The organism is Sinobacterium norvegicum (assembly GCF_923077115.1).
In the GTDB taxonomy this organism is placed as follows: domain Bacteria; phylum Pseudomonadota; class Gammaproteobacteria; order Pseudomonadales; family Sinobacteriaceae; genus Sinobacterium; species Sinobacterium norvegicum.
In genome coordinates, this window is sequence record NZ_CAKLPX010000001.1 from 1,210,481 (window position 1) to 1,441,166 (window position 230,686).

The 230,686-nt window shown below is 50.9% G+C and carries 214 protein-coding genes and 1 tRNA gene (2 of these 215 cut by a window edge); 121 read left to right on the plus strand and 94 right to left on the minus strand.

Features of this window, described 5'->3' with window-relative positions; translation table 11 throughout:
* Positions 1-280: the start of a valine--pyruvate transaminase gene (locus L9P87_RS05320; protein WP_237443634.1), read on the minus strand. Its footprint begins 983 nt before the window's first position; 280 of the gene's 1,263 nt are visible here — the first part of the coding sequence; it begins with the start codon at positions 278-280; its stop codon lies off the left edge, out of view.
* A 39-nt stretch (positions 281-319) separates the two neighbouring features.
* Positions 320-784 carry a DUF695 domain-containing protein gene (locus tag L9P87_RS05325; RefSeq protein WP_237443635.1) on the minus strand — a complete coding sequence of 155 codons (465 nt, stop codon included), beginning with the start codon at positions 782-784 and terminating at the stop codon, positions 320-322.
* Between the two features lie 231 nt (positions 785-1,015).
* Between L9P87_RS05325 and L9P87_RS05330 the strand changes: the two genes are divergently transcribed.
* Complete coding sequence (locus L9P87_RS05330; RefSeq protein ID WP_237443636.1) at positions 1,016-2,167, plus strand: helix-turn-helix transcriptional regulator; 1,152 nt, start codon at positions 1,016-1,018, stop codon at positions 2,165-2,167.
* A 75-nt stretch (positions 2,168-2,242) separates the two neighbouring features.
* Here the strand turns inward: L9P87_RS05330 and cobO are convergent, their stop codons facing one another.
* A complete protein-coding gene (gene cobO, locus L9P87_RS05335; RefSeq protein WP_237443637.1) occupies positions 2,243-2,851 on the minus strand; it encodes a cob(I)yrinic acid a,c-diamide adenosyltransferase in 609 nt (202 codons plus the stop codon).
* A 312-nt stretch (positions 2,852-3,163) separates the two neighbouring features.
* Here cobO and L9P87_RS05340 point away from each other — a divergent pair, with 312 nt between their 5' ends.
* The 3 genes from L9P87_RS05340 (at position 3,164) to L9P87_RS05350 (ending at position 6,548) form a co-directional block, all read left to right on the plus strand.
* Positions 3,164-3,595: an Hsp20 family protein gene (locus tag L9P87_RS05340; RefSeq protein ID WP_237443638.1), complete on the plus strand. Its 432-nt coding sequence runs from the start codon at positions 3,164-3,166 to the stop codon at positions 3,593-3,595.
* A gap of 159 nt (positions 3,596-3,754) precedes the next feature.
* Entirely contained in the window at positions 3,755-5,902 is a 2,148-nt protein-coding gene (locus L9P87_RS05345) for a sensor histidine kinase (protein WP_237443639.1), read from the plus strand.
* Position 5,903: 1 nt separating this feature from the next.
* Positions 5,904-6,548, plus strand: coding sequence for a response regulator transcription factor (locus L9P87_RS05350; RefSeq protein WP_237443640.1), 645 nt, complete (start codon positions 5,904-5,906; stop codon positions 6,546-6,548).
* Positions 6,549-6,607: 59 nt separating this feature from the next.
* Here the strand turns inward: L9P87_RS05350 and aqpZ are convergent, their stop codons facing one another.
* Together aqpZ and L9P87_RS05360 are read right to left on the minus strand one after the other, a co-directional pair.
* Entirely contained in the window at positions 6,608-7,309 is a 702-nt protein-coding gene (gene aqpZ, locus L9P87_RS05355; RefSeq protein ID WP_237443641.1) for an aquaporin Z, read from the minus strand.
* A gap of 83 nt (positions 7,310-7,392) precedes the next feature.
* A complete protein-coding gene (locus L9P87_RS05360; protein WP_237443642.1) occupies positions 7,393-8,304 on the minus strand; it encodes a TIGR03619 family F420-dependent LLM class oxidoreductase in 912 nt (303 codons plus the stop codon).
* A 309-nt stretch (positions 8,305-8,613) separates the two neighbouring features.
* Between L9P87_RS05360 and L9P87_RS05365 the strand changes: the two genes are divergently transcribed.
* From L9P87_RS05365 to L9P87_RS05395, 7 genes are all read left to right on the plus strand, one after another.
* A complete protein-coding gene (locus tag L9P87_RS05365) occupies positions 8,614-10,176 on the plus strand; it encodes a Na+/H+ antiporter NhaC family protein (RefSeq protein WP_237443643.1) in 1,563 nt (520 codons plus the stop codon).
* A gap of 313 nt (positions 10,177-10,489) precedes the next feature.
* Entirely contained in the window at positions 10,490-10,975 is a 486-nt protein-coding gene (purE, locus tag L9P87_RS05370; RefSeq protein WP_237443644.1) for a 5-(carboxyamino)imidazole ribonucleotide mutase, read from the plus strand.
* 4 nt (positions 10,976-10,979) lie between these two features.
* Complete coding sequence (locus tag L9P87_RS05375) at positions 10,980-12,110, plus strand: 5-(carboxyamino)imidazole ribonucleotide synthase (RefSeq protein WP_237443645.1); 1,131 nt, start codon at positions 10,980-10,982, stop codon at positions 12,108-12,110.
* Positions 12,111-12,555: 445 nt separating this feature from the next.
* A complete protein-coding gene (locus L9P87_RS05380) occupies positions 12,556-13,095 on the plus strand; it encodes a DUF2846 domain-containing protein (RefSeq protein ID WP_237443646.1) in 540 nt (179 codons plus the stop codon).
* A gap of 327 nt (positions 13,096-13,422) precedes the next feature.
* Positions 13,423-13,605, plus strand: a complete 183-nt coding sequence (locus L9P87_RS05385) for a hypothetical protein (protein ID WP_237443647.1) — start codon at positions 13,423-13,425, stop codon at positions 13,603-13,605.
* 265 nt (positions 13,606-13,870) lie between these two features.
* Positions 13,871-14,749: a hypothetical protein gene (locus L9P87_RS05390; RefSeq protein WP_237443648.1), complete on the plus strand. Its 879-nt coding sequence runs from the start codon at positions 13,871-13,873 to the stop codon at positions 14,747-14,749.
* Complete coding sequence (locus L9P87_RS05395; RefSeq protein WP_237443649.1) at positions 14,750-15,220, plus strand: DUF1240 domain-containing protein; 471 nt, start codon at positions 14,750-14,752, stop codon at positions 15,218-15,220. It abuts the gene before it with no gap.
* A 175-nt stretch (positions 15,221-15,395) separates the two neighbouring features.
* Here the strand turns inward: L9P87_RS05395 and L9P87_RS05400 are convergent, their stop codons facing one another.
* The gene (locus tag L9P87_RS05400; RefSeq protein WP_237443650.1) at positions 15,396-16,160 is read right to left on the minus strand and encodes a 2OG-Fe(II) oxygenase; all 765 of its coding nucleotides are present in this window, start codon (positions 16,158-16,160) and stop codon (positions 15,396-15,398) included.
* Positions 16,161-16,237: 77 nt separating this feature from the next.
* Between L9P87_RS05400 and L9P87_RS05405 the strand changes: the two genes are divergently transcribed.
* The 7 genes from L9P87_RS05405 (at position 16,238) to L9P87_RS05435 (ending at position 21,454) form a co-directional block, all read left to right on the plus strand.
* Positions 16,238-16,993, plus strand: coding sequence for an SGNH/GDSL hydrolase family protein (locus L9P87_RS05405; RefSeq protein WP_237443651.1), 756 nt, complete (start codon positions 16,238-16,240; stop codon positions 16,991-16,993).
* A gap of 147 nt (positions 16,994-17,140) precedes the next feature.
* Complete coding sequence (locus L9P87_RS05410; RefSeq protein ID WP_237443652.1) at positions 17,141-18,610, plus strand: cryptochrome/photolyase family protein; 1,470 nt, start codon at positions 17,141-17,143, stop codon at positions 18,608-18,610.
* A 213-nt stretch (positions 18,611-18,823) separates the two neighbouring features.
* Entirely contained in the window at positions 18,824-19,048 is a 225-nt protein-coding gene (locus L9P87_RS05415) for an amphi-Trp domain-containing protein (RefSeq protein WP_237443653.1), read from the plus strand.
* 102 nt (positions 19,049-19,150) lie between these two features.
* Positions 19,151-19,537, plus strand: coding sequence for a YkgJ family cysteine cluster protein (locus tag L9P87_RS05420; RefSeq protein WP_237443654.1), 387 nt, complete (start codon positions 19,151-19,153; stop codon positions 19,535-19,537).
* 93 nt (positions 19,538-19,630) lie between these two features.
* Positions 19,631-19,984, plus strand: a complete 354-nt coding sequence (locus tag L9P87_RS05425; RefSeq protein WP_237443655.1) for a thiol-disulfide oxidoreductase DCC family protein — start codon at positions 19,631-19,633, stop codon at positions 19,982-19,984.
* On the plus strand, positions 19,977-20,687 hold the full coding sequence (locus L9P87_RS05430; RefSeq protein ID WP_237443656.1) for an SDR family oxidoreductase: 711 nt from the start codon (positions 19,977-19,979) through the stop codon (positions 20,685-20,687). Before L9P87_RS05425 ends, L9P87_RS05430 begins: the two co-directional genes overlap by 8 nt.
* A 74-nt stretch (positions 20,688-20,761) precedes the next feature.
* Positions 20,762-21,454, plus strand: a complete 693-nt coding sequence (locus tag L9P87_RS05435; protein ID WP_237443657.1) for a glutathione S-transferase family protein — start codon at positions 20,762-20,764, stop codon at positions 21,452-21,454.
* On the opposite strand, the gene L9P87_RS05440 is transcribed toward L9P87_RS05435, so the two are convergent.
* Complete coding sequence (locus tag L9P87_RS05440) at positions 21,451-22,116, minus strand: DsbA family oxidoreductase (protein WP_237443658.1); 666 nt, start codon at positions 22,114-22,116, stop codon at positions 21,451-21,453. The genes L9P87_RS05435 and L9P87_RS05440 overlap by 4 nt on opposite strands.
* Before the next feature lie 183 nt (positions 22,117-22,299).
* Here L9P87_RS05440 and L9P87_RS05445 point away from each other — a divergent pair, with 183 nt between their 5' ends.
* The 3 genes from L9P87_RS05445 (at position 22,300) to L9P87_RS05455 (ending at position 26,118) form a co-directional block, all read left to right on the plus strand.
* Positions 22,300-23,577 (plus strand): O-acetylhomoserine aminocarboxypropyltransferase/cysteine synthase family protein, encoded by a 1,278-nt coding sequence (locus L9P87_RS05445; RefSeq protein ID WP_237443659.1) that lies wholly within the window; start codon positions 22,300-22,302, stop codon positions 23,575-23,577.
* A 190-nt stretch (positions 23,578-23,767) separates the two neighbouring features.
* Positions 23,768-25,576: an alkaline phosphatase family protein gene (locus L9P87_RS05450; RefSeq protein ID WP_237443660.1), complete on the plus strand. Its 1,809-nt coding sequence runs from the start codon at positions 23,768-23,770 to the stop codon at positions 25,574-25,576.
* Between the two features lie 80 nt (positions 25,577-25,656).
* Positions 25,657-26,118, plus strand: coding sequence for a hypothetical protein (locus L9P87_RS05455; RefSeq protein ID WP_237443661.1), 462 nt, complete (start codon positions 25,657-25,659; stop codon positions 26,116-26,118).
* 223 nt (positions 26,119-26,341) lie between these two features.
* On the opposite strand, the gene L9P87_RS05460 is transcribed toward L9P87_RS05455, so the two are convergent.
* The 6 genes from L9P87_RS05460 to L9P87_RS05485 form a co-directional block, all read right to left on the minus strand.
* On the minus strand, positions 26,342-26,548 hold the full coding sequence (locus tag L9P87_RS05460; protein ID WP_237443662.1) for a tyrosine-type recombinase/integrase: 207 nt from the start codon (positions 26,546-26,548) through the stop codon (positions 26,342-26,344).
* Positions 26,549-26,756: 208 nt separating this feature from the next.
* Entirely contained in the window at positions 26,757-27,680 is a 924-nt protein-coding gene (locus L9P87_RS05465; protein WP_290368480.1) for a LysR family transcriptional regulator, read from the minus strand.
* Between the two features lie 194 nt (positions 27,681-27,874).
* On the minus strand, positions 27,875-28,771 hold the full coding sequence (locus L9P87_RS05470; protein WP_237443664.1) for a 3-hydroxyacyl-CoA dehydrogenase: 897 nt from the start codon (positions 28,769-28,771) through the stop codon (positions 27,875-27,877).
* Positions 28,772-28,857: 86 nt separating this feature from the next.
* Complete coding sequence (locus L9P87_RS05475) at positions 28,858-30,282, minus strand: DUF1254 domain-containing protein (protein ID WP_237443665.1); 1,425 nt, start codon at positions 30,280-30,282, stop codon at positions 28,858-28,860.
* 605 nt (positions 30,283-30,887) lie between these two features.
* Complete coding sequence (locus tag L9P87_RS05480) at positions 30,888-32,309, minus strand: DUF1254 domain-containing protein (protein ID WP_237443666.1); 1,422 nt, start codon at positions 32,307-32,309, stop codon at positions 30,888-30,890.
* Between the two features lie 820 nt (positions 32,310-33,129).
* The gene (locus tag L9P87_RS05485) at positions 33,130-33,663 is read right to left on the minus strand and encodes a phage integrase N-terminal SAM-like domain-containing protein (RefSeq protein ID WP_290368494.1); all 534 of its coding nucleotides are present in this window, start codon (positions 33,661-33,663) and stop codon (positions 33,130-33,132) included.
* Positions 33,664-34,419: 756 nt separating this feature from the next.
* Here L9P87_RS05485 and L9P87_RS05490 point away from each other — a divergent pair.
* The 3 genes from L9P87_RS05490 (at position 34,420) to L9P87_RS05500 (ending at position 37,585) form a co-directional block, all read left to right on the plus strand.
* The gene (locus L9P87_RS05490) at positions 34,420-35,007 is read left to right on the plus strand and encodes a hypothetical protein (protein ID WP_237443668.1); all 588 of its coding nucleotides are present in this window, start codon (positions 34,420-34,422) and stop codon (positions 35,005-35,007) included.
* A 485-nt stretch (positions 35,008-35,492) separates the two neighbouring features.
* Positions 35,493-36,407 (plus strand): AbiTii domain-containing protein, encoded by a 915-nt coding sequence (locus tag L9P87_RS05495; RefSeq protein ID WP_237443669.1) that lies wholly within the window; start codon positions 35,493-35,495, stop codon positions 36,405-36,407.
* Between the two features lie 17 nt (positions 36,408-36,424).
* On the plus strand, positions 36,425-37,585 hold the full coding sequence (locus tag L9P87_RS05500; protein WP_237443670.1) for an HNH endonuclease: 1,161 nt from the start codon (positions 36,425-36,427) through the stop codon (positions 37,583-37,585).
* A gap of 252 nt (positions 37,586-37,837) precedes the next feature.
* Here the strand turns inward: L9P87_RS05500 and L9P87_RS05505 are convergent, their stop codons facing one another.
* Positions 37,838-38,152 (minus strand): Rieske (2Fe-2S) protein, encoded by a 315-nt coding sequence (locus L9P87_RS05505; protein ID WP_237443671.1) that lies wholly within the window; start codon positions 38,150-38,152, stop codon positions 37,838-37,840.
* A complete protein-coding gene (locus L9P87_RS05510) occupies positions 38,145-39,482 on the minus strand; it encodes an aromatic ring-hydroxylating oxygenase subunit alpha (RefSeq protein ID WP_237443672.1) in 1,338 nt (445 codons plus the stop codon). The genes L9P87_RS05505 and L9P87_RS05510 overlap by 8 nt, the downstream gene beginning before the upstream one ends.
* Positions 39,483-39,711: 229 nt before the next feature.
* On the opposite strand from L9P87_RS05510, the gene L9P87_RS05515 reads away from it, so the two are divergent.
* Both L9P87_RS05515 and L9P87_RS05520 read left to right on the plus strand, forming a co-directional pair.
* On the plus strand, positions 39,712-40,260 hold the full coding sequence (locus L9P87_RS05515) for a nuclear transport factor 2 family protein (RefSeq protein ID WP_237443673.1): 549 nt from the start codon (positions 39,712-39,714) through the stop codon (positions 40,258-40,260).
* Entirely contained in the window at positions 40,257-40,775 is a 519-nt protein-coding gene (locus tag L9P87_RS05520; RefSeq protein WP_237443674.1) for a nuclear transport factor 2 family protein, read from the plus strand. Before L9P87_RS05515 ends, L9P87_RS05520 begins: the two co-directional genes overlap by 4 nt.
* Before the next feature lie 42 nt (positions 40,776-40,817).
* Here L9P87_RS05520 and L9P87_RS05525 read toward each other — a convergent pair whose 3' ends face one another.
* Positions 40,818-41,642 (minus strand): SDR family oxidoreductase, encoded by an 825-nt coding sequence (locus L9P87_RS05525; protein WP_237443675.1) that lies wholly within the window; start codon positions 41,640-41,642, stop codon positions 40,818-40,820.
* Positions 41,643-41,847: 205 nt separating this feature from the next.
* On the opposite strand from L9P87_RS05525, the gene L9P87_RS05530 reads away from it, so the two are divergent.
* The 9 genes from L9P87_RS05530 (at position 41,848) to L9P87_RS05570 (ending at position 51,861) form a co-directional block, all read left to right on the plus strand.
* Positions 41,848-42,576 carry a spermidine synthase gene (locus L9P87_RS05530; RefSeq protein WP_237443676.1) on the plus strand — a complete coding sequence of 243 codons (729 nt, stop codon included), beginning with the start codon at positions 41,848-41,850 and terminating at the stop codon, positions 42,574-42,576.
* A gap of 54 nt (positions 42,577-42,630) precedes the next feature.
* On the plus strand, positions 42,631-43,446 hold the full coding sequence (locus L9P87_RS05535; RefSeq protein WP_237443677.1) for an SDR family NAD(P)-dependent oxidoreductase: 816 nt from the start codon (positions 42,631-42,633) through the stop codon (positions 43,444-43,446).
* 27 nt (positions 43,447-43,473) lie between these two features.
* Positions 43,474-44,277 carry an SDR family oxidoreductase gene (locus tag L9P87_RS05540; RefSeq protein ID WP_237443678.1) on the plus strand — a complete coding sequence of 268 codons (804 nt, stop codon included), beginning with the start codon at positions 43,474-43,476 and terminating at the stop codon, positions 44,275-44,277.
* Positions 44,278-44,367: 90 nt separating this feature from the next.
* A complete protein-coding gene (locus L9P87_RS05545) occupies positions 44,368-44,994 on the plus strand; it encodes a sulfotransferase (protein ID WP_237443679.1) in 627 nt (208 codons plus the stop codon).
* A gap of 204 nt (positions 44,995-45,198) precedes the next feature.
* Positions 45,199-46,179, plus strand: coding sequence for a DUF1254 domain-containing protein (locus L9P87_RS05550; protein WP_237443680.1), 981 nt, complete (start codon positions 45,199-45,201; stop codon positions 46,177-46,179).
* 277 nt (positions 46,180-46,456) lie between these two features.
* The gene (fdhD, locus tag L9P87_RS05555) at positions 46,457-47,215 is read left to right on the plus strand and encodes a formate dehydrogenase accessory sulfurtransferase FdhD (protein ID WP_237443681.1); all 759 of its coding nucleotides are present in this window, start codon (positions 46,457-46,459) and stop codon (positions 47,213-47,215) included.
* 47 nt (positions 47,216-47,262) lie between these two features.
* A complete protein-coding gene (locus L9P87_RS05560; protein ID WP_237443682.1) occupies positions 47,263-49,560 on the plus strand; it encodes an FdhF/YdeP family oxidoreductase in 2,298 nt (765 codons plus the stop codon).
* 77 nt (positions 49,561-49,637) lie between these two features.
* On the plus strand, positions 49,638-50,357 hold the full coding sequence (locus tag L9P87_RS05565) for a sulfite exporter TauE/SafE family protein (RefSeq protein WP_237443683.1): 720 nt from the start codon (positions 49,638-49,640) through the stop codon (positions 50,355-50,357).
* Between the two features lie 199 nt (positions 50,358-50,556).
* Entirely contained in the window at positions 50,557-51,861 is a 1,305-nt protein-coding gene (locus tag L9P87_RS05570) for an NAD(P)/FAD-dependent oxidoreductase (protein WP_237443684.1), read from the plus strand.
* 196 nt (positions 51,862-52,057) lie between these two features.
* On the opposite strand, the gene L9P87_RS05575 is transcribed toward L9P87_RS05570, so the two are convergent.
* A complete protein-coding gene (locus L9P87_RS05575) occupies positions 52,058-52,519 on the minus strand; it encodes an Lrp/AsnC family transcriptional regulator (protein WP_237443685.1) in 462 nt (153 codons plus the stop codon).
* A 119-nt stretch (positions 52,520-52,638) separates the two neighbouring features.
* Between L9P87_RS05575 and L9P87_RS05580 the strand changes: the two genes are divergently transcribed.
* The 11 genes from L9P87_RS05580 (at position 52,639) to L9P87_RS05630 (ending at position 66,275) form a co-directional block, all read left to right on the plus strand.
* A complete protein-coding gene (locus tag L9P87_RS05580; RefSeq protein ID WP_237443686.1) occupies positions 52,639-54,426 on the plus strand; it encodes a tyrosinase family protein in 1,788 nt (595 codons plus the stop codon).
* A gap of 23 nt (positions 54,427-54,449) precedes the next feature.
* On the plus strand, positions 54,450-56,183 hold the full coding sequence (locus L9P87_RS05585; RefSeq protein WP_237443687.1) for a DUF8225 domain-containing protein: 1,734 nt from the start codon (positions 54,450-54,452) through the stop codon (positions 56,181-56,183).
* Between the two features lie 46 nt (positions 56,184-56,229).
* Positions 56,230-57,738 (plus strand): hypothetical protein, encoded by a 1,509-nt coding sequence (locus L9P87_RS05590; RefSeq protein ID WP_237443688.1) that lies wholly within the window; start codon positions 56,230-56,232, stop codon positions 57,736-57,738.
* 48 nt (positions 57,739-57,786) lie between these two features.
* Positions 57,787-58,614, plus strand: coding sequence for a hypothetical protein (locus L9P87_RS05595; RefSeq protein ID WP_237443689.1), 828 nt, complete (start codon positions 57,787-57,789; stop codon positions 58,612-58,614).
* Positions 58,615-58,694: 80 nt separating this feature from the next.
* The gene (locus tag L9P87_RS05600) at positions 58,695-60,617 is read left to right on the plus strand and encodes a DUF8225 domain-containing protein (protein ID WP_237443690.1); all 1,923 of its coding nucleotides are present in this window, start codon (positions 58,695-58,697) and stop codon (positions 60,615-60,617) included.
* A gap of 12 nt (positions 60,618-60,629) precedes the next feature.
* Entirely contained in the window at positions 60,630-62,090 is a 1,461-nt protein-coding gene (locus L9P87_RS05605) for a hypothetical protein (protein WP_237443691.1), read from the plus strand.
* Positions 62,091-62,240: 150 nt separating this feature from the next.
* Entirely contained in the window at positions 62,241-62,807 is a 567-nt protein-coding gene (locus L9P87_RS05610) for an NUDIX hydrolase (protein WP_237443692.1), read from the plus strand.
* A gap of 82 nt (positions 62,808-62,889) precedes the next feature.
* Positions 62,890-63,057: a hypothetical protein gene (locus tag L9P87_RS05615; RefSeq protein WP_237443693.1), complete on the plus strand. Its 168-nt coding sequence runs from the start codon at positions 62,890-62,892 to the stop codon at positions 63,055-63,057.
* A 35-nt stretch (positions 63,058-63,092) separates the two neighbouring features.
* Positions 63,093-63,578 (plus strand): RDD family protein, encoded by a 486-nt coding sequence (locus tag L9P87_RS05620; RefSeq protein ID WP_237443694.1) that lies wholly within the window; start codon positions 63,093-63,095, stop codon positions 63,576-63,578.
* 280 nt (positions 63,579-63,858) lie between these two features.
* Positions 63,859-65,106 (plus strand): c-type cytochrome, encoded by a 1,248-nt coding sequence (locus L9P87_RS05625; RefSeq protein WP_237443695.1) that lies wholly within the window; start codon positions 63,859-63,861, stop codon positions 65,104-65,106.
* 107 nt (positions 65,107-65,213) lie between these two features.
* Positions 65,214-66,275: a DUF2804 domain-containing protein gene (locus tag L9P87_RS05630; protein ID WP_237443696.1), complete on the plus strand. Its 1,062-nt coding sequence runs from the start codon at positions 65,214-65,216 to the stop codon at positions 66,273-66,275.
* A gap of 3 nt (positions 66,276-66,278) precedes the next feature.
* Here the strand turns inward: L9P87_RS05630 and pstB are convergent, their stop codons facing one another.
* The 4 genes from pstB to pstS all read right to left on the minus strand — a co-directional run bounded on the left by pstB (position 66,279) and on the right by pstS (position 70,102).
* Positions 66,279-67,085: a phosphate ABC transporter ATP-binding protein PstB gene (pstB, locus tag L9P87_RS05635; protein WP_354001883.1), complete on the minus strand. Its 807-nt coding sequence runs from the start codon at positions 67,083-67,085 to the stop codon at positions 66,279-66,281.
* 11 nt (positions 67,086-67,096) lie between these two features.
* Positions 67,097-67,987, minus strand: coding sequence for a phosphate ABC transporter permease PstA (pstA, locus tag L9P87_RS05640; RefSeq protein WP_237443697.1), 891 nt, complete (start codon positions 67,985-67,987; stop codon positions 67,097-67,099).
* Position 67,988: 1 nt separating this feature from the next.
* The gene (gene pstC / locus L9P87_RS05645; RefSeq protein WP_237443698.1) at positions 67,989-68,963 is read right to left on the minus strand and encodes a phosphate ABC transporter permease subunit PstC; all 975 of its coding nucleotides are present in this window, start codon (positions 68,961-68,963) and stop codon (positions 67,989-67,991) included.
* A gap of 104 nt (positions 68,964-69,067) precedes the next feature.
* Entirely contained in the window at positions 69,068-70,102 is a 1,035-nt protein-coding gene (gene pstS / locus L9P87_RS05650; protein ID WP_237443699.1) for a phosphate ABC transporter substrate-binding protein PstS, read from the minus strand.
* Between the two features lie 463 nt (positions 70,103-70,565).
* Between pstS and L9P87_RS05655 the strand changes: the two genes are divergently transcribed.
* The 3 genes from L9P87_RS05655 to L9P87_RS05665 all read left to right on the plus strand — a co-directional run bounded on the left by L9P87_RS05655 (position 70,566) and on the right by L9P87_RS05665 (position 73,445).
* Positions 70,566-71,189: an NAD(P)H-dependent oxidoreductase gene (locus L9P87_RS05655; protein ID WP_237443700.1), complete on the plus strand. Its 624-nt coding sequence runs from the start codon at positions 70,566-70,568 to the stop codon at positions 71,187-71,189.
* Entirely contained in the window at positions 71,186-73,102 is a 1,917-nt protein-coding gene (locus L9P87_RS05660) for a monovalent cation:proton antiporter-2 (CPA2) family protein (RefSeq protein WP_237443701.1), read from the plus strand. Before L9P87_RS05655 ends, L9P87_RS05660 begins: the two co-directional genes overlap by 4 nt.
* Before the next feature lie 100 nt (positions 73,103-73,202).
* On the plus strand, positions 73,203-73,445 hold the full coding sequence (locus L9P87_RS05665; RefSeq protein WP_237443702.1) for an RNA recognition motif domain-containing protein: 243 nt from the start codon (positions 73,203-73,205) through the stop codon (positions 73,443-73,445).
* Between the two features lie 44 nt (positions 73,446-73,489).
* Here the strand turns inward: L9P87_RS05665 and L9P87_RS05670 are convergent, their stop codons facing one another.
* Both L9P87_RS05670 and L9P87_RS05675 read right to left on the minus strand, forming a co-directional pair.
* On the minus strand, positions 73,490-73,933 hold the full coding sequence (locus tag L9P87_RS05670; RefSeq protein WP_237443703.1) for a potassium channel family protein: 444 nt from the start codon (positions 73,931-73,933) through the stop codon (positions 73,490-73,492).
* Between the two features lie 39 nt (positions 73,934-73,972).
* A complete protein-coding gene (locus tag L9P87_RS05675) occupies positions 73,973-75,217 on the minus strand; it encodes a uracil-xanthine permease family protein (protein ID WP_237443704.1) in 1,245 nt (414 codons plus the stop codon).
* A 116-nt stretch (positions 75,218-75,333) separates the two neighbouring features.
* On the opposite strand from L9P87_RS05675, the gene lipP1 reads away from it, so the two are divergent.
* Positions 75,334-76,248, plus strand: coding sequence for a LipP1 family hormone-sensitive lipase (gene lipP1 / locus L9P87_RS05680; RefSeq protein WP_237443705.1), 915 nt, complete (start codon positions 75,334-75,336; stop codon positions 76,246-76,248).
* A 208-nt stretch (positions 76,249-76,456) separates the two neighbouring features.
* On the opposite strand, the gene L9P87_RS05685 is transcribed toward lipP1, so the two are convergent.
* Positions 76,457-76,936, minus strand: coding sequence for a peroxiredoxin (locus tag L9P87_RS05685; RefSeq protein WP_237443706.1), 480 nt, complete (start codon positions 76,934-76,936; stop codon positions 76,457-76,459).
* 162 nt (positions 76,937-77,098) lie between these two features.
* Between L9P87_RS05685 and L9P87_RS05690 the strand changes: the two genes are divergently transcribed.
* Positions 77,099-80,566 carry a TM0106 family RecB-like putative nuclease gene (locus L9P87_RS05690; protein WP_237443707.1) on the plus strand — a complete coding sequence of 1,156 codons (3,468 nt, stop codon included), beginning with the start codon at positions 77,099-77,101 and terminating at the stop codon, positions 80,564-80,566.
* A gap of 389 nt (positions 80,567-80,955) precedes the next feature.
* On the opposite strand, the gene L9P87_RS05695 is transcribed toward L9P87_RS05690, so the two are convergent.
* From L9P87_RS05695 to L9P87_RS05715, 5 genes are all read right to left on the minus strand, one after another.
* Positions 80,956-81,483 (minus strand): hypothetical protein, encoded by a 528-nt coding sequence (locus tag L9P87_RS05695; protein ID WP_237443708.1) that lies wholly within the window; start codon positions 81,481-81,483, stop codon positions 80,956-80,958.
* A gap of 313 nt (positions 81,484-81,796) precedes the next feature.
* Positions 81,797-82,393 (minus strand): hypothetical protein, encoded by a 597-nt coding sequence (locus L9P87_RS05700; RefSeq protein WP_237443709.1) that lies wholly within the window; start codon positions 82,391-82,393, stop codon positions 81,797-81,799.
* Positions 82,394-82,733: 340 nt separating this feature from the next.
* Complete coding sequence (locus tag L9P87_RS05705; protein WP_237443710.1) at positions 82,734-84,116, minus strand: cytochrome P450; 1,383 nt, start codon at positions 84,114-84,116, stop codon at positions 82,734-82,736.
* An 81-nt stretch (positions 84,117-84,197) separates the two neighbouring features.
* The gene (locus tag L9P87_RS05710) at positions 84,198-84,518 is read right to left on the minus strand and encodes a 2Fe-2S iron-sulfur cluster-binding protein (protein ID WP_237443711.1); all 321 of its coding nucleotides are present in this window, start codon (positions 84,516-84,518) and stop codon (positions 84,198-84,200) included.
* Between the two features lie 218 nt (positions 84,519-84,736).
* A complete protein-coding gene (locus tag L9P87_RS05715; RefSeq protein ID WP_237443712.1) occupies positions 84,737-84,985 on the minus strand; it encodes a hypothetical protein in 249 nt (82 codons plus the stop codon).
* A 188-nt stretch (positions 84,986-85,173) separates the two neighbouring features.
* Here L9P87_RS05715 and L9P87_RS05720 point away from each other — a divergent pair, with 188 nt between their 5' ends.
* Entirely contained in the window at positions 85,174-86,745 is a 1,572-nt protein-coding gene (locus L9P87_RS05720; RefSeq protein ID WP_237443713.1) for an arylsulfatase, read from the plus strand.
* Between the two features lie 108 nt (positions 86,746-86,853).
* Here the strand turns inward: L9P87_RS05720 and L9P87_RS05725 are convergent, their stop codons facing one another.
* Both L9P87_RS05725 and L9P87_RS05730 read right to left on the minus strand, forming a co-directional pair.
* The gene (locus L9P87_RS05725) at positions 86,854-87,195 is read right to left on the minus strand and encodes a hypothetical protein (protein WP_237443714.1); all 342 of its coding nucleotides are present in this window, start codon (positions 87,193-87,195) and stop codon (positions 86,854-86,856) included.
* Between the two features lie 7 nt (positions 87,196-87,202).
* Positions 87,203-87,379, minus strand: a complete 177-nt coding sequence (locus L9P87_RS05730; RefSeq protein ID WP_237443715.1) for a hypothetical protein — start codon at positions 87,377-87,379, stop codon at positions 87,203-87,205.
* A 200-nt stretch (positions 87,380-87,579) separates the two neighbouring features.
* Between L9P87_RS05730 and L9P87_RS05735 the strand changes: the two genes are divergently transcribed.
* Both L9P87_RS05735 and L9P87_RS05740 read left to right on the plus strand, forming a co-directional pair.
* Entirely contained in the window at positions 87,580-88,431 is an 852-nt protein-coding gene (locus L9P87_RS05735; protein WP_237443716.1) for a PA4780 family RIO1-like protein kinase, read from the plus strand.
* A gap of 141 nt (positions 88,432-88,572) precedes the next feature.
* The gene (locus tag L9P87_RS05740; protein ID WP_237443717.1) at positions 88,573-90,720 is read left to right on the plus strand and encodes a cation:dicarboxylate symporter family transporter; all 2,148 of its coding nucleotides are present in this window, start codon (positions 88,573-88,575) and stop codon (positions 90,718-90,720) included.
* Here L9P87_RS05740 and L9P87_RS05745 read toward each other — a convergent pair.
* The gene (locus L9P87_RS05745) at positions 90,717-92,444 is read right to left on the minus strand and encodes a bifunctional protein-serine/threonine kinase/phosphatase (RefSeq protein ID WP_237443718.1); all 1,728 of its coding nucleotides are present in this window, start codon (positions 92,442-92,444) and stop codon (positions 90,717-90,719) included. The two genes, L9P87_RS05740 and L9P87_RS05745, sit on opposite strands and share 4 nt — an antisense overlap.
* A 286-nt stretch (positions 92,445-92,730) precedes the next feature.
* On the opposite strand from L9P87_RS05745, the gene nirB reads away from it, so the two are divergent.
* Positions 92,731-95,268, plus strand: a complete 2,538-nt coding sequence (gene nirB, locus L9P87_RS05750; RefSeq protein WP_237443719.1) for a nitrite reductase large subunit NirB — start codon at positions 92,731-92,733, stop codon at positions 95,266-95,268.
* Positions 95,269-95,298: 30 nt separating this feature from the next.
* A complete protein-coding gene (gene nirD / locus L9P87_RS05755) occupies positions 95,299-95,652 on the plus strand; it encodes a nitrite reductase small subunit NirD (protein ID WP_237443720.1) in 354 nt (117 codons plus the stop codon).
* A gap of 219 nt (positions 95,653-95,871) precedes the next feature.
* On the opposite strand, the gene L9P87_RS05760 is transcribed toward nirD, so the two are convergent.
* Positions 95,872-96,831, minus strand: coding sequence for a manganese-dependent inorganic pyrophosphatase (locus tag L9P87_RS05760; RefSeq protein WP_237443721.1), 960 nt, complete (start codon positions 96,829-96,831; stop codon positions 95,872-95,874).
* A 363-nt stretch (positions 96,832-97,194) separates the two neighbouring features.
* On the opposite strand from L9P87_RS05760, the gene ppa reads away from it, so the two are divergent.
* Positions 97,195-97,728, plus strand: a complete 534-nt coding sequence (gene ppa / locus L9P87_RS05765) for an inorganic diphosphatase (protein WP_237443722.1) — start codon at positions 97,195-97,197, stop codon at positions 97,726-97,728.
* A 72-nt stretch (positions 97,729-97,800) separates the two neighbouring features.
* On the opposite strand, the gene L9P87_RS05770 is transcribed toward ppa, so the two are convergent.
* The 8 genes from L9P87_RS05770 to L9P87_RS05805 form a co-directional block, all read right to left on the minus strand.
* Positions 97,801-98,274: a hypothetical protein gene (locus L9P87_RS05770; RefSeq protein ID WP_237443723.1), complete on the minus strand. Its 474-nt coding sequence runs from the start codon at positions 98,272-98,274 to the stop codon at positions 97,801-97,803.
* A 262-nt stretch (positions 98,275-98,536) separates the two neighbouring features.
* Positions 98,537-99,364: a carbon-nitrogen hydrolase family protein gene (locus L9P87_RS05775; protein WP_237443724.1), complete on the minus strand. Its 828-nt coding sequence runs from the start codon at positions 99,362-99,364 to the stop codon at positions 98,537-98,539.
* On the minus strand, positions 99,315-103,577 hold the full coding sequence (locus tag L9P87_RS05780; RefSeq protein ID WP_237443725.1) for a YhdP family protein: 4,263 nt from the start codon (positions 103,575-103,577) through the stop codon (positions 99,315-99,317). Before L9P87_RS05780 ends, L9P87_RS05775 begins: the two co-directional genes overlap by 50 nt.
* 29 nt (positions 103,578-103,606) lie before the next feature.
* Complete coding sequence (gene rng, locus L9P87_RS05785; RefSeq protein ID WP_237443726.1) at positions 103,607-105,112, minus strand: ribonuclease G; 1,506 nt, start codon at positions 105,110-105,112, stop codon at positions 103,607-103,609.
* 72 nt (positions 105,113-105,184) lie between these two features.
* Positions 105,185-105,778: a Maf family protein gene (locus L9P87_RS05790; protein ID WP_237443727.1), complete on the minus strand. Its 594-nt coding sequence runs from the start codon at positions 105,776-105,778 to the stop codon at positions 105,185-105,187.
* Positions 105,778-106,260, minus strand: coding sequence for a rod shape-determining protein MreD (gene mreD, locus L9P87_RS05795; protein WP_237443728.1), 483 nt, complete (start codon positions 106,258-106,260; stop codon positions 105,778-105,780). The genes L9P87_RS05790 and mreD overlap by 1 nt, the downstream gene beginning before the upstream one ends.
* Positions 106,257-107,117 carry a rod shape-determining protein MreC gene (gene mreC, locus L9P87_RS05800; RefSeq protein WP_290368495.1) on the minus strand — a complete coding sequence of 287 codons (861 nt, stop codon included), beginning with the start codon at positions 107,115-107,117 and terminating at the stop codon, positions 106,257-106,259. The genes mreD and mreC overlap by 4 nt, the downstream gene beginning before the upstream one ends.
* A 91-nt stretch (positions 107,118-107,208) precedes the next feature.
* Positions 107,209-108,246, minus strand: coding sequence for a rod shape-determining protein (locus tag L9P87_RS05805; RefSeq protein ID WP_237443729.1), 1,038 nt, complete (start codon positions 108,244-108,246; stop codon positions 107,209-107,211).
* Between the two features lie 428 nt (positions 108,247-108,674).
* Between L9P87_RS05805 and gatC the strand changes: the two genes are divergently transcribed.
* From gatC to L9P87_RS05830, 5 genes are all read left to right on the plus strand, one after another.
* Positions 108,675-108,962 (plus strand): Asp-tRNA(Asn)/Glu-tRNA(Gln) amidotransferase subunit GatC, encoded by a 288-nt coding sequence (gatC, locus tag L9P87_RS05810; RefSeq protein ID WP_237443730.1) that lies wholly within the window; start codon positions 108,675-108,677, stop codon positions 108,960-108,962.
* Between the two features lie 96 nt (positions 108,963-109,058).
* The gene (gene gatA / locus L9P87_RS05815; RefSeq protein WP_237443731.1) at positions 109,059-110,516 is read left to right on the plus strand and encodes an Asp-tRNA(Asn)/Glu-tRNA(Gln) amidotransferase subunit GatA; all 1,458 of its coding nucleotides are present in this window, start codon (positions 109,059-109,061) and stop codon (positions 110,514-110,516) included.
* A gap of 9 nt (positions 110,517-110,525) precedes the next feature.
* Positions 110,526-111,974, plus strand: a complete 1,449-nt coding sequence (gatB, locus tag L9P87_RS05820; protein WP_237443732.1) for an Asp-tRNA(Asn)/Glu-tRNA(Gln) amidotransferase subunit GatB — start codon at positions 110,526-110,528, stop codon at positions 111,972-111,974.
* Positions 111,975-112,049: 75 nt separating this feature from the next.
* Complete coding sequence (locus L9P87_RS05825; protein ID WP_237443733.1) at positions 112,050-112,343, plus strand: PA4642 family protein; 294 nt, start codon at positions 112,050-112,052, stop codon at positions 112,341-112,343.
* A 366-nt stretch (positions 112,344-112,709) separates the two neighbouring features.
* The gene (locus tag L9P87_RS05830; RefSeq protein WP_237443734.1) at positions 112,710-114,545 is read left to right on the plus strand and encodes a DEAD/DEAH box helicase; all 1,836 of its coding nucleotides are present in this window, start codon (positions 112,710-112,712) and stop codon (positions 114,543-114,545) included.
* Positions 114,546-114,622: 77 nt separating this feature from the next.
* Here the strand turns inward: L9P87_RS05830 and L9P87_RS05835 are convergent, their stop codons facing one another.
* The gene (locus L9P87_RS05835; protein ID WP_237443735.1) at positions 114,623-114,928 is read right to left on the minus strand and encodes a hypothetical protein; all 306 of its coding nucleotides are present in this window, start codon (positions 114,926-114,928) and stop codon (positions 114,623-114,625) included.
* A 189-nt stretch (positions 114,929-115,117) separates the two neighbouring features.
* Complete coding sequence (locus L9P87_RS05840) at positions 115,118-115,798, minus strand: DNA-3-methyladenine glycosylase I (protein ID WP_237443736.1); 681 nt, start codon at positions 115,796-115,798, stop codon at positions 115,118-115,120.
* Positions 115,799-116,009: 211 nt separating this feature from the next.
* Between L9P87_RS05840 and L9P87_RS05845 the strand changes: the two genes are divergently transcribed.
* Positions 116,010-117,806 carry an acyl-CoA dehydrogenase C-terminal domain-containing protein gene (locus L9P87_RS05845; RefSeq protein WP_237443737.1) on the plus strand — a complete coding sequence of 599 codons (1,797 nt, stop codon included), beginning with the start codon at positions 116,010-116,012 and terminating at the stop codon, positions 117,804-117,806.
* An 82-nt stretch (positions 117,807-117,888) separates the two neighbouring features.
* Here the strand turns inward: L9P87_RS05845 and L9P87_RS05850 are convergent, their stop codons facing one another.
* Positions 117,889-118,446 (minus strand): NUDIX domain-containing protein, encoded by a 558-nt coding sequence (locus L9P87_RS05850; RefSeq protein WP_237443738.1) that lies wholly within the window; start codon positions 118,444-118,446, stop codon positions 117,889-117,891.
* Between the two features lie 200 nt (positions 118,447-118,646).
* On the opposite strand from L9P87_RS05850, the gene gcvP reads away from it, so the two are divergent.
* The gene (gcvP, locus tag L9P87_RS05855; RefSeq protein WP_237443739.1) at positions 118,647-121,550 is read left to right on the plus strand and encodes an aminomethyl-transferring glycine dehydrogenase; all 2,904 of its coding nucleotides are present in this window, start codon (positions 118,647-118,649) and stop codon (positions 121,548-121,550) included.
* Positions 121,551-121,808: 258 nt separating this feature from the next.
* On the opposite strand, the gene L9P87_RS05860 is transcribed toward gcvP, so the two are convergent.
* A complete protein-coding gene (locus tag L9P87_RS05860) occupies positions 121,809-122,507 on the minus strand; it encodes a hypothetical protein (protein WP_237443740.1) in 699 nt (232 codons plus the stop codon).
* Between the two features lie 496 nt (positions 122,508-123,003).
* On the opposite strand from L9P87_RS05860, the gene L9P87_RS17850 reads away from it, so the two are divergent.
* The 3 genes from L9P87_RS17850 (at position 123,004) to L9P87_RS17855 (ending at position 124,070) form a co-directional block, all read left to right on the plus strand.
* Complete coding sequence (locus L9P87_RS17850) at positions 123,004-123,138, plus strand: hypothetical protein (protein ID WP_290368481.1); 135 nt, start codon at positions 123,004-123,006, stop codon at positions 123,136-123,138.
* A gap of 204 nt (positions 123,139-123,342) precedes the next feature.
* Positions 123,343-123,783: a hypothetical protein gene (locus L9P87_RS05865; RefSeq protein ID WP_237443741.1), complete on the plus strand. Its 441-nt coding sequence runs from the start codon at positions 123,343-123,345 to the stop codon at positions 123,781-123,783.
* A gap of 164 nt (positions 123,784-123,947) precedes the next feature.
* Entirely contained in the window at positions 123,948-124,070 is a 123-nt protein-coding gene (locus L9P87_RS17855; protein ID WP_290368482.1) for a hypothetical protein, read from the plus strand.
* 235 nt (positions 124,071-124,305) lie between these two features.
* On the opposite strand, the gene L9P87_RS05870 is transcribed toward L9P87_RS17855, so the two are convergent.
* Complete coding sequence (locus L9P87_RS05870; protein ID WP_237443742.1) at positions 124,306-125,700, minus strand: outer membrane protein transport protein; 1,395 nt, start codon at positions 125,698-125,700, stop codon at positions 124,306-124,308.
* Between the two features lie 290 nt (positions 125,701-125,990).
* Here L9P87_RS05870 and L9P87_RS05875 point away from each other — a divergent pair, with 290 nt between their 5' ends.
* The 3 genes from L9P87_RS05875 to L9P87_RS05885 all read left to right on the plus strand — a co-directional run bounded on the left by L9P87_RS05875 (position 125,991) and on the right by L9P87_RS05885 (position 128,192).
* A complete protein-coding gene (locus L9P87_RS05875) occupies positions 125,991-126,161 on the plus strand; it encodes a hypothetical protein (RefSeq protein ID WP_237443743.1) in 171 nt (56 codons plus the stop codon).
* Positions 126,162-126,463: 302 nt separating this feature from the next.
* On the plus strand, positions 126,464-126,961 hold the full coding sequence (locus L9P87_RS05880) for a 2,4'-dihydroxyacetophenone dioxygenase family protein (RefSeq protein WP_237443744.1): 498 nt from the start codon (positions 126,464-126,466) through the stop codon (positions 126,959-126,961).
* A 10-nt stretch (positions 126,962-126,971) separates the two neighbouring features.
* Positions 126,972-128,192, plus strand: a complete 1,221-nt coding sequence (locus tag L9P87_RS05885) for a cytochrome P450 (protein WP_237443745.1) — start codon at positions 126,972-126,974, stop codon at positions 128,190-128,192.
* A gap of 63 nt (positions 128,193-128,255) precedes the next feature.
* On the opposite strand, the gene L9P87_RS05890 is transcribed toward L9P87_RS05885, so the two are convergent.
* Positions 128,256-129,728 carry a thiolase C-terminal domain-containing protein gene (locus tag L9P87_RS05890; protein ID WP_237443746.1) on the minus strand — a complete coding sequence of 491 codons (1,473 nt, stop codon included), beginning with the start codon at positions 129,726-129,728 and terminating at the stop codon, positions 128,256-128,258.
* 234 nt (positions 129,729-129,962) lie between these two features.
* On the opposite strand from L9P87_RS05890, the gene L9P87_RS05895 reads away from it, so the two are divergent.
* Entirely contained in the window at positions 129,963-130,490 is a 528-nt protein-coding gene (locus L9P87_RS05895) for a mechanosensitive ion channel domain-containing protein (protein ID WP_237443747.1), read from the plus strand.
* 40 nt (positions 130,491-130,530) lie between these two features.
* Here L9P87_RS05895 and L9P87_RS05900 read toward each other — a convergent pair whose 3' ends face one another.
* The 6 genes from L9P87_RS05900 to L9P87_RS05925 form a co-directional block, all read right to left on the minus strand.
* Entirely contained in the window at positions 130,531-132,015 is a 1,485-nt protein-coding gene (locus L9P87_RS05900; RefSeq protein ID WP_237443748.1) for a carotenoid oxygenase family protein, read from the minus strand.
* Positions 132,016-132,285: 270 nt separating this feature from the next.
* A complete protein-coding gene (locus L9P87_RS05905; RefSeq protein WP_237443749.1) occupies positions 132,286-132,774 on the minus strand; it encodes a DUF4442 domain-containing protein in 489 nt (162 codons plus the stop codon).
* A gap of 233 nt (positions 132,775-133,007) precedes the next feature.
* Positions 133,008-134,072: a DUF1214 domain-containing protein gene (locus L9P87_RS05910; protein ID WP_237443750.1), complete on the minus strand. Its 1,065-nt coding sequence runs from the start codon at positions 134,070-134,072 to the stop codon at positions 133,008-133,010.
* A gap of 206 nt (positions 134,073-134,278) precedes the next feature.
* The gene (gene rsgA, locus L9P87_RS05915) at positions 134,279-135,319 is read right to left on the minus strand and encodes a ribosome small subunit-dependent GTPase A (protein ID WP_237443751.1); all 1,041 of its coding nucleotides are present in this window, start codon (positions 135,317-135,319) and stop codon (positions 134,279-134,281) included.
* A gap of 267 nt (positions 135,320-135,586) precedes the next feature.
* Positions 135,587-135,877: a putative quinol monooxygenase gene (locus tag L9P87_RS05920; RefSeq protein ID WP_237443752.1), complete on the minus strand. Its 291-nt coding sequence runs from the start codon at positions 135,875-135,877 to the stop codon at positions 135,587-135,589.
* A gap of 49 nt (positions 135,878-135,926) precedes the next feature.
* Positions 135,927-136,958 carry a zinc-binding alcohol dehydrogenase family protein gene (locus L9P87_RS05925; RefSeq protein WP_237443753.1) on the minus strand — a complete coding sequence of 344 codons (1,032 nt, stop codon included), beginning with the start codon at positions 136,956-136,958 and terminating at the stop codon, positions 135,927-135,929.
* Positions 136,959-137,031: 73 nt separating this feature from the next.
* Between L9P87_RS05925 and L9P87_RS05940 the strand changes: the two genes are divergently transcribed.
* The 5 genes from L9P87_RS05940 to L9P87_RS05960 all read left to right on the plus strand — a co-directional run bounded on the left by L9P87_RS05940 (position 137,032) and on the right by L9P87_RS05960 (position 143,374).
* A complete protein-coding gene (locus tag L9P87_RS05940) occupies positions 137,032-137,997 on the plus strand; it encodes a LysR family transcriptional regulator (protein ID WP_290368483.1) in 966 nt (321 codons plus the stop codon).
* 131 nt (positions 137,998-138,128) lie between these two features.
* The gene (locus L9P87_RS05945; RefSeq protein ID WP_237443754.1) at positions 138,129-139,187 is read left to right on the plus strand and encodes a saccharopine dehydrogenase family protein; all 1,059 of its coding nucleotides are present in this window, start codon (positions 138,129-138,131) and stop codon (positions 139,185-139,187) included.
* A 122-nt stretch (positions 139,188-139,309) separates the two neighbouring features.
* A complete protein-coding gene (locus tag L9P87_RS05950) occupies positions 139,310-140,788 on the plus strand; it encodes a carotenoid oxygenase family protein (RefSeq protein ID WP_237443755.1) in 1,479 nt (492 codons plus the stop codon).
* Between the two features lie 4 nt (positions 140,789-140,792).
* Entirely contained in the window at positions 140,793-141,992 is a 1,200-nt protein-coding gene (locus tag L9P87_RS05955; RefSeq protein WP_237443756.1) for an acetyl-CoA C-acyltransferase, read from the plus strand.
* A 149-nt stretch (positions 141,993-142,141) separates the two neighbouring features.
* Entirely contained in the window at positions 142,142-143,374 is a 1,233-nt protein-coding gene (locus L9P87_RS05960) for an acetyl-CoA acetyltransferase (RefSeq protein WP_237443757.1), read from the plus strand.
* Positions 143,375-143,386: 12 nt separating this feature from the next.
* Here L9P87_RS05960 and L9P87_RS05965 read toward each other — a convergent pair whose 3' ends face one another.
* Positions 143,387-144,337 carry a winged helix-turn-helix transcriptional regulator gene (locus tag L9P87_RS05965; RefSeq protein ID WP_237443758.1) on the minus strand — a complete coding sequence of 317 codons (951 nt, stop codon included), beginning with the start codon at positions 144,335-144,337 and terminating at the stop codon, positions 143,387-143,389.
* A 203-nt stretch (positions 144,338-144,540) separates the two neighbouring features.
* On the opposite strand from L9P87_RS05965, the gene L9P87_RS05970 reads away from it, so the two are divergent.
* The 3 genes from L9P87_RS05970 (at position 144,541) to gltS (ending at position 146,972) form a co-directional block, all read left to right on the plus strand.
* Positions 144,541-145,050: an acyl-CoA thioesterase gene (locus tag L9P87_RS05970; RefSeq protein ID WP_237443759.1), complete on the plus strand. Its 510-nt coding sequence runs from the start codon at positions 144,541-144,543 to the stop codon at positions 145,048-145,050.
* A gap of 27 nt (positions 145,051-145,077) precedes the next feature.
* Positions 145,078-145,677, plus strand: a complete 600-nt coding sequence (locus tag L9P87_RS05975) for a DJ-1/PfpI family protein (protein WP_237443760.1) — start codon at positions 145,078-145,080, stop codon at positions 145,675-145,677.
* A 95-nt stretch (positions 145,678-145,772) separates the two neighbouring features.
* The gene (gene gltS, locus L9P87_RS05980) at positions 145,773-146,972 is read left to right on the plus strand and encodes a sodium/glutamate symporter (protein WP_237443761.1); all 1,200 of its coding nucleotides are present in this window, start codon (positions 145,773-145,775) and stop codon (positions 146,970-146,972) included.
* Between the two features lie 18 nt (positions 146,973-146,990).
* On the opposite strand, the gene L9P87_RS05985 is transcribed toward gltS, so the two are convergent.
* The 8 genes from L9P87_RS05985 to L9P87_RS06020 all read right to left on the minus strand — a co-directional run bounded on the left by L9P87_RS05985 (position 146,991) and on the right by L9P87_RS06020 (position 155,196).
* Positions 146,991-147,422: a hypothetical protein gene (locus tag L9P87_RS05985; protein WP_237443762.1), complete on the minus strand. Its 432-nt coding sequence runs from the start codon at positions 147,420-147,422 to the stop codon at positions 146,991-146,993.
* On the minus strand, positions 147,422-148,630 hold the full coding sequence (locus L9P87_RS05990; protein WP_237443763.1) for a hypothetical protein: 1,209 nt from the start codon (positions 148,628-148,630) through the stop codon (positions 147,422-147,424). Before L9P87_RS05990 ends, L9P87_RS05985 begins: the two co-directional genes overlap by 1 nt.
* Positions 148,623-150,194 carry a tetratricopeptide repeat protein gene (locus L9P87_RS05995; RefSeq protein WP_237443764.1) on the minus strand — a complete coding sequence of 524 codons (1,572 nt, stop codon included), beginning with the start codon at positions 150,192-150,194 and terminating at the stop codon, positions 148,623-148,625. Before L9P87_RS05995 ends, L9P87_RS05990 begins: the two co-directional genes overlap by 8 nt.
* Positions 150,187-151,194 (minus strand): VWA domain-containing protein, encoded by a 1,008-nt coding sequence (locus tag L9P87_RS06000; protein ID WP_237443765.1) that lies wholly within the window; start codon positions 151,192-151,194, stop codon positions 150,187-150,189. Before L9P87_RS06000 ends, L9P87_RS05995 begins: the two co-directional genes overlap by 8 nt.
* Positions 151,191-151,691: a DUF4381 domain-containing protein gene (locus L9P87_RS06005; protein WP_237443766.1), complete on the minus strand. Its 501-nt coding sequence runs from the start codon at positions 151,689-151,691 to the stop codon at positions 151,191-151,193. The genes L9P87_RS06000 and L9P87_RS06005 overlap by 4 nt, the downstream gene beginning before the upstream one ends.
* Positions 151,692-151,694: 3 nt before the next feature.
* The gene (locus L9P87_RS06010) at positions 151,695-152,624 is read right to left on the minus strand and encodes a DUF58 domain-containing protein (protein ID WP_237444381.1); all 930 of its coding nucleotides are present in this window, start codon (positions 152,622-152,624) and stop codon (positions 151,695-151,697) included.
* 5 nt (positions 152,625-152,629) lie between these two features.
* Positions 152,630-153,604, minus strand: coding sequence for an AAA family ATPase (locus L9P87_RS06015; RefSeq protein WP_237443767.1), 975 nt, complete (start codon positions 153,602-153,604; stop codon positions 152,630-152,632).
* 65 nt (positions 153,605-153,669) lie between these two features.
* Entirely contained in the window at positions 153,670-155,196 is a 1,527-nt protein-coding gene (locus tag L9P87_RS06020; protein ID WP_237443768.1) for an arylsulfatase, read from the minus strand.
* A gap of 130 nt (positions 155,197-155,326) precedes the next feature.
* Between L9P87_RS06020 and L9P87_RS06025 the strand changes: the two genes are divergently transcribed.
* The 5 genes from L9P87_RS06025 to L9P87_RS06045 all read left to right on the plus strand — a co-directional run bounded on the left by L9P87_RS06025 (position 155,327) and on the right by L9P87_RS06045 (position 159,410).
* Positions 155,327-156,226, plus strand: coding sequence for a LysR family transcriptional regulator (locus L9P87_RS06025; RefSeq protein WP_237443769.1), 900 nt, complete (start codon positions 155,327-155,329; stop codon positions 156,224-156,226).
* A 141-nt stretch (positions 156,227-156,367) separates the two neighbouring features.
* The gene (locus L9P87_RS06030; protein WP_237443770.1) at positions 156,368-157,591 is read left to right on the plus strand and encodes an anaerobic sulfatase maturase; all 1,224 of its coding nucleotides are present in this window, start codon (positions 156,368-156,370) and stop codon (positions 157,589-157,591) included.
* Between the two features lie 167 nt (positions 157,592-157,758).
* Complete coding sequence (locus L9P87_RS06035) at positions 157,759-158,073, plus strand: YbjQ family protein (protein WP_237443771.1); 315 nt, start codon at positions 157,759-157,761, stop codon at positions 158,071-158,073.
* A gap of 3 nt (positions 158,074-158,076) precedes the next feature.
* Positions 158,077-158,532, plus strand: coding sequence for a YbjQ family protein (locus L9P87_RS06040; protein ID WP_237443772.1), 456 nt, complete (start codon positions 158,077-158,079; stop codon positions 158,530-158,532).
* On the plus strand, positions 158,529-159,410 hold the full coding sequence (locus L9P87_RS06045) for a M48 family metallopeptidase (RefSeq protein WP_237443773.1): 882 nt from the start codon (positions 158,529-158,531) through the stop codon (positions 159,408-159,410). Before L9P87_RS06040 ends, L9P87_RS06045 begins: the two co-directional genes overlap by 4 nt.
* A 16-nt stretch (positions 159,411-159,426) precedes the next feature.
* On the opposite strand, the gene L9P87_RS06050 is transcribed toward L9P87_RS06045, so the two are convergent.
* Entirely contained in the window at positions 159,427-160,227 is an 801-nt protein-coding gene (locus L9P87_RS06050; RefSeq protein ID WP_237443774.1) for an SDR family NAD(P)-dependent oxidoreductase, read from the minus strand.
* Positions 160,228-160,484: 257 nt separating this feature from the next.
* On the opposite strand from L9P87_RS06050, the gene L9P87_RS06055 reads away from it, so the two are divergent.
* Together L9P87_RS06055 and L9P87_RS06060 are read left to right on the plus strand one after the other, a co-directional pair.
* Positions 160,485-160,727 (plus strand): YecH family metal-binding protein, encoded by a 243-nt coding sequence (locus L9P87_RS06055; protein ID WP_237443775.1) that lies wholly within the window; start codon positions 160,485-160,487, stop codon positions 160,725-160,727.
* An 11-nt stretch (positions 160,728-160,738) separates the two neighbouring features.
* Entirely contained in the window at positions 160,739-161,791 is a 1,053-nt protein-coding gene (locus L9P87_RS06060) for a helix-turn-helix domain-containing protein (protein WP_237443776.1), read from the plus strand.
* On the opposite strand, the gene L9P87_RS06065 is transcribed toward L9P87_RS06060, so the two are convergent.
* Both L9P87_RS06065 and L9P87_RS06070 read right to left on the minus strand, forming a co-directional pair.
* Positions 161,760-162,869, minus strand: a complete 1,110-nt coding sequence (locus L9P87_RS06065) for a cation diffusion facilitator family transporter (RefSeq protein ID WP_237443777.1) — start codon at positions 162,867-162,869, stop codon at positions 161,760-161,762. The genes L9P87_RS06060 and L9P87_RS06065 overlap by 32 nt on opposite strands.
* Positions 162,870-162,955: 86 nt before the next feature.
* Positions 162,956-163,792 (minus strand): hypothetical protein, encoded by an 837-nt coding sequence (locus L9P87_RS06070; protein ID WP_237443778.1) that lies wholly within the window; start codon positions 163,790-163,792, stop codon positions 162,956-162,958.
* Positions 163,793-164,026: 234 nt separating this feature from the next.
* On the opposite strand from L9P87_RS06070, the gene L9P87_RS06075 reads away from it, so the two are divergent.
* Positions 164,027-164,737 carry a pseudouridine synthase gene (locus L9P87_RS06075; protein WP_237443779.1) on the plus strand — a complete coding sequence of 237 codons (711 nt, stop codon included), beginning with the start codon at positions 164,027-164,029 and terminating at the stop codon, positions 164,735-164,737.
* 63 nt (positions 164,738-164,800) lie between these two features.
* Here the strand turns inward: L9P87_RS06075 and L9P87_RS06080 are convergent, their stop codons facing one another.
* Positions 164,801-166,315 carry an FAD-dependent oxidoreductase gene (locus L9P87_RS06080; protein WP_237443780.1) on the minus strand — a complete coding sequence of 505 codons (1,515 nt, stop codon included), beginning with the start codon at positions 166,313-166,315 and terminating at the stop codon, positions 164,801-164,803.
* A gap of 117 nt (positions 166,316-166,432) precedes the next feature.
* Here L9P87_RS06080 and L9P87_RS06085 point away from each other — a divergent pair, with 117 nt between their 5' ends.
* The 13 genes from L9P87_RS06085 (at position 166,433) to L9P87_RS06145 (ending at position 177,067) form a co-directional block, all read left to right on the plus strand.
* Positions 166,433-167,167, plus strand: a complete 735-nt coding sequence (locus L9P87_RS06085) for a TetR/AcrR family transcriptional regulator (RefSeq protein WP_237443781.1) — start codon at positions 166,433-166,435, stop codon at positions 167,165-167,167.
* Positions 167,168-167,191: 24 nt separating this feature from the next.
* Positions 167,192-168,424, plus strand: coding sequence for a DUF711 family protein (locus L9P87_RS06090; protein WP_237443782.1), 1,233 nt, complete (start codon positions 167,192-167,194; stop codon positions 168,422-168,424).
* Positions 168,425-168,492: 68 nt separating this feature from the next.
* Positions 168,493-168,579, plus strand: a tRNA-Leu gene (locus tag L9P87_RS06095).
* Positions 168,580-168,970: 391 nt separating this feature from the next.
* Entirely contained in the window at positions 168,971-169,948 is a 978-nt protein-coding gene (locus L9P87_RS06100) for an NADPH:quinone oxidoreductase family protein (protein ID WP_237443783.1), read from the plus strand.
* Positions 169,949-170,026: 78 nt separating this feature from the next.
* Positions 170,027-170,869 carry a glutathione-dependent disulfide-bond oxidoreductase gene (yghU, locus tag L9P87_RS06105; protein WP_237443784.1) on the plus strand — a complete coding sequence of 281 codons (843 nt, stop codon included), beginning with the start codon at positions 170,027-170,029 and terminating at the stop codon, positions 170,867-170,869.
* A gap of 555 nt (positions 170,870-171,424) precedes the next feature.
* The gene (locus L9P87_RS06110) at positions 171,425-172,180 is read left to right on the plus strand and encodes a hypothetical protein (RefSeq protein ID WP_237443785.1); all 756 of its coding nucleotides are present in this window, start codon (positions 171,425-171,427) and stop codon (positions 172,178-172,180) included.
* Positions 172,181-172,296: 116 nt separating this feature from the next.
* Positions 172,297-172,719 carry a hypothetical protein gene (locus L9P87_RS06115; RefSeq protein ID WP_237443786.1) on the plus strand — a complete coding sequence of 141 codons (423 nt, stop codon included), beginning with the start codon at positions 172,297-172,299 and terminating at the stop codon, positions 172,717-172,719.
* 74 nt (positions 172,720-172,793) lie between these two features.
* Entirely contained in the window at positions 172,794-173,264 is a 471-nt protein-coding gene (locus tag L9P87_RS06120; protein WP_237443787.1) for a GNAT family N-acetyltransferase, read from the plus strand.
* A gap of 38 nt (positions 173,265-173,302) precedes the next feature.
* The gene (locus L9P87_RS06125) at positions 173,303-173,938 is read left to right on the plus strand and encodes a pilin (RefSeq protein WP_237443788.1); all 636 of its coding nucleotides are present in this window, start codon (positions 173,303-173,305) and stop codon (positions 173,936-173,938) included.
* A gap of 150 nt (positions 173,939-174,088) precedes the next feature.
* On the plus strand, positions 174,089-174,427 hold the full coding sequence (locus L9P87_RS06130; protein ID WP_237443789.1) for a DUF3604 domain-containing protein: 339 nt from the start codon (positions 174,089-174,091) through the stop codon (positions 174,425-174,427).
* Positions 174,428-174,570: 143 nt separating this feature from the next.
* On the plus strand, positions 174,571-175,560 hold the full coding sequence (locus L9P87_RS06135; protein ID WP_237443790.1) for a metallophosphoesterase family protein: 990 nt from the start codon (positions 174,571-174,573) through the stop codon (positions 175,558-175,560).
* Between the two features lie 400 nt (positions 175,561-175,960).
* The gene (locus tag L9P87_RS06140) at positions 175,961-176,830 is read left to right on the plus strand and encodes an MYG1 family protein (protein WP_237443791.1); all 870 of its coding nucleotides are present in this window, start codon (positions 175,961-175,963) and stop codon (positions 176,828-176,830) included.
* Positions 176,831-176,854: 24 nt separating this feature from the next.
* Positions 176,855-177,067 (plus strand): hypothetical protein, encoded by a 213-nt coding sequence (locus tag L9P87_RS06145; RefSeq protein WP_237443792.1) that lies wholly within the window; start codon positions 176,855-176,857, stop codon positions 177,065-177,067.
* 103 nt (positions 177,068-177,170) lie between these two features.
* On the opposite strand, the gene L9P87_RS06150 is transcribed toward L9P87_RS06145, so the two are convergent.
* Together L9P87_RS06150 and L9P87_RS06155 are read right to left on the minus strand one after the other, a co-directional pair.
* On the minus strand, positions 177,171-178,625 hold the full coding sequence (locus tag L9P87_RS06150; RefSeq protein WP_237443793.1) for a protein adenylyltransferase SelO: 1,455 nt from the start codon (positions 178,623-178,625) through the stop codon (positions 177,171-177,173).
* Positions 178,626-178,765: 140 nt separating this feature from the next.
* Positions 178,766-179,680, minus strand: coding sequence for a permease (locus tag L9P87_RS06155; RefSeq protein ID WP_237443794.1), 915 nt, complete (start codon positions 179,678-179,680; stop codon positions 178,766-178,768).
* A gap of 342 nt (positions 179,681-180,022) precedes the next feature.
* Between L9P87_RS06155 and L9P87_RS06160 the strand changes: the two genes are divergently transcribed.
* Positions 180,023-180,463: a DUF2141 domain-containing protein gene (locus tag L9P87_RS06160; protein ID WP_237443795.1), complete on the plus strand. Its 441-nt coding sequence runs from the start codon at positions 180,023-180,025 to the stop codon at positions 180,461-180,463.
* Between the two features lie 85 nt (positions 180,464-180,548).
* Positions 180,549-181,118, plus strand: coding sequence for a pyridoxamine 5'-phosphate oxidase family protein (locus L9P87_RS06165; RefSeq protein WP_237443796.1), 570 nt, complete (start codon positions 180,549-180,551; stop codon positions 181,116-181,118).
* 84 nt (positions 181,119-181,202) lie between these two features.
* Here L9P87_RS06165 and L9P87_RS06170 read toward each other — a convergent pair whose 3' ends face one another.
* Together L9P87_RS06170 and L9P87_RS06175 are read right to left on the minus strand one after the other, a co-directional pair.
* A complete protein-coding gene (locus L9P87_RS06170; protein WP_237443797.1) occupies positions 181,203-182,354 on the minus strand; it encodes an aromatic ring-hydroxylating oxygenase subunit alpha in 1,152 nt (383 codons plus the stop codon).
* Positions 182,355-182,943: 589 nt separating this feature from the next.
* On the minus strand, positions 182,944-183,294 hold the full coding sequence (locus L9P87_RS06175; RefSeq protein WP_237443798.1) for a YajD family HNH nuclease: 351 nt from the start codon (positions 183,292-183,294) through the stop codon (positions 182,944-182,946).
* A 628-nt stretch (positions 183,295-183,922) separates the two neighbouring features.
* Here L9P87_RS06175 and L9P87_RS06180 point away from each other — a divergent pair.
* The 4 genes from L9P87_RS06180 (at position 183,923) to L9P87_RS06195 (ending at position 186,311) form a co-directional block, all read left to right on the plus strand.
* Positions 183,923-184,315, plus strand: coding sequence for a hypothetical protein (locus tag L9P87_RS06180; protein ID WP_237443799.1), 393 nt, complete (start codon positions 183,923-183,925; stop codon positions 184,313-184,315).
* A gap of 121 nt (positions 184,316-184,436) precedes the next feature.
* A complete protein-coding gene (locus tag L9P87_RS06185) occupies positions 184,437-185,063 on the plus strand; it encodes a hypothetical protein (protein ID WP_237443800.1) in 627 nt (208 codons plus the stop codon).
* A 113-nt stretch (positions 185,064-185,176) separates the two neighbouring features.
* Positions 185,177-185,479, plus strand: coding sequence for a hypothetical protein (locus L9P87_RS06190; protein WP_237443801.1), 303 nt, complete (start codon positions 185,177-185,179; stop codon positions 185,477-185,479).
* A 346-nt stretch (positions 185,480-185,825) separates the two neighbouring features.
* Entirely contained in the window at positions 185,826-186,311 is a 486-nt protein-coding gene (locus L9P87_RS06195; RefSeq protein WP_237443802.1) for a VOC family protein, read from the plus strand.
* A gap of 299 nt (positions 186,312-186,610) precedes the next feature.
* On the opposite strand, the gene L9P87_RS06200 is transcribed toward L9P87_RS06195, so the two are convergent.
* Positions 186,611-187,510, minus strand: coding sequence for a LysR family transcriptional regulator (locus L9P87_RS06200; protein WP_237443803.1), 900 nt, complete (start codon positions 187,508-187,510; stop codon positions 186,611-186,613).
* A 109-nt stretch (positions 187,511-187,619) separates the two neighbouring features.
* On the opposite strand from L9P87_RS06200, the gene L9P87_RS06205 reads away from it, so the two are divergent.
* The 3 genes from L9P87_RS06205 to L9P87_RS06215 all read left to right on the plus strand — a co-directional run bounded on the left by L9P87_RS06205 (position 187,620) and on the right by L9P87_RS06215 (position 190,043).
* A complete protein-coding gene (locus L9P87_RS06205; RefSeq protein WP_237443804.1) occupies positions 187,620-188,066 on the plus strand; it encodes a DoxX family protein in 447 nt (148 codons plus the stop codon).
* 68 nt (positions 188,067-188,134) lie between these two features.
* A complete protein-coding gene (locus L9P87_RS06210; protein WP_237443805.1) occupies positions 188,135-188,875 on the plus strand; it encodes a pirin family protein in 741 nt (246 codons plus the stop codon).
* Positions 188,876-189,068: 193 nt separating this feature from the next.
* On the plus strand, positions 189,069-190,043 hold the full coding sequence (locus L9P87_RS06215; protein ID WP_237443806.1) for a glutathione S-transferase family protein: 975 nt from the start codon (positions 189,069-189,071) through the stop codon (positions 190,041-190,043).
* Positions 190,044-190,097: 54 nt separating this feature from the next.
* On the opposite strand, the gene L9P87_RS06220 is transcribed toward L9P87_RS06215, so the two are convergent.
* The gene (locus tag L9P87_RS06220) at positions 190,098-190,334 is read right to left on the minus strand and encodes a hypothetical protein (RefSeq protein ID WP_237443807.1); all 237 of its coding nucleotides are present in this window, start codon (positions 190,332-190,334) and stop codon (positions 190,098-190,100) included.
* A gap of 608 nt (positions 190,335-190,942) precedes the next feature.
* Here L9P87_RS06220 and L9P87_RS06225 point away from each other — a divergent pair.
* The gene (locus L9P87_RS06225; RefSeq protein WP_237443808.1) at positions 190,943-191,656 is read left to right on the plus strand and encodes a glutathione S-transferase family protein; all 714 of its coding nucleotides are present in this window, start codon (positions 190,943-190,945) and stop codon (positions 191,654-191,656) included.
* A 63-nt stretch (positions 191,657-191,719) separates the two neighbouring features.
* Positions 191,720-192,115 (plus strand): hypothetical protein, encoded by a 396-nt coding sequence (locus tag L9P87_RS06230; RefSeq protein WP_237443809.1) that lies wholly within the window; start codon positions 191,720-191,722, stop codon positions 192,113-192,115.
* 365 nt (positions 192,116-192,480) lie between these two features.
* Here the strand turns inward: L9P87_RS06230 and L9P87_RS06235 are convergent, their stop codons facing one another.
* The 7 genes from L9P87_RS06235 to bhcA all read right to left on the minus strand — a co-directional run bounded on the left by L9P87_RS06235 (position 192,481) and on the right by bhcA (position 200,607).
* Positions 192,481-192,831: an FHA domain-containing protein gene (locus L9P87_RS06235; RefSeq protein ID WP_237443810.1), complete on the minus strand. Its 351-nt coding sequence runs from the start codon at positions 192,829-192,831 to the stop codon at positions 192,481-192,483.
* Between the two features lie 10 nt (positions 192,832-192,841).
* Positions 192,842-193,585 (minus strand): PP2C family protein-serine/threonine phosphatase, encoded by a 744-nt coding sequence (locus L9P87_RS06240; RefSeq protein WP_237443811.1) that lies wholly within the window; start codon positions 193,583-193,585, stop codon positions 192,842-192,844.
* Positions 193,585-195,900: a serine/threonine-protein kinase gene (locus L9P87_RS06245; RefSeq protein ID WP_237443812.1), complete on the minus strand. Its 2,316-nt coding sequence runs from the start codon at positions 195,898-195,900 to the stop codon at positions 193,585-193,587. Before L9P87_RS06245 ends, L9P87_RS06240 begins: the two co-directional genes overlap by 1 nt.
* 318 nt (positions 195,901-196,218) lie before the next feature.
* Positions 196,219-197,208: an iminosuccinate reductase BhcD gene (gene bhcD, locus L9P87_RS06250; protein ID WP_237443813.1), complete on the minus strand. Its 990-nt coding sequence runs from the start codon at positions 197,206-197,208 to the stop codon at positions 196,219-196,221.
* 10 nt (positions 197,209-197,218) lie between these two features.
* Entirely contained in the window at positions 197,219-198,373 is a 1,155-nt protein-coding gene (bhcC, locus tag L9P87_RS06255; protein WP_237443814.1) for a 3-hydroxy-D-aspartate aldolase BhcC, read from the minus strand.
* 59 nt (positions 198,374-198,432) lie between these two features.
* Complete coding sequence (gene bhcB / locus L9P87_RS06260; protein ID WP_237443815.1) at positions 198,433-199,407, minus strand: beta-hydroxyaspartate dehydratase BhcB; 975 nt, start codon at positions 199,405-199,407, stop codon at positions 198,433-198,435.
* Positions 199,408-199,428: 21 nt separating this feature from the next.
* Positions 199,429-200,607: an L-aspartate--glyoxylate aminotransferase BhcA gene (gene bhcA / locus L9P87_RS06265; RefSeq protein WP_237443816.1), complete on the minus strand. Its 1,179-nt coding sequence runs from the start codon at positions 200,605-200,607 to the stop codon at positions 199,429-199,431.
* 221 nt (positions 200,608-200,828) lie between these two features.
* Here bhcA and bhcR point away from each other — a divergent pair, with 221 nt between their 5' ends.
* The 3 genes from bhcR (at position 200,829) to L9P87_RS06280 (ending at position 202,727) form a co-directional block, all read left to right on the plus strand.
* Positions 200,829-201,680, plus strand: coding sequence for an HTH-type transcriptional regulator BhcR (gene bhcR, locus L9P87_RS06270; protein WP_237443817.1), 852 nt, complete (start codon positions 200,829-200,831; stop codon positions 201,678-201,680).
* A gap of 45 nt (positions 201,681-201,725) precedes the next feature.
* Positions 201,726-202,142, plus strand: coding sequence for a GlcG/HbpS family heme-binding protein (locus L9P87_RS06275; protein ID WP_237443818.1), 417 nt, complete (start codon positions 201,726-201,728; stop codon positions 202,140-202,142).
* Positions 202,143-202,289: 147 nt separating this feature from the next.
* The gene (locus L9P87_RS06280) at positions 202,290-202,727 is read left to right on the plus strand and encodes a YtoQ family protein (protein ID WP_237443819.1); all 438 of its coding nucleotides are present in this window, start codon (positions 202,290-202,292) and stop codon (positions 202,725-202,727) included.
* A 54-nt stretch (positions 202,728-202,781) separates the two neighbouring features.
* On the opposite strand, the gene L9P87_RS06285 is transcribed toward L9P87_RS06280, so the two are convergent.
* Both L9P87_RS06285 and L9P87_RS06290 read right to left on the minus strand, forming a co-directional pair.
* The gene (locus L9P87_RS06285; protein ID WP_237443820.1) at positions 202,782-203,495 is read right to left on the minus strand and encodes an LrgB family protein; all 714 of its coding nucleotides are present in this window, start codon (positions 203,493-203,495) and stop codon (positions 202,782-202,784) included.
* Positions 203,488-203,841: a CidA/LrgA family protein gene (locus L9P87_RS06290; RefSeq protein WP_237443821.1), complete on the minus strand. Its 354-nt coding sequence runs from the start codon at positions 203,839-203,841 to the stop codon at positions 203,488-203,490. The genes L9P87_RS06285 and L9P87_RS06290 overlap by 8 nt, the downstream gene beginning before the upstream one ends.
* A gap of 219 nt (positions 203,842-204,060) precedes the next feature.
* Here L9P87_RS06290 and L9P87_RS06295 point away from each other — a divergent pair, with 219 nt between their 5' ends.
* Positions 204,061-205,371: a malonyl-CoA decarboxylase gene (locus L9P87_RS06295; protein ID WP_237443822.1), complete on the plus strand. Its 1,311-nt coding sequence runs from the start codon at positions 204,061-204,063 to the stop codon at positions 205,369-205,371.
* Positions 205,372-205,462: 91 nt separating this feature from the next.
* Here L9P87_RS06295 and nhaD read toward each other — a convergent pair whose 3' ends face one another.
* From nhaD to L9P87_RS06310, 3 genes are all read right to left on the minus strand, one after another.
* Positions 205,463-206,710, minus strand: a complete 1,248-nt coding sequence (gene nhaD, locus L9P87_RS06300; protein ID WP_237443823.1) for a sodium:proton antiporter NhaD — start codon at positions 206,708-206,710, stop codon at positions 205,463-205,465.
* Positions 206,711-206,963: 253 nt separating this feature from the next.
* Positions 206,964-208,409 (minus strand): vanadium-dependent haloperoxidase, encoded by a 1,446-nt coding sequence (locus L9P87_RS06305; protein WP_237443824.1) that lies wholly within the window; start codon positions 208,407-208,409, stop codon positions 206,964-206,966.
* A gap of 293 nt (positions 208,410-208,702) precedes the next feature.
* Positions 208,703-209,371 carry a TetR/AcrR family transcriptional regulator gene (locus tag L9P87_RS06310; protein ID WP_237443825.1) on the minus strand — a complete coding sequence of 223 codons (669 nt, stop codon included), beginning with the start codon at positions 209,369-209,371 and terminating at the stop codon, positions 208,703-208,705.
* Positions 209,372-209,522: 151 nt separating this feature from the next.
* Between L9P87_RS06310 and L9P87_RS06315 the strand changes: the two genes are divergently transcribed.
* Positions 209,523-210,893, plus strand: coding sequence for an MBL fold metallo-hydrolase (locus L9P87_RS06315; protein WP_237443826.1), 1,371 nt, complete (start codon positions 209,523-209,525; stop codon positions 210,891-210,893).
* A gap of 50 nt (positions 210,894-210,943) precedes the next feature.
* On the opposite strand, the gene L9P87_RS06320 is transcribed toward L9P87_RS06315, so the two are convergent.
* Positions 210,944-213,280, minus strand: a complete 2,337-nt coding sequence (locus L9P87_RS06320) for a peroxidase family protein (protein ID WP_237443827.1) — start codon at positions 213,278-213,280, stop codon at positions 210,944-210,946.
* Positions 213,281-213,663: 383 nt separating this feature from the next.
* On the opposite strand from L9P87_RS06320, the gene L9P87_RS06325 reads away from it, so the two are divergent.
* The gene (locus tag L9P87_RS06325) at positions 213,664-214,224 is read left to right on the plus strand and encodes a PepSY domain-containing protein (protein WP_237443828.1); all 561 of its coding nucleotides are present in this window, start codon (positions 213,664-213,666) and stop codon (positions 214,222-214,224) included.
* 74 nt (positions 214,225-214,298) lie between these two features.
* On the opposite strand, the gene L9P87_RS06330 is transcribed toward L9P87_RS06325, so the two are convergent.
* The 5 genes from L9P87_RS06330 to L9P87_RS06350 form a co-directional block, all read right to left on the minus strand.
* Positions 214,299-215,495: an RDD family protein gene (locus tag L9P87_RS06330; RefSeq protein WP_237443829.1), complete on the minus strand. Its 1,197-nt coding sequence runs from the start codon at positions 215,493-215,495 to the stop codon at positions 214,299-214,301.
* Positions 215,486-217,174, minus strand: coding sequence for a molecular chaperone HscC (locus L9P87_RS06335; protein ID WP_237443830.1), 1,689 nt, complete (start codon positions 217,172-217,174; stop codon positions 215,486-215,488). The genes L9P87_RS06330 and L9P87_RS06335 overlap by 10 nt, the downstream gene beginning before the upstream one ends.
* A 316-nt stretch (positions 217,175-217,490) precedes the next feature.
* On the minus strand, positions 217,491-219,068 hold the full coding sequence (locus L9P87_RS06340) for an AMP-binding protein (protein WP_237443831.1): 1,578 nt from the start codon (positions 219,066-219,068) through the stop codon (positions 217,491-217,493).
* Between the two features lie 181 nt (positions 219,069-219,249).
* A complete protein-coding gene (locus L9P87_RS06345) occupies positions 219,250-219,615 on the minus strand; it encodes a VOC family protein (RefSeq protein ID WP_237443832.1) in 366 nt (121 codons plus the stop codon).
* A 207-nt stretch (positions 219,616-219,822) separates the two neighbouring features.
* A complete protein-coding gene (locus L9P87_RS06350; RefSeq protein ID WP_237443833.1) occupies positions 219,823-220,557 on the minus strand; it encodes an FkbM family methyltransferase in 735 nt (244 codons plus the stop codon).
* 203 nt (positions 220,558-220,760) lie between these two features.
* On the opposite strand from L9P87_RS06350, the gene L9P87_RS06355 reads away from it, so the two are divergent.
* Positions 220,761-220,943: a hypothetical protein gene (locus tag L9P87_RS06355; RefSeq protein WP_237443834.1), complete on the plus strand. Its 183-nt coding sequence runs from the start codon at positions 220,761-220,763 to the stop codon at positions 220,941-220,943.
* A gap of 40 nt (positions 220,944-220,983) precedes the next feature.
* Here the strand turns inward: L9P87_RS06355 and L9P87_RS06360 are convergent, their stop codons facing one another.
* Positions 220,984-221,664: a DUF1214 domain-containing protein gene (locus L9P87_RS06360; RefSeq protein WP_237443835.1), complete on the minus strand. Its 681-nt coding sequence runs from the start codon at positions 221,662-221,664 to the stop codon at positions 220,984-220,986.
* Between the two features lie 75 nt (positions 221,665-221,739).
* Here L9P87_RS06360 and L9P87_RS06365 point away from each other — a divergent pair, with 75 nt between their 5' ends.
* The gene (locus L9P87_RS06365; protein WP_237443836.1) at positions 221,740-222,729 is read left to right on the plus strand and encodes a transposase; all 990 of its coding nucleotides are present in this window, start codon (positions 221,740-221,742) and stop codon (positions 222,727-222,729) included.
* A 413-nt stretch (positions 222,730-223,142) separates the two neighbouring features.
* Here L9P87_RS06365 and L9P87_RS06370 read toward each other — a convergent pair whose 3' ends face one another.
* Positions 223,143-223,877 (minus strand): FkbM family methyltransferase, encoded by a 735-nt coding sequence (locus L9P87_RS06370; RefSeq protein WP_237443837.1) that lies wholly within the window; start codon positions 223,875-223,877, stop codon positions 223,143-223,145.
* A 315-nt stretch (positions 223,878-224,192) separates the two neighbouring features.
* Here L9P87_RS06370 and L9P87_RS06375 point away from each other — a divergent pair, with 315 nt between their 5' ends.
* On the plus strand, positions 224,193-225,182 hold the full coding sequence (locus L9P87_RS06375) for a transposase (RefSeq protein ID WP_237443838.1): 990 nt from the start codon (positions 224,193-224,195) through the stop codon (positions 225,180-225,182).
* 435 nt (positions 225,183-225,617) lie between these two features.
* On the opposite strand, the gene L9P87_RS06380 is transcribed toward L9P87_RS06375, so the two are convergent.
* Positions 225,618-227,117 carry an AAA family ATPase gene (locus L9P87_RS06380; RefSeq protein ID WP_237443839.1) on the minus strand — a complete coding sequence of 500 codons (1,500 nt, stop codon included), beginning with the start codon at positions 227,115-227,117 and terminating at the stop codon, positions 225,618-225,620.
* Positions 227,118-227,461: 344 nt separating this feature from the next.
* Here L9P87_RS06380 and L9P87_RS06385 point away from each other — a divergent pair, with 344 nt between their 5' ends.
* Entirely contained in the window at positions 227,462-227,620 is a 159-nt protein-coding gene (locus L9P87_RS06385; RefSeq protein WP_237443840.1) for a hypothetical protein, read from the plus strand.
* Between the two features lie 42 nt (positions 227,621-227,662).
* Here the strand turns inward: L9P87_RS06385 and L9P87_RS06390 are convergent, their stop codons facing one another.
* Positions 227,663-230,686, minus strand: partial view of an SbcC/MukB-like Walker B domain-containing protein gene (locus L9P87_RS06390; protein ID WP_237443841.1) — the 3' portion only. 684 nt of this gene lie beyond the right edge of the window; the window shows 3,024 of its 3,708 coding nt (coding positions 685-3,708); the start codon falls outside the window, past its right edge — the gene reads right to left on this strand; it ends in the stop codon at positions 227,663-227,665.

Sequence of the window (230,686 nt, forward strand, 5' to 3'; positions counted from 1 at the left end):
CAAGCTGGTCGGATAGCAGTGTCGATATTTGCTGACGAAACTCCAGCTCTCCCTGGGGGGATTGATAGATGCCGAGCAAGCTGTGACGTTTCTCGTCGTCTTCTACCAGGGTCTGTAACCGCTTGGCAAACACCGTATCGAGCTGTTCCAATCGGGCTGGGTTACCGCCGCCCATAAAAATCATCTCTGGGTTTTCATTCAGCGCACTGCCGAGGTCTGCCATTAAATCGACAATCCCGGAGTTAGTGGCAAATTTTTGTCCAAATACCGATAATTTCACACTGTCCTCTCTACGCTACAACGCACCCTGTGCTCGACATTACGACGGCTGAGTATTGAAACCCTTAGTATAGTCGGCGGCCATTTCCCACTGTTCATCCGGGTCGATGGTATAGGTAAACGGTCTTGGGTTCTCTTCCGCTTCGATCAAGGTCTGCAGCACCTTATCAGCCTCGACCGGATTATAGACGCGAAACAATAACTCATAGGTCTTTTTCCAGCTGATTCTAGCCAGCGGCACGGCATTGCCGTCGGCACTAATCAAACGGTCAAGCTCGGTGCAAAAAGGTTCAATTTCCTTGGCTTCCGCCGCATCGGGCAGACCTGTCTCTGTCTCGGTATTCAAATCCATAATCAACGACAGCTGCCAGCCAAAATACTGCTGCTGCTCTTCATTAAAATCGGCTAGAACAGTATTGATAGCGGCATAAACAGGGCTGTTTTCATCCTCACGCTGAACCACAGTAAAAATAGGCTCGGCAACCACAAATTTAGATACACTCACAAAAAATCCTCGAAACTACGCAAAAGGCCATTATACCCTCAGACTACTCCGGGGTAACAGCAGCGATGCACAATGCAGCGCCCCTCATCTTGATGTCAACATTAAAGTTGCTTATGGCAAACGAAATACTTGCAGCAAACCTCGTCTAACTAGCGTATAAATAGCCATTATTATCGAAGAATAACAAGGCTTTACCTGACTCTCGTCAGAAATAACCCAAGGATAGATCATATGCTCGCTGAACAGACCGCCGCTACCTCTGATATCTCCGACTATAGCTCGCTACTACAATCTCTCTATTCCTGCTTATCGGATTCAGCGGGCTTTGAACGCTTTCTCTTCGATTTACGCACCCACTTTCGCTGTAACGCCGCCAACCTCGGCGGTGTGAATCTCAAGCCTCGGCTAATGACTTTTGCCTGGTCTTCGGGGATTCCCGAGTATGTTGAGCTGTTCTATATCGAAAAAAACCTGATCGCCACCGACAGTATTATCGACCTGACGCTGGGCCTGCCAACCGGAGAATTTCACAGCGCCGCCAGTGTTGACCCGGAGGGCGGCTATATCACCAAACTCGACAGTGACCTGATGGACTGGGTTATTAAGGACAATATCATCGATGTTGCCGGCATGCTGGTCAACAATAACCATGACAGCGCCGTAGTCCTGACCCTCTATCGTGATGTCGAAGGTGGTGCCTACAGTGATGCCGAGCTCGAGCAACTCAACCTGTTAGCCCCCCATATCCGTCAGGCCATTACTCTACACCAGCAACTCTACTTTCAATCGGTCGATAATGTATCACTCAAGGCCGCACTCGACAGCGCGCCACAGGCCAGTGTTGTACTGAGCCCGCTGCTGGAAATAGTCCACGCCAACAGCAGCGCCAGCCGCTGGATAGACGATGTCGACTATCTGCGCATTACCAATGACAACCACATCATTTTTGCCCAGGAACGTATCAATACAGAGTTCCAAAAACAGTCCTATCAACTGCTGCACTCACTCGAACAAAAAGAGCTGTCCTCTGTTGCCGTCTTTAATATTCAAACCCCCTACGGCTTGCCCGTCAGTGTCACATTAACGCCCATTGGCTCTGACAATGGCGAGGGATTTAAGGCCCTGCTGATGCAGTTCTTCGACCCCAATGTCAGTCAACTGCCTCGCAGCGCTGAGATTCGCAAGGTGTTTAACCTAACCCCTACAGAGTCGCGGGTCTGCGAACAGCTTATCCGTGGTTTCAGTGCCAAAGAGATTGCCCAGAAGACCGATCGCAAAGAGTCGACCATCCGCGATAATATCAAGTCTATCTTCTTAAAAACCGGCTACAATCGCCAGGTTGAATTGGTCGCCGCTATTCTGCGCACCATTCCCAGCAGTTAATTGCCGCGGCACTGTTTGCCGATCAATCAACCATAAAAAAAGGCGCCCCTAGGCGCCTTTTTTATACCCTTCGAACTAGAAATCGACGCCTTTACGGGCCTTAACACCGGCACGATAGGCATGTTTCTGATCATTTATCTCGGCCACAGTGTCGGCAATATCACGAATCCCCTTGCCACCACCACGACCGGTGACAACCACGGTTTGCTCACGTGGCCGCTGCTGTAAGGCCGTCAATATCCGCTCTTCATCGAGGTATTTAAACGCCAGCATATAGGTCATTTCATCGAGGACGACCAGATGATAGCTGTCGTCCTTGAGCAGTTTCTCGGCATGGGCCCAGGTAGCCTCGGCAGCGGCAATATCGCCGTCACGATCCTGCGTATCCCAAGTAAAGCCAGTCCCCATCTGGTAGAAGTAGACCTCGGGGTGCTTGTCGCGGATAAAAATTTCCTCACCCGATAGTTGAGCCCCCTTAATAAACTGCACCACACCCACTTTATAGCCATAGCCTAGGCTACGCATGACCATACCAAAGGCAGAGCTACTCTTGCCCTTGCCGTCACCGGTCAGCAATATAATCAAGCCTCGCTCTTCATCGGCGGCGGCAATAGAAGCATCGACACTCTCTTTCTGTTTTTCCATACTGGCCTTGTGCTTAGCGGCCTTTTTCTCATCACTCATACGACAACCCCTGACTTTATACGGTTCCTACTGTAGCAGGCCATTGTACGGGTATTCGACGCCCAGGCAAGACGCCAGCTATCACGACCAGCGATACACGCAACAGCACCGCCAATAAAACGCTATCACCTTGCCTGAAAAGGTTTTTTTGACACGATAAAAAAATTTTATAAAAAAAATAATTAAAAACCTTGAAAAATGTTTTTTCAATCACATATTAGTTAATACGAATGATTCATAGAATATTCGTATCGATAGCGCTATCGAACAACCCTAAATAGATTACCTTGCTTATTATTAAGGAGGCCAACTATGGCTACAGCACTATCATACGCACCACTATTCCGTCAGAGCATCGGCTTTGATCGTTTCAACGATTTATTTGAAAACGCAGTTTCTGAAAAACAGACAAAGAGCACCTATCCTCCGTACAATATTGTAAAATCGGACGAACACAATTATCAGATTATTATGGCCATCGCCGGCTTTAGTGAAAAAGATATTAATATCACCCTGCACAACGACACCTTGAAGGTGTCCGGTAAGCCGGCAGCAGAAAAAGCCGATAAACTGGAGTTTCTCTATAAGGGCATTGCCGAGCGAAGCTTTGAACAAAGCTTTAGACTGGCTGACCATATGGAAGTCAAAGACGCCAAGATGGAGAACGGTATTCTTGCCATCTCACTACTGCGCAACATTCCCGAAGCTAAAAAGCCTCGAATGATTGCCATCAACAACGTCTAAACTTCACATTAAGCCGCTGATTCGTTGCTGAAATAGTGGCCAAAGACACCCTCGTAGCGACGCTGCGGGGGTGTTTTTTATTGGCCGCTTTTTATTCCATCTGTCGCCACTAAATGGTAAATTGATAACACTGTCACATAATGAAAACAACAACACTCGATGCTGAACGCCCTTAAACGGATATCACCGATTAACCTGATAGCGCTTGGCGCCATCCTGCTAACCATCCTGGTATGGCTGGCCCTGCTGATCTCTCTTAATGTTCCCTGGCTGGGCCTATCACTGGGTGCCGACGGTGATCGTGTTACCATAACTGACATTGCACCGCAGTCTCCGCTGCTAGGCACGATTACCGCCCCTGCTGCACTGCAACAGATTAACGGCATGACCCTGATAGCAGAAGACTTACTGCAGGAGCCCGACGAAATATCCACCGTCACTGATTACCTGGCCTTCTTCACCAGAAACGCCGATCTCTATCACAGTTTACAGCTCACCTCGACACTCAACATCGACAATCAAGCTTACATCGTCAAGCCGTTAGCCCAGCGTCCACTCAGTAGCCTGCCGCTGGTTTTTTGGTATCAGATTGTCTGCGGTGTCTTTATTGGCATCATCAGTGTTGCCGTGCTGGCCTTTAACCGCGGCAAAGACAATATCGCCCCAGTTATCTATAGCTGCGCCGGTTTTGCCATTACCATTGCCGTGTTGTGCAGCGCTGTTTACTCCAGTCGCGAGCTGGTGATTGCCGATGGCATATTTTATTTCCTCAATCGACTTAACCTACTGGCCGGCATATCTTTTTGCGGTTTTGGCACCGCCTTGTTTTGGTATTTCCCCAAACCGCTGTCCTCCTTCCCCATGATCAAGGCCACAGTGGCCGCTATTATCATTTTTTACAGCATGAATTTGCTGGCCATCATCGAAAGCTTAGACATCTCCATTCGTGCGCTATTTGTCAGCTGGTTTGCCATCTGCATGCTGGTCAGCCTGCTGCAGTGGCTGCACAGCAAAAACAACCCCATTGATAGGGCCGGTTTTAAGTGGGTTATGTTTTCCTGGCTGGCTGGCACTGGCGCGTTTATTGCCTTGGTCTACGTCCCCATGCTGTTTTTTAAAGAGGCCGTGGTACATCAAACCTGGGGGTTTGGCGCCCTGTCGCTGGCCTATGCCGGCGTCTCGATCGGCATTATCCGGTACCAATTATTCAACATCGACCGCTGGGTCAGCCTGGTGTGCTTCTGGGTCTTCTGTGGTTTTTCTTTAATTTTGATCGATCTATTGCTGATCTACCTACTGGATTTCGACGGGGTTAACAGCCTGCTGATATCGCTGTTGTTAGTCAGTTTCATCTATTTTCCACTGCGCCAAAAACTGCTCGAAAAAATCATGCCGTTGAGCGAGCAACGTCAGTTTCTGGCCACCTTTCAGCAGCTGTTCAATCACAAAATCAGCCCCGCCAGCTCCACTCGAGAACAGTGGCTGACGGCAATGAATGCACTGTTTCAACCGCAACAGGTCACCGCCACCAACACCACTGTTGAACAGGCTCGCTTTGAGCAACACGGTCTTAAGATGAGACTACCCGGTTTCAATGATATTCCCTCCTACACTCTCGCTTATGCCAATAATGGCCGCCGCCTATTCAATCACCACGATGCCCAACTGGCTAACACCTCGGCGCTGTTCTTCCAGCATCTCGCCTTGTCGAAACAAGCCTTCCAAGAAGGCATGGTGACCGAAAGGCAGCGTCTGGCCCGTGACCTTCATGACGATATCGGCGCTAAATTACTGTCGCTGATCTATAACAGCAGTGACGAGAAATCTGCCGATTCTGCCCGGGCGGTACTGCACGAGTTACGCAGCGTGATACAAGGCCTGCAGACCGACACCATCAGCAGCGAACAGTTTGCCGCACAATTATCGACAGAGACCAGCCAGCGGTGTAACGAAGCCGATATCAAACTCAGCTGGCAACAGCAACTCAGTGACTTCGATATATCCAGCCGCTATTGGCGCAACCTGCGTACAGCCTGTAGAGAAATCATCAGCAATATGCTCAAACATAGCCATTGCACAGTGATTACCGTGGATCTTAAAATCAGCCAACAACAGCTGGTTATTAACCTCAGCGATAATGGTATCGGCTTTGATACCGAGCAACCTGCCAAGGGCAACGGACTGTATAATATTGCTCAGCGTATCGATGAAATTAACGGCCAACTCACCGTCCAATCTACTACTGCCACCGTGGTTTCTGAGCACAGCGGCAGCCATTTCAGCATCACACTTAACCAGGGTGTTTAGAATGAAACACATTGTCATCTTAGAAGACCACAGCGATGCCCAACAGTGGCTTCGCGCTGTTGCCGAGCAAGCTTTACAGCCCGATAGTATTGCTATTTATGGCACGCTCAGCCAGGCCTTGGCTGCTCTGGAGCACAGCCAACCCGACCTTGCTCTGGTTGATCTCAACCTACCCGATGGCAGCGGCTTGGAATACATTAGCGCCTACCAACAGGCCAGCAACACAGCGTACAGCGTTGTTACCACGATTTACGATGACGACCTCCATCTGTTTCCCGCCCTCGCCGCTGGCGCCAAGGGCTACCTATTAAAAGAGCAGAGTAAGAGTAAGTTGGTTGCAGCACTGCAGGGCATACTCGAGGGAGAGCCGGCTATCTCGCCACAGATATCGCTGCGCATGATCAGCCACTTCCGCGAATTAGAACGTAAGAAGAACCTGGGGTCAGAGCTTATCAAACAATTGACACCCCGTGAGATCGAGGTGCTATCGCTGATTTCAAAAGGCCATACCGCCAATGAATGCGGTAAAATTCTAACCCTCAGCAAGTATACCGTCAGCGGCTACATCAAGAGTATTTATGAAAAGTTAGAGATCAATAGCCGCGCTGAGGCTACAACAATAGCCCTGTCTCATGGCTTAATTTAACGACATCTAAATATTAAAAAAGGCAGCCTAGACTGCCTTTTTTATTTGTTTCTTCTGGCTTATGCCGCCTCTTCGCTACCCAGCCATTTGTACACCACTGCCGCTGCTGCCGCGCCCGCTATCGGCGCCAACCAGAACAACCATACCTGCGATAAGGCCCAGCCGCCCACATAAAGTGCCGGTGCCAGACTTCTGGCCGGGTTGACCGAGGTGTTGGTCACCGGAATACTGATCAAGTGAATCAACGTCAGACACAGGCCGATGGCAATCGGTGCCAAGCCGGCAGGGGCGCGACTGTCGGTGGCTCCCAGAATCACAATCAAAAACATAAACGTCATGACAAATTCGCAGACTAACGCCGCCATCATGCTATAGCCGCCAGGTGAGTGTTCACCAAAACCGTTGGAGGCAAAACCCGCCGCCAAATCAAAGCCTGGGGCACCAGAGGCGATGACATAAAGAATACCGGCACCGGCAATACCACCGAGTACCTGGGCAATGATATAAGGCAATAGCTCATTGGCTGGGAAGCGGCCTCCGACCATCAAGCCTACCGAGACAGCAGGGTTGAGGTGGCAACCAGAGATATGACCAATGGCAAAGGCCATGGTTAGTACGGTCAAACCGAAGGCGAAAGAGACACCGAGTAAACCGATGCCGACATCAGGGAAGGCGGCGGCAATAACAGCACTACCACAACCACCCAACACCAACCAAAATGTGCCGAAGAACTCGGCACCCATTTTTTTAGATAAACTCATTTTTCGCATCCTATGCATTCAATTGTGCCTTATGAATAGCATGCCACTCAAAAATAACAAGTTTTCAGGGTGTTACAAGCCTCTTATTTGGCCAACAAATCAGGAATATGGGGCGCGAAACGCTCGATCATTGGCTGGATAATCTCCGGTTTATCCCAGTTTTCCAAACCGACGCCAATCAACGCCCTGTCAATGCCAGCATCACGATAACGCTTTAGCTTGTCCGGTGATGGATCATCCATCACCACGATGGTGATCTCAACATCATCGGGGTTGCGACCAAAGCTGGCCACCTGCTCTCTAAAATCTTTGACAGACTGCACCACATCGGGCAACGCCACATCGGCCGGCATCCAGCCATCTGCCCACTCGGCGGCATGTTTAACACCGACCGGCCCCATCACACCAAGCACCGTTTTCGGGCCGCCGGGTTGTTGTGGCTTGGGCTCGAACCACACCTTATCGAAGTCGATCAACGATCCGTGATATTCCGGCTCCGCCTCGCTGAACAGAATTCGCTGTGCGGCAACGGTTTCTTTCAACGCGGTAAAACGCTTCTTCCAGGGTAGCGAGGTACAGTTTTCAAAACCCTCTTCGTTCCAGCCTACGCCGGTACCGATAATTACTCGGCCATTCGATAAGCGATCGAGAGTGGCAATGGTTTTGGCCTGAGAAAACAGCTCGCGCTCTAACAGCAATGCAATGCCGGAGCCGAGCTTAAGATTTGTTGTGACCGAGGCTGCCGCCATCAACGACACATACGGGTCCATCATCCCCTTGTAAGGCTCAGGCAAGACGCCGCCGCCGGGGTAAGGCGTTTTTAACGACATCGGTATATGGCTGTGCTCACCATACCACAGCGACTCAAAGCCATGTTCTTCTAACGCCGTTGCCAATTCTGTCGGCGAAGGGTCATTAATGGTGTTCATTGAGTTGAAGCCGATATACATCGTTAGTTCTCCTAATAGGTTTTTTTGCGGCACTGATTTATCCATGCAGCAACCAGCCTAACATAGACAAACACCACCACGACTCCTCCTTTTGGACCATATTTGTCAGCACTAATCGACGTTTATATTTCCCTTTCTCGACAGTAAGTACTAACTTAAGGGCTACTTAATCGCTTGATACATATCAACAAGCGGCCGGTCTCATGTTGGGGTGGTGAGTAAAATCACCTAGAATCCTCGCCAACAATATCTGTGGCTTGGGCCGAAACGGCGACACAGCAAAACAAGCAATGACCGACGGCGACAGACCAGCCTTGTCACTGCACCAATAACCTGATCAAAAAAGTAGATGTTATGGAACTTACCTCTTATCACGACTCGATGCTGTCACTGGCAGCGCCGTTTGTCGCCCTCGGGCTTGTGCTGCTCACACGACGGGTTGTGTTATCTCTGTTATGCGGAGCACTGGTTGCCGCCCTGCTCCTGGCGGGCTTCAGCCCTGTCGATACTGCCACGCTATTATTTGACCGTTTTGTCGCTATCTTCTGGGATGACGGCGCCCTGAACACATGGAATGTCTATATTTTGGCCTTCCTGTTGTTGCTCGGTATTTTATCGGCTCTGCTCACGATCAGCGGCGGCACCCGCGCCTTCGCTGACTGGGCTAGAAACCACGTCAAAACCAAACGTGGCTCTCGGCTGTTTGCCGCCACCCTCGGCGTGGTCATTTTTATCGATGACTATTTTAACGCCTTGGCCGTCGGCCAAATTGCCCGCCCACTGACCGACCAACAAGGTGTATCACGGGCCAAACTGGCCTATCTCATCGATTCCACCTCTGCGCCTATCTGTGTCATCTCACCGCTGTCCAGCTGGGGCGCCTACATCATCGGCCTCATCGCCACCGTTTTAGCCAGCCACAATATGGCTGCCGAGGGCGCCTTTAACGCCTTCATCAGCATGATACCGATGAACTTCTATGCCATCTTTGGACTGGTCATGGTCTTTGCCGTCGCCTGGTACAATATTAATATTGGCCCGATGAAGGCCCATGAAGATAACGCTGCCAACGGCCAGCTATACAACCCTGCCAACGGTGAACCAGCCGGCGACATGTCGATCAGCGATGAGCTGAGTAACGGCAGCGCCAATAACCTATTGATCCCGATTTTCGCCCTGGTCGTCAGTGCCGTCTTCTTTCTAATCTATACCGGCTATGCCAATCTCGCCGCCGCCGACCAACCCTTTAGCATTATGGGCGCCTTTGCTGAAACCGATGTCGCCCTCACCCTATTATGGTGTGGCTCGATTGCCGTCTTCGTCGCCTTCGTGATGATGATGCCGCAAAAACCCAGCATCAGCCATTACACCGGAGCCCTAAAGCACGGCACGCAGGCGATGATGCCAGCCGTGATCATCTTGGTTTGCGCCTGGCTATTAGTCGGTTTGATCGGCAGCCTGGAAACCGGCAAATACCTCGCCAGCGTGGTCGGTGACAGCATTCCACACAACGCCTTACCGGCGGTAATCTTCATCGTTGCGGGCCTGATGGCACTGGCCACCGGCACCAGCTGGGGTACCTTCGGCATCATGCTCCCTATCGCTGGCGATATGGCAGCGGCCACCGACATCAGTCTGATCATGCCTATGATGGCAGCCGTTTTGGCGGGCGCGGTCTTTGGCGATCACTGCTCACCGATTTCCGACACCACTATTTTGTCGTCAACCGGTGCCGGTAGTCATCACATCGATCACGTTACCACCCAGCTACCCTATGCCTTATTTACTGCAGCGATTAGTTTTATTGGTTATCTGGTCTTTGGCCTGACCGAATCGATTGCTGCTGGCCTTGTCGTCGGTTTCATCTGCCTGGCTATTTTGATTGCCGTGCTACGCCAGCGTCACGGCAATGCCTAAGCCTCGGCTTTAGCACGCTAGCGAAAGAGGCCTTATTGGCCTCTTTTTTTTCACCCGAGATAACGGATTACTGGTTTATCAATCACTTGAAAGGCATTGCTGCTCTCAGGCTTATTTCAACGGTAAATTACTGTCTAATTGATCAGGTTTTTATGCTCAAAAACATTGATATTTAAGCAGTTTTTCATATGTATTTATGCCGCTCAATATCGTAGAATTGCCCGCTTCTTTTAATCAGCGGTGCCAATCATCGCCGATACGCTTAAACCTTTATGCCTGAGATGGCATCGCCTTAAACCGGCAGCGGAGTATTATGAAAGTAGCAATTATTATGGGTTCTAAATCCGATTGGCCGACCATGCAGCACGCTGCCGATATGCTCGACCACTTTGGCATTCCCTACGAGACCAAGGTTGTCTCTGCCCACCGCACCCCCCAGCTACTTGCCGACTTCTGCACCAATGCCCACGCCAATGGCTTTAATATTATCATTGGTGGCGCCGGTGGTGCCGCTCACCTGCCGGGTATGGCCGCTGCTTTTACCAGTCTGCCAGTACTCGGTGTACCGGTGCGTTCCAAGGCCCTCAGCGGCATGGATTCACTGCTGTCGATTGCCCAGATGCCCAAGGGCGTGGCCGTCGGCACCCTGGCCATCGGCGATGCCGGTGCCGCCAACGCCGGTTTATTAGCGGCGCAGATGCTGGCCACCAGCCGCCCTGAATTGATGACCAAGATCGATCAGTTCCGCGCCAACCAGACCCAGACTATTCTCGACAATCCAGATCCAGCAGGGGAGTAATCCGGTGAAGGTTTTGGTTCTCGGCTCGGGGCAACTTGCCCGCATGCTATGTCTCAGTGCGACACCGCTGAATATTCATATTGAGGCCTACGATGTTGGCAATGATTGGCTGGTACACCCGGTCAGCGGTCATTTTAATGGTCAATCGCTGCAGCAGGCGATCGACGAGTGTGATGTTATCACCGCCGAGTTTGAACACATTCCCGAGGCGGTGTTAATCCCCGCCGAGGCCAGCGGCAAGCTCAAACCTAGTGCCGATGCTATCCGCGCCGGCGGTGACCGCCGCATTGAGAAAGCATTACTCGATAACGCCAACGTGCGCAACGCCGACTATCGCATCATCAATACCGAGGCCGAGTACCAGCAGGCGATCGCCGAGCTGGGCCTACCGCTGATTATTAAGACTGCCAAAGAAGGTTACGACGGCAAGGGCCAGTGGCGCTTAAAGTCGGATGCCGATGTCGCCACCGCCTGGCCGCAGATTGCCGAGGTAATCGCCGCCAGCAATGGCCAACAGGCCGTCGTCGCCGAGGTGTTTGTCAATTTTGATCGTGAGATCTCGATGATTGGCGCCCGCAATGCCGCAGGCAAGATAAAGGCCTTCCCGCTGACCCAGAATCACCACAGCGATGGCGTGTTGGCACTGTCTGTCGCCCTGGCCGAGCAGGCCGAGCTTCAGCAACAGGCCGAGGTTATTTTTACCGCCATTGCCGAGCAGTTAGACTATGTCGGGGTATTGGCGATTGAGTTTTTCGATTGTCAGGGCCAGTTGTTGGTCAACGAGATCGCCCCCCGCGTGCATAACTCCGGTCACTGGACCCAGCAGGGTTGTTTCAGTAGCCAGTTCGATCTGCATATGCGCGCCATCTGCGGTATGCAGCTTGGCGACACCCGTCTGATTCAACCGACGGCGATGATTAACATCCTCGGCGAAGACACCATCGATGAGGCCATCTACGCCCTCGACGGCGTCACCGTGCACTGGTATGGCAAGAGCAAGCGTGCCGGCCGCAAGATGGGCCACATCAACATCTCTGCCAGCAGCTATGACCAGCTGTTAGCCACCATCGCTCAGGTCAACACGCTGTTCCCCGCGGCGGGCTTGGCTGATTTAAGCGAGATTGTTAAGCTTTAATTTTTGATTGGGCAGCCTGTTCTGGGCTGCTCTGCTCTGCTCTTATCAAGACCCTCCTTTGAAACACTTCGTTATATACCTCTCTGTGCCTCTTCATCATCACTCTGCACGCCACTCCGTCAGTCACACCCCGCTCCTGTCGCTGCGCTTTTTGAAGTCGCGGAGAATGACTGACTGCGCGGCATTGGGGTCTCTTGCATTTAGACACAAATAACCACCAAAAGAACGACTACTACCATCACTTGCCTGTATATCCCCACTTTCCTTATCTTTTTTTGAAACAATTGAAAAAACAATAGTTTTATAATAGAGTCAATTACTTACAGGATAAAATGACAATAATAAAAAACGACTATAATAAAAGGTTTTCCACAATTTTTTGAAAGCCTATTTTCGTAGAAAAATATCAAGAGTAACACCGGCCCCTACCAATCTAGGAGATACAGTGAATATAGTTAAAACCTGTAAAGGTATAGTGCTCGCTCTAGCAGCCTTTAGTGCGCTTTCTGGCTGCACAGCAAGCGGGCCAAAATTCTCAGGGCTAAGTGAATCGGAACTCACCCCTGATTCAAAAAAGAGTTACATCTATTTGTATAGAGACAATCAGTTTGTAGGCTCTGCAGGGGTGCAGCCGGCATCGATAGACAATAATATATGCGTGAAATTAAAAAATGGCGGTTACTGGAGTTTTGAGGTCGAATCAGGGCAACATACAGTAGCGCTATTACCCACAGCCTCTTTTGACAAATTTAAGAAACCAGAAATAACATTTCCTGTGGCAGAGGGTGAAGTTGTCTTCGTTAAGCATACATTAAACATGGATGACTTGGTTGTAACCAATGCTATTATCATGGCCTCTGGCACCATTGGTCTTGCTGTAATAGAGCCCTCATTTGCACTAAATGAGCTCCAAAAGACGAACTTACATTCCGAACGGGACTATTGCAGCCCTGCATATACGAATAAATACCTCAACCCAAAATAAAGTTTAGGGGCAGAGTAAAAACTATAGAGCTAGCCACCGGCACACACCAAACCGGTAAGTTTAGGGTCAGAGTAAAAACTATAGAGCTAGCCACCGGTACCCACCAAACCGGCGACTGCTGATGCCTCTACAGAGGCATCGCCAGCAGGGATGCTGGCGCTGAGCCTACAGGGAAGTACTTGCGGCGTCCTCGGTGGTGGTATCGGCAGCTGCGCCCCTTAGCCAAACGATCAGTACTTCCGCTAATATTTCATTTCTAGAGCCAGTGCAGATTTTTGTTTTTCATATCGATTTATAATCAGCCAATTAATATGAAAGAGTATCGATATGCGTTCAATAAAAATCGCGGCAATGGCTTTAAGCCTGCTACTTTTAAGTGGCTGCAACCTACATTCTATCAAGGGTGACGTCGGCGGTGTTGATGTGCAAGTCAGTGACAACAATAAAGCCAGCGGCAAACACAGCGGTAAGTTCTGCCCGCCAGGTCAGGCCAAGAAGGGGCTGTGCTAACGATAGTACTTTTGGGGTAACCACCCCCCACCCCTTAGCTAGCAATCGGCACCTAGCTTACCAGCGACTGCTGATGTCGCCACAGAGGCATCGCCAGCAGAGATGCAGGCGCCGAGCCTACAGGGGCGACCTCTGTGGTGGCATCTACATGCGCAAGCCTCTATACTCAAACACTTAGCTTGTGGTTTCCCGTTTTTCCCTTTTAGAGAGACAATAACGGAACAACCACCTCAGTTAATAACCTCAACCAAAGGAATGAGTTGAAATGCTATCAGATCAGGGAAAGAATGAGTTGAAACAAAAAATAAAGTCAAATCAACATGAGGTTTTTGTTGTTTCAATCGAGGAAATGGACGCAATTGTACGTGCCTCGCCAAAAGGGAATTCACCGCATATTAAAAGTGCATGGCAAAGTTTAAAGGGCAAAGCAGAAGCGGGAGCAGGTTATTACGCCTCGGCGGATGATTTGAGAACGCTAAGCAAGCTTGTTGGTGACCTTGGCGGGTTTACTACTAAGGCCTATGTTAAAACCTATGGCGGGAAACCACACATCGTTTTAAAGGGGCATCCCGGGTTACGACATATCCTGACCGGCACTAAGTACGGTATAAAGAACCCCAAGGTCATCACTATGGGGCTAGGGAAAGCTGGTGCTATACACGCAGCAAAGCAAGGGGGAATTATTTCCGTTGTTTTACTATCAATTTATAGAGTGGCCGATTATTTCTTAACCGATCAGGCTACCTTAAGCCAGCTTGTAGGTTCTTTGGCTACTGATGTTGTTAAAGTTGGTTTTGCCACTGGAGCCTCTATCGTTGCAGCGTCCGCGCTGGTTGGACTTGGTCTAACTTTGGCTATTGGCCCCATGATAGCCGTGGTTGCCGTAGGCGTGTTAGCCTCTATGGCGCTGGGTGAAATAGACAATCATTACGGTATAACTGACAGGATAATATTGGGGTTGGATGAATTAAATAAGGATGCCCTATCCCAAGTACAAAAAACTAAGAAGCACATACTTGATAAGGCAGGTGATACTATCGCCCTGGTCATTGACTATGCCGCCGACTCGGCAAAAGTTATTCTTATCAGTGCCGCCAAACATCAGTTATATAAATTTTTATCACTGAAGCCTAGAGCACTTTAAATGGAAAATACACATAACGCTTCAACAATGACCAAATTTACTAGTTTTTTATTTTTTATTTTTATTACCAGCGCATCATTATGGTGGTTTATCGCCAGCTCTTATGGGACGTTTAACTCGTTATTTTACGGCGATGACGTCGTGTATTTTAGCAAAGGGGCCATGTATTCATTGGGTGCTGCCGTTGTGCTTCTTCTATTAACCCTATTGGGCGCCTATCAAAATATTAAAAAAATCGAGCTTTCAAAGCATCAAACAACATGGGCAACAAGAGTTTTTATTCTGGCAACCGTTGCAATGTTTACCTTTCCTATTGCCGCACACATCTCAGTAGATAAAATCACCGCTAAAAATGGCTACTTTGAATGCAAAGAAATGAGCTACCAATGGCTACTATATGAAAAAATAGTTTACGTAAATAGCCAAGCTGCCTGCGCAAACCTAGCCAAAAGTCGTATCAATAAACACTAACGGACAACCTACCTAGCTTACCAGCGACTGCTGATGTCGCCACAGAGGCATCGCCAGCAGGGATGCTGGCGCTGAGCCTACAAGGAAGCACTTGCGGCGTCCTCAGCGGTGATCTTTGTCAGTACTGGCAGCCGCCAAACCTTCCCCTTCCCTTTGTTTACCCTTGTTGAAAAACCTACTCAGACCAATACCAGCTGGTCACGTTATAACGATATTGATCAGCGTATTCGGCATTCAGCCTTTCTACCCAGTGTTCCGAACCTGCCGATGAGGGATCAAACAGTACACAGCGGTTATAGTGCGGTTCGATGCTGACAGGCTGATCATCTTGGCCGATAAACACCAACTCGCCGCCGCTATCGCCCTGCCATGCCTTGTTAAGATAAAGCAGCATACAGACTTCTCTACCCGGGGAGTCGTCGGCGTGTTGGCCGACAAAATCGGCGGCACCAAGGCGGAAAAAATTAGTATTGATGTTTGGATCAGCAACGTTGATATCCGTTATCACCACCTTAAAAATACGTGATAGCAGCGCCATAAATTCCTCACCACGCAGAAAACTTAAAAACTGCTGCGCCACATTATTGCCGGTGTCGTCGGGTGATGGCCGCCAACTGTCTCGCTGGACAAAGCGTTGCTCGGTAGTGGCCCGCTGCCACTCGGCGCTATCCACATACAGGGCATCATAGGTGTGTTGCTGTGTTTGCCAGCCATCGGGCTGCTGTAAAACCTTGACCACCTTATCGAGCATGGCTGGCTCGAATAAGCCGTCAATAACCACGCGATGAGGGCAGCCAGCCAGTAGAGACGTCTGCCAAGCACTAACGACCTCACTGGTAACTCGTTCATTATTCAACCACATTAAAACTACCCGCTGCTCATCGCTGCAATGACTAAACAGTGAATAATACAGGGGAATAGCACCGGCGTTAATAGCCACTCAACTGTGGTACTCAGGTCAACTTGCTGCTAAATTTTACAGCTGTTCTGGCCGCTGTCGCTGATGGAGCGCAAAACGTGACGTATCATTTTTTAACCCTATTGTTGTTACCGTTTTTTTTGGTGCAGGGACTTTATGTGCGGCGGGTTACCCCCCAATTGCCCGAACCCATCGGTACTCGCGCCGGAGTGACCGGCACAGGCCCAAGCATCCGTCTGCTAATTATTGGTGATTCCGCCGCCGCTGGCGTCGGTGTCGATAGTCAGGATCAGGCACTACTGGGGCAATTAGTGGCGTCTCTGAGCGCCAGTCACCGGGTGACATGGAAGCTGCAGGCATTTACCGGCGATGCTTCCACCGAAGTGTTGGCTCGCCTTGAGGCTGAGGGCAGAGAGACTTTTGACGTTGTCGTCGTCTCTGTCGGGGTCAATGATGTGACTGGCAGAACGCGCAATATTGCATGGGCCTGTAATTTACAAAAGCTGATTGATACCCTAAGCAATGACTTTAATGCCCAGCAAATCTATTTATCTTGTCTGCCACCGATGCATGTTTTCCCCGCTCTGCCGCAACCACTGCGCTGGTGGCTGGGTCAACGAGCCCATCAACTCAACGCCATCATGGCCGACGTGGCCGATAGCAATAACCAATGCACCATGGTAAACGCCCCCTTCCCGATCGAAAAACACTATATTGCTGACGATGGGTTTCACCCGGGCGCGCCAGCCTATGCGCTGTGGGGTCGTCATATGGCAGAACTGATTAGCGCAGCAGCAACAGACTCACGGCGGCAGCCAGCAACAGCTGACACAACAATAAACGGCGATACTTAATCGAGCAGGATGCCATCGACCACCACCCGGGCAGCCTCAACCAGCGTTGTTTCAATCTGTTTTGCCGGCCGTCACGTATAGTTCTGAAAGCCGCATTCAGCAATGCTGGTTTGCCATTACCAGCGATAAAACAGAGCACTGCATACGATGACCGACCAAAAAACCATTGTCTGGTTCAGACAAGATCTGCGCCTCAGGGATAACCCCGCCTTAACCCATGCCGTGACACAAGGGCAGATTATTCCTGTCTTCATTCTCGACGAGGATGCCCCCGAGGCGGCGCAATTAGGTGGCGCCAGTCAGTGGTGGCTGCATCATTCGTTGCAATCACTCCGCACCTCACTGAACAACCAACTAATTATTCGCCGAGGCAGCCCCCTTGTTATCTTGACTGAGCTAATCGACCAGTTTTCCGCCGACGCCGTTTGCTGGAACCGTCTGTATGAGCCCTGGCAGCGCCAGCGTGATGAGAACATTAAGACGACACTCAAAAGTCGTGGCGTCGAGGCGAAGAGTTTTAATGGTTCGCTGCTGTGGGAGCCGATGACGGTGCTGAAAAAAGATGACACACCCTACAAGGTCTTCACCCCCTATTATCGCCGAGGTTGCCTGTCCCGAATGCCGCCTCGTTTCCCCGTCGCAAAACCAGAAACCATCACCTTCGCCGAGGCAATAAACGAGGATGAAACAGCACTCAACGCCTTAAATTTACTGCCCAGTATCCCCTGGTATCGAGACATCGAAGCACAGTGGCAGCCCGGCGAAGATGGGGCCTCACAAAGGCTGCAACGGTTTGTTCGCACTGCGGCCGAGCGCTATAAAGATGACCGAAATATACCCGCGGTAAAGGGCACATCGCTGCTATCACCGCATCTACACTTTGGCGAGATGTCGCCTAATCAGGTGTGGTACGCCATCCACGGCACCTTTGGCAACGCCTTTGACCACCCCCATACCGACGTCTATTTAAGCGAGCTGGGATGGCGAGAGTTCAGTTATTACCTGCTGTTTCATTGGCCCGACCTGCAGCACAAAAACTTCAATGCGAAATTTGATCGTTTTCCCTGGCGTACCGATCAAGCCGATCTTGAGGCTTGGCAGCAGGGGCGTACCGGCATTCCTATCGTCGATGCCGGCATGCGAGAGCTGTATCAAACCGGTTATATGCACAACCGTGTTCGTATGGTGGTCGGCTCCTTTCTGGTCAAAAATCTGTTGATAGACTGGCGCCACGGTGAACGCTGGTTTTGGGACACCTTGGTCGATGCAGACATGGCCAGCAATGCGGCAAGCTGGCAATGGGTGGCCGGTTCTGGCGCCGACGCCTCTCCCTATTTTAGGATTTTCAACCCTGTTTTACAGGGGGAACGATTCGACACCGACGGCGACTATGTAAAACAATACTGCCCTGAGCTACAGCAGCTGCCCAAAAAATATATTCACAAACCCTGGCAGGCGCCAGCTGAAGTGTTAGCGGCATGCGGTATTGAACTAGGCAGGAATTACCCGCAGCCGATGGTTGATCTTAAGGTCACTCGCCAACGTGCGCTCGAGGCCTTTGCGCAGGTAAAAAGCACAACAAATCTCAGCCCTGATCAACTGCAGCAGCAGGGCTAAATATACCCTGCGGCCTGAAACCGAGAGGCTCTCATGTTTGAACAGTCGACTGCGATGAATACGCGGGGTATTGTCGTTACAAGTCATCATTCGTCGAGTCGACATGAACAAAGCGAAAATAGCTGCCACTATTACCCATGCCGCCGACCGTTTTATATCGTCGGTCCAGTAGCTACACTTTACAGATCAAATAACAATGAAAGGTCCACCCCCATGAGCACGAAAAAAGAACGCGATATCGAGAAGCAATACTCTACCAGTGAGTTTGTCGCCAAGTTGCGACGCCTGGCCGATGCCTTAGAGAGCGGCGATAAGTTTGAAATTCAAATCGCCGGTGAGAGAATCTATGTGCCGGTGCGGGCGGTGTACAACATCGAGCATGAGCGCGAAGGTGATGAAGAAGAGATCGAGTTTCAACTCAAATGGCGTAATGAATAGCCGCTGCCGCCCGCCGTTAATGGAGGCTGGCAATCACCACCCAACCGTGTAATGCTCGCCCTTTAATGAGCCCGGCAGCCTGAGCCGATAGAGAGCAAACGCGTGAAAGAATGTAACCAATGTGGCAAATGCTGTACCAAGTACAGCGATGGTGGCCTCTCTGCCAGCGGCGACGAGATCGACCTGTGGGAGGCCTTCAACCCCGACATCCATCGCTATGTCCGCGATGGCCTAATCTGGATGGACCCCAAGAGCGGCGAACAACTGACGATCTGCCCGTGGCTGCGCAAGGCGCCCAATCAGCCCATCTACACCTGCGATATCTATTTCGACCGCCCCGATGATTGTCGCCACTACCCGGTCACCATCGAGCAAATGGTGACCGACGACTGCGAGATGATCGAGGTACAGGATTTACAAAACCCAAAGCAGGCACAGGTGACACTCGATAAACTCATGGCCGATAGCCGGCCGGCGACCGATTTTTAGCCTCATCGAGCGTACTAACGCCGTTTAACCCTACATTCGACTGGTCCAAAACCGATGGCACTGCGTAATTACTAGTGTCTAACGGAGGTCACCATGTCAGAACCTACTGCCAACTTATACTACGACGGCTCCTGCCCCATGTGCAGCGCCGAAATGAAGCATTTAGCCAAGCATAAAACTGATCAACTGTGTCTGCTGGATATTCATCAAGCCGAATTACCCCCCGGCAAAACCACCGAAGACTTACTCACCGTGCTGCACTACAAGGCCCCCGATGGCCGCTGGCTTACCGGCCTCGATGCCACGCTGGCGGTATGGTCGAACACCCTGCTCGGTAAAGCCTTAACCGTATTACGCTGGCCGGTGATCAAGCCTGTCGCCGATAGCGCCTACAATTTGTGGGCCCGCAAACGTTACGCCAGACTCTATGGTAAAGCCCATGATTAACGGCAACGTGTTAATTTTTGGCAGTGGCGGCATTGGCTCAGCGTTGGCAAAACGCTGCTGCCAGCAGCCATCTGTCGAGGCCGTGACCCTGGTATGGCAGCATACTCCCCCTGTCGTCGACGAGCCAAAGCTCACCGCGGTACAGGCTGACGTCTTTAACGAGCAGCAGTTGGGCGAACTGTTGTCGTTACACCATCCCGATGTGGTGATCAGCACACTGGGCACTCTGCATACCGAGGAACAGCAGCCTGAAAAACGTCTGGCTGATTTTGATGCCGATTGGTTTATTGATTCACATGTGGTCAACGCAGCGGCTGCCGTTACCATAGCCAAGGCTATCGATGCCCACACTCGACGAAGCGATCGCATAACCTTTGCAGCCCTCTCTGCGCGTGTCGGCTCTATCAGCGATAATCGCTCTGGCGGCTGGTTCAGCTACCGCAGTTCAAAGGCATCGCTCAATATGGCGATCAAAACCGTTGCCATCGAATGGCGTCGCACTCGGCCACAGCACTGTGTCTTATTACTACACCCCGGCACGGTAAAAACCTCGCTGTCGGCACCGTTCAGCCATTCCATTCCAGCGGAACAACTGTTCAGTACCGAACAATCCGCCGATTATTTGTTGGCTCAGTTAGCGGCGGCAACACCGACCAGCAGTGGTCAATTCCTCGCCTGGGACGGCAGAACGATTCCCTGGTAGCGCCGCATGCCCTAGCCGCCATCGCCGAAGTCTTTTAAGCTAGAGGCAATGCCATCAGCTTTTAAGGGTTGCCCATGTACACACTCCATATCGCCAATAGAAATTATTCCTCCTGGTCGCTGCGGCCCTGGCTGCTGATGAAGGCGTTGGCCATCCCCTTTGAAGAGGTTGTATCGCCCTTTGAGCAGGCGGTTAATTGGCAGGCATTTCGCGCCTTCAGTCCCACCGGCCAGGTGCCCTGTTTAGTCGATAATGGTAACGCCATATGGGATTCGCTGGCGATTATCGAATACCTCGCCGAACAACACGATGCGGTATGGCCCGCCGACCGCGATGCCCGCGCCTGGGCCCGTTGTGCCAGTGCCGAGATGCATGCAGGCTTTACCGCGCTGCGTAATATCTGCCCGATGAACTGCGCCATTACGGTTGAGATGCACTCGGTATCGGCAGCACTACAAAAAGATATCGACCGCCTCGACGAGCTGTGGACCGAGGGTCTAAAACGCTTTAACGGTCCCTACTTAGCCGGCCAACAATTCACTGCCGTCGATGCCTTTTATGCGCCGGTGGTGTTTCGCCTAAACAGCTACAGCTTGCCGCTGAGCCAACCCTGCCAAGATTATGTCGCCCGCCTGCTGGCCCACGCACCAATGCAACAGTGGTATCAGCAGGCGTTGACCGAGACCTGGCGCGAGGAGGCCCACGAGCAAGAAGCTGCCGAGGCCGGTACGGTTATCGAAGATCGTCGGCTACCAGCCAAGGATTAACTCAGCGACAACACCTGCTCGATCGCCTCGGCCAGGGTGTCTGCTTCCTGGGCGCCGCTGATTAAATACTGCTCGGCGAGAATGATGGCTGGCACGGCGGTGATGTTATTGACCATCCAACCATTCTGATTGGCTTTGACCGTCTGCTCATAGCGTTTGTCGGCTAATACTGCACGGGCTTCGTCGGCATCGAGGCCGACCTTGGCGGCGGTGGCAATCAACACCTCGATATCGCTGGGGTTGTTCTGCTCGGTAAAGTATCCGTCAAACAACGCCATTTTTAACGCATGCTGCTGCCCCTTGGCACCGGTTTCACCGGCCCAATGCAATAGCTGATGTGCCTGTGCAGTGTTATAAATGCGCGACTGGTCATCAAAATTAAAGGCGAAACCCAGCGACTGACCGAGGTCAGTTATTTGTTGACGGTTGGCCTCGCTCTGCTCTGGCGTCGAGCCGTATTTCTCCGCGATATGCTCGCCCAGGTGCTGGCCTTCGGCTGGCATATCGGGGTTGAGTTCGAACGGCTGCCAGTGCAGATCGAAATCGACGCTGTCGGTAAATCTTGCCATCGCCAGTTCCAAACGCTTGTAACCAATAATGCACCAGGGGCACATCACATCGGACACAATATCGATTCGCATAACGGGTTTTGTCGCAGACATGGTTGACCTCTCAAAGAATACGGTGCCCAAACGTGACTGGGCGGATAGCCTCTTAATGGGGGGGCTGGCCACGCTTTTCAAGTGAGTGGCTTCACCGGCGCCCGATGCTTGTTCGATATCGCTGTAGTGAGCTAAAGTAAGACGCCAGTTCTATTTTTCTGCACCAATCTATACGGAGATAGCATGAAACCTGAAACGATTGCCCTACACGCCGGTTACAACAGCGAGCCAACCACCAAGGCCGCCACCACGCCGATCTATCAAACCACCTCGTTCACCTTCGATAACACCCAGCACGGCGCCGACTTATTCAACCTCGCCGTACCGGGTAATATCTACAGCCGCATTATGAACCCCACCAATGCGGTATTAGAGCAACGTGTGGCCGAGCTCGAAGGCGGCATCGGCGCCCTGGCCGTGGCCTCGGGTATGGCGGCCATCCGCTATGCCATCGAAGCGATTGCCGAGGTCGGCGACAATATCGTCAGCACCTCGCAGCTGTATGGCGGCACCTACAATTTATTTGCTCACACCTTTCCCCGCCAGGGCATCGAGACTCGCTTTGCCAAGGGCGACGACTTCGACTTAGTGGCCTCGTTAATCGATGACAATACCAAGGCATTATTCTGCGAATCGATCGGCAATCCGGCGGGCAATATCGTCGATATTCAGCGCTGGGCCAATGTCGCCCACGCCGCCGGTGTGCCGTTAATCGTCGATAATACCGTGGCGACACCGCTGCTGTGCCGCGCCTTCGATTTTGGCGCCGATATCGTCGTTCACTCACTGACCAAGTACATCGGCGGCCACGGCACTACCATCGGCGGCATTATTGTCGATTCCGGAAAATTCGACTGGGCGGCACAACCTGAGCGCTTTGCCGTGATGAATACCCCCGACCCCTCCTACCACGGTGTGGTCTATACCGAGGCTCTTGGCGCCGCCGCCTATATCGGCCGCTGCCGTGTGGTACCACTGCGCAATACCGGCGCCGCGCTATCCCCTAACTCGGCCTTCCAGATTATGCAGGGCTTGGAAACACTGGCACTGCGGATGGAGCGTCACTGTGAAAACGCCGTCGCCGTGGCGCAGCATCTCGATCAACACCCGCTGGTGGAATGGGTCAACTACGCGGCGCTGGAGAACAGCCCCCACTATGATAATTGCCAAAAAATCTGCGGCGGCAAGGCGGCGGGCATTGTCAGCTTTGGTATCAAGGGTGGCACCGACGCCGGTGGCCGCTTTATCGATGCCCTGCAGTTGATCCTACGCCTCGTCAATATCGGCGATGCCAAGTCGCTGGCCTGCCACCCGGCCAGCACCACCCACCGCCAGTTGAACCCCGAGGAATTAGCCTCGGCCGGAGTATCGGAGGAGATGGTAAGAATCTCGGTCGGCATCGAGCATATCGATGACATCATCGCCGATATCGAACAGGCCTTGGCAGCCAGCCAGGTCTAAGCTGTTATGCAGGTTTAAATAGCAGCTCAACCAGCAGCCAATAAACAGCCGCAGCCGCGGCTTTTTTGTGTGCATTTACCGTGCGGGTTATCACCGTAATAACCAGCGAATTACTTACATTTTCAGCTAATTAACGTAAGCTTATCGCGTGTTAAGGATTTTACCGCCACTGTCACAGGGAACCCCGACTATGAATGTATTTGCTGCTGCCACTGTTATTCAACCGCGTCTACTCGTCGCCGTTTTCCTGCCCCTGCTGATCACTGCCTGCGCGCCGCCCAATAACGCTGACGACAAAAAAGCCGTTAACGTCGAGCAACAACGCCCAGCTATAGCCAGTGCCGAAGCCCAGCACTCAGCGTCGAATTCGACACCCACAAAAAAACCGAAACTGATTTTACAAATCACCGTCGACCAGTTGCGTGGCGACCTCGCCAGCCGCTATTTGGATAATATGGGCGACGGTGGCTTTCGCTATTTACTCGACCGCGGCGTGGTGTATAAAAACGCCCAACACGGCCACGCCTCCACCGAAACCATCGTCGGCCATACCACCCTCGCCACCGGCGCTCAGCCCGCCGTGCATGGCATGGTCGGTAACGGCTGGTTCGACCGCAGCACTGGCAAACTCAATTACAATATCGAAGACAACCGCTACGCCCTGCTAAGCGATGATGGCGATGTTAACGACGACACTGAGATCGACCCCGATCAACGCGCCGCCAGCACCGATGGCCGCTCACCGGCGGCCATCTTAGTCACCACCTTTGGCGACGAGCTGGCGCTCAATACCGCCGGCAAGGCCAAGGTGTTTGGTGTGTCGGTAAAAGACCGCGGTGCCGTTTCGATGGCCGGTCACGCCGGCAAGGCATTTTGGTTTTCCAAGGCCAGCGGCGAGTTTGTCACCAGCAACTATTACTACGATCAATATCCCGAGTGGGTCACCGTCTTTAACAGCGGCCAACCTGCCCAGCGCTATGCCGACACCGATTGGCAATTGCTGCTGGAGCCCTCGGCCTATTTATTCGCCGACCGCGACGATCAGGCCTGGGAAACCGACATCGCCGGCTTCGGCAAAACCTTTCCCCACCCCTATGGCGCCGGCGATGGCCCCTACTACACCACGCTGTTAACCCTCAGCCCGGCCGGCGATGAACTGACCCTGGACTTTGCCAAGCAGCTGATCAGCCACGAGCAACTCGGCCAGGGCGACGGCACCGACTACCTGTCGGTGAGTTTTTCCTCAACCGATTATGTCGGCCATATTTTTGGTATCTCCAGCCTGGAATCCGAGGACAACTTACTGCGCCTCGACCGCACGATCACCGAGCTATTAAGCCATGTGGATAACACCGTCGGACTCGACAATACCGTTATTGTATTATCCGCTGACCACGGTGGCCCCGATGCGCCGCCCCAGCAAAACGAGTACGGTATCGAGGCGCAGTATTTTCACCCCGACCAATGGCTGCAGCAATCGAGCTTTGCCGCCATCGAGCAACGGTTTGGCGTCGGCAAGGAACTCATTCTGCAGTTTCGCTACCCCTATCTCTACCTCAACCGCGAGCTGATTCGCCGCAAGGGGCTTAACCAAGCCGCGGTAGAGCAAGCCTTCGCCGAGCAGATGAAACAGGTTAAGGGTGTCCACCTGGCGATCTCGACCAGCGATTTAATCGAGGGCCGCAGCGCCGACAACCGTTTAAGCCAACAACTGCTTAACAACTATCAACCCAGCCGCTCCGGCGATGTGGTGGTGGTGTTTGAACCGCATTGGTTTATCAACGATTTCGATGGCCTTACCGTCACCTCAACCCACGGTTCACCCTGGCGCTACGACACCTTTGTGCCGATGATTTTTGTGGTGCCCGGCGTCCCGGCACAAACCGTTTATCGTGAGGTCGCCACCGTCGATTTAGCCTTGACCCTGTCGGCGCTAATGGATATTAACCAACCCTCCGGCGCCAGCGGCAGGGTATTAAAAGAGGTGCTGGCGCAATAGCAGCTCCGCCACTGGGCACCGCCGGTGGCGTTTTTTCATCTATGATTACTGGCACGACCACCGTTAGTAGGAGTCATGCCATGAACCTCATCCCCCGTTGCTTATTCGTCGGCGTCACCGCCCTCATACTGTCGTGCACCTCGCAACCGAGCTACCACGACGGCCAACCCTCCAGCGGCGCAAAAGACATGGCCGGGGCCGAGGGGGTGTTTGCCTTTACCCCAACCGATGTGATGCCCGATGAAACCAGCTGGTGGATCGATTCCGACGGTGTCGCCCCCGGTATCGCCGGCTGCCATATCGGCACCGACGAGCTGGGCCGCGAAAACGGCCGCAGCTTCGGCGAGGCCTGCTTACCCAACGGCTTATTGGTCGAATCCAACCCCGGCAAGGGGGTGTTACACAGCCACACAAATGATGTCGGCCACCCCGATACCTTCGATTGCAACGCCTGGTGTGTCGGTGAGGGCATGAGTGGCGGTAGCTGCCAGGCCGCCGTCGCCTCGCCCTGCCAGCAGTCGGCGGTGTGTGAGTGCCAGTAACCTCGGCACATTAAAACCGTCCACCGACACCGGCACTGAGGTCGCCGCCAGTACCTCCCTGTAGGCTCAGCGTCAGCATCCCTGCTGACGATGCCTCTGTGCCGATATCGGCGGGCGGCATGGGTATCACTCCGCACGCCACTCCGTCAATCACACCCCGCTCCTGTCGCTGCGCTTTTTGAAGTCGCGGGGAATGACTGACTGCGTGGCTTAGAGACTGGCTCTATCCGCGGGGCTGATGATAGGCTAAGCACTGTCGAATACAGGCCTGAACAGCACGAACAGAAACCTCTGGCAATACCGTCATACGATCCTTGCCACCCTTACCCTGCCGCACCATTAATGAACGCTTTTCCAACGCAACATCCTTGACACGCAACCGCATTATTTCCATTGTTCGCAGCCCCGACCCCCAGGCTAATTCAATCATTGTACGGTAGGTCTATGCCATCAACAGCAGAATAGTATTGACCTCACCTTGCGCTAACACGACTGGTAGGCGGCGTTGCTCTTTGGCGCGCTGCGCATCAATACTCTCTAGCGGAATTGATAAGACATTACGGAAAAGGAAAATAAAAGCGCTAAAAGCCTGGTTTTGTGCAAAAAAAGTATGGATATCCCTGCATTACCCTCCAGATCTATTTTACTTTTTCAGCCATAATTTCTGTGATAATTTTTCTTAGCCACATATTCAAACTATTATTACGATTTTTTTGTAATATAGAAATGGAAAAAGGAACCTCAATCGATTTTGAAAAAGAAATGTCTATTTTCTGGAGGGAATTTGGGTAGCAGGCAAGATACATTTTGGAGCCTATTAAGATAGTATCTGATGCCGATATAACGTCTACCGCTGTTTGTAAATCACCACAGCGCAAGTCGATACTATATTCAATATCGCTCATCATTTCAGCTTGTGCTTTCACTTTCATTCCATCCTCAACCTCCGTCCCTATACATACCGCCAGATCAAATCGTTTTAAAGCCTTTGGAGGATGAGCATCAGTGGCTAAAGGATGTTGCTTACGTGCATAGATACAGAGCTCGTCGGTGAACAAATTTTCTCTATAAATCTCTTTTGGTTGGCCTAAAATTTCGTGATTTAACGCCATATGAATGTTGCCATTCAATAGACTGACTGATGTTCCAGAATCACAGTTATCTAAACGTACTTTTACTTTTGGCGCTTCTGATTTAATTCTCATATAGAGTTCAGGGCCAATTAACTTGAGTGCGGAAGGGTGAAGTGCAATGCGCAACTCTTCACTGAGATCACGAGGACTGAAAAAACCTTGTGGCTGGAACGTTAACAATAAAGAATCAAGTGCATCTGGCAGTCGAGAATAGAGATTGTCTGCATATTCGGTTGGGACCAACCCTGCTTTATTTCTGATGAATAAAGGATCATCAAAGGTGTCCCGCAGTTTTTTCAATGTGCGGCTAATGGCAGATTGAGTAAGGCCTAAACTCTCCGCTGTTTTACTTGTATTTTGCACCTGATACAACGAAATGAAAACTTTAAGGTGGTGTATTTCTAGTTTCTCTAATCTATTTGAATTCATAAAGATATATGGGTAATGAATTTAAAGGTTAGTATAAAGGCCTAGGGGGTCGAGCAAACCTCCTCTGACCTTAATGTACTTTAGAGTTTAGCCTTTAACGAGTGCAATAGCACAACCTTTGTATTTTTATTTTTGGCTAGGTTGCTAATATTACAATGCGGCCATCCACCGGACTTAACGCGCATTCATCGTGACTATTTAATAAAGCTCGCATCTTTGTAAGCAGGGTTAGGGTAGGAGTAAAACCCTTCGTTAGCTTTAGCACCGAATTTGTTCTGACTTACATAGTTTTCTTCTAGGAAGTTAACGCGAGCGAGCGCTGCATCGTCTTCGAGTTGTTCACCCCACAATTTGTTGATGTCAGCAAAGAGGGAGATACCGACGATATCCATCACTGCAAAGGGGCCATGCTTAACGCCATGAGCCAACATCCATGTTTTGTCGACACTTTCAAAGCCTGCGACTTGATTTACTACTAAATCAAGTGAAGCATTGAGCCATGGAATCATGATGGCGTTGATGACATAACCACTTTGTTCTTTGTGAAGAGGAATAGTAACCATGCCCATCGCTTTGCTAAATTGACATACTACCTTGTAAATCTCTGGGCATGTCTCTGGATGGCCCATCACTTCACCGATACGGCTGTCCCAAACAGTATTACCAAAGTGTAAAGCAAGAAATTTGTCCGGACGATCCGTGCTGTCGACAATCTGACTTGGAACTAAAGTTGAGGAGTTGGTTGTAAAAATAGTTTTCTGAGGATCGACCTTTGATAGCTCGCTATAGAAAGACTTTTTGATATCAATGGACTCCGGAATCGATTCGCTAATTAGATCCGCATCTTTTACAGCTTCAGCTAAATCAGACGTATAGTTTAGGCCTGCCAGCGCTTTATCTACTTGAGCTTGTGTCGCACCGCGTGTTGACATAAATAGGGCAGCGTATTCTTTATGAAACGCTTTACTTGTCGCAAGTCCTTTATCAAAGTAGTCGTATACGGTAACGTTAAAACCGTTAAATGCGACTTGCCAAGCAACTTGTGAACCAAGCAGTCCAGCGCCTGCAATGGTGACATTTTTAATATTCAAGATAAGTTCTCCCATTATTCATATATCAAGGCTTTGATAGTGATGAATATAATTGCTTTAGACGTTAACTGTTCGTATTCCCGTTATTATTTTGCTTTGGTAATAGCAGGCGGAAGCCATTCATTGAGAAGTGCCGCTTGCTTGGGTTCATAAAGGCGCATCGTTACACCAATAACCCCATCCTTAGGAGCAGGTAACCAGTTAGAAACCTCACTGTCAGCTGGGCGGCTATGTTGTAGGTACAGTGTTAGTGAGCCGTCATCGTTGTAATCTAGTTCGTTACGGTCGCCGATAGCGAATCGGTCAAGTTCGTTTTCTACAGCGAAACCAGCCTCGTTGTACATTGTTACCGACCAGAATGCGCCTACTGGTGGGATTTCATCCGCTGAAAAGTGCAGTTCGTAATCTTGTTCAGCATTCAATGCATCGCCATCTGCATCGGCAAGAGCTAGCGGGTAAATAGCATCTTCAGCATGGTTAGCACCAAGACCAATCAGTGCAATTGCCGCTCGTTTGATGTAATGGTTGCCATAAACACCCATGGTGTCAGTTGGAATGATCCAGCCATTTTTTGGCGTCTCGATTTTCGGAATATAAGACTTGATATCTCTCTGCCCTTGTAAGGCACCTTGTTCAAGTACTTTTAACTCAGCTTTTGATAGTCTTTCAAGATCCCAACCAGTGTCAGCAGAAAAACCAATTCGTTCCATACGCATTAATTGAGACATATCTGTTTTGTGTGCGCCATACTTAGTGATAAGTTTACTCGCGCGCTCGAAGAATGTTTTAGCATCCATATTTGCCACTTGTTGAAGTGGTGACGTCATCATATCGATAGCAGGATTAATTGGTGATTTAGCCGCTACGTAATCGGTACCCCATTTAGACAATGGTGTGATCTTAAAACCATCTTGAATCTTGTTTACTTGTTCGTAGTCACGACCGTCACTTTCAGTACGAGCAATCATCCAGTTCATTGCTGTTGGTGAAACAATACGTGTTACACCCTCTGGTAATTCCCCTTCCCAATCGTCAGAAACGACTGCAAACGCTACAGCATCAGAACCTGATGTACGTGAGCCAGGTGCTGCATAGATGTCTGTCCACATATCGTACATTGGCATAAGGTAGTAATGGCCGTTCGTCTTTTCAGATGTGATAATTATCGGTTCTTCAGAAACATCGTACCAAGCGATTGAGTAAAGTGTGTCGAAGTTCGGACGAACAACTTCTGTGAATGAAGCATCTGGGTAAGCACGAAAATGCTGAATACCACCATTTATCGGAACACCTCGGTTACCCTGTTGCTCACGAGTCACGTCCATAAGTACCATTGGATATGCGTAAATGTAAGTTTCAGAAACAATCTGTTGCACCTGATCTTGCGCTAATTCTGAGGAAAAAATTGGTGCAGTAAAGTTACTCACTGCAAGTGCATGGGGCGCTATTGAAGCTGCACTTAAAGAAAGGCCTAATGTTAGGGCTAAAGCGAGTTTGTTTTTCTTTAACATAATAGTTAATCTCCGATAAATTATTTATGACTAATAATTGGCATGGGATTAATTTATATATTTTTAGTAAGCATTAGTAGAACAAAATTCAATTATTAATTAGTCGAAAATCGACTAACAACAGCTCGCTCTATAGGTCAATTTCCCAACAGTACGAGATTCTTATTACCTTATCTAGATCTCGATATTACGCGTTACGGAATCACAAATGTCTAATCGTATTTTACGACCAGAATGCAAGGCTTAACTCTTCAACATATTTTTCTGGGTTAATCCGGATTTGACTCTAATGAGCAAAGGATCATCTAGAGAGTTCCTAAGATTTTATAATATATAGCTAATGACCGAATAAATTAGCGCTAAACTATCCGCTATTTTGCTTTTATATTTTTTTTTGGCTAGGTTGTTCATATTAGAATGCGTCATGAACCGGGCTTAACGCGAATAATCCTTCGCGTCCTTTAACGCCTAGTGTGCTCTGATTAACATCGTTTACTTCTAGGAAGTTAGCATGAGCGAACGAAGCATCGTTATTTTCAATGTAATAAGTCGACAACTATAGGTCGACTTATTCATTTATACATTAACGATTAGTATACTCGCTATTATTTTGCCTTACGAATAGCAGGTGGAATCCATTCGCTGAGTAGTATCGATTGCTTTGGTTCATAAAGACGCATCGTTACACCAACAACCCCATCTTTAGGAGCGGGTAGCCAGTTAGATACTTTATCTTTGGCTGGGCGTTCGTGCTGCAAGTAAAGAGTTAGAGATCCATCATCATTGAATTTTAGCTCATTGCGATCACCGATAGCATATCGATCAAGTTCATTTTCTACTGCAAAACCAAGTTCGTCGTACATGGTCACCGACCAGAAAGCACCGACAGGGGGCATTTCATTTGCTTCAAAGTGAAGTTCGTAATCTTGCTCACCTACCATCACATCGCCATCAGCATCAGAAATCGCAATCGGATAGACCGCATCTTCAGGATGGTTAGCACCAAGACCAATTAGAGCAATGGTGGCACGCTGAATGTAGTGGTTTCCGTAAACACCCATGTTATCAGTTGGGATGAGCCAGCCATTTTTAGGTGTTTCAATTTTAGGAATGAACGACTTAATATCCTGCATTCCCTTTGCTGCACCCTGCTCAAGCGCTTGAAGTTCAGCTTTTGAAAGCTTGCTTAGATCCCAGCCCGTGTCAGCAGAGAAACCAATTCGTTCCATGCGCATCAATTGAGATACATCTGTAGCGTGAGCACCGTATTTAGCAATCAGCATGCTTGCGCGCTCGAAGAACGTTTTAGCATCCATATCAGCAACTTGCTTTAGCGGAGGCGTCTTCATGTCGATGTTTGGGTCAATTGGAGACTTTGCCGCCACATAATCCGTACCCCACTTTGAAAGTGGTGTCATCTTAAAGCCATCTTGAATTTCGCCAACTTTATCGTAGTCGCGACCACTACTTTCGGTACGTGCGATCATCCAGTTCATTGTGGTAGGAGAAACGATACGTTTTACGCCTTCAGGAAGTTCACCTTGCCAATCTTCAGAAACGATGGCAAATGCGCCAGCGCCAGTTCCAGATGTGCGAGAGCCAGGCGCTGCATAGATATCAGTCCACATGTCATACATTGGAAGCAGGTAATAATGACCATTGGTATCTTCTGAAGAGATAATAACTGGCTCTTCAGATACGTCATACCAACCGGATGAGTAAAGCGTGTCAAAGTTTGGGCGAACAACTTCCTTGAATGAAGCTCCTGGGAAGGCGCGGAAGTGTTTGAATCCACCGTTCACAGCAATACCCTTGTTGGTTTGTTGCTCACGAGTCACATCCATAAGGACGATAGGATAAGCATAAACGTAAGCTTCAGAAATAATCTGTTGCACCTGTTCTTGCGCTAATTCTGAGGTGAAAATAGGTGCTGTGTTATTTGCTGAAAATACAACAGGGCTTAATGAAGTCGCAGCTAATGAAAGGGTTAGGGTTAATGCAAAAGTGAGTTTATTTCTTTTCAACATAGTTAATCTCCATCGGGGTGTTTATGACTAAATAATCATGGGATTAATTTATATATTTTGATTGGGTATGAATAGAATTAGAATCGACTATGAGTTAGTCGAAAATTGAATAACTCTCACCGCCACAACAACAACAACAACAACAACCCGCACCGCGCAACAGCGTGGAAACACGTGAAGCCAGCAATAGTAGCCATTAAAGCCCTCTTCGGAGGGCCTTTTTTTTGCTAAAAATACCGCCTTATTAGAAAAAACATTGCAGCTCAAAGCAGTATTTTTTTAAAGGTTATCAACGGATATAACTGCATTAACCATGGCCTATTCGATGATTGGCATTTCTTCGCTGTGAATAGGTCGATTGGATTTATTACTCTTTGAATTAATTTACACTGACAGGATAATTTCATCATGGATAAAGCACTATGAGCAAGACCTATGACTTTTGCCTGCTGGAAAAAAAAGAGCATATCTGGCTTATCACCATCAACCGTCCCGAGGCATTAAATGCCCTCCACCCACGGCTAATTTCGAATTAGAGTCCTTCTTTAATGACTTCGCCGCGGATAACAATGCCTGGGTTGCTATTATAACCGGTGCCGATGAACGGGGTTTTTCAACGGGTAATGATCTTAAATTTCAGGCCGCCAGTACCTCCCTGTAGGCTCAGCGTCAGCATCCCTGCTGACGATGCCTCTGTGCCGATATCGGCGGGCGGCATGGGTATCACTCCGCACGCCACTCCGTCAATCACACCCCGCTCCTGTCGCTGCGCTTTTTGAAGTCGCGGGGAATGACTGACTGCGCGGCTTAGAGACTGGCTCTATCCGCGGGGCTGATGATAGGCTAAGCACTGTCGAATACAGGCCTGAACAGCACGAACAGAAACCTCTGGCAATACCGTCATACGATCCTTGCCACCCTTACCCTGCCGCACCATTAATGAACGCTTTTCCAACGCAACATCCTTGACACGCAACCGCATTATTTCCATTGTTCGCAGCCCCGACCCCCAGGCTAATTCAATCATTGTACGGTAGGTCTGTGCCATCAACGGCAGAATAGTATTGACCTCACCTTGTGCTAACACTACTGATAAGCGGCGCTGCTCTTTGGCGCGCTGCGCATCAATACTCTCTAGCGGAATTGATAAGACATTACGAAAAAGGAAAAGCAGAGCGCTAAAGGCCTGGTTTTGAGTATTTGGCCAGACATGCTTATCCACCGCCAGGTGACTCAGATAAATCTCGACGTGCTCGGCACGTATATCACCTCGTTGAGGCAATTGATGAAAACGTAAAAAAAAACGATGAAGCCTTGATAGCGCATGCTCGCCCCATGAATACTGTTTATTTATACAGTATTTGTAGTAATTTTAGCCCTCTTTTCCGCATAACTCCGAAAATAATGTAAGTTATTTCAGAATACCTTGTAATTACAGTAAGATAAGGGCATAAACTGATGTATACCAATGGCAGGTTATACCGACTGCAGCGGCCTGTATTAAAAACAGTACGATTCCGCTCATTTTTGGTCACTTTAATGACTGCCTTAATAAACAATAACTATTAAACACTTACTGGCTTTATTCGATAATATAGAAAAGGGTGATAGGCGGAACGTTCCGCTTTACGGGGGATTTGGGGTGTTATACCGACTCTTCCTAGGTTTTTCATTATTACCGACTAGTCAGTAGAATAAGCGTTATGAGGCTCACACTAAATAAGCATGTTTCATGGAATTCTGACAATAACATTTATTCTCATCCTTCTGTTACTGGGCTTGCCACTAGCTATGATTGTGGCAACCAAGCATGAACAGAAGTACAAGGAGTTATTCGGCCATTCTCTATTTGTACCTGCTTGTATCTTATGTGGGGGTCTATTATATGGCCTTGCAGAAACATTAAGCCCAGCCTTTTATATACTTATAGGGGTGCCTGGTTTTGGCCTATTTATCTGGGGCTCTCTAAAAAGAGCGAAGAAAATTTAACCATATGCTCATAACAAGTGCAGTCAACAACGCCCCTCCGGGGCTGGACCTTCATTTCGCAGCTTCGCTGCTACATTGCGGCCGTTGCTGCAGGCGTTAGCAATACAATAGAGGTTCATCATTGATAGAAAGTAATTTATCGGGTTTAGATACCGTAATCTTGGCTGTTGTTTCGGCATTTGGAGGCTATCTTGGGGCCTATTTTAAGAAAGGCGCTGAAATACAATCAATGTCGGATAACATCAAAGAATTGGCAAGTCAGCAAAAAATAATAGCGGAAGCGACTGAGTCGGTAAAACACGATATAGAGCATCAAGTTTGGCGTAAAAAAGAACAAGAATTGATCAAACGTCAAAAAATGGAAGAATTTGCTTCATTATGTATCGACCTGCCTCAGCACCTTTCTGAAGAATACGCTAAAAGGACTGTAGATGTTAATGCGGATTACGATCGGCACTACTATAAAAAGTTCATGCTAATACAACGTTTATACTTACCTAAATTTGAAAAAGATATGGCTGAGCTTATAGAGCTATATGGGCAGTATGAAAGTCTAGTTGGTGAAGCGCAACAGAATACAAATCCATCACTTACTGAACTCCGGTTAATGCTACCTAAATTTCATAAGGTCAGAGGGGAAATTGAATTTTTCTCAGCTAAAGTTGTTGGCAAGGTAGGTGATGAAATTGAAAAAATGGGTCATGCGTAAATATTGCTAACAAGCAGTTTCAAGCGACACATTTTATTACGCCGTTTTTGTGCATGTGTCGCAGGCTCCAATTATTGCACAAAAACGCTACATAAAATGAGCGCCTGAACTGGGCGTTATGTGAGTCAATGAATTTCAGCATTAACAAACGAGCCCTGCTATCAAGCATTGGCTGCTTCCTCTTCTCTTCGGCAGCTATTTATTTTACTTATGCTTGGTTTAGTGCCGGTATGCCCTTGTACAGCGAAGCACATGATTTGGGCAAAAAAGAAGAGTTCATCCCGCTACTAGGAACCGCCGTACTATTCGTAGTACTATCAATAGCTTCAGGGTTGGATGCCTACATATATCTAAGGAATGACACTAACGATGGCTAGCTATCACATAACAAGCAAAGGCAGCATCGCCCTGCGGGCTGGACGCGCTACCGCGCGCCGCTGCTTTGGGCGTTATGTGAATGAAGCGTCATCAAGTAAGGGAAGAAAATGAAGTTAGCAGACGAAATAGTAGAAATTCTTAGCTCAAACGACGGTGTATTGAGTGATGCCCTTATCAAAACCAAAGTGTTGCTTCATAAAATCGGTCAGAAGGACTTAGTTAGCTGGGTTAATAAGGAGCTCAACGGTTATAAAGACGATGATGATTTGCCCGACTATAGAATCGTGGGAGCACAGGTATTAGTTAGCGCAACAAATGGCGCATACGAAGTCAGATCACACCCTGTTCCGTTAGGGCATCTTGATGTGGATTACAGGAATAAGCTTGAGCGCGGGATCATGCCTCAATCGTTGTCTGTAATTGAGGAGTTAACTGCAAATAGAGAAGGCTCCCTTCAATCTAATATACCAATGGAAATGAATGGGCTTTTAAGTGAAGGCCTAGCAAATGGATATATCGTTCAGAGGGCATGGTGTGAAGTCCCAATGGCTAGTGCGTCCAATATTCTTATGCAAGTTCGTTCAAGACTGCTTGATTTTATTCTTGAATTAAGCGAGGAATTTTCGAGTGCAAATACGGAAGAAGAAATAAAAGAGCGCGCTAATAAATTTGACGCTGAAAATCTATTTAATCACACAATATTTGGAGATAACACAACCATCGTTGTTGGCTCCGAAAACTCTCAAAATATTTCCAACACCAATCTAAAAAATGACTTTTCTGCTTTGGCTGAGGAGTTAAAGTCAAATGGTGTTTCTAGTGAAGATATCGTGGTTCTAAAACAAGCTGTAGATTCAGACAGTAACTACCCAGTGACTAAAAAGAACGAATTTGGTCCAGAGGTTAAATCATGGATGCAAACTATGATGTCTAAAGCTATAGATGCTAGCTGGCAAATTGAGCTTGGTGTGGCAGGTAGTCTTCTAGCAACCGCCTTAAATAGCTTCTATGGCTTAGTTTGAAGAGATAACGTAAGAAAATGAAACTAACGTGTATATATTGTAAGACTGAGGAATTTGAACAAGGAAGAGGGTCTGAAGAGCATGCCGTGCTTTCAAGCCTTGGGGGGAGAAAGGCATCAAAGTCCATTTGCTGTCAGAAATGTAATACAGCGCTGGGAAATGAGATTGATGAGCCATTAACTGAAGGATTGAGAATCCTATCTACATTTTTAGGTGTTGTAACAGGAAGAGGAAAAGATGCCGCTACCTTAAAGAGTTATGGCACTCATAACGACAAGAAATTTGATCTCCTTCCCGGAGGTAGAGTTCAGCAATCAAAAGTGAAAATTGACAGGGAAATAGATAAAGAAAATGGTGTTGCAAACATCTCTGTTAGTGCACGCAATCTTGAAGAGGCAAAGAACTTATTAGAACAACAAATGAAGAGTTTTGGAAAAAGCGTAAAAGACTTTAAATTTGGTGAGATTACTGAGCGTATTGAATATCCTGAGTCAATATCGGGAACACTTGACTTGGGTTTGGTTTCACAGCATCGCTCGATTGCGAAAAGTGCGCTAACTTATATTGCCACAATGATTTCACCTGAAAGGCTTCGAAGTGGATGCTTTTATCAAATCATTGAATACATTGTAGGTGATATAGAAGATCTAGAGTTGGCCAAAATGACAACTGTTAAATTTCCAGCTTCACCTCATATTTCTGATGCACAACACAGGATAATAATATCTGCCTCATCAGAAAGAAAAATTGCAATAGGATTAGTTGAGTTATTTGGAGGCTTGAAGTTTAAGGTTATTTTAACTGATTGTTGGGAGGGGCCTGATTTACAAAAAGGTTATGCAGTAAACCCTTTAAATGGTGAGCAGGTTGAGCACGTCGACACAGTCAATTTAAACAATGATCATTGGAATGATGAAACATCAAACCTCAATGAAGAAGAATATAAGGACATGATGTGCAAGGTTTTCGGTGTTGCATACGGTCACCACGTGAGATTAGAACGAGAAAGGATCATTTCAGAGATAACTCAAGACTTTTGCAAAGAATATGGAGGGAAAGATTTCACTGATGAATTAAAGATGATGCTTTCATCAAGAATAGCTAAAGCAATAGCCAATTCTATTTACAAAGTTGACGAAAATAGGAAGATTTCACAAGATGAATTCGAAATCACATAACAAGTGCATGTTGTCGGACTGCTTTTCCGCTGCGCTCCAAACCAGCCGCAAATGCGGGCGTTAACAGAAAAATTAGAGTCAGGTCTTTCCTTTTTCCATGCTCGATAAACAGCACTTTCTAACCATTAGCTCGACGCCTCTGGCGAACGAAGATGATGACTCAATAGTGAATTAAAAAGCCTGCGACTGAACGGTTGAGTCATCGTCGTAGCGAGCGCGGGATAAGGCCTGCTTAAGATTGCACCGCTCCCGTTAGAGCACGATAAATATATCGTCCCCTGTTATTTTTAATGGGTAGGTTTTTAACGGGATCGATGCCGGTTTGCTCAGGGCGGCGCCATCGCGAATATCGAAGGCCGCTCCGTGTAAGGGGCAAAGCACCTTACACCCCTTGAGCTTGCCCTCGCTTAATCGTGCCTTGGCGTGGCTGCACATATTATCAATGGCGTACCAGCCCTCCTTGCTGTGACACAGTAAAATTTCCTGCCCATCAACGGTGACACACTGTGTTTTCCCGGCGGGGATTGAGCCTGTGCTGGCAATCAACTGCAGTTTATTATCATCCATTGTTATCCTCCTGTGATGGCTGTTCATGCTCTTTCATAAAGTTATCCAGCGTCTTATGCACTCGGCGGATTCTTGATTCCTGATAGTTACCCAGACTGACACCTTTGCTCGCGCCCTTTAACCCCAGGGTTTGCATCTGTAAATTACTGGTGTCTTCATCGTATACCGGCGCCAGCCAACCCAGCTCTTTCGCGTCGGTATAGGATTGATCAATGCCCAGCTCTATCGGCTCAGGTGGCTCTGGGTGTTCTGCATTTTCTGGCATTAACTCCATCACCATTATATCGAAAATACAGCTATCAACATCGTCGCCATTGGGTCGAAAGCGGTAGACCATGGGTATCATCACGCCGGGAAAAAAGAACATGTTGGGGAATAAATGATATTCAATAGAGTCCAGCATCACGCTATCACTGCAATGTTCAAGATCTACGCCCAGCTCTGCGCTGATGGTCTCGCGCAGGGTTTGTGCGGCTATCTGCCTGGCGGTTTCGCCATCCTTAAGAACACGTCCCTCTATCGCCAGCGCTTCCAGCTGCTGCTGTTCTGTTAAAGGCGGTGCACGCCATTTTTCACCGGGGTAATCCGCCAGTGCCTCGGGGCTGTAATGGCCAATATTATGGATGAAGCGGCTGACATAATCGCTGAATATATCGTATTGGGCGTTAGCACCATGGGGCGAATCATGGGTTTCAAAATTATGATAAGCCTCCATAAAGGCCTCCTGCGCCACCTTCCAATTGGCGGGAAGCAACTTCTTTACATGCGTTTTAATGCGCCGCTGTTGCAGCGGAAATTGTTTGAAGTGCTCATCCATCGGGCCCAGGTAATCGGCCAGTGGCTTTGCCTTGGGGTCGATATTAATAAACACAAAACCGCCCCAGCGCTCACAACTCACTTCGGCCAAGCCGTGGCTATCGCCATTCACATGGGGAAAATCCCAGCGTCCCGGAATATTTTTAATCGAGCCGTCGAGCTGCCACGACCAACCGTGAAAGGGGCAGGTAAACCCCTGGCTATAGCCACAACCTTCCGAGGCCAGCAGCCTCGTGCCACGGTGCGTACAGCTGTTAACAAAGGCTTTGATGGTATCGTCATCGACACGCACAATAATGACTGAATAGGGGCCAATATTGTAAACGTAGTTGTCCCCCTCATCGGGGATGTGCTCTTCTCGGCAGGCCCACTGCCAGCTGTATCGCCACAGCGAATCCACCTCGCGTTGGAAAAACGCCCTCGAGGTATAACGACTGACGGGAATATCTTCATCCCCCAAAAATTGCTGGGATTGCGCCAGCAATGCCGGCGGCGGTGGGATCGCATCAGCCATTAATGTTTGCTTAATCGTAGGGCCCTGCGCTCGGGCTTCTCCAGGGCTTAGATGCTTGCTGTTGGTCATAAGCGTACTTTTGTCATCGTTGATATGGCGTTAATTTGGTGTTGACGAATGAGGTCAACGAAACGTATGATGATGCAATACAGTCACAGCTGACTGTTTTTTAGTATGTGCTTTTTTAACTGAAAAAAGCAAGCCCTGGATGATATTTCCAGGGCTAAATTTGACGGATGGTAATGACAGGGAGGGTAACGTGGGGTCACTCACCAGCGCCGAGCAAATTGCTCATCGACAAGCTATTTTAGACACACTTTACACCCATAGCCGCGGGCTCGATCGCGTTGATGCCGAGCTGATCAAGAGCACTTACTGGCCTGAGGCGGTGGTCGACTACGGCGCCTATAAAGGCGCGGCCTACCCGTTCGCTGAACTAATTGGCCCGGCACTGTCATCGCAGTATGAACTTACCCAGCACGTTCTGGGGCAGACATTAATCGACCTGCAAGGGTCTATGGCACGCACCGAAACCTATGTGCAGGCACGGCATTTATTGATTGCTGCGCAGGAGGAATTGAGTTTTTCTGGTCGCTATCTCGATACGCTGGAGTTGCGCGGTGATGAGTGGCGCATTATTCAGCGACAAGTGGTGATGGATTGGTCGCGGTGTCATGCGGTAACAGATCAGCGAGACAGCGAGGCTTTTGGTCAGCTAAGCAAGGGGCACAATACCGCAGACGATCCATCTTATCCGTTTTTTAAGGAAAACCAATGAGTACAAACACCCTTGAAAGCCTGATTGCCAAGCAGGATATTACTGAACTTATCTACAATTATATGCGCGGCCTGGACCGCTGGGACAAGGCACTGCTGCAATCCGTGTTCTTTGACGACGCCTGGTGCGAATACGGTTTTATCAATACCAGTGCCACAAAGTTTGTTGATTTCGCTCTGGCCGCCCTTAAAACGCATCAGGCCAATCAACATATGGTGGGTAATATTTTGATTGATATCGAGGGTGACGAGGCCTTTGCCGAGGTGTATTTTCGAGCCTACCACAAGGTTGAAGTCGACGGCGTATTTCAGGACATTATTATTGCCGGCCGCTATCTCGATCGCTATGAAAAGCGCAGCGGCGTGTGGAAAATGGCTTATCGATCAGAGCTGGTTGATTGGAGCCGAACCGAGCCAACCAATGATCCGTATTTTGAACAGGCACCCGATTCATTATTCGGAGCGCGCAATGATGATGCGGTTTATGACCGTGATGCACGACGAAAAAAAACCTAAACCCAGCCCGCCGATAAACTCTATCGGCAAGCTGTCACCGCCTCAACCCTCTTGCTCTCGCTGCCCAGCGTGCAGCAATGTTTCTGACTGATCACCGTGAAAGGTGGTTTGCAACAGACTGGTGGTCACACCGGCATCAATCATCAGTGTATGACCGGTAATAAAACGCGCCTCGTTACTCAACAAATACAGAATGCCGTCGGCAATATCCTCGGGCATGCAGGCCTTACCCAGTGGCGTCGCAGCCGCAATATTTTGCGTAATTTGCGCCGTGTCACCACCGGTCAATGCCGAGGTTAGCGGGGTGACAGTGGCGCCGGGGGCAACGGCATTGATACGTATACCATAGCCGCTGAGTTCGCTGGCAGCCGATTTGGTTAAGCCGACAACACCGTGCTTTGCCATGGTGTAGGTGTGTGGGCCCAAACCGCCCATGACACCGGCGGTACTGGTCACCGATACAATGGCGCCGGCGCCATGGGGCTTCATCACTCGTGCAGCATGCTTAACCCCCAGAAAAACACCCCGGGTTAGGATGGCCATAGTGCGGTCAAAGGCTTCTACGCTGGTTTCGGTAATCGAACCGATAGCGCCAATAATACCGGCGTTATTGACCATGCCAGTCAGCGGTCCCAGTTCTCTTTCGGCGCATTCGATGGCGGCAATTATATCTTGTTCGCTGGTCACATCGGTTTTGAGAAAAAGCGCAGCATCGCCTAACGACTGTGATAACGCCTGCCCCTCTTTCTCTTGCAGGTCGGCAATCAACACTTTACCGCCCTCGGCAATAATGCCACGTACTGCCGCTGCGCCAATGCCACTGGCACCACCGGTAACCACCACAGTCTGCCCCTTAAACCTATCCATTATTATCTCCTTATTATTTTTATATGTTTGGCATCATACCCCTAATATCAGGCTGAAATCTCTGTCTTTCTACTAATTGTTTGCTATTTGATAAATAGCACCCAAGAAGTTGCCTTTGCAAGTGTCAGGTTCTTTTTTATTCGCGCTCCCGATGATAATGTTATTGCGTTCACCAACTCACCCCTCTCGTTAGGATTACACTGCCATGTCTCTATTGTTCGAAGAAATTGATAGCCAGGCCTCACCGTTAGGCGAAATCAGTCTGCGCCGCCGGCGCATACCAGCTCTGGGCGACAGAGACATCTACGAGGTGAAGCTTGGCGATGAGTTTTTAATGTCGAGCATGTTTGTCGCCGCAGAAGAGGCGCTGTCGACTCTCGGGTTGGCAGCAACACAGGGCGACGAACTGAGCGTGGTTGTCGGTGGACTGGGGCTGGGTTATACCGCCGTGGCAGCACTGCAAGACCAGCGTATCAACGAACTATTAATCGTCGACGCATTGAGCACCGTCATCGAATGGCATCAGGCCGAACAGGTACCGCTGGGCAAGATTCTTAATGCCGACAGTCGCAGCCGCTATATACACGGCAGCTTCTTCGACCTGGCCACAGCACCGCTCACCGGCTTTGATCCTCACTGCGACGGCAAGAAGTTTGATGCTATTTTACTCGATATTGACCACTCGCCAACGGAGTTTTTAAACCCAGCCAATGCCGGTTTTTATTGCACTGAAAAGCTGGCAATGATGGCCGAGCAACTCAAGGCCAATGGCGTCTTTGCCATGTGGTCACAAAACCTGCCAGAGCAGAGCTTTGAGGCGCTGTTAAAAACCGTGTTTGCCAGCGTCGAATCCCACGTGGTGTCGTTTTATAACCCGTTCCAAAATCGTGAAGCCACCAACTCGGTGTATGTTTGCATCAAAGGCGATGTTTAACACAGTACATACATACCCGCTTATTCTATTTATTGATCAACATTGGACGATTAGATGCTCTCTCAAACAGTAGTCATTACCGGTGGTTCCAGTGGCATTGGTTTAGACCTGGCAAAAAACTATGCCGCCAAAGGGGCTAACATCATCTTAATGGCGCGCAACCAACAACGTCTCGATGAGGCCGTTGCCGACTGTAAAAGCCTAAGCACTCATGGCGAGCAGGTGATTCTAGGCTACAGTGTCGATATCGCCGACAGCAGCCAATTGGCTACGGTGGTTGGGCAAATACAGGCGAAGGTCAGCGCCCCGGACATTTTAATTTTAAGCGCCGGCATTGTGCAAAGCGTCGAGTTTGTCGATCAATCCGACGATGACTTTGCCGAGATTATCAACATCAATGTTATTGGCAGCCGTGCGGTGGCCAAGGCTTTTCTACCCGCCATGGTCTCACAGGGCAAGGGCAAGATTTGTTTTGTCGGCTCGCTGGGCGGCCTTATTGCCACCTACGGCTACACCGCTTACAGCGCCTCAAAGTTTGCCGTCGTCGGCATGGCCGGCGCGCTGCGTCAGGAGCTCTACCAACACGGCATTGGTGTGTCGGTACTGTGCCCGCCAGAGGTCGATACTCCGATGGTGACAAAAGAGTCCGAGCACATATTGCCGCAAACCCGTTTCGTCAAAGACATGGGCGGCCTACTCAATGTTGAGGCCGTCACCCAGGCGACAATCAAAGGTATTGATCGCAACACCTTTATCATCATCCCCGGCGTCATGGGCAAAATTTCCTATCTGCAGACACGGTTAATGCCGAGGTTTTCCGATTGGATTATGCAGCGTTTGGTCGGGTTATCGACACGCTTTGTTAAGTAGTTTTTATGCTCTTTTAAAGGAGACCCCATGTCCCGTTTAAACCATAAGATTGTTTTGGTCACCGGCGCTGCCCGTGGCATCGGCCAGGCCATTGCCGAACTGTTTTGCCAAGAGGGCGCCGTGGTCATCCTCAGCGATATTAATGATGAACTCGGTAAAAATGTTACCGCCGCCATCACTGGGCAGGCGGAATATCAGCATTTAGATGTGTCGAAGGCAGAGCATTGGGCCCGCGTCAGCGACCATATAAAGCAGACCTATGGCCGTCTCGATGTGCTGGTTAACAATGCTGGTATTACAGGGTTTTTAGAGGCAACCGGTCCCCATGACCCCGAGAACCTCGACATGGAAAGCTGGCATCAGGTTCACCGGGTCAATACCGATGGCACAGCCCTGGGCTGCAAAACGGCCATCGCACTGATGAAAAAATCCACCGCCGCCAGCATCGTCAATCTATCGTCCCGCTCCGGCATCGTCGGTATTCCCGGCGCCGCGGCCTATGCCGCCAGCAAGGCCGCCATCAGAAACCACAGCAAGACGGTGGCGCTGTACTGTGCCGAACAGGGCTACCCTATACGCTGCAATTCGATCCATCCCGGCGCTATTTTGACCCCGATGTGGGATGCCATGCTGGGCGAGGGCGAGGCCAGAGAACAGGCTATTAAGGGCATCGCCCGCGACGTGCCACTCAACACCATGGGCGAACCTATTGATGTGGCTTATGCGGCGCTGTATCTGGCCTCTGACGAGTCTAAATATGTCACCGGCATCGAACTCAACATCGATGGCGGCATCTTAGCCGGCAGCGCAGCGCCACCATCGCAGTCGTAGCCCTCGCCGCGTTTGCTAGGGCTGGTAAAGCGCCCTGCTAAATAGTCTACAATACCTCCCTTCTTGATCAAGGCGACCTCATTATCTGCTATGAATAAACTGTTTGTCATTGGCCTGCCCCGCACAGGCACCACCAGCATCAGCGTCGCACTATTAGACTATGATTTTAGCGTGGCTCATACCGCTTTTACCAAGCGTGCTTTTGAGCTTGCCGATGTGGTCTCCGATGCCCCGTGTTTTAGCGACTATCGACAACTCGACGGGCTTTTTCCCGGCTCCAGGTTTGTCTATTTACGGCGTGATATTACCCTATGGCTTCCCTCAATAAGAAGGCTGCTAAAGAAAATGGCAGACAATATCCAGCCCAAAACCGGTTCGTTTAACCCGGTCTTAAAACGCAGTTTCTACCAGACTTTTGGCAGTCTAGATGACGCCGATGCATTTTCTGACGCCCACCTCAGTCAGTGTTATAGTGATCACCAAGCGCAGGTGTTAGCCTATTTCGACGGCCGCGACGACTTACTGCAGCTCGATATTAGTGACGCCAACAGCTTGCCAACACTGCTGGATTTTATCGGTATAGAGCATCAGACAGGCAAGTCTTTGCCGCATGTAAACCGAGGCAATGTGGTCGATCACTGGAAGGAGACCAAGCACCCCAACAAGGTCAACCCCCTTAGCGCCGGCGTCGATCACCGTCAATTTTTCGACTATTGATAGCATCCAGACAATCATGCTGAACCAGCAAAAATCTATACACGCCAAACTTACCGCTTGGCGTAAAATGGTAAGTATGACATTTCAAACCAGCGTACTATGGCTCCACGTTATCGCATTAACCAACGAGTAAAAACGACACGGCAGCCTTTCTACGGAACAGCTTACCGACGTCAAACCATTTTTTGAAACGAGGAATCAATGATGAAGACACTACTCTCAACAGCCGTTCTAGCCGCAATTTTTTCCGCCAACGCATTGGCCGCTCCGACTATTGTCACCGAGGATAACTATCCTCAGGCCTACACCAATATGCGCCTGGGCGCCGTTTTAGAAAAAACCGGTGGCGTTAATCAGTTCTTCGCCATGCCCAACCCCAGCAGCGTTCCCGCCGAACAGTTTGTGGTACGAATGAACAGGGACACCGCCTACTCTGTCTCGGTCATCGATATGTCCAGCGGCGATGTCACCGTCACGGTGCCGAAAACCGACGAGTACGTCACTATTCAAGTTGTCGATGAGAACCATGAGACCCAGCCGATGATTTATGGCTCGGGCGAGCACAAACTGACCGCCAAGACCGATCACGCCTTTGTCATCGTGCGCACCCTCGATAAGCAGGTGCGCGAAGGTCTGGTGATCGAGGCTGGCAGCGCCAAGCCATTTACCGTCAAAGAGTGGGACATGGCCTCTTTCCACGCGGTCGACAAGGCCGGCAACATCGATTTCAGCAATGGCTACGATCAATCCAAGGCCTTTGGCAATACTGAGAGCGGTCAAACTCCCTACATGAATTACGTCGGTGCAGCCGGTGGTTGGGGTGGCGCCATGGTTGAAGATAACATCTATCAAACCAGCCAGTATTTCCCCGCCGACAGCTGTTATGAAACCACCTTTGTCGACCCCGGTGCAGAATTTTTCTGGTCGGCGACGGTTTACAATGCCGATGGCCGCATGTTCAACGACACCGCTAATATCTCCAGCGCAATGGACCCTGTTGCCAACGCCGATGGCAGCTATACCATTCGCTTCGGTTGCGACGGCCAGGCCAACAACATCCCCGTCGCCGAGGGCAATACCACCGGTAAGTTCAACGTGCTGATGCGTCACTACGGCCCGGGCGAGCAGGTATCAAACGATGCCGACGGTTACAACGCCACAAAGCTTATCCACAAGGTGAAGTAAACGCGTCTAAGCCGAACCACGCTGCGCCCGCCTGGGCTCAGCGTTTTTTTTGCCTCAAAAACTCTAAAAAAGCCCCTTCCTTCAATACCTGCAACACTCTCCTTACACAAAGCCACGCAGTCAGCCATTGCCCGCAACCTCAAAAAGCGCAGCGCCAGGAGCGGGCTGTGGCTGACACAGTGGTGTGTGAAGTGTTCGCCACGCGGCATATTGGGTATACAACGCCATTATGGTACTTTGAACCTATACCGCATAAATCTTTGCCACAGGAGCGCTCGTGAGCACTGCCGCCGAAACACCACAGTCGATTGTTGCTACCGTCACCGAATTGCAGGAGACTGCCGTGGCGCTGTGTATTAACGGTGTCTGTCAGGCGGTAATGATGGCCACGCCGGGGCAACTCGACGCCTTTGCCATCGGCTTCTTTATCAGCGAGGGAGTGATTACCGATGCCGGTGATATTTTATCGGTCGACAGCCAGCAGCAGCCCCAGGGCTGGCAGGTCGACGTTACCGTATTAGCCGCCTGTGAACATCAGCTCAAGGCGAGAAAACGCGTGATGGCCGGCCCCAGTGGCTGCGGCCTCTGCGGTATCGATTCGCTGCAGGCGGCGATGGACACCCAGGGTTTGGTTAACGCGGCTAGCCCAGTCCTAGCACCCCGTTTGTCGACCATCGAGCACGCCAGCCAATCACTCAATAGCCTGCAGAAACAGCATCAACACGGCCGTGGCCACCACAGTGCGGCGATGTTTAATGCCGCCGGCGAGGCTGTCGCGATCAGTGAAGACGTAGGCCGTCACTCCGCCCTCGATAAATTAATCGGTCAATTAACCCTGGCCAAACAGCCCCTCGATAACGGCTTTGCCATCGTCACCAGCCGCTGTAGCCACGATTTAGTGATCAAAAGCCTTCGTGCTGGGCTTCGCTGCCTGGTTACCCTGGCACCGCCCACCGATTTAGCCGTGCAGTCGGCCACCCAACTCGGCCTACTGTTGTTTTGTTATCAACAGGCGGAGCTCAAACGCTTCGCCTAGCCATTTATTAAAGCTCCTAATTAACCGCCCTGGATAGAGACATCACGATGAGCCAAGACCACGACGACAACCTTCCTTATACCAATGCCGCCGGTGGTTGGGATGCGCTGAAGAGCTCGGCCAAACATCTGATTCAAAGCGAGGATGCCGCCAAGGGTGTCAAGACACTGCTCAAGGCCAACCAACCCGGTGGCTTCGACTGCCCCGGCTGCGCCTGGGGTGAAACACCGACAGCGGGCAAGATTGATTTTTGTGAAAACGGCGTCAAGGCCATTGCCTGGGAGGTGACCAGCAAGCGCGCCGATGCCGCCTTTTTTGCCCAGCACAGCCTGAGCGAGCTGCGCACATGGAGCGACTACGCGCTGGAGAAAAGCGGCCGATTGTGTGAACCGATGTGGTATGACGGCGTCGATGATTACTATCGCCCCATCAGCTGGCAGCAGGCCTTCGACAAAATCGCCACTGAACTCAACGCCCTCGACAGTGCCAACGAGGCGCTGTTTTACACCTCTGGCCGCGCCAGTAACGAGGTCGCCTATCTGTACCAGTTGTTTGGCCGCGCCTTCGGCACCAATAACTTTCCCGATTGCTCAAACATGTGTCACGAGGCCTCCGGTGTCGGCCTCGGCCAGAGTATCGGAACCGGCAAGGGCACTGTTACCATGGATGACTTTGATCGGGCCGAGGCAATTTTTGTCTTCGGCCAAAACCCCGGCACCAATCACCCCAGAATGCTGGCCACCCTGCGCAAGGCGTCGAAACGCGGTGCCCAAGTCGTCGCCATTAACAATTTAAAAGAACGCGGTTTGCAGCGTTTTTCCGACCCCCAGAGCGCCAAGGAATTACTCATTGGCAGCAGCACTGCCATCAGCCAACACTATATTACTCCCCGGCTTGGCGGCGATATGGCGCTGCTGCGCGGCATGGCCAAATACCTGCTGGCCAATGACAGCCCCGAGCAACCGCTGCTCGATCACGATTTTATCGCTCAGCACTGCAATGGTTTTGCCGCCTATCAAGCCGCGGTTAACGCGACGGGCTGGCAGAAAATCACCGAGCAGAGCGGTGTCGAACAGGCCGAGATTGAAAAGCTGGCGGCGATTTATGGTAACAGTCAACGCACGATATTCACCTGGGCCATGGGTATTACCCAGCACCGCCACTCTGTCGCCACCATCCGCGAACTGGTTAATCTGCTGCTGATGAAGGGTAATATTGGCAAGGCCGGTGCCGGCGCCTGCCCAGTGCGCGGCCACTCCAATGTGCAGGGCAACCGCACCGTTGGCATCAACGAGCGACCACCGGCGGCGCTGCTCGACGCCTTACAACAGCGCTATGACTTCAGCGTCCCGCGTGAGGATGGCCTCAATACCGTCGAGTCTATTCAGGCCATGCTCGATAAAACCGCCACCGTCTTCATCGGCCTCGGCGGTAACTTTGCCGCCGCCACCCCCGACACCGCCGTCACCCATCGGGCACTGGGCAGCTGCCGATTAAGCAGCCATATCAGTACCAAGCTCAATCGCAGCCATGTCGTCACTGGCCAGCAGGCATTGATTCTGCCCTGCCTCGGACGCACCGAGATTGACCGCCAGAGCAGTGGCGAACAGATGATTACCGTCGAGGATTCGATGAGTATGGTTCACAGCTCCCAGGGCAGCAATGAACCGGCAACGGCGCAGCTGCGCTCAGAAACCGCCATTATTGCCGGCATTGCACAGGCGACACTCGGTCAATCTGTGTCGGGTATTGATTGGCTGTCGATGGCCGATGACTACCAGCGTATTCGCGATGAGATCGCTGCCGTACTGCCCGGCTTCGAAGATTTCAATCAGCGCATTCACAGTGAACGTGGCTTTCACCTGACGAACAGTGCCGCTCAACGGCAGTGGCGCACGAAGACGAGCAGCGCCAATTTCAGCGACAGCAAACTACCCGATGAATTGATTCACGAGCGTAAACAACACTGCGGCAAGACCACTTTCACCCTGCAAACACTGCGTTCACATGATCAATATAACACCACAATTTACGGTATGAACGACCGTTATCGCGGCGTGCAAGGCGAGCGACGCGTGCTATTTATGAACGTCAAAGACATCAAAAAAGAAGGCCTCAAAGATGGCGACTGGATAGACATTACCACCGTCAATCAACCCGGCGACGACACCCTGCGACAGGTGCATCGTTTTAAGGTGGTCGAGTTTCAAATCCCCAAGGGTTGTCTGGCCGCCTATTATCCCGAGACCAATCCACTGGTGCCGCTTGGCAGCACCGCCGATGGCTGCGGCACCCCCACCTATAAATCTATTGCTGTGCAGCTGACCCCAACCGCGGCAGAATAAGCAGACCACGGCAAAATCTATAGCCCCACAACACGGACACGTCATGCGGTATACTGTCTATTTTTTGGGAGGGTCCGATGCCGATTGAATTCAGCCTTGGCATTATCGCTTTTATCACCTCTGTCATTGCCGGTGTTGTCGGCTTTGGCGGCGGTATGCTGTTGATTGCAATTCTACCGATCTTCCTAAGCCCCAGTATTATCATTCCCATCCACGGCGCAACCCAGCTGGCCAGCAACGCTTCCCGCATGGCGTTTTCCCTCAGCGATGTGAAATGGGCGCTACTGCCCAAGTTCTTGGCCGGTTCTCTTATCGGTACCCTGCTGTTTGGTCTACTGCTGGTCAATATGCCCGTCGATACTGTGCCGCTGGCCATCGGTATCTATATTCTGCTGAATTTATGGAGTCCGCGCTTTGGCCGCTTTATCAGCCACTATGAGAGCTACTACCTGATCGGCCTGCTGCAAACCGGCCTCAGCTTAGTCGTCGGCGCCACGGGGCCGCTGTCGCTTAGCGTGCTAACAAAACAACTAAACTGCAAGAATGAAATCATCGCCACCAGTTCGATGTTTATGTCAATCAGCCACCTGGTGAAGATTCCTGTGTTCGGCCTCATCGGTTTCTCACTGTTCGATCACAGCTATTTATTGGCCATGATGATTCTCGGTTCTGTCGCCGGCTCGTTTGTCGGCACCCAGCTGCGTCGCGCCGCCGATAACCAGCGTCTTATCACTATTATTAAGCTACTACTGACGGCCATGGCAATCAAAATGATTGTCGCCGTTGTACTCTTTTAAGCCGTGATGAGAGACTTGCCTTGCGTATCCCAGCGGCGTAGCATGGGGCTATGACTATCTACGCACCCTTCATCCTGTGGGAACATTTCACCTCCACCTCCGCCGCCTGGCAAGACATCGGCAGCGGTGACGACCCCGACACTCCCGTTTAGCATACCCTGACTTTTTTATTTTTCGTTAACCACGACTCGGGATTATTATGTTCGGATTAAAAGCGACGCCTGTCGAACAGGAACACACAGATAGCTACTACGCAGCCACAGCTAACAACACCACACAATACCCACCGCTAAACGGCGACGTTAGTGTCGACATCGCCGTCGTCGGCGGTGGCTTCAGCGGCGTTAACACCGCATTAGAACTGGCCGAGAAAGGCTATACCGTGGCATTGATCGAGGCCAAACGTATTGGCTGGGGGGCCACCGGTCGCAATGGCGGCCAGATTATTGGCGGCATCGGTCACAGCCACGACCGCTTCAAGAAAGCCATTGGTGACGAGGGGATTCGCGCACTCTATGACATGGGCAATGAGTGCTGCGAAATCATCCGCGAGCGGGTGGCCAAATACAATATCGACTGCGACCTGACCTGGGGCTATGCCGATGTGGCGCTCAAACCTCGCCACATGCGCGAATTTGAAGCCACTGCCGAATACCATCAAAAAATGGGCTACCCCTATGACTTAACCCTGCTCGATAAGGCCGAGCTGAATCAACAGGTGGTCGGCTCCGAGCGCTATATTGGCGGCCTGATCAACCGGCAGGGCTATGGTCATGTACACCCGCTCAATCTCTGCCTCGGTGAAGCACGGGCGCTGGCCTCACTCGGTGGTCTGATCTATGAACAGAGCCCGGTCACACGGGTTGTTGAGGGCGACCAACCCGAGGTTCACACCGAACACGGTCGGGTCAAAGCCAAGCATGTGGTGCTCTGCGGCAACGCCTATATGGGCGAGTTAAAACCTGCACTGTCGAAGAAAGTGTTGCCATCTAACAGCTGTGTCATTACCACCGAGCCCCTCGGTGATCTCGCCGACACACTGATGCCAGGCAATGTTGCCTGCTGTGACCCAAGAACCGCCCTGGACTATTTTCGCCTCACCGCCGACGGTAGATTGTTGTTTGGTGGCTTATCAAACTATACCGGACTGGAACCCAGCAATATCGAAGCCACCCTGCGTAAGAATATGCTGGCGGTCTTCCCCCAGTTAGCCGACAAGCGTATCGACTACAGCTGGTCTGGCCAAATGGGTATCGGCATTAACCGGTTGCCGCAATTGGGCAGGCTCGAGGGCAATGTCTATTACATTCAGGCGTTTTCCGGTCACGGTGTGGCGCCGACTCACCTCACTGCCCGGGTCACCGCCGAGCTGATCGACGGCCAGGCCTCACGTCACGATGTCTTTGCCAAGGTCAATCACATGACCTGGCCCGGCGGCAAGCTGCTGCGCCGCCCGGCAATGGCCGTCGGCATGCTGTGGTTTAAAATGCTGGATTTACTGTAGGGAGGCAACTCTGTATTCCGCAGAAACACACGCAGCGGCTAATGAACTTCCCCTCTGATATGACCGACACAGAGGGGGTTCTTACTTGAGCGACAGGCCATAAAGTGACAAAGATAAAAATGTTTTCGGTGAATATATTTAATCGCCCGCCAGCCACTTTATATGACCGACAGCATATTTTAAAAATATCATCGGCCTAGATGGGGATATCCGATATCTCTTTCACCTTTCTCACCACTAACTTAGACGAGTAGGTTTTAATAGGAATCTCTTTATACGTCTCCAAGAAGTGATAGATATAATCGGTATAGGCGTTTACATCCGAGAACTTGACTATTAGGACAAAATCACAGTCACCGGACAACAGGTAGCAGCCCATTACCTCGGGTTGCTGCTGCACAATTTTCTGCATTCGTACATCGACATCAAAGGTGTCTATATCAAGCTGTATGGTAATCATCGCTGTCACCTGCACACCGAGCTTTTTCTCATCCAGCAGTAAATTCTTGCCGAGTATCACCTTGTCGGCTTCCATTTTTTTTATCCGCCGATGACAGCTCGCCGTCGACATGCCCACTGCCTCACCCAATGCTTCCAAACCCTGAGAACAATTTTTCTGCAGCTCTCTTAGAATTTTTAAGTCAGCCTCATCTGTCATTTTTCAAATACCGTATCGATAAGAAAAATATTCATCATCTCCCCTAAGAATTAGATAAATAATATCAAAATAGGAAAGTACAATATCAACGATTAAAGGGACTTAAAAGCAGAATACTGATGATTAATGCCAAGCCAACCTGGAATGATGATATTTTACCGTTTTTCACCGAGCCATTCTGGCTACCGAAGAACGAAAGAGCCTCCATTGTAGAGCGGTGGCATGGCTGTATGGTCAACTATGGTCTAGACCTGTTGCACTACGCAGACGTGAAGCAGCAATCGGTCACTATCTACAACCATCTTGCCTCTAAAAGCATGCCGCTAACCTCCGACGAGCGTCAATTCTGGCCTATCGATGCACTGGAGACATTTCGCCACTGGGTGAACCAAGGCTGTCGCTACGACCAAGCGTCCGCCTTTGACCACAACGATAGAATTGCCACTCCCAGCAGTTATCAACCGCATCTATTAGTCCGCAAAGACATCAACAGCCTCAGCGACATCGAGCTTAATCGCTATCGTGCGGCTCTCGATGACATTATGCAGGTCGCCAACGCCTCCCCCGACAGCCCCTGGCAACGGTTTGGCTATATCCATACAAACTGGTGCCTGCATTACCAAGAGGCCTTTGCCTTTTGGCACCGCGGTTACCTGATGCAGCTTGAGCAGCAAATTGGCATGGCTATTCCATACTGGGACTGGATGGCCATCGACGCCAGTGTCGACGGCAGCGACCAAGCTGGCCTGCCATTAGCCTTCTTAGAAGAAACCTATCAGCACCCGACCAGTGGCGAGACTCGCCCCAACCCACTGCGCTTTGCCGCCGCCAAAGATGGCTGTTCAAAAGCCTGCAGCGGTGACAACCATGCCGACGACATCGACTGCGCCGTGGTCCAGCGAAATCCGCTGTTTTATACCCGGGGCAAGCAACAGCAGGCCGAGCGACAGGCACTGTTCTCGATGGTAAAAATCTTTCAACAACAGGTTGTCGATGCTCTCAAGTTCGAGAATTTCAGTACCCCACAGGGGGTTGGCCACCCCTGGGCCAATATCCCCAATTTTACCCCGCCACAACCCGACCAGGACTACCGTTACCGCGATATTAACTTCGATGGACTCTACGAACAGCCCCATGATAACTACCATGGTTGGGTTGGCGGCGATATGGCCGACAACGCCTATACCGCCTTTGACCCTATTTTTTACTCCTTCCACGCTAACATTGATCGCATGTTAGAAGTGTGGCTGCGCAATCATCCACAGGCCCAATTCAGTGCCGGCGTTGCTCTTCGCCCGTTCAGTGGTGCCACTGCAGACAGCCTTGAGTTCTCCACTCCTGATCTTTGGCGTTATACCAGTATTGGCCAATTGGCACAGGACTGCCGCCGCATTGGTTACGACTTTGGGCCACCTGTTGCCGCTCAGTTTGGCGATGTCTCCATGCCCCAGCAAGGTATTTTAAGACAGAGCCATGAACCCGCATTATCACCGAAAGAAACCGCGTGGATAGCCTTCGATCATGTCCGCTGTACCCATGACAGTTATGTCATCGATGTTTTTATCAATCAGCCCAGCCCCTGCGCAGAGGATTGCACCACCGATAACCCGCACTTTGTCGGCCGCTTTAGCAGAATAGGCATGGGCATGGTCGATCAAAACAACCGCTGTATTACTCAGGGTGTCAGCCGCTACCTTAATGCCAGTAATACCGTCGCAGCACTGGGCCTATCGGAAAATAGCACCACAGTGCTAAGCACCCGTGTCAGCCATCTCGAGAGTGGCCAGCCGGTCAGTGACGACGAACAACAATCGCTGCCCGGCTTTGCCCCTGTTCTGGTCTGGGGAAGCCCACAGGCAACCACTGTTTCCAGTCAACCAACACCGTCGTGCTGCGCCACCGCCTAAGACACTCAAACACGAGAAATATTATGGATAATACTTTCACTCAATTCACCACCCCCGCCGAGCAAGGCCCCAAGGATTTTCGCCAACTGGGTATGATGGATCAGCTACCACAATTTGAACAGCGCTGGAGTCATTATGTTGACGGCTGGACACAGTCTTCTATTATTGGCGACCCGTGGTCTGGCCTCAATGACGCCCCTCGGTCAAATTATTTTAATCCACTGACAGAAGGCTTTGGGGCCGCTGGCGGCGATGCCGTTATCACCTGGATACCGTTTCCCAATCGACTGATCACCTTTTTTACCTGGGACGGTGCCGAGAATAATCCACAGCTGAAACGCAAGTTGACCACCGATGAGGTGATGGCCATGGCCGACACCAATGTGATGGTAGCCAATGGCATTGATTACCATATGTACTGCCCCGATGAGCCAGAAAAAACCTTGGTCATACCGGGTACCCGCTGCCCCTCGATTGATTGGAGCCAAAATTGGGTGCCCTTTTCGCCTCAGGGGCCAAGGGGCTGGCTGGATGAATACTGTGAGTGGTCTATCACTCGCAACAGTGATCACAAAATGATGAGCATTATGTTCACCTGCGAAAACCCCGCCTACTACCTCGCGCTTTGGCGTGTTAACCCAAAGGCGGTACTGGGTCTGTATCAACAATATATTGACCCCGCCTGTCAGTTAGAAGACCTGTATCTGCGCTACTCCGTCGACCAACCCACCGGAAAAAAAGGCGAGTCTGTCATCGACCCCACCACCGGCAACCCCGCCTACGACCCCACCAACAAATGGAATAACAGCACTGTCAGAGTGGCTGGGCAATGCGGCGGCGCCATGCACCTCACCTCACCACCTAACACCCTCAGCGCCGAAATCTATCTGGCTGCCGCTGCCACTATCCAGCGGCCACTGGCCAGCAGCGCCAACCCTCAGTCACTCATATGCTGCGCTCAATACGGACAAAACTACCGTAACTCTGACCCCCATATCGGCTTCTCTGCCAATACCGCTGCGGCCAACGCGCGCATTTCTCTCACCAACCCGGTTGGCCTCTATTTACAACAACCGCAAAACTTTCAACATTGGCAGGCCCCCAACGGTGAAGATGTTAGCCAGTTTTGGACAGTCACCCGAGGCACCGCTGGCACAGGCCCCAAAGGCTCAGATCAAATCTTGCATGCCGTCTTCGAGGTGCCTGAGAGTGCAGGTTTCACCATCGAGGATATAACAATTAACGGTCAACCGATCCGTTTTGCCGGCGAGATTGCCAATCAAATGCATGTGGCATTATCGGTTAATACCAAGACACCTCAGGGCGCACAACCAGTCCTACCCTGTGTCAGCAGCCGCACAACAGGTCTACAGCCATGGCCGGTACAATTTTTGCCAGAGTCATTGTTTTACGGTCAATCGGTGAGCGATTTACCAGGCTTACTCAATAGCAAATGCGATAATCGTTTCGTACTGATTGTCCAGGGCGCTGATAAGACCACAACAAAAGACAATGCTCGGGTACAATTCAACAACCCTAACGTAAGCGCTAAAGTTGTCGACTTTTTACCCCATGCGTCTGCAGTACCGGGTCAAACCAACGGCGGCGGCACCCAGGCCTATATTCTCGATGTCAACGTCTCGGCTGCTGCCACTGCCAGTACTGTGGGTGTCAGAGCACTGAACCCCGGCGAGGACGATAACCCCAGTGATAGCGATCATCCCTGGGAATATGGCCTGGCCATTATCGAGCAATAACAAACACAGCAGGGCCAGGCCCTGCTTTTTTATAGCAAGGATGCGCATGAAAAATAATATTAATCGCAGCTTGGGCATACTGGTCATGATAATGTTCGGCTACTCAATGCCGGCTAATAGCACTGACTGTGCCTCAATGCTGATTACTGACCCAACCAGCAACCAATTCTTAACCAGTAATAATATTTTTACCCCGTCTGATCAGGACACGATGAATTGTTATGCCTGGCAGATGTTTATCAGTTTGAACTGGCCTGTCGACAGCCGGTGGCCAGTTAACAGTGAAGCTGCAGGCGAGCCTGACCGTACACATACCATCGCCAGCTGGGGCGTTCCCGATGCCAGCACCGGCTTGGCATCCACGCCGACCGTTTGGGAGAGCTTTAAAGTCACCAGTGACATTTTCTTAGCGAAGGCAAAAAAACCCACGCCCTGGGGTGTGATTGCCGGCGACAACAGTGGTTGCACGCCACTCAACGGGAGCGCTTCGATAACGAACAAGACGGTTAAACACCTTGTTTTATCCAGTAAGAATTCAGCCCCGCATCACCGCGCTCCGCGACACCACAACACTTCTAATGCATCCGTGTCTGACGAGATCATGCAGGCTACCGGCGGCTGGCTAACCGATCAATCATCCAACTTAGTGTATTATGAGCGCTCAGTCGGCAAGGCAGAGTTCGATTATATTATGCAGAATCAGCTGTATAATGCCGACAAACAATACGCCTTAGCCACTAATGCCTTAGGCAACAACCCCAGCGGGTTTATTCTTCCCGAGGGTGAACTCTATCGAGGTAATGACCCGGGGAAGATTCAACAGCAAGAAGATTTGGGCAGTTTTGAATTAAAGGCTGCATGGCGTATTCTCACCGGTCAAAAAACACTATACCCGCGCTACCTGACGACACTGGCTTACCTCACTGACCCAGAAACAAAAAAATGCAGCGAGCAAATAATCGGCTTGGTCGGGCTTCATATTATTCACAAAACCCCCTCCTTTCCTGACTTTGTGTGGACCACCTTCGAGCATATCGACAATGTACCCGACGCCAACCAACCAACACCGGCCAAGGGCTATGCCTTTAACAACCCGCATTGTGACAACAGGCAATGCCCACCGAATAAAGCTCGGATCAGCTGCCAAGGCAGCCAGTGTAACCCCCTGTTTCCGATGACGATACCGGTGCAGGTCACCCGCGAGCAGCCAGCCACCCCAGCCATCCAACAACTTAACAGCGACGTGCAGTCGATGATCCGTCAAAAAACCGGCGGCAAGTCGGTCTTTCAATATTACCAGTTCATCAATGTGCTTTGGGATGCCAGCCCCAATATTAATAGCAGTAATTCTGGCCCCGCAGCCACCATACCGATTCGTTTTGGCACCTTTACTTCCCAGTCGGCACTGACCGTAGCTAATACCACCTTGGAAACCTATGCCCAACAGGACAGCTGTAACGACTGCCATCAAAATGCCACCATTGCTGGCAGCAATACCATACCGGCGAACTTTTCATTTATCTTTGATGACGCCAGTTCTCCCCGCTCACCCTAGAATCAATAACTAAAAAAACAACCATAACGACAGCCTAGAGAAGACATTATGAATAAAATATTTCGACTAACACTACTGCTTTGCTGCTTTCTTGGCACACAAAACGCTATCTCTCACCATCATCACAGCGGCGACGATACCCCAGGGTCTCTGGCTGATGTGCCAGGCAACCATGGCATGTTCATGGTCGGAGATAAAAGTTTATTTCTGCTGCATATGCCGATGTTCACCAATGAAAAGCATATGTATCAGGTCATCCTAAAGGCGGAATTATCACCCGAGATGATGTCTTATTATCGGCAGTTACGGGCTGAAAATCCCAGCAAAGCCTACAACTTAATCAATGTCGATAATGACAAATTCACCCTGCCCGATTTAAAGTCGGGACAGGTGACGTCCTTTAAGGCCACACTTTTTGATGGCTACAGCAATGATGGTGGCGGTACCCCTGGCAAGATTTTAAAAAACAATATTGCGGTTAAAGTCAGCAAGGTGGTCGTTTTTAGACATTTTAACTTTTCCATCGACCGTCCAGCCGCACTCAACTTCATCATTTTTGGCGAGGGTGATGAAATGCACTTGAGCCACTACATCGCTCGCGATCCAGACTTTCAGCAGATTATCACCTTGAGTACCGACATTGACTGGTTATCAGAGGCGCAAATTGAATCCGGTGTCGAACTCAGCTTTGCAGAACTGCCCTCTATGCCAACGCCATGCCGTTCACCGTTGATGAACAAAACCTACACCGTGCAATTTCAAGGCAACCCCGATATTGGTCGCTCGCTGGATCTGACTGACAGCAAACAAATTTGGTTCTCTACTGGCAATTTGCTCAATGCTAAAGACCCCTGTGTCACGGATAGCAAAGGTTAATCATTCAGGATCACAATAAAGCAATACCGCAATATAAAAAAATAATAAATATAATCAACCATTCTACCTCGGAGATACACATGCTGTTAACACGGCCGACGATTTTTTCCTGTCTGATTGCACTGGTAAGCCTCAGCCCACTCAGTCATGCTGATCAGGTTCAATCGACACACAAATCAGACTCTACCTTCCAGTATCAACTACCGGCGAATATTAACGACTTCCCTAATGACCCGCAAAAGCAGGCGGCGATGTTGGCGGAGTGGGACCAAAATATTAATGCCTTTACCCAGCAAGGTATTGCCGGTAACCCATGGATCAATATCAATGATTACCCCCGGGATAACTATGTTGACCCGCGCTCTATTCAGAAAGACGAGAAAATGGTCATCCATCCTATTACTTGGACAGCCTTTCCTAACCGAGTTGAATGGTATTTTAACACCAGTCAAAACAACCCCTATCAGATTCCCAAAGAACTATTATTTCCGCTGGTTGATGAAGGTCGATTAAACCCGAAGAACCCGGCACTCAAACAGTGGATACAGTACAATGATGCTGACCAGCAAGGACAACCTCTGGCGAAAAAATTAAAACAATTATTGAAAAAACACCCCGCACTAAACAGTAAAGACCTCAGCAGCTTTGCACCGCTACCCGTCCCCACCGACATCTGCCCTGTTGTTAACTGGAACCAGCCCGCTGACCAGTGGCAAACAGGCGACCAACAGAACAACTTTGGTCCTGTTGGTCCACGTGGTTGGAAAGACGAATATAACGAGTGGGTTGTCAGCCGCAATGAGAAAGGGCAAATCACCAAGATTAGCTTTACCGCTGAAAACCCCGAATATTGGTTTACCCTCTGGCGGGTTTCTCCCAACAAGGTGCTTGATCTCTACCGAAAGCTGGTTCATAAAAATGTGCAATTAGAAGACTTATACCTGAAAAATAAAAAGGGTAAATTTGTCAAAGACTATCGCGGTGCCTATGCATACAACCCTCTTAACAAGTGGAATTACGGCAACAATGCCGATAATAAGGGCGGTGGCGCAGCCCACTTAACCAGCCCTCCTAATACTGTCGGAGCCGAAATATATCTTGGCGCTGCGGCGACCATAATCCGTCAGCTGCCCGACAGCGAATACAGCCCGCAGACGAATAATTGCGCCTCACTTTACGGCTCATCCTTCAGAAACAGCGACCCCAATATTGGTATGCAAGTCAACCAGGTGGTCAAAAACCTGGGGGTGCCATTAACCCTGACCAACCCCGTATCACTCTATATGCAGCGCCCTGACTTTAGTCACTACACAACGCCAGATGGCACGCCTGCAGCGGAATTCTTTACCATCGTCCGTGGTCAAACCTCGGACCAAACCGGCCGTAACTACGATGAAATTCTGCATGCCACCTTCGAAGTGCCCGCAGAGAAAGGCTATACCGTCAGCGACATTACCATTGCCGGCAGCCAGATTTGGTGGGGGGCACAGATCGCCGAAACCTTTAATCAGGCGCTGTCAGGCACTGCCTACCTTGATCGCAAACTCCCCAACAATGCTCGGTACAACCCTGTCATCGATAATACCGCCATTAACCCCTGGCCACAGCCGCTGGTAAAAATGGCCATATTTGAGGCGGTTAATGAACAACCCAAAATCAGCTCTGCCACCATCCCATTGCTTCCCCCAGCCGTGCCAGCTGGGACACTGCTAACCGATATGGCTCTTGAGTGCATCGATGGCAAGGAGAAGGCTACCATCGAATATATCCGCCCCGATGGCAGTGTCGAGACCGGGATAACCGTCAACATCAAAAAAACCACATCGATGGGCAGCGGCGAAGTCACCGGTAAACACGGCATTTTCAACAGCATGGTTTATGTCCTCGATATCAATATCGACAAAAACGTCAAAGCTGGCCAATACGGTATTCGTGTGACCAATGAGGGCGCACCGATACAGATAGCCACACCGGCAAACCTCACCATTACGAACAGCCAATAGGAGTCAGCGACAATGAAAACCAGCACGACATATCAATCAAAAACAACTGCCATTATACGCTCTACGGCTGCACTGATTCTCACCACAGCCACAGCACTACTCACCGCCAATGTCAGTGCGACAGAAGCCAGTTGGCCATGCCTTAACCCGCCGACGATGAGTAGTACCGTACCTGGCGATACCGCCGTCAGCGATCAGGCTGGGGTTAACTGTTTTGCCTGGCAGCAATTTATTGCCATGAACTGGAACACCCAGAAACCAAAAACCGCCGCGGCCTTCGGCGAGCCGGGCGATTATGCGCCGGTTGAGTTTGAAACCTATATCAGCGTCAGTGAATTTCTTAAAAAAGATGGCAGCAAGCCGCCCCCATGGAATGAGCGCGCCTTTGCCGAATATGATAAAGAGGAGGATATTCGTAAAATGTACGGCACCTCAAAGGTTAACGTTGATTTCGATCCCAACAGCGACCTCGCCGAAGCCTTTCCGGTGGATAAAACCAAGGCATGGCTGGCCGATAAGAATGGCAACCTGGTCTGGTATGAGGTGCTGGTCAACGAGGATGAGTACAATTACTTTTATGACAATAAATTCTACGACTCCACCGAACAATACAAAGCCGCTAAAGCAGGACGACATATTAATCTGCCCAAAGGTGACTTAGGCAACAAAACCGGCGCCATGGAATTTAAGGCTGCCTGGCTGACGGTAACCAACCCTGAGGATAAAAAGTGGCGACGTTATAAGATGACCAAGGCGAATATTTGCTCGGGCCAGACACAATGTAAAACCCAGCACTTTGCCCTTGTCGGTTTGCATATTATTCACAAAACCACCGCGCAGGCGAGTTGGATTTGGACCACCTTTGAGCATCAGGATAATTCGCCCGATATGACAGCGGTAGAGAAAGGGCCAGTCGGTGATGGCTACACCTTTTATACCGACAATTGCCAGCAGCAACTTATTTCTCCAGCCTGCGTCAATGGCAACATTGACCAACAGACCCGTTGTGATGTCAATCAACCGCCAGCCTATGGATTATCCTTTGTCGATGGTCAATTAGCCGGTCAGTGTCGACCCTATGGCATCCAAGTTGCCCGCCAATTCCCCCTGCCCAATACTAACGAAAACCCTGTGGTCGCCATCAATAAAATGGCTCATAAAATGATTACCCAGGCCAACAGTGATTCTGTTTATCAATACTATAACCTGGTCAATGTGCTATGGAATGACTCCCCTGTGGATGAAAACAAGGGGGATACGGTGCCGGTTGACAGCCTATCACAGACAGGGTTCAGACCGAATGCCGACGCCTTTCCTGTGGCTAACACTGTCTTAGAAACCTATATCCAATCGGCAACCTGTGTCTCCTGCCACTCCGCGGCCACCATTAACACCCCAGAGGGTGTCAATGGCCCCGATTTTGCCAGCGACTACAGTTTCATCTTTAGCATGGCTCACCCCGCCAGCCAGTAGAGCAGTGCTGCCTCAAACATGCGCCAGCCTCGGGGTTCTCCGCCCCATTGGCGTATTGTTTGTGTGGGCGTGGCGCCACTCCCTATTAAATTTTGAAGTTAAGTGAGCTGCAGCTAAACTTAGCGTCTCATCAACACAGCCAATCTTCCTATGACAAATCGTTCCCTATTTTTCTTTCTTATCCTATTCAGCACCTCTGCATCAGCCGGCAACATGCCCAAGGGTAACGCCGGTGTCATTCCCTATGCCTGTCAAAATGGCCAGGCTTTGGTGTTATTAGCCTATGACCCCTACTACAAACGAAAAGGCTGGGGTGCCTTTGGTGGCGGCAATAAATTTGGTGAGACCATCGACGAAACCGCCAGTCGAGAGTTCAACGAGGAGACCAACTGCGCCTTTGAAAAACTACATTTGAGCAGCCAGCCATACAGTGTATCCGCCAATTACTATACCTTTCTTGCTCCCGTGTCTTACCAGCCAGTGTTTGCCATCTCGGCTAATCAAGGCGACTGCAGCAATGTTGAACGCCACAGCTGGCTGTGGCTGCAGCACAGCGATTTAGTCCACGCACTGGATAACAACACCGATATCCACGTTGCCAACAACCTCGGTTACGATGCCTCGATCCACCTATGGTCTGGCGCCAGGCGCTCATTGACTCAGGCGCTTAAAGATGGGGTGCTGCAGCGACAGTTGGATTGCCAGGGTTCAAAATGAGGACAACAGCAGGCTTGTCGCCATCGCCCCCGTCTGATCCAATAAACAATCATTGACACCCAACACCCGACGAGAACACATCATGAGTAGAAAAACTGTTACCTTCGAATACGAGAAAGAAACCAAGAACAGTGTCCGCTACAAGGAGGTGCCCGAAGAAGGCAGTGCGCCTATTGTCGGTTCGCTGTATGTACAGAAGTGGTTTGCCGGCAGCAGCAAGACGCTTGCAGTGACGATAGAGAAGCAGTGAGCCTCTGTTCACTCATCCAACACAAAGGAATAATCATGAGTAATACCAACCCAGATAACGGCGAATCCCACTACGAATACGCAGGGTTTTGGATCAGAGCCGGCGCCTCGGTAATCGATTCGATCATCATCGTATTGTTCACCGTGCCGATTATTTATGCTGTCTATGGTGAGTCCTATTTTTATTCTCAAGATCATGTGCAAGGCGCATCCGACATTATCATCACGTATATACTGCCCTTTATTGCCACTATTTTATTTTGGAAATACAAATCGGCGACACCGGGAAAGATGGCGATTAAAGTGAAAATCGTCGATGCCAAAACAGGCAACCCACCGTCGACATCACAATCAATTATTCGCTATTTGGGCTACTACGTCTCGATGATTCCACTGTTTTTGGGTTTCTTCTGGGTGATTTGGGACAGCAAGAAACAGGGATGGCACGACAAGATGGCCGGCACCGTGGTTATTCGTCCAAAGAACAAAGGCGTAGAAACGGTGAATTTTTCTGAACAATAGGGTGAGCAGACTATTGTCAATTACACACGATCTTACACCTCCTGGTTAACAACTAGCCTACCGTTATCATTACCGGACAGCGCCGGCATGGAAATCGTTGGCTTGACCATATCGGGCAACAAAGCCGGCCTTGCCCGGCAACGATTTGAACGGGTCTACAACGGCGAAAAGCCTTAAGCAATAAATGCAGCGGTCTCTCGCCGATGCTTTTGCACTCTCGCGACAGTCAGCTATTCTCAAGCTTACTGGACAATAGAGTGAGCCAAGGATGCGTTTTTCAGTGCGGCTTTTATGCCGTATAGTTTGCCTTTTTTTCTGCCTACAATCACACGCCGATGATATCGAACAGTCACTGCTACGTGGCCAATACCTTGCTCAAGTCGCAGGCTGTATCAGTTGTCACACCGCCGATAACGGCGCCACAAATGCTGGCGGCAGACGCTTCGACACCGATCTCGGTGTGGTGTACTCCACTAACATCACCAGCGATAACAAAACAGGCATGGGCCGCTACAGCTATACCGAGTTTTACAACGCCCTGCATTACGGCCAAGGTAAACAACGCCAACTACTGCCAATCATGCCTTTTAACAGCTTTAAGTTGCTGACCGAGCGCGACACCTTGGCTCTCTACCGCTACTACATGTCTATCCCCGCAGTGGTGCGACAACTCCCCCGTAACCAACTGCACTTTCCACTCAACTACGATATCGCCCTCAACGGCTGGGGCTGGTTACAGCAGCGCCAAGCCTGGCTGTCGATCAGTCATCACAAAAAAAACGACAACAAGGCAGTCCAGACAACGAGCAGTCACGGTGAGCAGTGGCAGCGAGGACGCTATATAGTCGAGGCCGTCGCTGGCTGCGGTCGTTGCCACACGCCAAAATCCGTCCTATCACAACCCGACAACAGCCGCCGCTTGGCTGGGGCAATTAATCAGAATTTTTATGCCCCCAATATTACCGCCGCAGAATTAAGACGCCAAAATTGGACCCAGCAGGACTTGCGACAACTGTTTCGCCAGGGCTATTCCAGTCGCCACGGCACCGTGCTGACCGGCGCCTATGCCGTTCCCTATCACTATTTAAAACCGTTATCCAAGGGCGATATGGATGCCGCTATTAGTTACTTACTCGACACCGAACAGCCTGTGATTGCCAACCGGCCGGTTAATTATGGCCACAATCAAAAATTGCCCGGCTATCAAACCTACCAGGGTTACTGCGCCGGCTGTCACGGCCTCAATGGTGAGGGTATCGAACAGGTGGCCCCGGCAATGATTGGCAATAGCACACTCAATGCCCAGCAACCCTTCAACAGCGTCGCCATTATTTTAAAAGGGGTAAAGCCCCGTCATGTTGAGGCCTTGATGGGGTTTTATGAAATGCCTGACTACGGCGAAGAGTTTAATAATCAGACTCTGGCAGATCTGGTGAATTACCTGCGGACAACCTGGTCACGACAAACCACGTTGCTGACGGCAAACGATGTCGCCGATATCCGCCAGCGCTTCGAACCCAACCATTAAACCGTCAGCCCGCTGGTAGTATAAATAACGTGATCAGCCTCCTCCATGTTTACACTGCTTTCATTTACCACACAGCCAAGGTAGAGTGACTGATTAACGTCATAATAATGAGACCTTCGATGCCGGCCACCCCCTACCCTGACTGTTTAATCGATGAAGATGGCCAACCACGGCTTGGCTATTTCGATCAGCCTGTTGCCGATTTAGGCTTGGATAAATTTCGCTACTTCAACAGCATGGATAAGCCCGCAGGGGCACTGCGTCGCTATGTTGACTTCAAACAATTCCAGTTCATCAGTATCAATACCGGTCACCACATCATTGGCGTCGCCATTGCCGACATCCGTTATCTGGCCAGCGGCTTTTGCTATGTCTATGACTTGGCCAGCAATACTCTGGTCGAGCAAAATTGGCTGCGCCCCGCCCGCCTTGGTTATCAAACCATGCCATCGGCGACCGAGGGTCAAGCCTATATTGGCAGCGGTAATAACCGTCTCGAGTTCACCATCAGCGGTGGCCAATGGCGGCTGAAGATCGACACCGACAATATTCAGGCCGATGTACAGCTGCATGGGGAGGAGGGAGAGTTGCCACTGGCGCTGTGCTCGCCCACCGGTTATCAGGGCTGGACTTACACCCAGAAGCACAACTGTCTCAGCGTCGAAGGCCGGCTCAGCATAAACAATACTATTGAGGATTTGTCCGAGGCTTTGGCCGGCTATGATTTCTCCGCCGGTTATATGCGGCGGGAGACCAACTGGTGCTGGGCCAGTATTAACAACCGTCTCAGCTGTGGCCGTCGCTTCGGCCTCAACCTCGCCACCGGCGTCAACGAGAGCGGCGTCAGTGAAAACTGCTGCTGGCTCGACGGCCAACGTCACTACCTACCCAGCGTTCAATTCACTTTTAAACGCCAGCGCGGCCAAGCCCTTCATCTCAGCGACTGGCAGGTGCGCAGTAACGCAACCAACAGTGAGGGAAGGCCGATTATTGAGCTTAGCTTTACACCGCTGAACTGCCGCCAGGAGCGGCTCAACCTGTGGCTGCTGAAGAGTAACTTCAGGCAGTACATTGGCCACTATAACGGCGTTATCGAAACCGCCGATGGCGAGAAAATCATCATCAATAATATGCTGGGCCTCAGCGAAGACCACTTTGCTCGCTGGTAGCGATTAGCTAAATTCGCCGGCGATGTAGTGACGGGTCATCTCGTGCTTTGGATTTTCAAAAATCTGTTCAGTCTTGCCCATTTCGACCAGGTGACCGGTGTGGCTATCCCCTGACATATCGACGGAGAAGAACGCGGTATTATCGGCAATACGCTTAGCCTGCTGCATATTGTGGGTGACGATAACAATACTGAAACGCTCACGCAGTTCCAACATCAGCGCCTCAATCTTACGCGTTGCAATCGGGTCGAGAGCCGAGCAAGGCTCATCCATCAACAGCACCGATGGCTCGGTGGCGATGGCGCGGGCGATACACAGACGCTGCTGCTGACCACCGGATAACGACAAACCGGATTTTTGTAATTTATCCTTGACCGAATCCCACAGCGCGGCACGACGTAACGCCTTCTCTACGCGCTGATCAAGATCCGATTTATTGCCCTTGAAACCATTGAGCCGCAGGCCGAAGGCAACGTTATCGTAAATACTCATAGCAAAGGGGTTGGGCTGCTGAAACACCATACCGATGTAGCGACGCACCAGTACCGGATCGATTTTCTTTTCATAGAGATCGATGCCCATAAATTCGATCGAGCCTTCGAAATTAAACCCCTGTACCATATCATTCATGCGGTTTAAGCTACGCAGCACGGTTGACTTACCACAGCCAGAGGGGCCGATCAGGCCGGTTATTTTTCCCTTCTCAATCGGTAATTCACTGTCTCTTACCGCCAAAAAATCGCCGTAGTGAATACTCTTAATGTGACAGTTCATCGCCAATTCTGGCATTTTTACATTTGTACTATTCATAACAATCTACCTTAAAACTTACGTCGGCCGACTAGGCGGGCGAGTATGTTGAAAATTAATATAATGAGAACCAATACCAGCGATGCAGTCCAGGCCAATTCAATCTGATTGGGGAACGGCAGACCGGAGAAGTTATAGATCAAAATCGATAACGATGCGGTCGGGTCATTGAGGTCACTCATGTGGTAATTACTGAACAAGGCGGTAAACAGCAGCGGAGCCGATTCACCGGCGGCGCCGGCGACTGCGAGTAAAACACCGGTGATAATACTGGGGAATGCCGTCGGTAAGACGATCTTCCAAACCACCTGGCTCCGGGTACAGCCCAAACCGTAGGCGGCATCTTTCATTTTTTGCGGCACGCTTTTTAATGCCTCGGCGGTGGTTAGAATCACCGTCGGCACCATTAAGATAGCCAGCGCAATACCACCGGCAATCGCCGAGTAAGTGCCTAACACGATAACAACAGCGGCATAGGCAAAGACACCGGCTAGGATAGAGGGCAGGCCGGTCAAGACGCGGGCGAGAAACTTACCGCCCTTGGCCAGCGCCGAGTTCGGTGCAATCTCGTTAATATAAACCGCCGCCAAGATACCCATGGGAATACTGATGACCGAGGCAATGCCGACCATGACCAGGGTACCGACAATGGCGTTACCGATACCGCCACCCGTTTCGAAGCCCACCGGTGGCAGCGCCGTCAGCGTCTCCCAGTTCAGCCGTGGGGCGCCTTCTATGACCAACATATAGAGAATAGAAAACAGCGGTATACAGGCGATCAAACCACAGCCCAGCATAAACCAGGTAAACAACGTATTGCTGATCGAGCGCTTACTTTTAAAACTTTTGGTTAAGTCGATGTCGGCTGATTTCGACATCGCTGTGAGATTATTTTTTTCCATCTTACTGTCCCTCAAACTTGCGCTTAGTCACCTGTTGTATCCACAGGCCTAGCATGTTGACGACAAAGGTGATGACTAACAAAATGACGGCGGCGTACATTAACGAGTGAATTTCTAATTCGCCAGCTTCGGGGAAGCTCGATGCCATTAATGAGGCCAGGGTGTTGGCCGGTGAAAACAGCGACCAACTGATTTGGTTAGAGCTGCCGATCAACATCGCCAGCGCCATGGTTTCGCCGAGTGCGCGACCAAAGCCGAGTATCAATGCCGCCAAAATACCGGAGGAGGCCGTTGGTAGCATTACCTTGGTAATGGCCTCGTAACGGGTGGCGCCCATGCCGTAAACGGCTTCATGGGTACGCTCGGGAATACGACGCAGCGCATCCATCGAAATTGCCGCCACGGTAGGCAGTATCATGACCGCCAAGACCAGCGCCGCCGGTGCTAAGCCCGGGCCGTTTAACTCGGTGCCAAACAACGGGAACCAACCGAGGTGTTCGTGTAGCCATTGGGCCCCTGGGCGAATCGCTGGAATTAATACATAAATACCCCAAAGACCATAAACAACACTGGGGATGGCGGCTAACAACTCTACAAGATTGCGAAAAACATTAGCAAAAAAGCCGTGCAAATAATTTTGTGTGAGGAAAATTGCAATGCCGATGCCGAAGAAACCGCCAATCGCCAAGGCTAATAATGAACTGAATAAGGTACCCCAGATTTCGGGTAGGACGCCGAACTGCTGCTTGGCAGAGCTCCACTCTTGGCCGGTAAGAAACGACAGGCCGAATTTATCTATCGCCGGCCAGGCTTCCGAGCCAATTGTCCAGAAAATATACACCACTAATAAGAAAATGGCGGCAACACAGGTGTAAGCAGCAGCACGGAACACAGTATCACGGAGCGAGTCCATTCTGGTTGGTGGCTGGGTTAAGCCGTTCTTGTCGGCTAGTGCTTCAAAACGCTGTTGGGACATGGTTGTTCTCAATAAAATCTATCAATCAAGTCAATCAATCTGTTCAATCAACAAACCCTGCTAATGTGTTCAAACACTGGCAGGGCCTATTGGGTCTTACTTACTTACTGTGCTTGCTTAACCGATTCGCGCATTAGCTGCTTGAGGTTTTCTGGCACAGGGATGTAACCCATTTGCTCGGCAACCTGCTGGCCGTCGGTAAGAATGTATTCTACGAAGTCGCGCAGTACCGCCGCCCCCTCTGGGTTGTTACTCTGCTGAGGCAGCATCATCCAGGTAAAGGTAGTGATCGGGTAGGCATTGTCGCCCTGTGGGTCGGCGGCGAAGGCAACCAGATTCTCAGGCCACTGTACATTGGCCAGTGCCGCAGCACCGGTCTCAGGGCCGGGAGCCACAAACTTGCCAGCGGCGTTTTCGAGGGCGGCCATGGGCTGCTTGGTGACAACGGCATAACCGTATTCGATGTAACCAATGGCGCCAGGGGTTTGCATAATGGTGGCGGCAACACCGTCGTTACGCGGTGCGGCGACGAAGTTTGACTTGGCGGCCCACTGTACCGACTTACCCGTGCCGACAGCGTCATTCCACTCAGGGCTGACAGCGCTGAGGTGGTTGGTAAAGGCGAAGGTTGAACCTGAGCCATCTGAGCGTGTTACCACAGTAATACGCTGATCAGGCAGTGCCACGCCCTGGTTATCGGCGGCGATGGCCGCGTCATCCCAGCGGCTGATCTTGCCCATGAAGATATCGACCAGAGTAGAACGGCTAAGCTTGAGTTCACCGACACCGTTAAGGTTGTAAGATACGACAATCTCACCGGCAGTCACTGGCAGATAGACGGCACCGCCGGCTAGCTTGGCCTCTTCTTTTTCATTCATTGCCGCATCTGAAACCGCAAAATTAACCACGCCGCTGATCAAATCACGAACACCGGCACCCGAGCCCTTTGATTGATAATCAATCTGGATATCATGCTGGTCACTGTAGGTTTTTGCCCAGGTAGACATCAATGGGTAGATGAAGGATGAACCGGAGCCGACAAACTTATCGGCGGCGGTGGCGGTGGTTGCAGCAACCAAACTGACAGTACAGGCAAGACTGATAATCGCGGGTTTCAAAAACTTCTTAGTAATCGTCATTGTTTTCTCTCTTTAAGAAAATCAAATTTACAAAGTTTGACAACCTGCCCCGTGGCAGATCATCGTGAATACGTTAAATCGGCGACAAAGGTAGTCAATCTGTGTGACAACAAGATTTCAGGGATATGACAACTTTATGACAATCGCACTTTACCTTGCGCAAGATTGATTTGGCGTCTCTGTGCAACGCTAAAATAAAGCCCGAGCAACAAGAGTAAGCCACTGTTTAACATCGGAGTATTTGTTCTTAACAGCAAGAGAGTAAGCAGCGAGCCGCGGCAGCAATAGGTCATCGTTTTTTTATGTCGATGCTGTTATAAACAACAGCACTGGCCTCAGTGTGACAGTTCGATGTTTGTTTTTTGGCGGATGTATGCCCATTATGACAACTCAAAAATCCCTTTTATGACGGTTTTTAGCGCTATACTCTGACTCTAATAAGTCTTAATAATATGGACGCTGCATGGCTGACTCTGCACAGAAAATATTGATCCTATTCGCTCACCCCTCCCAGGATCGGTCGGAGGTGAACCGGGCGCTGTTCCAGCAATGCCAACACCAAGACAATATCACCGCCGTCGACCTCTACGGGGAATACCCCGACTACCACATCAATATTGAGCGTGAACAACAGCGCCTGGTCACCCATGATATTATTATTTTTTTGTACCCGCTGTATTGGTACTCGACCCCGGCCATACTCAAAGAGTGGCAGGATTTAGTCCTCGAATACGGCTTTGCCTATGGTGCCGATGGCACGGCGCTGGAGGGCAAGACCTTCTTCTGCGCCATTTCCGCCGGCGGCCCAGAGGAGGCTTACCAGCAGCAGGGGTTTAATCACTTCACCCTCAATGAATTATTACAGCCAATCGAGCAAACTGCACGTTTGACCGGCATGCGCTATCTGCCCCCCTTCGCCCTGTTTAGCTCGCGCACCGCCGTCGATGAAGGCCGGCTGCCGGCGCATATCGACGACTGGCAACGCTTACTCACAGCACTGCAACAGGGGCGGCTTAATCTGAAACTGGCTCGCCAGCAGAATCGTTTAAACAACCCACTCACCACATTAATCGAGGCTGAACTGTGACCGCGTATTTTATTCAGGCCTTTATCTATCTTGCTGCCGCCGTGATCGCCGTGCCGATTGCCAAACGCCTCGGCCTTGGTTCGGTACTCGGCTATCTGATTGCCGGCGTCGTCATTGGGCCGGTGATTGGCTTGGTCGGCAGCGAGACCAACACCCTGCAACACTTTGCCGAATTTGGCGTGGTCATGATGTTGTTTTTAGTCGGCCTCGAACTCGAGCCCAAGATGCTGTGGGATATGAAACACAAGTTAATCGGCCTCGGCGGCTTACAGCTGGGGTTGACCACCCTGGCAATCACCGCCATTACCATTGCCATGGGCCAGATTTTCTCTATCGCCCTTACCATCGGTTTGATCTTCGCCCTGTCATCGACGGCCATTGTGTTACAGACCTTCAGTGAAAAAAACCTGGCCAAGACCGAGGGCGGCCGCAATGCTTTCTCGGTATTACTGTTTCAAGATATTGCCGTCATCCCGATGCTGGCACTGATTCCGCTGCTAGCCCTGCCAGAACTGGTCGCCCAGGCGCAGGCGGCGGCCAGCAGTGTCGCCGAGCACCATGCGGAGTTGTCCCTGGTCGCCGGTTTACCAGGCTGGCTCTACGGCATTGTAGTCTTGGCCTCGATCGCCCTTGTTGTCGTCGGGGGGCATTATTTAAGCCGGCCGCTATTTCGCTTCGTCGCCGACTCTGGCCTGCGAGAAATCTTCACCGCCGCCGCATTGATGCTGGTTATCGGCATTGCTGCGCTGATGAGTTTGGTCGGTTTATCGCCGGCACTGGGTACCTTCTTAGCCGGTGTGGTGCTGGCCAACAGCGAGTTCAGACACGAGCTCGAATCCAATATCGAACCCTTTAAAGGGCTGCTGCTGGGGCTGTTCTTTATCACCGTCGGCGCCGGTATCAATTTTACGGTGCTGAGTGATAACCTGACCGCCATCCTATTAATGACAGCCGCGGTAATGCTGATCAAGGCGGCGGTGCTATATGTCTTGGCACTGATGTTTAAAATACAAAACAGCGACCGCTGGCTGTTCGCCCTCAGCCTGGCTCAGGCCGGCGAATTTGGCTTTGTGTTGCTGAGCTATACCGTACAAAATCACGTACTGCCCACCGATATCGCCCAAACCCTCTCGCTGGTGGTGGCGCTGTCGATGTTTTTCACCCCGGGCTTATTTATTCTGTTCGATAAGGTGATACTGCCGCGCTTTGAGGTCAGCGAGAACAAGCGTCATTTCGATGATATCGACGACACCGGCACCGTCATTATTGCCGGTATTGGTCGCTTCGGCCAAATCGTCAACCGCCTATTAGTGGCCAACGGCATACCCACTGTGGTGCTCGATCATCAGGCCGGGCAGATCGATATTATGCGCAAGATTAATATTAAGAGTTACTACGGTGATGCCACCCAGCCCGACCTGCTCCATACCGCCGGCATCGATCAGGCCTCGCTGTTAATTATTGCCATCGACGACCGCGAGCGCTCCGTCGAACTGGTGCAGTACCTCAAGCACAGCCATCCACGGGTAAAGGTACTGAGTCGCGCCTTTGACCGCGGCCACAGCCATCAGCTGCGCAGTGCCGGCGCTGATTTTGTCATCAGCGAAACCTACCACTCGGCGCTGGAACTGGGCACCGAGGCGTTAAAACAGCTGGGCACCCATCCCTTTAAGGCCGAAAACCTCAAGGCCACGTTCTATCAAACCGAGAACAGCCATCGCGACCAACTCTTCAACCTCTGGCAGCAGACCACCGAGGACGATAAATTTATCAGCAGCTACCGCGAGTTGTTTATTCAGCTGGAAGAAACCCTCGGCAGCGCAATGAAGAATGATCGCAGCGATAATCTCAGCAAGATGGAACGTGGCTGGACACCGCCACCCAAAAATTATACCGACGATTTTGAGCACTAGACAATCAGCGTCAAAGACAAACACCACGACAGGGTTTATAATCAAGCTAATTTCCTCGCTGCTCACCTGAGCAGCGTCACCTCAATAGAAAAGACGCCCTATGAAACTACTCATCCGCAACCTTGCCCGCGAAACCACCGAAGAAGAACTTAACGCCCTGTTTGCCGAACACGGCACAATTCAGTCCTGCACTCTGGTCATGGACAAGGTCAGCGGCGGTTCGAAAGGCTTCGGTTTTGTTGAGATGCCCAAGCCTGGTGAAGCCAAGGCGGCGATGAAACTGCTTAATGGCCAAGAAGTGGCCGGCAGCAAAATCCGCGTCAAGAAAGCCGACGAAAGCTAAGCGGTACCGTTCGGGGAGGCATCCGTCCTCCCCTACTCTTGTTATCAGTGTTCTTTGTGCACCTCATCCTCGATCCAGTACTTCTGCATCTCAATAAACAGATACGACGCCGTCCAAGTAATCAATACCAAGCCAGTTAACGCCTCGATACCGGTGAGATAGCGCACATCGCCATGGGGGGTAATGTCACCGAAGCCCAAGGTGGTATAGGTGGTGAACGAGAAATACACACAATCCAAAAGGTGGCCGGCAAAATTACCGGAGAAATACCCCCAGCCATCGGCATGGTGCATAAAATAGTAGGCGACAGCAAAAATCCACACCTCGATGGCATGGGCGCAGAGCGCGCCACCAACACCTAGCACGATGCGCGAGCGGTGCATAATATTCAGCTTCGGCAGCAGCATCGACAGCCGAAATAAAAACTCATAGTGAATCACCACGACAACAATAACTATCGCAGTATTGAGCAGAACCATCGCTAACATAACGCCCTCTTATCCGGGTATTGAGCGAGCCTCAAAACCTCAGGCCTCATCGGGATCTTTTGGTAGAATCAGATTCAAAACAATGGCCGACACCGCCGCCAGGCCAATGCCCTGCAGAGTAAAATCACCGCCACCAAACTGCATGCCACCGATACCAAAAACCAAGGGAATAGAAGTAATCGCGAGATTACGTGGATGGTGCAAGTCGAGCTGGGCCTTGCTGATGGTGCTGACGCCGATGGTGGCAATGGCACCGAATAACAGAATCATAATGCCGCCCATTACCGGTACTGGGATGGTCGACAGCAACGCCCCCAGTTTGCCGACAAACGACAACACAATGGCAAACGCCGCCGCCCAAGTCATTAGCACTGGGTTAAAAGCCTTGGTCAATGCCACCGCACCGGTCACCTCGCCGTAGGTGGTATTCGGCGGCCCGCCCAACATCGAGGCAAAGGAGGTGGCAACACCGTCACCAAGCAAGGTTTTATGCAGACCAGGTTTTTTCAAATAATCCTTACCGGCCACACTGCTGATGGCCATCATATCGCCAACGTGCTCCACTGCCGGCGCCAACGCCACCGGCAGCATAAACAGGATGGCCTGCCAGTGAAACTCTGGGGTAGTAAAGGCTGGCATTGCCAACCAAGCAGCCTGTTCAACAGCGGTGAAATCAACCAAACCATAGAACAGCGCCGCCGTGTAAGAGACAATAATACCCAGCAGAATAGGCACCAGGCGAACAAAGCCGCGGCCAAACACCGAGGCCGCTAACGTCACCGCTAAGGCGATAAGAGCCACCACAATAGCCGTCTGCTCCGGCACCAGTTGAATACTGCCATCGCCGCTTTTACCCAGCGCCATATTAACCGCCACCGGCGCCAGCGCCAGACCGATCACCATAATCACGGGGCCGACGACCACCGGCGGCAACACTCGCTCGACAATGCCGCGCCCGCGCCAGGCTATCAAACCGGCCAACAACATATAGACCACACCGGTGGCCATCAACCCCCCCATGGTTGCCGCCACCCCCCAGGCTTGCACGCCATACATAATAGGGGCAATAAAGGCAAAGCTAGAGGCCAAAAATATCGGGACAGAACGTTTGGTAATGACCTGAAACAACAGCGTACCGGCACCGGCAGTAAATAATGCCACATTGGCATCGAGCCCGGTTAACAGTGGCACCAACACCAGAGCACCAAAGGCGACAAACAACATTTGGGCGCCAACAATGGGTTGAAGTAACGGGGGGATCTGGTGTTCTTGTTGCTCTGCCATGGTTAACGTCCTTGAGTGACCTATAATTTATTTCCTCAGTGTACACCGCCTTGCTGTGTTTATTAAAAAAATTGCTTATAGTGAAGCTCTCAGCCGACAATATAAGAATAATCATTATGCTCGATCACGATAACCAAAAAATCATCGACATCCTCAGTCAGATGGAATTCCCCTCATTGGCAACCACCACTCCAGAGGAATATCGTCGCTCAATGGCGCCGCCTAACGGCAGCAAACAGCCGGTGGCGCAGGTTACCGACACCGTGATCAGTGCGGTTAACAATGCCGAACTCGCCCTGCGGATTTATCGCCCCAGTGAGGACAATAGACTATTGCCGGCAGTCGTCTATTTTCATGGCGGTGGCTTTGTCGTTGGCGATATCGACAGCCATGACAGCATCTGCCGCGCCCTGGCCAATCTGGCTCAGGCAGTGATTATCTCGGTGGATTATCGCCTGGCACCAGAGCATAAATTCCCAGCGGCAACAGAGGATGGCTATCAAGCCCTGCAATGGGTCTACGACAACCACCTGCCACTGGCCATCGACAGCGACAGAATCAGCCTCGCCGGTGACAGTGCCGGCGCCAACTTAGCCACAGTAACAGCTCTGCTTAGCCGTGATCGTCAAGGTCCTAAGGTACAGCAACAACTGCTGCTCTATCCCTGCCTGGATCCCAGCTGTCAGCGCCCCAGCTTTGATGAATTTGGCGAGGGGTATTTCCTCGGCACCGAGCAAATGCAGTGGTTCTGGCAACACTATTTAGACGATGTTGAACAGCAAAGTCAGCAGCCCTACGTCAACCCGTTGTTCGCCAACTTAAGTGGCCTGCCACCGGCGACACTGATTACCGCTGGCTGTGACCCGCTGCGCGACGAGGGCGCCGACTATGGCAAAGCCTTAAGCCAGGCTGGGGTTGCCGTCGATTATCAGTGTGTCGAGGGGCAAATCCACGGCTTCTGCAGCTTTATCGGCATACTGCGTCAGGCACAACCGGCGATAGAAAAACTGGCCGCCGCGATCAACCGCTAAATCGCAGGCAAAAAAAAGCCGAAGCTCTCGACCCTTTCGGGGAGTCACTTCGGCAACCAGTTAAACAACCGGTTTAAAAGACCTTGGATGTTGGAAATACACAATCTGTGTATGGGGTTAACTATAGAGGATTGAGAAAATCCCGCTATTCGCAGTTATACCTACACAGATCAAATAAATGCGACATCCCTGGCCCGCTATCAATCACTTACAGCTGGGCAATGATTTTTTCTGCCGCACTGACATCGACGCCACCGGCGGGCTCAACCGCCAAATAGCTGACCACACCATCATCGACAATCATCGCATAGCGCTGGCTGCGTTCGCCCATCTGAAAGCCTGAGGCGTCCATGGTGAGACCAATCTCACGGGTAAAGCTGCCGTTACCGTCGGCCAGCATGGTCAGCGCCTCGGCATTCTGATCCTTGCCCCAGGCGCCCATGACAAAGGCATCGTTGACCGACAGGCAGATAATACTATCGACGCCCTTGGCCTTGATCACATCGGCATTGACCACATAACCCGGCACGTGGGTATTGGAGCAGCCCGGGGTAAAGGCACCGGGGACGGCAAACAACACCACTTTCTTACCGGCGGTAAGCTGCTCGATGGTCATTGCCTCGGGGCCTTTTGCGCCCATGATTTTCAATTCGGTATTGGGTAGTTTATCGCCTGTTTGAATCGCCATTGTGCACTCCGTTGAACGCTAAATTTAAGGATTTAACATACTAGCCCAAGGCGGCTGGCAACACCATGGTCACCGCGTATAACGGCTTAAATATTCTACCATTGTGCCGTTTTTCGGTACCGCTATGCTAACCTAAGCACTGATTTTTAATGAGTGTTTTCAATGTTCAAACGCGGCCCACAGACAATCTTCTCCCCCAGCGACCTCAGCCAGTATATGGACTCTGGCTACGGCTCATGGATGCAGCGTTTAAGCATCGAGCTACCGGCACAGACGCCGCCACAGGATGACGCCGACGCCTTGATGACCAGCCTGCAGCAACAGGGCGAGGGCTTTGAACAGCAGGTATTGGCCAGCCTGCAGCAACAGGGGCTGACGGTTGCCGACCTCAGCATCAACCCGCCACACAGCGATGACAGCAGCAGATTGGCAGCCACCAAGGCCGCCATGCAACAGGGGGCCGAGGTGATTTATCAGGCCTATCTAGAGCACGATGGCTTTCGTGGCTTTGCCGATTTCTTAATTAAAACCCCCGGCAGCAGTGAACTGGGTGACTACCACTACGAGGTGTGGGACAGCAAGTTATCGAAGACTATCAAGCCGGCGTTTATTCTGCAGCTGTGCTGCTATGCCGAGATGTTAGAGGCCATGCAAGGGCTGAGGCCGCCGCACATTGCCATAGTTAACGGCGCCGATGCCCAGCCCACCCCTCTGATCACCGACGACTACTACTATTTTTACCGCGGCTTGAAGCAAAACTTTCTCACCAGCCAACAGCAGTTCGATGCCGAGCAACCGCCGCAGCCCGCCGATTTTGACAGCTGGGGTAATTGGAGCCAATACGCCGGCGAACAGCTGCTGGCCATCGACCACCTGTCACAGGTGGCGACGATTAACCGCGGCCAGATTAAAAAACTCAACGCCGCCGGCATCAACCAGCTACAACAACTGGCCAACGTCGATACCGACGCCGGTGTCCCCGGCCTCAATCAGCAACAGTTGGTCAGGCTGCAGCGCCAGGCCGCCATGCAATACCGTAGCCGCCAACAGGGCGGCGATGTGCCGGCCTTCGAGGTGATTCCGCCACCGGCTGGCGAGCGCATCGGTTTAGCCCTGCTACCACCACCATCGCCGCTGGATATCTTCTTCGACATTGAGGGTTACCCACTGGCCGAGGGGGGGCTGGAATACCTCTGGGGCAGCAGCTTTATCGATGCGGGCGGCGAGCGCCAGTTCAAGGATTTTTGGGCCCACGACAGCCGGCAAGAAAAACAGGCCTTCCACGACTTTATTCAATGGGCCTACCAACGCTGGCAGCAAGACCCGTCGATGCATATCTACCACTACGCCAATTATGAGATTGCCGCCTGTCGCCGTCTCATGGGCCGCTATGGCATCTGTGAGTTCGAGGTCGATGAACTGCTGCGCAACGAGGTCTTTGTCGACTTATACAAAATCGTCAAGGCCGGTATTCTACTCGGCGAGCCGCGTTACTCGATCAAAAACGTCGAGCACCTATACCGCGCCAAACGCGACACCGAGGTGGCCAACGGCGGTGATTCGGTGGTGGTCTACGAACAGTGGCGCGACAACCCCGACGGCGTCGACTGGCAGCAATCGAAAATCCTCAACGATATCCGCCTCTACAATATCGACGACTGCGATTCCACCTTAGAGCTGGTCGACTGGCTGCGCGTACAACAACTCAGCCACGGCATCGACTACCTCGCTATTGAGCAAAAACCGCCCGCCGAGATCAACGAGGAGCTCGATGCCCGCGAACAACTGCGCGACCGCCTCCTCACCCAGGCCGACGGTTTACTCGACAGCCAACCCGAGCAGGCGACGCTGCTACAAACCTTAGCGTGGTCGTTAGAGTTCCACCGACGCGAGGCTAAGCCGGTGTTCTGGCGCTTGTTTGACCGCCTCGGCATGGAACACGACGAGTTGATCGACGACTTAGACTGCCTCGCCTACTGCCGGCGCAGCGCCAGTGAGCCCTACAAACCGACTCCTAGGGCGCGTAACCTAGCCTACGATTACCACTTCGATGCCAATCAGGCGTTTAAGGGCGGCAAGTTCAGCAGCTTTTACCTGCTCGGTGGCGAGGGCCAGAAAGTCACCATGAACAAAGACTTCAGCGACCTCAACCACGGTAAGTTAGTCCTCACCAGCAAGGAGGAACCGGCGGCCACGATTAGTTTGATTCCCGACGAATACATCAACCCGCGGCCAATCCCCGAGGCCATTGCCAGTGTCGTCAGCGACTTCAGTGGTGCCAGCGAACAGGCCCCTAACGCTATTGTCGAGTTTTTACAGCGCTACAAGCCGCGCTTTGTCTCAGGACACAGCAACAACCCCGGCGGCGCCATTGTCGAGCCAGCCTCCACCCGCTCGTCCCTCGAACAGATCAGCGCTGCGGTGCTGGCCCTCGACCACAGTTACCTCACTATTCAGGGGCCACCGGGTGCAGGCAAAACCTATACCGGCAAGCATTTAATCGCCGATCTGTTGGCCGCCGACCAACGTGTGGGCATTTGCAGCAACAGCCACAAGGCGATTAATAATTTATTGATCAGCACCGCCAAACACTGCCAAGGCCTTGGCCAGCCCGGTTACTTTGCCTGCACCGGCGACACCGGCGAGGACTTCGAGCAACTGGGCATCGAGCTGATCAAAAATAACAAAATTGCTGACACTGTCGACGATAAGCACAGCGAATTCGGCGGCGTGGTCATCGGCACCACGGCCTGGGGTTTTAGCCGCGACGATGTCGCCGACCAATTCGATTATCTGTTTATCGATGAAGCCGGCCAAGTATCGGTGGCCAACCTCATCGCCATCAGCCAGAGTTGCCGCAATATTGTGCTAATGGGCGACCAGCAACAACTCGGCCAGCCGACCCAGGGCTCCCACCCTGGCGACAGCGGCCTGTCGGTACTCGATTATCTATTGCACGATACCCCCACCATCGCCGATGACTGCGGTGTTTTTCTCGCCACCAGTTATCGCATGCACCCCAACATCTGCCGCTTCATCTCCGCCGCCATCTATCAGCACAAGCTCGACTGGGCGCCACACTGTGACCAGCAAGTATTAGCGTTAGATACCGACGAGCCGCTATTAGGCAATATCGACGCCGGCATTGTCTACTGCCCCATCGAGCACAGCGGTAATAGTCAGGCCAGCGATGAAGAAGTCGCCGCCATCGCCCAGCTCAGCCAGGCCTTGGTTGGCCGCAGCTACCACGATGCCGAGGGTAACAGCCGCGCCATCAGCCTCGACGACATGCTGTTTATCGCCCCCTATAATCATCAGGTCAATAATTTAAAAGCGGCACTGGGTGAACAGATCAAGGCCGGTTCCGTCGACCGCTTCCAGGGCCAGGAGGCGCCGGTGGTCTTCCTCAGCCTCTGCGCCAGCGACGCCAACGACTCACCCCGCGGCCTCGATTTTTTATTCGACAAAAACCGCCTCAACGTCGCCATCTCCCGCGCCCAATGTTTGGTGGTAATCGTCGCCAGCAAACAGCTGGAAAACACCGAGGCAAGCAATATCGAGCAGCTGCAGAAGCTGAATACTTATCATCAGTTGTTGGCTTATAGTACGGAGGTTTTGTTGGAGGGGTAGAAAATTTAACCGCTCTGCCCCACTCGCTACGATGATGATTCAAACGTTCAGACGCAGGCTTTTTGATTCACTATTGAATCATCATCTTCGTTTGTCAGGGCCGGGGTAGATGCAAGATCTGACGCCATTAATCTTGGCTATTCCTGCGCGTGCGTCCGCCGATACCACCACTGAGAACGCCGCAAGTACATCCCTGTAGGCTCGGCGTCAGCGTCCATGCTGACGATGTCTCTGTGGCGATATCGGCAGCCGCGGGTAGTTTTTACTCTGACTCTAAATATCCCAATAATTTTTACTCTGACCCTAAATATCTCAAAAGGCCTTTAACTTACCGGTAAAACTTCCATCGCTCGCCAAAATCGGGGCAAGACCAGACCCCGCTCATTTCATTAGCTATAGCTGAGCAATTTCTCAACAACATCGTCAAAGCGGCGTTCCTCGATATGATAGCGACGATATTCCACCAGCTCATCATTCTCCCACACATAGTAACCGATCATCATCAGCGTCGGGTCCTCGCTCCAGCCAAATTGCACAGGCCGATCGAGGTAGTTCGGTCGATTGGGCACACTGCCGTAACGGCTGCCCAAGCCGGTCGACGTCCTTACTGGCGGCTCGATGTCGGCCACTTTGTTACCCTCGGCATCTAGAATTATGGAGAGCACCTCCCCACCGGGGAGCCAGTGTGAGATAAATAGATACTTCATATCTTGCGAGGGGTAAGCATAGAGTCTAGGGCCAGAATAGTTTTCACCAGGGGTATAGTGATACTGAAGTTGATCACCCCAGATCATCGACCGAAATGCCCGGCTTTTTTTACAATCTACCTGATATATTTCTCTGACCCAAGCACCAAGGTTAACGGCAAGCTTCTCTCCTTCAAGATTTACAAAGTGTAAATTTTCAATATTTTTCATATCAAAGCGTCTCCGTTCCCAAGTCAATTACATTACCGGTTTCTTCAAAAAAATCCTGCCACTTAGGAGGTGCTGTGGAACCAGGATCATCACGCAAATCTTCCACATACTCATACTGCTGCGTGCCGCCGCCGTAGTCTTTGCCATTCTCCTATAGCGGCCCGGCGATGCCAGAGCGTACACGGGCAAAAGGTTCAGGTCTTTGATTTATTATTTTCTCCACGGCGAACAGCTTCTCATCTTGCCAACCTGCTAGCTTTGTCAAACTATATAAAATAGTTTTTACTCTGACCCTAAATATCGAGACATAACATTATTTCCCTAGAAATAAAAAAATTAATGGGTAACCAACGATAAAAAATAAAACAAAAGAACAAAATATAAAAAATAAAAAATCACGCGAAGAAACAACCGTGTACTTATCGATGAATTTTTGCCTATCAAACTGATAGACAAAGCCACCATCACACGTAAAAACATCTGAAATAGTCTTTCCATGCATAGGAATATAAACCACAGCAATACGCAAACATTGACCATCAAAAGTAGACAATTCATCTATATCTTTGGATCTAAAACCCCTCAAAGAAATATCTTTCCAGCGCCTCCCTTCAAATTCAGGTGAAAAATGTAGCCTTACATCAACTGAGCCGTTAGGAATACTAAACCAATTAACCGAGCTGACACCCGCATACTCGCCCACAAAAGTTATAGGCTTCCCCTCGGCCAACAACTTACCTTGATAGCCCTGAACAATTGACAAACAAGGCACAAATAAAAGAAGCAATATTAGCCTTAAGTACCTATCCCATAGCTTAATACTACATTTTTTATATCCATCACCAATCACCACAGAATAAAACTGCCAAAGGTATTTAATAATTTCTAAGATCTTTTTAATCAGAGACATAATGAATAATTTTTTATATTTTTAACTAAAACAGGAAAACCTTCCAATATCTTAACCTCACGCATCCCCGTCTTCGGATCTGTCTGGTGGTATTTAAACGTCTTGCCTTCAAATGAAGACTTCATAAGCTCTGCCCACATCAAAGGGATCTGCTGATTTTGTTCATTGAAACAAACAAAAGGGTCAGGTCTTTGATTTATGATTTCTCTCCACAGATAAAAACCTATCGGGACATCCACCACACCATGCTAACCAACTAAATTATATCGTAAATATCATCTACCCCGCAATTCATTGCCACGCAGACAGTGACTCCCCGTGACGTCAAAAAGTGCAGCTGTTAATCCTTTTTAGTCAACTGCACCATCATGCTGGTATAGCCCTTTACAAAATTTGATTGCACATGCTCCGGTTCACCTAACACCTCTATATTGTCGAACCGGTTCAGCAGCTCTTCCCATAAAATTCGTAACTGCATTTCAGCCAGACGATTACCCATACAGCGGTGCACGCCAAAGCCAAACGACATATGGTTTCTGGCGTTTTTACGATCAACCATGAAGACATCGGGCTGATCGATCACTCGCTCATCGCGATTGCCCGACACATACCACATCACCACCTTGTCACCCTGTTTAATATGCTGGCCATTGAGCTCTACATCCTGCGTGGCAATGCGGCGCATGTAAGCAAGGGGTGTTTGCCAGCGAATAGTTTCAGACACCATGGTAGGAATCAAAGCCGGGTTGTTTTTAAGCTTGCGAAACTCATCTGGAAACTGATTAAGGGCCAATACACCGCCGGTCATCGAATTGCGCGTTGTATCGTTGCCGCCAACAATGAGCAAGATTAATGTGCCCAAAAATTCCATCGGTCGGTCAATCATATCTTTGGTGTTTTCGTCCGACAGAAGCAGACTAATTAAATCGAACCCCCTTTCCCCCCCCGCTGCTAACTTGGCTTCTTTGTCTCGCCACAGTAAAGAAAACGCCTTGGCCGCTTCTGCGGCAGCAATAAACGCTGCGTTTTCATCGTTTACGCCGCCAAATGTCTCGGGGCTGGATGCCGCCACATCAGACCAATAAGCTAATTTGTGGCGCTGTTCATAGGGGAAATCGAACAATGTCGCCAGCATACGAGAGGTCAGTTCAACCGATACTCGCTGCACCCAATCAAAAGGCTCGCCAACTGGCAGTTGGTCAAGAACATCCTGCGTTCGGCTTCTGATCAGCGCCTCCATTTGTTTCAAGTTTTGGGGGGCGACAACACCTTGTACCGCCTGCCTTTGTAGATCATGTTTTGGCGGGTCCATGGCAATAAAGGTTTCTATTTCTAAGCCCTCAGGTTGCGGGCCAATAGAAATGATCGGTTCAGAGGAAAACAACGCATGATGTTTATCAACATACATGATGTCGTCGTAGCGTGTTATCGACCAAAAAGGCCCAAAGGGGCTGTTTTTTTGGTAGTGCACCGGGCACTCGTCGCGCAATCGTTTAAAGTACGACTGCCAACGGTTTTGTCGATACAGAAACGGGTTGCTCACATCAATATCGTCTAACGCAAGTTCATAAACATCGGGCAGCGGCCGCTCAATAAATTGAGGGATAGGCCGGCTCTTACCGAGTGCTTTTTTTGCTTTTTGAAGAATCTGTGCCGCTTCAATTTGTCGATGTACAGGAATGAGTGTGGCAATCTTTTCAAGTACTGGGGTGATAGACTTCATGATTCACTTTCCGTTAGCGATGTGTCATAAAAGGGTTTTCTTATTGCGGTCGATACGCGTAATGGCGCCGCGTTTGGCCGGCTACATTTGGAATTCTGGCAAGCGGACAATCAGCCCATCCAGGGCATCGGTCACCGTTACCTGACACGACAATCGCGATGTTTGTTGCTGTTCTGGTGTCATCGACAGCATTTGTTGTTCCTCACTGGACACCACCGCTAATTGAGCCGCCCACGCCTCATCCACAATGACGTGGCATGTCCCGCAGGCACAGCCGCCACCGCAATCAGCATCAATACCGGGGACACCGTTATCCACCGCATGCTGCATCAATGATTTACCCTGCTCAATTGCCACAACGTGTTGATCATTATTGTGTTCAATAAAAATTATCTGAGCCATAGCACTCTCCTTTGTTTTTATTATGGGATACCTTACCGCATCATAATGCTGATACTCTCATGCATGCAGTAGTCGAAATCATTAAGTTACGAAACAACAGGGTCAGCGAAACAACAGGGTCAGGTCTTTGACTTATGATTTTCTCCACGGACAACAGAAAATCATCTTATCAACCTACTAGCTTTGTCAAACGATATAAAATAGTTTTTACTCTGACCCTAAATACTGGTTTCGCTCTCCTGCCACTCGACCCTGCCGGGGTCTAAGTAAACATAGGCCTCATCACCACAGATCTTGGCCGCCTCGCGGTCGAACTTGTGTTGTAACTCCTGCCGTTTGGCAAAGCTGTTGCCGTAGGCGGTCAGCCTGTATTCACCGGGCTGGTACTCATCCACATGGGCGGGGAACCACTGGGCGCAGCCGCCGAGGGTAAACACCAGTAAAATAATGCCGTGTTTGGGTTTCATCGGTAGGCTCTTATTTTCCCACCCCTTAGAGGTGGTAAGTTATTATCAGCCCTCACAATACCATATTACGCCAGCTGTACACCGCCTAGCCCCTTGATTGCCATACAAATATAACGTGCCTGCAGTGTTCGGCTATAGTAGGGTGTCAGAGTAACGAATAAAAAAACACCGTTTATGGAGAAACCGCTATGGATTTAACCTTGGGCAAAGTCGCCGCACGCCGGCTGCTAACGCTTACCTCGGCCGCTGTGTTTACCGCCGCCAGCCTGTGCGCCAGCGCCGCCGGCAAACCAAACATCCTGGTTATCTGGGGTGACGATATCGGCATGTGGAATGTCAGTGCATACTCCCGCGGTATGATGGGCTATCAAACACCCAACATCGACCGCGTCGCCAACGAGGGGATGATGTTTACCGACTATTACGGTGAACAGTCCTGTACCGCCGGCCGCTCTTCCTTTATTACCGGCCAATCGGTATTCCGTACCGGTCTGTCGAAGGTCGGTATGCCGGGCGCCGAACTCGGCCTCAGCGAAAAAGACATTACCATTGCCGCCGTACTAAAAAACCAGGGCTATATGACCGGCCAATTTGGTAAGAACCACCTCGGTGACAAGGATGAACACCTGCCCACCAATCATGGCTTCGATGAGTTCTTCGGCAACCTTTATCACCTCAATGCCGAGGAAGAACCCGAGCAGCGTGACTACCCGAAAAACCCCAGCTTTGCCAAGAAATTCGGCCCCCGTGGTGTCATCCACTCCTATGCCGATGGCAAGATTGAAGACACCGGGCCGCTGACCAAGAAGCGGATGGAAACCGTCGACGACGAGACGTCCGCCGCCGCCCTCGACTTTATTGCCAAGGCCGCCAAGGCCAACAAGCCGTTCTTTGTCTGGTGGAGCGGCACGCGTATGCACTTCCGCACCCACGTCAAAGACGAGTTGATGAACGACCCCGCCTTTGCCCATCTCGATGAATACTCCATCGGTATGATCGAACACGACCGTCATATCGGTTTGTTTCTCGATCAACTCGATGAGTTAAAGATTGCCGATAACACCGTGGTATTTTACTCCACCGATAACGGCCCCCATATGAATACCTGGCCCGATGCGGCGATGACACCGTTCCGCGGTGAGAAGAACACCAACTGGGAAGGCGGATGGCGAGTACCGGCCATGGTACGCTGGCCCAATAAGATCAAGCCGAATACCGTGTCTAACGAGATTATGCACCACATGGATTGGCTGCCTACCTTTGCCGCCATCTCCGGTGCCGGCGATGTTAAAAAGCAGTTGCTCAGCCGCTATAACGCCCTGGGGCGCAGCTATAAAAACCATCTCGACGGCTACAACACCCTGCCCTATCTGATGGGCCAGACCGACAAGACCCCGCGGGAAGAGATCTTCTATTTCTCTGACGACGGCGACTTAACAGCGCTGCGCTTTAACGACTGGAAGGCAATCTTCATGGAACAGCGTCAGGAGACCACACTGGCTGCCTGGTCTAACCCGTTCACACCGTTGCGAGTACCGCTGTTGTTTAACCTGCGTCGCGACCCCTTCGAGCGTGCCCAGCTGACCTCGAACACCTACTACGACTGGATGATTGATCGCGTCTTTTTACTGATACCAGCGCAGCCCTATGTTGGCAAATTCCTCGCTACCTTTAAGGAATATCCGCCCCGGCAGAAGGCCGCCAGCTTCAGCATCGACCAAGTCATGGAGATGATGCAGGAGAACCAGGGCAGCCAGTAAAAACACTATTGCCCCATAAAAAAAGCGAGCCTTGTGCTCGCTTTTTTTATGGGGGCTTATTATCGCGCTGTCGGCGTCGGTCACCCTCGGCTTTAACGGCTCGGCCAACTACGCCAGGCGCAGATGCCACTGCCCACCACTGTGGCGGTCGCAGTCTTCCTCGGTGTCGAAGCGTATTTGTTCGCTAACATTGGTCAGCGGGATGCCGACAGCCTTGAGCTTGTCGGCAATCAAACGCCCCAATTGCCGCTGCTGGCCGCTGCGGTCAGCAGTCTGCAAGCCCTGATTACTGGTAAACACGCAGGTGATGACCAGGCTCTTGGGAAAGGCATTGTAGTTGACGGTATGGGTTAACCAGCTGAAGTCTTCCACCGTATCCAGCGCCTGCTCACAGGCCTCGGTCAGCGTCTGCCGTATTTGATTGTCTGTTTTCTTATCGGTCTTTCTCACAGTCGCCTCAGCGTTGATGACAGCTTTTTAAGCACAAATTCCATATTCTTGCCTTGGTCGTGCCGTTGAGGCAACGCAGCTCTGAGGCGCAGAGTTGGCCGGTGACGAACAGCGCCTCCAGCTTATCGATATCGATCTCTAACTGAACTTTTTGGCCGCTACCAGCCGGTCTATCACTCTTCATCGAAGCCCCCATTATAACCGACGTTGCAGCCATCGGCAGTGTTTCATAGATTTTCCCGCTCAGACAAATACTAGATGAGAATCATTCTCATGTAAACATGGTTTTCCCGCGGCACTTTTTTCGTTAAACTGAAGGCTTGCGGCCAACTATTGTGACGCCACCTCATATCCTGACCTCAAGCAAAGGTAGACCACCGATTTATGAAGACACCTAAACGCATTTTACCGCTGATTGAAGACGGCTTGGTCGATGAGGTCATCGGCCAGCTGATGAGCGGTAAAGAGGCCACGGTTTACACGGTCCGCTGCGGCGACGACATTCGCTGTGCCAAGGTGTATAAAGAGGCGGCCAAGCGCAGCTTTAAGAAGGCTGTTCAGTACCAAGAGGGCCGCAAAGTCCGCAACAGCCGTCGCGCCCGCGCCATCGAGAAGGGCTCCAAATTTGGTCGTAACCAACAGGAGGAGACTTGGCAATCGGCGGAGGTCGATGCGCTGTTTAAGTTGGCCGATGCTGGCGTCCGCGTACCCAAGCCCTACGGTTGTTTCGACGGTGTTCTACTGATGGACCTGGTCACCGATGACGAGGGCAATGTTGCCCCGCGATTAAACGATGTGTCGATGTCGGCTGAGCAGGCCATTGAAGACCACGGTGATATTATCCGCGACATCGTCCGCATGCTGTGCGCGGGCTTAATTCATGGCGACCTGTCAGAGTTCAACGTGCTGGTCGATGACTATGGCCCCGTCATTATCGACCTGCCTCAGGTTGTCGATGCCGCCGCGAATAACAACGCCCAGTGGATGTTCGAACGCGACGTCAACAATATGCGTGACTACTATGGTCAGTTTGCCCCCGAACTCAACAGCACCCAGTTTGCCCAAGAGATCTGGGCGCTGTACGAGGACGGTGAGCTAACTCCGGATATCGAGTTGACCGGCGAGTTTGAGCAATCAAACGTCGCCGCCGATGTCGACGCCGTTATCGATGAAATCAAGGCCGCCTTTGTCGAGGAGCAAGAGCGTCTCGAACGTATTGAGGCCGCCAACGAGTAAACCTATTTACCCCAATAATAACATTTACACTCATTACAACGGCCGATAGGTACTATCACCTCGCCTGTGGCCCAATGGAATAACCAAAGCATCTGCCAAGGCATCGATTAGGGAATCATCGTGATAAAAAGAATATTAACTATGAGCAGCTCAACACAAATGTTAGTTGCAATGGGCATTGGCTTTGCGGTCGGTATTTTCTTTGGTGAATATGTTGGTTGGATGAGCGTCATCGGCACCTCAGTCATCCTGTTAATGCAGATGACAGTGCTGCCCTATATTATCGTCTCGCTGGTCGGTGGCATTGGTAAACTGAACAAAGAAAATGCCGGTATGATATTTAGCCGCGCCGGTTTTATCATGGTACTACTATGGCTGCTGGCGCTGATTGTCATCGCCCTGATGCCGCTGTCGTTCCCGGAGGTGGAATCGGCCTCATTTTTCAGTACCAGCTCGATTCTGCCCACCCCCGAGGTCGACTATTTCAAGCTGTACATTCCCTCCAATCCCTTCGAGTCAATGGCCGCTGGCTATGTACCGGCAATGGTTTTGTTCAGTATTGCCATGGGGCTGGCCTTGATCGGCATGGAAGGCGAAAACAAACAGCAGATACTGGTGTTTATGAGTACCGCCGGCGAGGTGTTTTCTCGTATTACTCAGGGCCTGGTCAAGGTGCTACCCATTGGCATTTTCACCATGTCTGCCGCCGCTGCAGGCACCATGAGTGTCGATGAGTTTGCCAGCCTGCAGGTCTACTTAATCAGCTATTTCGTCCTCTGCCTGTTGTTTACCTTTTGGATTTTACCGTGGATTATCGCCTCATTAACGCCGTTGAGCTTTACCGAGGTACTGCAAATCTCCAAGACTGCCGTGGTCACTGCCTTCGCCACCGGCAATATCTTTATTGTCATTCCGGTCATTACCGAAGAGTGTAAAAACATTATGCGCAAGCATGACAGCCTCGATGATAATGGCTCGACAATGATCGACATCCTGGTACCCATCGTCTTCACCTTCCCCAATATCGGCAAGCTGACGGTGATATTATTTGTCTTTTTTGCCAGCTGGTTTAACGGCAGCGGCGTCGAGATTATCGACATGGTATCGACCTCGGTCAGCGGCCTGCTGTCATTGTTCGGCAGTGTCTATGTCGCCATCCCGTTTATGCTCGATCTGCTACACCTGCCCGCCGATTTATTTCAACTGTTTGTCATGTCGGGTTTTCTGACCGGCAAGTTCAACTCAATGGCAGCGGTGCTCAACCTCTTTGCCGTTACCCTGTTGGCGGTATCGCTGTGGCAGAAAAAACTCAACCTCAGCGTTGCGGCGCTGTTGCGCGTCGCCATCGGCGTAGTGGTCAGTGTCATTGTGGTGATTGTACTGACCCGTATAGGCATGGGCACGTTTATCAAAAGTCCCGAGACCACCAGTGGCGTCATCGCCAATATGCACGTGGCAGAGAAGGTGCCGACCAAGGTACATCGCCAATACCTCAACATTGAAACAGCCCCTAAACAAGCGTTGGCATCAATCACCGACATTAAAAAGCGTGGCACTCTGCGGGTGGGCTACATCCCCAGCAATGTGCCATTCAGCTATTACAACAACAACGCCGAACTGGTCGGCTTCGACATCGAGTCCGCCACGGTGCTGGCCAACGACCTTGATGTCAGCGTCGAATTTATTCCCTTTAAACGCCACCAACTCGCCGCCTCACTCGATGCTGGCCACTTTGATATTGCCATGTCGGGGCTATCGATGGAGATTGGTCAAATGAACGAGATCACTTACAGCGACCCGGTAATCGAGCTCAATATCGCCATCGCCACCAAAGACCACCTGGTGAATAAATTTAAAAAACAAAAAACAGTACTCGAAATGACCGATATGACGATTGCTTATGTTGAACATGACGAGCTTATCCACAAGGTCAAACACAAGTTCCCCAACCTCACCTTTGTTGAAATCGACGATTACAAGAATTTTTTCCGTCAGAAAAACGATAAGTATGACGCGGCGATTATCAGTGCTCAGGCCGGTTCAGCCTGGACACTATTCTTCCCCGGCTACGGTATTGCGCTGTTGGAGAGCAGTGGCCGTTACCCGGTTGCCTACGCCATTGCCAACGGTAATCAGTCGGTGCTTAACTACGCCAACAACTGGCTAAATCTACGACGGGTAGACGGCCAGCAACAGCGCATTTATGACTATTGGATGCTTGGCCGTGGCGCCGAAAAGAAAGAGCCTCGTTGGTCGATTATGCGCGACGTGCTGGGCTGGGTCGATTAGCGTAATAAATAGTAAGCCATGATCAACTGGCTAACTAACAATACGGCTGAGCTAGCCTGCCAAAAGCGCACAGGGTTACGCTCAACCCAGGCCTGCGGCACCTCTTTAAGAAACTGCGAATTGGGGTTGAGTAAGTCGTATTCAAATTCTGAAATATCCTGATAGCGTAATTCTGGGCTGATACTTAACGCCTTTTTTATCGCACCATCAATCCATACCGGCACCAAGGGATTATAGTGATAGGCTGGAATATACTTCAGATTGCTGAACTGTTTTAACGATTGAGTGTGCTCCAGTTTACCCTGATAAGGCTGTTCACCAGTCAACATTTGATAGGCGATAACCGCCACCGAAAACTGATCTGAAAGGGCGCTGGGTGTTCTTTTTAACATGTATTCTGGTGCTGAATAATTAGCCGTACCCAAGGCTATATCACGAATAATCGGCGCCGATATTTCCGCGATACCACCGACAAAACACGAACCAAAATCAACAATTTTTATCGACTCATCCGCCGCCACCAAAATATTGTCCGGCTTGATATCCTGATGCAACATATCCTTGCGATGAAAAGCGCGAACACCTTTGATAATTTTTGGCAGCATCTGCTGTAACTGCTCGATGGTTGCCTGCTGTTGGCTTTCCATCCAACGGCCAAGAGTTACTCCGTCGACTAACTCGGTCAAGTAATAGAGAAAGTTTTTGCCGACACTGTTGTTGGCAACCTTGACCACCTGCGCATTGTCGATACGGTTACCGATCCAGCTCTCCATAATAAAACGCTCAATATAGGCCGGATCATCATCAAAATTGACTGACGGTGTCTTCATGCAGTAACGCTGGCCGGTGGCTACCTGCTCTACAATATAAAGCTGGCTGCGGTTGCTGGCATGGATTTCTCGCTCTATTTTAAAGCCGTCGATGACCATGCCTGGCTCTAAGAATGGCGGAAACGGTAAGTCTGTTAATTTAACCTGCAGATCATTGGCATCTTCCTTTGGCAGGTCATCGACTCGGATAACCTGACAGCTGAGATTATCTTTGCTGCCCCGCGACAGCGCCAAGGCGATTAATTGCTGGCACTGTTGCTCATACTGCTCTACCGGCTGCTGTGCCAACGCTAAGATATCGTCATCGGCGACCACATCATGAATACCGTCGGTGGTAAGCACAAACACATCGCCTCGGCGTAGTTCGGTACTCTTATAATCGACATCCAGACGGACATCCAAGCCCATTGCCCGAGTCAGATACGACTGTTCCTTTGAAATACGGGTGGCGTGATCGCGGGTTAATTGCTCCAGCTCACCGTCGCGAACGCGGTAGATACGGCTGTCGCCGACATGGAATATATGCCCCACCCGCGATTTTAAAATTAACACACTGAGGGTGCTGATATAGCCACGCTCTGCATTGTTATAACTCTGGCCCTGGCCATACAGCCAGCGATTCAACGCCACCAATACCTGGTGCGCCGATTTCTTTACCGTCCAAGACTCCGGTGTCGCAAAGTAGTCTCCGATGAAATTGCGCACACAGGTTTCGCTGGCTTCCTTGCCCGCCTCGGCAGCACTGACACCGTCGGCAATGGCGATAACCGCCCCCTTGGTCGTCAGCGCTATGGTATCGGGAATACTGATACCGATACTGTCTTCGTTCTGCGGTTTCACCCCCGCCTCGCTGCGTTGTGCCGCTGACAATATCAACTGTCCATCCAAATGCATGTAAAACCTATTGACCCTGTTAGATTGCCATTAGCCTAACAAACTCCGAGCAGCGTTCACAAATAGCGCCGACGATAAACGCACTCTTTTTAACAAGTCACCGCCTTTTAACCGCCATTTACTGCACCAAGATATCGCACCCGAATTGTGCGGACGGCATACAACACCGTTAACATCTTCCTTTAAAGCCACAGTATATAAGGGCTGCACAAATTTTAAAAATAGCTGGCACGGCAATTGCTTTAAGCTAATTAGAAAAATTATTTTATCAGCAGCAGGTTCCGCTATGAGTAACAAAACCAAATTAGTCTTGGTCGGCAACGGTCCAGTGGGTCATAAATTTCTTGAGACTCTGGTTGAAAACAACCAGAGTGAACAATTTGATATCACCGTCTTTGGTGAGGAATCACGCCCCGCCTATGATCGCGTGCAACTGACAAAATGGTTTGAAACTCGCACCGCCGAACCGCTCAACATGGTGGCCGACGGTTTTTATGGCGACAACAGCATTGTCCATTACAACAATGCCGAAGTGACGGCTATTAACCGTCAACAACAAAGCGTAGTGACCGCCGACGGTGATGAATACCACTATGATAAATTGATTCTGGCCACCGGCTCATTCCCCTTTGTGCCACCGGTGCCCGGCCACGATAGAAAAAACTGCTTTGTCTACCGCACCATCGATGATTTAGAGGCCATTACCAAGGCCGCTGAAAGCTCCAAAATCGGTGTCGTCATCGGCGGCGGACTGCTCGGTTTAGAAGCGGCAAAAGCGCTGAAAGATTTAGGATTAAAAACCCACGTTGTCGAATTTGCCCCCCGCTTAATGGCGGTTCAGGTGGATGACAACGGCGGTAAACTACTTCGCCAAAAGATAGAAGACCTGGGCGTGGGCGTACACACCGAGAAAAATACCCAAAATATCGGTGATGGTGAAGAGTGCATTCACAAGATGAGCTTTGCCGACGATTCCGAACTAGAGACTGACATCATCGTCTTCTCTGCCGGTATCCGCCCACAGGATGCCCTTGCACGCAGCAGCGAACTTGAGATTGGCCCCCGCGGTGGTATCGTCATCGACAACCACTGCAAAACCTCCGATGACAATATTTATGCCATCGGCGAATGCGCCCTGTGGGACGGACGCATCTTCGGCTTGATCGCCCCTGGTAATGATATGGCCCGCGTCGCGGCGCAACATGTTGGCGCCTTCGGCGAGGACCAGTTCACCGGTTTCGACATGAGTACCAAATTAAAGCTGATGGGCGTCGATGTCGCCTCCATTGGCGATGCCCACGCCAACACCCCCGGCAGCAAGTCTTACACCTATATCGACGAAAACACCGAGGTGTATAAGAAGATTGTGGTCAGCGAAGACGGCAAGCATTTACTCGGCGGCGTGTTAATTGGTGATGCGGACGATTACAGTAATCTACTGCAATTTGCCCTCAACAAGATTGAGCTGCCTGACAACCCCGACAGCATGATACTGCCCAGCTACGATGGCAGCAGCGGTGCTGCCCTCGGTGTCGACGCTCTGCCCGACAGCGCACAAATTTGCTCGTGTAACAACGTTTCCAAGGGCGATATCAACGCCGCCGTACAGGACGGCTGCTGTCAGATGAGCGAGATCAAAGACGCCACCAAGGCAGGGACTACCTGTGGTGGCTGTGTCGCCCTGGTCGGCCAGGTGATGAACGCCGAACTCACCAACCTCGGTGTCGAGGTCAATACCGACCTCTGTGAACACTTCGCTTACACCCGCCAAGAGATGTATCACCTGGTGCGTGTCGGTGGCATAAAGACATTTGAAGAGATGCTCAGCAAGCACGGCAAGGGCAAGGGCTGTACCATTTGTAAACCCACCACCGCCTCGATCCTCGCCACCTGCTGGAACGACCATATTCTGGAACAACAGCACGCTGGCCTGCAGGAAACCAATGACCGCTTCCTGGCCAATATGCAGAAAGACGGTACCTTCTCCGTGGTACCACGGATGCCCGGTGGTGAGGTCACCGCCGAAGGTCTGATTGCCATCGGTGAGGTGGCAAAAGAGTACAACCTCTATACCAAGATTACCGGTGGCCAACGGGTCGACCTCTTCGGCGCCACCGCCGAGCAGTTACCGCCAGTCTGGGAAAAACTGATCGCCGCCGGTTTCGAATCGGGCCACGCCTACGGCAAGTCGCTGCGCACGGTAAAATCCTGTGTTGGCTCGACCTGGTGTCGCTACGGTGTACAGGATTCAATGGGGCAGGCCATCGACATCGAAAACCGCTACAAAGGCCTGCGCTCACCGCACAAACTGAAGATGGCCGTCTCTGGCTGTACCCGTGAATGCGCCGAGGCACAGAGCAAGGATGTCGGTATTATCGCCACCGAGAAAGGCTGGAACATGTATGTCTGTGGTAACGGCGGCATGAAGCCTCGCCACGCCGACCTATTTGCCTCCGACCTCGACGACGAGACGCTGGTAAAGTACATCGACCGCTTCTTCATGTTCTACATTCGCACCGCCGATCGCCTTCAGCGAACCAGCACCTGGATGGACAATCTTGAGGGTGGCCTGAGCTATCTGCAGGATGTGATCATCAACGACAGCCTCGGCATCTGTGATGAGCTCGAATCTGAGATGCAGCTGGTTATCGACACCTACCAATGCGAGTGGAAGACGGCCATCGAGAATGAGCACAAGCTCAAGCAATTCCGCAGCTTTGTTAACAGCGATAAGCAAGACGAAAACATCGTCTTCGTCGAAGAGCGCGGCCAAATTCGCCCCGCCACTGTCGATGAGAAAACTGATCTGATTGCCAAGGCCTAAGGCATTATTTTCAGCGTCAGCGCTGCTGCGATGACGCTAATCAACCGTTTAATGGAGACTATGATGAACTGGACTACCGTTTGTGAACTCGACGACATCCTTCCCAACGCCGGTGCAGCTGTACGCGTTGGCGACAGGCAGATCGCCATCTTTCGCGTCGAGGATGAACTCTACGCCATCGACAACTTTGACCCCCTCTGTAATGCCAATATTATTGCCCGCGGCATTGTTGGCTGCCTCAATGGTGCCACCGTAGTGGCCAGCCCACTGTACAAGCAACACTTCTGCCTCAACAGCGGTCAATGCATCGAAGAGGATGACGTCAAGTTATCGGTCTTCAAGGTGCGGAGTAACGGCGACAGCGTCGAATTACAAGCCGCTTAATCTGTTCTGCCCCAACCGCTAACCCTGTTAGCTTTGCCAGTCACCTCTTCTTCAGCCCAGAGGGGTGGCTGGCCCTTTATACCCCGCCTGCCGGCATAAGCCTGGCCATTGAAATCACTTTCCACACCCGGTACCCGCAACGGCCTGCGCCGCGCGGACACGCAATCGACAGGCACAAAAAAGGCGCCTCAATAGACGCCTTTTTCTACCGCTTAACAATTAAGCAGACAGTACTTCCTGGATAACAGGCATTAGCTGCTTCTTACGAGAGATCAAGCCCGGTAGCACCATCCAGTTATTCTCAGCGCTGGCACCGTAGGCGGTACCGGCTAGCTCAGCCTCGGCACCAGAATAGATCACCAAGTGAGTCTCTTTATTCTTGGTATCAACGATGGCGAAGAAGATGAAGTCCAGGCCTTGCTTGGCTTTTTCACCTTCCATCTCGGCCAGAAACTCAGCCTGACGTTCGATCAACTGCTGCGGCTTTAATGTTTCAGCCACGCCGTAACCCACTTTCTTACCATTGATTTCGTAGTGCTTGAAGTCACCTTTTAAAACGTCGTAAGTCGATACGTCGGCAAGGTCAGACTTCGCTTCCATCATGGCATTACCGAAGGCGTATAAGTCTTCGATGCCGGCATAGGCGGCCAACTTTTCAGCGAAAGGCTTGTCCTGGGCACAGGTGGTGGGTGATTCGAAGATCAAGGTGTCTGATAGGATACCGGCCAGCATGACACAGGCCGTCGCCTTGCTTGGCTGCTTGCCCATCTTCTCGAAACGGTCGGCCAGAATAGTCGCGGCGCTGCCCCAAGGACGGATATCAACCGACATAGCGGTGTTAAAGGTAATCGGCTGATCCTGAATCGCGTGGTGGTCGATAATAGCAACGATATCATTGTTGTCGACAATCTTGTGCAACTGAGTCTTCTGGTTGAAATCAACCAGGCCAACCTTCTGGCCTTCCACTTTCTCGATCATCTTAGGCAGTGGTGCACCGCAGTAATCCATGACAAAGGCCGTTTCTTTGTTCAATTCACCGGCACGACGGGGCTCACCACCAAATAACTCGGCAGCGCCGATAGCAGATCCGATGGTGTCGCTGTCTGGGCTGAGGTGGCCCAACCATACGAGGTTGTCGGTTTCGTTGTTTTCTGGTGTTTCTAAATCAAAAAAAGACATGGATATCGCCTATTACTATCTGAATTTTATAGAGTTTACCAACAGCCCATCGAAATAGGCGTGTTTTGAATTGGCGCAATTATAGCCAAAAAAACCTTGCTCAGCATCAAAATAATCACTTTAAAGCCCGTCGGCGACTAAATAACCCCGTCACCGGGTGAAGATACACACAGTTTCACGCTCCGCCACGTGGCTCGTGACAAGCGCGCCGATTGAGATCAATAAAAGCTGTAATAAACGGCATAAATTGTCACTCGCATCGGCCTTAAGCCTTTGTTGTGATAAACTAAATCTATAATAAACGGTGCCAAAAAAACGACTATTGATAAGAAATACAACAACACCAGACAGCAAGGAGTTACTATGAGCTTTGATAAAATACCCGCCGGTAAAGACCTGCCCGATGATATCTATGTAGTGGTAGAAATCCCCGCCAACCACGATCCGATCAAATATGAAATTGATAAGGATGCCGACTGCATTATGGTTGACCGTTTTATGGCCACACCGATGTTCTACCCGGCAAACTATGGCTATATCAATAACACGCTATCAGATGATGGTGACGCACTCGATGTGTTAGTGGTTACCCCCTACCCGGTTATTCCCGGTTCGGTGGTGCGTGCTCGCCCTGTTGGCATCCTCAATATGAGCGATGAGGCAGGCCAGGATGCCAAGCTGCTTGCCGTGCCACACGATAAGCTCACCACGATTTATCAAGACGTCAAAGAGTATACTGATCTGCCGCCGCTGTTGATTAAGCAAATCGAGCACTTTTTTGAAAACTATAAAGATCTAGAAGTCGGAAAGTGGGTAAAGGTCGATGGTTGGGCCAGCGCCGCCGAGGCCAAGGCTGAGATCATCAAATCGGTTGCCGCTTACGAGGCTGACAAATAGCCACTGCGGCTATCGTCAGTTACAAAAAAACCGGCTGCTGCCGGTTTTTTTTAAAATGCGTTTTGTTGTGCCTTATACCGACGGCATCGCACCCATAATTTCTTTATACAGTTTGCTGTTTTTACCAATCTGCTTGTGCTTGGCAAAGGTTGTCACCGCACGACGCCAGGCTTCATCCTTACCGTGAGCGTTGATCGAAAAACTGGTACAGACAATTTTATGGTCCAACTCAGAGGCAATACCAATTTGGAATATCGGTGTTTGGGTACCGCTCTTTTCAGTTTTCACTAAATAGCTAATGCCCTTAACCGTGCCATCACCACGGAAACAGCGCTCTGCCCTGTGACGCTTTTTAGCCCGCTGCTGCTTTAGTTTCAACTCTTCATCTCTGGCCTGGGCGGTCTTTTCGACATTCTTTGTCAGTCGTGGGCCCAGTCGCTTGCTGTTTAGTTTAAGAGAAAAGTACTCTTGGAATAACTTGCCGTCGACGGTACGTCGTACACGATAGCCGTAAAAAGCCTCGTTATCGATTAGTTTGACACTCATTAGATTGTTTCCTGCTTCACTTGAGCCGGTCGGCTCCCCTGAATTACTCGCTAACTGCCGAGCCCTAGTACATCCTTATACGGTCTTCCGTTACTGAACGACTGCCTAAAAAGTGGCAATACTGGTCAACAGCGATTCCGTCGCTTACACCATATATATCGGGGTGATATCTAACATATTAGTAGAGTGTAACGAAAAGTCAAAAATAATTTAACAGCCCAGCCACAGCGCATCTCGGCCGTTAGATCTAATTATAAAACAACTACTTAGTTATTTTATCCGACACAAAAATCCGTTGATGCTGCCCTGTTGGCATTCTCTGACGACAGTTTTTTATCGCTGTTAAATCTAACGTTTGAACAATTAGGCCAGAATTTTCAACACCATCAGCGACGATTTCTCCCCAGGGGTTAATCACCATGCTATGCCCCCAGGTCTCACGCTTGTCGTCATGACAACCAGTTTGATTCGCCGCCACAATAAAACAGCTGTTTTCAATAGCACGGGCCTGCAACAGTGGTTGCCAATGGGCCTGGCCCGTCACGGCGGTAAACGCCGAGGGTATGGCAATAATGTCTACCTGCTGCTGAAACATCAGCCGCGTCAACTCTGGAAACCGCAGATCATAACAAATCATAACGCCCAGTCTGCCCCAGGGCGTTGGCACCACCACACAGCGATCACCAGCCCGGTAGCTGTCTGATTCGCGATATTGCTTCGACTGATCGGCAACGTCGGCATCGAACAGGTGAATCTTATCGTAATAATCGACATCAGATCCGTGGCTATCGACGATCCAACACCGGGAATATGGCCGGCTGTCTCCCTCTGCATAGTGCGGAATCGAACCGGCCACAATCCAAACATTATACGCTCTTGCCCAGCGAACAATGGCGGTTTTGACCTTGGCCAAGTCTGTGTCTGACAACGCGTCCAACTGACCGCCAAAAAAACTGAACATCTCAGGCAGTATCAGCAGCTCAAACGAAGCCTCACCTTCACCTAACATTTTTTCTATGGTGGCTAGATTAATATCAACGTCATTGACGCTGGTCATCTGCAGTGCTGCCACTGTTAACGTCGTCTTCATCATCCCCTCCAAAGTCAAAATCAAATAAGCCTTTTTTGTCACTGACATCAAAGAAGCGTTCAAACTTTAATTGTGGATCTGCCCAACTGCCTTTGATCGAATACACCGCGCTGGATATCTTATTAAACTGTGTTTCAAAGACTTTACTGGCGACAAAAACACCAGCCGCCGTTGGCAGGCCGCCCGCCAAGGCGATTACCCAAGGGAGATTGGTGGTAATGGGCAGGGTGACTACCAGTTCTCCATCGACCAGTTCCTCATTTAAATCAAACAGCCCTGTCAATTTGAAATCACTGGACGGTCCCTTGACCTGCAACGGCGTTGCAATCTGCATAACACCCTGCTCAAAGGCGACATCGCCGGTGACCTGGTCATAACTCAACCCCTTGCTATATAGGTCTGAGAAATCTAACTGCAATCGTCGCACCAGGTTGGCAAAATTCAATACACCAAAGATCTTCAATGCCTCAGCGGCGGAGCCGGCGGTCTGTTTAAACTGGCCCTTGTCCAGCTTTAACACCACATCACCCTGCAGGTTTTTAATATCAATATCGGCAGGCGTACCCCGCCAGGATAAGCGGGTGATAAAAGAGGCTGACTTGCTGTTTACCGCCTCGGGGAGATCAAAGGCCTGCAGTACCTTACCGATATCCCCCATAGTCAACAGCGCCTCCACCGAGGTCGAGTGCTGTTGACCATCGACTTGCCATAACAGATTGGCACTGTCGCGCCCCGCTATTGGACCAACATCGACACCCCGAATTTGACCCTCAATATTTTCAATAAATACACCCTGCCCCTGTGGCTTGGAATCAAATCTCCAGCCACCATAGGACTCACCATAGAGCGTAAGCTCCTCGATGCTAAAGTCCATTGGCGGATAGCTCCAAGGTTCAATGTGTTTGAGCGCATCGAGGGGCTCAACCTCGGCGACGACTGGCAACGCCTCCTGCTCTCCGGCAACGGATGAACCTGGCGCAGCCTGTACCGGCGCCGATACAGCCTCCGCTGCCTCAAAGGGGTAAATCATATGATCAACATCGATTTTTAACCGCTCTGAATCGCGAAGTAACAGCATAGAGCCTGTCAGCTTTGGGTTTTCGATGGCTATCCGCCAGCCCTGATCTGTATTGACGATACTCAGGGCACTGTTGTTTAGGTTTTGACCAAAAAACAGCACCTGGCCAACACTGAGGTTTTCGACGACGACGCCAATATCAGCATCCGCCACTGACGTCAGCGCCAATTCCTCGCCATTGCTTTCAATCGCCTCATCTGTTGTTGCTGCGTGAGTAGCTGAGGGTTTATCTGCCGCCGCTTGATCAACCCGTGCGGTCTTGGGCGCGACACTGGATTGCAGTGGCTCAACGGTTAATAATTGACTGATGGTTAAGCCCGGCATCATTGCTTCCAGCGCAGCTTGTTGGCGCTGATATGCAATCAATTCAGTATCAAATTGCTGATATTTATTTAACGTCGCCAGCCACGGATCAACTAACAACGTTGGTAAGTGGCCACTTATAAGCAGGCCTTTCTTGTGCTCCATTGGCTGCCAGTCGCTACCTAGATTGAGCTTTGCTCGCTGCATTTTCCGATTGTTAAAATCCATTTGCAGCTCGGCCATATTGTCGATTTTAAACACCGCCAACTGCTTTTTCGAGGCGATGGGCAACGTTATAGATAATGGCCAGGGCTCGTCCACCTGCTTATTGTAGGGTTGAGGCAAATCAACCGTCATACCCTGCAAGTCAGTGCGCACCAACAACTCGCTCTGTCGTTGACGGCCAGGGCCTGGGGCAATAACAATATCGGCTTCAAATTCGCTTTCCCCCTCAAGAAAGCGAATCACCGGCTGCTGTGTCCACTGATACAACCGCTCTGCATCTACCAGGCCACGGCCCTCAATATTATAATTTTGATAGCGGATATTATTTTCTATTTCTGTTTCTGTTTCTGTATTTATCGCAAAATGGATCGGCTTACCCCAAAACAAACCCGATAAACGGTCGCTGCTCAATCCCCTGACAGAGTTATAACTCAATCTACCAGTTAACTGCTGAAAGCCCAGGCCAAAGTCTGCAATGGCAAAGTTACTGTTGTTGAGATCGGCAACAACATCAATATAGGGCGCCACCTGCACTCCCCTTGTTTTCACCAGCGGCATGGCCAGATCAAGCGCAGCGGTCACCTGCCCTGACGCCTGCCAACCCTGAAACATATTCCCTGTCATCGCCGCCAACGGCGTCTGTTCGAACATCGAAATGACGCTCTGAGCATCATTGGCCTCGATACTGGATTTCACTGACAACCCTAACGATTTAGTACTGCCGTCAACCACTACCGTCGTTGACGGCAGGTAGGCTCCCAGCATATCTGCACCGGAGGCAAACACTGTCGTCACGCGGTTATTTACATAGAGTCGTCCCGATAGTGCCGTCAGCTCAGGCCATGCAGGGTCAAAATGAATATTACCCTGATCAATATCTAAGCCCAGTTGAATACTTTTGGCGGTGCCACCTTTTAGCCCCCCGTGAAAGATAAAACCAGCCTCGCTGACATTGCCACGATGAATACTGTCATCCAGCCACGCCAAGAGTGATTTGGGCAGGGTGTAAGGCAGAAAGTCATTGCGATACTTAGCTGCACTGCCTTTGAGCCCTACCATCAACGACATTGTCGAGGGCAATGGATCCGATGGCACTTTGGCAATATCCAAATCAAGCTGCGCCACTGCCGTGCCAAAATCCGCCTCAATAAACAACGGGCTACTATTGACCGTGACACGTTCGCCCACATGCCAGTCCACCCGCCCACGGGCTTGGTCAAACACCAGGTCATGCTTGTAAACCGAGGGAAAGGTTAGCGCAACATCGGTGCTATCAAGATCTACCCAGCCTGACAAAATACCGGCTTCGAGATAACCACTGACAAACTTGCCACCCGGTGCGCCCTTCCAAGGCAGTACATTGACAGCCTCAAGTTCAGCCTGTAACCGTAGCTTTTCAGCCAGCGGCTTGCTGTTATCAAAACGCCAGTGAAGGTTATTCAAGAAACCGCCGGGGAGCAATGTGGCCAACGCCTGCTGTCCCTTTGCTGGCAGCATACCCGAACGTAATAAATTGTTGGTTAAGGCCGCTAAATCCAGCCGCGAAACCGCCCCGTTAACAGCCTGCCCCGGTTGATAGACAACACTGGTTTTTTCAATATCCAGCACACTATACCAATCTAGGCGAAGGTCCTGACCATAAACCTCAAGCCCACTTTCCTCGCTGTAACCAACGGCAATTTTGCCAGACAACTGTTTGATTTCTTCCAGTTGATGGTCAATAAAGTTATTAATATCGAGCTGATAAAAATTCAAATCGCTGTCGATGACCAAGCCGGCGTTGGCATCATAGCCAATGTTAACCCGCCCATCGGCAATGATGGAATTGGGGATGTAGTTGGGGGCAATCGGCTGAAAATAGGCCAGCTGAGCCGAGTCTAGTTGCAGCGAGGAAATCAGCTTTAAGTTAGAGGAGAATAAATCGCCATCACCTTCAATCCGCCCCTGCAGCGGAATTTTCCCCGAGGGGGCATCCAGCCAAACGGAGCCCGCGAGGGAATCTTGTGACTGCAACAATTTAACATTCAGTGCACCGACCACGACACGCTGGCCATTATTAGCCGTTAACACCACATCGCTGTTTTCAATAATAATACGACGCGACTCATCGATCAGTTCGCGGAAGGCGCGGAATTTATCATTGGTCGATGAACCCGGCTTTGGTGGCTTGTCTGATTTCTGCTCTGCATACCCCGTTAACCCCCAGCTGCCATTATCGCGCTGCTGCAGATTAATCTCAGCACCGGATAACACCAAGGTCTTAAAAATCGGTTGCGCATGGGCCAGTGATGCCAGCGCATCAAACTGCACCGACAATAATTCAACGCTGACGGCAACCTCTTCACTGCTTTCGGCGCTGCCGCCAAAGAGCTTAAACCCTTCTACCCGTATCCCCGGCGACAGCAACTGCCACTCGCCTGAGAGGCCTTCAATACTGACCTGCAAGCCGGTTTGTTGCTCCACCTGCCCAACAATGTACTGTCGATAATCCGTTAACTTAGGCAGGTAGTATCGCCCTAAACTGACATAGGCGGCTACGAGGACAATCGACACCAGGAGCAGGTACTTTGCCGTGTGATAGGTTGGCTTTATAACGCGTTTAACCATCGATCTATTTTCTTACCGCAGAGTGAGCGTTACAGCAACACAACATCAAACTGTTCCTGGTTGTACATCGCTTCCACCTGGAAGCGAATAGAAGCATCAATAAACTCAGCCAAATCAGCGACGCTGTCAGCATCCTCATCGAGTAGGCGATCGATTACCGACTGCTCAGCCAGCACCAAAAAGTCACTCTTGTCGTAGGCCCTTGCCTCGCGCAGTATCTCTCGGAATATTTCATAGCAGACCGTTTCGGCTGATTTCAATGCGCCGCGGCCATGGCAGGCAGGACAGCTAACACATAGCACATGTTCCAAACTTTCTCGGGTACGCTTGCGGGTCATCTGCACCAGACCCAGCTCTGAAACCGTCGATATTGCCGTCTTCGCGTGATCCTTGTCCAGCACCTTATTCAGTGTGCGTAATAACTGCCGACGGTGCTCCTCATCCTTCATATCGATGAAATCGATAATAATCATACCACCGAGATTACGCACTCGCAGTTGGCGTGCCAAACAGGCAGCCGCCTCTAGGTTGGTTTTAAAAATCGTTTCTTCAAGATTACGATGACCGACAAAGGCTCCGGTATTGACGTCGATGGTGGTCAGCGCCTCGGTTTGATCGATAATCAAGTAACCGCCAGATTTTAGCGATACCTTGCGCTCCAAGCCTTTTTGAATCTCCGATTCGACACTGTAGAGATCGAAGATCGGTCGCTCACCGCGGTAGTGCTCAATTTTATTGAGAATATCGGGGACGAAATCGTGGCAAAATTCCGCCGCCTTCTGAAAAGTCTCAGTCGAGTCGATACGGATACGCTCAACCTCGGAGCGCACCATGTCACGCAACACACGAATCGCCAGCGGCAAATCCTCGTATACGGGTTTGGATGCCTTAGTCTCCGGCATCTTGCGTTCGAGGGTTTGCCACAGTCGCTTGAGGAATTGAATATCCGCTAATATCTCCGCCTCACCGATACCTTCAGCCACGGTGCGGACAATAAAGCCGCCACCGCTTTTGTTGTCACTCTCTACCTGACCTGACTCGCTGTCTACGACCGCGATACCGGCATTGACCAGCTCTTTTAGGCGGTTGCGCTCGTCGACATCGTCGATGCGCTGTGAGATACCTATATGATCACTCTGTGGCATATAGACCAAATAACGGGAGGAGACCGACAACTGTGTCGTCACCCGCGCCCCCTTGGTGCCCAACGGGTCTTTCACCACTTGGACATAGAGACGCTGACCATCGTGGACTAAATCGCGAATGTTGAGCTCCTCGCCCTTGTCAGCGGCACTGAGTTTCTCACTGCGACCGACGATATCACTGGCGTGAATAAAACTGGCTTTTTCCAAACCAATATCAACAAAGGCTGCCTGCATGCCGGGCAGCACTCTGACGACCTTGCCACAGTAAATATTACCGACAATGCCGCGGCTGCTGGTACGCTCGATATAGACCTCTTGCAACACACCATTTTCGATCACAGCCGCCCGCGTCTCGGACGGGGTTACATTGATTAGAATCTCTTCACTCATACGCTGTTACCACCTGTAATATTGTTGACGGGAGAAAAAACACCGTCTTTTTATGGCTTTATAATCACTATACTACCAGCAAGAGAGGCCAAACTGCTGCAGTAAAAATTCTGTTTCTGCCAGTGGTAGGCCGACGACACCGGTATAACTGCCACTGAGGTGCTCAACAAATAGACCACCCTTACCCTGAATACCATAACTGCCGGCCTTATCCGCCGGCTCGCCACTGTGCCAATAGGCGGAAATCTCCGACGCACTGATTGCCCGGAATGTAACGTCGGTAATACTGACCAATGCCTGCTGTTGCCGATGGTCGACGACGGCAACACTGGTCATCACCTGGTGTTGTGACGACGACAGCCTCGTCAGCATCGCCGTGGCATCGGCCTGATCAACGGGCTTGCCCAAAATCTGTCCATCGATGACAACACAGGTGTCAGAGCCCAATACCGGTCTCATCGGCCGGCCACTGCTGGCAATCAAAGATTGAACCGCCACCGCCTTGGCCAGAGCTAGTCGCTCGACATAATCTCTCGGACTCTCACTGTCCAGCGGCGTCTCATCGATATCGGCCACCACGCGCTCGAAGCTCACTCCGGCCTGTTGCAAAAGTTCGGCGCGACGTGGCGAGGCTGAGGCGAGGTAAATAGCAAAATCAGTAGCCATTAAGTGACCCTAAAACGACGGCGAGTAGCGCGCATAAAAACCATAAACCATGGCCAGATAATCGCACTGCAAAATGCCGATATTAAGAAGTGTAGCGAGGGTGGGTGACTGCTGCCAAAACTCTGCACCCATCGGCCAATCATCGCCGACAACCCCACCAAGATAAAGACCAACATAGCCTGCTGCCACAGCGAGAAATTTCGCATACGCTGGTATACATTGAGACAAATATAACTGACCACCACCAGGGCCAGCGCATTTTGCCCCATGATTTCACCGCGCAGGCCATCGAGCAACAAACCCAGTATAAAGGCCGTGCCAACACCGACACGATGCGGCAGCGCCATCACCCAGTAAATTAAAAACATCACCAGCCACTCGGGGCGAGCGAACACCAGCCAGTGCGGCATCGGCACCACCGCCAGCAAAAATGCGATGGCAAAACTACCGTAAATCACCCACCGCCCCTGTGCCTCTATCATTGCGCAGCCTGGGTTGCTGTGGTCAAGTCACCGCTGTTGTCGCGATGAAAGACCAGCAAGACATGGCGGGTACGATCGAGCTGAGCGGTTGGAATGGCGCGAACAATCAAAAACGGCAAGCCCGGATTGTGGATAACAGAGCTGACGCGAGCCACCGGATAGCCTTCGGGAAAACGACCACCGAGGCCAGAGCTGACCAATAAATCGCCATTTTGGATATCCGTTGTCGCCGCCACATGGTGCAATTGCAACTCGTCGGTAAGACCAACGCCGTCGGCAATCGAGCGAACACCGTTACGATTCACCTGAACCGGCACCGCGTGACTGGCATCGGTAATCAACAACAGTCGGCTGGTTTTGAGGCTGACACTGACGATTTGGCCAATCACTCCGTTAGCCTCCAACACCGGCTGCCCAATGTAGACACCGTCCTCAGAGCCCTTATTGATAATTACTTGCTGCGCCTGGGGATTCGGCAGTACGCCGATAATTTCAGCGACAACCACATCGCTACGCAATAAGGCCGAGGAGTTAAGCAGCTCACGCAGACGCACATTTTCCGCCGCCAGAGAGGCCAATTTTAAAACCCGCCCCTTTAACACCAAGGCCTCTGCCTTGAGCGCGTCGTTTTCCTCGATCAAGTCAGAGCGACTCATTGAGTGTTTATTGGTCCAGAGCGACAGCTGCACAGGTAAATCCGTCAACCAATAGGCCGGCGCGGTAATCACCGACGTCACATAGCGGGCTACACCGAGCTTCTCTGTACGATAATCGAAGGCCACGAGTACCATGGCCAATATTGCCAATATCACTACTTTCGCCCCGACAGACGGAGTCTTTCCAAATAGCGGTTTGATGACATTCCCCGATCATTAGTTATCTGGTAATAAAACAAAGGCCGATCATCTGATCAGCCCCGGCTACTATAACATCTTACCCAAACACCGATTACTCGGTAGAGAGTAGATCAAGATTGTGCACATCCATAATCTCTAGCGCACGTCCGCCGCCGCGAGCAACACAGGTCAACGGATCATCGGCGACGACGACAGGCAGGCCAGTCTCTTCGGTCAGTAGCATGTCGAGGTTACGCAGCAGCGCACCACCGCCAGTCAACACAATACCGGTCTCGGCGATATCGGCGGCCAATTCTGGTGGCGACTGCTCGAGTGCGCCTTTCACCGCCTGCACAATCCCCATTAGCGGGTCCTGTAGGGCTTCGCGAATTTCGCTGCTATTAAGGGAGAAGCTGCGAGGAATACCCTCGGCCAAGTTACGACCACGGACATCGATCTCGTGCACATCACCGCTGTCGAAGGCCGAGCCAATTTCGGTCTTAATACGCTCTGCCGTGGCATCACCGATCAGGCTGCCGTAGTGACGACGCACATGAGAGACAATGGCCTCGTCGAAACGGTCACCACCAATACGAACGGATTCAGCATAGACCACACCGTTCAAGGACAATATGGCGATTTCGGTGGTACCACCACCGATATCGACAACCATTGAACCGGTTGCCTCTTCAACACGCAGACCTGCACCAATCGCTGCGGCCATCGGTTCTTCTATTAAACGTACTTCGCGAGCACCTGCACTGAGAGCCGATTCACGAATAGCGCGTCGCTCAACCTGCGTCGATTCACAGGGCACACAAATCAATACTCGAGGGCTGGGACGCATAAAGCTGTTCTCGTGCACTTTGGAAATAAAGTGCTGCAGCATTTTTTCAGTCACCTGGAAATCGGCGATAACACCGTCTTTCAGAGGGCGAATGGCCGTGATATTACCCGGTGTACGACCGAGCATACGCTTGGCGTCAGCACCGACGGCTTCGATTGTTTTTTGGCCATTATGGTTACGGATGGCAACCACCGAAGGTTCATCGAGTACGATACCCTGATCGCGAACATAAATAAGAGTGTTCGCCGTCCCTAGGTCTATCGACAAATCATTGGAGAATAGACCACGAATTCGCTTAAGCATTGCTAGTAGTTACCTTAAATTTGAAGGTTCGCTATCGACGCGATAGGCCGGGTGTAACGGAGATATCATGCGGCAAGCATTGACTCACCGCGTGAGATTCGTGCAATCTGCCCAACTGCGAACAATAAGGCGAAACATCAACATGGTGTTGAAAACTGCAGAATCTCATCAACCGCCGGAAATTCACCTGTTAAGGCCGGTAAAAAACGCGTTTTGATAAAAAAAACGAACTAAAACTGTAATCTCTGCCACTTTAGCAACGGTGGGGATTTTGAGCAAGCGGCAAATATGTTAACTTTAGCGGTTTGTAGCACCGGTAGACAGTTTTACAGCGATTCGCATCCACCCCTAGCAAACGTTAGAATAGCGAATACTGAACTCAGTCACATTTTTACCGGTCAAAAATGACTTTTAGCGGAGATACAAACATGGCAATCGACTTACAAGAGATCGAACAAGTTGCCCGCTTATCCAGAATTAAACTCGATGGCGCAATGGCCGATGAGGTCACTCAAAAAGTGGGCAGTATTCTGCAGATGATCGACCAAATGCAAAGCGTCGACACCTCCGATGTTGAACCAATGGCCAATCCGTTAGACGCCGTGCAGCGCTTGCGCGCCGATGACGTTACCGAGATAAACCAGCGTGACAAGTTCCAGAGCGTGGCGCCAAATGTTGAAGAGGGCCTGTACCTGGTACCCAAGGTTATCGAATAACGGCGACATACGCCGGCTTCATTGAATCAACCACAGCATCTTAGCCGCGGTGTATTCACCCCTGTTTTACAGTCGTCTAATTAGAGACAAAACATTATGCATAAACTAACCGTCGCCGAGATCATGGCGGGTTTGCGAGATAAAACATTCTCCAGTGTCGAACTCACCGAGCATTACTTACAGCGTATCGACCGTCTCGATGAACGCTTTAACAGCTTTATTACTGTTACCGCCGAACAGGCCTTGGCACAGGCAAAGGCTGCCGACACCTTGCTAGCCAACGGCAATGCCCAGCCATTAACCGGTGTGCCGATCGCCAACAAAGACATCTTTTGCACCGAGGGTGTGCGCACCAGTTGCGGTTCGAAAATGCTCGACAACTTCAAGCCACCGTACAACGCCACGGTAATCGAGCAGTTCAATCAGCAGGGTTTGGTCAGCCTGGGCAAGACCAATATGGACGAGTTCGCCATGGGCTCGAGCAACGAAAACAGCTATTACGGCGCCTGTAAAAACCCCTGGGATACCCGTACCATCCCCGGCGGTTCCTCCGGTGGTTCGGCGGCGGCGGTTGCGGCACTGCTGACCCCGGCAGCCACCGGCACCGACACCGGCGGCTCGATTCGCCAGCCAGCGGCAATGTGTGGCATTACCGGCTTGAAGCCAACCTACGGTCGTGTCTCACGCTTTGGCATGATTGCCTACGCCTCCAGCCTCGATCAGGGCGGCCCAATGGCTCGCACCGCCGAGGATACGGCGATACTGCTCAACGCCATGGCCGGCGTCGACTATAAAGACTCGACCTCGCTCGACGTGCCGACCGAGGACTATACCGCCAACCTCAACCAGCCGTTAACCGGTTTGCGTATCGGCCTGCCGAAGGAATACTTCGACACCGCCGGCCTCAACCCCGAGGTCGCCGACACCGTGCAACAGGCGATCAAAGTGTATGAATCACTTGGCGCCACGGTGAAGGAAATCAGCCTGGGCTCTACCGAACTGGCCATCCCAGCGTACTATGTTATCGCACCCGCCGAGGCCAGCACCAACCTCAGCCGCTTCGACGGCGTCCGCTACGGGCACCGCTGCGACAACCCCGTCGACCTCGAAGATCTCTACACCCGCTCCCGCGCCGAGGGCTTTGGCGCCGAGGTACAGCGTCGTATTTTGATCGGCTCCTATGTGTTGTCGGCCGGTTTCTATGATGCTTACTACCGTAAGGCACAACAGATCCGCCGCCTCATTAAAGACGACTTCACCGCCGCCTTTAATGAGGTCGATGTCATCATGAGCCCCACTGCCCCCAACCCCGCCTTTAAGATTGGCGAGAAGAGCAGCGACCCCGTCACCATGTACGCCGAGGACATTTTTACCATTGGCGTTAACATGGCCGGCCTTCCTGGCATGTCGATCCCCTGTGGCACGGTCAATGATTTACCGGTTGGTTTACAGCTTATTGGCAACTACTTGGACGAGAGCAAACTGCTCAACTGCGCCCATATGTTCCAACAGGCCACCGACTGGCACACCCACACCGCAGCGGATCTAGACTAGGAAATTACTATGCAATGGCAAACAGTTATCGGTCTGGAAATCCACGTTCAGTTGGCGACCAAGACCAAAATATTCTCCGGCTCTTCGACCGCCTTTGGCGCCGAGCCTAACACCCAAGCCAGCTTGGTTGACCTGGCGATGCCGGGCACACTGCCGGTCTTAAACATCGAGGCGGTACGCAACGCCGCCATGTTCGGCCTCGCCATCGGCGCTGACATTAATCAGCGCTCGACTTTTGACCGCAAGAACTACTTCTACCCAGACTCACCCAAGGGCTATCAGACGACCCAGATGGACGCGCCCATTGTCGGTGCCGGCATTGTGACCATCGAGCTAGAAGATGGCAGCACCAAGGATATTCGCATCCACCACGCCCACCTCGAGGAAGATGCCGGTAAGTCACTGCACGATCAGTTCCCCGGTATGTCGGGCATCGATCTCAATCGTGCTGGTACGCCGCTGATTGAAATCGTCTCTGAACCCGATATGAATACCGCCGAGGAGGCTGTGGCCTTTGCCCGGAAGATTCACGCCATTGTCACCTCGATTGGCATCGGTGATGGCGATATGTCACAGGGCTCATTGCGCTTCGACGTCAACATCTCAGTTCGCCCGGTCGGCCAGGCCGAATTCGGCACCCGTACTGAGACCAAAAACCTCAACTCGTTCCGCTTTATGGAGCGTGCCATCCATCAGGAGGTGGCTCGCCAAATCGACGTACTCGAAGACGGTGGCACAATTGTGCAGGAAACCCGCCTGTACGACGGCGACAAACACATCGCCAAATCGATGCGAAGCAAGGAAGAAGCCAACGACTACCGTTACTTCCCCTGCCCTGACCTACTGCCCGTGGTACTCGACGACAGCTTCGTCGACGAGTTGCGCGCCCGTATGCCAGAACTACCGGATCAGCGTAAGGCCCGCTTCATCGAAGACTACAAGTTGTCAGACTACGACGCCGCCATCATCAGCGCCGACCGTGTTCAGGCCGAGTTCTTCGAGACCGTCTACAAACACTGTGGCGATGCCAAGCTGGCCGCTAACTGGCTGCTCGGTGAATTTGCCGCCCAGCTTAACAAAGACGACATGACCATTGGCAACAGCCCAATCAGTGCCGAGCAGTTAGGCGGCATGATTGCGCTGATTAAAGATGGCACTATCTCCGGCAAGATTGCCAAGCAGGTATTTGAGGCGCTGTGGGCTAAGGAAGCCGATGATGCCAAGAGCTACGTCGAGGCCAAGGGCTTGGTACAGAACAGTGATGAAGGCGCCATCGAGGCGATGATCGACGAGGTATTAGCCAACAACCCAGACCAAGTCGCCGCCTTTAAGGCCGCCGAAGGACCGAAGCAGAAAAAGATGACCGGCTTCTTTGTCGGCCAGATTATGAAGGCCTCAAAGGGTCAGGCCAACCCCGGCGTGGTCAATAAAATTCTAATGAAAAAGCTCAACAGCTAACGCTGATTGAGCAACACCTATCGTTCGGGCCGGCAATGTGCTGGCCCAGCAATAAATAGCTAGAGGATGTGCAGTATGTTAAAAAAAGATAAAGAGAAGGTTATCGACGAGGTCTGGACCGACGGTCGAATTCGTGAATTTCTAGATCAGTTGCCGCCGGCCGGTGTCAACACCGACTTCCACATGCTGTGGAAGGCCTATCAGGGTATGCGTGCCGACAACTTCGCCACCTTCCTCGGCTTTTTCGCCGAGCAGAAGCGCGATATCAACGCCGCCAGCCCCGAGGGCGAAACTGTGTTAGCGATTGCCCAGCAACACGCCAAGTCGGGTGAATTCGTCGCCCTACTGAAGCAGGCTGGCGCGCAATAAGCGCTCAGCCCCCGGCCTGTAACCTCCTGTGTTATAGGCCGATGTTGATATCCCAGTAAAATCACCCTATTTATGTTGTTTTTGGCACTTTTTTTGCTGTAGTCGTCAATTCCCATATCTTCTGAGCCAATAAAAGTTTACTATGCGCGCCGGTTTATTGAGTCTGTAGTGCATATCGAGAGCAAACGCCTGTAATAGCACGGTCGGACATCGCCACCTCATCACCAGTGGCCGTAAATCTAGTCACGACCGTGTTTTGATATCTGTGGGCTACACTTAGCCCGCACATCATGAATTAGGTTAATTGTTTTCACTTGGCCGCTGAACCGAGTTCAGCCACGCCATGCCTGCAAGGTATTGTAAGTTATGTCTGAAGAGACTCCTGTTCTTTTTAAAAACCTCGGCCTCGCCGAACCGCTAGTCCGCGCCGTTACCGAACTCGGTTACGAGTCGCCATCCCCTATTCAAGCCGATAGTATCCCCCACCTATTAGAAGGTCGCGATATTATTGGTCAGGCGCAAACCGGTACCGGTAAGACCGCCGCCTTCGCCCTGCCGCTGATGTCGCGCATGGACCCCACGTCCAAGGATCCACAACTGTTGGTTCTGGCCCCTACTCGCGAACTCGCCATCCAGGTTTCTGAAGCCTTCCAAAGCTATGCCAAGCACATGAAGGGCTTCCACGTACTGCCTATTTACGGCGGCCAAAGCTACGACACCCAGCTGCGTCATCTTCGTCGCGGTGTTCACGTCGTCGTTGGTACCCCGGGCCGCGTGATGGATCACATTCGTCGCGGTACACTGAAGCTGGGCAACCTGAAAAGCCTGGTATTAGATGAGGCCGATGAGATGTTGCGCATGGGCTTTATCGACGACGTCGATTGGATTCTTGAGCACACCCCAAGCACCCGTCAGATCGCGCTGTTCTCTGCCACCATGCCGAACGAGGTTCGCAAGGTTGCCAAGCGTCACCTGACCGATCCTGTCGAAATCAAGATTGCCGCCAAGACCCAGACCGCCACCACGATTCGCCAGCGTTACACTATGGCCAGCGGCATGCACCAGAAACTCGATGCGCTGACTCGCATCTTGGAAGCGGAAGAGTTCGACGGCGTCATCGTCTTCGTTCGCACCAAGACCGCCACCGTCGAATTGGCCGAAAAACTACAGGCCCGTGGCCACGCCGCCGAAGCCCTAAACGGTGACATCGCCCAAAACCAGCGTGAGCGTACCGTCGATAAACTGAAGAAAGGCGGCGTCGATATTCTGGTTGCCACCGATGTTGTTGCCCGCGGCCTCGATGTTGAACGCATCAGCCACGTCATCAACTATGACATTCCCTACGATACCGAAGCCTACGTTCACCGTATCGGTCGTACCGGTCGTGCCGGTCGCTCTGGCGACGCCATCTTGTTTGTCGCGCCACGCGAGCGTCGCATGCTGCGCACCATCGAAAACGCCACCAAGCAGACCATCGAACAGATGGCTATGCCAAGCACCATCGATATCAACGCCAGCCGTGTCAGCCGTTTCAAACAGCGTATTGTCGACACGCTGGCCGCCGGCAACAACAGCTTCTTCGAGAACTTGATCTCTGAGATGCAACAGGAAACCGAGGTCGATTCGATCCAGATTGCCGCCGCCCTGGCCAAGCTATTACAGGGTAACGAGCCGCTGCTATTAACCGACTCGCCAAAACGTGAGCGTCGCGAGCGTGATGATTCACGCAGTGACCGCGAGCGCGGTGGCGAGCGTCGTGAACGCAACGACCGCGGACGTGAGCGTCGCAGCAACGACCGTCCGGTCAGCGCCGAGGCAATACCACTGAAGGGTCACCCCGATGTCGACATGATGCGCTATCGCATCGAAGTCGGTCACGAGCACGGTGTGAAGCCAGGCAATATCGTCGGCGCCATTGCCAACGAAGCCGGTATCGAAAGCGATTTCATCGGTAACATCGAAATCTTCGACGAGTTCAGCACCATCGACCTGCCCGACGGCATGCCGAAGGAGACCCACGACAAGCTGAAGAAGACCTGGATTTGTCAGCAGCGCATCAATCTGCGTCCGATGCCAAAGAAGGGCAAGAACGAAGGCAGCAATCATTCTAAGTTCAGCGATGAGCCGAAGAAACGCAAACCAAAGAAGAAGTCACCACGTACTGGCGACAAAAAAACCTTCAAGCCGAAGAAGCGCGACTAAGTGCTTAGCACTTAACGCAGCGATAAAAAAAGAGGCCTTGGCCTCTTTTTTTTGCTTTAAAATTAATCATGGTCGCCTCAGCTTTCGGCCGCGACAGCCTCACTCTGATCATCGACAGACCAGGCGTCGTTTTTATCACTCCACCACAGCGCTGCCACATACCACGCTGTCATCGGCAACATCATCAAAAACCAACTCCAGTCGTCTTGCAATTGGTAATCGGCAGGAATGCCTACCGCCTGCGACAGCGGCACGTTCACCAGCGGAATACACAGCACGGCAAACAACGCACAGCAGGTAATTAAGATCAGCGCACCCTTGCGGGATTCGATGGCATTAAACGCCAAAAAAACCCACAGCGGGATCTTGGGTGTTTTTTCCATGGTATCAGCCTCAGCGAATAAGTCGGCGGGCAACCGACTCTTATTATTGTTATTAGTGGCTGGTTTGATACGGCACAGTCATCACTCAAAACAGCCACGCTGAATTCACCCTAACAGATGTTTCAGCGTACCCGGTGGTGACTCGAAAAATTTTACAGTCGATTATTTTATTGGCGGCGGCAGATACCCCTAACCAATACTCAGCGCCAGGATGCGGCTCATGGTGGCAAAGCCTAAACCCGACTCCTCGGCCCAGTGATTAAACGCCGCCTGCACCTTGGCCTGATCCCGCTTAGAGGTTGCATGCTTGTCGATCACCCCGGCGTTACGCAGCGCCTGTAACACATCCTCGGTCAGCACAAAGGTATCGCGGCCGACCATGCGCAGAAAGCGGGCGCCGGAGTTGCCCCCCATGCGGTTGCCGTGCTTTTTTAAGAATGCCCACAGGCCGATGATATCCTCCGCCGGCCACTCGGCGATAAAGCGAGCAAAGCTCTCATGCTCACGGGCCAGCCACACCACCATATTGGCGTTCTCGCGCACCGCGCGAATCTTGGCCAGGTGGCGAATAATACCGGCATCCTGCATTCTCGCCTCCAGCTCATCGTCACTCATCATGGCACAGCGCATCGGCGAGAAGTTAAAAAAGGCTTTCTCGAAGTTGGGCCACTTGGCATCGACCACGGCGTGGCGAATACCGGTGCGAAAAATCCGTCGGCACAACTCGGCAAACAGATAATTATCGTCGAGGGCGGCGATCTCATCGAGGCTGCGCACGGGATAGCCCATTGCCTCAGTGACGAGGGCGAGGTTTTGTTCGCCGCCGTGGTGATAACTGGCCTGCTGGATGATGGAGGAAAAATGCTGCATAAATAATCCGATAAAACCGTCAAAACACCATTGTCACCGCTCACCCCCCTGTTAGGCAAGTCATGCCACCACATCTCTGTGACAATCGACATTGAGTGTTTTTGACAGCACGATAGATCACTTTTGCCATCTATTTACCCGCGCGGCGGCAGTATACTGAGGGCAGATTCAATCAATTTAGTTTTCCTTAGATAATAAACAGGAGTGCCACATGCCAGCTTATCGCGCGCCAAAACGTGACATCGACTTCGTTCTTAAAGAGCTGCTTAACAGCGAAGAACACTTTGCCGGCCTTGAAAACGCCGGCGATATGAACGTCGAATTGATGGACGCCATACTCGACAGTGGCGCCAAGTTTGCCGAAGAAGTGGTTGCCCCGCTCAACCAAGTCGGCGATGAGGAAGGCTGTCAGTTTGACGACGGCAAGGTCACTACACCGACCGGCTATAAAGAAGCCTTTCACCAGTATGCCGCCAACGGTTGGCAGGGTTTAAGCGTGCCCGAGAGCGACGGCGGCCTTGGCCTACCCGGCTCTGTTGGCCTGACCCTGACCGAGATGATTGGCTCTGCCAGCTGGGCCTGGAGCATGTACTCTGGTCTTGCCGGCGCCCCTATCTCGTGCCTGGTTAACGGCGGCACCGAGGAGCAAAAACAGCGCTTTCTGCCCAAGCTACTGACCGGCGAATGGGCCGGAGCGATGTGTCTGACCGAGGCCCACTGTGGTTCCGATGTTGGCATGCTCCGCACCAAGGCTGTTAAGAACAGCGACGGCAGCTACACCTTGACCGGCACCAAGATCTTCATCTCCGGTGGCGAGCAGGACATTACCGACAACATCGTGCACGCTATTCTGGCCCGTGTCGAAGGCGCACCCGAGGGCAACAAGGGTATCTCGCTGTTTATTGCCCCCAAGTTTAACGTCAACGACGACGGCAGCCTCGGTGAGTTCAACCACATCACCGCCGGCAACATCGAGAAGAAGATGGGCCTCAAGGGTAACGCCACCTGCGTGATGAACTACGACGGTGCCCAGGCCTTCCTACTCGGTGAAGAAAACCGCGGCCTCGACGTGATGTTCAAGCTGATGAACACCGCCCGTATCGGCACCGCTGTACAGGGTTTGGCCGGTGCTGAGGCCGCCTTCCAGGGCGCCCTTACCTACGCCAACGAACGCCTACAGATGCGCTCGCTGACCGGCACCAAAAACCCCGACGGCCCAGCCGACCCGATTATTGTTCACCCCGATGTGCGTCGCATGCTGATGACTCAGAAAGCCTTTACCGAAGGCAGCCGCGCACTGTGCTACTGGTTGGCACAGCTGGTCGATGTCACCAAGTTTGGCAGCGATGAGGCCAAGGTGAAGGAAGCCGAAGATATCCTCGGCCTGCTGACCCCCGTCGCCAAGGGCTTCTGTACCGAGACCGGTGTCGAAGTCACCAACCTCGGTATGCAGGTATTCGGCGGCCACGGTTATATTCAAGAGCACGGCATGGAGCAGATTGTGCGCGACACCCGTATCTCAACCGTCTACGAAGGTACCACCGGTATTCAAGCCCTCGACCTGATCGGTCGCAAAGTGATGGGTTCTGGCGGCGAGCTACTGCGCGTCTTCACCAAGAAGATTCACAAGTTCTGTGCCGGCCACGTCGATAGCGAGAACATGGTGCCGTTTACCGAGGTGCTGTCTGGCCTCAACAAGCAATGGGGCGAGATCACCATGCATGTTGGCGGCAAGGCGATGGAAGATGCCGAAGAAGTGGGCTCTGCCTCGGTCGACTTTCTGATGTTCTCCGGCTATGTCACCTTTGCCTATCTTTGGGCACAGATGGCCGACGTGGCTCAGCAGAAAATTGCCGAGGGTAACGACGACGGTTTCTACAAGGCCAAGCTTGCCACCGCCGAGTTCTACTTCAAGCGCTTGCTACCCCGCGCCCAGGCCCACGCCATTGGCGCCCAGGCCGGTGCCGATACCGTGATGCAGCTGAACGCCGACGAATTTGCCTTCTAGGTCTTCTTATTCGCCACAAAAAAACCGCAATGCTGATTAGGCGCTGCGGTTTTTTTATCGCTGAAATTTGAGCCGCGATCGCTTAAACCAGCAACGCCGGCCGGAGAGCGCCGAGCTTCAACACCGCCGCAACGCTGATAGAATCCATGATTTTTCCGTCCAGCACCCACTGATAAATCGTCTTAAACGGCAGCTTATGTAACTGCAAATCCGCCTCGCTGTCCTCCAGCTGTTGCTGGCCAAAACTCAGCTGCTCGGCGACGAAAACTTGACCCAGCTCATCGGAAACTGAATTAGTGGTATTGAGCTGCAGCAGTGGCGTCCATTTTTCTGCCCTGATACCACACTCTTCGCGCAATTCTCGCTGACCGGCGAGCAAAAAGTCCTCACCCTCGGGGCTGCCACCCATGGGGATCTCGTATTCACGCCGCCCCAGCGCGTAACGGTACTGGCTGACCAACCAGCTATGGCCATTATCATCGAGGGGAATAATGCCGATGGCAATATTCTTAAAACTGACAATACCGTAAACCCCCTCACTGCCACCGGGGGTTACCACCTCGTCATGATAGATGGTAATCCACTGATTATCATAAACTTTATCGCGACTAATCCGCTGCCATGGGCCAAATTTTTCCATTCTGATGTCACCTGCTGTACTGTCGTTGTCACCGCGATTATCGACAAAATCCGTCGATGCGCTAGGTTATTGATAGATTGACTAAATGATCAGCTTTTTAGCTGATATCAAGCACTGTCAATTATTGATCAACTTGTCGTAAAATTGTGATTTAATAGCGTCCTTTTTTCCAACTCATACACTTCAGCGGTGGTCGTTCAATGAGCAAAACAGCATCCAACAACCTACAGCAACTTTCTCTGCACAGCTTAGAAAGCCGTGACGATTTCGTCGGCCGCCATATCGGCCCCGATCAACAGCAGATCGATGATATGCTGGCCGCCGTAGGCGCCACGTCACTCGAGGACTTAATGGAGCAGACCGTTCCTGCTAACATCCTCAAGACCGATGCCATGGACCTCGACACCGCCCGTCCCGAACACGAGGTGATCGAAGAACTGGCCGACCTCGCCGAATCGAATCTAGTATACAAGTCGTGGTTGGGCCTGGGTTATCACAACACCCTGACCCCCAACGTGATTCTGCGCAACATCTTCCAAAACCCCGGCTGGTACACCGCCTACACCCCCTACCAGCCAGAGATCGCCCAGGGCCGCTTAGAGGCACTGCTGAACTTCCAGCAGATGGTACTCGATCTGACCGGCATGGAATTGGCCAACGCCTCGCTATTGGATGAGGGCAGCGCCGCCGCCGAAGCCATGGCACTGTGTAAGCGGATGGTAAAGAAGAACAAGTCCAACGTCTTTTTTATTCAGAGCAACTGTCACCCGCAGACCATCGCCGTGGTCAAGACCCGCGCCGAGCACCTCGACATCGAGGTTGTGGTTGGCGACAGTGCCGCCGGCAACGAGGCCGACTACTTTGGCCAGCTATTGAGCTACCCCGGTTCCAACGGTGAGGTAAAAGATTTAACCAACGACATCGACGCCGCCCACGCCGCTAACAGCTTGGTCGTGGTCGCCGCCGACTTAATGAGCCTGATGTTACTGCAATCCCCCGCCGAGATGGGCGCCGATGTGGTCGTTGGCAACAGCCAGCGCTTCGGTGTGCCAATGGGCTTCGGTGGCCCCCACGCCGCCTTCTTCGCCACCCGCGATAAATTCAAGCGCTCCATCCCCGGCCGCATTATCGGCGTTTCCGTCGACAGCCACGGCAGGCAAGCCCTGCGTATGGCAATGCAGACCCGCGAGCAACACATCCGCCGCGAGAAGGCCAACTCCAACATCTGTACCGCCCAGGCACTGCTGGCGATTATGGCCGTCTCCTACGCCATCTACCACGGCCCCGAGCGTCTGAAGACCATCGCCAGCCGCATTCATCGTTTGGCCTGCCTGCTCGATACCGGCCTCACTAAGCTGGGTTTCCAGCAGACCAACGCCGCCTACTTCGACACCGTTGCCATCGACACCGGTGCCGATACCGACGACGTTATCGCCCGCGCCTTGGAAGCCGAGATCAACCTGCGTAAGCTTGACGACCACACCGTCACCATCGCCCTCGATGAGACCACCACGCTGGAAGATATCGACGACCTCTTAGCCGTTTTCGCCGATGACAAGGTCGACTTCAACGCCGCCAGCCTCGACAACCCGCAGCTCACCAGCCTCACCGATGAACTGTTGCGCAGCGACGCCGTACTGACCCACCCAGTATTCAACAGCTACCACTCTGAAACCGAAATGCTGCGTTACCTCAAGCGTTTGGAAGACAAAGACGTGGCGCTGAACCGCTCGATGATCGCCCTCGGTTCTTGCACCATGAAACTGAACGCCACCGCCGAGATGATCCCGGTGACGTTTGACGGTTTCTCAAATATGCACCCCATGGCACCGAAAGAGCAGAGCCAGGGTTATCTCGAGATGACCACCAACCTCGAGCAAATGTTAGTCGCCTGCACCGGTTACGATGCCATCTCGCTCCAGCCAAACGCCGGCTCTCAGGGTGAATACGCCGGCCTCGTCGCCATCAAGCGTTACCATCAGTCACGCGGTGATTTTAACCGCAACATCGTGTTGATCCCACGCTCGGCCCACGGCACCAACCCCGCCTCAGCCTCGATGGCCAGCATGAAGTCGGTGATTGTCGCCTGTGATGAGCTCGGCAACGTCGATATGGATGATCTGCGCGCCAAGGCGGCAGAGCACGCCGACAACCTCGCCTGCATCATGATCACCTACCCGTCGACCCATGGTGTGTTCGAGGAGAGTATTACCGATATCTGCGAGATCATTCACGATCACGGCGGCCAGGTCTATCTCGATGGCGCTAACATGAACGCCATGGTCGGCATCGCCGCACCGGGTAAGTTCGGTGCCGATGTATCGCATCTTAACCTGCACAAGACCTTTGCCATCCCCCACGGTGGCGGTGGCCCCGGTGTTGGCCCGATCGGTGTTGGTCAGCACTTACAGCCTTTCCTACCCACCAACCCGATCAACCCGGTCGATGGTTTGGATGCCGGCAACGATGTGATTTCATCGGCCGCCTACGGTAGCGCCTCGGTACTGCCGATCTCCTACGCCTACATCGCCATGATGGGTTCCGACGGCCTGCGCCGCGCCACGCAAGTTGCGATACTGAACGCCAACTACATGATGGGTCGCTTGCAGGAGCACTTCTCGGTGTTATACACCGGCCGTAACAACCGCGTCGCCCACGAGTGCATCATCGATCTTCGGCCGCTGAAAGAAGCCACCGGCATCAGTGAAGAAGACGTCGCCAAGCGCTTAATGGACTTCGGCTTCCACTCGCCCACCATGTCGTTCCCGGTACCGGGTACGCTGATGATCGAGCCGACAGAATCCGAATCCAAGCGTGAGATCGATCTGTTCTGCGACGCCATGATTCAGATCCGCGAAGAGATCCGCCTGGTCGAAAACGAGACCTATACGCTGGAAGATAACCCACTGGTTAACGCCCCCCACTCACTGGTCGACATCGTCGAGCTAGAGTGGAACCACTGTTATACCCGCGAGCAAGCTTCATTCCCGATCGAAGCCATCCGCCACAGCAAGTACTGGCCTCCGGTCAACCGTATCGACAACGTCTTCGGCGACCGCAACCTGGTGTGCAGCTGCCCACCGATTGAGAGTTATATGGACTAACCATTATTGTTAGTTGATGGGTAAGAGAAAGGCGAGTCTTTAGGGACTCGCCTTTTTTTGTGGGTGGTGGATATGGTCATACTATCGCCGCAGCGGCCAACACCGCCACCGAGCACGCCGTCAATACATCCCTGTAGGCTCAGCGTCAGCGTCCATGCTGACGATGGCTCTGTGGCGGCATTGGCAGCTGCTGTAAAGCCGTGCCGCGGGGGCAGAGTTAGTTTTTACTCTGACCCCAAATATCTGATTTACATTTAATTATTCTAGATAACCACTCTCATCAATCTTATCCCCTAGGGCAGACAAAAAACTTGGGAAAGATTTTTCTAGCCAAGATTTTATTTCTACCTCATCGTCTGGGCCAGCTGGATATGAATGTTTGACTGTATAATTTTCGTCATCTTCAGGCCTAATTGGATACACATGCCTGAATGAAAAATTCTCACCATCTATCACCAAATCCAAATGTTTAACAACAGCAGGACTTCCCGCTTCAACTTCCGACCTATTAAACTCGCCTGTTGAAGTACCTTCACAACCAATTATCATGCCTTTTTCAAACTTGATACTTGTATGAACCACACCAGAAGCAGCTGTATGAGTAGCAACATTTTTAGGCACTATAGTTTTCATGACCTCGCTATAGTTGTAATAAATGTCGAACCTAAGAACCTCAACGCTATGATCACCAATCCCCGGATAATTATCAGAAAGGTATTGATCGAGAACAGCAACAGAACTAGGTCTAAACTCCTCTGGTTTGATATAATGGACACCGTAATAGCAACTATAAATATTACCTTCACCGGAAAAATATCCTGGATAATCCACTGGCTTCAACTGCTCTACCTTAATAGAGGATAACTCCTCATTATATGGCAGAGGCAATTCAACAGCTCCTGTGCTACACCCAGAAACACCAAGAACTGCCATTATTATAAAACTTTGTTTTTTCATTATTCCCTTCATTTTTAAACAAAAAAATATTATTAAATTTTAATATAAGACAAAATAATAATTACCCAAAAATTATTTCTCTGCACCTTAATTTATAAAAACCATGGATTAGCAATAGAAATTTATAAATCCAACGGCAATATAAAAAAATAATACCGAATCGACAATAATAAAAAATCTAAATCCAAATCAATATAATTAACAGCCCCATATATGATTTCTTTCTAATCAACGAGACAAAGAACAGCATTACTCTAACAGATACTCTAAGCTATAACACTATCGGTACACAGATATATAGGGTCAGAGTAAAAACTATCAAGGCTTCTTGAGACTAAAGCTCTATACACCATGAAGAGAAGCTTTCAGTACCAGGCCTTGAGACCATATAGATATTTAGGGTCAGAGTAAAAACTATCAAGGCTTCTTCGGACTAAAGCTCTATACACCATGAAGAGAAGCTTTCAGTACCAGGCCTTGAGACAAAATCAACTCAATGGCCACCGATATCGGCTCAGAGACATCGTCAGCACGGAGGCTGACGCTGAGCCTACAGGGAGGTATTCACGGCGTCCTCAGCGGTGGTATTGGCAGCGAACAACGCACCTCCCCACACACCTTCAAACCATAGCGATTTAGGAGAGAACCCTTCATAATCGCTGGGAGCAATGGAAAAATAGTGATACCTTATCAATAACATAGCAGTTACCCACGATAATAATATTAACCTAGGTATTTCTCAGTCATCGTTAGAGGCGCAGAATAAGATCATGTTTGAATTCATCCTAATCACTAAAGGGATCTTCGCAAAAAATATTATTGAGGCATTTAATTAATGAAGTCATACTCGCTAGCACTTGTAGTATTTCTTATTTTTATTGCTTACCAACAAATAATGAATCAGCGCGTTACATCCATATACAATCAATTTTCTTATGAATATAGTGTTGAATCTAAGGCTGAAATAGTTGACGTCAATGTAGACAAATCACCACGCGGCTTAGATTTATATAAATATACCTACTGCTTTGAATATAACAACACACAATATTGCTCTAATGTTTTCAGCAATGCTCATACACGGGCGAGAGTTTATCCATCAGATGTAGCATATAAGAAAGATGAAACTGTATCCGTATTTTTTTCGAGAACAGATCCTAATGTAGCAGTGTTAAAAACATCTAAAGACTATGAAGTTTTATTGTATTCATTTTCAATATTGGCTTCTTGTGCTGTTGTTTCTTGGGCAGGGGCGACGCTGTTTGAAAAACAATAAGAAGAATCTGGGTCAGGTCTTTCCTTTTGCTAACAGAACATATCAGCTGGCGAGCTGCCAATATGAATATTTAGGGTCATAAAAAAGAATACATTTAAAGACATTTAGGGTCAGAGTAAAAACTATCTTCGCCTGCAGAGGGTTGTCTGGAGGAAACCTACCTGATGTCCCGCACGCTGCGTACTCCCGAGGCACAGGATAGTATGCGCCGGTTTCTCGAGCGCGACGGCCAGTCACGTGAGGCCGAACTTCGTATGGGTGAATTTTGTGGTGAGCTGTCCAAGTAGCGAGGTTTTGCCAGAAGTGCCATCGGGGTCAGGACTTTCCTTTTGCTAACAGATAAGACTTACTCGATGACCACCGATATCGGCTCAGAGACATCGTCATAGGGACGCTGAACCTACCGGGAGGTATTCATAGCGTTCTCTGAGACAGTGTCGGGGGGTATATATGTGGCAAGTAGACATAAAAAAAGGGCTGGATAACCAGCCCTTTTGCGTTCACTCATGATTCCGATTTACATTAGAATCGGTGAGTGTACTGGCCACCAAACAACACGGCGCTTGCCTCTGTGGTGGCGTTTAATGTTAGGCCACCGTTGGATACACCACCGTTGATTTCATCTTCAACGCTCACCTCTTTACCCACCAGGTAGGTAATACCAAAATCGAGGCTTTGGTCTTGGTTAAAGTGATAGCTGGCACCGGCAGAGAACCACTGACGGTCTGAGTCTGGCACCGATACCGAGGTCAGGTCATTTTGAACGCCCTCATCGTACATGTAGCCGACACGGGCTTCCCAGTGCTTATTGATGTAGTAAGTAGCACCGATAGAATAGTGGAAGGTGTCTTTCCACTGGTAATCTTTGACATTGGTGCCGTCGGTGGTGACCAATGCATCAAAGTCGCTCCAACTGATGTATTGGACGCTGTAGTGAACAGCAAACTTTGTATCCTCAATGCGGTGATAGCCCGAAAACTCAGCCCTTGAAGGCAGCGGCATGATCAGATCGCCAACACTTCCATTACCCATATACGATACCGTACCGCTGGCTTCAATTTCGGGGCTGTGATGATAGCTCAAACCCAGACGGTTGTTTTCGTCTATTTCATAAACAGCACCCAGGTTAAAACCAACACCCCAAGCCGATGCATCCACATCCAATAGGTTTACCGTTGTGGTTCCATCACCTATCCAATTATTCATTTCAGATTGGCGCTTTAATTCACCCTCGCCGTAAATAAAGTCGATGCCGGCACCCAGGGTCCACTGGTCATTAATACGGTATGAGCCTGCCACTAACATGTTCATCGAAGTGACGTTGGTGGTACCGCCGAAGGCATCTGCACCCGGTAGTGGCAGCTGCGAGGTTCCCGCACCCCACTTGTCATCAAATTCGTTGCTGGTGCCGTAGTTGGAGTAAGCGCCAAAACCAATGGAAAACTGATCATTAATTGGGTGCGCTATAAAAATATTCGGCACCACAGACGTCCCGGTATTTTGCGCGTCGGCAATAGGTACTGGACCACCTGAGAGAGGTGAATAATACTCAACATCTTTGACGTCGATTTCTGAGTTGATAATGTTGGTACCCAGGGTAATCTCGGTGCGATCAAACAGCGACAGCGAGGCGGCATTGCGCGACATCGACGAGGCGTTATCGGCGATAACCGCATCACCGGCGAAGGCACGGCCTAGGCCTGTTGCCGATTGCGCGTTTAACTGAAAACCCGCGGCGTTTGCCTGCACAGAAATAAGAGCTGCCGAGCTCACAGTGGCGGCGAGTAGTGATGTGTGAAAAAGACGGGAGTTATTCATAATATCCTTGAAGGGTTGATCATGCTGGGCGCTGCGGTTAAGCAATGGTTCGGTGATGCTGATATTCGCGGCAAGGGTATAAAACACTAATACGAGCATCTTTGATCTAAACGAAAACTCTGACACTGTGGACGGATGGTAATATGTCGCTGACAACAGCAAAGCCGCTCTCTTTTTAAGCCGCCATGGTCAATCAATCAGCGTTTAATTGACTCGGCCTATCTGCCTTTTACGCAATTCATCGCAAGCAATAGTCACGGGCTCATCACTGTACAACCATCTTAAAATGCATTTATTGTGATTATTGGCTATTCACTTGAATAGCCTGATAGTACCGTGTTTATATAGTTATTCTTGCAATAAAAAATATAAAATCAAGGATGTAAAAAGTGATTAAAACAACATGCAACACGTGTGGTGGCATTGCCAAGAAAAGTAATATGGCCGGCCTGGGCTGTGATATCAATCAGCATCAACGCTGCACAAACCTGAACTGTCCGACAGAAAACCCTCGCGCCCCCAAAGATGGCAAACCCTACAAGTACGCTCTGGCAGTATAAACGCAGCTGACATGCCTGCCTCTGGCGACAAACTGAGCTCGTGACTTTTATCACGGACATCGAGCCTTTACAGTCAGTCTTTTGGCTCAATAATTCTTATCGGCTCGCTGCGCGAACAACAAACAACCGCCGCAGCAGGGCTCTCTTCTCGTCCTTCAAAAATGACACTTTTGCTGGCAGTTTTGACCATTGCGCGTCGACTACTGCCGTGAAAGACTGATCGACAAGTATGGCCACAGGCGCTTATTTGCTCCGCATTTAGACCAACAATAACAAAGCCTGATCATCAGCAAGGAATTATTATGGATTTGCCAGAACCCGTCGACATTACCACCCTACCGGAAACCCCACTGGAATCGAGCCACCTCAATCACCACGACTTCCCCTGGGTCGATCAGGGCTGGGGCATCGAATTCAAGATTCTTCGGGTCTGTAACGAGACCGGCGGCTGGATTATTATGAACCGCTTCCCCCCTGGCACCCAGCTACCCAAGCACCGCCATAGCGGCGCCGTTACCGCCCTAACACTGCAGGGTAAGTGGGGCTATTTAGAGAGCAACTTTACCGCCGTTGCCGGTTCGGTGATTCGCGAACCAGCCAACAGTGCCCACACCCTAAAAGTGGCCGACGATGCTGGCGAGCCAACCATCGTGTTCTTCACCATCGATGGCAGCCTCACTCACTTTACCGACGACGGAACTATCTGGGGCATCTCCGATGGCCAGACTCAACTCGCCGAGTATCTGCGCCTGGCCGAGGAACAGGGCACACCGGTCGATGCAAGCAAACTGCTGGCTTAGGGAGTAAACGATGACAACGACCGAATTAGACGTCGAACAGATCGATATTTATAACCCTGATAACTATATTGATGGCGTACCACACGCGCAGTTTCAAACCCTGCGCCAGCAATCGCCAGTACACTGGCATGACCACCCCGATGGCGGCGGTTTTTGGGTGGTCAGTCGCCACGCCGATGTGATGGCGGTGTCGCGTGATCACCAGACTTTCTCGGCGCAGGAGGGCTTTGTCCTCATTGATGACTTGCCCGAGGAGGTTCTGCCCATGGTACAGGGGCAGTTGCTGGGGATGGACCCGCCAAATCATGGGCCGATTCGTCGCGCCGTGATATCCCGCTTCACCTCAAAAATGCTGGCCGAACTCGAGCCCAAGGTACGAGAGATTACCCGCGGTATTTTACAGGCAGCGCATAACAAGAAAGACTGTAACTTCGTCTACGACGTCGCTGGCGAACTGCCTACCGCCGTCATCGGCTCGATGCTGGATGTGCCAGAGAACATGTGGCATCAGATGCGCGAGTGGTCTGATATGCAAACCTCGGCCAGCGACCCCGATATCGGTGGCACACCGGAGCAGGTCACCCAGGCCTCGATCGAGATGGGCACCTACGGCTTTGAACTGGCCTGCCAGCGTAAGGATCAACCCGGTGAAGATTTGATCTCACTGTTGATCAACGTCGAAGTCGACGGCCGCAAAATCGACGAGGCCGAATTTGCCGGCCTCTTTGTACAACTGGCAGTAGCCGGCAACGAGACCACTCGGGCGCTGATCAGCACTGGCATGTACCAGCTGATCAAACACCCTGAGCTGTATCAACAACTGGAAGCCGACCCATCGAAGCTGAAGCCGGCCATCGAGGAGATGCTGCGCTGGAGTTGCCCGCTGCATCACTTTCGTCGCACTGCCACCACCAACTGCGAGATCGGCGGCCAGCAAATCGCCAAGGGCGACAAGGTGGTCATGTTGTATAGCTCGGCTAATTTTGATGAGCAGGTATTCGATCGGCCCGAGCAATTCGATATCGGCCGCGACAGCAACCCGCACATGGCTTTCGGCCACGGTATCCACCTCTGTCTCGGTGCCAACCTGGCGCGGATGGAAACGCGAATTTTCTTCGAGGAGTTCTTCACCCACTTCAAGGGTATCGAACTCACCGGCGAGGCCAAGCGTATTCGCTCCAACCTGGTCAACGGCTTCAAAGAGATGCCGGTAAGATTGATTCCTCGCTAACTCATTCAGCATGACCAAAACCAAAAAAGCCCGCGCTGAGCACGGGCTTTTTTTTCGCCGAAATTAAATATCTAAGATAAAAACACCGCTGTCTATCGACACCGTTAAGCCAACTAAGTCATGGTGTAAAGCGTATTCCATCAGTGTCGCATCCTGACTATGCGCCAGGCAACGCTGGTGCTTAGCGTTCTCGGCTATGACCAGCAAACGCTCCGCCCCCTGTTTGTTGTACAACACGGTAAAGGCCTGAACAACCGCCTCACCGCTGTAACCATTGGCCATCTCTTTCAACGGTGAATCGGCCACCACATCCGCGGTGACATCGGCCATCACAAAGGCCCGCGGTGTCTTACTGAAGACGCTAAAGGCCTGTTTGGTATTCAAGCCGGATACATTGCTGACCATGCCGAAATTTTTATTCTGCTGTTGCATTACCTCTAACATTCTCACCGTTGACTGCAGCACAAAGTTATTCAGCGGCCCACCGGCAAACGGCATCCCACCGGTGACAGTAAGATCGCGGCGATGCAGCATATTAAGCTCTTCGGCAAAACTTAATACCGCAATGGGGAAACAACTGTACAGTTCGACTAAATCGACCTCGTCGACACTGATATTAGCCAAGGCCAGTGCCTTGTTACCTGCATGAAAGGCGCCGTAGCAACGGGATAAATCTGCCCGCTGACTGACCGCCTGCATCAGATTACTCTCGGTGGAACAGGCCGGGTAAATCCAATGTTCTTCGGCAATGCCCAAGGCCCGCGCTTTTTTAATCGAGCAGAAAATCAACGCCGATGCCTGATCGACATTCCAGCTGCTGTTATGCAGTTTGGTATAGGGGAATGCCAGCATTGGGTTCTTCGCCGACGGATTACGAATAAACTCCGCCTCGACGATGTTTTGGCTCCACGCCTGTGCGTTACCCTGAGCTGTTTCACTCATCTGCTGGTAAAGCTGCGCCACATTATCGCGGTGCTGATCGACATCGACACCCTGACGATGACGCCAGGCAGAATCTAATAGCGCATAGTAGCCGACCGGCATGCCCAGACCAGCATTTGATTCAGCCTCCAGCCACAACTCCTGATCCGGCTCGATGACCGTGTCGGCGACCTCTAACGACTCACTATCGCCTATCTCAACACCCTGAATCGTCGCCTGCAGATTGCGGTACTTGGCCTCACCGCCGGCAACAATGGCGATGTCGATTTCACCATTTTGAATGCGCTGACTGGCGCGATTAAACAGGCCCTGCTGCAACACGCCAATCTTGGCAAAAACAGTACTGGCCCGGCTGCTGCCAATCGCCTCTTTAATCAGCCCGGCTGGGTTTTGATACGCCCACAGGCCCTGGGGCACAGAGATTTCATCACACTCCGTAAGCAACGCGGGGCAATCAAGCTTGGCCGCCGCCGCACGACAGCAATCCGCCATCAGCTGACTGGCATTCTTGGCCAGCCTGGGGTCGTCGATTTTTTGCTTAATCGCCGCGGCACTGACGATAATAGGGTTGTTGTCAGCAATAGAATTGGCCATAGTGTTCTCTTATTATGGGTTATATAGCGATTATAACGCGACTGACAACCCGAGTCTTATCGCCGGCTGTTGATATTGATGACTAAAATGTTAATCAAATATCTCATTTCTAACACACCGACTGGAGACATCTTGGGTTGTAGCGCTAACAACCTAATTCGATGCTGCTTTGCCATAGCCAATACAGTAGAGTTGCGGTAATTTGTTAACCACACAACAGGAGATAACCGGCTAATGAAAATACTATTGTTTATTGGTCTCATTGTGGCCTTTATTGCCACGGTAAAAATGAGTGATTCTGCCATCGAAAAATATGGCAAAAACAAGGGGGTCAGCCTCTACCGCATCAAATATATCACCAAGACAATCAATATTTGTCTGATCCTCTTTTTCCTCCTGATTGGCGGCAATATTTCTGGTTTGGAATATTCACAGGTGTCGATATTCCTGTCATCCGTATTTGCCGTCATCGGTGTGGCACTGTTTGCCCAGTGGTCTATTTTGAGCAATATAACGGCGAGTTTGATTATTTTCTTCGGCTTTCCCTATCGGGTCGGCGACAACATCAAGGTTATCGACAAGGACGATGACATCTCTGGCGTGATCGAGGAAATCACTCTGTTCCATGTGTTGATCAAACGCGGCAACGAACTAATCACCTACCCCAATACCGTGATTTTACAAAAAGGTGTGATCAAAAACCCGGCAATAGTCGCAGCAACAGACACCAAGACAGTGGCCGCAGACGATACTCCCCAGTGAGCGAATTGCTAAACTGGGGAGCGTTAAATCACATCGTGATTTAGAGGAAGATTTTCGGTGAGTACAGGCCATGAAAGCCCTGTGGTAGATGATGACTTAATTTTATCACCGCGATTTCGTCGCCAAAGTTTTCACTATCCAGCAATACAATTTCGGTTTTATTGGTGTTGCCGTTATAGACGTAAACCATAACGTAAAATTCGTCTTCTGATTTTGCATCCGGTTTGGCCACCATTAAGGGCTCACCGTTAAACCGGTAATCTCCAAAGTCGTGAATGTCTACCTTGCCGGTTAATCGGTCGATTTTTTGCACCGCTGAGAAATACGTACCCGAACTGGTATCGGGGTAGGCGGCGGATATCGCATAGCGATTTTCTGCCGTGCCTAAACGCCAGTCCCACTGCGGGAACTCCCCCTCGATGGCATCGTCAATTCTCTCCTTGGTGACCGATGCTTTACGCAGGTTAATGACGAAACGCGTATATAAACCGGCACCTTCCTGCGCCTTGACCTCGGGGTCAAAAATATTAAAAGGCGCCTTGGGCACGGTAGGCGTCGGATACGCGCCGGGCTTGGTTTCCATCATATCGAAGTGAATTTCACCATTTTTCTCATAGGCGTTACCAAAGTGCAATGCGGCAATCGGATCAATTTCTATTTTATCGACGAGTTGCAGGGTATGAATATTGATAATAATAATTTTGCTGGTTTTATTAGTATCAAACATCATGGCATCGGACATGGATCCATTCTTCAAGATAAGACCCAACATATTGTCAGGCATGGCGACAGAAGACTGGATAAAAATGGCGTAGTTTTCCGTCAGGGCAAAATCATGTAACAAGGGCATAAAGTCGAGGGCGAATTTCGCTCTCGCCACGAGTTGACCACCAGGGGATATCTTATAAAAATCAAAGCCGGGTTTAAGCCCTTTCAGGCTTGCTTCAAAAGACATACCGAAATTATAAAAACAGCCTGTTTTTGGGTTTATCTTACCGTGGGCGCTGAACATGTTTTGCTTGCCCAGCGCATTATCATAGGTGAACTCACCCTCTTCGGTATCGAGTGTTGAAGGGTCTAACGCATAGGGGCGAGCGCCCTCATTCATCGCCAGAAACTTGCCACCGTGTAATATCAGAGACGTATTGGCCGGGTTTGCCGGTGGCGAAAAACGTTTAAAGAAATTGCCTTCAGGTGCACCGCCAAAGCCACGGTAGATATACTTGTTGGCCGCCGTCTCATCGATAAATTTGGTGGTGCGAACAAACTTATTGGCAAAATGTGCCTTACCGTCGATAAACGTTGTTCTTGCCACCATGCCATCACAGTCGAACCAATTACGCACGCCGGCGCCATTGAGTGTTAGACGCCCTGGGCCATTACGAAAAAACGTACCGGTAAAATCAGCCGGTATTGTACCTTCGATATCCTCAACCCAATATTCATACTCAGTTTCTTGGTTCTCGAAGTTACCTTTCTTTGTCGGTAATTGAGTATTTTGATCGATAGATTCAGGAGCATTCATGGGGTAACCCTATAGCGATGATGGTTAAATAGGCTGCCAGCTTTTTATTATGCAGAATGTGCAGCGCTACCAAGTGCGGAATATATCAACTTTTATACCATGTATTGCACACATAAAAAACAGTAGGGAATGTTTTTTATGTGTGCAAATTGGTTTCACCGATATCTATCGGCCTCATACATTTCTAAGCTGCTGCTTTTCATCAACAAGATAGAGTCAGCCCGTACTATATCGCGGTTATATTACCGAATGTAGAGGTTATTATTCATATTACTGGACAGCGTTTTTCATCGGTTTCTTACGAATATAAAGCGTCTTGTACGCCTTGGCCACCAGGGTGCCATCCTCGGCCAATACCTCAACCTCAAACTCCGGCAGATACTTCTCGTTGCTCTGAGTATGCTCACGGATGTCCTGTAACTGCGCCTCAGTGACTTCAAAGTGCGCGGTTACGGTGCCGCGACCAGGGCTGATAAACTTAATCGTCGCCGCCTTATCCCAAACTATATACTCGCTGCCTAATTGGTTCATCACCAACAGCATGTGGAAGGGGTCGACCATCGAATAGAGGCTGCCACCAAAATGAACACCGACATAGTTCTTGTTATACCAGCGCAGCGGCATCTGCACGGTGGCACTGGAAAAATCATCGGCCAGGTGACGAATCTTCACCCCGGCGCCACGATAGGGTCCATACCAGTTCATCATATGGCGAAGAAAACGCGGCTGATTTAACCAGCCAATAATTTTATTTTTCATAACTCTACATCCAAAAATAGCTGGCAGACATCGCAGCCGTCACACCGGGTAAACGCCAGTATAAAGCATCGATGTAATACATGACAACATGGGCGTTTATCGACGACAGTGGATAACAATCGCATCGCCACAGCCGGTACTGTCGAGCATTGACACTAAAATTTGCCGATAAAAAAAGGCTCAATAGCATAGCCATTGAACCTTTTTTGTTTGCTGAGCCAAGCCACTGCAAGTTACTTCACGACTTGTACCGTTGGTAGAATACGGAAGCCGTCGACTCGGACCAGATCACTCGGCTGATAATGACGAATGCCTAAGTTAAAGACACCCGAATCATTCTCTGTGACAATATTATTCGGTGCTTTTTCACCGCAACCAAAGCTAACCGTATAACTGCCATCGGCATTTTTCACCGCGGTATTTGAGCTAACATTAGCGGCATCGTTAAACATGAAGCCGGATTTGTTGTAAACAGTAATCGACCAAAACGCCTTGTTTTTAGGGTCTTTAAATGACGCTTGATGACAGCTGTTCGCTGGATAGTTGCCGGAGACCTCGTATATATTATCGACCATCTGCGCCCCACCCCAACCAATCGCCGCTCCAACTTGATACTTCTCCTCACTGAAAAACTGTGCAGAGTCATCGTCCGGCGCGGTAAACATGCCATTGAGAGCATTCACACCGTCACGCTTAAAAATAGCCGGCATCTGCGCCTTCAAATCAGCCTCCACTGTTTTAAAAGACTGCTGATTAACCGGCTCTGCCTGAAACAGCTGGTCACTGTTAGCGCTGATCGACATCTGATCTTGCAACTTCGCCGCCTCAGCCTCGGTAAAAGTGGCATCGAGGCGAATAACTAAATAGACATGCTTACCGCTATGACTGGTTAGCTCAAACGTGCCGGCGCCATAGGACATTGGCTGGATGCGGTGATCTTCAGTCACCGGCTGCACAGAGATATATTTACCGGTTGGCACCTCTGGCATTGTCACCGTAGCGCCTTTAGATACATCAACCACAGCAAACGAGTAATAGGTATCGCGATTCATTCGTACGACCGGCTGCTGGTCTGTTGGTGTCAATTGCCGCTTGTGAAGAAAGTGATTAACACCGACGGCATCTTGGTTTTTCAACATTTGATGCGAGGTCTCAACGGTCGGGTAAGTCGCCGCGGTAACCGCTTGCCCATCCGCTATAAAAAAGTTTCCTAAGGTGCTCACCGGCTCCGCCAATAAACCACCGCTGGCGATTGCGGTAATAGTGCCTAATAAAACTTTTGCGCTGTTCGATAGCATTATGCTTCTCCTTGATTCAACTCGGTAATCACTTCATTGCAGCCAGTATACGGCTTAATCGTATGCGTACCAGTGATTTAAAACTATAAAGCTTATCCACTTGGCGCATAGGTAAACCCCCTTTTATTATCCGTTAGCCATATATTTGAGCCACAAAAAAAGCGAGGCTGAATAATCAACCTCGCCCTAATGCCACCGCCTGGACATTATCTGCCCTTATGGTGACGATTTTGACTCTGTACCGAACGATGGTATTTCGCCGTCGCCTTATCACCGGCGCGACGTTCGGCCAGGCTGGCTCCGTTAAGCGCCTGCTCGCGCATCAACTTTTGATAATGGTGTAACCGACGCGGTGCCAAATCACCGCTTGTTATCGCCTGCTGTACGGCGCAACCGGGCTCTTGCTCGTGGCTGCAATCGACAAAGCGACAGCGCTGCGCAAGCTCACTGACATCGCCGAAGGTGGCGTCGACACCGTCGCCGCAATCCGCCAGTTGTAGCTCGCGCATACCCGGTGTATCGATTAACAAACCGCCGCCGAGCAGGTATTGCAGGGCGCGGTGGGTGGTGGTGTGTCGACCCTTGCTATCATCCTCACGAATCGCGCCGGTCTCCATGTTGTGATGGCCAGACAGGGTGTTGATCAGCGTCGACTTACCGACGCCGGACGAGCCCAAAAAGGCCACGGTCTGCCCCTGTTTACACCAGTGTGATAACACCGCAACACTGTCGGCATCGAGGCTGTTGACCGTCTCTACCATCAGGCCGGGGTCCAGTTGTCGCAACTGCCGCTGGAACTGCTCGGGCTCATCGCAGGTATCGGCCTTGGTCAGCACCACCACCGGTGAGACCTCGGCGGCATTGACCAGCGACAGGTAACGCTCGATGCGACTGAGATTAAAGTCTTGGTTCAGCGAGCTGACGATAAAGACGGTATCGATATTCGCCGCAATCAACTGTCGCTCGACCTTGCTACCGGCCGCCTTGCGACTAAACAGACTGAGTCGGTCTAGGCAGCGAATAAGGCGCTGTTGCTGATCGAGTAACAACCAGTCACCGACAGCCATCGCCGGCAGCGACTCATGGGCGGTTAAATCGACCCGCCCCTGCTCGGTCCACAAGCGATAGCCGGAACGGTGGTGTTCAGTGACACGGGCAATATGAGTAGATTGCAACTCTGCGAAGCTGATTTGCTGTTGATAAAACGGGCGCCAGCCCATCTCAGATAAAGATTTTGATTGGTACATTGTAAAAAACCCCAGGCACACAAAAACGCCAAAAATTTAAATAGTCTATTTAAAAATATGCAGGGGGGCTGTTATCGGCCCCGGAAAAAACCGGGCGAGAAACTAAGTCGAACCTAGTTGGCTATCGTCGCCCGAAGAGTCTTTATTACAATCATCAACATTCTCCGTTAGAAAGTGTGGTGATAATTTTACACCGTCATCACCACAGTGCTATGGGGGAAAACCGAGGGGAGAGTATAATCAGGCGCTAATAGTCCCTCACCATCATCAGCCGATGTTGGTCATTTCGTTGAGCGTGAAAACATCGACCATACCCTCTGTGGCCTGCATATAATCGGCCAGATGCTGGTTGGCCATATGGGTCTGCCACAGCGGCCGTGACGCCCAGTTTTCATAAAACACAAAATGCCGAGGGTCGTCATTATCCTGGTGCAAATCATAATTAACACAGCCCGGCTCTGCGCGGGTGATCGCGATTAATTTAATCAGCTCTGCTTTGACCTGCTCAACATGTTCGGCCTTGGCGGTAATGTTGGCAACAATGGTTAAATGACTCATGGGTTTATCCTCTATTTTCAACGATGACGTCGCTTATTAAGTGCTGGGTTTATGACGGTTCGAAACCGGTTAATACGATCTTGCCGATCGACTGACCCGATTCGAGTAATCGATGCGCTTCACGCAGATTCTCAGCATTAATGGTGCCGAGATTCTTACCGATGGTGGTCTTGATAAAGCCGCTGTCGATCAAGTCGGCAATACTGTCCAGCAGCTTGCCCTGCTGGTCGATATCGACGGCATTAAACATCGAGCGGGCATACATGAACTCAAAGTGCAGCGACAGGCTCTTGCGTTTCAACTTCATCGCATCCAGCGAGGCCGGGTCATCGATCAGTGCGATCTTGCCAAACGGCGGTAACAAATCGATATAGCTGTCGAAATAGCTCTCGGTGCTATTGAGACTGGCGACATGGGTCACCTGTAAACCCAGCGCCTCAATTTGCGGCTGCAATGGCTGGCTGTGATCGATAACATGATGGGCACCAAGCTGCTCCACCCACTGCTGCGAGCTGGGTCGTGAGGCGGTGGCGATAATCGTCGCGCCGGTAATCACCCGGGCCAATTGCAACAGTATTGAACCGACACCGCCGGCGGCGCCGACCACTAAGATCACCTCATCACTGCGACGGCCATCCTCCGGCGACTGCTGCTCAATCGCCAGGTGGTCGAACAACAATTCCCAGGCGGTGATAGCGGTAAGCGGTAAGGCCGCAGCCTCGGCCTCAGACAAACTCTTGGGCTTGGCGCCGACGATGCGTTGATCGACCAGTTGATATTCTGCATTGCTGCCCTGACGATCTAATTCACCGGCATAAAACACCTTGTCGCCGGGCTTGAACTGCGTCGCCAATTCTCCACAGGCCACCACCTCACCGACAGCATCCCAGCCCAATACACGGGGCTGACCATGCTCTAACGGCGCGTTTAAACGGATCTTATAATCCACCGGATTCACCGCCACGGCACTGACCTTAACCAGTAAGTCATTGCCCTTGGCTATCGGCTGGTCGAGTTCAATATCACGAAGGGCGACGGGGTCGCTGATCGGTAGTGCTTTAGTAAATGCTATGGCCTTCATGGCGCTGTTCCTGTGTTGGCGTTGATGAGGTAAATATTAGTACTGGAATAGTCATTTATAAACAGGGTAATATTTGAAAGATTCTCTAATTATAATTGATAATATGCTACTAGCCGATCTCGACGTCATTGTTAAAATCGCTGAATGCCGCAGCATTACTGCAGCGGCCACCCTGCTCGACATGCGGGTCGCCACCGCCAGCGCCGCCTTGAAACGGGTTGAAAAGTCGCTGGGGGCTGAGTTATTTGTTCGTACGACTCGTCGATTGCGTCTGTCTGCCGCCGGTGAACGCTATTTACCCCAGTGCCAGCTGGCCTTGGAGACCTTGGCACAGGCGCGACAAAACATGCAGCAGGAGCTCGATATCATCGAGGGCGAACTACGCTTGGCGCTGCCGTCTGACCTGGGCCGAAATATTATCAGCCCCTGGCTCGATGAACTGCTGGCCACCCACCCCAAACTCAGCCTGAGAACCAACCTCAGCGACAGCCATATCGACTTCTACCGGGATGCGGTCGATGTCGCGCTGCGCTACGGCTCCCCCAAGGACAGCAGCCTTTATGGCTTTAAGATTTGCACCGTACCCGGTGTCCTGTGTGCCAGCCCCGACTACTTAAGCCGCTGCGGCACACCGACACAGCCACAGGATTTACTCAGCCATAACGGGCTGTTTTATCAACTCTATGACATGACCCACGATGTCTGGCAGTTCAGCCACGACGGCCGCAGCCAAAAAATCAAAATGAGCGGCAACAGGGCCTCCAACGATGGCGACCAGGTCAGGCGGTGGTGCATCGATGGCCAGGGTGTGGCGATTAAATCCTGCCTCGATATGTCGACCGATCTACTGAACAAAAAAGTGGTCAATGTGATGCCAGACTATCGCCCCAAAGCGAGCGAGCTGTGGCTGATCTGCCCCAGTCGACAATCGATTACGCCGGCGGTCAGACTGTTGCGCGACACCCTGCAACAGCACTGTGCCGCGCTGCTAAAAGCACTGGCCAGCGAGGGAATTTTGTCGCAGGAACAGATCCGTTAGCCTCTTTCTAACGTATTACCTGTAGTGACACGCTTTGATTACGCAGTGCCCCCCCTTACCTGAGGCACTGACAAGCGTCACCAAACCGTATAAACTATACGATCGTATAATAAAATAATTATGAAACATACATGACAGCAAAACAGTGGATGATATACGGCGCCAGCGGCTATACCGGCGGCCTCTTAGCGGATTATGCCGTTGCCCGCGGCGACCGCCCGGTGTTGGCCGGTCGCAACCGGCAGAAGGTTGCCGCCATTGCCGACAAACTGGGCTGTGATTACCGTATTTTCGATCTCGATAACAGCGCCGACAGCATCGCCGCCCTCAGCGATATACACAGCGTCGTCCACTGCGCTGGGCCGTTCTCCGCCACCAGCGAGGCCATGGTTGACGCCTGCCTTGCCAGCCACACTCACTATATTGATATCACCGGTGAAATCCCCGTCTTCGAACGCATCAACCAACGTCACAATGAAGCATTAGCCGCCGGTATTACACTGTTACCCGGCTGCGGCTTTGACGTCGTCCCCACCGACTGTCTGGCGGCTATGCTGAAAGAACAGCTGCCAGATGCCAGTCATTTAGTACTGGCCTTTAGCGGTACCGGTGGCACCAGTCCCGGCACCTTAAAAACCATGGTCGAGATGTTAGCCGACGGCGGTAAGATTCGTCGTGATGGAGAGATTGTTACTGTTGCCGCCGCCAGCCGCCAGCGCTTGATTACCTTTACCAACCGCCAACAGCGATGGTGTATGAGTATTCCCTGGGGCGACATTTCCACTGCCTACAGCTCGACAGGTATCGCCAATATTCTGGTTCTAACCCATACGCCTTGGCTTTCGGCTTTTACTCTGCGCTGTCTCAGCCCGCTGCTGTTTGTTTTGGCCAATGAAAAAATTCAGCGTTTTTTAAAAAATAAAATCACCGAGAATGTTCAAGGCCCGGATCAGCAAAGCCGTGAAAGCGGCAGCATCCAGCTGTGGGGGCAGGTCAAAAACGCCAGTGGCGACAGCCGTGAACTGTGGCTCGATGTGGCCGAGGGCTACCGCTTTACCGTGATGTCCTGCTATCAGGCCGTACACCGCCTACTCGACGGTGGTGTCGACTGCGGCAGCCGAACCCCCTCACAGGCCTTTGGCGCCGACTATGTGTTAACCATCGATCAATCGTTGCTCACACCCAGCTAGCGCACCCACCCCAACCTTATTCAACACCGGCGATGACAGCTTCGGTTTGACAGCGACCGCAATAAATTAGTATCGTAACGCAAGTTACTTACTATTGATTTGCCTAGACAGACGAGAACGCTATGCCGGTAAGCTATAAAAATAAGGTCGCCAATACCCTCGAGCCCAGCCATCACCCCTATCTCAACGGTGCCTGGACGCCCAACTTCACCGAGTACACCGCCACCGAAATGGAGGTCATCGGCGAGATTCCCACGGATATCGACGGCGTTTATGTGCGTAATACCGAGAACCCGGTACAGCAGCCAATAGGCAATTATCATCCCTTCGATGGCGATGGCATGATTCACTCGATGTCGTTTCGCGATGGCAAGGCTGAATACCGCAACCGCTTTGTTCGCACCAAGGGCTTTAATGCCGAACAGGAGGCTGGCGAAGCACTGTGGGCCGGCATTGCCAACAACCCCGAACTATCAAAGCGCCCCGGTTGCGGTGCACAGGGGTCGATCAAAGATGCCTCTTCAACCGATGTGGTGATTCATGCCGGCAAGATACTGTCAACGTTTTGGCAGTGCGGCGATGGCTATCAACTCGATCCCTATACACTGGAACAACAGGGAACCGTCGGTTGGGCACCCATCGACGGTATTTCGGCGCACCCAAAGGTGGATGAAAACACCGGCGAGATGTTATTTTTTAATTATTCGAAATATCCGCCCTACCAGCACTACGGCGTTATCGACCGCAATAATAAGCTGGTGCACTACACCCCGGTGCCGCTGCCTGGGCCGCGCTTACCCCACGATATGGCATTTTCTGAAAACTATTCAATTCTGGTTGATTTACCCTTGTTTTGGGACCCAGAGTTATTGAAGCAGGGGCGCCATCACGCCAAATACTACCCCGATACACCGACCCGCTTTGGCGTTATTCCGCGTTTTGGCGAGGCCAAGGATGTGCGTTGGTTTGAGGCCGATCCTACCTATGTACTGCACTGGATGAACGCCTACGAAGAGGGTGACGAATTAATCCTCGAGGGCTATTTCCAAGATCAACCTGACCCCGAGCCAATCGAGGGGCTGCCCCGCGCCGTCGGTAAGATGATGGCAAATATCTCCATCAGCTGCTTCCAATCCAAGCTGCATCGCTGGCGTTTCAACCTGGTCACCGGTGAGGTGATCGAACAGCGTCTCGACGACAGACCGCTGGAGTTTGGTACCTTTAATCAGAGCTATGCCGGTCGCAAATCTCGCTATGTGTATAGCGTTTGGGGCGAGCCCAACTGGTTTTTATTTTCCGGCATGGTCAAACACGATACCGACACCGGCGAATCCTGGAGCCTGCCCTTTGGCGAGCAGCGCTATGGCAGCGAGGCCCCCTTTGCGCCGAGAGTCGACGCCAAGGACGAGGATGATGGTTATCTGGTGAGTTTTATCACCGACATGAAGGAGAACCGCTCTGAATGTATTCTGGTCGATGCCAAAGACATCGAAGCCGGCCCGGTCTGCCGCATCATCCTGCCCCACCGCATCTGCAGTGGTACCCATGCTACCTGGGCCAGCGGTGACAGTATTCGACGCTATCAAGACGGAGAGGTTTAACACCATGCCTAAGGCGATGATTGTCGATGCCGTGCGGATTCCCCGTGCCGTCTCGTCATCCGATGGCGCTTATGCGCATCTCAGCCCTGTCGATCTGTTAGCTCCACTGTATCAAGCGCTGGAGCAACGTAACGGTTTCGACAGCGCCGAGGTAGAGGATGTGTTACTCGGCTGCGCCACCCAAACCGGTGCCCAGGGCGCCAACCTCGGTAAAATTTCCTCACTTTATGCTGGCTGGTCGAACAGCGTTTCTGGTACCACGGTTAACCGTTTTTGCTGCTCCGGCCTCGATGCCATCAATTTGGCGGCCAGTAAGATTATCGCTGGCATGGAATCGTTGGTGGTCGCCGGTGGTGTCGAACAACTGAGCCGCGTACCGATGTTTGCCGATAAAGGCGCCTGGTACAGTGAACCAAAGGTAATGCGAGCCACCCGTTTTATTCATATGGGTGTGGCCGCCGATGTGATTGCCAGTCAACAGAATTATAGCCGTGAGCAGCTCGATCAGCTGTCACTGCAGTCGCAGCAGCGGGCTGAACATGCTCGCCAGCAGGGTTACTTTTCGCCATCGGTCATCCCTGTGCTCGATAGTCATGGCCGAGCTATTATCACCGACGATAATGCCATACGACCAAAGACCACAGTCGAATCGTTAGGATCTCTGCCAGCCAGCTTCAGTGATTTTATCGAACCATCAAAGGCGCTGGTGAAAGATGTATACCCGTATGCGCCGCTGCAGGCACTGCACAGTGCCGGCAATTCACCGGCCTTGGTCGATGGTGCCTCACTGGTGTTATTGGCCAGCGAGCAACGCTGCCAGCAATTGGGTTTAACCCCCCGCGCCAGTGTTCGGCATTTCGCCAACGCCAGTGATGAGCCGGTAAAAATGCTGACCGGCCACCTGCGTGCCACCGAGAAATTACTGCGAGCCTGTGAACTCGGCGCCGACGACATTGACCTTTGGGAGGTCAATGAGTCCTTTGCCGCCAGCGTGCTCAACTATCAACAACACTTTGCCATCGACGGACAAAAACTCAATGTAAACGGCAGCGCTATTGCACTCGGTCATCCCCTCGGCGCCACTGGCGGCAACCTATTAGCCACACTGTTAGACGAGTTGGAGCGACGCGACCTCAAGCGCGGCGTGATTGCCATCTGTGGCGGTGCCGGTGTCGGCGTCGCCACCTTGATCGAGCGTCTATAGATTGCAACACCTACCGCAACCGCCATCATTCGCCATTCCTTATTGCCATTTACGTCGGTGTCGACAACTAGATTAATCGAGCGTATATAAACACTAACCTACCGTAGCAGGGGTCTGGCCCCTGACACTTATTCAGAGCAGGCAAGCCCATGGCTTCAGAACCAATCTATCTACTCGGCGGCCACCAGAGTGACTTCTGTCGTAATGTTTATCGTGATGGCGGCACCATCGCCGACCTTTTTATCGATACCGTCCGCGACGGCTTAACGTCGACACAGTTGAATGCCGGCGACATCGACGTCGGCCATGTCGGTAATTTTGTCTCGGCACTGTTTACCGGCCAGGGTCATCTCGGTGGTTTCTTTGGCCATGTCGACCCCGCCATGGCGAATATGCCGGCCTCCAGCCATGAAGCCGCCTGCGCCTCGGGCTCGATGGCAATGATGGCTGCCATGGCCAACTTGGAATCTGGCCGCTATGGCATCGCCTGTGTATTAGGTGTCGAGGTAATGCGTAACATCGATGGTGCCCAGGCCGCCGACAATTTAAGACCGGCAGCCTGGCGCGACAAAGAATGGCAGGATACACCCTATGTCTGGCCCTGCGCCTTCGATGGCATGATCGAGCTATACCAGCAGCGCCACGGTTTAAACAAGCAACATCTAAACGCCATCTCGCAGCAGAATTTTGCCAATGCCAAGCTAAACCCCAACGCCCAAAGTCGTCAATGGCAGTTCAACGACCACAGTTTTACCGACAACGACCAGCATAACCCGAGGATTATCGGTAATATTCGGCGTCAGGACTGCGGCCAAATTACCGACGGGGCAGCAGTGGTATTTTTAGCCACCGAAAGTCGCGCCCGCGATTATGCCAAGGCCCGCGGCATCAGCCTGGACAGCATTCCGAAAATCAAGGGTTGGGGGCATATCAATGCGCCGATGCTGTTCAGTGAAAAACTCAAGGCCAGTCAACCCGGCGGCTTGTTACTGCCTCATGTACAGCAGCTGTTTCAACAAACACTGGCCCGGGCCAAATTGGCCAACCTCGATAGCATCGACGGCCTGGAAGTACACGATTGCTTCAACATTACCCAGTATATGGTGATCGATCACACCGGCTTATATCCCCCCGGTGAGGCGTGGAAGGCGATTGAAAATGGCGACACCATTGCCGGCGGACAACTACCGATTAATATGAGCGGCGGATTGATTGGCGCCGGCCATCCGGTAGGCGCCACCGGTATCAGAATGGCCTTGGACTGCTATAAACAGGTCACCGACAGCGCTGGCGGTTATCAGATTGACGGCGCCCGCAACATGATGACGTTTAACCTTGGCGGTAGTACCACCACCTGCGCCAGCCTGATTATCGGCCGTTAAGTGTCGGCGGTGCTACTGCGGTGAGACAAAGCTAATACTTTTGATGTTGGGTTTTTCACCGCAGTGGCCACAGTGCACGGCGACTTTTAGCGGCTGTCCACAGGGCTGATGGATTAACTCCGCCCCCTGTTCCTCCTCGGGCAGCCAGTCGATTACCCACTGGCGTAAAGACATGACGATCGGATAAAGCGACCTTCCCTTTGTCGTTAACAGATACTCGCTGCGCGGCGGGTTTAGTTGATAATCACTGCGCTCAAACACCTCGACGTCAACCAGTAAATTCAGCCGAGCGGTGAGGATGTTAGAGGCGATATTCAGCGTCTTGGCAAAGCTGTCATAACGCTTGGCGCCGAAGAAGGCGGCGATTAATAACAGCAGCGTCCAACGATCACCAATCAAATCACTGATATGTACTAACGATAAGTCTTGCTCGCCACCGCCACTGCTGGCACGCACCCGACGCTGCTGCCCCACCGACTGCATATCACCTAACTGGTCAACCATGTTGTCGCCGGCCGGCAATCGTACATCCTCAATACTAAAGCCCTGCTGACAATACTGACAGACCACCAAGGGTGCCAGGTCATGGCCGCAATCTCGGTGCAGTAGTTGCTGCGGCAGTGGTGCTGGCGACGAACCATCGCTGGCTGTGCCCCATTCACTCTCCCACTGCCATGCCAGCAGCGACGAGGCAAACATGCCCTGCCCCTTGGCCGTCAGCTTATATTCGTAACGATTACCGGCCTTGTTATAGGCTCGCTTAACCATTACGTCCTCGCTGATCAGCGCCTCCAATCGACGCGACAGTGTTGCCTTGCTGATGCCAATATACCGCCGAAAGTCTTCAAACCGGCAGCGGCCGACAAAGGCATCGCGCAGAATAAGCAGCGTCCAGCGATCGCCGATCACATCCAAGCCGCGAGCCATTGGCGTATTAACAATGCGTTGTGTATATTGCTGCATAACCGTCACTAATAGAGTCCTGCGACCAGTATAAGCACTCTGAGAATAAGAAACAGCCCCGGTCGATAACATCCAGTTAAAAACCTGACGGCAACAGGGTTATAGCCCGGCGACAACCGTAATATAAGGGGTTATGTTCACCCCTCGGTCATGGTAAATTTTAGCCAATAACATTTCACAACACCTTTGACTCCGGCGGCCCTATGAGCAAACTGCAGAACAACCACCCTCAAGACATCGATTACGATGGTCTCAACTGGGATCACCCTGCGCCGTTTATTTATAAGCTCACTGCCACCGCCGCCGATATCGACAGTTACAATCATGTCAATAATTCAGTCTATATTCGCTGGCTGGATGAATGCGCCCGAGCCAATTCAAAGGCCACCGGCGTCGACGCCGATGCCGCCGACGACTTTGGCTTTGGCATGGCGGTTCGTGACAGCCATGTCAGTTACCTGCTGGCCAGCTATTGTGACGATGACTTATTAGTCGGCACGTGGATCAGTAAAAACGATGGACGCCTGCGCATCCGCCGGCAATTCCAAATTATCCGCCCCGCCGATGGTGCCACTATTTTACGCGCCTCCCTAGACTATGTTTGCTTTAATTTAAAAACAGGCAAGGCCTGCAAAATGCCGGCCTTATTCCGCGATTTTTACCCCGTCGCCAACGCCTTTCAACCACCCCAGTCTGATGAGCTATCGCCCTAAGCACATGCGAATATTACGGTTAACACAATGATGAACATTGCTATTATCACCTGTGAAGGTTTTAACGAACTCGATTCCTTTATCGCCCTGGGTATTCTCAATCGGATGAAGAGTGCCGGCTGGCAGGTACAAATTACCTGCCCGACAGCCACCGTCACCTCGATGAACGGCGTCACCATCGAGGCACAACAGCCACTCGAATTCGCTAACAGTGCCGATGTGGTGTTGTTCGGCAGCGGTATTTACACCCGCGATATCGTCGTCGATAGCAGCATCCTCGACCGTCTCAAGCTTGACCCATCCAAACAGCTTATCGGTGCCCAATGCTCCGGCACCCTATTAATGGCCAAACTCGGCCTGCTCAATAACACCCCGGCCTGTACCGACCTCACCACCAAGCCCTGGGTGATCGACGCCGGCGTCGAGGTGTTAAACCAAGCCTTTGTCGCCAACGGCAACATTGCCACCGCAGGCGGCTGCATGGCATCACAATACCTCGCCACCTGGGTCATCGCTAAACTGGCGGGCACCAGCGCCGCCGAACAAGCGATTCACTATGTGGCACCGGTGGGAGAAAAAGACACCACCGTCGGTCGCAGCCTGGCAGTTATTAAAAGCTATATTTAATCAACTCAGTTGGTGTTCTCTCCGCCAGCCAATTAATCATAACTAGGCTAGTCTGCTGGGTAAGCTATTTTCATCATTCAGCCTTCGAGGGTTCCATGGAAGAAATCACCATTAAAGGATTTGTCTCCTTTACCATTGCTATTATATTGCTGTTTGTCGGCAAACACGCCACCCAGCGTTTCGCCACATTGCGCAAATACAGTATTCCCGAGCCAGTCATCGGCGGTTTCTTATGCGCCTCCGTGGTGGCTGTGTTGTATTATATTTTCGATAAACAGGTGACCTTCAATTTAGAAGTACGCGATATTTTGCTGCTTTATTTCTTCGCCGGCATAGGCCTCAACGCCGATTTTAAAACCTTAATTTCCGGCGGCAAACCGCTGCTTATTCTCACCCTGATGGCCGTGGTGTATATCGTATTGCAAAACTTTGTCGGTATCGGTGTCGCCACCGCCTTCGGCATGGAGCCGCTGATGGGCATGATGTCGGGCTCTATTTCGTTAATCGGCGGCGTCGGTACCACCGTCGCCTGGGCACCTATCTTTGATGAGATGGGTATCAGTGGCGCCTCTGAAATCGGTATTGCCAGCAATACTATCGGCCTACTCGCCGCCTGTTTAATCGGTGGCCCAGTCGCCAACTATCTGATCAAACGCGACAACTTAGCCACCGGCAGTCACGAGGCACTCGACATCGGCATACAACATAATACCGAGGCGAAACTCGACTATTTTGGTGTGCTACACGCTTGGTTGATACTCAATGTCTGCATAATATTTGGTTACGGTCTGGATATGATTATCGCCGAAACCGGACTTAAATTACCGATGTTTGTCTCTTGTTTGATCGTCGGTATTATTATCGGCAATTTAAAAATATATGTGCTCAAACGCGAATTTAACGAAAACTCACAGCAGGGTTTAGGCATGATTTCAGACATCAGTCTGGGTATGTTTTTAACCATGGCGTTGATGGGTTTACAATTATGGCAACTGCAGAGCGCAATGGTCTTCCTCGCCTCGGTGATGACACTGCAGGCACTGTTATCAGTTATCTTTACCGTCTTCATCGTCTACCGCTTTATGGGCAGAGACTACGAGGCCGCCGTTATCAGCTCTGGCTTTGGCGGCATTACCCTGGGTTCAACCGCCACAGCCATCGTCAATATGACGGCGGTAACCCAACAGAATGGTGCCGCCCACCGCGCCTTCATCATCGTGCCACTGGTCTGCGGCTTCTTTATTGATTTAGCCAATGCCATGATTATTAATTATTTTGTCGGCGCTATCGGTTGAGTGGCTATAGCGGAACAGCTAGTCCCTGTGCTGGCTGTCCAATTGCTGCAACTGCTCTGGGCTAATGCCGTAATCCTGCATCATTTTTTTCTTACTCAAGGCCTGTTCACGCTGCTGTAATGTCTCTCTGTCTCCGGCTCGAGTACTGGTCACCCAGCAGTCAACCCGCTGCACCGGCCCCTCCTCTGGGTCGATCACAAAGTTGGCAATCCCGAATTCGTCATAGACAGCAATAGAATCGATGGCCACTGGCGCATTGTCTTTGCCATAGGCCACACAGCGGGCCTTGGCCGGCTCCGGCAGGGTAATCTTGGCCACGTAGTGGAAATCGTCCATACGCTGAATAGATTCTCCACTGTAGCTCAGCGGTTGCTGCAGGTTTTCGGCAGCAGCTGTTATCGCGGTAAAAAATGCACTTAGGGCAAGCACTACTGAGAATATTTTATTCATCACACACTCCTCCTGTTTTCAGGGTTTAACGGTTTTAAAGCATGAACATTGGCCACAGACTGAAACACTCCAGAGGCTAACTGCCGGGTAAGATTCCACCGACCACTATCACTCATTGACGGCGGCAGAGGACTAAAATAGAGTCGCTTATTTAACGCTGATGTCGGTAATAAAAGTACACAAAAAATCAATAATAACCACTGGTATTGATCAGTCTGAGAGAGGCTATAAAACCTTTTTTTCAGCCCAATATACTGTTCAAAAACCAACTGACGATAAGCAATCAGTAGTGCTGACATTACCAATAAAGTGAGTACGGTGTATTTCTGTTTGCCCCAGCCATCAACCAAGCTCTGCCATAACAGATCCAGCTTCGCCTCCAGCCGCTGCCGCAGTGGCAGCGGCGGCGGCGGCGGGGCAGTAACAACAATAGGTTGTGCCGCGATATGGCTGATTTTCACTTTTTTCCTTTCGCTGTCCCACCAGTTTATCGATATTGCCGGCAGGGTATACTCACCGGCCTGTGAAAATCTAAAATGCCTCTCAATACTGCGACTACCGGTTACCACACCGCCGTAAAAATGACTGTCAGCCTCGGTTCGACCCTGTTGCACTTCAACTCCCTGTGGCGGCTGCGGCAGTACCGGTTCGGCCATTAAATAGCCCGGCATAGCCAGCGCCTTGATAGTCATGGTCTGAGACACACTGCTGCCGGCCAACACTTCGGCAGCCGTCGTCTGCTGCTCTAAAGTTAGTCCCGGAGTGACTATCATAGAGCCTGCCTCAGCCGGCAGCGGCTCGACCAGCAGAGTATAGGGAGATGTTTTCAGCGGTGTGCTGACACCGGCCGAACGCATGCTAAACGTCAATTCTGGAATCACAAATTCACCAGAGCTGGCGGCATAAAAGTCATATCGAATCCGGGCAGTGTGGTACTGCTGGTTATTGCGTAGCTGTTTAACATAGACCGGCTGAGCACTGGGTAATTCAATATACACGTTAGGCAATGACAACACCGGTGGCTGAATGGCGCCGTAAATTTCTTCATCACTGTATATCGTCAACCACAGCGTCGCCTGTGATCTGGCACTAACCACCGGGCTCTGTGGCTGCCAATCGGCAAACAGCTGCCGCTCTTGGGCATAGGCGGCTGTCCCCGTCAACAGTGTCAGGGTGATTGTCACCAGCAATAAAAGTAACTTATTCATTGTCGGCCCCCTGTTGCGCCCCCGACTGGCGCTGTAGCTGCAGTGAAAACTTATTGCGTAAAAACACCTCTGGCCGAGACTTGACCTGCTCTAACCAAATCTTGGTCAGATGCTCATCGGCTATTAAATCCGCACTGTTAATCACCTCTTCTATGTCCTCGGACTGCTCCACCTCCATGTCCTCTTGCAGCGAAAGCACATGATCAGCCGTCATATCCTCTCCGGCGGTTCCCTGACCATCGGCACGCAGCGACATCAATTCGAACACCTCGGCTAAAACTGCCAAATTTTGCTGTGCCGCCTGGCTGTTCGGCTGCTGTTCCAGGCTGTGCTGAAACCACGTTTCGGCGCTGCGAAAACGCTGTAAATTTGCGTAGGCCAGGCCAATATTAAGACTGCGTTGAGCGGACTCAGGCATTTTGTTCATCAGCGTCAACGCCCACTGCCACTGCCCGCTTTTTAACAGTGCCTGAGCCTTCCACTGTCGGTCTTCAAACAGCAGTGCCGCACAGCGATAATTACCCCGCTGATAATACCACTGGCCCTGCTGATCTGGGCTTAGCAAGACATTCATTAACAGGTGTCCACACTGCTTTCTGTCGCCATTGGGCTGCGCCATTGCCGGTGCTGGTGCCGCGGCAGAGAGCAGCATTACCAGCGGCAGCAGCAGTGCCGAGCCCAGCCGCCAATCGACACTCCAGCCACGGCGAAACCACAGCAGGGCAAGCGCAATGGCTACAAACACCAACCAGTAACCCGCCTCCTGCCACTGTATCGTTTCATCCGCGGGGTCAAAATAACTGTAGCTATTCAACCAGCGAACAACCTGCTGCACATCGCTGTCATCGCCGGTCATCTGCAAGGTCTTGACAGCCGAGGTGGACAGCCTTGGTTCAAAGCCAAATTTCCAAAACAATACCTGACTATTAGGTTGACGGTTAAAGTCGGCTAAGGCGCGCATATTAGCCCCGTCGAGGCTGTCGGAGACAATCAGCAAACTACCGGCAACCACCTCAGGCTGCAGCTCCGGCCGAGCTAACAGCGCTGCCAAGTCCTTGCCCGCCCTGGGCACCAGGCCGGTGGATAAGCTGGACAGGTACAGCGATAACACCTCTCTGTCCACTGTCGGTGGCAACAGAAGATGGCTGCTGCCGGCATAGACCCAAACACCAACAGGGCCGTTTTGCTTTAAGGCCAACAGTTGCAACAATTTTAACTTGGCATTTTCCAAGCGATTTGGCGCGATATCATTGGCTGCCATAGTCGACGATAAGTCGACAACAATTGTTGTCGGCGTGCTGTCCACAGCCTGAGTATTGGGCTCGGGCTGCCAGCTGGGGCCGGCGGCAATAACAACCAACAACACTAGAAAAGCCAGCAACACAGCAGTGGGTGACAGCCGAGATCTCTGCCCTTGGCCGGTGCTAAAGTAGGCCAGCAAATGCGGCGCAATAATCTTGGCCAAGGCCTGTTTCGGCCGATTTTTGATCAACAGATAACAGGCAGTTAACAGCGGCATCAGCAATAACAACCACAGTGGGCGAATAAAATGTAATTCACTCATCGATCACCTCCAGGCTTGGCCTTACACGCCGCCGCAGCCACTGCACCAGCATGACCAGCAACAGACTCAACATCACCACCGTCAGGCAGACAATAATCGGATAGAAGTACAACGGCGTTTTCGGGGTGACCACATGACTGGAAAATAATTCTGGTTCGAGACGATCTATTTCATCGTAAACCCGGCGCATATCATCCGCGTTCATCGCGCTGAATACCTGGCCGCCAGTCAGCTCAGCTAACTCGGCCAGCATCTCCATATCCATTGCCTCCTCACCGACATTTTCAGGGTTACCGATGGCAATGGGATAAATAGTAATGTGCTTTTCACCGGCATGGCGGGCGGCATCCAACGGTGAAAATCGGCTACTGGTATCGCGGCCATCGGTCAGCAGCAATAATACTTTATGCTCAACCTTGCTGCCCTCAAAGTGGTTGACCGCCACCCCAATCGCATCGCCCAAGGCAGTGCCTGAGCCTGCCATACGCACATCCATCTCATTCAGCAGAGTCGACAACAGCGAATAGTCACTGGTGAACGGCGCCTGCAAATAGGCATCATCACCGAAGGCCACCAGGGCTATCCGATCGCTTTGACGGGTTTTTAAAAAGTCATCCAGTATCGTTTTTACCACATCGACTCGCCGTTGATTGCGGCCTAGGTCGTCCTCGAAGTCGCTGGCCTCCATCGAGCCGGATAGGTCGACGGCGGCAATCATTTGGCGACCGCTTTGCTCGACGGTAAATGGCTGACCATAATACACCGGGTAACAGGCGGCGATGACCAGCGACACATAGCTCAACACCGCCAGTGTTTTTTGCCAAACTCTACGCCGTAGAATAACCGCTGCGCTGCTGGGATGCTGGCCACTGAGCTCTAACAGTTTTTTAAAGCGGCTGTATTTTATCGCCTGCACCTGTGTTTTGTGGCTGGGTAAAAATACCATCAACACAGGCAACAACAGCAACAGCAGCATCCACGGGTGATCAAAGCGTATCATTGAAACTCCTTAAACCAAGCTTGCAACTCTCGGACCTGGCGCTGACTCAGACTGTGGTTTTGTTGATAGGCAATGGATTCCAGCTGTTCACAGGTATGCTGCGACAGCGCCTGCCCCCCCTGCAGTGCCAGCAGTCGGGGGGGTAACTCAGCCATCGATACATGAGCCAATTTTTCCTCAGGCCAACGCTGTTGGCACAGCTGCTTAATCAGCAGCGGTAAATGCTGGTAACTCTTAGTCGCCAGCAACGTCTGACAGCGCTTTTGCGCCTGGCGAATATAACTCTGACGGCGGTAGTGGTGAATTTTTTTTGCCATGTAAAGCAACACCAGAGCCGATATCCCGTAGGCCAGAACCGTCCAAAACGGCGTATTGGGCAGCCAACTAACAGGCTCTGGTTGATTGCCCCAGTGCAGTTTATTAAGCAGGTGCTGGGCGAAGTCTGTGACGCTGCCACTATTACTGTCAGCACTGGCAAAATAATACAGCCCCTTCATATTTTAAGCCCCCGCATTAATTTGCTGCTGCAATTGCTGCCAACAGTCTTGGTGAGTGGACAACATTAACAGCGCCAGGCCATTGTCAGAAAATGCCGACGCCAGTCGCTGTCCCTCGTCTGCTACAGCGCGGTGAAAACGCTTTCTCAACCCGTCTTGTAGCCGACTCAACGACAGCTGATAGCGGTTATCAGCCAGTAACAGCGACTGCGTCGGCAGCTGTTGCTCCAACGGGTCATAGACACAACAGCCCATCACACTGTTATGGCGGGATAATTGCGCCAGCAACAATGCCAATTTTTCGGCATCGACATCGATAAAGTCGCTGACAATAACAACCAATCTGTCCCTGACTTTTTCGCCACAGAGTTTGCTCAGCGCCTCGATCATACCGTGTGGATAACTCTCTCCCTCGGTATTTGGCAACCGTTGGTTGGCATCGATAAGCTGCTCGATTAACAGCAACAAACCCTGCTGACCACGGCCACCAATCAATGGCTGCAGGCCGGTATCGGTAATAACCTGGCCGGCAATGCGGTCACCATCAAAGCGGGCGCGACCGGCAACAACGGCGGCAATCTCCGCTGCCAGCACCGCCTTGATACTGCCATCAGAGGCAAAGAACAGACTCGAGCGCTGATCAATAATCAGGGTCAGCGTCTTATCTGTCTCGAGGGCAAACTCACGCAAATACATCTGCCCGGTACGTTGACTGACCCGCCAATCGATACAGCGAACATCATCGCCGGGGTGGTAGTGTCTGAGTTCGACAAAGTCCATACCACGACCGCGCTGACTGCTTTTATGCTTACCAGCCAGCATTGAACCCCTGCGGTAAGGAGGCCGTAGCTGTAAGCTGGCACCCTGTTTTGCCAGCATCAACATACGCTGGCGCTGGCAATAGAGGCGGCTGTCTTGGCTGAGCGGCAACATCACGACTAAACCCAGGCGACGTGATCGACAATCGTGTCGATAATGTGATCGCTGCTGATGTTATTTCCTATAGCGGTATAGCTGCGGCTGATTCTGTGACGCAGCACCGGATGGATGACGCGGCGCACATCATCAGTATTGACAAAGTCTCTGCCGGCCAACCAGGCAGTGGCCCTGGCAGCCTTGTCGAGGGCAATCGAGGCGCGGGGGCTGGCGCCCTGATCTATCCACTTGGATAGTTGTTGATGGTATTTTTGCGGCTTTCTGCTGGCATCGACCAGCGCGACAATATATTGATCGACGGCGGCACTGACATGAATCGCTTCGATCTGACGCCGGGCCTGTAAAATATCAGCCATCGATATCACCGGCTGGCCGGCCTCAGCACGAGACTCTGCCCGCAGCATTTGCAGCATTAATATCTCTGATTCGATGCTCGGGTAGTCAATCAGCAGCTGCATCAAAAAACGGTCCATCTGAGCCTCGGGCAGCGGATAAGTGCCCTCCTGCTCCACCGGGTTTTGGGTGGCTAAGACCATGAATAAATCCGGTAATGGGTAACTCTGGCCGGCGACTGAGACCTGAGCCTCGGCCATCGCCTCCAGCAGTGCCGACTGTACCTTGGCCGGCGCGCGGTTGATTTCATCGGCCAACACAAAGTTGCTGAACACCGGCCCCCTGGTAAAACTCAGCTGCTGGCTTTCGCTGTTAAACATCTCGCTGCCGGTAATATCCGAGGGCAGCATATCTGGAGTAAATTGAATCCGTCTCAGCTGGGCATCAACACTGCTGGCCATAGCGGATACCGCCCGGGTTTTTGCCAGCCCTGGCAGTCCCTGTATCAACACATGTCCCTCGGCCAACAGCGCAATAATCAACTGGTCGACCACGGCCTGTTGACCAATAATCGATTGATTGATGCTGTCTTTTAACGCCTTAATCAAGTCTTGCGGGGGGGGTGTCATCGTTGTTGTCTCCATCGAAACTCCTGTCAATACCGGGTGGCGCTAAGCCACCCGGTGTTGTTCATCCTCTAGTGCCGCAATTAGCTGGCGTCTGGACGGTAGGGCATTTGCTTCATTACCCTTTCAAGGTTGAACGAGGTTGGTGTTTGACGCAGCGGGAATTCCTGGAAGGTTTTTAGTAGTTCTGCCACCTCAACCTGTACTGGAATAAAGTAAAACATCCGCTCACCAAACCAACGTAGATACATCATCGAGTGCTCGGGGGCTTCCTCGTAAGGATCGGAGCGCAGGTCGACGATCTGAGGCCAGGTTGAGGCCAGGCGCGGAGCAAACCAAGAGTCCTCGGTGGGCTGGATAAACGTAGTCTTGATCTTACCAACACGGACCGCCTCTAAATTACCGGTCTCGGCAAAATAGAAGATCTCGTTACGCGGGGTATCCTCGTTGGTAAACCAGGACTCACTGTGATCATAGCCATCGATATAGACATCATGCTTGGTCTTGAAATTCTTCTGCACTTCTTTTTCACCGGCAATGGTTGCCAGCGTGGTAAAGATATCCTCGTGTGATTGAATGCCATTGTTGACTTTGCCCGCCGGTATCTTACCCGGCCAACTGACCATAAAGGGCACCCGCACACCACCCTCGGTGGTCAGGCCTTTCTCGCCCTTAAACGGGGTGTTGCCGCCATCGGGCCAGGACATTTTCTCGGCGCCATTATCGGTGGTAAAGATGACAATGGTATTCTCTCTCTGGCCAGTGCTTTCCAGGGTGTCCAGCAACTCACCCACATAGTGATCCAGCTCTGCCATACCATCGGCATAGAGACCATAGCCTGTTTTACCAGCCCACTCCTCGCTCAGGTGAGTCCACACATGCATTCTCGAGGGGTTATACCAGAGGAAGAAGGGCTCATCGGTTTTCGCCTGCTCTTCGATATAGTCGACAGCCATATCGGTCAGCTCTCGGTCGATGGTCTCCATCCGCTTCTTGGTCAGCGGTCCATCCGAGCCGGTCGGGCCATCGGCAGTACCTGTTACCATACCTCTGGGGCCAAAGCGCTCAGCAAAGGCCGGGTCTTTTGGGTAGTCCTCATTCTCTGGCTCTTCCTCGGCATTGAGGTGGTAGAGGTTGCCGTAGAAATTATCGAAGCCTCGGCGATGCGGCAGCATATGCTCCTGATCCCCCAGGTGGTTTTTACCCAGTTGATTAGTCATATAACCGTGGTCTTTGAGCACCTCGGCCAGAGTTGGGTCAGACGGAGAAAGCCCCACTGGCGAGCCCGGCAGACCGACATTGAGCAGACCGGTACGAATCGGCAACTGACCGGTTAAAAAGGCCGCCCGCCCTGCAGTTGAACTGGGCTGACCATAGTGATCAGTAAACAGCATACCGTCCTCGGCAATGCGATCAATATTCGGCGTTTTGTAGCCCATCATGCCCATGTTATAGGCCGAGGTGTTTGACCAGCCAATATCATCGGCCATAATCACCACAATATTGGGCTTCTCACTGGCGGTGCTGGCCATCGCTGGCGCAGCCAACGCCGTCGCGGCGGTGGCGCCGACGACAGCCTGGCAAATTAATTTTTCAGAAAACTTTGTCATAGACTTCTCCACTGGGGGAATGGGCAATAAGTATCAATTCACGGACGAATTGTAAGCTGACAAAATATTTTTTATATAAAGCTAAACCATGTTCTAATATTGATTTGATCAATACTAAAAAGGGGTAGGCATGGCTCAGGACAAACACGTCGATTTAAATCTTCTTCGGGTCTTTATGACAGTTTGCCGCACCGGCTCTATTACCCTGGCCGCCGAGGAACTCAACCTCAACCAATCCTCAGTCAGCAATGCGATTACTCGCTTCAAAAATGTCGTCGGCGAGCCGCTTTTTCTCCGCGCCGGCAGAGGCGTTGAGCCCACCTCGTTTGCTCAGAACTTATTTAAGGAGCTGGAGCAGTCGATGGACACCATTAATCAGCTGCTGACCACCGGGAGTTTTGACCCTATACAGACTCGGAGGGAGTTTAAGGTGGTGGCCAGCGACTTTGTTATTCAACAGTTGTTACAGCCGCTGCAAGAATTACTGCAGCCACTGTCTGTGACTGTTGTGTTCAAGGAGTTTCAAGGGGGGGAGCAGCAAACTGATGATATTTTATCGCTGGAGAAGGCCGACTTGGTTATCGATATGAAGCCCAAGCTGGACTCGGGTTGGCACAGCCAAAAACTGATCAGCGAAAGCATTGTCGTCATTGCCCGGCACAATCACCCTCGGCTGAAAAAAGGCTTAAGCCTACAGGCATACCTATCAGAGCAACATGTTTTCTATCGCCTGCGCGAGAGCAATACCACAGTAATGGAGCAGGTGCTCAATGCGCGATTCCCCAAGCGCAATATGCTCAGCGAACACTCCTCCTGCCTGAGTATGTTTGCCACAGTGAAGAAAACCGATGCGGTGGGCTTGACCCTGACCAGCTATGCCGAGGAGTTTGCGCCACTGTTTGATCTACAGGTGTTGGAGCCGCCTTTTACCACCAAGCCCTTTGAATTTTATATGATTTGGCATAAAAAGTTCACCAACAACCCGGCCCATCAATGGCTGAGAGAGTCGATAGTATCGGTGGTTGACTAGGCTGGTATTGATTTAATCAATATCGCAACGCCTGCCAGCCCTGTATTTTAACACTGCCCCCTCTCATATACTCGCTGCCTCTATTATTGCCGTCGACCAACTTCAACCGCCGGCGGGCGACTAATTCAAAGGAGTGTTGCGATGACCAGCCAATCAGCCCATCCCTTCCATCTACTGATTAAGCCAGTGGGTGCAAAGTGTAATCTCGATTGCCATTACTGTTATTACCTGCGCAAGCAAGAGCGCTACCAAGATGGCGCCACCATGCAGATGAGCGAGCAAATGCTGGAGTCATATATTGCCGGCTATATCGCCGCACAACCGGACGACTGCCAACAGCTGGACTTCAGCTGGCAGGGCGGTGAACCGGCACTCAGAGGCTTGCCGTTTTATCAGAAAGCTGTTGAGTTACAACAGCACTATGGCCGCGATAAGATGAAGATTACCAACACCTTTCAGACCAACGGCACCTTAATCAATGAAAAATGGGCGGCGTTTTTTCAGCGGCATCAATTCTTGGTCGGCATCAGTATCGATGGCGATGAACTCAATCACGGCCACGGCCGCCCCACTCTCAAGGGGGAAAATAGTTTTGACAAGGTCATCCGTGGCCTCGAGCTGCTAAAACAGTATCAGGTCAGCTTTAACACTCTGACAGTGGTGCACAGCGACAACGCCGATCAGGGCAGGCAGACCTATCAGACCCTGAAAGACTTAGGTTCCACCGTTATTCAATTTCAACCCTGTGTCGAACACCCTGATGATCAGCGGTCGGATAAAGACTGGTCACTCAGCGCCGATCAATGGGGGAGTTTTCTCTGCGACGTGTTCGACGAATGGAAGGAAAACGATGTTGGCAAAGTCCATATTCAGTTTTTTGAAAACACCCTATCAATACTCGCCGGCCAACCCAGTCAGATGTGCTTCCACAGCGAGTTTTGCGGCCAGCAGTTAATGTTGGAGCACGATGGCAGCATCTATTCCTGCGATCATTTCAGCTATGATGATTACCGTGTCGGCGATATTGACGGCGACGACTTAGGGCTTATTGCCAGCTCCGAGCGACAGCGTAAATTTGGCACCGACAAATGGGCATCGCTGCCGCAGCAGTGCAAACGCTGTCACTTCAGGCCTTTTTGTAATGGTGGCTGTCCCAAGGATAGAACAGCGGTCAGCGTTGACTTAGAGAACGGCCTGAACCGACTATGTGCCGGTTATAAGCAGTTTTTCATCCATGCCATGCCCACGCTAGGCGCCATTTTAGAAACGGTACAACAGGGTTACCCTGCCAACCTTTATAGTGTGATCAGTCGTTTGAAAAAAACCTCACAACCTGGCGGCAATAGCCCTCATCGTATTGCCTAAGCCGTTTATGCACAATGCTGGATCGGTCATGCTGCCGGTCTGTATTCTTCATCCGCAACAGATGACACGCCGGCGAAGAAATAACTAATGCGCTCAGCGGCAGATTCCGCTTTAATAGTAACTTGATGAAATACAACGATGTATTCACATTCAGCAAGGAGCTAATCGTGTTAATCAGTAATATTGAAATTATCCCCGGTAAGAAAATCACCCAACACCTCGGCATGGTTCAGGGCAATACCGTGCGCGCCAAACACGCTGGCCGCGATATTATGGCCGGGTTGAAAAACATCTTCGGTGGCGAACTCAAAGGTTATACCGAGCTACTCACCGAGGCCCGTGAAGAGGCCATGGACCGAATGAAGCAGCAGGCGGAGGCCGTTGGCGCTAACGCCGTTATCAATGTGCGCTTCTCTACCTCCTCGGTCACCGCCGGTGCCGCCGAGCTTTTCGCCTATGGTACTGCGGTTATTCTGGAGTAAGCCATGTTTGATCTTTATGTCTTTCTCGGTCTGTTGACCCTGGGCTATGTCTTTGGCCGCATTGCCGAGAAACGCCATTTTAAGTCGATTATCGAACGCGAAGAACAGTATCGCGAGTTACTGGTCTTCAGCGAACGTCTGCCGCCACCAGGTATTGGCCGCGTCGACAGCTGCTTTGTCGGCGGTAATGTGGTGGTTTCCATCGATTATTTTAAACGTATAGCCGCCAGTCTACGAGGCTTGATAGGAGGCCGTGTTGGCGCCTTTGAAACACTGGTCGAACGCGCTCGCCGCGAGGCCATCTTACGAATGAAAGAACAGGCGCTGCAGCAGGGAGCGACAAAAATTATTAACGTCAAACTCGAAACTGCCTCGATTACCAAAGGCCGTAAACAGAAAATTGGCTGCGTCGAAGTTTACGCCTATGGCACGGCGTTGATACCGGTAAAGACACGGTGAAATATAGCAACCCAAAAATCCCTGAGGGCATTAACGTCTCTGACGAACACCCGTTAAAGGATTTTTTTGCCATGCTGGCGGCGGTGGCCCTGTTTGCCGTCGCCGTTATTTTCACCCTGGCAGTATTGGCCGAACAGTTGGTGCGATTCATCCCCTTCGAGGTGGAGCAATCATTGGCCGAGCGGTTTATAAACAGTGAATTATCTGTCGACAACGGCGGCGATGAAGCACCACAACAACAGCAAATTGAAGACTACTTGCAACAGCTAGCTGATCAATTAAATAAGGCTGATAGCAGCCTATATTCCGACGACATCGATCGGCTGCCCATTACAGTTCACTATGTCGACAGCGATGAGATCAACGCCTTTGCCACCCTTGGCGGTCATATATTAATTTTTCGCGGTTTACTCGAGCACATGCCTAACGAAAATGCTTTGGCGATGGTGCTAGGCCATGAGATTGCCCATATTCAACACCGCGATCCGATTGTTGCCCTCGGCCGCGGCCTGACCATCGGTGTTGCCATGATGAGTATTGCCGGTATCGGCGATGGCGCGATGTCAGAACAACTGTTAAGCCATGTCGCCACCCTCAGTCATTTGAGTTTTAGTCGAGCCCACGAGCAAGAGGCGGATGACAGCGCCCTGCACACGCTGAGCCAATATTATGGTCACGTCGGCGCTGCAGACAGCCTATTTACCATTCTGCTCGAACAGCAAAATGGCAGTCAACCGCCGATATTTTTTAGCACTCATCCGCTGAACAAAGATCGCATTACTCGCATCCAGCAACACCCCGGTTACCGCTCCGACGCGACGCTGACACCGTTGCCTGATTGGTTGAATGCCGCGATCGAACCGCCTTCTGAGCGGTAACAAACCGGCTTGCGGGCTAGGCGATTTTGGTCATCAGTTTCTGAATGCCCACCGGGAACCAGCGTTTGAGCAAATCCAGCAAAATTGAATCCTTGCCGACACGAATACGTATCGATTTTTTCTCAATCGCGGTAATAATACGCTCGGCAACATGCTCCGGTGTGACACCAATTTTCTGCGCCAAACGATAATTTCGCTGGGCTGCAGCGACATCATCCGACTGTTTTAGCGTCGCCTGTATCATATCGGTTTTAACCGCTCCCGGGTGTACTGTGGTTACGCCAACATTCTCTTTCTTTAGCTCCACCCACAGGGCTTCCGACAACATTCTAACCGCCGATTTTGTCGCACAGTATGAGGTTTGACCGGGCAGCCCTAACATACCCGCCATGCTCGACATATTGACAATATGACCATCCCCCGACTGCTTGAGCAACGGTAAGAAGTAGTGGCAACCATACAGCACGCCCCACCAGTTAATACCGACAATACGCTCCCAGTCCTCGATGGTATGGGTGGCAAAACTCTTTTGATAGGTAATACCGGCATTGTTCACTAACAGATCCACGCGCTGATGTTCTGCCGTCACCGCCGCCGGCAAGGCCGCCATCTGAGCCTTATCACTGATATCGGTAACATGCTGACTCAGCCTCACACCGGTGCCGGCACAGGCCTCAGCGGTGGCTACCAGCGCATCGGCACTGATATCGACCAGCGCCAAGTGCATCCCGCGCTGTGCCAGGGCGATACATAGCGAGCGGCCAACACCGCCACCGGCGCCGGTGACGACTGCCACTTTGTTATTAAAATCTTTCATTATTTTCTCCAAGGAGTTGCAGCGCAGCCCTGGGCCAGCAGTCAGTGTCTACTCAGCGCTTAGGTGTGTTGTTGTGATATGGGCCACCAACTTATGTAACAATGCTACATAAGTCAAACTTTTTGGCTCAGAAAGACACCTCAACTCACCCCAGGCAACCAGGCAGTCTCTATTGAGCGTATGGATTAATACGCATATCGTAGGCGGGTAATACCCCCTACTATGGCCATCTAATTCCGATGATTGAGGCCAGCACTATGAGCGAGTCACACCACGTCCATAATGTATTAAATATGATGATCGACAGCGGTGAGGAGTATACTAACGACTCGCTTCTAGCGGATGTGGCACAACGCTTTGGTGGCGATGCCGTGTTTCACTCCTGTAAAAAACACAATATGTCAGCGGCTGAAATGATTAGCTTTCTAGCAGGCCGCGACAAGTTTATAAGTACTGACAATGGCTTCAAGGCAGATGCCAAGAAAGTCTGCCAGCACTGAGTTTAATCAAGATGGCGCGGAATAATCTATTGGCCGCCAATAGCGACCACCTTGTACCCCTGGCCACCACGGCTATCGCCAGTGAAATTATCCCGCTGCTACAGAAAAATGGCCACGATATTTACGCCATTGCTGAGTCGGCCAATTTCCCGCTGACCATTCTAGAATTTCAACACAGTCACTGCTCTGAGAAAACTTGGACCCAGTTACTCGCCGCCGTCAGCCTGCATAATGGCTCAGAAGGCGTTAAAACGATTTTGCAACAGCTCTGCCAAGAACTTTTGATACCGCGCTACTTGCCCGGTAGCGCCCAGCCTCTTCGCTCGGTCATCGACAAGGCCTTTGCCATCACTAATGCCTCCTCTGCTAACAGTAAAGTTGAGTGTCGCCATATAGCCGGCAGAGTTTTTCTGGTTCAGGAAAGGCGGTATAACAGCGACTGCCAGCCACCGCATGCTGAGCAGGCCATTATTCAGTACATGACTGAGATTATTTGTGTGCTGACACATCGCGATTGGCGACCGAGTCGTATTGCGCTGCAGTCGGCCTCAGTCACTGATGATTTCAGGCACTACTTTAGTCACTCGACGCTGTATCTAAAGCGCCGACTAACCGCCATCGACATCACCGATATCGACAACATTAGTAACGTCGAATTCCTCGGCGGAAGTACGGCTGACTGTCATCAATCGCACCGTAGAGAGAGCTTTTCTGAAAATTTTAAATTGGTACTTAAGCCCTATATAAGCTCTGGTCGCCTAGCTATTGATGATGCAGCAAGACTGCTGGGTATTGGTGCCAGAACTCTGCAGCGTCGACTGCGGTATGAGGGCACAAGTTATCGTAAAATCATCGATGACATTATGCTTGATCACATCATATTACTGATGAAAAACCCAAATAAAAGCCTGACTGAAATCGGTTTTATCATGGGCTATTCTGATCCGGCACATTTCTCCCGCGCCTTTAAAAAGATCACCGGGGTATCTCCTCGCTGCTATCGAAAAAATATCGCCAGTGGCAAGGAAAACACTAAATTACACGCTGCAACGACACCGCCTTAATCAGCGGGTGATCGCTTTTGAGCTGATCAGACTGCTGGCGCATCAGCTCATCGTTTCGCTGATCAGCATACAGTAACTCGAGATGCAGACCGTTTGAAAAATAGTGAATTGTCACTTTCATAGCGCCGCTCAGGGCTGAGTAGTCTTCAATATAAGCCTCTACCTCTGCTCTCAAAGGCAGCAGCAACTGTATATCCGACGCATCGTCATCCTCAGAATCAATATGCAGGGTAATATCACCAATATTATCGATTTGCTGACGAACAGCATCCATCACCCACTCGTTGATTTGATGCCCCTCGGAGGCGCTGATATTCCAGCCAACTTGGATGTGGGCATCGAGAAAGATCTGGTGGCCCATTAATCGCGAGCGCAGTAAATGCAGGCTTTTAACCCCCGGTACCTGCTCGATTACCGCCGTTATCTCGCTGATGGTTTCATCATCCACACCGTGGTCGAGCAACTCTTGAGTTGCCCCCCAGGTCAGACTAAAGCCCATCTTAACAATCAGCGCCGCAACAGCCAGCGCAGCGTATAATTCAAACTGTGGATAACCGGCTAACGAGGCAGCTAAGCCTAGCAATACCACCAGCGAGGACAGGGAATCTGAACGGGAGTGCCAGGCATTGGCCTCGAGTAATTTTGACGTCACTTGCTTGGCAAAGTGCATGGTGTAATGGTACAGCCCCTCCTTCGCCACCAACGATATTGCCACCACGGTCAGCACCAACGCATTGGGCGCAGGCGGCAAAGCCCCCTGATAAACCAGGGTGCCATACTCAACCATCATGCCCAAGCCGACGGCAAACAAAATCATGCCAAGGATGACCGTGCCCAAGGTTTCGAAACGCGCATGACCATAGGGGTGCTCTTTATCCGGGTCCTGATGCGCCACCTTGGCCATGACTAAGATCAAGCCGTCGCTGACCAGGTCGCTAAGCGAGTGAATACCATCGGCAATCAGCGCCGGTGAGCGAAAGGTAAAACCGACGCCGAGTTTCAGCAGCGATAATACCGCATCAATGACAGTGCCGACGACGGTAACCCGCCATATGATCTGTTCCCGCTGAGCGGTCATATATATTCCCTAACGACTGTGTTGCGGCCTGACAAGACCAGCTTGATTGAGCTAATATTGTATTGATAATATGTACTTTTTCCGGGTTAAAACTTATAGCCCAGGGTCATTAATGGGCCGCTCTGCACCACCTTCACGTCATCGGGGTACAGGATATCGCGACGTAGACCAAGTGCTGCATAGAATTTTTTGACATCATAACGATAATTAATTTCGCCGCGCGACGACTTCTCTGAACCAAAGCTATAGCTAAGCCGATAGCTGTGCCGGCCATGGCGATAACCCAGCTGTCCACCGAGGGTAAGCTCTGCCCACTGCTGAGTCTCAACAATACTGCCCGAGAAGCTCTCATTAAAATCAATAACACCGGAGATTGTCTCGTTTCCGCCAAGAATAGGCGGCCGCGTAATATCGATGGTGGCACCACCATTGGCCACCACATCCAGCTGGCCTCGTATTTTTATACGCTGGTGATAGTAGCGTAAACCGGTGGTGCCCTCGACAATAAAGCCGCGGTGCTGATAAAACGGATAGCCTAAGCGCAGCGCCTGTATCGACTGACTCATTTCAATGTCGAGGTCTGCCTGCACAGCCAGCCCAGCATTATAACTAATATCATACTGCACAATACCCAGGTCGATCTGTTGCCTGCCACTGGTACTATCTCTGGCACCCTTGCCTTCCTCTACGGCGTATTTACCGTACCAGCCTTGGTACTCGACCCACAGACCATTATCCGCCGTCCACTTCAAACCGGCGGTAAAATACATTGTTGCTGACTTCGCCATATCGACCACGTCGGCCTTGATGTCGTATTTGGGGATTTCTAAGCTGACCAGATGAAAGGGCAAGAAAAATTCCCACCGATGATTGTCATCATCGGTGCTTGACGCCCCTTGAGCGGCGGCCGGCATCACAGCCAATAGCGAGCTGACCATGACGGCCGATAGTACGTTAACATCACGTGGTAATTGAATCGTATTATCCCTATCGCTACTTTATTTTTGATACTCTTATTAGAGCTGTCATAATCGCCAGGGTCAAGCCGCATCAACCAATTCGCGCCCTATGACTCTGTGCTAATAAGCCGCGAGAAGAGCACGGCAAACTGTTATATTATTCACCCCGCCACCACTGTTACCGCCATCAGGTATTTTATGCGACTCGACCGATTCCTCTGCCGCAGTACGACACTGAACCGCCAACAAGCCAGCCAACGCATTGCCGCAGGCGAGGTCACTGTCAACGGTAAGCCAGCCGACGAGGCGAGGATGCAGGTGCACGAAGACAATCTGATCACCCTCAGTGGCAAGACGCTCAGCCTACGCCCCGCCCGCTATATCATGCTCCATAAGCCGGCCAATACCGTCTGTTCAAATGTCGACGATAACCACCCTTCGGTGATGAACGGTCTTGATATCCCCAATGCCGAAGATCTGCACATTGCCGGCCGCCTCGATGCTGACACCACCGGCTTGGTGTTAGTCACCGACGATGGTCGCTGGTCTTTTGCCATCTTCAACCCAAAATATCTCTGCCAAAAAGTCTATCGCGTCGACCTGCGTGACCCGATTAATGATCAGGCAATATCACAGCTGCAACAGGGCCTGTTACTGCAGGGGGAAAAGCAGCCGACGCTGCCGGCCACTGTCACCGTTGTCTCGCCGCAACGTGTTTCACTATCGATCAGCGAGGGAAAATACCATCAGGTTAAACGCATGTTTGCCGCCGTCGGCAACCGCGTAACCGCTCTGCATCGGCAACAAGTAGGGGCACTAAAGCTCGATCTAGAGTGTGGCCACTGGCGTGACCTCACTGCCGAGGAAGCAGCCTCTTTTTATCATCACAATGATATTGAGAAAAATTAAGCAGGCAATAAAAAAAGGCCTCTCGGCCTTTTTTTATTTTTTCGATTTATCGTCACCGATGCACTAGGCAGCAGTGTCACTCACCTGGCTTTCTTTCGCACGTGCCGCTGCCGCGATACCGGCCTGACGGCCGAAAAAGGTTGCGTCACCAATACTGATACCCGAGTTATAACCTGAGCCCCTACGGGGGATGCCACAGGAGGTGCGGCCAGCTGCGTACAAACCATCGATCACCGTACCGTCGACCTTCAATACTTCACCGGCAATCTTGGTGTCCAAGCCACCGAGGGTGAAGTACGGAAAGATGGCGCCGCGGCCCGGGGTGATATCCAATGCCACGAACGGCGCCTCTAACGGACGCAGCCAGGCGGGCTGTTTGTGGAACATCGGGTCTTCACCCTGCTCGGCAAACTCGTTATACAGTTTCATGGTATGGGTTAAACAGCTTTTCGGCAGTTTCAGCTCCTGCTCCAACTCTTCAATACTGTCACCGGTGGCGACCACATCGGCATTCATGAAATTGAGTTTTTCATAATCACCGTAGGCATCGACATCGACAATGAAATAAATACGCTCGCTGTTTTGCTCCAACAAGGCGGTACCGACACGGCCGTGGTAGGCATCCTCGTTGATAAAACGCTGGCCCTTGTCGGTGACAATCATACCGAAGGTCAACGTCGAGGGTGGGTAGAACGGAATCGAGGCAAAGCCCTCGTGCATATTAATCGCCGCCGCACCGACCGACATGCCCATTTGAATACCGCTGCCGGTATCACCGGGGTTGCCGGTGGGGATGTTACAACGGGTCAGCTTAGGGGCATACTGCTTGACCATCTCCTCGTTCATCACAAAGCCGCCGGCACAGAGAATAACGCCGCCCTGGGCTTTGACATTCAGCTCCTTGCCGTCGATACGCACGACGATGCCGACAATGCTGTCCGCCTCGTCGATAATCAAACACAGGGCGCGCGCGTCATAGTGAATATTGACGCCGCGATCCTCTACCGCTTTTTGTAAGTGCTGCATCAACACCTTGCCGGCACCCATGCCGGCCATCTGTACCACGTGGGCACGGGGGGCGGGTTTACAGTGCTCTATCTCAGGCCAGGTCTTCTCGTTGCCACTATAAATCAAGCAGTCATCGGTCATCGGTTCGACCACGCGCTCATCAAGAAACGACTGCTTAAACGGTATATTTTTATCGACCAGCCAATCGAAGTGGGCGACACCACCATCGACATAGGCGGCGACCTTGGCCTCATCCGATTGCGGGCCGTGCTGCATCAGCAGGTATTTTTCCATGTCCGCCGACTGATCATCAAAGCCGAACTGACGCTGCATGGCGGTGCCACCGTTGCCGCCCAGATAAACCTCACCACCGGATAACGCCGTCGAACCACCGGCAGCCGACGAGGCCTCAAAAATATGGACGGTGACGCCAGCATCGGCGGCCTCGATTGCGGCACTGCTGCCGGCGCCGCCAAAACCGACGATGGCGACATCGGTTTCGATGTCCCACTGCTGGATCTCGCTGACTTTCTTGGCCTTGGTGGGGACTGTTTTCTCTGCTGCAGACATGGATAAACCTATATTTTTTAAACTAATTATTAAGATCGACCGAACTTTAAAGAACCTACTTTAAATAATTTTAAAGAAAGCTCTTTATTTTTGCAACCGTCCTGTTCGAATGGTAATGTGAGCGCTAACACCCCAGCCAACAACAGACCACGACCCATGCCCGACGCTCCAGCACCCACCGCCGCCAGTACCGAGAGACTTAACCGCCGCGACTTGCTGATGCGCACGGCCGAGCGATTATTTGCCACCAAGGGCATCGATGCGGTGTCGCTTAACGAGATCAACAAGGCCGCGGGACAGCGCAACACCTCGGCGCTGCACTACCACTTCGGCAGCAAAGACGCATTGGTTGAAACGATTATCTACCACCATTACGACGCCATCGGTGAAGAGATCAACCGCCGGCTCGACCGGTTCGAGCAACTCAGTGACGAGCAGCAAACACCGCGACGATTACTGCAGGCGATGATTACCCCCTTTGCCGACCAGCTCGACAGCGAGCGCGGCAACTATTACCTCAGTATTGTCAGCCAGGTGTTTATGCGCAGCACCGATATGATTCTTAACGGTCACCCGGCGATTGAAGGCACCGCCCGCAGGCGCATTTACCAGTTATTCCAACAGACCATGCAGCCACTGCCAAAGGAAATCTTTGCCGCCCGGCAGGTGCTCTATGCCAGCCTCACCTTCCACTCGCTGGCCAACTTCAGCATGATTGGTCAGCACGATAACGACGCCCCCCTCGGCGGCAAGGCATTATTCGTCAACAACCTACTCGACAGCCTCGAGGCAGTGATCAATAATCAGCCCTCGAGTGAGACCCTGGCAGCCATTGCCAACGGCAAAATCTAACGCTTATTCACCCAGGAGATAACAGTGGATTACCAACAGCAACACCTGTGTAAGGTGCGCACTCTTACCACGTTTATTTCCCTGCCCAGGGATCAGCAAGGCTGGCAGCAGGCGATTCAACAGGCCAGTGACTTCTGTGCCGACTTAACCCAGCGCTGCCAACAAGCGGGCTATACCGTGCAGTCGGTGCGCATCGTCACCAACCCCTTTGGCGAGTATCTCAATACCGCCAGCCTCGACGGTGCCCGCGCCGATTTAACGCTGCTAGGCGAGCTGATCAACCAAGCCAGCCGCAGCGGCACTCGCGTGCGCTTCGCCATTGGCGAGGCTAAAACCGTCACCGAAATCGCCTTACTGCCGGCGTTGGTGCAGGAGTTTGGTGACCTGTGTAATGTCTGCGTCAACATCGAGGCCGATCAGTTTGGCCTGCTGGACAACGCTCAAATCAATCGCTGCGTCGAGGCGGTGCAGGCGATCAGCCGCTGCACCGACCGCGGCGAGGGCAACTTTAATTTTACCGTCAACTTCAACTGCCAGCCGCTCATCCCCTACTTCCCCGCCAGCTATCACGACAGCGCCCTGGGCAACCGCTTTGTCATCGGCTTGGAAACCCCCGACCTACTCGTCGAGGTGCTCAAAGACGTTAATAGCAGGACTGATGAGGCCGATCACCGGCTGCTGTTTCAGCGTTATTTCGATGTAATGAGCACGGCACTGCAATACCATATCTCGGCTATTCAACAACTGGTCGAGGGCGCAGACCTCGACCCCCATTTTGCCTTCTCTGGCTTCGACAGCTCCGCCGCGCCGTCGAAGGACTGCGCCAGCATGGTCGAGGTTTATCAACAACTCGGGGTGTCCTACTTCGGCGCCGCCGGCACCGTCGAGGCCTCGGCGCTGTTAACCCGGGTGTTTAAGTCGGTCGATGGTGTCGACCTCGTCGGTTTCTCAGGCCTGATGCTGGCGCTGACCGAAGACCGTGGCCTGGCCGCAGGCTCGATCAACAACGATTTCGATATCCGCTCACTGCTCACCTACAGCGCCGTCTGCGGCATCGGCCTCGACACCGTGCCGATCCCCGGTGATACACCGGCGGATAAGATAGCGGCGCTGATGCGAGACACCGGCACCATGGCCTTCCGCCTCAACAAGCCACTCACCGTCCGAGTCTTCCCCGTACCCGGTTTAAGCGCGGGCGATATGACGGCGTTTGAAAGCGACGACCTGTGCAACTGCGCCGTATTGGCCGTGCCTTAGGCCGGCTCACTATTGACAACGCCAGTGAATGCCAGTAAATTTCCACCTCGCTGCGGCAACGCAGTCGTGCCCAGGTGGTGAAATTGGTAGACACGCCAGCTTCAGGTGCTGGTGGCCTTCGGGCCGTGGAGGTTCAAGTCCTCTTCTGGGCACCATTTATTCAAAAGCCGATACTGATTCGTCAGTATCGGCTTTTTTGTGCCCGTAAACTCATCGCCCGACATAACACGTAGACCTTGCTGAGGTGTTGCAGCTCACCAAGGCAAACACCGCCCTTTAGCTGAATTTAAAGGCCAGCCAAAACGGTAAAATTAATTGCGTCACCAATCGCATATTGACATAATCAATGACACTAATTGTGGTTTTGCACCAGTAACGATTGTACGATTTAGATTGAAACCACCCACGCTCAATAGCAGAGCCTTAGCTGGTCGAGATGGGCCAGTCTCTGTGGGTCGGATAACGTCGGTCACACACCATCATCACCGTGTCGGCTCGAATTGATTCCCTCCCGCTAATTAGAAAATAAAAACGACGGAGAAATAAATGAAAGCGATTATCTGCGAACAATTTGCCCCCCTGGAAAACCTGAAATACACCGACGTGCCAGACCCCATCGCCGGCGCCGGCGACGTTATTATCGATATCAAAGCCGCTGGGGTGAACTTCCCTGACGGGCTATTGGTACAGGGGCTTTACCAGGTAAAGCCCCCCTTACCATTTATTCCTGGGATGGAATTTTCCGGCGTCGTCATTGAACAGGGAGCTGGTGCCAGCCACTTACCCAATGGCACCCGAGTACTTGGGCTCTCCACCGGCACCGGCGCTTTTGCCGAAAGGATTGCCTGCAATCCAAACACTTTAGTGCCCATACCCGATGCCATGCCTCACACCGATGCCGCCAATCTTCTCTGCGCTCACGGCACAGCCCACCATGCGCTGAAACAACGCGGTCAATTACAAGCCGGAGAGACGTTGCTGGTATTAGGTGCCGCCGGTGGCACCGGTATTGCCGCGGTACAAATTGGTAAAGCCATGGGCGCACGGGTGATTGCCGCCTGCTCTACCGAAGAAAAGCTGGCCATCGCCAAACAGAATGGCGCCGACGAATTAATTAACTACAGCGAAACCGAGCTAAAAACGGCCCTCAAAGAATTGACTAACGGCAAAGGTGTTGATGTTGTTTACGACCCTGTCGGCGGCGACGCCTTCGATGTTTGCTCCCGCGCCATGGCTCGCAACGGACGTCTACTGGTCATCGGTTTTGCCAGCGGCACCATTCCAAAGCTGCCCATCAATCTAACCTTGGTGAAAGAGTACAGCGTGGTTGGCGTTTATTGGGGTAGCTTTACCCAGCATGAGCCCGCGGTATTTGCCGACAACATGAAAGAACTGATGGGCTGGTACAGCCAAGGCAAGATACGACTAGTGACCGACAGCGAATTCCCCCTATCGGAAACCTCTGCCGCCTTGGCCAAGGTAATGAACCGCGACGTAAAAGGTAAGTTGGTTTTAATCCCTTGATCGCGTATTAGCGGTATTTAAACCGTAGCAAAGAATTTCTATCAGCAATAACATCTAAGACAATTAGGGAGAATCAACATGAGTATCGATAAAACCTATATACCCCCCAAGGTGTGGCGTGAAAACGCAGACAGCGAAAACCGTTTTTCTAACATTAACCGTCCGGTGTCTGGCGCCACCCATGAAAAAGCGCTGTCTGTTGGCAAGCACCCTATTCAACTTTATTCATTGGCCACACCCAATGGCGTGAAAGTAACGGTATTACTTGAAGAGCTGTTAGCACTGGATAAAAGCGAGGTGGAGTACGACGCTTGGCTGGTCAACATTATGGATGGCGGTCAGTTCAGCAGCGGCTTTGTTGAGCTCAACCCCAACTCAAAAATTCCCACCATGGCCGACCACAGCACCACGCCACCGACGCGTATTTTTGAGTCCGGTGCCATCATGGTGTATCTGGCGGAAAAATGCGGCGCGTTTTTACCCACTGAGCCTGCCGCACGCGCCGAGTGTCTGTCGTGGTTATTCTGGAATATTGGCAGCGCGCCATTTTTGGGTGGCGGCTTTGGTCACTTTTACGCCTACGCGCCAGAAAAGCTCGAATACCCCATCAACCGCTACACCCTAGAAGTCAAACGCCAGCTGGATGTATTGGACAAGACCTTGGCCGAACGTGAATACCTGTGCGGCGATGACTATACCATTGCCGACATCGCTAACTTTGCCTGGTACGGCGAGCTGGTGATTGGCAATCTTTATGGCGGCCAAGAATTTTTAGCCGTCGATACCTACACCCACGTACAACGCTGGGCCAAGCAAATAAAAGCCCGCCCTGCGGTACAGCGCGGCGAGCGCGTCAACAGAGTCTGGGGCGATGAAGCAACCCGTGTAATGGAGCGTCACAGCGCCAGTGATTTCGATTAATCGCCGGCGACACCGGTGGTAAGCGCTTGGCGCTGAAGACTGAGGCCAGGCAACCCGCAGACCAGCCTCTGGTGCTGCTGGCCTGCTAGCCGTGGAGGTTCAAGACCTCTTCTGGGCACCATACATTGAAAAGCCGATATCGCCAGCCCATAGCCCATGCTACGAACACCACTCCGTCACTCACACCCCGCGCCTGTCGCTGCGCTTTTTAAAGGCGCGGGCAATGACTGGCTACGCGGCTTTGGCTGGCTCAATACTGACTAAAGGCTGCGTATTCTTGCCAGCATGGCCGTGTTATGAAGCCACCGGGCGCTTGAACACGGTAGAATAGCCTGTAACTTGTTGATAGTATTAGGTAGCGTTTATTGTTACAGGGAAAATCCTAGAACAACGTTATTATTGACTTCGGGCTCGCTTTGCTTTTGAGCCGGGGCTGTATGCAATTGATAAATATAATAATTATTTTTTTAGGTGAATATATAATGGGCGAAAACAGCAAAAGACATATAACGCCTGTTGGCCTATTAATTCACTGTTAGCCCACTTGGGAATAATATGAAACATTCGAGAGTCAAGCTTTCAAAATGTAGGGTTATCTTATTTGACCTTGAATTTTATGTGCCTGAAGCTGGAAGAGATAAATCTGGCTTTTGTTATAACCCTTGGGACAAGCGCTGTAAGCTGATAGGAGGATCTTTTCTGCCAGCAAATCCTGAAAAGGATTTATCTAAAACATCAAATAATCCAAAGAGGAAAGTAAAATCTTTCTGGCTTTGGGACTACAAGTCTGAAAGAGAGCTACTTGAAGCTATATATAAGCTATTAAGGACAACTTGTGGACTTGTAATAAATGCTCACGAAGGCAGAGTCTCTCCGATAATGTGTGGTATTGGGATTTCTTCTTCAGATGTACCAATTTTGTTTGAGTTATTTAAAAGGTATAAGATTTTAAGCAATGCAGAAGCTTTTGAATTTCAAAATATGTTTCGAATCCTTGATATCTCGCAGTTATCTATAGCAACATTCAATAATTCTAATGATTTCCTTTATCCAAAAACAAAAAGCTTGATCTTGCAAAAGTACATGCCAGGAAAGAAATTTGAAAGTGGGAAAAGTGTTTGGGATTTATATGATGCTAATGAATATGACTCGATTGTCGATCGTGTAATTGATGAGGTGATGTGCACGCATCAATGTTATCTAGAAATTGTAGAAGATATTCGTAAGTTTAAAGCATTGGAAGTCAGTGAAAAAAAACGAGTAAAGTTAGCTGAAAAACTAGCTTTAGAGAATGCTGAGGCGATGGGCTAACAAGTTGCTGCAGTCGGACTCGTCAAACTGTCACTTTTTTTGCCATAAACCCGGCAAAAAAAACGCCAGTTTAACTCACCGCTGAGCAAGGCGTTAGCAATCAGGGGAAGTAAATCGTGGATCTAACTTTAATCATACATCTTATAGCACTTGGTATCTGGATCGGAGTTGTCGGCGCAGAGTTCGCTATAGAGTTTGACGGTATGAAAAGCGATGAAAATCTGATTAAAGCATCAAAAATGCACTATACAACTGATCTCTGGGTAGAGATCCCAGCATTCACCACAGTCTTAATTACTGGTCTTCTAATGCTAAACGAATCACATCTAGAGGGTGTATTTTTATATAAAGTTATCTTTGCATTACTAGCCATATTTTTTAATATTATTTGTGTCTACGCAGTTTTTAAACGTCGTAAGTTTGCTTTGAACTCAGACCTCGATGGTATCAAAACTACAGGTACTGCTATGGCTATTGGCGGCCTCATCGTACCAGCGTTTCTAATAGCATTTGGTTTAGCTATTTATATAGCATGGTAAGTAACTATGCATAACAAGCGGCAGCAAAACGGACTGTTAACATTCGCATTCAACTGTAGCCATCGAGAACTGCCATGACAACTAAGGTATTAATTCGAGCCGCGAACAAAAATGACCACTCGTTTATTGTTGACCTTTCCCCACGCCTAGCGGAGGTTGCTCAACTCGATTGGCATACTGATGATGTGATTAATAAAATGCAATATGATTACATTGCTGAGATGCTTGCCGAAACATCACAACGCAATGGTACATTTATCGCTGAGGCTAACAACATCCCTCTGGGGTTCATACATGTTCGCACTCACAAAGACAGTATTTCCGGTGAAACCAGTGGAACAATACCACTGCTTGCTGTAACAGCTGAATCACAAGGTTTAGGTGTTGGTAAAATGCTAATGGCGTGTGCCGAGAAATGGGCTAAAGATTTAGGCTGTCGGTTATTACACCTAGAAGTGTTTGCAAATAATAAAAAAGCGAGCGGCTTCTATCAAACCCTAGGGTTTAAACCAGAAACCGTGCACATGATTAAAACTATCCAGTAATTTTCATATAACCAGTCATTAAAAACGGACTTTTAAAAATGTCGAAATCTAAGCTATTGGGTTTAATGTTGTTGCTAATAACCCTGGGATTAATGGCTAACATCATCAGCAATAATCACGAGAAAAAGCGTCTTGCCCAGGCGGTACAGGAGCAGCAGCAACGGGATAAGGAACAACAACAGCGGGAAGAAGAACAAAGAATTCATCAGCAGCGGCTGCAGGAGTTGCAGGAGCAAAATCGTCAGCGCGAGGCCTTGGTGAGCCGCGAAGAGGAGCAGATGCGTCTGCGCCAAGAGATGCTGGCCGAATCCGACAAGATGCAGGATAAGGCGCTGCGCTCAGCCAAACTCTCTCAAGGCTTGCAGATGGGCACCATGTTAAAGATGACGGTCGCCGAATACTATCAAATCCACGGGCGGGCGCCGACATCTAACCGAGAGGCCGGCCTTGAACAGCCAGAGGCCTACGCTGCCGGTACCTTGGCCGCCGCCGAGGTGCGTCGTGACGGCGTCATTGCGTTGGTTTACACGGCGGATTCTGGCGTTAAAGGCGGTGAGGTTTATCTGCGCCCCAGCGAGCAAGCGTTTGGCCTGGCCTGGGCCTGCGAGTCGCCGGATTACCGCGATATCGATCAACTCATCTCCTCCTGTGTCTATGCCCAAGAACGGTATTAGCCAGCCACCCGTTCACAGTGGCCGAGGTTAATGCAGCCAGCGCCAGCCGATTTCGGTTGTCAGGCCTCACCGCCCCTTATCATCAGTGGTTATTTTCCGGCCGTGGCTGTAATATAAATATTCTCAGAAAAATAAAATAACTATAAAAATATGCCTAATTTCACCCCACTCCGCAGCCTCGCGCTGTGCACTCTGTCGATGGCCATTGTCAGCTGTTCTAAACTCGATGACCCGACTCTTGAAAGCTCACTCAGCACCGACAGCAGCAAGGCAACCTACCAAAACACCATTGGCGGCTCCATGGTAATGAGTTTTTGGCAGGACCCTGATTTTAACCCAGCGGCAGAGGCGTTTTACTATGTCAGGGTGTTAGTGATTCCAACCCCACGTTGGTCTACCTTCGATGCGGTGAAGCTGGGGATTAAACCGATGCAGCCAGAGTCGATTCAAGAGCGCGCGATTACTTCGGCGATTTGGTATACGCCGTGATAGCCAAGCTTGCTGATGCCAGTGCAACTACTGGCGGCGTCCTCGGTGTCGGCTGGCAGCACACGAGCCTATCCAATTAGCAGCCGTATCTTTGTTACAATCAATCGATGGATCACCCCCATAATTAAAACCGAGACCTTAGTATGCTCAAAGCCATCTTCAGCCTGTTAATCGTGGTCTTTCTTGCCTCGGCCTATAACACGGCCTATGCCGACGATACACCGATCACAGCAGTTGCCCCCCCCGTGGTCGACGACAGCCTGGTGCGCTTTGCCATCATTGGCGACCTCACCGGCGGTGAGCGTCAGGGGGTGTTTGAGGTGGCCGCTGAGAGTATTGCTGCGATGAAACCCGATTTTATTATCAGTGTGGGTGATTTGATCGACGGCGGCACCGAGAATGTTGATCAAATGAACCGCGAGTGGCAGAGCTTCAATCACAAGCTGAATAAGGGGGATTTGGATTTTTACCCGGTGGTAGGTAACCATGATATCTCCAACCCCGTTATGCGTGATTGGTATGAGCAAACCGTTGGCCCTCGTTATTATCATTTTATCTATAAAGATGCGCTTTTTTTGGTGCTAGACAGCGAGGATTTTAGCGATGACTTTTTCGCCGACTTAAAGTTAAAGCGCAACGAGGCTATTGCGATCTACAACAATAACCCGGTGGATTACCCCAACACCGCATACGCCAAGATGCCGCAGCGAGAGTACGGTGAAATCAGTGCTGCCCAGACCCAATATATGACGGACACGATAGCGGCTAATAAACAGGTTCGCTGGGTATTTCTGTTTATGCACAAGCCTGTTTGGCAGGATGACAACGAAAGTAATTTCAAAAAAATAGAAGCGGCACTCGGTGGCGAGAAGTACACGGTATTTAATGGCCATGTCCATGGCTATCAATATACCCAGCGTTTGGGTCGCGACTATATTCAGCTGGCCACGACCGGCGGCGCAATGATAAAAAGCGCAGCCAAGAATATGGATCACATCCTATGGGTGGGGCTAACGGATCAGCCAAGCTATTTGAATATTAAGCTGAACGGCATGCTGGATAAAACCGGCCAGGTACCCGCCAACGGCGATGCCCTGTGCCTGCGTGACGACAGCTGTGCAGGCGCGAGGTGATGATACTACATAGCGCCAGACGATATCGGCACAGAGGCATCGTCAGCAGGGACGCTGACGCTGAGCCTACAGGGAAGTACTCGCGGCGTCATCGGTGCCGGTGTCGGCTGGCAGCACGCTGGCCTAGTCGCTAGATGCCGAAAACCGCACTCCGAACGCCACTCCGTCAGTCACAGCCCGCGCCTGTCGCTGCGCTTTTTGAAGGCGCTGACCGAGACTGACTACGCGGCTTGGGCCGTTGTCATTATTCCAACGACATGAGGATGGGTGTCCTGTTTGCGCGCTTTGTTTGCGCGCTTTGTTTGCGCGTTTCGTGTAGTATTGCCCCTATTAATTTTCACCAAACATCGAAATTTACCTGTCGGCCCTTCTTATCCCTTTCTCAGACGTAGCAATGCACATGAACGATAAAACCATAGCAACTCACAACGGTAATTTTCATGCAGATGATGTTTTCAGTGTCGCTGCAATGAAGAAGTTATTCCCTTCTTTTAAACTAATACGCACCCGTGATTTAGAGCTTATCCACAAGGCCGATATTGTGATTGATGTGGGTGGCGAATATGACCCGGATGCTGGCCGTTTTGATCACCATCAACGTGGTGGTGCCGGTGAACGTGAAAATGGTATCCCCTATTCCTCATTTGGATTGATTTGGAAGAAATATGGTTTACAACTATGCCAAGGCAACCAAGACGTAGCAAATTCTGTTGATGCGGGCCTGGTATCTAACATAGATGCCATTGATTGCGGTCATGTCGAAGGTGTTTCTAGCGGTATTAGCCTTAGCCAAACTATTTCAATGTTTAATCCAACCTGGCAAGAAGATAGCCACTTTGATAGCTGTTTTGATCAGGCGGTCGACTTTGCATCGCGCGTTCTAACACGATTCATTGCATCCGCTAACGGTGGCATTAGTGCAAAATCCATTGTCGCCAAGGCTATTGAGGATGCAGAAGATCCAAGAGTGATCGTATTGCAACAATATACCCCGTGGAAAAGAACGGTTCACGCCTTGTCTGAAGCGGCTTTATATATGATTTACCCCTCTCAGTCTGGCCAGTGGAGAATTCAAACAGTCCCGGTTGAACCCGGCTCATTTGAAGACAGAAAATCGCTGCCCAAATCATGGGCCGGCTTATCCGATGATGCGCTTAAACAAGTAACCGGTATTGACGACGCCATGTTTTGCCATAATGGTTTGTTTATTGCGGGTGCAGAATCGTTTGCCAGCACGATGAAAATGGCAGCTATCGCACTGCAGGAATAAATTAATCAGTAATCGGGAGTATTCATGCACGCCATGAGAATGTTTATCGTCGCGTTATTCGGTGTTGTCATCATCGGCTGCGGCGCCGATGTTGAACCCGATAAAAACGACGACAGTGGTGAGGGTGTGATTTTACAGCACCATATAAAGGCGATCGACAGCGCCAAGGCGGCCAAACAGGCTCAACTGGATGCCGATAAGGCGAGGGACGAGGCGCTCAAACAGCAGGGCTATTAATCATTCCTCTATCCCTGCGTACCCGCCACACTCGCCGCCACTAACCGCGCTAATTGTTTTAGCGCCTGCTGCCTTGGCTGGCTCATGTCCTTTATTTTTAATATTACGTGCCGCAGAAAGTCTGGTAGCCGGCATCGTGATCGCTGGCGGCTTGTTGATAGTGCTCGGTGCCCTCGACAAGTTCATAGGGATGGCGTAGCACCGCCAGAAACGCCAGCGCTGAGCCGGGGTCTTCGGTCTCGACACAGGCTTTGATCACCGCTTCCATTTGATGGTTTCTGGGGATAACTCGCGGGTTTGCTGCCCGCATGACTTGCTCAACCTCGTCATTACTCAATCCCTGTACCGACAGCCGTTGCCGCCATTGACCGTATACCTCACCTAACTGCTGCTCGATGGTTGTTCTTGCCACATCACAGCTAAGTGATTGTGTTAATAGATCGAAGCTGATGGTGTAGTCTAGTTTTTGCTCGGCCAGTTGCTGCAACAGCGCATCGACAAAGGCTTGGTCGCCCTCGGCGACAGCGGCTATACCGCATTTGCCTGCCATCATAGCCAGATAGGCCTGCTGGTATCGGGCGGGGAAATTGTTGATTAAATCGGTTAACTCGCCGACCAGCTGCTCATCGTCATTATCGATTAATGACAACAGGCACTCGGCGAAGCGAGCCATATTCCACTGCACAATACCGGGCTGCTGGCCAAAGGCATAGCGACCGCGGGTATCGATAGAGCTGAAAACGGTGTCGGGGTTGTAGTCACCCATCATGGCACAGGGACCGTAGTCGATGGTCTCACCAGAGATCGCAGTATTATCGGTATTCATCACGCCGTGAATAAAGCCCACCCGCATCCACGCCACCACTAACTCAATCTGTTTGCCAATGACGCTGTCGAGCAGACGAATATAACGATTACCCTCAGCCGCTCTAATCTCGGGGTAATGGGTATCGATGCTGTACTCGCATAACGCCTCTAACGATTCGATATCGCCGTTGGCGGCAAAAAACTGAAAGCTACCCACCCGGATATGACTGCTGGCCACTCTGGTCACCACGGCGCCGGGTTCTGGCCGCTGCCTAAATACCTGATCGGCACTTTTCACCACCGCCAGGCATTGCGTTGTCGGCACACCTAAGGCCTTCATCGCCTCACTCATGACAAACTCGCGCACCGCCGGCCCCAGGCCACATCGACCATCACCACCGCGGGAGAAAGCACTGCGGCCAGAGCCTTTTAATTGGATATCCAACCACCGGCCGGCTTGATCGCTAACCTGGCCCAGCAAATGGGCACGGCCATCGCCCAGTTGCGGGTTAAATTGACCAAACTGATGACCGGCATAGGCGGTGGCAACAGGCTCTGCGCCGGGCAATGGTTGATTGCCAGAAAAATACTGCGCCATCGCCTGCTCATCCTGCTGCTGGGCATCCGATAACGTCAGCTGGGTCGCCAACGCCTTATTCCACAGGAACAGCGTGGGTGAAGAGACAGGGGTTGGCGTCGACGCTTGATAAAAACGCTCGCCCAATGCGATATAGCGGTTGCTGAATTCCATACGGTACGGCCCTGTAAACTCGGTTCAAATGATAAGACTAGGTTGTTTTAATCAGCCTACTTTACCTGTGATCAGCCTAGGGCTCAAAGCAAAAAAATCGCCATATTCTTTCGACTATGGCGATGGCTTGCTGGCCTGGCTTAGAAGATGAACTGGTAAAGGAAACCAGCGCTGACGGCCATACCGAGGATGACCACTAAGAAGGCGATAATCATTGGGTTTTTGAAGATCGATTTCAGTAAAATCACTTCGGTTAAACTCGCCCCGGCACTGCCGATGATCAAGGCCATGACGGCGCCCAACCCCATGCCTTTTGCCGCCAAGGCTGCACTGAGTGGAATCACCGCCTCTGCACGAATGTAGAGCGGAATACCAATCACCGCCGCCACCGGAATCGCAAAGGGGTTGCTGTTACTGGCGACACTGGCGACCCACTCGGTGGGCATAAAGCCATAAATCATCGAGCCCAGGGCAATACCGCCGGCCAAGTAGGGTAATACCTTTTTGAAATCGACCCAGGTGCTATGCCAAATTCTCAGCCACTTGCTGACCGGTGCGGCGTTACCACCACAGCCGGTACCACAGCCCTTGGCTACGGGGGCGACATAGGCCTCGGCTTTAACGTACTTCTCAAAGCCCAGTTTCTCTAACGTGAAGCCGGCAATAACCGAGACCCCCATGGCGATGGCAAAGTAGAACACGGTGACCTGCAGGCCAAAGGTGACGGCAAACAAACCGATAATAATCGGGTTAAGCAGCGGGCTGGCGAAGAGGAAGACCATCATGGTACCGAAACCGGCCTTGGCTCGTAGCAACCCTTTTAAGAACGGGATGGTGGAGCAGGAACAGAACGGCGTGATCGCCCCCAGCAGCGCGGCAACCACATAACCCTTGCCGTTCTTGCCGCTCAAGATGCTCTGTATCTTGGCAGGGGGAATATACTCCTGCAGCACACCGACGAGGTAGCTGATTAATAAGAAGAGGATAGTCAGCTCTACCGCGAGGAAGGCAAACATCCCGAGGGTGTCTAGCACCATGTCTTGAGTGATGGTCATTGTATCGCTCCAATCTATATTTCTGGAATAGTCGAAATATACGCCCACAGGCCATCGAGGTCAAGTTATTTCTAGAAATACCGAAGTATATCCTGACCGCCAACCGACGATTCGCCGGCGCGATTCACTTATCGGCGTCCACAAAAAAGAGGCTTTATGCGTATTTTAAACAACCATTAATAGCACTTTTAGAGCAAAAAACTCATTTTCATTGTACTTTTGCGTAATCAAAGCACTTGCTGTACTATTTGCCTGAAGACAATCATAACCCTACGGTTTCGTGCTATTTCAGCGGTCAGCCACCGCTGCCCGGTGACCGCCATACTATTAAGGATAAGCACAATGACAACATTGATGGTGAGAGTACTGATACTGTCAGCTGCAGTTATTTTTTCACCGGCATTTGCCGAGGAAAACACCGGAGTGCTGACCCTCGATATCACGGGCGCCAACCCAAACAAGGGACAGATTATTATCTCTGTCTACGACACCGAAGAAAGCTTCTTAAAAGCAGCGCTGAGAACCGTCACTCTGCCTGTTGACGACAAGGGCGGGGCGGAATTTAAAATTGCCGACTTAGCCTTTGCCACCTACTCCGTCAGCGCCATCTATGACGAGGACAGCAACAACGAGCTCAATACCAACTTTATCGGTATTCCGAAGGAGCTTATTGGGTTTTCCAATAACGCCCGTGGTCGTTTTGGGCCGCCGAGCTATCAGGAAACGTCTTTTCCCTTTGACCAGGCAAAAACAGTGCCCATCGCCCTCAGCAAGATTAAATAACTTTGACAACACGCCAGAGAGTAATTTCAGCCAGAACAGACAACGTATAACCAACAACCCTCCAATAATAAAAAACGAGATAGCTATGAGTGATCAAAATGTTAACTACGACAATGTGAAAAACTACCGCCTCGAGCCAGAGCGCGAGCAGGAACTGCTTAATACCGGCGGCGAATGTACCTTTATCTGGGCCAATAAGGCCGGCCACCCAATGGGTGTGACCAGTGCCTATGTTGCCGTCGGCGACAAGATTTGGATGACGGCCACCAGAGATCGTGTCCGCATTAAGGCCATTGCCCGCGACGGCCGCTCGGCCATTGTTATCACCAGCAAGGGCACACCAATGGGCGGCGGTAAAACCGTTAGCTACAAGGGGCATACGGTGATTCACGACGACAGCAAAACCAAGTTGTGGATGTACAATATACTGGCCCAGACCATGGTGCAGGAAGCCAAGCTGGACCCAGAGAACACCTTTACCAAAGACCTCGATCCAGAGCTGTTCATCCGCTTTTTAAATACCCCAGAGCGCATTGTGATGGAGTTTACCAAGGAGATGTCCATTCCCTTCGATGGCGACAAAATGGCCGCCGGCACAGCACAGGCTTATGCCGAGTTTGCTGCCGAGGATGCCAAGAACAAGCAAGAAAGCTAACAGGCAAGGCGTCAGCAGCGATGCTGACGCTGACCAAATGCACAGCGTGTACTGTCAAACTCTACAGCCAGCAAGGCGTTAGTGTTATTCGCCGATCATCTCTTTTAACTGTCGATGCATGTTTTGCACGCCGGGTTCATTTCGGCCAATAATCACACTGCGTTCGATACCCGCTTGTAAACCTCGATGCACCTTATCAACCAGCCCGTAATCTTCCGCCACAGCCACATCGTTAATCATTTGAAAATAATCTTCAAAGGTTTGCTGTTCCGCTTCGTCTTTGGGCTTATCGGGTATAAACATACTGTGATAAACCACCGAGCGGCCAGCGCTGATGGGGTATACCCGCCAAACCTGGAAGTGATCGTTGACCACAAAAATGACGGTATTGGGAAATATATAGTTCACAAAAGAGCTGTATTCACGGGGCTGCCACTGATCTTCTGGCAGGTTTTTTAATTCGTTAATGCTTAAGGTGGCCGACCCCATAGAGTGGTTGCGGCCATACTCGACATAACTGGCCAAATTACCGTAGGCCATGGCTCCAATGCTATCGGGGTGTAAAAAATCAAAGTGGTAAAACTCATGGAAGGTATCCATATTGAGTTTCCAGCTAAAATCCGTATAGACCTGCTTGCTGCCTAAATAGTGATGATCGTCAAAACCGAAGCCAGACATCCGCTGTTCAATGCCGCCTAACACCTCATCTATATCGAATGTTTTGTCTGGATCTGGCATCACGAAAATCATGCCGTACTTTTCTTCAACCTGTAATTTCGTCAGCCCGCGCTTGCCACGGTCGAGCTCAGGAAACCCCTCTTTACCAAAAGGCACGGCAATCAATTCGCCGTCAAGATTGTATGTCCAACCGTGATAAGGGCATGAGAACATCTTGCCGTTTTTAGCCTGGCCGCTGACGCAATCTGTTAGCGGCGCACCTCGGTGGGAACAGATATTGACAAAGGCGTTCAGCGTACCATCGCCAGCGCGAACAATTAAAATGGGCACGCCGGTATCATCAAAAGAGAAGTAATCACCCGGCTTAGGCACAATACAGCTGGGGCCGACAAACTGTGCGTAGTGACGAAAAAGCGCTGTTTTCTCACGCTCAAATTGCTCGGGGCTGGTATATTCCTTAACGTCGATTTCCATGACGCTGTCGGCCATGACGGTGGTCTTATTGTCCACCAAGTCCATTAATATTTTTATTTCTTGAACAAGGTCTTCCCGTTGCAAGGTTTTCTCCAGCTGAATTCACGTATTGACACGGTATTGATGATTCAAAGGCGGATACCACTCTGGTAGCGTTTTATAACCTAGCACTTTCTTTATCTAAAATTAACTAAACAGCTCAAAGTTATTGCTAGCAGCACTGGGGCATGTCACTGGGACAGTCACACCCCCGGCTTTATGATCGGGCTGCACCTGTTGCGCTGATATAAAAGACCACACCTCACTCTGAACGCCGCTGCGTCAGTCACACCCCGATCCTGTCGCTGCGCTTTTTAAAGGCTCGGGCAATGACTGACTGCGCGGCTGGGGCTTTGTGGTTTTATCGATAGAGAGGCTTAATCAATTGCTGGCTTGGCTGTTGCCAATACCGGCGCAGAGACATCGTCAGCAGGGATGCCGACGCTGAGCCTACAGGGAGGTATTCACGGCGTTCTTTGCGGTGGTGTTGGCTGCAGAGCCTTATCAGGGCAGCGTCACTCCGATCGCCGCTGGGCCAGTCACACCCCAATCCTGTCGCTGCGCTTTTTGAAGGCTTGGGCAATGACTGACTGCGCGGCTGGGCTGGAGCTGTACGCTTATCGACAGTATGCGATCACTTGCCCATTTTGGCCTTGAGGTCGGCGAAGGGGTTGTAGGTTGCCGCTTTGACTTCTTTGTCTTTGGTATCGCCGTAACGGACGAGGTTTTCGAACTTGGTGTGTTCTTCGTCGTGGCAGTAAACGCACAGCAACTCCCAGTTGCTACCGTCGTTAGGGTTGTTGTCGTGGTTGTGGTCGACATGGTGAACAGTAAGCTCCGACAGGCCCTTGAGTTCAAACTCACGGGTGCAGCGGCCGCAGACCCAGGGGAAGAGTTTCAGTGCTTTTTCGCGGTAGCCGCTGGCGCGCTTGCTGTTATATTCCAGTTGCGCGGCGCGTACTTGTTCAAAGCTGGGTGTGCTCATGGGTGTGTCCCGACGATAAATTAGAGCGCTAGAATACCATTAATGACGGCGAGACCACACCTCACTTCGCACGCCCCTCCGTCAGTCACACCCCGATGCCATGATCGGGCTGCGCTGATTGGCCTGACAACGAGACCACACCTCACTTCGCACGCCCCTCCGTCAGTCACACCCCGATCCTGTCGCTGCGCTTTTTGAAGGCTCGGGCAATGACTGACTACGCGGCTGGGGGGGGGGTGTATGTATATCGACAGAAAAGCTTAGAACTGTATGGGAAACCGGCACGACAACACAGGATTTGTCATGGATGTCCTTATTAGACGATCTCAATACTGACTAGAGGGGGTGTTTTCTTCCAAGGATTACCTTGTTCTGAAGCCACTGGGCTCTTGAACACGGTAGAATAGCTTGTAACTTGTTGATAGTATTAGGTAGCGTTTTTGTTACAGGGAAAACCCTATAACAAAGTTATTGTTGACTTCGGGCTCGCTTTGCTTTTGGTACACCCTGTATGCAATTGATAAATATAATAATTAATTTTCAGGTGAATATATAATGGGCGAAAGCAGTAAAAAACATATAACGCCTGTTGGCCTATTAATTCACTGTTATGCACAGGAAGTAATTCATGGATATTGAATATAAAAAGGCATCACAAAAATATTCAGTTAGTTACATGAATAATTCTAAGTGGTTTAAGCTATTTTCCGCTTGGGCTGATTCAGGTATAGAAGTTGATCATTCTATATGGAGATTTCTAGATTCAGACCATCAAGAAATACATCGATTACCAATCAAACGTGACTTACTCCATAATCGATTTAATGATGGAAGATTTCAGCCTTTTGAATATAAGTGGATATTTTCAGTGTTTATCCCAAGAAGATATAAGCCAGTGAGCAATGTCGGTTATGAGCGTGAGCAAGATATTGATTCGCTAAAATCTATAGCGGATACTTTAGGTAAATATCCGGTATTTGAAACTGAAGAAGGTCTCGAAGTTAGGGGCTATGAAGTCTAATGCATAACAAAGGCAGGCAATCGACCTCCGGCTACTGTCACCTTTTGTGCGGTGGAGCTGCACAAAAGACGCCATTTACCTCCGGCGAATGCTGCCGGCGTTATGCAATCGAGAGTAGTGAATGATTGAAGATGTATTCCCTCATCTTGGCGAGCTGGTAGTTGAGAAAATTCTTGGTGAAGATATTAGCTACTTCGCCAAGAGACTTAATCTACCAGAAAATGAAATTCAAAGTGTTCATAGACAGTTGCCTTTAGAGTTTCCTGGGGCGCCGATTATTTTTGATGGTTTTTCGACATTAGATTTAGGTATTTTACTAAAGAATGGGAAGGTGCTTCCTATAGAGTTAAAGTTAGGATACACAGGGCTAGCCAGAGCATCTGTAAATAAAATGCTAGCTCCATGCTCCGTTTCAGCTCATACATCCGAATATAGAGTATCTGGTAAAATCTTCTCTATTCTAAATCGAAATTTTGATAGGAAATTAGTTGAAGTGATAGGTGGAAGTCAGTTGTCTACTCGAATTGAAGGGCGTATTTTTCCTCTTGCTGATGAATGGAGTATTATCGCAAGAAATAGTGTTATTTCATCATGGAAAAAACTTCCGCCAGACTTTAATAGTTTACAAAAATATATAAGCATTGAAGATATATGTTCGAACTACGGTGAAGATAAGTTCAACAAGCTAATAAGCGACCTATTATCTAATATTAATTATTACGATACATGGTTGGCTAACAATGCATAACAAGGGCCAGCACCGACTCCATAATTTTGTCACTTTTGTTGCAAGGAGCCGCAACAAAAGCGCCAAAATCACTCCACTGTGTGGCCGGCGTTATATTTTTATCGAGGGTATATATGAAATCGCATGATATTGAAGAATTCGTTTCCCAGTTTGCAGAGCTAAGTGTTCAGGAAAACAAAGGTGGGCGGTTTAAGATTTCACATTGTAAGCTTAAAAATCAAGCAGGTAGTTTATGGTTTCGGGCTTATAGTGAAAAATACCGTTTGTATCCTACCGGAGAGGTTATTTCTTTGCTAAATCTACATAGCAAATTGGGATCACCTGATGGACAAGATATGGAACGTGATTACTGGTTCACTCAAAATCTAACAGTAGTAAAAGACATAATTACAAATTTTTCAGAAATCAAAATATAACAAGGCGCTCAAGAGGGGAAATTTACAGTTGGCTGTTTTCTCTCCGTTCAACATTTTAGCCAAACCACTAAAAGGACAGCCACCCGAAGCCGCGACCAACATCACCGCAGAGGCATCGTCAGCATGGACGCTGACGCTGAGCCTACAGGGATGTATTCACGGCGTTCTCAGCGGTGGTGTTGGCCGCAGCACTCGCAACCTCCCGCCCGACGCCCTCCTCCCAGAATTATTACAAAATATACTCATCTCCATAAAATATAATAATTTCACCTAATACCACTACCTGCCTATACTGAACACATCGAAACAAACATCGTTACTCACCACGCATCAGTAGGCAGATATTATGAAAATGAATCACGTAGGTATTCTTGTTGGCGACATGGATAAGGCTGTCGAGTTTTACACCCAGGCGTTAGGCCTTAAGCTGGTAATGGGTAATACCAAGGTTGAAGAAGAACGCGAGACCGCCATTGGCAGGATGTGTATCGCCGTCTTTGGTGACGGCTTTAAGGGCTTTAACATCGCCCACCTGGTGACCAGCGATGGTATTGGTGTTGAGCTGTTTGAAATGAAAGAGCGTCAGGAGCGCCATGTTGTCGACTTCTCTCGCATCGGCATTTTTCACTTCTGCCTGGAGACCGATGACTTCGACGGCGTGATTGCCAAAACCAAGGCGCTCGGCGGTAAGTCGCGGATGGATATCATGCGTTATCACCCCGAAGACGATAGCAAGCCTTACCAGATGACCTACCTAGAAGACCCGTTTGGCAATCTGTTTGAGCTTTACTCACACACCTATCAAGAGACCTACTCCTCTGAATACGAGTAAGCCTCCGCTGCAGTAATTCGTCAGCGGCCAATACCGTCACAGAGACATCACCAGCATGGATGCTGGTGCCGAGCCTACAGGGATGTATTCACGGCGTTCTCAGTGACGGTGTTGGCCGCAGCACTCACAGCCACTTCAACATTCCGCACGCCACTGGGTCAGTCACACCCCGCTCCTGTCGCTGCGCTTTTTGAAGTCGCGGGGAATGACTGACTGCGCGACTGGAGAACTGTATGGGAAACCAGCAAGACAGCACATGACTTATCATGGATCTCCCGATTAGACTTTAAAAAGACGAACTAAACCAACTGACTTGATATTTCCTGTATCTTGTCGACAAACCATGCCAAGGCTTTGCCTTGATTATCTTTTCGCCACGCCATGATTAATTTACTTCTTCTGCTTTCGTAACTTGCTAGCTGTAAGCTTTTTAGCTCCCCGGACTCTAGTCGCTCTCTAATTCGGTGAACAGGAAGAAAACCGACGCCTAGGCCAAGGGCATGGGCTTCAATCTTTTTTTCAATTGTTGGAACAGTAATCCTCGAGCGACCATCAAGCAAACCGATCGATCGATTTGGCATACTCCGAGAGCTATCCGAAACCACGATTGATGCATATTTTGCTATGGATTTATTTGATATCGGTTGCCCCTCTTCAACTAACGGATGATCTTTTGCGACAGCAAATACAAAGTCAATCTCACCTAAATCATGAATAGAAAAATCGCCCTTATATGACTCCCCTGTGGCGCCAACAATCAGATCAGAGCTGTCGGCAATCAATGAATCCCAGGTGCCCCCCAACACCTCCTCTGAAACCCTAATGTTTATCCAGGGGTGCAGCTTTTGAAATTGCGCTATCAAAGTATAAACAGGTTCAAACAGCAAAATACTGTCAATACAAATACGTAACTCAGATTCCCAGCCGCTCGCTGATTGCTGAGCCATGTGCGTGAGCTCATCGGTTGCCTTTAGAATCAGTCGCCCCTGCTCTACGAGCATCTTACCAATTGGCGTTAACTGAGCCTTCCGCTTAGAGCGATCGAACAATGTAACACCAAGGTCTTCTTCAAGCTTATTGACGGTATAGGATACGGCTGACGGAACGCGAAACAACGCTTCGGCGGCGGCAGCAAAACTTTGTTTACGCTCAATAGCATCAAGCACCCTTAATGCATCTAGCGTTATGGGAGAGCCCATAGATCAATCCTTTTGAATCAATAGTTCACATTTCATCGTTATTAATCACCAATCCCTTTAAATATAATAGCTCCATCAATCAAATACAACGAACCTAGGAAGATAAAGCATGAACAATTCAATGATCAAAAGATTAGTTACAACAGATTCTGGCCTTGCTGCATTAGCCCTTAGGCTACCGATTGCAATTATCTTTATTGCGCACGGCGCACAAAAATTATTCGGCGCATTTGGTGGCTACGGCCTGGAAGGTACCGGTCAGTGGATGGCGTCAATTGGCCTTGAGCCTGGCTATCAACTAGCGCTATTAGCTGGCAGTGCAGAGTTTTTTGGTGGTATCGCTCTATTAATCGGCCTGCTAGTTCGCCCTGCAGCTTTGATGCTTAGCATTACCATGCTAGTAGCCATCTTTAGCGTCCATTTTGCTAACGGTTTGTTTATGACAGAGAACGGCTATGAATTTGCCCTGGCATTATTCGCAGCATCTGTTTCATTGGCGTTCAGTGGCGCAGGTAAGGTGTCGCTAGATCAGCTGATAGCCCAACGTTTAGGCTAATTGGTCATAGTAATCGATCGATGTTTGCCATCGGTCGGTAGCCCCCTCATTTAAAGAAGGAAATTATTATGAATACTGCACATCAAAAAATTAGCGCATCTGAGCTGCATTATTTACCCAGCAGCCATATGCACCCTGCAAATACACGCTTTCATTTTTCATTCGCTAATTATTATGACCCGAATCGCATGGGGTTTGGCGCACTACGTGTATTCAATGATGATGATGTTAAGCCGCGCAATGGCTTTGATCGCCACCCACACAAAGATATGGAAATTATCAGTTATGTTGTCAAAGGTAAACTAACCCACTGGGACAGCGTTACAAAAAAGGAAGAGACTATTGGCCGAGGGCATGTACAAGCGATTTCTGCGGGATCAGGTATTTGGCACTCAGAGATGAATAAGCAGGCTGACTGGTGTCGATTTTTACAAATCTGGGTAATGCCAACTAAGCGAGGCGGGCCTGTTCGCTACAACCATAAAGGGTTTACGTTAGCCGATAGAGAAAACAAGTTACTTCATATTGTAGGCAACCCCGGTAACAAGGCTACTTCTCCATTGTATATTAATGCGAATGTAAACTTTTATGCCTCTGAGCTAACTGACTCGCGTGCTGAGGTAGAATTTGAGTTAAAGCCAGGAAGGCAGGCATATATTAACTGTGTCGAAGGCAGCATCCACGTTGATGCCTTACCGTCTCTTAGTGAGCGTGACTCATTAGAATTAACTGAAGCAGGTAAGTTTACCTTTTCGTTGAAAGGTAAACATGCACACTTCATAATTATTGAAATGAAAAAACCTCAATAATATTTGAAAGCAATGAAGCCTTCAACCGAGTAACAGCTGATCGACATAGTGCGGACATCGTGCGATGCAAGCCGCCTATTTAACAGTCGCCGCACGTATTGTGAGATTAGTTTAAAAACAAATCGATCTCTATCGCTTAGTTTGTAGCAAACAAAAAATCTACTTATACACACAAAATATTGAGTTAATTATTATGTCGACAGTAAAGAACAGCTGGAACAGCAGTATAAAAGATGGCGAATATCAGCGTAAAGAATCACAATTTAGGAATTGGATAACCTCGGATGGCAGCGCTGGTAAAACAGGCCGCGCTGGATTTAAAGCTGAACCCGGCCGCTACCATTTATATGTATCGCTTGCTTGTCCCTGGGCACATCGCACCTTAGTTTTTCGTCAGCTAAAAGGTCTGGAGGATTTAATTACTGTCAGTGTTGTTCACCCTGATATGCATGAAAATGGCTGGAGTTTCAAGCATGATGAAGAATCTGAAAGCCTTTATGGCACCACCGGGGATGATTTATACGGTGATACATATATTGGTGATAAATACTTAGCTCAAGACCCAGATTACAGCGCCGTGAATAGTGTACCCGTGTTGTGGGACAAAAAAGAAAAGGTGATTGTCAACAATGAATCGTCTGAAATTATTCGTATGTTTAATAGTGCTTTTAATGGAATAACAGGTAACACATTAGACTTCTACCCTGAACACTTGCGTGAAAAAATTGACCTTGAAAACGAATTGGTTTATCACAAAGTCAATAATGGTGTCTACAAAACTGGCTTTGCCACAACGCAAGAGGCTTATAATAAAAATGTGACCGAGCTGTTTATTGCACTTCAACAACTCGATGATAAATTATCGACACAGCGTTACTTAACGGGCAACGAGATCACCGAAGCCGATTGGCGTCTATGGGTGACATTAGTTCGGTTTGATTCGGTTTATCATACGCATTTTAAGTGCAACTTGAAATTAATTGGACAGTACAGCAACATCTACAACTTTATGCTTGAGCTATACCAAATTCCTAATATTGCCAAAACAGTCAATGAAGCACATATTAAACGCCATTATTATGCGAGTCATTTGGCAATAAACCCATACGGGATTGTTCCGGTGAGCCATAAGCAAGACTGGACAGTGCCTCATAATAGAGGAGAGTAACTTATAGCCAGGCTTCTCCCATCCGCAAGCATTAGGGTCAAGTCTTTCCTTTTGCTAACAGGCTGCACCACCCCAGCCGCGGCCAATACCGTCACAAAGCATTAGGGTCAAGTCTTTCCTTTTGCTAACAGGCTGCACCACCCCAGCCGCGGCCAATACCGTCACAGAGACATCACCAGCATGGATGCTGGTGCCGAGCCTACAGGGAAGTACTCGCGGCGTTCTCAGTGATGGTATTGGCCGCAGCACTCGCACCCTATTACCCTGCCCTGAACAAATCTGATTTTTCATTCCAGCCATCCCCAACGCAATCAGGACAGCCACCTCAAGCACTCCGCACTCTTCACGCCCCTGGGTCAGTCACACCCCGATCCTGTCGCTGCGCTTATTGAAGGTTCGGGGAATGACCGACTACGCGGCTGGGTTTTTGTCTGTTTAGCGACAAGTGCAATCAGGTTTGGCCGCAGCACTTTCTACATTTCTACATTTCTACATTTCTACATTTCTACATTTCTACATTTTCAAGCACTCCGCCCCCCTCCGTCAGTCACACCCCGCTCCTGTCGCTGCGCTTTTTTGAAGTCGCGGGCAATGACTGACTGCGCGTCTGGGGTTGGTTTGCTAACATAAAGCCGTGACATTTTATGAACAAACAGCATCAGGGTTTATGGCTGGATGTACGTGCCACTTATTGTCGTTTTCAACGATTATCATTGGAGCAGAAACAAAAAAATGTTTGCTTAGTCAATCACATAAGAATTAGAGTCGAGAGATATACAGTTCGGTGTATCTCGTTAAAGACGCGCGAAAAGGGCAAGACAACACATGATCTATCATGGATGTCCCGATTAGACTTATCAGGTGACCAAAACTCTCATGGCGATCAAGGACTGCTTATTATGATCGAAATCTTCGGGCCAAATGTCTCACCTTTTGTCATAAAGGTTCTAGCGGCGGCTAATTACAAGCAACTGCCATACACCCACACAGAAAATGTGAGCATACGTGAGCTTTCCAAACTCAACCCTCATACCGGTAAGGTTCCTGTAGTGCTTATCGAGGGCGAGGCTATTTTCGATTCAACGTTAATCCTACGTCAATTCGATAAAATAAAGGCAGAGCCAGCCTTGCAATCAGAAGATAAAAAGGTGGCTGCTAAGCAGCGGATGCTAGAAGACTGGAGTGACGAATCTCTCTATTGGTATAACCAAGCATTGCGCTGGGCTCCAGAGAATGAGGAGAGAACCATACTTCAAAATTCTCGCTTCGTGCCTTTATTCGCTCGCCCTTTTGCAAAACCTCTTCTTCGCCATTTGGTCGGTAAACAGCCCAAAGCACAGGGGTTGGGTCGACTGCCTTATAAGGTGCTCTTAGCAGAGCTCGGGGGCAAGCTTGAAGACCTGGAACTACTTTTAGGAGAAAGCACATTCTTTTTCTCTGAAAACCCCAGCGCCGCCGATTTCGCAATATATGGCGTATTCTGCACGGGCCTTCTAGACGGTGTTACGCCGGATTTTGAGGCATTGATGTCTAAACACCCTGCGTTACTAAAATGGCATAAACGAGTGGCGGCGGTGTCCGGCCACCTAACCAGTCAAGCAAGCGGGATATGATCTTGATCCGCTTTAACTTGAAGAGTGATGTATCAACTAGGCATCCTACAATGAGGATTGAAAATGAAATTTGTGTATTACATGACGTATGTAATGATCTTGGTATACACCCTTGGAGAAACTGTCCGCAGAGGCGTAGATTATTTCGCCATTAATGCCACAACAATGCTGGAAGACTATTCTGCTGCGGTATTTTTCACACTTGCAGTATGGACATGGCATAAGGCCAGCCCATATGCAGAAAAAATCATGTTGCTTGCCTGGGCTTATGCAACAGGCGCGATGTTTGTACCATTCTTTGCCCATCTAGAGGCGTATCTGCGTGGTGCAACTTTTAGAGAGGACCACATACACACTGATGTTGAATCTATTATCTTAAAAGGCAGCATCTGGCTTGTTAGTGTTATGTGTCTTTACATCACTTTTCGCAGTGACCAGTCGCAATACCCTCGTCAATGAGAAGCCATGTTGTGGCTTCAATATGCTCGAAGTTGAATTGCCCTAGTCAGCGACCAAGCGTAATCAGGACAGCCACTCGAAGAGCCCTGCCCAAATAGCTCAGCGATAGCGCAGTCCCAGCCAACGAACGCCGCTGCGTCTGGGCCATGCCAAAAAGGAAGGCACACAGTGTTGTGGATATCCGACTAATACGTCGAAAGACCCTCGGAATTGTATGAAAAGTCGGCAAGGCAACACGCGATCTGTTATGGATGTCCTCACTAGTCGGTTTAGACGGTTGGCCTTGACGCTGATGCCGAAACGCCATCGATGCTCGTTTCAATCGAGTCTGACCCCATTGATTCGACCCCATTGATTCCAATTGATTACTGGGCAATAAACGTTGTTTGCTCCATTTCGCCATCGGTATTATCAATATATTTAAAGACGTTCCAAGCCAATTTAATTTCATCATTATTAGATAGCTTCTGTCGTCCCCGCAGCTGAACATCATTCACATAAGTGCCGTTTGTGCTGTTCAGATCTTCAATATAAACGTCTAAAATATTATCAAAATAGATGTTTTTTTCGACGGTTATTTTCGCATGAAAGCTACTGACCGACTCTTCACCGATGCAGATATCATTGCTTAGCTTTCGGCCGATAGTCACTTCGCCCTCGCCAATCTCAAACTGATTTGATACCACGTCATCAATCATTTGAACTAAAAATGTCATTATTTTTTTCCTATTTATCTACTTTAAAGGTAATTATTGACACGTTATCTTTAGCGATAGCGCTTAAACATGATTCCAGTAATTCGTCGCATATATGATCAAATCTGCTGGATTTTTTCATTATTTCTAAAATCTCATCATCCGCCAACTCGCCCGTCAAACCGTCACTGGCCAACAGCAAAACCTGCCCTGGTGCCACATCTAATTCATAGCTTTGCAGCTCAACCTTAGCCTTAACACCTATCGCATTGGTGAGAATGTTGTTAAGCGGCGAGTCACTTAATTTTTCTTGCTGAGCCATATCCAACTGAGAATACAGGGTGTCATCGGTGGTTAACTGCTGCAGTTTATCATCCCGCATAATGTAAGCACGCGAATCACCCACCGAAACAATATAGGCTTTTTCACCAACGACTAACGCCGCAACACAGGTTGTGCCCATTTTAGCGAGGTTAGCGTCTAGCGAACGCATGGTTAGAATCGATGCATTAGCGGCTGCTAAGGCCGCCGCTAAAAACTGATGACATTGCTCTGCATGCCAGTTCTGCTGCTGCTCGATTAAACGCTCAAATGGCTGCTGAAAACTATCGACACATACTTGGCTGGCCACCTCACCACCTTTATAACCACCCATACCATCGGCAACAACCAGCAACGAGACCCGCTTGCCGAGTGAATGATAATAAATACTATCTTGGTTGTTACTCCGCTTACAGCCACGATGTGTCAGCCCGGTTATTGCGTGTAAAACCATTAAAAATCCCTCCGCAAACTCGCTCTTAATGCCTTGGCCATTTCGGCGGCATCTTTATACCGTTTATCTGGATTTTTATGCATCGCCTTATTGGTAATACGTGTTGCACTAGGCGGCAGCTCTGGTTTAATTATTTTTATGGCGTCAAACTTACCGCTGACGACTTGGTAGGCAATATTGGCAATGCCTTCGCCGTTAAACGGCGTTTGGCCTGTGAGCAATTGATACAGCGTCACCCCCAAACTAAAGACATCACAACGAGCATCTAATGGCAGCCCTTTTAATTGCTCTGGCGACATATACAGCGGGCTACCCATAATTTCACCGGTACGTGTTCTCGAATCATCGGTTAACCGCGCAATACCAAAATCCGTTAGTTTGCAGGTGTTAGTCTCTGGGTTAAACATAATATTATGTGGCTTCACATCGCGGTGAATAATCTGCTTACTGTGTGCATAATCCAAGGCATCGGCCACCTGAATACACAAATTATAAACCAGCTCTGGCGGCAGCAAACGATTGCTCTGACAGAAATGTTTCAGTGGCTCACCTTCAATAAAATCCATGGCAATAAAGGCTAAATGACGCTCTTCACCCATATCAAATATTTTAACAATGTTAGGGTGATCCAAACGCCCTACGGCTTTTGCTTCTTGAAAGAATCGCTGCTTAAAGGCCTCGACACTGTCCTCAGGTAACTGCTGATAATCCAGTGTTTTAATCGCTACTTTGCGCGATATTTTCGGGTCTTTGCCCAAATACACCACTCCCATAGCACCGCGACCCAATTCTTTAATCACATTGTAGCGGCCCAATTGACTCACTATTTTTCGCGAAGACGCCGGAATTAATACCGTTGCATCATCATCCGTAGTCAATACTCTCGTCTCAGATAATGGCTGTAGCTGGCTCAGTTGCTCTTTAACATCTTTGTAGCCGCGTTTATTTTTATGCAGAAAAGTCAACGCGGCCAGCGCCCCTTGCCGATCCATCTCCGCCTGACTTCTCTGCGCCAACTGATAAATAAACTGCACAATATCCGGCGTTAATAATCCGTTTTTCACTACAGCCAAAGACTCATCAAATCGTGATAATTGCTGTAACTCATTAGCATAACTCAAGGACTGTGCCGCCAACTGGTGCTCTAACTGACGATATGGCGTTGTTAAAATACGCTCTGAAAAATAGAGTAATATTGTTGCCGGAATCAGTATATAAAGACTGCTTAGGGGCAGCCATACCTGCTCAAACATGGCAAAACCTATTTGCACCGCAAGACTCACAAGCAAAAACAGACCGCCAACTAAGACAACATAACCGGACCGGCAGAAATAACACACCGACAAAAACACCAACACGGTCAGCATAATCGTAAGCAGTGTGTATGTTAGCTCCGCGGTCGATGTGGTGAGATAATGTTCTCGTTCAAGACTGATATATTCTTCGATAAAAGCAGCAATAGATTCGCCGTCACCGATCAATAATATTTTATTGGCCGCATTTTCGGGAAGATTGACATCGCTGACAAGCCTCGTGTAATCAACCGCAAGCAAAGGCGTCATGCTGCCGTTAAAACTCGCCGCGTACTGCTTGCCCTCAACACTAAGCCGTCCCTTATTATCGCGAACAAACAACGATTTTTTATCCACCGCCTGCGTTAACAAATTAAACGCTGCCGATAGCTGCTGCTGTTCAACATCGGCCAAAATAATATCCCGAGACAGCGGCGATAAATGAACATCTTGTAGCGCCGATGTCAGCCCGACTAATAAGCGATCATAAAAGGCAGCGGAAGAAGCCTGTTTCAATTGATCGTCAATTTCACCGGGATAAAAATCATGCTGATATTCGTATGCCCAACCGGATAACCAGCGATAACGATCAAAAAAATCAGTAATCGTCGGCTGATTTAAGGGGAATACAGCGTTATACCAACCCAGTTGTTCGCGATAGGTACTCATTAACGGGCTGTAAACTTTATTCGGGGTCAGTGTCGAGGCGATATACACACCTTTTAGTCGTGCCCCTTCAAATACTTGTAACTCATCAATTAACGCGGCCGCATTTAAGCCGCCGGTGTTGATTTGCTCAATCTGCTCACTGTTTAAGATGCGAATAATAAAGCGATTTTCTATTTCGCCTTGGCTTATTGGCTGTTGTAATTGATCAATAATCAGCCGATCAAACCAGCCAACGGCAGTGCCGTCAGGCTGAAACAAAGTAGTCAGACAGTAAAGAGTCAGCCCGATGATTAACGTATACACATTAACCAGGCTACGAAGCAATACATAAGGGGATAAACGGCTTTTAATCATCTATGAAAACTACATCAAGGCGATGTTAATTGACTGCACAGCCATCACAGTTTTAGAGATAATATCTTTATATTTAGGGTCAGAGTAAAAACTCAATCACTCCAAATCAGCCGCCAACACCATCGCAGAGGCATCGTCAGCATGGACGCTGACGCTGAGCCTACAGGGAGGTATTCACGGCGTGCTAGGCGATGGTGTTGGCCGCGGCGTGATTCTCCCGAAGCACTCCCCTTTTACCACCACCTTTTCCCCAATCGCCAAAACAAAAAAAGCCGAACCCCTTTCGGGCGTTCGGCTCAGGATAAATAAAGCAGTACGCTAGAGCGCGATCGAGGTAGCTAACCCCTGCTCTACAGCTAATTCTACCGCCGTTGAGGCGACTGCCAAATCCTGCAAACCTACGCCTGTACCATCGAACAAGGTGATTTCCTCGGCGAAATTTCTACCGCCATGGTCACCGTTGATCACATCGCCCAGGGGCGTGATGTCTTTGTGGGCGACCAAGCCCTCGACCACCGCATGCTGCGCCTCGCCGATACTGACGGATTGCGCCACCTCGTCGGTATACACCGTGGCGGTGGAGAACAAGGCGCTGTCGACCTCTTGCTTGCCGCGGGTATCGGTGCCCATGCAGGCGATGTGGGTGCCGGGGCGAATCCAGTCGTTGAGCAACAAGGCCTCCTTGGCCGAGGTGATGGTAATGATCACATCGGACTGCGCCGCCACTTCTTCGCGCTCTAACGACTCGAAGGGCAGGCCGAGATCGGCGGCCACGGCCGCCAAGCTCGCTAGCCGCTCGGGTGACTTATTCCACGCCACTATTTTCTCAAACTGGCGTTGTTCAACCGCGGCGCGCAGCTGAAAACTGGCCTGGTGGCCGGCGCCGATAATACCTAACACCTTGGCATCCTGACGGGCCAGATGGGCAATCGATACCGCACTCGAGGCGGCGGTGCGCACGGCGGTCAAATAGTTGCCGCCTACCAACGCCGTTAGTTTTCCGGTGTCGGGGTCGAACAAAAAGATGGTCGACTGATGATTGGTCAAACCCTGGTCCGCATTGCCCGGCCAGTAGCCGCCGGACTTTACCCCCAGCGCCATACCGGCGCGGTCGAAGCCGGATTTGAAACCGTAGAGGGCATCGGCATAGCCGATGGCCTCGCGGATCACGGGGAAGTTGTAGGCGTCGCCCCGGGCCATGGCGGCGAAGACGCTTTCGACGGCGGTAAAGGCCGAGGGCCTGTCGATGACTTGCTGACAGACGGCCTCTGGCACGATGACCAGGCCTGCTTGATTGTTAGTAGACATGATTATCCCCTTAAAAAGCCTTACCGCGGGCCGATACCGGCCAGATTTGCTCGACCTTGCCGCCGCGAACGCCGATGTACCAATCGTGTACATTACAGGTGGGGTCACAGTGACCGGGCACTAATTTGAGTTTGTCATTAACCTGTAAAACGCCATCGGGGTCGCTGATCACGCCGTGCTCGTCGGAGCATTTGACGTACTCGACATCATCGCGACCATAGATGTATGGCAGGCCACTGTCGAGGGACTGTACTTTTAAGCCGGCATCACAGATCGCCTTGTCGGCCTTGGTATGACTCATGACCGAGGTGAGGATGAACAGTGAGTTTTCAAATTCTGAAATGCGCTGACCGTCCTCATCGTGAATGGTCTGATAGTCGGCATCCATAAAGGCGTAGGAGCCACACTGCAACTCGTTGAACACGCCAGACTGGCCTTCAAAATAATAGCTACCGGTGCCGCCGCCGCCGACGATGTCACACTCAAGACCCTGCGCCGCTAACATCTCAATGGTGGTGCGCACCATGTCGATGGCGATGCCGGTCTTCTCTTTGCGCTCGCTGTAGCTTTCCAGATGTTGCATCGCCCCCTGGTAGGCTTGAATACCGGCAAACTTCAACCCCGGCGCCGCCGCAATCGCCAGTGCGATATCAACAACGGGCTGACCGGCCACCACACCACAGCGGCCGGCACCGCAGTCGATCTCAACCAAACACTCGATCTCGGTGCCGTGCTTTACCGCCGCTGCGGATAAGTCGGCCACGTTGGCCAGATCGTCGACACAACAGATGGTGCGGGCACCCAAGTTTGGCATGCGCGCCAAGCGGTCGATTTTTAGTGGGTCACGCACCTGGTTTGAAACCAATACATCTTTGATGCCGCCGCGGGCAAACACCTCCGCCTCGCTCACCTTCTGACAGCAGACACCGCAGCTGTCGCCGAGCTCTTCCTGCAGCTTGGCAATATCGACAGACTTATGCATCTTGCCGTGTACCCGGTGACGAACACCGGCGTCACGGGCGTAGTCGCCCATGGTCTTAATGTTTTTTTCTAACGCATCTAAATCCAGAATCAGACAAGGGGTCTGAATATCCGCCTCATCCATGCCGATGGCGGCGGGAATATCATAGCCCACTTCATATTTACTCAGGTCAATCGTGCTCATGGTGTTATCTCCATCTATATTTTTTTTAAATTTTTTAAATTTTTTAAATTCGGAATTTTTTATGCGTCGTTTAGCCACGGTAGGCTGTCCAAATCGACGTTACCACCCGTAATAATGATGCCGACACGCTTTCCCTTAAAAATTTCGGGGTTCTTTATAACGGTCGCTAACGGGACGGCGCTGCTGGGCTCCATCACAATCTTCATGCGCTTCCAGATCAGCTTCATGGCATCGACGATCTCGTCTTCCGTCGCCGTCAAGATGTCGGTGACATGGTGGCTGACGAAGTGCCAGGTCAAATCCTTCAGTGGCACTTTTAAGCCATCGGCAATAGTGTCGGGTGCATCGTCGGCAATGATGTGGCCGGCCTTGAACGAGCGGGCAGCATCGTCGGCATTGAGCGGCTCTGCGGCGTAGATCTTAATATCGGGGGCGATATTCGACAGCGCCAAACAGGTGCCAGAAATCATGCCGCCGCCACCGATGGGGGCGATTACCGCATCGAGGTTATCGACCTGCTCGTTGAGCTCCATCGAGCAGGTCGCCTGCCCTGCAATCACCCGCGGGTCGTTGTAGGGGTGGACAAACTCGGCGCCAGACTCGGCCACGACCTGGGCAAAGGTCTCCTCGCGGGAACTGGTCGAGGGCTCACACTCGACGATGACACCGCCGTAGCCCTTAACCGCATCTTTCTTTGCCTGTGGCGCCGTGCGTGGCATGACCACGGTAACCGGAATACCCCGGCGACCGGCGGCGTAGGACAACGACAGGGCATGATTGCCCGAGGAGTGTGTTGCCACCCCTTTTTCGGCCATCTCTTCGCTGAGACCAAAGACCGCATTCGAGGCGCCGCGTACCTTGAAGGCACCGGCTTTTTGAAAGTTTTCACACTTAAAGAACAATTCAGCACCGGTAAGCTCATTGAAAAAGCTCGAGGTTAATACCGGCGTGCGATGGACATGGGGGGCAATGCGTTCTTTTGCCGCCAGCACATCATCAAATGTCGGGATGTACAAAGAAGGGGTATCGCTCATAACAGTCTCCTGGTATCTGACTTATGCCGAGGCGGTGGTGGTCGAACGGTAATATTCCTGCGCCGCCGCCACGCCGACACCCAACTCGATCGGGTAATCAAGGTCTTTCATCGCCATCTCAATGGTGGCGATGCCGGATAGCGCCAATACCTCAGACAACATACCGAGGTGACCGATACGGAAGGCCTTGCCGGCCATCTCGCCGAGGCCAACACCGAACGACACGCCGTATTTATTGAAGGCATGGTTGGTGAGCTCATCGCTGTTGAAACCCTCGGGCACATAGATGGCGCTGACCGAGTCTGAATACAAATCCGCGGACTCGGCACACAGGCGTAAACCCCATGCGGCGACAGCTACACGCACACCTTCGGCGATTCTAAAGTGGCGGGCAAAGACGTTCTCCAGCCCCTCTTCAAACAACATGTCGAGGCTGGCACGCAGGCCGCTGATCAGTTGAATCGGTGGCGTATAGGGGTAACCGCCATTGTTATTGGCCGTGCCCATATCGCGGAAATCGAAGTAACAGCGGTTGCAGCGGGCGGTTTCCATCGAGGCCAACGCCTTCTGGCTGGCGGCGACGATGGCCATGCCGGTGGCCAACATAAAGCCTTTCTGTGAGCCGGATACCGCCAGATCAACGCCCCAGGCATCCATCTGGAAATCCATGCTGGCCAGGGAACTGACGCAATCGACATACAGCATTGCCGGGTGTGAGCTGCCGTCGATGGCGGTGCGCACGGCGGCGATATCACTCAATACGCCGGTGGCGGTTTCATTGTGGGTGGCGAAGACGGCCTTGATGGTATGGCCAGCATCCACCGCCAGGCGCGCGGCAAAACGGTCCGCCGGTGCGCCGGTGCCCCAGTCACACTCAATCACCTCAACATCGAGGCCGTGGCGCTGACAGAGGTCGATCCAGCGGTGGGAAAACATGCCGTAGCGGGCGATCAGTACCTTGTCGCCGGTTGACAGGGTATTGGTAATCGAGGCTTCCCAGCCACCGGTACCACTGCCGGGGAAGATAAATACCTGGCCGTCATCGGTCTTGAACACCTGCTTCAAATCTTGCAGCAGCGGCTGCAGCGAGTCGGCAAAGTCCGGGGCACGGTGATCCGAGGTCTGCACATTCATCGCCGCTCGTAGGCGGTCAGGGATGTTGGTCGGTCCTGGAATAAACACGGGGTTTTGTTGACGCATGATCGGCTCCTAATTTTTATGATGGAACCGAGTATATCCATCAGAATTCTTTTTACAACTATTTTGGAAAACTATTCCATTTTAATTAATTAATAAGCAAATGCTGCCTTAATACCTTTTAAACACTGATATTGACATTGAGCGAAGTTAATGGAATTCTATTTCAAATTAATTCAAAACCAGCCTCAAACATTGAGGCCCAGGATGATAGGACTGCTACCATGTCAGACGATACCCCCAAGAAAAGACCGCGCGGCCGACCCAAGTCATCAGCCAGCGAGCTGCCTGGCGCACCTATCCAAGCGCTGGATCGGGGCATCAACCTGCTGATCACACTGGCAAAAGAAGACCAGGTCAGCCTCTCTGATCTGGCCTTAAGTGTCGGCATGCCACCCTCTACCGCCCACCGCATGCTGGGCACCTTGGAGAAGCACGGCTTTGTCGAACTCGATGCCGCCAGCCAACACTGGTCGATCGGTGTGGAGGCCTTTCGGGTCGGCAACAGCTATCTGCGCCGCACCAATCTGGTCGACTCGGCCCGCCCCTTTATGCGCTATTTAACCGAGCAAACCGGTGAGACTGCCAACCTGGCCATTGCCGATCAGGGCGACGTGGTCTTCGTCAGCCAGGTCGAATCACACAACCCCATTCGCGCCTTCTTTCGCTCCGGCACCCGCGGTTTTATGCATACATCAGGCATTGGCAAGGCATTGCTGGCCACCTTCCGTCGCGCCGAAGTCGAAAAGATTTTGCAGAAAAAAGGCTGCCCCGAATTCACCGAAAAAAGCATTACCTCGCCGACGGCACTGTTTGCCGATCTGGCACAGATCAAGCAGCGAGGCTGGGCGCTCGACGATGAGGAGCGCTACTCCGGTATGCGCTGTGTCGCCGCTCCGATTTACAACGCATTCTCTGAAGCCATCGCCGGCGTCTCTGTCTCGGGCCCCACGGTCCGCTTCCCCGATGACGCCATCGCCGAAATTGCCCCGATGGTGAAAAAAGCGGCACAGGAAATCACCGAAAGCATCGGTGGTGTGGCGCCAGCATCAGACCCAGGAGGGGCCGCTGATTAACGGCATGCAGAGCCGACCAAACACTTAATAAAAAGAGCTAAAACTATGAAATCACGTAAGATTTTAACATTAGATGAAGCAAAGATTATCGCCCAAGCCGCCGAGGCCGAGGCGGTCAAACATGGCTGGGTAGTCACCATCTGCGTCTGTGACGTCGGTGGCCATCCGATCCTGCTGTACCGCATGAAGGGGGCCACCCCGATGAGCGCCATGGTGGCACCGGAAAAAGCCCGCACCAGCGTGCTGGCCAGACGCCCGAGCAAGGTGTTTGAAGACATGATAAATCAGGGTCGCATGGCAGCCCTCGCCATGCCGGTAGTCACCCTCGAAGGCGGTGAAATGGTCATCTATGAAGACGAGTGCATCGGCGCCGTCGGTGTCTCCGGCGTACAGGCCGGGCAAGACGCACAGATCTCCCGCGCCGGCGTCGTCGCCATCGGCGCCAGTTACGATTTCGCCTAGTCAGACGGACAAACAACCCACAGCGCGACTTTGATCGCGGCTGGCGATATCGCTACAATGACCGGGCGCGATGCGCCGACAACCACGTATTAACGCTGGCCGTAAATAGCGGCCAGCCTACCCCAACAGCTTATTAGGAGCATCATCATGCACTGGACGGTTTACTTATCCGGCGAGATTCACAGCGATTGGCGACAACAGATTATCGACGGTGCAGCGGCACTCAACCTGCCGGTTAGTTTTCACTCGGCCAATACCGACCACGAGGCCAGCGATGCCGCCGGCGATTTCTTGGCGCCGCAGAGCGAGGGTTTTTGGCGCGACCACAAGTCGGCCAAGGTCAACGGTATTCGCACCCGCAAACTGATCAAGGACTGCGATATTGCGGTGATTCGCTTCGGCGAAAAATACAAACAGTGGAATGCCGCCTTCGATGCCGGTATCTGTGCCGCCCTCGACAAGCCTTACATTACCCTACACGATGAGAAAATTATTCACCCGCTGAAGGAGGTCAACGCCGAGGCTATGGCCTGGGCCACCACGCCGCAGCAGGTTATCGACATTTTAAAATACACGACCAGCTAGTGTCGGTGCGGCTAACAGAGTGATTAAACCTGTTGGCCGCAGCTGCGGTTTCGTCTAACTGAACAACAGCACCAGCGGCACCAGAATCGATGTCGCCAAGGCATTGGCACCCATGCCAATACCCGAAAACACCCCCGCTGTCTCACTCACCTGAAACGCCCGCGCGGTACCGATACCGTGGCTCGACACGCCGACGGCAAAACCCCGTGCCCGGTAGTCTTTAATCCGCAGCGCATTGAGTAATGGCGTACAAATAATGGCACCGGTAATACCGGTAATAATCACCATTACCGCGGTCAACGTCGGCGAACCGCCAATACTTTCAGAAATACCCATGGCCACCGGCGCCGTCACTGATTTAGGTGCCAGCGACAGCAACACCTCACCACGAATACCAAAGGCGTAAGCCGTGCCCAGCGCCGTCACTATCGCCGTCAGCGAACCCAATACCAACGCCACCAGCATTGGCAACAATGATTTGCCCACCACCTTAATATTCAAAAATAGCGGCACCGCCAAACAGACGGTCGCAGGCCCCAGCATAAAGTGGACAAACTTAGCCCCTTCAAAATAAGCCTCATAGCTGGTGCCCGTGGCCATCAAGGCCACCGCCAGCAACGCCACCGCGATTAATACCGGATTGACATAGGGGCGCTTACCACTGGCCAAAAATAACACGTCGCCAATCACATAAGCCATCAATGTCGCCGTTAACCACAGTAACGGTTCGCTTGAAAGATAAGTCCAAATATCCTGAAACTCAGTCATTATTTCGTCCCATCAGCTGGCTTGTTAGAGTAAAGGCATAGACGCTGACGACGATGCTGGCGACGGTGCTGACCACAATAGCCAGCATGATAATACCGACACTACTGCCCAAGGTTTGAATATGCCCCACCACACCGACACCGGCAGGCACAAACAGCAACGACAGGTGCGACAATAAACCCTGTGCCGTGCTGTTGATTTGCTCGGCATAGGCCGGCCGCCAGATCAGCAGCAACAAAAAAACAATCATGCCCAATACCGGCCCTGGTAACGGCAGCGCCAGAGCCCGCGCAATAATTTCGCCCAGTAATTGGCAGGCCAAAATAATACTTAAATGCCTAATCATTGTGTGTCCTTAAAGTGATATCAAACCAGCAGCCGACGCCAAAGCAATCACAGCCTGAGTTGAATAATAGCCAATATTACCACTATCACGACCGGCTTATTAATACTCACAACGGGGTAATCGCCGCCGCAATGACTGAAAACACATCGGCGTCATGGTAATCTAACCTGATAAATACAGCGTATTTTTCTGACTGAAACAAAATGGGATGGCTTACTTATGTCGTTTAATTCTTGGATGAATTCCATCGTCGATGCCGGTCGCGACCTGCTGTTACGCAGCGCCAAAGATAATAAAAACGGCAAGGATATTGCCGAGCTGTGTCGCGACCTCTGCTCCAACAAGGGTGAGGCCATGGGCACCGCCCTCGCCTGCGCCGTGGTCAATGCGTATAACGACATGAGTGATGAAGAGAAATTCAGCTTCTTCACGCTGTTAATCGACGATTACAGTGCCGACTCCCGCGACATTCTACGCTGCGCCGAAAGCTATCGTGGCGACAGCTCTGAGCAAAATCTCAACGCCTTAAAACAGGCCATTGCCTCACCCCGCCTGCAGCTGTTTCGCCGCATCAATATGTCGGCCACTGGCACGCCAACACTGGTGCAGATGCGCAGCTATTTACAACGCCTGTTAAAAGACAACCCCAGCCTTCGCCCCATCGACGACGATTTAAAGTATCTGCTCAAATCATGGTTCAACCGCGGCTTCTTGAAAATCCGCAGCATCGACTGGAAGACACCGGCCCACATCCTCGAAAAACTGATCGCCTACGAGGCGGTGCATGAGATGAACGGCTGGGACGATCTGCGTCGACGCTTAGCCGACGACCGTCGCTGCTTTGCCTTTTTCCACCCGGCGCTGGAAGATGAACCATTGATCTTTGTCGAGGTGGCACTGGTCAAAGGTCTGGCGACAGCGGTGCAGCCACTACTGGCACCCAAGGTTGACGACCAGCATAACGTGGAGGCCGACACCGCCATCTTTTACTCGATCAGTAACTGCCAGCCCGGCTTGAAAGGCATCTCGTTTGGTAACTTCTTAATCAAACAGGTGGTGATGGAGCTACAACAGGAGCTGCCGACGCTGAAGCAGTTTTCCACCCTATCACCGATTCCCGGCTTTCGTCGCTGGTTGGATAAAGCGCTGGCAGAGGATCAACCAACACTTATTTCGGCCGACGATAAGCAGTCACTCAAGGTCTTATCACAGGATGGCTGGCAACAGGATAACGAGACCAATGAGACCCTTAAACCGCTGCTGCTTCGGCTCTGCGCTCACTACCTCAACAATGAGAAGCGCGGCGCTGCCCCCCTCGATCCCGTCGCCCGTTTCCACCTCGGCAACGGCGCGCAGATCGGCCAGCTCAACTGGCTGGGTGACACCTCGGCCAATGGCCTGAAACAGTCGGCTGCCATGCTGGTTAACTACCGCTATGAACTCAGCAAGGTAGAAGAAAACCACGAGGCCTATGTTAACGACAACAAGATCGCCTGCGCCAAGAAGGTGCTTGAGTTAATAGAGGGGTAAATACACCGCACCCCGATCCTGTCGCTGCGCTTTTTGAAGGCTCGGGGAATGACTGACAGCGCGGTTTTATGATGGGCTGGCTGACCAATAACTAGCCATAGAAATACTGCGCTAACAGTAAGGCGATGCCGTAACCGATGCTGTAGGTCAGCAGCAACGCGGGAAAGTAGCGCAGGTAGCTGACAAAGGTCATGCCCTCGACCTTGCTCATGGCGATAATGCCGGCCGCCGAGCCGATCGATAACAGCGAGCCACCGACACCAACGGCGTAGGTTAACGCCAACCACTCCGGTGTACTCAGTGTTGGATCGGCCTTCAATAGAGCCGCCGTCAGTGGCACGTTATCGAGCAGCGCCGAGATGATACCGGCGACATAGTTTGATAATCGTGGATCGAACTGAGCGTAGAGGTCGGCGGCCATGGTCAACACGCCGATCTCCTTCAACATGCCGACCAGCAATAAGATACCGAGGAAGAACAATAAGGTGTCGTATTCCACCTTGCGGATATATTCGAGAATCTTGGTTTCCTGAGCATCGGTACGGGAGCTTCGCCCGACCAAAAACATCACCGACAAGCCCAACAAAAAGGTCAAAACCGGTGGCACACCAAACAACACATTGAATAACATGGTGCAGATAATGGTGCTGAAGAAAATCACGGCAATGGCAATATCGACCGGGTGAAAGGTTTGCTCAACATGCTCTGAGGTCAATTCACCGGTCACGCCCCAGGAGAAAAACCACGCCAGCAACAACACACTGATGACCGAGGGCACTAACAGTAATAGTAATTCCTGCATATGAACATGACCTTCGAGGAAGATCATCAACGTGGTCACATCACCGGTAATCAATGCCACACCGCCGGAGTTAACGGCAAACACCACCAGCGTCGCCATTTTTAACCGTGTCGCCTTGTCGAGATTAAAGGCTGCCACCAGGCCCAGGCTGACCAGGGTCGCGGTAACATTATCGCAGATCGCCGACAGCAGTAACGAGAATATGGCCACCATACCCATTAACAGTTTCTTGCTAAGCTGCTGGGGAAATACCTTCTGCACCGCCGCCTGTACCATGCCCTTGGCATTGAGGTAGGCAACAAAGGTCATGGTCGCCATTAAGAACAACCACAGGGTGGCGATTTCGAGTAGGTTTTCATCGAGCTGATGCTGCACCAGCCGCTGGCCGGATTCACCATCGGCGGTGATAAACAGTATCAGCCATGACAGGCAGCCGAGAAACAGCGTCGTCTTGGCCTTGTTAATATGGGTGACTTCTTCGAACACGATACTGAGCAGCGCCAACACCGCCAGCGACAAGAGAAAAGCTTCAAGCATAATTCCATCTACCTTATTCTATAAGCGAGGCCGCCAGAGCGCAGGTCGCCAGCCTTTTAAAAGGCACCATCAAAACAGATCTCAGCCGATTAAGCCATACCACTTTTTTGCCACCAGACTGACCAAACGACAATGTCGTTAGTCAGCGTAGTGCATGCTGCGGTGTTTGCCTGGGCAATAAACCGGCAATAAAAAAGGGGCGGTGTGGATTAACACCGCCCCTCTCTGGTCTGTCAGCTATCGCTGGCGGCGATTAATGACCGCTCAGCTTACGCTGCACAAAGCGATAAGCACGCTTGGCAATCTTGCTGCCGATACGCTGGCCGGCGGGAACCGAGGCGGGAAAGTGAACGCCAGACCAAACGCGGCTGTCACCGCACTTTTGCTCCAAGTCACTCCAGCTATCAAACTCTAAAACGATATCGTAAGCCGGGGTTAAACCGGGTTCGACCCGAGAGCTGCCAGCCGCCGTTGGCACCACATAACCCAAGTCATCGCTGCCTAAAAACAGGCGACTGGTTTCGGCGTGGGCGGCACAAAAACTGGCCGAGGCCGAGGGGTATTCAGGGTGATCGGCAACACCGAGATAACTGGTCCACTGCTTAGCCGGCAAGTCTGTTACCGTGCCCTGATAAGCACCGCCCCAGGCTGTGACCGGTTGATCGCCATAGATATGCGCAATCGCCGAGAAGGGGCGTACGGCATTGTGACGGCGTTTTTCCTGCCAGATTATAATCGAGGTGTCATAGGCGGCCATATTGGTCAAAAAATCATACTGAATAAACTCCATTAAACTCAGGCCCTGGGATTGAGCGGCAAAGACGGCGGAGAAACCAAGGCTGAAAATCTTATTATCAAACAGCTCGGCGTACATTTTTTGCTCGTCCGTCATATTGGCCGATGCCTCTAAAACAGCATTAGCCTGGGCCACATACTGGCCCCAGTTTTCGACATTACTGGCGCGGGGCACCGGTGAACGGAAGCGTTTAGGGCTTCGATAGCTGTACGGCTCGGTCAGCATTAACTGCGGGGTGACAAACTGCTGCACCTTGAACAAACCGTGGCCACTGGCGACGATGGCCGGCTGCCATTTCGACGGGTCGGTCAACGTATAGGCGGTGTTGACCGGCTCGAAGTTGGTGTAATCGGCATAGGCCTGCTGATGATAAAGTTGGTCGCCCTCATTGCCGAGCTGGTTCATGCCATCGTTCTGGCGCGCCAACACCACCGCCTGACCGGCCTGATTACCGATGCCTACCGCGGTGGTCAAATCCTGCGATTGATCATCGGGGTTTAAGCCGGCATTTTGCAGCATTACCCGCCACTCGCCGTTGCGCGCAGGGTAGAGGCTGCTCAGTACGTGGTAGGAGGCGTGCAACAAGGCGGTGTTAATCGCCGTATTATCATCGCTCTCATCCGCAGGTCGGCGGCCTAAGTCCGAGTAAACCCCCGTGGCTGTTGGGTGGTAGGGCGCGGCGGCATCAAACCAGCCATTGGTAATCAGCGTCGTGGTACGCAATACCAATGTGGCATCACCGCCACTGGGTGAGGCCTCAAAAATAGCCGGCACAGCCGCGGGGATGACAATCTCCACCGCCGCATTACCGGTGTCGAGATCATAGGCCAGCGCATGGCCGCCAGTGGTCAAAGCCAGCAGCGCACTGCTGGAGAGGGTTAACAGTATTTTTTTAATCGTCATTATCGCGTCCAATTTTATCCATAAAAGTGGTGAGTATTAACCGCCGAAAATGCTGCCATCTTTGGCGGCGGAAAAATACTAGCACAGCCTTTTAACCACCGATAAAATTTTAATCAGACTCTATTAAAAAAATCTCCTTTTCGTTAATTACGTCACTAATCAGAAAAAACAAACCCTTAATTTGTCGCATAATTTCTATATTTATCATCGACAATTCAATTTCTTAAAAAACTTATTCAATACATTATTTATGTCAATCGGAATAAAAAGTGCCGCACTGACATCACCACCGATCAACCCTTGACGATGGCTTGAGCCTTGGCCAGTGTTTGCGCCGAGGGCGACTGTTCCAGCAAGGCCTGAACGCTGTCGACCAAGCTCAACACAAACAACTCGTTATCGAGTCCCTGGGGCAAGGCCTGCGGTGACTGCACCGCCTGCGCATAGCTGGCCAGGCTGTGAAACAGGGCCGACAGCGTCACAATCACCCGGCTAAAAATCAGCGCCTCTGGAATCGCCTGCTGCACCTGAGAGATATAACCCCAAATTCGCTCAGACGAGAAATGCGACTCGATATCCGATAAAAACAAGTGGGGAAAATGCTGCTTGCCGATCAACTGCGCCGCAATCTGAATATAACTGAGGCCGCCGGGTATCGATAAACAGTTGGCCAGCGGGATGACGATGGCCTCTGCCACTAATCGACTGGTCACCTCGCCATCACGGTCGATGGCGTCGAGCAGCTGGTTTCTGTCGGCGGTAATCTTCAGCAGATACTTCTCCATAATGGCATCGACCAACTGCTGCTTGCCGCCAAAATGGTATTGCAGTGCCGAGCGGTTTTTCTGACCCGACTTATCGTTGATCTCACCGAGGGTGACATGTTCCACCCCCTTGGCGGCGAACAATTTCTCGGCCACTGTCAGTATTTTGGCCCGCGTGGCTGCCGTATCTTGACGCATAAATCACTACCGTATTAATTAAGAAATTAAGCTTAAGTACATAATACCAGTAAAAACTCAAACAATAAATCCAGCTATTTCCTGTTGAAATATACCTATCATTGCCATAACCTAATTAAGATATGACTCTTAAGTTATATACGGAGATACCATGTACAAGCATTACTCAATCGGCTTTTTAGTGGCCGCCTGCCTACTCTTAAACGGCTGTGACACGGCAAAAAAAGAGAACAACACAGCCCCAGAGCCCGCGTCACAGCAGGTTTTTCAACAGCAGGAGTGGTCGCCAATGACCCGCGATTTAGTCGGCTTTGGCGACAATGACCCCGGCGCCATCAAGATTACCGAATCGGTCTACCAGGCGCGGGGCACCGCTAATATGACGATGATTATCACCGATGCCGGTAATATCATCGTCGACACCGGCCTGCGCAATCAGGCCAAAGAGCTCAAGCGGCGACTGGATCAGATCAGCAGCAACACCGTCAGCCACGCGATTCTTACCCACGCCCACGCCGACCACTACAGCGGCATGAATGTGCTCGACAACGACAAACCCGAGGTCATCGCCCACCGAGAGTTTCTCTACAACCAGCAATACATCACCGACTTAATGCCGTATCTGATGCCGAGAAACCACATCTTTTACCCCGAGGATGTGCCCAACTTACCGGCCATCGGTTATCGTGCCTTGAAAGAAGTCATGCCCATTGTTGAGCCCACGGTCGTCATAGACAGCGCCCCCTATGCGTTTGAACTGGGTGGCAAGCAATTCGTCGTTTACCACACCCCCGGCGCCGAGGGGTACGATAATATTTCCCTGTGGATGCCAGAGCAGAAAATTCTCTTCAGCGGCGATCTGTTCGGCCATATGTTTGGCATGTGGCCCAACTTCACCACCATGCGCGGTGAGCGGGCACGCTTCCCACGCCCCTATATCGAATCGTTAAACCTGGTGCTTGAACTCGAGCCAGAGATTATTGTGCCCAGCCATTTCTACCCGGTGAAGGGGGCAGACTATATTCGCAGCGTGGTCACCAAGACCCGCGATGCGGTGAGCTATGTCGACGATGCCGTCATCGACGGGATGAACGATGGCAAGGATGTGTTTACGCTGATGGAAGAAATCCAGCTGCCAGAAGAGCTCTATCTGTTCGAGGCCCACGGCAAGGTGTCCTGGGGCGTGCGCAGTTTTTGGGAGGCTTATACCGGCTGGTTTGCCCTCAACTCGGCGACGGAGATGTACAGCGTGCCAGTGACCGATACCTACCCCGAGTTGTATCAACTGGCCGGTGGCAGCGACGCTATTTTGCAGCTGGCTGATGCCAAACTGAACAGCGGCGAACTGGAAAAATCTCTACACCTGATCGAAATGGTACAACAGCTAGACGCATCTAACGCTGAGGCCAAGCGCTTAAAGCTGACCACCTTAAATGCGTTACTGCAGCGCTCGGGTAGTACCAACCATCATGAGGTGATGTTTTTACAGCGGCTTATTGCTGAGGCCGAGGAAGAAATTTAAGCTGATGTACTGTCGCCCCAACAAAAAGGGCGACAGCGCTAGGCCAATGGTTAGTTGAGCGTCGTCTTACCCAGTAGCACATTATCAAAGCCGGCAAGCTTTGCCCTCGTTGAGGGAAAATGAAGGGCGATAAGATCTTTTAGCGTCGTGCTGCGTATGTCGGCCAATTCGCCATGACTCCAGCCATTGCTGCTGTTCTCGAACCAGAAGCGGTCACCGCCCCTGCTACGGCTAAATTGATCCGCAATAATGGCGGCAGAAGTAACCCCTACGATACCCTGTTTGGCATTTTTGTTACGCTTGTCACGGCCTTTTTTAAGGCCGTCATCGCAATGTTTACAAACCTGTTCGCTTTCGATGGTCAACCCAACAAAGGGGTCAATCAGGTCGAGGCGCTTGAAGGTATTACGCATGCGAGCGGTATAGGCCGGGTCATCCGTACCGACAATATACTCAAAGCAAGCCAGCGGATCATACTCCTGGCCAGCCGCCGGTGCCGGACAATTTTTACGGCCATAAATGCTGCTATCGGTCCACGCTTCCAACAGTCCATGATAGGAGGGGATGCCGTGGCTTCGGCCACGAAAAACTGAGAAGGCAGGCACGCTTATCGATACATCACCGCTAAAGCAGTTTGAAATATCAATATCGTTGATAGCAATCTCGGCATAGCGGTCAACCCGCTGGGCCCGGCTATTCACCAAGCCGGCAATGATCGCCGCATCCGGCGGTGAGCCACTGGGAATCTGAGCACCGATAAAGGCCATCATCTCATCGACCGGCGCAAAAGCGGTAGACTGTGCCGCTGCCCCTAGGTGAATCCATGGCGCGGCATCCTTAGAGGGACTATTACTACCAAAATAATTAGCCGGCAGCTGCTTTTGATCTGTTGGAATACGGCTAAAGGTCTCCGGATCTAATGGGTAAACGTCGTTGCTTACCATCGAATGACCAAAGCGCATCGCCGCCGCGGCAAAACTGTTACCGGTACGCGGGTCGATGGTCGGATCATAATTTGAATCCCGATAGGGCTTATCTAAACCCGCTTTCTTATAGGCCTTGTTACCGACGATCATCGGCAGCAATTCGTTCATCACCACATTTTGGTAGACACCAATCGTCCAAGCGCGTGCCTTCTGAAAAATCTCTTCATCGGTCAGGCCGAGTTGCTGAGCGGCAATACGTCTGGCATTACGATTGTGCTCGCGCAGCCAGAGGTTCTGAATGGCGGTGATGCCTAAGTTCTCGGTCGCTCTTAGGTCGCCGGCGGCAAAAGCCTTGCTAGGGTCGTTCGTTGAAGCTGATAGCTCATCGAAGGGAACCGGTGGTGAGGTTTCCGAGACAAAGGGCATCCAATCAATACCGTCGGGGACCGTCCATGAAAACGACGATCTGCTAGGGTCGTTAATTGCCGCATAATTGATTGCACAAAAGACATTTTCTAATAGCATCGGCGGCAAACCAAGTACCGCATTAGGACAACTGTAAACGCCGGGGGTCGCGGGCACCAAACCTACACCTGGGACAAAGGCTTGACCAAAGGAGGCTGCAGGCGAGACGCATTTACCAAGATGCGGAAAGGGTTCGGGGATAAACCCCGGTGCACTCTGGACAAACACCTGATCAGCATTCGATAGATCTTCATTAAACATATTCCAAGGTTCACCCGTATTAACATCGACACAATCACAGATATCGCGCGAGGGGGTGTTTCTGTGGTTAAAAGTAAATGTCGAGCGCTCTACCGTTTTTAATAAACCGCCCTCGAAGCTGCGCAGAGCGTTACTTATAACGTCGGTGGGCCCATAGGTTGACGATAAATCAAGAAAAGCCGAGGCGCCGTTGTACTGCTGCGGAATACCGTTGTCGTCGAGGTAATCGACACTGCGCCCACCGAGCAAGAAGTCTCGACCGCTGGCATCCTGCTCGACACCCAGGCCTGCATTTAACGCTAGCGGATCAGCCGGTGGGGAAACGGTAAGCGCGATATCGTGAGTGACAAACTGCATCATATAAACGAGCAACAAGTTTGTATGCGACCACTGACGCTCGGCGTCCTGCTCTATTCTCAATAAATCGGTACTGGCGATAACGGGGTTGGCGATGGCATCACGGGGAGATACGCGGTTAGCGGCATCGACATATTCTGCTGTTTCAAAGCGGCCAAATATACCGTCGGCGATGGCTTCACCACCAGCCTCTGCATCGATATCCCAAGCCACTCCCCAGTTGGGATTTAGCAAATTATTACATCGACCAGTAATGCTGCGTACACTCTGCTCTTCATCACTACAGTCTTCTGCGTAAACAGCGGCGGTGGGTAATGCAGCCAGCAATAACAGTAGCGAACTGCTGGTGAGGGTTGATAACGATTTTTTTATTGTCATTTATTCGTCCAATTTTATCCTTAAAATACCTCGATTTAGGTCGCTATAGATTGACCTTTTGGGTGAAAAAAAAGACTAGCACAGTAATTAAAGAGCAAATGATAATTGCTCAATGCGGCAGGGTTATTTACCACTTTCGTTAAATATGTCACGTCAAATATTCAAGCCCAGCACAGTGATGGCGCTTATTTTCTATTTCCGTTACTGCAGCGTTATACGCTACGATGGCCATCAACCTTCAAATAGGTCTTCAATAACTCATGAACATTTGATTAGACTCAATATTATAGCGGCGCAGACCCTAGCCGACGGCGACAAAATGCTCTATTTTCAAGGGAGTGAAAAACTCAAGCTTGATAGCGCATTCAATAAGGCTAACGACAATGATCAATCGACTACTGCTGATGAAAATCCATACCGTGCTGGCCGCCTTTGCCCTGCCTATCGCCTGCATGTTTCTTGTGACCGGCGCCCTCTATACCTGGGGCATCAAAGGCGATGTGAGCAGCGAGCAATATACGATTGAGTTACAACAACCGCTGCAGCCAGAACTCGATCAGCTGATCGATTTGGCTGAGGTTGCGCTGCGCAGTCACCAGCTGTCAACACCCTCCGGCGGTGCCAAGATCAAAACCGTCGGCGACAGTTTCATGCTGCAATGGGGCGGCGCCCAACGGGAGGTGCTGATCGAGCCGACGGCCGACCCCGGTCTGGCGACACTGACCATTAACGAGGCCAGCGGTTATAAGGTGTTAGTGCAACTGCACAAGGCCAAGGGCAGCGTGCTGTTCAAAATCTACGCCACGCTATTTGCCGGCGCACTGCTGCTATTAATCCTCTCTGGCTTTATCATGGCCTGGCAAACGCCCAAACTGAAAAAGATGGCCTTTACCGCACTGGCTGTCAGCGTCGCTTCGTTTATTGGCTTGGTGTTAATAAGCTAACACTGGCAGCCCTATCTTGCCCGTCGACGGCAAAAGCCTATGATGGCAGCGAGGCATGCCATGAAAACAGACATTTAACCGTCCACAATCACATAGCTGCGACTTAATCGGTCGTGAACATAATTTCCACCCAGACAGAAATTAATCACAAAGATAAACTTAAAGCCCAGTCCACTTAACGCGAAGGCAACCGTACGCCAAAGACCCTGCAGATAGGGCAATCGCTGCAAAGATCTATCGACCACTCTTAAGCCTAACAACTTCTGGCCCGGTGTCGCCTGCTGCGAAGAGCACTGGAAAAGCCAGCCCGACAGCAAGTAGAAACCGAGGCCAGTGAACACACCTGTGGCTGAAAACGCGGCCTCTTCACCGGCAAAAAACAACAAATAGAGCAGCCACTGGGCAAGTTTACAAACAACAATAACCGCGAAAATATCGATCGCCAAAGCCACCAATCGCTTCCCGTCACTGGCAAACTGTATATTTTCGCTGGCCTTATCTTTGCGGTCTTTCCTATGCACAGCCTTACCACCGCGCAACCCTGCCACCGCCTGATCGACAGTGCTTTGCGTTTCACCGGTGCGCGGGGTTAGCGTCAACACATCGTCGACTAATTGATCCGGGAAACGCTGACGCAACGACTCCTCAGCTAGTCGCCAGTCGAACAAACTGTCCAAGTATTTCAGCACTGCACCCTCAACCAAGTGATAGCGCTTTTGACGGTCACTGAGCTGATGATTATGTTCGGCGATTAAATAAAATATTCTGCAACCTAATTGCCAGTGAAAATTTTGATCAAACAAATAGGGTGAGCGGCCAATAAAAGACCAGCTATCAGGCAGGTGTCTGCCATTACCTGTCGATAGCAGCTGCTCAACCTCTGCCACTATCTGATCATAAGCCTGCTCCATCAGCTCGGCTTCATCGACCTGTCTGTCCGCCGCTGTTTGGCTATCATCCACTGATTCAATAGGGTCACTGGGCGAGTCAGCCATGATGTTTTCATCGACAGCTTGATCGACGTCATAGACAGCGTCCTCGACCTCCAGTGGCGAGCCTGTCGCCACCGCCTCCTCAGCTGTCGTCTGCTCTCGGCTGGCAATATACCCCGCCTGTTTCAGCGCCTGTTTATAAGCCGTATGCAACTGCTGAAAGGCGGCCGCATCATCTTCAGGCCGCGTGTGCTTAAGCTTTTTGGCATAGGTACGCTTAATAAGTTTCTTGTCAGAGGTGGGCTGCAACCCCAAAACATCCCAAACCATTAAATCCATTCCTCACTATCTATTTGATCGAGTAATTCCTGTAACCCAGCCTGATGCTTTCTGATCTGCACCGCATTCTGACTATCCAGTACCTTGTCAAACTCGGCAAGCACCTGAGAGAGGTAATCCCGTTTTTCACCTAGGCAGGCCTCGTAGATACGCTCCCCTCTGGCCATCAGCATTCGGTTCATCTCATCCTCGCGCGGGTGAAATTTCATCTTTGCCAGTTTTTTGCGCGTCTTCTCCACCTCTTTCTCCGACAGGCTACCTGGCGTATTATCGATTAACTTAGAAAATACCTTGCCTGTCGAGCATATCGTCACGTCTACCTCTAACAGGCCATTCATGTCGTAGCTATAACGAATATCCAATGACTCCTTACCCGCCGGCCCCTTTGGGATTTTGACATCAAAAGAACCGAGGAAGACGTTTTTAGACACCAGTCGATTTTCACCCTGGTAAATCTTTATCTGGACTACCGTCTGATTACTCTCTGCGGTCTGCACCCGGCGAACCGTACTGACCGGTACAATACTGTTGCGCTCGATAATTGGCAGAAAATAACCGTCGTCACTGCCCTCTGGGCCTCTGACTGCCGTGCCCAGCGTGTAGGGGCAGACATCGGTTAACACCACGTCATCGAGGGCGGCATCGCGACTGATTAGGCCAGCCTGAATAGCGGCGCCACTGGCAACAACCAGGTCTGGGTCAATCGTGCTATCGGGGAAGCGACCAAACAACTTTGCCACCATAGTGCGAAATAATTTCATCCGTGTTGAGCCGCCAACCAGTATGACATTATCTATCTCGCTGGCCGTCATGTCCGCATCGCGAAAAGCGGCTTCTATTGGCTTTCTTGCCCGCAATAACAGCGGCGTCGCCACCTGTGCAAACCAGTCATCTGGCACGGTCCAGTCGACGCTTTTACTGCCCAACTGCAAGGTAAGTGTTTTATTGGTTAAATTGTCGACATTACGCTTAACCGTCTCCAACTGCATGCACAGGGTGCTGGTCTGTTGTGCGCTTAACGCTGAGGGCTGCACCTGATGAATCCGCAATACATCTTTGACCATTTCATCGACAAAGTCCTCACCACCGAGAAAATTATCACCGGCACTGGCATGTACCTCCATCACCCCCTCAAAGAACTCCAGCAGCGATACATCGAAGGTGCCGCCACCCATATCGAGCACCAAAAATGTTCCCTCTTGCTTATCGTGCAGACCATAGGCCATCGCCGCCGCCGTCGGCTCGTTTATCAACCGATTAACGGTTAAACCGGTCAACTCGCCTGCCAACTTTGTTGCCTGGCGTTGATTATCATTAAAATAAGCCGGCACACTGATCACCGCCTCAGTTACCGTCTCGCCCAAGAACTCCTCGGCATCCTCTTTTAACGATTGCAAAATAACGGCAGACAACTCGGTTGCAGTAAACGGTTTCTTGGCTAGATTAACGACATGATCGGTGCCCATTAAGCGTTTAAAAACCGCCACCGTCTGATCGCTGTGGGTGATTAAACGCTCCTTCGCAACGCGACCAACAATTGTCTTATTGTTGTCATCAACACCAACAACTGACGGCGTTAGAAATTCACCAAGACGGTTTGGTATTAACTCAACACTGCCGTTGCGCCAAATACCGCAGGTACTGTTAGTGGTGCCTAAATCGATGCCGATAATGGCCATTGCGTCGTCCCCATCACTATACTTATTATTTATTACTGTTAGTCATCAAGCAGGCGGCATTATATAACGCTTAAACGGCGATGATCTAGCCAATACGGTGGCGGCGCAGAATAAAGCGATGACCAAACTATAAAGACTGAATAAATGTGTTAGTAATGAATATTGAAACGCAACAGCAGTGCTGCGCCAGCATCAGTGCACCCACTATCAGCCATACCCTGAACAGTATAGTGTCGGTAGTACGACGTCAGCCTCCCTGCTGACAAGATCTTGGCGGCGACATTAGCCGACGTAAAGGCAACCTGGTCGACGAGCCTTAAACGTTGCGGTCCTGGCCCTGCCAATACTGCGCTTTGAGCGTTTTTTTATCCGGTTTTCCGATGGCCGTCAGCGGAATGCTGTCGACGAAATCGACGTACTTCGGTGTTTGCACCGAGCCCTTGGCTTCTTTGACGGATTGCATAATTGCGCCCCCTAAGGCATCGCTGGCAGCGGCCGGGTCTTTTAATACAATCACCGCCTTGACTGCCTCGCCCCAGCGATCATCCGGCACACCGATAACCGCCACCTGGGCGACGGCGGGGTTGCTGGAGATGCTATCCTCCACCTCTTTGGGGAAGACATTAAAACCACCGGTAACAATCATGTCTTTTTTGCGATCAACAATAAACAGGAAGCCATCGTCATCCAAGCGGCCGATATCGCCGGTGTGTAACCAACCGCCTTCAAAGGCTTCTGCCGTCTGCTCCGGCAGATTATAATATTGCTGCATGACCAGCGGGCCGCGCACGCAGATCTCACCGGCCTCACCCTTGGCCACAGGCTGTTGCTTGTCATCGAGCAGGGTTAAATGCATCCATGGCGAGGGACGACCACAGGAGGCCAGGCGCTCTGGCTTGCTGAGGTCATGATCTTCCTTGCGCATATTAGTCAGCACCATCGGCGCCTCGGACTGGCCGAAGTACTGGTAAAAAATCTGCCCCCAGCGCTCAATACCCTCCTGCAACCGCGCCGGACTCATCGGCGAGGCGCCATAGAAAATGGTTTCCATACTCAACATATCCGCCGTCTTCGAGCGCTCAGCATCCAGCAGATAATAAATCATCACCGGTACTAACATGGTGGCCGTGATGTGGTATTTTTCGACCATATCGAAAAAGCTGTTGGGGTCGAAGTTTTGTGGCACATACATCGCGCCACCACGCTGTAGAGTGGGCACAAAAAAGGCGGCGGCGGAGTGTGATAATGGCGTGGCAATCAGCAGGCGTAAGGTATCTGGAATCTGCCATTCGGCAGCCTGAATCATGGTCATATAGGCAAAGGCGCGATGGGTTTGCATCACCCCCTTAGGCCGTCCTGTGGTGCCGCCGGTATAGACAATAGTGCAGATATCATCGCCGCTGATGTCTTCGGACACCAGGGGTTTTGGCGCAAAGGTCTTGGACAATTCGAGATAATCTTCACCGACTTCGGTTTCGCCAAAGCTTAACAGATGCTTGAGCGAGGGGACTTTCTCGGCCAAGTCTTGGGCACGCTGCTCATACAGCGTCGGGTCATAAATCAGCGCCTCGACCTTGGCATCATTCAATATATAGGCGTGATCCTCTAAAGAACCCATGGGGTGAAGTGCCGAGCCACAGCAGCCCGATATCTGCATCGCCGCCACGTTGAACAACACCTCCGGCCGATTACCAGAGATCACCGCGATGCGGCTGTCCTTGCCCAGCCCCTTGGAGGCTAACGCCTGAGCAAACTGACTGGTGCCCTCCCTGACATCGGTATAGGTGTGCACCTGATCGCCCAGTACCAGGCACGGTATATCATCGTATCGATTCAACCCTTCGATAATCAGGTCGGGCATGAGGGGCGGTTGATGTATCAGCGAGGTAGTCATGGCGAATCCTTGTGCGGTTTAAGCTAATCGAAAATAGCCTTTGTTATTATTTTTGCGCGGTGAAGGAATACTGTAACCGGCTATCAAATGGAACTCTAGTGGATATATGTTCCTTTTTGTTCATCTTGCCATCTGATGGGGTGGGGTGAGAGTCTGCTGCTGGGCAGGCTATTGCAACCCGTTAGTTATTACGGGTATAAAAACATATTTTATTACTGTCTAAATCTCGTATGTAGGCAGAATGCATATTGGAGCGAACGCCAGGTTCTCCCTCACAGCTGCCACCGAGTTCGAGGGCTTTTTTATGCAAGCGATTTACCTCGTCAATTGAATCAACATGAAAGCCGAGCATCGTACCGTTGCCATTCGATGCCGGGTTTTTATCAAACGGCTCCGCCAAGGCAAACATAAAACGCTCGTTACCCCACAATGTCATACGTCCTTGCCCATGAATTTTATTCAATCCAGTGCCATCAAACAGTTGATCATAATAGGCTACGGCCTGTGCCATATTATTTGTACCAAATACAAAATAATTCATTTCCATGGTAAATACTCAAACAAGGTAAGTGTATAGATTGACGCCTGGAGCCGGCGCTTACTGAAGGTTTTTCAGCGGATAGGATACCAAAAAAACATTGAAGCGAGTATATTTTTTACATACACCCACTCTCTTTGAGGATGCGGGTTATAGATACATAATGCCTCATGCTCAGGCGCTGTTTACTCGCGGCCGGCGCCTTTACTTATTAGACTAAAAATTACTATAGTATCGATCAACACCGATATTAGAAATTATTTTATATCCCTTGTCAGTTAAGTAACTATCAATTTCTGGGAAGTTAATATCATACGACTCAATTTGAAGAATACAGCGATTATCAGCCAATAAATTCTCCATACCACGCAGGGCATTAAGTTCATGTCCCTCTACATCGATTTTAATCACAATTAACTCACCCTTTACCTCTTCAAGGTTGTCCAACCTATCAACCTGAATCACACGCTCTTCAAACTTGCTTTCATCAAGAACATTTATGTTTGTCTCTTTGACTCTAGACCTTCCAGTACTATTTCCAGTATTTCCTAAAAAGGCAATATCACCAGAATAATCACTGAGACCAATAGCCTTAAGACCAACAATATCATGGAGTTTATTGAGTAATAAGTTGGCTTTGAACTGACAAATATTTGCTGGCAATGGTTCGAATGCAACAATTTTTTTTAAGAGCGGTAGTCTTGACAAACTGAGCGTGTACAAGCCTATATTTGCACCAATATCATAAAATATTGTACATTTATGTTTATTCGCTAACTGCATAAGGCAGGCAATCTGTTCCTTCTCATAGCCGCCATCAACAATTAACTTTCGATCAATACTGTTTTTGTAATTTACTAGATAGTCAATACCTTCTCGATTAATCACTCTAAAACGATCTCTCTTAAAACCCCTATATAATGTCCGCTTTAACTTATATATAAACTTCAATGACTTCCCCTCATATTAATATGTAGATGAACTAGCATCCGACACCTCAAACACCGGCGTTTTTTATCGCGTAAAACCGGGAATATAATCGGCATCCAAGCACTATTGAGAATATAATCGAGATATCCTTACATATTTTACGTTAACTGATTCAACCCTATAGAGAAAGTGTTTTCTTGCACTACGATTCAAGGACGACTGTGATGACGAAAACACGTAAGATTCTAGCGTCGCTTGACGCTACCGGCTACGATCAACGTCACCAGTGGATAGAAGATAAAACCATCACATTTTCCGAAAATATTGCCATCGATGTCTGCGCCTATGCCGTCATGCCTAACCATTGCCATGTGGTACTGCATATCAACTATTTATCACTTCTCTAAAGTAAAAAAGCCCTGGCGGTTTATGCCAGAGCTTTAATCATTATTGCACTAACTGAATATTATCCAATGACCAGTCGCGAGAGAAATAGCGTTCATTCGGTGTATATAGTCGGAAATAGGTAAACCATGTTTGTCCTGCCTTAGTTTGCACCCAGTTAGATGGCACGCACCCCTTACTCTGCTCGCAGCTAGGGCCAATAAATACATCGACACTGCCATCGTCGTTGTAAGCCAGTTTATTGGCCGAGTTGATCTCTGCCTGACCCGTGCTGTTAGCGATGAGATTGCGATACTTAGAGTCATAAATTGTCACCGCCCAGAACAGATCTGCCGGCACATCACTGGGCACATTGAGGTGATAGTTGTTGCCGCCATCAAAGCCGATACCACTGGCATCCTCATAGGCGCCAAGATACATCTGACCCGGGCCCGGCTTATCCATCTTCATCGCTTTGGTTGAACCTATCGCCTCATGGAACCAAGCCGCGCGCTCACGCAGTTCACCATGAGTCTCTTGCTGCTGGGTAGAGTCGTTCACCAGCGCCACATACCAGTTCTTATCACCAAAGTAGTTAGCGCCTTCAAAGTTCTTCTTGTAGGTATTATTAATTGCCTGCAGATAACCCAGCTCTTCACCGGCAATAAGCACAGCCTGCTGCTCTTTACTGGGGTTGAATGGCTTTCCCTTTTCAATGCCGAACTGTTTAACCGGGACATCCATAGTTATATTTGACGTTAACTGATTCAATCCTATAGTTACAGTGCTTTCTTACACCACGAATCAAGGATGATTGTGATGACGAAACCACGCAAGGCTTTAGTGTCGCTTGATGCTACCCCCTACTACCACTGTGTATCCCGCTGTGTCCGTCGCGCCTTTTTATGCGGCAACGGTAATAATGGAGTCTGCTTTGAGCATCGGAGGCAGTGGATAGAAGATAAGATCAGCGCGCTTGCCGCTATTTTCTCCATCGATGTCTGCGCCTATGCTGTCATGTCTAACCATTACCATGTGGTGCTGCATATCGATAAAGCAACGGCTGAAAGCTGGTCGGCAGATGAGGTGATTAGGCGCTGGCATCAGCTCTATAAGGGCACAGCTCTTACCCAGCGTTATGTGAGGAATAAGGCTGCTATGTTGCAGGCAGAAATAGATGCCGTCGATGACAGGGTGGAAGAGTGGCGACTAAGGCTGACCAATATCGGCTGGTTTATGCGCAATATCAACGAACCGACAGCGCGGCAGGCCAATCAGGAGGATGGCTGCACAGGCCGCTTTTGGGAGGGCCGTTATAAATCCCAGGCGTTGCTAGATGAGCAGGCTTTAATCAGCTGTATGGCCTATGTCGACCTTAACCCGATTCGTGCTGGCATGAATAAAACACCTGAAGGCTCCCTTCACACCAGTATTCGGCGCCGTTGCCAGCAAGCCAAGGCGGCGTTTTCACCCAATCATCGCCAACAACAAGCCAAAGAGTTGATGCCCATGATCGGCAATCCCAGAAGCAGTATGCCTAAGGGGATAGCGATAAGGCTAACGGATTACTTGGAGCTGGTTGATTGGACGGGGCGAATCATTAGGGAGGACAAGCGAGGGGCTATAGAGCGGCAGCTGCCGCCCATATTGGATAGACTGCAGCTCGACCCTAAGCATTGGCTGTATTTATCACAGCATTTTGAAAGCCGATTTAAGCGCTTGGTTGGCACTGCTTACGCACTAAAACATGGTGCCGAAGCGCTGGGGTATCGACGAACACCGCAGAGCTGCATTCAGCTGCTCGAATAACCGTTACTTTATCAAAAAAAAAAATGACAGGGTTTGTACTCTGGGGCTTCTTCTGCCTGACCCTCAATGAACGGACGTTAAAAGCACCTTACAACGTGATTATTCACTCTAGTCGGTCATAAAAATCTCATATTTTATTTAATAGGCTTAGCCGATTAAACGAATCGGCCAAACTGCTAGGGGTGGATGTCCTTTTATATTTTTTTGGTAAATACTCAAACAAGGTAAGTGTATAGATTGACGCCTGGAGCCGGCGCTTACTGAAGGTTTTTCAGCGGATAGGATACCAAAAAAACATTGAAGCGAGTATATTTTTTACATACACCCACTCTCTTTGAGGATGCGGGTTATAGATACATAATGCCTCATGCTCAGGCGCTGTTTACTCGCGGCCGGCGCCTTTACTTATTAGACTAAAAATTACTATAGTATCGATCAACACCGATATTAGAAATTATTTTATATCCCTTGTCAGTTAAGTAACTATCAATTTCTGGGAAGTTAATATCATACGACTCAATTTGAAGAATACAGCGATTATCAGCCAATAAATTCTCCATACCACGCAGGGCATTAAGTTCATGTCCCTCTACATCGATTTTAATCACAATTAACTCACCCTTTACCTCTTCAAGGTTGTCCAACCTATCAACCTGAATCACACGCTCTTCAAACTTGCTTTCATCAAGAACATTTATGTTTGTCTCTTTGACTCTAGACCTTCCAGTACTATTTCCAGTATTTCCTAAAAAGGCAATATCACCAGAATAATCACTGAGACCAATAGCCTTAAGACCAACAACATCATGGAGTTTATTGAGTAATAAGTTGGCTTTGAACTGACAAATATTTGCTGGCAATGGTTCGAATGCAACAATTTTTTTTAAAAGCGGTAGTCTTGACAAACTGAGCGTGTACAAGCCTATATTTGCACCAATATCATAGAATATTGTACATTTATGTTTATTCGCTAACTGCATAAGGCAGGCAATCTGTTCCTTCTCATAGCCGCCATCAACAATTAACTTTCGATCAATACTGTTTTTGTAATTTACTAGATAGTCAATACCTTCTCGATTAATCACTCTAAAACGATCTCTCTTAAAACCCCTATATAATGTCCGCTTTAACTTATATAAAAACTTCAATGACTTCCCCTCATATTAATATGTAGATGAACTAGCATCCGACACCTCAAACACCGGCGTTTTTTATCGCGTAAAACCGGGAATATAATCGGCATCCAAGCACTATTGAGAATATAATCGAGATATCCTTACATATTTTACGTTAACTGATTCAACCCTATAGAGAAAGTGTTTTCTTGCACTACGATTCAAGGACGACTGTGATGACGAAAACACGTGTTTTCTAATCGGGACATCCATGATTATATTTGACGTTAACTGATTCAATCCTATAGTTACAGTGCTTTCTTACACCACGAATCAAGGATGATTGTGATGACGAAACCACGCAAGGCTATAGTGTCGCTTGATGCTACCCCCTACTACCACTGTGTATCCCGCTGTGTCCGCCGCGCCTTTTTATGCGGCAACGGTAATAATGGTGCCTGCTACGAGCATCGGAGGCAGTGGATAGAAGATAAGATCAACGCGCTTGCCGCTATTTTCTCCATCGATGTCTGCGCCTATGCTGTCATGTCTAACCATTACCATGTGGTGCTGCATATCGATAAAGCAACGGCTGAAAGCTGGTCGGCAGATGAGGTGATTAGGCGCTGGCATCAGCTCTATAAGGGCACAGCTCTTACCCAGCGTTATGTGAGGAATAAGGCTGCTATGTTGCAGGCAGAAATAGATGCCGTCGATGACAGGGTGAAAGAGTGGCGACTAAGGCTGACCAATATCGGCTGGTTTATGCGCAATATCAACGAACCGACAGCGCGGCAGGCCAATCAGGAGGATGGCTGCACAGGCCGCTTTTGGGAGGGCCGTTATAAATCCCAGGCGTTGCTAGATGAGCAGGCTTTAATCAGCTGTATGGCCTATGTCGACCTTAACCCGATTCGTGCTGGCATGAATAAAACACCTGAAGGCTCCCTTCACACCAGTATTCGGCGCCGTTGCCAGCAAGCCAAGGCGGCGTTTTCACCCAATCATCGCCAACAACAAGTCAAAGAGTTGATGCCCATGATCGGCAATCCCAGAAGCAGTATGCCTAAGGGGATAGCGATAAGGCTAACGGATTACTTGGAGCTGGTTGATTGGACGGGGCGAATCATTAGGGAGGACAAGCGAGGGGCTATAGAGCGGCAGCTGCCGCCCATATTGGATAGACTGCAGCTCGACCCTAAGCATTGGCTTTATTTATCACAGCATTTTGAAAGCCGATTTAAACGCTTGGTTGGCACTGCTTACGCACTAAAACGTGGTGCCGAAGCACTGGGGTATCGACGAACACCGCAGAGCTGCATTCAGCTGCTCGAATAACCGTTACTTTATCAATAAAAAAATGACAGGGTTTGTACTCTGGGACTTCTTCTGCCTGACCCTCAATGAACGGACGTTAAAAGCACCTTACAACGTGATTATTCACTCTCGTCGGTCATAAAGATCTCATTTTATATTTAATAGGCTTAGTCGATTAAACGAATCAGCCAAACTGCTAGGGGTGGATGTCCTTTTTAATAGCAGCCAAACTGCCTGGGGTGGATGTCCTTTTTAATTTAGTATTATAAAAAAATGACAGGGTTTGTACTCTGGGACTTCTTCTGCCTGACCCTCAATGAACGGACGTTAAAAGCACCTTACAACGTGATTATTCACTCTAGTCGGTCATAAAAATCTCATATTTTATTTAATAGGCTTAGCCGATTAAACGAATCGGCCAAACTGCTAGGGGTGGATGTCCTTTTATATTGCTTGTTATACGGCCTCCAACTCTTCTCTCATACTTTCCTTTTTAGCGCTCAGCCATTCATGGACTTCACTAACATAACCACTCCAGCAACCGGATGTAGAAGCAAGATCGATTATCTTTGAAAGCCCAGTTGCTCTTTCCCAGCCAAGCCTTTCGATTATGTCACTAATAAATTCATGCTCATTATCGACAGCTATAATCTCAGCTGCTACCTCTATGATCTCATTAAACTCTTCATTTTCAGTTTCTCCAATATCGATCAACAAGGAGTGGAGATACTTTTCAGGTTGTGAACCGTCCGGCAACGTGAATTGTTTGATGATGGAAATTGCTTTTTCTTTAGCCTGCAGAACATTGTCGTCGTGGCCAGTTAACACTCTATCTACAGCAGTGTTCTTCTCCGCAGGAGAACGATAAACGTCTCCATCTAATACGAATAGGGAGTTTTCGCAAGGCTCACCGCCAAGTAATAAGCCCCCAACCGTTGTGAAACAGTTAGTGGCCGCACCATATCTACTTACAGATGTGTATTTTATGAGCTTCAGATTAGCTGCTACCTTTCTCACAATTGCAGCTGCCACATCATCTTCTACGAAAACCTCTATAGGTTTAGGCTGGATTCCTGTAAGCCTATTAATTGCATCAGGTTTTGTTTCGTTGAAACATAGGGTCTTATGTGGGCGGCAAACGATATGCCTTATGTTTATCCTATCTTCGAGCTCTAAAATACTTTCACGGTGAGTTGTAAAAATAACCTGAAGATTCTTGTCATTTGAGCGCTCCAAAACAACATCCACGAGCTTCTTCATAGCTTGGTCATGAAGTAGTAAATCAAGCTCATCGATCAATATGAGGGAGTATTTTTTAGCTCTGAATATCTTCTCAAGAATATAAAATACTTTTTGTTCGCCTGCACTCATACTAAGAGCAGAGTATCTTAGTCCATCTACCTCGACACCAATAAAGTCTTTCCCACGTGCAGTATGTACATTGTAGCTAGAATAGTTTCGATTGAGTATTCCTGATGCTTTTTCAAGGATGGTATTGATAATATCTTCAGTTATTTCCTGCGTAGAATAATTAATTTTGGCCTGTTTTTTTTCTGACTCGATCATTGGGACGCACTTATCAATACCAATATAATATACGTCTCTCTTTGGCCTGTTAGCGTACCTTGGTGTCCATCGAACCTGTGTCTTCTTATATTCTCGATATATATTTGCGGACACCAATTCAGCATCTCTGAAACTATGAATAATACTCAACTCACTCTCATTCCACAGAGCATCAGTACTAGGGAGAAAAAACCAACTGAACTTGTAGTTTTCTCCATTTTCATTTGGTGAAAAAGCGCAAGCCAAAGCGTGTAGGATTGTCGATTTTCCATTTCCATTTGGGCCTAATATTGCAGTAACGGAAGCCCCTTCAAAAGAAATTTCAAGATCAGTCAGGTTCTTCAAGGACTTGACCTTCAGCGAGTGTAGAACTTGTTGCGATAATGCCATATATTCCTTCTTACTTAGCGCAGGGTAAAACTATTGATTCGTGTAACAGTGAATTAATAGGCCAACAGGCGTTATATGTCTTTTGCTGTTTTCGCCCACTATATATCCACCAAAAGTATAATTATTATATTTATCAATTGCATACAGAGATGACCCAAAAGCAAATCGAGCCCGAAGTCAACAATAACTTTGTTACAGGGTTTTCCCTGTAACAAAAACGCCACCTAATACTATCAACAAGTTACAAGCTATTCTACCGTGTTCAAGAGCCCGGTGGCTTCATAACACGGTAGCTTCCACCCCAAAGCCACCACCACCTCATCAGCTGGGCATCTTCAGCAGGGATGCTGAAGCTGAGCCTACAGGGAAGTATTCACGGCGTCCCAGAGGATGAGGTGGCGGCGGCTCGAAGCACCGTCAGCCATAAGCGCTACCCAATGAGCCGGACACTTCGCACCGCCGCTCCGTCAGTCACACCCCGCTCCTGTCGCTGCGCTTTTTAAAGTCGCAGGCAATGACTAACTCCACGGCTTAAGCTCGCAACCTCACCCCACCCGATACCCCCGATCCAGCTGACTCACCCCCAGCCCACTCATCTTCTTAATCTCAATCTGCACCGGAATCCGCTCTTTTAAGGCCTCAACATGGCTGATCACCCCGATCATCTTGCCGCTGGCATTGAGGTTGTCGAGGGCGTCTAAAGCGATGTCGAGGGTTTCGCGGTCGAGGGTGCCGAAGCCCTCATCCAAGAACAGGCTGTCGATCTTGGTCTTGTGGCTGACCAAGTCCGATAGCGCTAACGCCAGCGCTAAGCTGACAAGAAAGCTCTCGCCACCGGAGAGCGTCTTGGTATCGCGCATGGCATCGGCCTGCCAGGTATCGATGACCGAGATCTCCAGCGCTTCGCCGACTTTGCGGTCGAGCTGGTAGCGGCTGTGTAACTGCGCCAACTGCTGATTGGCCAGATGAATCAGGTAATCCAGGGTTAAGCCCTGGGCGAAGACGCGGAATTTTTTACCGTCGCCGGAGCCGATCAGCCCCTTTAAGGCCTGCCAGTCATCATAACTCTGCTGCTGCGCCTCGATCTCTGACAACAGTGCTTGCTGCTGCTGGCGCTTGTCGCTGTCGGCCTTGAGGCGCTGTTCGATCTCACCCAGCTGCTTGTTGGCCTCGGTAATAGCCTGCGTCACCTGTTCGATCGACGCGGTCAGCGCCGGCAGGCTTAACTCACCCAAGGGCTGCTCTTTGGCCTGATCGAATACAGTCTGTGCCTGCTGTTGCAACGCCTTGGCCTGTATCTGCTGGGCCTGTAAATGCTGCTTTAAGTCTGTCAGCCGCCGGTGTTCGTCATCGGCCAACAATGCCGCGGCATACTCCTGCTCGCTGGCAAACATGCTATCCGCCAAGCCCTGTTGCCAGCGCTGCTCGGCGGCCTCGGCCTGGGCAGACTGTTTGGTATGGCGGTGTTGATTATCACGCAACTGCGCCTGCACCGTGTGGGCAGCCTTATTCAACTCGGCCAGTGTATCCTGCAAGCCTGCCAACCGCTGTTGACACTGACTCAGCTGCGTTGCTAACCGCTGTTCCTCCGCCGCGCAGTTCTTGTCGCCAAACAGCGCCACACGCTGATCGTTAGATTGTTCAATGGCATTGGTTAGCTCAACCGTCTGCCCCTGTAACTTATCCACAACGTCCTGCTTATCCTTCAGCTGCTGGGCCAGACCCCGCTGACGATGTTGTTGCTCCAATATATCCTTGGCCAACTGCTGCTGTTGCTGGCTCTGCTGCTGATAGTTTTCGCCCTCGTGCTGCCGCTGTGCCAACCACGATGATTGCTCGGTCAGCGTCGGCAAGGCGGTAAAACCGGCGGCGGATAACTGGGCCAGTAATTCGGCCTCGATGGCTGCTAAGCTTTGCTCGGCCAGCTGTTGTTGCTGCTGGCACTGCTGTTGTTGGTTGTGCAGATTGACAGACTGCTGCTGTAGCAGTTCGCCGTTACTGTGCTGCTGTTGCAGCGCCTGCGACTGTGTGGCCAGGGCATCGATGGCCTGTTTTAACGCCGCCTCTGCCTGCTCTACCGACTGCCATTGCTGGGCTAACAGCAGCCTGGCCGATTCGGCCTGCTCGAACAATGCCTCGATCTCGGCGGCATCGGCGTCGAGGGGAAGCTGCCAATTCAACGCCGTAGTCTGCTCAAGCCATGCATGGCGCTGCTCGTCTAATAGATTGTGCAACTCTTGGATTTGCTGCTCTAACGAAGTCACTAAGGCATCGAAGGTGGCCTGCTGTTGGCTGGCCGCCGTGCCCTGTTGCTCCATCTCGCTTAAGCGCTGTTGCTGCTGCACTAACCGCTGCTCGCTGGCGCTGCTGTCGGTGGCCTGATAGGCGTCGATAGCCGGGTGGTCAGGGGAGCCACAGAGCGGGCAGGCATCGCCGGCCTGCAACTGATCGCGGTAAGCCTTGAGGCTGACGATCTCACGCTCCAGCTGAATACTGTACTGCAGTGACTCGATCAGCTTCTTGTGCTGACTGTAGTCGGCTCTCAGCTGCACCACACTGGCGGTGGCCACTGCTTGATCCCGTTGATGTTGCTGTAATTGCTGCTGTTGGCTGCCGAGCTTTTGCCGGTTGGCGGTATAGCTTTGATACAGGTGACGACAATCCGCCAGCACGGTTTGCTGTGCCTGCTGCCGTTGAACATCGGCCTTCACCTGCAGAGCGCTGGCGCCGTTTAATACCGTGAGTAACTGCTGATTGAGCTGCTGTTGCTGTTGTTGATCGTGCTCAAGCTGGCCCTTCAACAAGGTAATCGCCTGTTGCTGGCGGCCCTGTTCGGTGACCAGTTGCTCGACCTCTGCCGTATAACGCTGAGAATTAGTGGCCTCGGCGGTCAGCCGTTGCTGCTGCGTTGCCCGGTCGGAAAACTTCGATTGCCACAGTGGCAGCGCCGCCGACAAGCCCTGATGATGCTGGTTGGCGAGCAGGGTCTGGTCGAGCTGCTGCTGTTGCTCGGTCAGCGCTTTAAGGCTAGCGATGAGTTCGGCATTCTCGGCCTGCTGGGCGACAACCATCGGTTGCATCTTCGCCTCTTCGTTAGTGAGCGCCAACTGCTGTGATCTCAAACTTTTTAAGCTCTCATCCAGCGGAATGATATGCTCGGTGATCAGCTGGTGGGTTTGTTGCGCCTCGCTGGTCGCCGCCTCGACGGCGGCGACGCCAGCCTGTTGCTGCGGCGCCAACTCGGCCTGTTGCTGCTGGTTGAGCCGCTGCTGCTCAGCCAACACTGTTGCCGCCTGGATTAAATCCACCACGCCACGCTGTTGCTGCTCGGCATCGACAAACAGCGGCTGCAGTTTATTGGCCGGCTCGCTGGCCGCCAGCCGCTGCAAATCCGTCGCGTGATCGATCAAGCCCTGCTCGGCGCGGTTAAATTTAGCGCCGGCCTCAACCAGCTGTTGTTCGGCTGACTGAAAATGCTGCACTCGCTCCAGCGCCTGGCGATGATCGGCCAACTGTTGCTGCTGCTGTTGGGTTTGCTGCTCCAACTGAGCCTGCAATAGCAGCTGTTC

What these genes read in the sequence shown, in the direction of transcription:
- L9P87_RS05575 (WP_237443685.1), bottom strand. Translation starts at nt 52,519, where the DNA reads ATGACAGATGAGGCTGACTTAAAAATTCTAAGAGAGCTGCAGAAAAAT.
- L9P87_RS05550 (WP_237443680.1), top strand. Translation starts at nt 45,199, where the DNA reads ATGAAGACACTACTCTCAACAGCCGTTCTAGCCGCAATTTTTTCCGCC.
- L9P87_RS05945 (WP_237443754.1), top strand. Translation starts at nt 138,129, where the DNA reads ATGACAGCAAAACAGTGGATGATATACGGCGCCAGCGGCTATACCGGC.
- L9P87_RS05790 (WP_237443727.1), bottom strand. Translation starts at nt 105,778, where the DNA reads ATGGCTACTGATTTTGCTATTTACCTCGCCTCAGCCTCGCCACGTCGC.
- L9P87_RS05620 (WP_237443694.1), top strand. Translation starts at nt 63,093, where the DNA reads ATGAGTAATACCAACCCAGATAACGGCGAATCCCACTACGAATACGCA.
- bhcD (WP_237443813.1), bottom strand. Translation starts at nt 197,208, where the DNA reads ATGTCTACTAACAATCAAGCAGGCCTGGTCATCGTGCCAGAGGCCGTC.
- L9P87_RS05615 (WP_237443693.1), top strand. Translation starts at nt 62,890, where the DNA reads ATGAGTAGAAAAACTGTTACCTTCGAATACGAGAAAGAAACCAAGAAC.
- L9P87_RS05735 (WP_237443716.1), top strand. Translation starts at nt 87,580, where the DNA reads ATGAAGACACCTAAACGCATTTTACCGCTGATTGAAGACGGCTTGGTC.
- L9P87_RS06280 (WP_237443819.1), top strand. Translation starts at nt 202,290, where the DNA reads ATGCACTGGACGGTTTACTTATCCGGCGAGATTCACAGCGATTGGCGA.
- L9P87_RS06290 (WP_237443821.1), bottom strand. Translation starts at nt 203,841, where the DNA reads ATGATTAGGCATTTAAGTATTATTTTGGCCTGCCAATTACTGGGCGAA.
- L9P87_RS06010 (WP_237444381.1), bottom strand. Translation starts at nt 152,624, where the DNA reads ATGTTGCCGCTCAGCCAAGACAGCCGCCTCTATTGCCAGCGCCAGCGT.
- L9P87_RS06005 (WP_237443766.1), bottom strand. Translation starts at nt 151,691, where the DNA reads ATGAAGGGGCTGTATTATTTTGCCAGTGCTGACAGTAATAGTGGCAGC.
- L9P87_RS05445 (WP_237443659.1), top strand. Translation starts at nt 22,300, where the DNA reads ATGAAACCTGAAACGATTGCCCTACACGCCGGTTACAACAGCGAGCCA.
- L9P87_RS05845 (WP_237443737.1), top strand. Translation starts at nt 116,010, where the DNA reads ATGCCAGCTTATCGCGCGCCAAAACGTGACATCGACTTCGTTCTTAAA.
- L9P87_RS05840 (WP_237443736.1), bottom strand. Translation starts at nt 115,798, where the DNA reads ATGCAGCATTTTTCCTCCATCATCCAGCAGGCCAGTTATCACCACGGC.
- L9P87_RS06015 (WP_237443767.1), bottom strand. Translation starts at nt 153,604, where the DNA reads ATGGAGACAACAACGATGACACCCCCCCCGCAAGACTTGATTAAGGCG.
- L9P87_RS05450 (WP_237443660.1), top strand. Translation starts at nt 23,768, where the DNA reads ATGAATGTATTTGCTGCTGCCACTGTTATTCAACCGCGTCTACTCGTC.
- L9P87_RS05700 (WP_237443709.1), bottom strand. Translation starts at nt 82,393, where the DNA reads ATGTCTCTGATTAAAAAGATCTTAGAAATTATTAAATACCTTTGGCAG.
- L9P87_RS05560 (WP_237443682.1), top strand. Translation starts at nt 47,263, where the DNA reads ATGAGCCAAGACCACGACGACAACCTTCCTTATACCAATGCCGCCGGT.
- L9P87_RS05585 (WP_237443687.1), top strand. Translation starts at nt 54,450, where the DNA reads ATGGATAATACTTTCACTCAATTCACCACCCCCGCCGAGCAAGGCCCC.
- L9P87_RS05995 (WP_237443764.1), bottom strand. Translation starts at nt 150,194, where the DNA reads ATGAGTGAATTACATTTTATTCGCCCACTGTGGTTGTTATTGCTGATG.
- L9P87_RS06120 (WP_237443787.1), top strand. Translation starts at nt 172,794, where the DNA reads ATGACAACTAAGGTATTAATTCGAGCCGCGAACAAAAATGACCACTCG.
- L9P87_RS06160 (WP_237443795.1), top strand. Translation starts at nt 180,023, where the DNA reads ATGACAACATTGATGGTGAGAGTACTGATACTGTCAGCTGCAGTTATT.
- L9P87_RS06165 (WP_237443796.1), top strand. Translation starts at nt 180,549, where the DNA reads ATGAGTGATCAAAATGTTAACTACGACAATGTGAAAAACTACCGCCTC.
- L9P87_RS05710 (WP_237443711.1), bottom strand. Translation starts at nt 84,518, where the DNA reads ATGGCTCAGATAATTTTTATTGAACACAATAATGATCAACACGTTGTG.
- L9P87_RS05965 (WP_237443758.1), bottom strand. Translation starts at nt 144,337, where the DNA reads ATGCAGCAATATACACAACGCATTGTTAATACGCCAATGGCTCGCGGC.
- L9P87_RS05825 (WP_237443733.1), top strand. Translation starts at nt 112,050, where the DNA reads ATGTTAAAAAAAGATAAAGAGAAGGTTATCGACGAGGTCTGGACCGAC.
- L9P87_RS05870 (WP_237443742.1), bottom strand. Translation starts at nt 125,700, where the DNA reads ATGCTCGTATTAGTGTTTTATACCCTTGCCGCGAATATCAGCATCACC.
- bhcB (WP_237443815.1), bottom strand. Translation starts at nt 199,407, where the DNA reads ATGAGCGATACCCCTTCTTTGTACATCCCGACATTTGATGATGTGCTG.
- gatC (WP_237443730.1), top strand. Translation starts at nt 108,675, where the DNA reads ATGGCAATCGACTTACAAGAGATCGAACAAGTTGCCCGCTTATCCAGA.
- L9P87_RS05670 (WP_237443703.1), bottom strand. Translation starts at nt 73,933, where the DNA reads ATGTTAGCGATGGTTCTGCTCAATACTGCGATAGTTATTGTTGTCGTG.
- L9P87_RS05760 (WP_237443721.1), bottom strand. Translation starts at nt 96,831, where the DNA reads ATGTCTTTTTTTGATTTAGAAACACCAGAAAACAACGAAACCGACAAC.
- L9P87_RS06210 (WP_237443805.1), top strand. Translation starts at nt 188,135, where the DNA reads ATGAATACTGCACATCAAAAAATTAGCGCATCTGAGCTGCATTATTTA.
- L9P87_RS05540 (WP_237443678.1), top strand. Translation starts at nt 43,474, where the DNA reads ATGTCCCGTTTAAACCATAAGATTGTTTTGGTCACCGGCGCTGCCCGT.
- L9P87_RS06030 (WP_237443770.1), top strand. Translation starts at nt 156,368, where the DNA reads ATGACCAGCCAATCAGCCCATCCCTTCCATCTACTGATTAAGCCAGTG.
- L9P87_RS05505 (WP_237443671.1), bottom strand. Translation starts at nt 38,152, where the DNA reads ATGGATGATAATAAACTGCAGTTGATTGCCAGCACAGGCTCAATCCCC.
- L9P87_RS05460 (WP_237443662.1), bottom strand. Translation starts at nt 26,548, where the DNA reads ATGATTGAATTAGCCTGGGGGTCGGGGCTGCGAACAATGGAAATAATG.
- cobO (WP_237443637.1), bottom strand. Translation starts at nt 2,851, where the DNA reads ATGAGTGATGAGAAAAAGGCCGCTAAGCACAAGGCCAGTATGGAAAAA.
- L9P87_RS05720 (WP_237443713.1), top strand. Translation starts at nt 85,174, where the DNA reads ATGGATTTAACCTTGGGCAAAGTCGCCGCACGCCGGCTGCTAACGCTT.
- L9P87_RS06310 (WP_237443825.1), bottom strand. Translation starts at nt 209,371, where the DNA reads ATGCGTCAAGATACGGCAGCCACGCGGGCCAAAATACTGACAGTGGCC.
- L9P87_RS05415 (WP_237443653.1), top strand. Translation starts at nt 18,824, where the DNA reads ATGAGCACGAAAAAAGAACGCGATATCGAGAAGCAATACTCTACCAGT.
- L9P87_RS05330 (WP_237443636.1), top strand. Translation starts at nt 1,016, where the DNA reads ATGCTCGCTGAACAGACCGCCGCTACCTCTGATATCTCCGACTATAGC.
- L9P87_RS05830 (WP_237443734.1), top strand. Translation starts at nt 112,710, where the DNA reads ATGTCTGAAGAGACTCCTGTTCTTTTTAAAAACCTCGGCCTCGCCGAA.
- L9P87_RS05805 (WP_237443729.1), bottom strand. Translation starts at nt 108,246, where the DNA reads ATGCTTAAGCGAATTCGTGGTCTATTCTCCAATGATTTGTCGATAGAC.
- L9P87_RS05895 (WP_237443747.1), top strand. Translation starts at nt 129,963, where the DNA reads ATGAAAATACTATTGTTTATTGGTCTCATTGTGGCCTTTATTGCCACG.
- L9P87_RS06205 (WP_237443804.1), top strand. Translation starts at nt 187,620, where the DNA reads ATGAACAATTCAATGATCAAAAGATTAGTTACAACAGATTCTGGCCTT.
- L9P87_RS06055 (WP_237443775.1), top strand. Translation starts at nt 160,485, where the DNA reads ATGAGCGAGTCACACCACGTCCATAATGTATTAAATATGATGATCGAC.
- L9P87_RS05350 (WP_237443640.1), top strand. Translation starts at nt 5,904, where the DNA reads ATGAAACACATTGTCATCTTAGAAGACCACAGCGATGCCCAACAGTGG.
- L9P87_RS06125 (WP_237443788.1), top strand. Translation starts at nt 173,303, where the DNA reads ATGTCGAAATCTAAGCTATTGGGTTTAATGTTGTTGCTAATAACCCTG.
- L9P87_RS05715 (WP_237443712.1), bottom strand. Translation starts at nt 84,985, where the DNA reads ATGAAACCCAAACACGGCATTATTTTACTGGTGTTTACCCTCGGCGGC.
- L9P87_RS05970 (WP_237443759.1), top strand. Translation starts at nt 144,541, where the DNA reads ATGAGCAAACTGCAGAACAACCACCCTCAAGACATCGATTACGATGGT.
- pstB (WP_354001883.1), bottom strand. Translation starts at nt 67,085, where the DNA reads ATGAATAGTACAAATGTAAAAATGCCAGAATTGGCGATGAACTGTCAC.
- lipP1 (WP_237443705.1), top strand. Translation starts at nt 75,334, where the DNA reads ATGCTCGATCACGATAACCAAAAAATCATCGACATCCTCAGTCAGATG.
- gcvP (WP_237443739.1), top strand. Translation starts at nt 118,647, where the DNA reads ATGAGCAAAACAGCATCCAACAACCTACAGCAACTTTCTCTGCACAGC.
- L9P87_RS05775 (WP_237443724.1), bottom strand. Translation starts at nt 99,364, where the DNA reads ATGAAGACGACGTTAACAGTGGCAGCACTGCAGATGACCAGCGTCAAT.
- L9P87_RS06325 (WP_237443828.1), top strand. Translation starts at nt 213,664, where the DNA reads ATGATCAATCGACTACTGCTGATGAAAATCCATACCGTGCTGGCCGCC.
- L9P87_RS06245 (WP_237443812.1), bottom strand. Translation starts at nt 195,900, where the DNA reads ATGATTAAAAGCCGTTTATCCCCTTATGTATTGCTTCGTAGCCTGGTT.
- L9P87_RS05850 (WP_237443738.1), bottom strand. Translation starts at nt 118,446, where the DNA reads ATGGAAAAATTTGGCCCATGGCAGCGGATTAGTCGCGATAAAGTTTAT.
- L9P87_RS05570 (WP_237443684.1), top strand. Translation starts at nt 50,557, where the DNA reads ATGTTCGGATTAAAAGCGACGCCTGTCGAACAGGAACACACAGATAGC.
- L9P87_RS06025 (WP_237443769.1), top strand. Translation starts at nt 155,327, where the DNA reads ATGGCTCAGGACAAACACGTCGATTTAAATCTTCTTCGGGTCTTTATG.
- L9P87_RS05675 (WP_237443704.1), bottom strand. Translation starts at nt 75,217, where the DNA reads ATGGCAGAGCAACAAGAACACCAGATCCCCCCGTTACTTCAACCCATT.
- L9P87_RS06285 (WP_237443820.1), bottom strand. Translation starts at nt 203,495, where the DNA reads ATGACTGAGTTTCAGGATATTTGGACTTATCTTTCAAGCGAACCGTTA.
- L9P87_RS17855 (WP_290368482.1), top strand. Translation starts at nt 123,948, where the DNA reads ATGTCCCGCACGCTGCGTACTCCCGAGGCACAGGATAGTATGCGCCGG.
- aqpZ (WP_237443641.1), bottom strand. Translation starts at nt 7,309, where the DNA reads ATGAGTTTATCTAAAAAAATGGGTGCCGAGTTCTTCGGCACATTTTGG.
- L9P87_RS06200 (WP_237443803.1), bottom strand. Translation starts at nt 187,510, where the DNA reads ATGGGCTCTCCCATAACGCTAGATGCATTAAGGGTGCTTGATGCTATT.
- L9P87_RS05905 (WP_237443749.1), bottom strand. Translation starts at nt 132,774, where the DNA reads ATGAAAAATAAAATTATTGGCTGGTTAAATCAGCCGCGTTTTCTTCGC.
- nirB (WP_237443719.1), top strand. Translation starts at nt 92,731, where the DNA reads ATGAGTAACAAAACCAAATTAGTCTTGGTCGGCAACGGTCCAGTGGGT.
- L9P87_RS06135 (WP_237443790.1), top strand. Translation starts at nt 174,571, where the DNA reads ATGCTCAAAGCCATCTTCAGCCTGTTAATCGTGGTCTTTCTTGCCTCG.
- L9P87_RS05475 (WP_237443665.1), bottom strand. Translation starts at nt 30,282, where the DNA reads ATGTTAAAGAAAAACAAACTCGCTTTAGCCCTAACATTAGGCCTTTCT.
- L9P87_RS06365 (WP_237443836.1), top strand. Translation starts at nt 221,740, where the DNA reads ATGACGAAACCACGCAAGGCTTTAGTGTCGCTTGATGCTACCCCCTAC.
- L9P87_RS05925 (WP_237443753.1), bottom strand. Translation starts at nt 136,958, where the DNA reads ATGAAGGCCATAGCATTTACTAAAGCACTACCGATCAGCGACCCCGTC.
- L9P87_RS06345 (WP_237443832.1), bottom strand. Translation starts at nt 219,615, where the DNA reads ATGGAAATGAATTATTTTGTATTTGGTACAAATAATATGGCACAGGCC.
- L9P87_RS05740 (WP_237443717.1), top strand. Translation starts at nt 88,573, where the DNA reads ATGAGCAGCTCAACACAAATGTTAGTTGCAATGGGCATTGGCTTTGCG.
- L9P87_RS06190 (WP_237443801.1), top strand. Translation starts at nt 185,177, where the DNA reads ATGAAATCGCATGATATTGAAGAATTCGTTTCCCAGTTTGCAGAGCTA.
- L9P87_RS06145 (WP_237443792.1), top strand. Translation starts at nt 176,855, where the DNA reads ATGCACGCCATGAGAATGTTTATCGTCGCGTTATTCGGTGTTGTCATC.
- yghU (WP_237443784.1), top strand. Translation starts at nt 170,027, where the DNA reads ATGAGTATCGATAAAACCTATATACCCCCCAAGGTGTGGCGTGAAAAC.
- bhcA (WP_237443816.1), bottom strand. Translation starts at nt 200,607, where the DNA reads ATGCGTCAACAAAACCCCGTGTTTATTCCAGGACCGACCAACATCCCT.
- L9P87_RS17850 (WP_290368481.1), top strand. Translation starts at nt 123,004, where the DNA reads ATGGCCACCGATATCGGCTCAGAGACATCGTCAGCACGGAGGCTGACG.
- L9P87_RS05590 (WP_237443688.1), top strand. Translation starts at nt 56,230, where the DNA reads ATGAAAAATAATATTAATCGCAGCTTGGGCATACTGGTCATGATAATG.
- L9P87_RS05530 (WP_237443676.1), top strand. Translation starts at nt 41,848, where the DNA reads ATGTCTCTATTGTTCGAAGAAATTGATAGCCAGGCCTCACCGTTAGGC.
- L9P87_RS05440 (WP_237443658.1), bottom strand. Translation starts at nt 22,116, where the DNA reads ATGTCTGCGACAAAACCCGTTATGCGAATCGATATTGTGTCCGATGTG.
- L9P87_RS05430 (WP_237443656.1), top strand. Translation starts at nt 19,977, where the DNA reads ATGATTAACGGCAACGTGTTAATTTTTGGCAGTGGCGGCATTGGCTCA.
- L9P87_RS05865 (WP_237443741.1), top strand. Translation starts at nt 123,343, where the DNA reads ATGAAGTCATACTCGCTAGCACTTGTAGTATTTCTTATTTTTATTGCT.
- L9P87_RS05695 (WP_237443708.1), bottom strand. Translation starts at nt 81,483, where the DNA reads ATGAAAAATATTGAAAATTTACACTTTGTAAATCTTGAAGGAGAGAAG.
- L9P87_RS06315 (WP_237443826.1), top strand. Translation starts at nt 209,523, where the DNA reads ATGTACAAGCATTACTCAATCGGCTTTTTAGTGGCCGCCTGCCTACTC.
- L9P87_RS05610 (WP_237443692.1), top strand. Translation starts at nt 62,241, where the DNA reads ATGACAAATCGTTCCCTATTTTTCTTTCTTATCCTATTCAGCACCTCT.
- L9P87_RS05630 (WP_237443696.1), top strand. Translation starts at nt 65,214, where the DNA reads ATGAGACCTTCGATGCCGGCCACCCCCTACCCTGACTGTTTAATCGAT.
- L9P87_RS05655 (WP_237443700.1), top strand. Translation starts at nt 70,566, where the DNA reads ATGGCTGACTCTGCACAGAAAATATTGATCCTATTCGCTCACCCCTCC.
- L9P87_RS05600 (WP_237443690.1), top strand. Translation starts at nt 58,695, where the DNA reads ATGCTGTTAACACGGCCGACGATTTTTTCCTGTCTGATTGCACTGGTA.
- L9P87_RS05985 (WP_237443762.1), bottom strand. Translation starts at nt 147,422, where the DNA reads ATGAATAAAATATTCTCAGTAGTGCTTGCCCTAAGTGCATTTTTTACC.
- L9P87_RS05975 (WP_237443760.1), top strand. Translation starts at nt 145,078, where the DNA reads ATGATGAACATTGCTATTATCACCTGTGAAGGTTTTAACGAACTCGAT.
- L9P87_RS05455 (WP_237443661.1), top strand. Translation starts at nt 25,657, where the DNA reads ATGAACCTCATCCCCCGTTGCTTATTCGTCGGCGTCACCGCCCTCATA.
- L9P87_RS06020 (WP_237443768.1), bottom strand. Translation starts at nt 155,196, where the DNA reads ATGACAAAGTTTTCTGAAAAATTAATTTGCCAGGCTGTCGTCGGCGCC.
- L9P87_RS05955 (WP_237443756.1), top strand. Translation starts at nt 140,793, where the DNA reads ATGCCTAAGGCGATGATTGTCGATGCCGTGCGGATTCCCCGTGCCGTC.
- L9P87_RS05690 (WP_237443707.1), top strand. Translation starts at nt 77,099, where the DNA reads ATGTTCAAACGCGGCCCACAGACAATCTTCTCCCCCAGCGACCTCAGC.
- L9P87_RS06100 (WP_237443783.1), top strand. Translation starts at nt 168,971, where the DNA reads ATGAAAGCGATTATCTGCGAACAATTTGCCCCCCTGGAAAACCTGAAA.
- L9P87_RS06275 (WP_237443818.1), top strand. Translation starts at nt 201,726, where the DNA reads ATGAAATCACGTAAGATTTTAACATTAGATGAAGCAAAGATTATCGCC.
- L9P87_RS06110 (WP_237443785.1), top strand. Translation starts at nt 171,425, where the DNA reads ATGAAACATTCGAGAGTCAAGCTTTCAAAATGTAGGGTTATCTTATTT.
- L9P87_RS05435 (WP_237443657.1), top strand. Translation starts at nt 20,762, where the DNA reads ATGTACACACTCCATATCGCCAATAGAAATTATTCCTCCTGGTCGCTG.
- pstA (WP_237443697.1), bottom strand. Translation starts at nt 67,987, where the DNA reads ATGGAAAAAAATAATCTCACAGCGATGTCGAAATCAGCCGACATCGAC.
- L9P87_RS06075 (WP_237443779.1), top strand. Translation starts at nt 164,027, where the DNA reads ATGCGACTCGACCGATTCCTCTGCCGCAGTACGACACTGAACCGCCAA.
- L9P87_RS05345 (WP_237443639.1), top strand. Translation starts at nt 3,755, where the DNA reads ATGCTGAACGCCCTTAAACGGATATCACCGATTAACCTGATAGCGCTT.
- L9P87_RS05890 (WP_237443746.1), bottom strand. Translation starts at nt 129,728, where the DNA reads ATGGCCAATTCTATTGCTGACAACAACCCTATTATCGTCAGTGCCGCG.
- pstC (WP_237443698.1), bottom strand. Translation starts at nt 68,963, where the DNA reads ATGTCCCAACAGCGTTTTGAAGCACTAGCCGACAAGAACGGCTTAACC.
- L9P87_RS06225 (WP_237443808.1), top strand. Translation starts at nt 190,943, where the DNA reads ATGATCGAAATCTTCGGGCCAAATGTCTCACCTTTTGTCATAAAGGTT.
- gatA (WP_237443731.1), top strand. Translation starts at nt 109,059, where the DNA reads ATGCATAAACTAACCGTCGCCGAGATCATGGCGGGTTTGCGAGATAAA.
- L9P87_RS06230 (WP_237443809.1), top strand. Translation starts at nt 191,720, where the DNA reads ATGAAATTTGTGTATTACATGACGTATGTAATGATCTTGGTATACACC.
- L9P87_RS05390 (WP_237443648.1), top strand. Translation starts at nt 13,871, where the DNA reads ATGCTATCAGATCAGGGAAAGAATGAGTTGAAACAAAAAATAAAGTCA.
- L9P87_RS05900 (WP_237443748.1), bottom strand. Translation starts at nt 132,015, where the DNA reads ATGAATGCTCCTGAATCTATCGATCAAAATACTCAATTACCGACAAAG.
- L9P87_RS05425 (WP_237443655.1), top strand. Translation starts at nt 19,631, where the DNA reads ATGTCAGAACCTACTGCCAACTTATACTACGACGGCTCCTGCCCCATG.
- L9P87_RS06375 (WP_237443838.1), top strand. Translation starts at nt 224,193, where the DNA reads ATGACGAAACCACGCAAGGCTATAGTGTCGCTTGATGCTACCCCCTAC.
- L9P87_RS05565 (WP_237443683.1), top strand. Translation starts at nt 49,638, where the DNA reads ATGCCGATTGAATTCAGCCTTGGCATTATCGCTTTTATCACCTCTGTC.
- purE (WP_237443644.1), top strand. Translation starts at nt 10,490, where the DNA reads ATGAAAGTAGCAATTATTATGGGTTCTAAATCCGATTGGCCGACCATG.
- L9P87_RS05535 (WP_237443677.1), top strand. Translation starts at nt 42,631, where the DNA reads ATGCTCTCTCAAACAGTAGTCATTACCGGTGGTTCCAGTGGCATTGGT.
- L9P87_RS06320 (WP_237443827.1), bottom strand. Translation starts at nt 213,280, where the DNA reads ATGACAATAAAAAAATCGTTATCAACCCTCACCAGCAGTTCGCTACTG.
- nhaD (WP_237443823.1), bottom strand. Translation starts at nt 206,710, where the DNA reads ATGCTTGAAGCTTTTCTCTTGTCGCTGGCGGTGTTGGCGCTGCTCAGT.
- L9P87_RS06080 (WP_237443780.1), bottom strand. Translation starts at nt 166,315, where the DNA reads ATGTCTGCAGCAGAGAAAACAGTCCCCACCAAGGCCAAGAAAGTCAGC.
- L9P87_RS05665 (WP_237443702.1), top strand. Translation starts at nt 73,203, where the DNA reads ATGAAACTACTCATCCGCAACCTTGCCCGCGAAACCACCGAAGAAGAA.
- L9P87_RS06155 (WP_237443794.1), bottom strand. Translation starts at nt 179,680, where the DNA reads ATGACCATCACTCAAGACATGGTGCTAGACACCCTCGGGATGTTTGCC.
- L9P87_RS06340 (WP_237443831.1), bottom strand. Translation starts at nt 219,068, where the DNA reads ATGACTACCTCGCTGATACATCAACCGCCCCTCATGCCCGACCTGATT.
- L9P87_RS05520 (WP_237443674.1), top strand. Translation starts at nt 40,257, where the DNA reads ATGAGTACAAACACCCTTGAAAGCCTGATTGCCAAGCAGGATATTACT.
- L9P87_RS06235 (WP_237443810.1), bottom strand. Translation starts at nt 192,831, where the DNA reads ATGACATTTTTAGTTCAAATGATTGATGACGTGGTATCAAATCAGTTT.
- rsgA (WP_237443751.1), bottom strand. Translation starts at nt 135,319, where the DNA reads ATGTACCAATCAAAATCTTTATCTGAGATGGGCTGGCGCCCGTTTTAT.
- L9P87_RS06065 (WP_237443777.1), bottom strand. Translation starts at nt 162,869, where the DNA reads ATGACCGCTCAGCGGGAACAGATCATATGGCGGGTTACCGTCGTCGGC.
- L9P87_RS06180 (WP_237443799.1), top strand. Translation starts at nt 183,923, where the DNA reads ATGGATATTGAATATAAAAAGGCATCACAAAAATATTCAGTTAGTTAC.
- L9P87_RS05780 (WP_237443725.1), bottom strand. Translation starts at nt 103,577, where the DNA reads ATGGTTAAACGCGTTATAAAGCCAACCTATCACACGGCAAAGTACCTG.
- L9P87_RS05705 (WP_237443710.1), bottom strand. Translation starts at nt 84,116, where the DNA reads ATGAAGTCTATCACCCCAGTACTTGAAAAGATTGCCACACTCATTCCT.
- L9P87_RS05685 (WP_237443706.1), bottom strand. Translation starts at nt 76,936, where the DNA reads ATGGCGATTCAAACAGGCGATAAACTACCCAATACCGAATTGAAAATC.
- L9P87_RS05835 (WP_237443735.1), bottom strand. Translation starts at nt 114,928, where the DNA reads ATGGAAAAAACACCCAAGATCCCGCTGTGGGTTTTTTTGGCGTTTAAT.
- L9P87_RS06380 (WP_237443839.1), bottom strand. Translation starts at nt 227,117, where the DNA reads ATGGCATTATCGCAACAAGTTCTACACTCGCTGAAGGTCAAGTCCTTG.
- L9P87_RS06360 (WP_237443835.1), bottom strand. Translation starts at nt 221,664, where the DNA reads ATGGATGTCCCGGTTAAACAGTTCGGCATTGAAAAGGGAAAGCCATTC.
- L9P87_RS06000 (WP_237443765.1), bottom strand. Translation starts at nt 151,194, where the DNA reads ATGATACGCTTTGATCACCCGTGGATGCTGCTGTTGCTGTTGTTGCCT.
- L9P87_RS05385 (WP_237443647.1), top strand. Translation starts at nt 13,423, where the DNA reads ATGCGTTCAATAAAAATCGCGGCAATGGCTTTAAGCCTGCTACTTTTA.
- L9P87_RS05580 (WP_237443686.1), top strand. Translation starts at nt 52,639, where the DNA reads ATGATTAATGCCAAGCCAACCTGGAATGATGATATTTTACCGTTTTTC.
- L9P87_RS05990 (WP_237443763.1), bottom strand. Translation starts at nt 148,630, where the DNA reads ATGAATAAGTTACTTTTATTGCTGGTGACAATCACCCTGACACTGTTG.
- L9P87_RS06220 (WP_237443807.1), bottom strand. Translation starts at nt 190,334, where the DNA reads ATGAAAAATCAGATTTGTTCAGGGCAGGGTAATAGGGTGCGAGTGCTG.
- ppa (WP_237443722.1), top strand. Translation starts at nt 97,195, where the DNA reads ATGAGCTTTGATAAAATACCCGCCGGTAAAGACCTGCCCGATGATATC.
- L9P87_RS05960 (WP_237443757.1), top strand. Translation starts at nt 142,142, where the DNA reads ATGGCTTCAGAACCAATCTATCTACTCGGCGGCCACCAGAGTGACTTC.
- gatB (WP_237443732.1), top strand. Translation starts at nt 110,526, where the DNA reads ATGCAATGGCAAACAGTTATCGGTCTGGAAATCCACGTTCAGTTGGCG.
- L9P87_RS06140 (WP_237443791.1), top strand. Translation starts at nt 175,961, where the DNA reads ATGAACGATAAAACCATAGCAACTCACAACGGTAATTTTCATGCAGAT.
- bhcC (WP_237443814.1), bottom strand. Translation starts at nt 198,373, where the DNA reads ATGAGCACGATTGACCTGAGTAAATATGAAGTGGGCTATGATATTCCC.
- L9P87_RS05745 (WP_237443718.1), bottom strand. Translation starts at nt 92,444, where the DNA reads ATGCATTTGGATGGACAGTTGATATTGTCAGCGGCACAACGCAGCGAG.
- L9P87_RS05605 (WP_237443691.1), top strand. Translation starts at nt 60,630, where the DNA reads ATGAAAACCAGCACGACATATCAATCAAAAACAACTGCCATTATACGC.
- L9P87_RS06185 (WP_237443800.1), top strand. Translation starts at nt 184,437, where the DNA reads ATGATTGAAGATGTATTCCCTCATCTTGGCGAGCTGGTAGTTGAGAAA.
- L9P87_RS06295 (WP_237443822.1), top strand. Translation starts at nt 204,061, where the DNA reads ATGTCGTTTAATTCTTGGATGAATTCCATCGTCGATGCCGGTCGCGAC.
- L9P87_RS06130 (WP_237443789.1), top strand. Translation starts at nt 174,089, where the DNA reads ATGCCTAATTTCACCCCACTCCGCAGCCTCGCGCTGTGCACTCTGTCG.
- L9P87_RS05920 (WP_237443752.1), bottom strand. Translation starts at nt 135,877, where the DNA reads ATGAGTCATTTAACCATTGTTGCCAACATTACCGCCAAGGCCGAACAT.
- L9P87_RS06330 (WP_237443829.1), bottom strand. Translation starts at nt 215,495, where the DNA reads ATGGATTTAATGGTTTGGGATGTTTTGGGGTTGCAGCCCACCTCTGAC.
- L9P87_RS05595 (WP_237443689.1), top strand. Translation starts at nt 57,787, where the DNA reads ATGAATAAAATATTTCGACTAACACTACTGCTTTGCTGCTTTCTTGGC.
- L9P87_RS05465 (WP_290368480.1), bottom strand. Translation starts at nt 27,680, where the DNA reads ATGAATTCAAATAGATTAGAGAAACTAGAAATACACCACCTTAAAGTT.
- L9P87_RS05910 (WP_237443750.1), bottom strand. Translation starts at nt 134,072, where the DNA reads ATGCTATCGAACAGCGCAAAAGTTTTATTAGGCACTATTACCGCAATC.
- L9P87_RS05525 (WP_237443675.1), bottom strand. Translation starts at nt 41,642, where the DNA reads ATGGATAGGTTTAAGGGGCAGACTGTGGTGGTTACCGGTGGTGCCAGT.
- L9P87_RS06150 (WP_237443793.1), bottom strand. Translation starts at nt 178,625, where the DNA reads ATGGAATTCAGCAACCGCTATATCGCATTGGGCGAGCGTTTTTATCAA.
- L9P87_RS06215 (WP_237443806.1), top strand. Translation starts at nt 189,069, where the DNA reads ATGTCGACAGTAAAGAACAGCTGGAACAGCAGTATAAAAGATGGCGAA.
- mreD (WP_237443728.1), bottom strand. Translation starts at nt 106,260, where the DNA reads ATGATAGAGGCACAGGGGCGGTGGGTGATTTACGGTAGTTTTGCCATC.
- L9P87_RS05880 (WP_237443744.1), top strand. Translation starts at nt 126,464, where the DNA reads ATGGATTTGCCAGAACCCGTCGACATTACCACCCTACCGGAAACCCCA.
- L9P87_RS06385 (WP_237443840.1), top strand. Translation starts at nt 227,462, where the DNA reads ATGCTGAAGCTGAGCCTACAGGGAAGTATTCACGGCGTCCCAGAGGAT.
- gltS (WP_237443761.1), top strand. Translation starts at nt 145,773, where the DNA reads ATGGAAGAAATCACCATTAAAGGATTTGTCTCCTTTACCATTGCTATT.
- L9P87_RS05480 (WP_237443666.1), bottom strand. Translation starts at nt 32,309, where the DNA reads ATGTTGAAAAGAAATAAACTCACTTTTGCATTAACCCTAACCCTTTCA.
- nirD (WP_237443720.1), top strand. Translation starts at nt 95,299, where the DNA reads ATGACGCTAATCAACCGTTTAATGGAGACTATGATGAACTGGACTACC.
- L9P87_RS05395 (WP_237443649.1), top strand. Translation starts at nt 14,750, where the DNA reads ATGGAAAATACACATAACGCTTCAACAATGACCAAATTTACTAGTTTT.
- L9P87_RS06195 (WP_237443802.1), top strand. Translation starts at nt 185,826, where the DNA reads ATGAAAATGAATCACGTAGGTATTCTTGTTGGCGACATGGATAAGGCT.
- L9P87_RS06050 (WP_237443774.1), bottom strand. Translation starts at nt 160,227, where the DNA reads ATGAAAGATTTTAATAACAAAGTGGCAGTCGTCACCGGCGCCGGTGGC.
- L9P87_RS06240 (WP_237443811.1), bottom strand. Translation starts at nt 193,585, where the DNA reads ATGGTTTTACACGCAATAACCGGGCTGACACATCGTGGCTGTAAGCGG.
- L9P87_RS05360 (WP_237443642.1), bottom strand. Translation starts at nt 8,304, where the DNA reads ATGGATAAATCAGTGCCGCAAAAAAACCTATTAGGAGAACTAACGATG.
- rng (WP_237443726.1), bottom strand. Translation starts at nt 105,112, where the DNA reads ATGAGTGAAGAGATTCTAATCAATGTAACCCCGTCCGAGACGCGGGCG.
- L9P87_RS05730 (WP_237443715.1), bottom strand. Translation starts at nt 87,379, where the DNA reads ATGAAGAGTGATAGACCGGCTGGTAGCGGCCAAAAAGTTCAGTTAGAG.
- pstS (WP_237443699.1), bottom strand. Translation starts at nt 70,102, where the DNA reads ATGACGATTACTAAGAAGTTTTTGAAACCCGCGATTATCAGTCTTGCC.
- L9P87_RS06175 (WP_237443798.1), bottom strand. Translation starts at nt 183,294, where the DNA reads ATGAGCACACCCAGCTTTGAACAAGTACGCGCCGCGCAACTGGAATAT.
- L9P87_RS06040 (WP_237443772.1), top strand. Translation starts at nt 158,077, where the DNA reads ATGTTTGATCTTTATGTCTTTCTCGGTCTGTTGACCCTGGGCTATGTC.
- L9P87_RS06335 (WP_237443830.1), bottom strand. Translation starts at nt 217,174, where the DNA reads ATGGCCATTATCGGCATCGATTTAGGCACCACTAACAGTACCTGCGGT.
- L9P87_RS06305 (WP_237443824.1), bottom strand. Translation starts at nt 208,409, where the DNA reads ATGACGATTAAAAAAATACTGTTAACCCTCTCCAGCAGTGCGCTGCTG.
- L9P87_RS05500 (WP_237443670.1), top strand. Translation starts at nt 36,425, where the DNA reads ATGAAACTAACGTGTATATATTGTAAGACTGAGGAATTTGAACAAGGA.
- L9P87_RS06355 (WP_237443834.1), top strand. Translation starts at nt 220,761, where the DNA reads ATGACGAAAACACGTAAGATTCTAGCGTCGCTTGACGCTACCGGCTAC.
- bhcR (WP_237443817.1), top strand. Translation starts at nt 200,829, where the DNA reads ATGTCAGACGATACCCCCAAGAAAAGACCGCGCGGCCGACCCAAGTCA.
- L9P87_RS05860 (WP_237443740.1), bottom strand. Translation starts at nt 122,507, where the DNA reads ATGAAAAAACAAAGTTTTATAATAATGGCAGTTCTTGGTGTTTCTGGG.
- L9P87_RS05495 (WP_237443669.1), top strand. Translation starts at nt 35,493, where the DNA reads ATGAAGTTAGCAGACGAAATAGTAGAAATTCTTAGCTCAAACGACGGT.
- L9P87_RS05950 (WP_237443755.1), top strand. Translation starts at nt 139,310, where the DNA reads ATGCCGGTAAGCTATAAAAATAAGGTCGCCAATACCCTCGAGCCCAGC.
- L9P87_RS05770 (WP_237443723.1), bottom strand. Translation starts at nt 98,274, where the DNA reads ATGAGTGTCAAACTAATCGATAACGAGGCTTTTTACGGCTATCGTGTA.
- L9P87_RS05885 (WP_237443745.1), top strand. Translation starts at nt 126,972, where the DNA reads ATGACAACGACCGAATTAGACGTCGAACAGATCGATATTTATAACCCT.
- L9P87_RS06060 (WP_237443776.1), top strand. Translation starts at nt 160,739, where the DNA reads ATGGCGCGGAATAATCTATTGGCCGCCAATAGCGACCACCTTGTACCC.
- L9P87_RS05340 (WP_237443638.1), top strand. Translation starts at nt 3,164, where the DNA reads ATGGCTACAGCACTATCATACGCACCACTATTCCGTCAGAGCATCGGC.
- L9P87_RS05510 (WP_237443672.1), bottom strand. Translation starts at nt 39,482, where the DNA reads ATGGCTGATGCGATCCCACCGCCGCCGGCATTGCTGGCGCAATCCCAG.
- L9P87_RS05545 (WP_237443679.1), top strand. Translation starts at nt 44,368, where the DNA reads ATGAATAAACTGTTTGTCATTGGCCTGCCCCGCACAGGCACCACCAGC.
- L9P87_RS05410 (WP_237443652.1), top strand. Translation starts at nt 17,141, where the DNA reads ATGACCGACCAAAAAACCATTGTCTGGTTCAGACAAGATCTGCGCCTC.
- L9P87_RS05365 (WP_237443643.1), top strand. Translation starts at nt 8,614, where the DNA reads ATGGAACTTACCTCTTATCACGACTCGATGCTGTCACTGGCAGCGCCG.